Genomic DNA, 230686 nt, shown 5'->3' on the forward strand with positions numbered 1-230686 from the left:
GTTATGCGGGCGCCCTAGCTCACAATCCTGCGGGCGACGTCACCTCTACCGGAATCTCTTTTGCTCGATTCCGATCAAAACCGACTTAGGAAGCACTAACTTTAGGTGAGGAGGCTTTCATGAATAGTCGACTGTTAACTTCAGTTGCTGCGTTCGCTTTCACGGGAGGAGCAACCATCTTCGCCGACATTTCCGCCGCCCAAACTCCCAAAATGGGGGGCGGGTACAAGGACGTGATCGCCATCCCCGTGGACGACCCCAGCGTCAAAGCCATCGCGGGCGCACTCTTCAAGCCTGAAGGCGCGGGGCCGTTTCCGGCAGTAGTCTACATTCCGCAATGCGGGGGGCTGAGTTTTCCTCCTGAGCTTCCGATGGAGAAGATCGTTGTCGATAGCCTGCTGTCTAAGGGCATCGCCACGCTGATCGTTGACCCGTTCACGCCGCGCGGCGAAACGGAGGGAGTCTGCCCGAAACTGAACAATGACAGCTTCGTTCAGTATATGACGCGCCGCGGCAATGACGCTGTGGCGGCGGTGAAGGCCGTTAAAGCAATGCCCGGCATCGACCCCAGCAAGGTCTTTCTGCAAGGCTACTCGTACGGAGCGATAGCGTCGTTGTTCGCCACCGACACAAAGACACCGGGGGCGCACGACACGAGGATTGCGGGGCTGATCGCTTACTTTCCGTACTGCTACGACAACGTCGATCCGTCGGTCCCTACCCTCGTGTTGATTGGCGAGAAGGACGACTGGACTCCGGCGGCGAACTGCCAAGCGGTCAAGGGCAAGGCCAACTTTGAAGTGGTAGTCTATCCGGGCGCTACGCACGCCTTCACGGTGAAGCAGTACAACGTCGAATACCTTGGTCACCATATGACCTATGACGAGAAGGCAACGAAGGACGCTCAGGCCCGTGCCGACGCCTTCATCGCCGAGCATGTAAAGTGAGCCAATGCCTATTTTACGCCGTGGCGCGATGTTACACCCAGCGTGCGGAACGTGAGCGACGGCCGTTAAAGTCGTGCTCGGCAACCGCCTGCGCCCCTCTGCCTCCCTCAGGCGTGTTCAGGCGTAGCGGAATCGCGAACTCGAAGTTCTCGGTTTCATCGATCCCTGGGAGCCGCGAGCCGAAATCGACAACGGACATTCCGCTTTTCATTTTGCCGGACGACGTTGCCAGTCGCAAGACCGCCCCACCCTGGAAAACCCTCCACCATTGGTCGGATAGCGGCGGGGTAATGCTCCCAACTGCAGGCCGCCCAAGCCCATCAAGTTCGTCACCGGAAAACCGCCGTTCGCCAATCTGGGGAAGCCCCGTGGCACTGCGCGCGATTCTTGGTCGGGAGCCCCGGTCCATTCGCGCCTATTTCGAGGAACTCGCCGCAGCGGGCGGCACAGAAGCTGGCTGAAGTATGCCGCTGTTCGCGTGAATGCCGAGGCGTTGGCTGTCGGCAAAACTGGCGAGGCGGCGGATTGAGCCGGCTGTGTAGCGTGCCAACATTGCAAAAAGTGCACTGTCACCGTAATTCTAGCACCGGAGCTCCGCTACCAGCCTCCGCTACCAGCCCAAATGCCTAGCTCGGAAAGCTCGGCGATGTCGCCATAGATCATCGAACCTTTGACGAGAAAACACTTGTCTCCGAGGACTTCGTAGAGTGAGCTTGATGCGGTGCAAACCGGCAGGTTCTTCGAATTGGCGTACGTCCCGAGTGTCGCGGTTTCGACCTTACGGTCCTTGGCTTCGGCATAGCCGATGCTGATCGCGAGGATAGCGATAGCAATGAGAGTCGTCTTGCACATATTTAGCCCCATAGGAGGGGGACTCCTCAACAACCGGCGCTCGATGGCGCAATGGTTAAGCCGCGCCATGCATCAAAGTAGCACCGGCCCATGATGGGCTTCATCCATCGATTGGATGACGAGGGCTCATCTGTATTAGCTAACACTTGACGACACCGACCGCGAATTACGGTGACAGTGCACTTTTTGCGGCGTTGGCACGCTACGCAGCAGGCCTTCGCCGGGGCCGACCTCGCCGGCGCCAATCCAGCCGCCCGCCTCGCGGGTCATGAAGTCGAAATCCTCGCAGCCGAGGCTCGGCATGAAGTCGGTCGAAACGTAATGACGGAGATTCTCGGCGGTATTCAACAATTTTGGCGGACTGGGTCGCGCCACGGCGTAGCGCAAAAATCAGCAAACGGCGCGCCGATGCGGCACTCGTTGACAAGCCTGCCGTGATATGAACAGGATTATACAGGCTCACTGAACAGGTACCCATATGAAGCGGCGCTCGGTTCAACTGTCTCCCGGCACGGGCAAGCCCGAACAGATCGCCACCGTTCTCGAACATGAAATCCGCTCCGGTGTTCTCGGCTTCGGCGACCGGCTGCAAAGCGAGAACGAGCTCGTCCAGCGTTTCTCCGTCAGCCGCAACACCGTCCGCAAAGGCCTCGAGGAACTGTCCAGCCGCGGGCTGATCACCACCAAGGTCGGCATCGGCTCTTTCGTCACCTTCGATGGCAAGCCGGTTGATGACTCCATCGGTTGGTCGCGGGCGCTCGCCAACGCCGGCGCCAATGCCGAGACGCGGACGCTGCGGCTCGAGGTGATCGAGGACCCCGATCTTGCCGCACTGCTTGGGATAGAAAACCCGTTTTTCATCGCTGTCGACCGGGTGCGCACCAATGCCAGCGACGGCCACGCGATCTCCATCGAGCGCAGCCGCCTGCCATTGTCGCCCGAACTGGAGGACGTGCCGTTGCGCGGCCTGCGCGAAGGCTCGCTGCACCAGACGCTGCGCGGCGCCGGCCTCATTCCCGATCACGGCGAGGAATGGGTCGGCATCGAAATGCTCAACGCCGAGGACGCCGCAATCCTCGGCTGCCCGCAAGGCGCGCCGTTCCTGCGGGGTCGCCGGTTGACCCGCGCCGCCGATGACCGGCCGATCGAATATGTGACCAGCCTGCTAAACCCGGCGCATTTTGCGCTGCATATGAGGTTCTGAGTGATGCCGGACGAAACCGGGAACATGACCGATCGGGCCATGGGGGCGCTTCTCGGCGGGGCACTGGGAGATGCGCTGGGCATGCCGACGCAGCTTTTGTCGCCGGCCCGGATTGCCGAACTCTACGGCCATGTAGAGGGCTTCATTGCTCCTTTCGCCGACCATCCCGTGTCGAAGGGGCTCCCCGCTGGAACGATCACCGACGACACCGAACAGGCGCTTCTGCTTGGCCGTATCCTGGTCGAATCCGGCAACCGCTTCGATCATGCGCGGTGGGTCAACGCGCTGCTCGACTGGGAGCGCGACGTCAAGGCGCGCGGCAGCTACGATCTGCTGGGACCATCGACCAAACGCGCCATCGACGCCATCAACAATGGCGTACCGGCCGAGGAAGCGGGGCGCGGCGGCGACACAAATGGTGCGGCCATGCGCATTGCGCCGGTCGGCATCATGATGCCGCCGGAGCCGCTGGACGCGCTGGTCGCCAAAGTTGCCGAGACCTGCCGGGCGACCCACAACACGTCGATTGCCATTGCGGCCGCAGCCGCCGTTGCGGCGGCCGTCAGCCGCGGCGTCGCCGGCGGCGACTGGCGCGCCGCTTCCGACAGCGCCATCGCCGCGGCGAGGAGCGGAGCAACGCTCGGCCATTGGGTGACCGGCGGTGACATTGCCGCGCGCATTGGGTGGGCGCAGGAGCTCGTGCGCGGCAAGGCGACGAAGGACGCGATCCGGCTGATCACCGATCTGGTCGGCACCGGCGTCGCCAGTCAGGAGTCCGTTCCGGCTGCATTCGCGGTGCTGGAAGTCGCCGGCGGTGATCCCTGGCAAGCGGCGGTCATCAGCGCCAATCTCGGTGGCGACACCGACACGATCGGCGCCATCGCGGCCGGCATGGCCGGCGCCTGCACCGGCTTTTCCCGATTGCCTCAGAACCGCATTGCAGACCTCAAGGGCATCGACATAGCGGCGGTTGGCGCGCTCGCCGCCGACCTTGTTTCGGCCCGTATATCCAGGCGCCGTGCGGACAAGACCGGTACAGGCAAGGATGCGGCGGCATGAGCGGGCGTCTCGTCCATGTCGGCAGCGCGGTGGTCGACTATGTCTATTGCATCGACGCCTTGCCGGCGCCGGGCACGGAGAAGACGGCGTCGAGCTACACGCAAGTCGCCGGCGGCGGCTTCAACATGATGGTCGCGGCCAGCCGCACCGGCATGAAGGTGGTGTTCGGCGGCCAGCTCGGCAGCGGACCCAATGGCGACTTCCTGCGCATGGCCTTAGCCACTGAGGGGATCGAGACGCTGACGCCGCCATCGCCCGTCATGGACAGTGGCAATTGCGTCGCCATGATCAGCAGCGATGCCGAGCGCACCTTCGTCTCATGGCCTGGTGCGGAGAGTTTGCTCGGCCTTGACATGATGGCGCCCGTCTCGGTCGCACCGGGCGACTGGGTGTTCACCTCCGGCTATACGCTTAGCTATCCGGGAAGCCGAGACGCGCTTGTCGACTGGATCGAGGCACTTCCGGCCGACACACCGCTTGTCCTCGACCCGACACCTGTCGTCGTCGACATTCCCCGCCCTATCCTGTCGCGGATACTCGCCCGCACCACCTGGTTGAGCTGCAACACGACGGAAGCGGCCGCGCTTGCCGGTCCGGGCGGCGTCGAGACACTCGCGTCACGGCTTCTTAGCGACCACTCCCCGAAGGCCATCGGCGTCGTCATTCGCGCCGGAGCGAAAGGCTGCCATATGCGGCTGGCCGATGGCTCGGCGCAAACGATTGCCGGCTTCGAGGTCGACGCCATCGACACCAATGGCGCCGGCGACACCCATATCGGCGCTTTCGTCAGTGCGCTGGCGCGCGGCGCGCCGCCTTTTGAGGCAGCGCACTACGCCAATGCGGCGGCGGCCATTTCCGTCACCCGCCACGGTGGTTCATCAGCGCCGACCGACCACGAGATCCAGACATTCCTGAGCCATGCCGGCGGTCCGCCGATCGGCCTCCATGGCCGGAAGCAAGAGGCCAAACGCCCGACAGCCTGACAAAGCCCGGGAAGCGGGCAAACACAGAGAGGAACGAACATGCGCATGCCCGACTTGACTGCCCTGCTGACGGCGACTGCCGTCTTCACCTCCGCACTCGCATTTGCCGCCAAGGCCGACGAGGTGCACGTACTCAACTGGAAGGGCTACGGCGCCGACGAGCCGTGGGCCATCGAAGCCTTCGAGAAGGCGACCGGCAACAAGGTCGTCAACGACTTCTTCAATTCCGAACAGGAGATGCTGACCAAGCTCAGGACCAATCCCGGCCTTTACGACGTTGTCATGATCAACGCCGCCTTCAACGACCAGGCGATGGCGGAAAAGCTGATCCAGCCGATCGACACGTCCAAGCTGCCGAACTTTGCCGACATCAGCAAGGACAAGGCCGGATCGCCGATGCTCGTCCATGACGGCAAGGTCTATGGCGTGCCGTGGGTCTGGGGGCTGACGGCGCTCGCCATCAACGAAAAATCCTTCGACAAGCCGCCGACGAGCATCGCCGAAATGTGGGATCCCGCGCACAAGGGCCGCGTCACCATCCGTGATGATGCCGTCGAGGCGGTTCAGTTCGGCGCCATTGCCACCGGCCAGAACATCAACGACATCAAGGATATGGAGGCGGTCAAGGCGAAGCTCACCTCGCTGATGCCGCAGATCAAGACGTTCTGGAGCTCGGAGAACGACTGGAACCAGATGGCTGCCTCTAACCAGATCGACATCGGCACCTATTGGAGCGGCTCGGCCGACCGCGCCAAGACCCATTTCAAGCTGCCGGTCTCGCTCGTGATCCCGCAGGAGGGCGCTGTCGCCTGGCTCGACGCCTTCTCCATTCCGGTCGGTTCCAAGAATGTCGCCGGCGCCGAGGCCTTCATCAACTACATGATCGACCCGAAGTTCTATGTCGAATGGGTCACCAAGGTCGGAGCCCCGGTATCCGCCAACACCAAGGCTGTAGAAGCACTTCCCGGGGATGCGTTCAACCGCAAGGTGATGGGTGACCCGGCAGTCGCCAAGCGCATTCAGTTCCAGGCACCGATCACAGACGCCCAGCGCGAAGCCTATCTGTCGCTCTGGCAGCAGCTCAAGGTCGACGTGAAGTAACAGCAGAAGCCGGGATCAGCCGACCATCCATGTCGGCTGATCCTTCCCTATCCTGGGAGGAGGATGTCATGGCAGCACAGGTTGCAGCCGCGTCGCGCAGCGGATTGAGATCGGCCTTGCCGCTGCTGGCGCCTGCCTATCTCTGGCTGACGGTTGCGATCTTCCTGCCGCTCTCAGCCATGGTCTTCTTCTCCTTCATGACCGACCTGCCGCTGTCGGGAAAGCCGTGGGCGTTCACGCTCGAAAACTATGCCGCCTTCTTTTCACAAAGCCTTTATCTGACATTGCTTGTGGCCTCGCTGCGCCTCGGCCTCGAGGTGACGCTGTGGTGCATCGTCATCGGTTATCCCGCCGCTTATGTGCTGGCCAAGGTGCTGAAAGGCCGCAGCCGAGAGGCGATTTTCCTTCTCGTCATCCTGCCGTTCTGGTCGAACGGGCTGGTGCGCATCTTCTCCTGGGCGATGGTGCTGCGTGAAGGAGGCATTCTCGACACCGCGCTCAACGCCGTGCTGCCGTTCAAGATCAACATCGACCTGATGTATTCCTATCCGGCCGTCATCATCGGGCTGGTGCACTCCTACGTGCCTTACATGGTGCTGACCTGCTACCTAACCCTGCAGGCCATCGATGACTCGCTGATAGAGGCCGGGCGCTCGCTCGGCGCCTCGCGGCTGCAGGTGCTGAATCGGGTCATCATTCCGCTGTCGATGCCGGGGCTGGTGGCGGGCGCAGCGCTCATCTTCGTCCCGGTCGTTGGTTCGTTCATGGAACCGCGCGTCCTCGGCGGCCGCACCGGCACCTTTTACGGCACTGTCATCGAGGACCAGTTCGTCGCCGTGTTCAACTGGCCGCTGGGTGCTGCGCTCTCCTTTATCCTGTTGGCCGTCGTGCTGGTCATCCTGGCGGTTGCCTCGCCGGTGCTGCGGAGGGCTACCTGATGGCGACGACACGTGTTCTCGAATGGCTCGGCCGCCTCTACATCTGGCTATTGCTCGCCTTCCTCTATGTGCCCATCATCATCATGGCGCTGATGTCTTTCAACGTTTCGCCCTTCTACCAGCTGCCATTCGAATGGACGACGGAATGGTATGCCTCGCTGTGGCAGAACGACCAGCTTATCTCAGCCACTTGGAATAGCGTCGAAATCGCAGTTATCACTACCGTCATCTGCGTCGTGCTTGGCTCGGCGGCGTCACTTGCGCTCTACCGCTATGAGTTTCGCGGCAAGAAATTCCTGCAGGCGCTGCTGTTTCCGCCAATCGCCATTCCGTGGCTGATAACCGGCACGGCGATGTTGATCTTCTTCTTCGGCATCGGCATTGGGCGCGGCCTGTTTGCCATCCTGCTCGGCCACGTCGCGCTTGCGCTGCCCTACGTCATTGTCGTCGTGTCGGCCCGACTGCAGACCTTCGCGCCCGAGTTGGAAGAGGCGGCGCGCTCGCTCGGCGCCAATCAATGGCAGGTGACGAACCGCGTCACGCTGCCCTGGATCATGCCGGGCGTCATTGCCGGCGGGCTGTTCGCCTTCGCCGTGTCCTTCGACCAGTTCGTCGTATCCTACTTCCTGTCGACGCCCGGCCAGACGACGCTGCCGGTCGAAATCTACGCCGCGATCCGCAAGGGATTCACACCCGAGATCAATGCGGTCTCGACGATCATCATTGTCGTGTCGATGGCACTGATGCTGCTGACGGCGCGCTTCTTCAAATTCGGCGGAGAGATGTAATGGCCGGCGTCCAAGTAGCGAACGTGTCGCGCGCTTTCGGTGCCCATAAGGCGCTGGACGATGTCTCCATCGATTTCGCCGATGGCGGCTTCTACGCCCTGCTCGGGCCGTCAGGCAGCGGCAAGACCACGCTGCTGCGACAAATCGCCGGCTTCGACTTTCCCGATTCCGGCCGCATCACCATAGGTGGTGAGAGCGTCGAGCGGGTGCCGGTCGAAAAACGGCGCATCGGCATGGTGTTCCAGAACTACGCGCTGTTTCCCAATATGAGCGTTGCCGGCAATGTCGCCTTCGGCCTGGCGGTGCGCGGCGAGCCCAAGGCGGTGATTGCCAGCGAGGTACAGCGCGCACTCGACCTCGTGCAACTCGGCAGGCTCGGCGGCCGCCGGCCGCACCAGCTGTCCGGCGGCCAGCGCCAACGGGTTGCGCTCGCTCGCGCGATCGTCATCCGGCCGCGCGTGCTGTTGCTTGACGAGCCACTCGGCGCGCTGGACAAGGCGCTGCGCGTCGACATGCAGATCGAGCTCAAGCGCATCCAGCGCGAGATCGGCATCACCACCATCTTCGTCACCCACGACCAGGAAGAAGCGCTGACGATGAGCGACCGCATCGGCATTCTGCGCGATGGCAAGCTGGTGCAGGAAGGCCCGCCCGAGGAGATCTACGATCGGCCGAAGAGCGAGTTTGCCGCCACCTTCCTGGGCGACGCCAACATCCTTCGCGGCGACAGCACGGGCAACGGCATCCGCCTGCCGGACGGCACAGCGATTGCCGCCGGCGCGGGTGCCAAGCTTGCCGCTGGCGCCAAGGCAAGCTGCGCCGTGCGGCCCGAACGCCTCCGCATCTTCATTGATGCCGAGGCTCCGGATGCGGCCAATACGAATGTGCTGCGAGGGCAAGTGTCCAAACGCATCTTCGCCGGAAATAGCAACACTTACTTTGTCGAGCGTGCCGGCCAGACGCTCAAGGTGATTGTGCAGAACACCGGCGCTGGCAGGCTGGCGGAAGGTCAGGACGTCGTGCTGAGCTGGTCGCCAGAAAGCACGGTCCTGATCGCGGCGGGTTAGATTGGCAATCACCGTCGATTTTGTCGTCGGCGTGGCCGCGGTGACCTATCCGAACAAGGGTGGCGGATTTTACCAAGACGCTGCTTCGCGGCCGCTCCTCTCGCTTGTCGTGGTGACCATGGGCATGCCTTCCGTTCTTTACCGGCTCTGGTTCCTCGGCCACGGCATTGCCGGCATGCGGCGCAGCATCCTCGGCGCATTCATGCACGGCTCGACCTCAGCGCGGCAGATCGACGGCGCCGATGGGCCTTCCGAGCCCTCTATGGCGTTATAGGTCTTGGCACCGTCGGCCCCCTTAGCGGAGCATGACGCAAAAGGCTGAAACGCCCCCCTTTTCGCCGGCAGCTCAGCCGCTTTCCATCGAAGGGCTTTCAAGGTGGTAGGCGCGTGAGCCCGTTCCTTAGTCCGAAATGATTACTTGCGCTGTAGCTAATGTAGTTACAATCGTATCAAGCCGGAAGCCGCATCGACCGGCCAAGCGCAAGTACTGACTCCGCCGCTGTCTGAAGACAGTCGACCACATTTTTTGCGGCGCGCTCTAAGGGGGAAATCCAATGAGATGGACGATTATTTGTGCGGCACTTGTGATTGCCGGATCCACCGCCACCGTTGCGCACGAGAAGAAGATGGTGGTCAGAACAGAAGTAACGTCAGCCTGCCCCGACCTGTCAGGCACGGTCAAGAAAAAGAGGGAAACAGAGTTGGATTGCCGTTCAACCGGAACTGTCTCCAGCGCAGTCCCGAAAGACAAATCGGAGCCGCGCCTAGGCTACGAAACGGTTAGTCCTGGGATCATATCAATCTTTTAGCTCACAAGCGGCTACGAAGGCGAGCGCCGGCGTGATGCGCTGCCCCTCCCCCTGCGATTGTTCCTTCGATCGGCGACAGCAACGAACGATCTGTGAGGCGGTACTGCCCCAAGCGGATGTTGTATCACTGTCTTGGTCTGTCGGATGACGAGATGAGGCCGGCGCCAGCTATAGGAACCCTGCGAACTGCGATGCGAACATCCTGCTGCTGTCCAACCAGAAGATGTCCGCCAGTGTCGTAGACGACCAGTTTGGGCCTTGCACGGCCCTCCACTCCGGTAACAACAGGCAACCGCAATATGGAACGGTCGCCTGGCCCTCTGCATAGCCCTTCAGATGCGTCTTTGATCATTGCTTGAGGAACGCGCCCGTGTAGGTCTGGCCGGCAAGCGTAACGGTTCCGGCCAGGGCTCCGTCGGGCCGCATGACAAAACTGACGTCCGCGCCATTCGGTAGGCGCTCGAGCATCAACGTGCTCCCTACAATTCTTCCAGCGCCGGCGGCCTCTCCCGGATAGTTGTCGCCCAGATTTCCCCACGCATAGGTGACCGTCACCTTCCCATTGGAAGAAATCGTCTGAACAGCAAGTTTGGCGTCATACATCCCGTCCAATCGTCCGGCCCATAGACCCGAAAAAGCAGCATACTTTGTGGGAACGCCCTTGCCAGGGGGAGTGACTGTCACGGATTGATCCAAGATTGCTGAGCCGGAAGGAACAGCGGCAGGATCCAAGGCAGGTTGTGAAGGAATTCTATCAGGTTCTAACGCAGGTTCGAGAGTGGCGGGTTGCGGCGTTTCAGGAGCCGATTGGCACGCGGCTAAAGCAAGCGCCGCGAAGCCAAGCATTGCGTTGCACATTCGGTGTGCCATCTTCTGGTGCCCCGGGCCATCTTTGAGTCTAGCGCAGGCCGACCTTATCACGCGTTTTCACAACCTGTGTCTAGGCAAGGTATGTCGTACGACAGCGGCTCGTCGAAAAGGAGCCTTTGGTGCCACGCCGCCTGCCAAACTAGTGCTAGGTCGCAGCGCCGCGCGGCCTCGCCAAATCGTTCGTCCCCTCTGCATCCGGCGCTTGGCCATAGCTCATCTTCCGCATTTGCTCGATCACCCGCGCCATCTCCTCGTTGGAAAGGACCGGCGGCTCGCCAAGCGTAAGTGCCTGCACATACATGCGAGACAGGGTTTCGACCTCGTTCGCCAGCCACAACGCCGCTTCTAGTGTCTTGCCGAGCGAAATCTGCCCGTGCTGGCCGAGCAGGCAGGCGAGGCGATCTTTGAGTGCAACCAAGGCATTGTCGGACAAGGCCTGCGTGCCGAAGGTTGCGTAACCCGCGCAGCGGATGGTCGTACCGCCCGCCACTCCTGTCATGTAGTGGAAGCTCGGGATCGTCTTATGATGGCAGGCCAGCGTCGTGGCATAGAGTGAGTGACAATGCAGCACCACATTGATCTCCTGTCGCTCCCTCAAAATGTCACGGTGGAAGCGCCACTCCGAGGAGGGCCGTCGGCCGGCATAGGTGCCGTCAAAGCCCATCTCGACGATGTCTTCGGGCGTCATCGTTTCGTAGGGTAGCGATGAGGGCGTGATCAGGAAACCGTCGCGGGAGCGCACCGACAGGTTGCCGGCATTGCCCTGGTTGATACCGCTGGAATTCATCCGACGGCAAACATCCACCATCTCGCGGCGCACAGCGCTGTCATCAGTCATAGATCGTTCCTTTTGCTGGTCTTGCCCTGTAGAAGTTGTTTCGCTTCGCCAATTCGCGCCACCGCTGCGCATAGACCGCGAGCGCCTCACGATCGCCGGCAAAGGCGGCCGGCAGGCTGAGCGCGATCGGAGCCGGCGTGTGACGAGCTTCGTGTTCGCCAAGTAACGCCGCACCCGAGGCCGTGCCATAGGAGTCGAGGTTGTAGACCGTTTCGGCGTTTGGCCGCAGCGCGGCAACCAGCGTGGCGTAGAGCGGGTCCCGCAGGAAGGTACCATCCAAGGCAACCAGCCCGTTTTCGTTCAGCGCTTTGATACATTCCGCCGTCAGCAGCGCGGCATACAGCACCGCGAGCGCCTTGCGCTCCGCAGGGGTTTCTGCAGGTGGCCCTTCAAACCGGCCGCGCCCAGCGCTGCCAGGAAAGAGGCCGTCATCGTCGCCGAAAGACGGCAATGCAAAGGTGCCCCGCTCAATCAACAAACCGACCAGCGCGGCGTCGGCCGCATTTCCTTCTTGTCCCTGCCCTGCCACATGACTGAACTCTCGTCCGCCCATGGTCAAAACGCCGCCGACCGGGCGTCCTGTCACGTCGCTGTTCAGCACCATTGCGCGATTTTCATCGAGCTGGTCGAGAGGTGTCGCCGCGCACATTCCGACAATCCAGGTTCCGGTAGAGATCACGCAGGCATCGCGCATGCCTGCCGCCTGATAGCGGTAGAGATTCAGGCTGCTGTCGTGGCCGCCGGTCAGGACAGACAGCTTTTCCGGTATGCCGTACCGGCGCGCTAGATCCGGCCGGATTGGCCCCAACGTCTCCCAAGCCTGATGGAATGGTGGCATGAGGTGCCTCCAGCCCTGCCCCGCCACAATGGGCGTCCACTCCTTGCGCACATTGTTCCATAGATGTGATTGCGCCGAGAGGATCGTCGTTTCGGCCGATGGGACGCCCGACAGCCGCCAAGCCCAATATTGGGGCAAGCCCAGATACCAACGAGCCTGAGCGACACACTCCGGATAAACCTGCTGCATCCAGTACAGCTGGCGCGCCTGATGGGCCGCCTTCAGCATGATTGTGCTGCCGCGATCGAAGAAATCGCCCGAAAGCGGCGCGTAGCCATCGCGAATTGCAGGCGGCAGGTCCTGCTCATAGTCAATCATCGGCAGAGCGGAAGTGTCGTCGGGATCTGCGTTCACCAGAACCCCCGCGGAGCCGTGTCCGGTGGCGACCACCTTTTCCAGCGGATGGTGTCGGCACAAAGTGGCGAGCGAGCCGAACAGCCAGTCGCTAATGCCCTTGAGATCGTGCTGCCGCCAAGGTGGACCGGGCCGCACCTCGTTGCGGACAGAGAGGCTCTCCGCGAGCATGCCGTCGAACGTCATCGCGGAGAACTTTATGTTGGTCTTGCCGATGTCGAAGACAGCGATCCTCGCGGCGTCCGCCTTCTGCCCGTCATCCATTGTGTCAGATCAGACCGTATTGGCGAGCCTTGTTGCGCAGGAACGGCAAGCCATTGCCCATCACTTCGGCCTCGTCCTTCGCGACTGGCCGCCAGACTGAGAGACCGTAGGAGACTTCCGGCGGCATGTTGATGAAGCTTTCCATGGCAAGTCCGCCCTTGAAGCCTATCGCCGCGAGCGTTGCGTAGATCTCGTCCCAGGGACAGTTGCCGGTGCCTGGCGTGCCGCGATCGCTCTCAGACAAGTGGATATACTTCAGGTGATCGCGGGCGGCCAGAATGCCATTGGCGGCCCCCTTCTCCTCGATGTTCATGTGGTAGGTGTCGAGATGAACAAAGATGTTGTCGGCGCCGACTTTCTCGAGCATCCAGACGGCCTGCGCGCCGGTATTTATCAAATGGTTCTCGTAGCGGTTCACCGCCTCGATTCCGAGCTCTATGCCGCGCTTCTTGGCGTGCTTGGCGGCGACGGTCAGCACATGCGCGATGTTGTCGTATTCCTTCTCGGTGGGTGGCACGCCGGTCCGTTCGCCGATACCGCCGAAAATCACGCCGGAAAGCGCCAGCGCGCCCATCTCCGCAGTCTTGTCGATGGCCACTTCGAGATGTTCGATGGCGGCATCCGGCCGCACCGAGGCCCAGGCCCGCTCCGGCAGGCCAAGGGAGCAAACGGCAGGAAGATTGTGCTGTTCGAGCAAGGCGCGTGTATGCGCGGCATCGACCGCCGGCGCGTTCAGAAGCGCAATCTCGACAAAATCCATGCCGTATTTGACGGAAGCCGCGATCGCCTTCTCCGCGCCGGCCCGGTCCCAGTTCATCGTCCACATCGAGGTGTGGACCCCAAAACCATGCATCTAACTCACCCTTTGTTTGTGTTTAGGAATTTGAGGCGCCCGGCAAGCCAGCGCAGGATCATCACCGTGATCAGCAAAATGCCCCAGACCGCCGTCGCAAGGTGCTGGTTTGCGCCCATCAAATTGAGTCCCGAGGACAGAAGCTGGAGCACCACCAGCGCGACGAAGACAGGGATCACCCGACCGAAGCCGCCGAACGGATTGACCCCGCCAAGAAAGCAGGCCAGCACGGTGATCAGCAGGTAAGACTCGCCGTGGCCGACACGCACCGAATTGAAGCGCGCCAGCATGATGATGCCGGCGACCGCGCACATTGCGCCGGACAATGTGTAGACCAGAACCTGCACCCTGCGCGTATTGATGCCGGAGTAGCGCGTGGCCTCGATGTTGGAGCCGATCATGTAGGTGTTGAAGCCCAGCTTCATGCGGGTCAGCAGGACGTGCCAGATCAGCACGCAAGCGATGAAAATGAGCAACGGCACCGGGATGCCAAACATCGAACCGTACCCGATCGGCGCCAGGAAGCCGGGAAAGCCGGACACGTCGCCGCCGCGCGTCAGGAATTCCCCGAGACCGCGCAGGAAGATCATCATCGACAGCGAGACCAGGATCGGGTGAGCCTTGGTGTAGGCGATAACCAGCCCCATGATCAGCCCACTTAGTGCTCCGACCGCGATGGCAAGGACCGAGCCAAGGACAAAAGCGCCGATGCTCGCGTCGACGCCTCCCTGGCTTTGCAGCACCCAAGCTAACGTCAGCCCGGCCATGTTGGCCGTGAAGGTGATGGCCAGGTTCAGGCCGCCGGTCAGGATCGGCAGCAGCATGGCGAGCGTGAGGAGGCCGAGCTCCGGCAGCTGGAAGGCGACGGATCCAAAGGTAGCACGGGAAAGGAAGTTCGGCGCGGCGATGCCGAACACGACCATGACCACCATGAACGCGGCAAGTGGACCTGCCAGTTCGGGGCCGAGCGACTTGCGGGCGCGTTCAATCACAACCGTCATGAAGGCACCCGCCGGCTTTTCAGGAACGGCAGCAGGCGTTCGATGCTGGTGTTCGACAGGGTGATGGCGGCAAGGATGATGATGCCGACGATCATCTTGAATGCGAAAGGCGACACGCCCATCAAATTAAGTCCGTTCTGGGTGATCGAGACCAACAGAACGCCCAGGATGCAGCCGAGCACGCTGCCTTTGCCGCCGCCAAGCCGCGCACCGCCAAGGACTACGGCCGCCAGGACGTCGAGTTCGCGCCCATAAAGGGCGTTCGGCACCACTTCCTGCGCGTAATGCGCTTGGACGAGACCGGCGATGCCCGCCATCAGGCCAAGCCAGCCGAAGGCGATAAATTGCATGGCACCGATATTGATGCCGAAGCGGCGCGCGCCTTCCGGATTGTCGCCAAAAGCGTAGAGTTGGCGACCGGTGGTGGTGCGCGTGATCAACGCCCAGGTAGCGAACACGCATACGGCCATAATAAGCACAGGTAGCGTGATCTCCGCCCAGGTGCCGTCAGCCATCTCTCGCTCGAACAGCACCACGCGGGTGGTGAGCCAGTCCGGCAGATTGTAGATCGACACGCCGCCTGTGAAGAACATCAGCAGGCCGAAGAAAATGTTGAAGGTCGAAATCGTGGCGACGATCGAGATGATCCTGAACCTGTGGATCAGGAAAGCGTTAGTGCAGCCCAACGCGACGCCCAATGCGCCAGCGATGATGAGGCCGAAAATCCAGTTCCCGCCGCCGATCCAGCCAAGGACGGTCGCCGTCAGATATTGGACGACGGAGGCAGCAACCGCGAACGAGATGTCAATGCCGCCGGCAATCAGCACGACGAGCAGGCCGACGGCGAAGATGATGTTGACCGAACTGGTGTTCAGAAGGTCAAATGCATTGCCGAGGGTGAAGAACCGGTCCGTCGCAAACGAGAGGAAGACGCAGATCACCGCGATAACGGCGAGCAAAGCCAGTTCCGTTGCGTGGGAGCGGACAAACCTACGCATAGACCGCCTCTTCGATCGCCCTGAGGGTCGTAGCGCCCGGCACATATTCGCCGACAATGCGCCCCTGAGCCATGTGCAGCACACGGTCCGCGTTGAAATAGACTTCGGGCACCTCGTCCGAGATCAGGATAATGGCCAGGCCGCTGTCCGCCAGCTTGGAAACGATATCGAAAATGCCGGCGCGCGCGCCGACATCAACACCGACGGTCGGTCCGTCGAGGATTAGCAGTTTCGGATCGGTCGCCAGCCATTTTGCAATGGCGATGCGTTGCTGATTTCCCCCCGACAGGGTCGAGATCGCGTCCTCCTGCTTTCCGATCTTGACGCCGAGATCCCTTATCCAATCGTTGACCAGAGATCGTTTGCGATCGCTCGAAATGAAACCGGCCGAAAGGATCTTGTCTAGCGAGGCGATGACCATGTTGTCGGCGATTGCCTGGGGCTGAATGAGGCCGAGCGACAGCCGGTCTTCCGAAAGATAGGCGACGCCGGCGGCGATCGCGTCACGGTTGGAACCGAAGCGAACCGGTTTGCCATCCAGGACAACAGAGCCCGATCTGGGCTTGCGCATGCCAAACAACGTCAACGCCAGCTCGGTGCGCCCTGCCCCGAGCAACCCGGTGATGCCGAGCGTCTCGCCGCGCCGTACCGTCAATGACACATCCTCGAATTCGCCGGGCCGCGACAGCCCCTTAACCTCAAGCATAACCGGGCTCCTGCTCAAATCGCGATGCAGGACGGAATAGTCGAAGGTCTTGCCGGTCATCAGCTCGGTGATGCGCGATTGGGTCAGACCCTTGGTCGGATAGACGCCAACCAGGGCGCCATCGCGCAGCACGGTCACACGGCTGGAGATTTCGAGAACCTCCGCCAGGCGGTGACTGACGAACACAACGGCAACGCCCGACGCCGACAGATTGCGCACAATGTCCAGCAGATAGTCGGTTTCAGATTGGGTGAGCGAGGCCGTCGGCTCGTCCATGAAGACGAGCTTCGCCTCGCCGACGAGCGCGCGCGCGATAGCTACGATCTGCCGCTGTGCGATGGGAAAATGGTGGAGCGCGAGATCGACATCGAGGGTAACACCAAGACGTTTCAAGGCGTTGGTCGCGACACGGCGCATTTCGGCATAGTTCACCAGCCGCGGCCAGCGGCCGATGACAGTCTGGAAGGCTATGTTCTCGGCGACGGTCATCTCGGGAAACAGGGCGAGGTCCTGCCAGATGACCTGAATTCCGCCGGCCTGCGCCGTTACCGGCGACATATGGGTGTAGCTCTGGCCGTTATAGTCGATCTCGGCGCCAGCCTCGGGCTTGTACACGCCTGTAACGACCTTGATCAGCGTGCTCTTGCCGGAGCCGTTCTCGCCGGCGAGGCAATGCACCTCGCCCGGCAGAACCTCAAAGCTGACATTCTTCAGGGCCTTCACGCCGCCAAACGTCATGTTGACATTGCGGAGCGACAGCAGCGGCCGTGACGCGGCGCCATCGAGTGCCTGATCAGCCATCGAGTTGAAACCCTGGATCCAATCGCGTTGACACATCTTCAGCCGGGCCGGCTCGAGGCCAGCCCGGCTGCCGTAGCCTTGGCAGGCTTTACAGGCCCATCGCCGCGAGACCGTCAACAGTATCCTTGTTGATTGGGACCAGCTGATCGACGATGATGTTATGGTTTTCGAAGTCCGGCTTGACTGTCCCTAGCCCTTCGATCGTATCGCCATCCTTGATCTTGTTGCCCTTCATGAGATGGTCAGCCAACGTGACGAAAACCTCACCCGCCTGCTTCGGATTCCACATGAAGCCGCCGGAGATCGCGTCGCTCTTGATGAGCTTCTGGCCCTGGCCTGGCGAGAATGGACCGAGCACGAATATCTCGCCCACCTTCCGGCGCTCTTCGATTGCGCGGCCAGCGCCGATCGGGCCTTGGCTGCCGAAGGCAAGGAAGCCTTTCAAGCCGGGATTGGCGGAGATCAGGTCAAGCGCAGTGCTGCGGCTCTTGTCCACGTCCTCGGCGACCCCATAACGATCGCCGACAAGCTTCATGTCCGGATGGTTCTTCTTCAGATACGCGATCGCTGCATCGGCCCAGGCATTGTGCAGCGGCACCGTCAGCGAGCCGACGAAGACTGCATACTCACCCTTGCCGCCCATCTTGTCCGCCAAGAGCTTGGCGTGAGCCTCGCCGAAGCCGGTCGCGGACGCGAGTTCGAAATCCCAGTCGGCGCCCTTCTGGCCAGGCGATTCATGCGTGATGACGATGATGCCGGCGTCCTTCGCCTTCTGCAGGACAGGTTCAAGCACTTTCGCATCATTCGGCACGACGCCTATGACCTTGACGCCCTTTGCGATCAGATCCTCGATGGCGCGAACTTGCAGTGCCGGATCGGCACTGGTCGGGCCAACCATGAATGCGTCGACCCCTAGCTTTTGGCCGCGCTCCTTGATGCCCGCCTCCATTGCGTTGAACCAGGGAATGCCGCCGATCTTAACGACGACGCCGACCTTACCGGCCTGCTGTGCCATCGCAGCGAATGAGCCGCCAAGCATAAAGGTCGCGGCGAGTGCCGCGATCATGAGCTTTTTCATTTGTACTCCTCCCATAACGTTCCCGACGGGAACACAGTCGATCCGCCGATTTGTGGTTGCACAATCGATGGTGCACCAACTATTATGCAGGAAGACGCACTCGTCAAGCGGGATATTGCTCTAACGCGATATTGCTCTAAAGAGACGCTCCGGAGGAGCTCAAATGGATCAGCAGGTCAAGAAGAAGGCGACGATCTATGACCTGTCGGTGCTGTCGGGCAGTTCGCCGTCGACCGTGAGTGCCGTGCTGAACGGCACTTGGCGCAAGCGCCGCATCAAGGAAAGCACAGCGCAAGCAATTCTCGGCCTCGCCGAACGCCATCAATACACCACCAACCTCCAGGCGCGGGGTTTGCGACGCTCACGATCGGGCCTGGTCGGCCTGATGCTGCCCGTCCACGACAATCGCTACTTCTCCTCCATGGCGCAGACATTTGAGGGACATGTGCGCAGCCGCGGTCAATGCCCGGTCGTGGTCAGTGCCAGCCGCGATCCGGAAGAGGAACGGCGGACCGCGGAGACGCTGATCTCCTATTCAATCGACCAGCTCTTCATAGTCGGCGCCACCGATCCGGACGGCGTGCACGAGGTCTGCGAGTCGGCGGGACTAAGGCATATCAATATCGACCTACCGGGAGCAAAGGCGCATTCGGTGATCAGCGACAACTATGAGGGCGCGCGGATGTTGACGGAGGCAATCATCCGCCACTTCGGCAATGATGACCCTCTGCGGCCGGACGAGCTGTTTCTTTTTGGCGGCCGCAACGACCACGCCAGCCGCGAACGCATCGCCGCCTTCCACGCGACAAAAAAGGCCCTGTTGGGCGACGACCCTGATGACGGTGTACAGTCCTCCGGCTATTCGCCCGACATAACATTGCGGGCCTTCGAGGCGTTTTGCCAACGCCATGGCAAGCTGCCGCGCGCTCTGTTCATCAATTCGTCGATCAATATGGAAGGTCTGCTGCGTTTCATGGCGGGCCGGCCGGCGGAGATGTTTAGTGAGCTTGTCGTCGGTTGCTACGACTATGACCCATTCGGCTCCTTCCTGCCCTTCCCTGTACTCATGGTGCGGCAGAATGTTGAGGCGATGATTGCCAAGGCGTTCCAGCTGATCGATGAACCGCCGACGGCGCCGCAAACTTTTCTGATTGCGCCAGAGTTGATCCAACCCAGGTCTGCCCTGAAAGGGCCGCTGGACACTTTGAAGGATATAGCTTGAAGCGCCTGAGAGCCGGTCGTTACATTGCTCCCCTCATCCACGTGTCACGGGAGCGACACGTGCCGCGGCATTATGGAAGTCAGCCGCGGTTTCACTCCGCATATGCGTGCGCCACTTTGCCTGTCAAAGATGTGGCCACGGCGCGGATCGATCCGCAACCTCACCTCTTGACCCGGTCGGACTGCGAGCCGGTCCTAGGATATGGCGTCAATTGCGTCCTCGCCGAGCCTGGTAAAGACCTGTGTCTCTGAACCGGTCGGCTCCAGCACCGGAACCGCCCCCGTCAGGCCGTCGGGTGTGCTATTATTTGGTACTGGATTTTTGCTGCGCCTGGTTCGATGCCGCAATGCAGAACCGGATGGCCATTCTGAGGGGACGCTTTATAACGGGTCGTTGAATCGTGATGACCAGGGAGACACGATGCGCTACGAGCGTCCGCATTCAATAGAAGATGCAGTCGGCCTGTTGGCCGGGTCGGCCGGCACGGCCGCGATTCTCGCCGGAGGCAGCGACCTGCTGGTGAGGATGAAGGGCGGCTTCATCGAACCCGACCTGATCGTCGACATCAAGGCGATCGGCGGGCTCAGCGAGATCAGGGAAACAGCTGAGGGTTTCAGCATAGGTGCTGCAGTCCCCTGCGCCGTCTTGGGAGAGAGCGCTGCCCTGAAGAAGGCATGGCCCGGCGTCGTCGAAGCAGCCAAGCTGATCGGCTCGAAACAGGTGCAGGGACGCTGCACCATCGTCGGCAATCTCTGCAACGCCTCGCCGGCTGCCGACAGCGTGCCAGCGTTGGTGGCGGCCGGTGCCAAGGCATCGGTTGTCGGGCCCGCGGGTACGCGAACGATTCCCGTGGAGAGCGTGCCGACCGGGCCAGGCAAGACGTCCTTGGCCAAAGGCGAAATCATCGAGGCGATCCTGCTCGACAAGCGCCCACCGGGCTCGGGCGATGCGTATCTGCGTTTTATTCCACGTACGGAGATGGATATCGCGGTGGTCAGCGCCGGCGTGAATTTGACGCTCGATGAGAGAGGTGTCGTCAAATCGGCCCGCGTGGCGCTGGGCGCCGTGGCGCCGACGGTGCTTCTGGTCGAAGAGGCCGCCCAGGTCCTCATCGGCACGAAACTGGACCAAGCCACCCTGGAGCGGCTCGCCAAGGTCTGCTCGGGGTCCTGCCGTCCCATCGACGACAAGCGCGGGACCGTCGAATTCAGAAGGAAGGTTGCGGGTGTGCTGGCCAAGCGGGCCGCCACGACCGCCTATGCACGGGCAGGAGGCAAGTGATGGCTGGTGTAGCAGTCTCAACGACAATCAACGGCGACAACGTCGAGTACCTTTGCCAACCGGACGAGACGCTGCTCGATGTGCTGCGCGACCGCCTCGGGCTGACGGGCGCCAAGGAAGGCTGCGGCACCGGCGACTGCGGAGCGTGCAGCATCATCCTCGACGACCGGCTGGTGTGCTCGTGCCTGGTGCTTGGCGCGGAGGCTGAAGGCCGGCGCGTCGAGACCATCGAGGGCATGGCGCATGGCGACAAACTGCATCCGCTGCAGCAGAAGTTCCTCGAGCACGCAGCGCTGCAATGCGGCATCTGCACGCCGGGCTTCCTGATCGCGGCGAAGGACCTTTTGGCCAAGAACCCTGATCCGACCGAGGAGGAAATCCGCTTCGGCCTCGCCGGAAACCTCTGCCGCTGCACCGGCTATGACAAGATCGTGCGTGCCGTTCAGGACGCCGCCAGCGTGATGAAGGGAGCATGACGATGAATTTCGACCCGCGTTATTCGGCTCGCAACTTCGCATCCGTCGGCACGCGACCCATTCGTCCGGACGGCGTCGACAAGGTGACTGGCCGCGCCCGCTACGGCGCGGACTTCAACATGGCCGGCCAGCTGGTCGGGCGTGTTCTGAGAAGCCCGCACGCGCACGCGACGATCAGGAAGATCGATACCTCGAAGGCCGAGAAGCTTCCCGGCGTGAAGGCGGTGATCACCGCGGCCGACCTGCCCGACCTCACCGATGGCGATGCCGCCATGTACGACATCCTCGACAATTGCATGGCGCGCAACAAGGCGCTCTATGACGGCCATGCGGTGGCCGCGGTGGCCGCGGTCGACGCCCGCACCGCCAGGCAGGCGCTGAAGCTGATCGAGGTCGACTACGAGGTACTGCCGCATGTGACTGATGTCGACGAGGCGATGAAGCACACGGCCCCCGTGCTCAACGACACCATCTTCACCGAGGGCCTAGAGGAAAAGCCCGTCAAGCCGTCCAACGTCACCAAGCGCACGCAGTACGGCCATGGCGATGTCCATGAGGGCTTCGGTCATGCCGATTTCATCGTCGAACGCTCGTTCAAGACCGAGCAGACGCACCAGGGCTATATCGAGCCGCATGCCTGCGTGGCCAATGTCAGCTCCGACGGCACCGCCGACCTCTGGGTCTGCACGCAGGGGCATTTCGTCTACCGCCAGCACTGCGCGCAACTGCTTGGCATGGAAGCCTCGAAGCTGCGCGTCACCTCGTCGGAGATCGGCGGCGGCTTCGGCGGCAAGACCCATGTCTGGGCCGAGCCGGTCGCGCTGGCGCTGTCGCGCAAGGCCGGCCGGCCGGTCAAGCTGGTCATGACGCGCGATGAGGTGTTCCGCGCCTCGGGGCCGACCAGCGCCACCTCGATCGACGTCAGGATCGGCGCCCGCAAGGACGGCACGATCACCGCCGCCGAGGCGACCTTGCGCTATTCCTGCGGCCCCTATGCCGGCATGTGGGCCGAGATCGGCGCCATGACCGCGTTTGCCTGCTACAATCTCGAGAACGTCAAGACGGTCGGCTTCGAAGTGCTGGTCAACCGGCCGAAGACTGCGGCCTATCGTGCGCCGTCGGCGCCGATGGCGGCCTTCGCGGTGGAAAGCGCGATCGACGAGCTGGCCAAGGAGATCGGCATGGACGCGGTCGAGTTCCGGATCAGGAACGCCGCCCAGGAAGGCACCAGATCCTCCTACGGCCCGGTGTACGGGCCGATCGGCATCGGCCCGACGCTCGAGGCGGTGAAGAGCCATCCGCACATGAAGGCGCCACTCGGCAAGAACCAGGGCCGCGGCATGGCTTGCGGCTTCTGGTTCAACTTCGGCGGCCAGACCTGCACGGACCTCAACATCGGCATGGACGGCTCGGTCTCACTTGCCGTCGGAACCGTGGACGTCGGCGGCTCGCGCGCCTCGCTGTCGCTGGTGGCGGCGGAGGAACTCGGCATCGCCTATGAGCAGGTCAAGACGGTGGTCGCCGATACCGCCACCCTCGGCTACAACGACATGACGGACGGCAGCCGAGGCACCTTCTCCTCCTCCATGGCGACGATTTCGGCCGCCCGCAACGCGACCAAGATCCTGCGGGAACGCGCCGCGCAGATGTGGGACATTTCCGTCGACGACGTGGTCTGGGAAAAGGGCCACGCCACTGCCAAAGGCGAGAAGCATGGCAATCTTGGGCAGCTGTCGCTGAAGGAGATCGCGGGCGCGTCGGGAAAGACCGGCGGACCGATCGCAGGCCACAGTGAGCTCGTCGCCGACGGCGCCGGCGTCTCCTTCGCCACCCATATTTGCGATATCGAGGTGGATCCCGAGACCGGCTCTACCAGGGTACTGCGCTACACCGTCGTTCAGGACGCCGGCAAGGCTGTGCATCCGACCTACGTCGAGGGGCAGTACCAGGGGGGTGCCGCGCAAGGCATCGGCTGGGCGCTCAACGAGGAGTATATTTACGGCAAGGACGGGAGGCTTCAGAACCCCGGCTTCCTCGACTACCGCATCCCGGTCTGCTCGGACCTGCCGATGATCGACACACAGATCCTCGAGATCCCCAACCCCAACCACCCTTACGGGGTGCGCGGCGTCGGCGAGACCTCGATCGTGCCGCCGCTGGCGGCGATCGCCAATGCGGTGTCGAACGCCGCGGGCGTGCGGATGACGCATATTCCGATGTCGCCGCCGCGCATCCTGGCGGCGATCGAGGCGGAACGGGGAGGCTGATGGTCGAAGTGACGCTCTGGGGATCGCTTGGCGCGGCCGCCGGAGGCAAGAACAAGGTCGAGATCGAGGCCAAGGACATAAGGGAGCTGTTCAGGAAGCTGGCTGAACAGTATCCCGGCCTCGAGCCCTTGATTGACCGCGGCATCGCCGTCGCCATCGACGGGACGATCTATCGCGACACCTGGTCGAAGGAATTGCCCAAAAGCGCTGAAATTTTCCTGCTGCCGCGTCTTGCCGGGGGATAATTGGACAGCCAGGACCTGGCCTGTCAGGGGGCTCGATAAACGGCTCCGCCGTCATCGACAATCCTAGCCAGTTCAACTCGTGGGCCAAGCAGCTTTCTATGGCTGTTTTGCTGAAGAGCGGACATCGGCCAATGTCCGCTCTAACCCGTTCCATGCCAGCTCGATCATCGACGCCCAGGGAGCTTGAACGTGGCGACGCTTCGTTTGCGACAGCCGACAGTGGCAGCCCCGTCCGACGTCGTTGCCAGCCAGGTGATCGCCACCGCCGAAATACCGGAGCTGCTCGACCGCATCGGGTGGCGCGACGTCGCGTCGATCTGCGACTCGCAGAGCCAGGTTCTGTATTGTCAGCGCCCCACAAAGGCCCGGGTCGTGTTCGGCCGGGGAAGCGGCAACGTCGCTTTCAGAGGCAATTTCGGCTTCAGCTTCAACCGCAGCCCGGAGCATCGTCGCTGCCGGATCAGACGGCCTCGCGGTTGAGATGAACCGCAATCGAATTACGCTCCACCAAGCGGGCCGCGAGGACACTGTGCTCGAAAGGTATCGTGGCCTCCGCTAGCCTCTTCAAGAGAAGCTCCGCCGCCGCCGCCCCGATCAGATGCGCTGGCTGCGCGATGGCTGTGATACCTTGGGCCACGAACTGCATCCAGTCGAGATCGTCGAAGCAAAGCAGCGAAACGTCGCCTGGAATCGCCAGCTTCAGTGCCGAAGTCGCCTCCAGGACGCCTGTCGACATCACACCATCGGCGGTAAACAGAGCGGACGGTGCGTTGCGCATTGTCAGCAGATCGAGCGCCTCCTTGCGGGCCGCCTCGCTAGAATAGACCGCCACGCGGCGGATCAACCGCAGATCCGGTTCGATGCCTGCGGCACGATGGGCTTCGAGATAACCCAACAACCGTTGCCAGCTTGGATGATGGTAGCGAACATCCGAGCTGGAGAGATCAACGTTCGCTACAAAGGAGCCAACGTCATCGCGTAGGCCCGGCCCGAGTTCCGCCAATATTCCGATGCGGCTGTGTCCGGCGGCGATCATGGCAGCGATGCTGCTACGCGTTACAGAAACGTTGTCGACCACGACCGAATCGGTTTCCAGGCCCGCCACGATGCGATCGAACTGCACGACGGGACAGCGGGCCGCGACTGCCTCACGAAGATGATCCGGGTGGTCCACGAAGGTTGATGAGACGATCAACCCGTCGACCTGCTTTTCCAACAGCAGCTGCACGGCCTCTCGCTCGAGTTCGGCATTTTCGTCACTATTCGTAACGATAACCCCGAAGCCGCCACGGCGCGCGACATCCCCTATTCCGCGCAGCACGCTCGCGTAGAATGGGCTTTCGATGTCGCCGACTACAACTCCGATAGTCTGCGTCTTACCGGTGATCAGACCTTTGGCCAGGCGATTGGGGCGATATCCCAGCGCAGCTGCTGCGGCGCGCACCTTCTCCTGAACCTCGGGGCTACTGTAGCCGTAGTCACCAAGCACACGCCCCGCGGTGGCGGAACTCACCCCGGCCCGGCGAGCGACCTCTATGATAGTAGCGTTTTTCGACGATCTTTGAGTCACTCGGAAAACCCCGCCGCCCATGCGCGCGTTGTGACGGCGACCTAGCGGCAGTTAAGCCCGCCCGCAAGGCCGAACACCGAAGCACCCGCCGTTGCGCACACCATTGCAATCACAGCACCTCTGACAGAAAGCGCCGAAGACGTGGACTCTGCGGATTGTCGAAAAGGTCCTCTGGTCGTCCTGCCTCGACGATTCGCCCCTCGTCCATGAATACGACTTGGTTCGCGACTTTGCGAGCGAAGTTCATCTCGTGCGTAACGACCACCATCGTCATCCCGCCCCGACCGAGATCGGCCATCAAGTTCAGGACACCTTTGACCAATTCAGGGTCAAGCGCACTGGTGACTTCGTCGAACAGCATAACCTCGGGTTCGAGGGCCAGGGCGCGCGCGATGGCTACCCGCTGCTGTTGCCCACCCGAGAGATTAGCCGGCCGATGGTCTTTGCGCTCCAGCAGTCCGACTTCATGCAGCCTTGCTAAGGCCGCGCCGTCAGCCTCCTCGCGCGACATGCGTTTTACTTTGCGCAGCGCCAGGGTGATGTTGGCGAGCGCGCTGCGGTCGGGGAACAGATTGAACTGCTGGAAAACCATGCCGACGCGCCGCCGGAGTTGGTCAGGGGTCTGTTTGTAGATGCTTTCGCCATCGAGTAAAATGTCACCGGCTCGACACTCTACGAGGCGGTTGAGGCAACGCAGCAAGGTCGACTTGCCCGAGCCGGACGGCCCGATGAGGCAGGTGACAGTCCCGGGCTCCACTTTCAGACTGACGTCATGGAGCACCTGGACGGCGCCGTAGGCCATGTCGATATTCTTGACCTCGATGCCACCGCCCTTGAAGCGCGTGGGCGCCGCTGCGGGCAACTTCGCTGCGCCCGGCACGACGGCTTCGGCAAGCTCGGCGACTTCCTTGAGGCCGCTCTGCACAGCGGTGATACGTTTGCCGACGCGCATGCGCGCGTCGATGTAATTGACGAGGTGGGTCAGCGGCACCGTGATCACGAGATAGAACACGCCGGCCAGCAAGAGCGGTGACAAGTTGCCGGTCAGCACGGCCTGGTCTTGGCCGACGCGGAACAGTTCGCGTTCGGAGGCGAGGAGGCCAAGGAAATAGACCAGACTGGAGTCCTTGACGTTACCGATGAACTGGTTGACCAGTGCAGGCAGGACGCGGCGGATGCCTTGCGGGATCACCACCAGGCGCATGCCTTGGCCATACGTCATTCCGAGAGTGCGGGTGGCGTCGATCTGACCACGCTCGACGCTCTGAATGCCTGCGCGAAAAATCTCTCCGATGTAGGCGCCGGCAATCAGGCTGAGTGCCAGAATGCCCAGCGGATAAGGCGATGGACCGAACAGATCTCGGCCCAACCGCGCGAAGCCTTGGCCAATAATCAGGATCGTGACAATGGCGGGAAGCCCGCGAAAGATATCGGTGTAGACCCGGGCAAGGAGTTTCAGCGGCCGGTTTTCGGAAATCCCCATGACGGCGAGGACGATACCGATCAGCGTCCCGAAAAACGTCGAGGCAAGGGCCAGGATCAGGGTGTTCTTGAGGCCGACCATGACCATGTTTGGCAGAACTTCTGCCATCGCCTGGAAATCAAGGAAGCTGCGCGAGAAGGTATCGAACCAGCTCATATCAAGTCCATCTATAACTCGGCCGGGCACCGTTGCTCACGGGCCCGGCCGGAAAAAATTATAACGAAGTCGCGCGAATTTACTTCTTCGGCAGATATTGATTCGGCATCGGGGTGCCAGGGAACCATTTTTCGTGCAGCCGCTTCCAGGTGCCGTCGTCCATGGCCTCGCGCAGCGCCTTGTTCAGCGCCTCGCGGAAGGCGTCGTTGCCTTTCTTGACAACAAACCCGGCGGGCGCATCGAAGGACGGCACGTTCATTGTTATCTTCAGGTTCTTATAGCGTTCTACATACTGCTTGGCCGACTCATAGTCGGTGAAATGGCCATCGATCGTGCCGTTGTTCAGCGCCGCCACCGCAGTGTTGTTGTCGGGGAATTTGACGATGTCGCCCTTCAGATTCTTCTCGGCATAGATTTCCTGCAGCGTTCCCTGGATCACGCCGATGCGCTTTCCGGCGGTGCTCTCATTGCTCGTCAGAGCCGGATCAGCCGAAATGATCGACAGGTAGCCGGCGAGATAGCCGTCGCCAAAATCCACGGTCTTCTTGCGCTCCGCGGTCGTGCCAATGGCGGCGACAGCGACGTCGAAGCGGCCGTTGGCGACGGATGGCAGCAGCGCCGAGAATTCCTGGCCGGTGAAAACGACCTGCTCTTCCTTGAACCCGAGCCGGCGCGCTACGTCGCGGAAGAGTTCAGCGTCGAAGCCCGTGAAGTTACCGTTGGCGTCGGTGAAGACGTAGGGTTTCGCATCGCCCATGGTTCCGACGCTGATCACCGTCGGGTCGATGAGGTTGTAGGGGTTGTCGGCCGCTTTTGCCTGTGTTGACGAGGCCAACGTGCCAAGTCCTGTCACCAGCGCGATAGTCAGCGCCAGACCGGATTTCACCAGTTGGCGCCTGCTCGAATTCGTTTGCATGTCTTCTCCTCTTACGATTGGCCAAACCGGCCTGCGATCCCACTCGACGTCTCATCCATCAAAACGCTCTTAGGCGGCGCTCAGTATGAATGAGAACGTTATCACTTCATTTAGCATTGTCCATTTCTCGCGTCAATTGTTCCGGAGAATTTCGCGCCTAGACGGTTTTTCCGTTTGCACGTGCCGAGTTCCGCGGAGGATCTCCGGCGTCATCTTCCCTATGTCGATTGCTGTCGCATGGCCAATCGCCCCGTAGTACCGGCAGGTAGCGGCCGCTGCCTCCGCGGCATGACCGAGGATGTCCTGAGGCGCCTCTTCCCTGAGCAGGCCGAATAGCGTTCTGGCGATGAAGGTGTCGCCCGCGCCCAAGGTGTCGACGGGTTCGACCAGCCGCGCCGGGGTGCTGTAGGAGACGGTGTCGCTGTGAAGCACCGCGCCAGCTCGACCTCGAGTCACCAGAACCCATTTTGAACCACATGCAAGCAGTTCGGATACGATTGCAGCCAATTTATCGTCGTTGAGACCGTCGCCCGAGACGGAGGCCAGATAGCAATAGCGCCCAATCTCGCGCCGGTGTCCCGGCTCCCGCCGTGTAGAAAAATCGTAAGATAACAGGGATTTACTCGATACCGCGGCAACCCACGGGTCTAACCCGCTGGATTGGCCGATGTGGACGGCCTGAAAGCCCGAGAGAAAATCCAGATCTTCTTGCGTTGGCGTGAACATCGAGACGCCGAGGTCGAAGTCCAGGAAAATCCGATCAGCGTTTCGGTGACCTATGAGGCAGTAGGCGGTCGACCCTTCGAGGCGACGCAATCGGGTGACGTCCACGCGTTCCGACGCCAGTGCAGTGCAGATCAGGTCCCCGGCCCGGTCTTTGCCGATCGCTCCAACATAGGCCGACTGCCCGCCGAAGCGGCTCACATAGACCGAGACATTGAGGCAATTTCCTCCGGGAAACATCTCGCCGCGAGCAAGATAACAATCGACCACGTTATCGCCCATCGCGGCAATCTTGACCATTGCATGACTTTCAGTTTAAAGAATGTGAGAACGTTCGCACAATCACCACTATCTGTCAATTGTGCCCCCGGCCCAAGCTTTGCCAACGAGATGAGGAAGCTCATGATTTCCGCCGTGCCCGCCGACATAGAACGCGCTCTGACCGCTACGGCGGGCAGGCACTTTTCGCACCTATTTCTCGTGGCGTGCGGCGGCTCGCTCTCAATCATGATGGCAGGCAAGTACTTCGTCGACCGCTACAGTGGCGCATTCCCCTGCGACATCTACAACGCGGATGAGTTCGTCTGCCGAGATCCGAAGCGGTTGGGGCCTGACACCCTCGTTGTCCTTTGCTCGCAGACAGGAACCACCACGGAGACCGTGCGGGCGGCCAATCATGCAAAACACCGAGGCGCAACGACAATCGCCATGACACTCGACCAAACATCGCCCCTCGCGCGGGCGGTCGACCACCCGGTGGCCTACCAGGCATCCTACACGACGGGCAAAGCAATCGATGCGGCCTACAGCAATTACGGCGTGCTCTACATGTTGCTCGCTGGCCTGATCGATGCTCGGGAGAATGCCAAGCTAACCGCCGACCTGCTGATGAGCCTGAGCCATCTTCGCCCGGCCATCGATAGTGCGCACCGGATCTATGCCGACCGGTTTCGGGCCTTTGCACCCCGTTTCGCGCCGCGCAAGGCGATCTACACACTTGCCAGCGGTGCCAGCTATGGCGCGGCCTATTCCTACGCCATCTGCGTGTTGATGGAGATGCAGTGGTACGACTCGCAGGCCATACACGCCAACGAGTTTTTCCATGGCCCCTTTGAGGTGGTGGACAAGGATGCCGGCTTCGTCGTGATGTTGGGCTTGGACGAAACGAGGCGCCTCACGGAACGCGCCCGCGACTTCCTTTTCAAGTACGGCAGCCGGGAAAACACCCTGGTGCTCGATGGAGCGGAACTCGACCTCAGCGGTATGTCCAATCACATAAAACCCTATCTCGTACCCTTGGTCTTCTTCGACACTCTATGGCGTTTTGCCTACGAGCTGGCCGGTCTGCGCGGCCGGCCGATGCTTGAGGGCCGGCGCTACATGAAGAAGCTAACGGACTACTAGTTCCGCCGCGCTCTGCAGCGATCTAGCAACTCCCAGCCCGTCTTCTGCGCAGAAGGATTTCTCTATGACTGCATCCCCAAAGCCGCGCCATGTCGTCGTTGTCGGCGCAGGCATCTTCGGCATCTCTTCCGCGTTGCACCTCGCTCGCCTTGGCTTTGATGTAACCATTGTCAACGACGGCGCGCCGGCCAACGGTGCATCCGGCCGTTCACTTTCCTGGCTAAACTCAGCGCGACGCGCGGACACCGCCTATCACCGCTTGAGGCTTGCGGGTATCGACCGTTATCGGACCCTGGCCGCCACAAGGCCGGAAACCGCGTCGTGGCTTCGCTTTGACGGAGGCCTCACCTGGGACGCGGATGATGAGGCGAACCAGATCGCGTCGATCTGGCAGCTGGAGCAGGATATCGGTTATGACGCGCTTCTGCTCGGCCCCGCCGAAGTCGGCGCAGTGACGCCCGGCGTCAATGCCAATGCAATCACCCCGCAGGGCGCCATCTTCAATCCTGGCGAAGGATGGGTTGACCTGCCCTCCCTGATCGATCTGCTGCTCAATGAATTCCGCTCCCGCGGCGGCAAGCTCCTTCAGGACGCCGGGCGCGTGCGGATCGATGCCACAGGTGGTCGCGCGCGTGGCGTCGTCACTGCCGGGGGGCAGCTGATTGACGCCGATGCGGTGCTACTTGCCGTTGGGCCCGCCACGCCTGCCATGCTCGCCGAAATTGGCGTTCATCTGCCCGACGCCACGCCGATCTCATTGCTCGTAAAGACCAGACCGATCAAGATCGCTCTCCGCGCGGTGCTGAACACGCCGCGCGTGGCCGTGCGTCCAACGCCCGACGGCGCACTGGTCTTGGACTCGGCATGGTCGGAAGAGGAAGTCGTCGTCAATCCCGACGGCTCCTACACCGTTCGTGATGAAACCGTCCTAAGGCTACTCGACGAAGCCAGTGCCGTGCTCGACAGCAATCCCCGGCTCCAACTCAACGGCTATGCCGTCGGCCCGAAGCCGATCCCCGGCGATGGCGAGCCTGTGCTTGGCGCCGTCGAGGCTGTCACCGGCGTATACGTCGCCTTCAGCCACAGCGGCGCCACGCTCGGACTCATCGCTGGTGAGTTGCTTGCGAGGGAGATCGCCTCCAGCAACCCGCATCCCATGCTTAATAGCTTCCGCGTGAACCGTTTCGGCTGAAAAGCCGCTCCAGGAATTGCGGTGACAGTGCACTTTTTGCGGCGTTGGCGCGCTACGCAGCAGGCCTTCGCCGGGGCCGACCTCGCCGGCGCCAGCCGCCCGCCTCGCTGGTCATGAAGTCGAAATCCTCGCAGCCGAGGCTCGGCATGAACTCGGTCGAAACGCTCTCTCGGCCGACGACGGAGGCGGCGGCCCCGATTTCCGGCGGCGCGGCATTCGGAGCCTTTCCGCTGCGGATCTCAAACGCACGCGTTTTTTGCCTTCCGGGACCGGCAGCGCCTTTCCCCCGAAATCCACCGCCCTATTTCGCCTCGAAGGTGGGCGGCTGCTTGCTGGACGAGTCCATGTGGCTAGGACGGCATGTGCACTCGAGGTACCCCCAATGAACTTCCACGATCGGCACCTACTGAGGTTGCGGATGAACGGAGAGGACCACACCCTTTCCGATCTCGATCCCCGCGTCACGCTGCTCGACCTGTTGCGCGAGCGGCTTCATCTGACCGGAACGAAAAAGGGATGCAATTTCGGCGAGTGCGGCGCCTGCACCGTGCATCTCGACGGACGGCGTGTGAATGCCTGCATGATATTTGCCGTGTCCGCCGACGGACGCGAGGTCACGACGATCGAAGGCCTGGCAAACGGCGATGCGCTTCATCCCGTGCAGCAGGCGTTCATCGATCATGATGGTTTCCAGTGCGGATTCTGCACGCCCGGACAGGTGATGTCGGCGGCGGCGCTGATCGAGGAAGGGCATACCGGCTCCGACGCGGAGATCCGCGAGTGGATGAGCGGCAATTTGTGCCGCTGCTCGGCCTATCCGCAGATCGTCGAGGCGGTGCGCGCAGCGGCTGGGAGGGCAGCCCAATGACCCCATTCGTCTATGCGCGCGCCGATAGCCTGGGCGAAACGATCGCGGCCGGTGCAGCGCCGGACAGCGCCTTTCTCGCCGGCGGCACCGAATTGCTCAACTGGCTGCGCCTTGGAATTGCCGAGCCGACGCGGATCATCGACATCTCCCGCCTGGATGGGCTGGATCAGATCGAGGCACTGCCCGGCAGCGGCTTGAAGATCGGCGCGCTGACGCATCTCAACGATGTCGCGCAGCATGCGCTGGTGATGCGCGACTATCCCGTATTGAGCCAGGCGATCCTCAACGCGGCGTCGCCGCAGCTGAGAAACCTCGCAACGATAGGCGGCAATCTGCTGCAGAAGACACGCTGCGCTTATTTCCGCGCCGAAGAGCAGCTGCCATGCAACAAACGTGAGCTCGGCTCCGGCTGCTCGGCACTGCATGGCATCAACGACAATCACGCAATATTCGGCTGGACCGAGGATTGCGTCGCCACCCAGCCATCCGACCCGGCGGTGGCGCTGGCAGCACTTGATGCGGTCATCGTCACCGCGCACCGCAGCGGCGGCCGGCGCATTCCGGCAGCCGAATTCCACCTGCTTCCCGACTCGCGGCCCGAGGCAGACAATGTGTTGCAGCAAGGCGAACTGGTCACGGCAATCGAGCTGCCGGCACCGGCGCCGCGATCGGCCTATCTAAAGGTACGCGAGCGCGAATCCTACGAATATGCCATCGTCTCCGCCGCCGCGGTGCTGGAGATGGACGGCCGAACCATCCGTCGGGCTGGCCTGGCGCTGGGTTCCGTCGCGTTGCGGCCGTGGCGCCTGAGCGCCGCCGAGGAGCGGCTCGCCGGTGCCGAAATCGGCGATCGCGAGGCCCTGAGCGCCGCCATCGAGCAATCCTTCGCCGAAGCGCGTCCCTTATCGCAGAACGCCTACAAGGTCGAACTGGCCAAGACCGCCGCTTTGCGGGCGATCGAAAAAGCAGCGAGGATGCCGTCATGACGATCAGCCAGCCAGTTGCCCGCCCCGACGGCGGCGTCAAGGTTACCGGCCGCGCCCGCTATGCGGCCGACTATTTTGCCCCCGATCTGCTCTATGCAGTGCTGGTGACCGCGCCCGTTCCCGTCGGCCGCGTGACGTCGATCATTGTCGACGACGCGCTCGCCGAGGAAGGTGTCGTGCGTGTGCTCACGCATGAGGACATGCCCAAATTCGGCCAGTTCGCATCGCCAAGGGCCGAACCCGATACGGACATGCAACAGGCCGAAGGACCGCCGGCGGCGCAGAGCTTCATGCCCATGCAGAGCGACGAGATACGTCACGAGGGCCAGCCGCTTGCCATTGTGCTGGGCGAGACGTTGGAGGCGGCGGAGGCCGGAGCCCGCCGCGTCGCGTTGCGCTACCAGTTCGCCGAGCCGGAGTTGCCGACACGGCCGGAGTGGACCGCCATCGACAAGGCTGCTGTCGAGCCAAGGGAGAGCGGCTTTCTGTTCCTGGAGCCGACGTTTTCGAAAGGTGATGTCGACGGCGGGATTGCGAAAGCGGCCGCCACGGTTGAAGCCGTCTACCTGCAACCGTCGCGCCATCACAACGCCATGGAGCCCTCGGCAACGCTCGCCGAGTGGAACGACGGAGAGCTGACGCTGCACGACGCCACGCAGCACGTCTATGGTGTCCGCCAGGTGCTTGCCGCCCGCATGAATATGCCGGCCGAGAAGGTCCGCGTGATTTCCCGCCATACCGGCGGCGGCTTCGGCGGCAAGGGGTGGATCTGGCCGCATCAGGTGCTGGCCGCCGCCGCGGCGCGTATTATGCAGCGGCCCGTCAGGCTGGCGCTCAGCCGTGCCGATGCCTATTCCTGCCTCGGTTACCAGCCGCGCATGGCACAGAAGATCGTGCTGGCAGCGGACAGGTCGGGCAAGCTGACCGCCGTGCAACAGGACGTGGTCAACCTGACCACCGTGAGCGACGATTTCGTCGAGTTCGCCACCGAAGCCTCGAAGGGTCTCTACGCCACGCCGGCCATGCGTGTCAGCCAGCGCGTGGAGCGCGCAAACGTCGCCATGCCGACGCCGATGCGCGCGCCGGTCGAGGGTCCGGGCACCTGGGCGCTCGAAAGCGCGATGGACGAGCTCGCTCACCGCCTCGGCATCGATCCGCTCGACCTGCGTCTGGTCAACCATGCGGATACGGATCCGGCAACGGGCCAGCCCTGGTCGTCAAAGAAGCTGCGCGAAGCTTATGAGGAAGGCGCCCGCCTGTTCGGCTGGCGCGAGCGGCCGCGCAATCCGCAACGCGATGGCGATTGGCTGATCGGCTATGGCATGGCGACCTGCAGCATGGGCTGTTTTCGCAACCCGACACCTGCGGCCGAAGTCAGGTTGCGCAGGGACGGCACGGTGCTCATCCGCACCGGCACCCAGGACATAGGAACCGGAACACTCACCATCTTTCCGCAGATCGCGGCGGACGTGCTGGGCCTGCCGATGGAGAAGGTGGACTTGGAAATGGGCGATACACAGCTGCCGGAGGCGGGGCCGACCTATGGCTCATCATCGACGATGGGGGTAGGCGCGGCAGTGCTCGCCGCCGCCGAAGATGCACGTTCGCAGCTTGCCCGTCTTGCCAATCTGCTGCCGGACGAAGTGGAGATGCAAAACGGCCATATTCGCCGCAGGGGCGCTGCCGGCGGTCAGACGATCGCCGACGTGATGAGTCACACCGACATCGGCGAGATCATCGGCTCCGGCTCGTTCGATCCGGCGCAGTATGGCAAAGGCCTTGCGATGCGCACTTTCGGCGCGATCTTCATGGAGGTCGGCGTCGATCCGGGGCTCGGCCTGCTCAGGCTTCGTCGCGCGATCGGCAGCTACAGCGCCGGCCGTATCGTCAATCCCCGCACCGCACGCAGCCAGATGACGGGCGGCATCATCTGGGGATGGGGCATGGCGGCGATGGAGCAGAGCAGGCACGAACCAGTGCTTGGACGGTTCCTGTCGAAGAACCTTTCCGGGGTCGCCATTCCGGTCAACGCCGACATTCCCGGCGATATCATAATCCACTTCGTCGACGAGGTGGACGAGCATGCAAGCCCGATTGGCGGCAAGGGCATCGGCGAGCTCGGCGCCACCGGCGTTGCCGCAGCGGTGGCCAATGCCGTCTTCGACGCTACAGGCAAGCGAATCCGGGAGTTGCCGATCACGCCGGAAAAACTGCTGTGAAGGACTAGGCCCGCTATTGCCCTGCGATAGCGGGTCTTGAGCTGGTGGATATGTCCTCTGCGTTGAATGGGCTCGCCGAGGCTTAGGAATATTGGCGGCCTTCCAGACAAATGGTCTTCACCCCATCTCAGGCGCCTTCCCGGAAAGCGTCTGCTCGACCAGATTGACGTAGTAGCGCATCACCGTCGGCACGATCTCGTCGTTGAAGACGTAGCGGTCGCCGTGCAGGCCTTCCCCCGGGCGACCTCGCCGGCGCCGATCCACGCGTAGCAGCCGCCGGCGTCGCGGATCATGAAAGCGAAATCCTCGCAGCCAAGGCTCGGGCTGAACGCGGTCAAGACATTCTCCCGGCCGACGACGGATGCCGCCGCCTCGATGGTGCGGGCCGTCGCGTCCGCCGTGTTGATCAGCGACGGGTAGCCCTTCCGGTAATCGAGCCTTGCCCTGAGCGAATGCGCGGCGGCGATGCCTTGTGCGATCTCGCCGATCAGCGTCTCGCAGTGGTCGGAAAGTCCGGGCTCGAAGAAGCGGCAGGTGCCTTGCAGCCAGACCTTGCCCGGCACGATGTTGCCGACATTGCCGCCATGGATCTGCGTGAGACTGACGACCAGCGCGGATTGTGGGTCGACCGAACGGCTGACAATGCGCTGGACGGCTTGCACGAAGGCGCCCGCGGCCAGGATCGGATCATCGCCGAGCTGCGGCATGGCGACGTGGGCGCCAAAACCCTCGAAAGTCAGCTCGAAATTGTCGACGGCCGCCATCTGCGGTCCGACGCGGGCGGCGATCGTCCCCAGCCTGACGCCCGGCCAGTTGTGGACCGCATAGACCGCCTCGACCGGGAAGCGTTTGAACAGGCCGTCTTCGATCATGCGCATACTGCCGCCCTCGTTTTCCTCGGCCGGCTGAAAGACGAAAGTGACGGTGCCGTCGAAGTTGCGCGACTCACTGAGCAACTTGGCGGCGCCGAGCAGCATGGCGGTGTGGCCATCATGGCCGCAGGCGTGCATCACGCCCTCTCTCCTCGAAGCATAGGGCACGCCGGTTTTCTCCAGCACCGGAAGTGCGTCCAGCTCGGCGCGAAGGCCGATGGCGCGCGCGCCGCTACCGCTGCGCAAGACACCGACGACCCCGGTGCTGCCGATCCCCTCATGGACTTCGTCGACGCCGAACGAGCGCAGTTTCTCTGCAACGAAACGTGCCGTTTCGTACTCCTTGAATCCGAGCTCGGGATTGGCATGAATATGGTGCCGCCAGCCTACGACCTCTGGTGTCAGCGCGGCGATGGGGTCATTATGCATGATGCCTCCTTCCATGCCGGCAAAGGACGGCGTGGTTTGATCCTGCCACCATAAAAAGCCGGACGAGAGGCGTCTTGAACCGGATTGACCATGGCTAAGACGAAAGACGTGCAAGCGGCAGAGACCGGGAAATACTGGCGCCATCCGTGCTTTCCCGACCTTGGCCTGTTCGAGGCGCGCTTCACCCGGCACCGTTACGACTTGCACACGCACCCGACCTATGTGATCGCCCTGATCACCTCCGGCTGCGAGCGTATTCGCATCGGACGCCAAAGCGTTCTCGCCCCGGCAGGCGCCATTGCCGTCGTCAACCCCGAGGAGTGGCATGACGGCGAACGCGGTGCGGATGAAGGCTGGGGTTACCGGACCTTTTATCCTTCGGTGCCGCTGATGACGGCGATCGCCCGCGAGTTGGGCCGGGATGGCGCTCCGGTTTTTTCACGCGCGATCATCGAAGACTGCGCTCTCGCCGCAGCGTTGATGGCAGCACATCAGGGCTCGACATCCCGTGACGCAGTGACGTCCGAAACATCCCTGCTCGGTGCACTGAAGCGGCTCATTGTTGGTCATGGCGACCCGAGCGGCCAGGCCGAAGAGATTGAACACTCCGGATCGCGACGCAGGTTCTCGCTCTACCGGGAACTCGTGGAGGGCGAGCTTGGCTCGCAACTCGACCTTCAGCGGCTTGCCGGCGCGGCTGGCGTGACCCGGTTCCAGGTCATCCGGGACTTCAACAAGGCGATCGGCCTCACGCCGGCGGCCTATATCCGTGACCGGAGATTGCGCCGGGCGAGCGCGCTGATCGAACAGGGATTTGGCCTCGCCGACGCCGCCATGGCGGCAGGTTTCGCCGACCAGAGCCATCTTTCCCGTACGTTCCGGGCCGCGCGGGGCATGACGCCGGGCATGTTCAGAAGAGCAGGCTAGGCGCTCCTGAACAGACAAGCTTGCGCGCCAATGCTTGCTGCGCAATGCTGACGCAGCTCGGTGGGGGGAATCATGCGAAAAATCTTGGCATCGACGCTGTTGCTCGCGGCAGTGCTGTCGGCAACGGCTGCCCAGGCGCTGGACAGCAGCGGCACGCCGGTCGTCGTATCGCCGCTTGCCTCCCGCACCGAGACTGCGTCCGGCCAGCCGATCACGCTGCCGCAGAAGGACGTGCAGGTCCTGGTCTCGGCCTATGAGATCGCGCCGGGCGCGACCTTGCCGGTCCACAAGCATCCATTTCCCCGCTATGCCTATGTCGAGGCCGGCACGCTTCAGGTCACCAATGTCGAGACCGGCAAGAGCACTACCTATCAGACCGGCGACTTCATCGTGGAGATGATCGGGCAGTGGCATCAAGCGACCAATGTCGGCGCCGATCCGGTCAAGCTGCTGGTCATCGATCAGGTCGAAGAAGGCACCAAAAACACGGTGTTGCGCCAGTAATTGTCAGTTCTCAACACAGCGTCCGTGGGGGATCCAGTACAGCGCGTCACAGACATCAGAACGCGAACCCCTCCGGCAAATTATGATTCCAATAGCCTTCCTCGACGAGTTCACTGATCTGCCAGCCCTCGGGCGTGCGCACGACGCGGTCGCGATACCAGAGCCCTTGGAACAAGACCTGCTTTTTGCCTGCGCCGAGGTCGACCACCATCGGGCATGAACAATGCACGCGCGCGCTGGCCTCATCCCCTCGGAGATCAAGAAGGATTGTCGAAATGGCGTGCTGCGAGATCAATATCTTCGAGAGGGCGCCCTTCATGTAAGCAACATGCTCATCCACACCGCTCCTGATTCCACCTGTTACAATGTCGTCAAGCACGGCATCGGGCGTGAATATTTTCCGATAGGCTTCCCAGTCGCGATCGTCCACGGCGTAGCAATAGCGAACAAACAGCTGTTCGATCTCAAGCCGATCCGAAACCTCCTGCAGTGAAAGGGTCATGTCTTGTCTCCGCGGTTGGCGGCACTAATGCCGCATGCGCCAAACCTGCCCCGACATTCCGATCATATTCGCCTTGATGGTACTCCGAGCGACCTCGCCATGCGGCTGGGCATGCAAATCCGAATGCTCACTTAGCCTTCGCATTCGCCCGGTCGGCAGCGGCGGCCAGCACGGCTCGATCCCCCTCCTCGTACAAGGCGCGGATGGAGATGGCATTGACGCGCCAACCTTCCGGCGTCCGCACCAGCCGGTGGAGATAGCTGGCGCCCACCGTCCAGAACCGGGCGCCGATCCAGTGGGTTGCGCGGACATGGCTGCGTGCAACCGCATTGTTATCCCCGCCGTCGACAGTGATGTTGGTGATGAGATGCTGGGTGGCGTCGAAGCCCGGCAGCAGCCCTTGCCATTGGGCGATCAGCGCGTCGCGGTCGCTGATCGCCACCTCGCCGCCGAAAAGGCTCGTATAGTCGGTCGTAACGAGGGCCGCAAAATAGGATTTGACCCGGCCCCATTCACGCAGGTCGGCATAGAGGCCGATCCCGGAAATTGCCTCGGCGATCGCGATCCTGTCTTCGGCCGTCAACGCATCTCCCGAGGCGCTCAAGGCGGGCGCCGAAACAGCGGAAATCATCGTCGCGGACGCTGCTGAGGCGAAGATATGCCGCCGGGTGACGAGGCTCATTGTCCCGCCTCCCCTGCACCGCCCAGCGTCGCGCGGAAGTGCGCGGCGACGGCATCGCTCGCCGCCTTCACCGGCGCGGCACGATCGTAGAAATCGAACTGAGTGACCTTGTCGAGCCACAGCTCCTGCTTGGAACTGGTCAGCCGCGCGTAGAATTTGTGCGCACCCTGCGGGATGGCAGCCGCCTCGCTATGCACCATCAGAAAGGGCTGATGCAGGCGCGGAGCCGCCTGGATCGCGTCGAACGTCAGCCAGCCGCGCCAGAAGGCCGGATCGGCCTCGTTGCGCCAGGCCGGGATCATGCCGCGATCGGGCTGGGTGTAATAAGGCACCTTGAACATGATCGCGCGCTCGTCGGTCAGACTCGCGGCGGGCAAGAACGCCTGTCTACCGGTGCGGCGATACTCGGCCGTGGCGGCGTCGCCCGCGGCCTCAAGCCTGGCGACGCCGTCCCTGCCGCCATAGGTCTGCTCGACCACTTCGGCATCCTGCAACCAGGGCGCAACGAGGGCGACCGACTTGATCGCGGCGTTTTCGGCCGCGGCGGTGACCATATAGCCGGAGCTGGCGCAAATGCCGAGCCCGCCGATGCGGTCCTTGTCGGTCTCGGGCCGGGTCGCGAGATATGCGACGGCCGCTTGGATGTCGGCGATCTTGGCGTTGGGGTCCTCGTACTGGCGGCGCACGCCGCCGCTTTCACCCCAGCCGCGAAAATCGAAGGTCAAGGCGACGAACCCACGATCGGCCATCTCGCGGGCGTAGCGGGCCGGCATTTGTTCCTTCACCGTCATCCAGGCGCCGGTCACGACCAACGCGGGCCGAGGTTTCGCCGCGTCCAGATCCTCTGGCAGATAGAGCTCGCCGACGATCTGCTCACCGTGCGAGGCGAAAGTGACGCGCTCGACGCGCGGTGCGGCGACGGCATTGGGTGCGGCGAGCGCTACGGTTATTGCTGAGGCAAGTGTCAGGGTTTTGAGCATTGGAGTCACCCTTGGTTTCGAGCGAAGCGGGGCGCAATCGAATCGGCAAAGCCACCTTCTCAGCGCTCACCGGCCAGTCGGCCGGGCAACGGCTTCAGCGGGTAATGCGCCCAGTAGAAGGCGTCCGACAGATACATGTCGGTCAAAAAATTTTGTGCCTCTGCGATCTTGCCGTCCTTGATGCGAAACATCAGCGCGTAGAGCTGGTCGATCTCGGGACCTGAGCCGACATTCGACCAGCCGCGATGAATGTCGACGACGAGGTCGCCTTGCGCCTGGAAGAAGATCGGCTCGGCCTTGAACTTGCCGTCGGCCAGGCCACGGAAGAAGGCGACCACCTCGTCCGGCCCGCGCTTGTCGCCGGCGAGCGGATGATGGCCGGGAATGCGCCACACGATGTCGGGCGCGAGGAAGGGCCGCACGGCCTCCGGGTTCCCGGTCGCGTAGGCTGCGTAGTAGTCCTTGACGAGTTGGATATTGCTGTCTTCCTGTGGGCCGCCATTCGCTGAGGCGGCAGACACCGCCAAGAGAGCGCCTGCGGCGAGCGAAGCGAGCCTGGTCATGGTCCTGTCTCCTTGACTATTCGAGCCATCGCAACAGCGAGGCGCATTCGTCGAGCCCAACATGAGGCTTTTTGTTCGGCGGAAAAACCCGTAGAGTTCGACAGGGCTATTTGGAAAGTCCTTACAATGCGCCTCGACCAGTTCAGCGGCATCGTCGCCTTCGTCAGGGTTGCAGAGGCCAAAAGCTTCACCCGCGCCGCCGCCGAGCTCGGCGTCGCTCCGGCCTCGTTGAGCGAGGCCGTCAAGGGGCTCGAGGAGCGTCTGGGAGTGCGGCTTCTCAACCGCACGACCCGCAGCGTTGGCTTGACCGAAGCAGGTGCCCAATACCTCGACCGTGTGCGCCCGGCAGCCGAAGACATCTGGGCGGCTGGTGCGGCTCTGCGCGAGAGCCGCGATCGTCCCGCCGGAACACTGCGGCTCAGCCTGCCGTGGATCGCCGCTCCGCTGCTGATCGAGCCGCTGATGCGCCCGTTCATGGATGCTTATCCCGAAGTGCGGCTCAATCTGATCTTCGACGACAGCTTCGTCGACATTGCCGCCGAGGGCTTCGACGCCGGCCTGCGCATCGGCGAGCTTCTCGAAAAAGATATGATCGGCGCGCGTCTGGGCCGGCCCCTGCAGATGGTCGTGGTGGCGAGCCCTGATTATCTGGCGCGCAACGGCACGCCGAAGCGGCCGGCCGACCTCGCTGCTCATCGCTGCATCGCATTCGCCCTCACCCGCACCCGCGCGATTTCGCCCTGGGAGTTCACGGTAGATGGACGCGAAGTCGCATTCACGCCGGACGCATGTCTGGTCGTGAACACGCTTCCGCTGTGCATTACCGCCGCCGCGCAAGGGCTTGGCCTCGCCTTCGCGGTCGAAGGCCTCGCCGCGCCGCTTCTCGCCTCAGGCGCGCTGGTCAAGGTGCTGGAGTCTTTCTGTCCAGCTTACGAGCCGCTTCATCTCTATTATCCCAGCCGCCGCCTCATACCACCGAAGCTGCGGGCCTTCATCGACTTCGTGCGCGCGAATTCTCACAAGTTGCGGATATGATGTGGCGTTGCAAGAAACGCCACGGCACATTTTCACGAGCCGAGCCCCGTTCAGCCCCAGGCGCCGACCATCTGCCTGGTAGTTGCGTTGAGCCGGTTGAATGCGTTGATCAGGGCAATCTGGACGACCAGGGCGGCAAGCGCCTTTTCGTCGTAGTGCCGGGCGGCTTCATCCCAGACCGCATCCGGCACCGGGTCCGGCCGGTCGGCCAACCGGGTTGCCGCCTCGGTCAGCGCCAGCGCAGCGCGTTCGGCTTGGTGAAATAAGGTGTTTCCCGCCAGGCGGACACGGTGAAGACGCGCTCATCCTTTTCACCGGCCTTCTTCAATTCGCGCGCATGCATATCGATACAGACACTGCATCCGTTGATCTGACTGGCGCGCAAATGGACGAGCTTGCGCGTCACATAGGACAGGTCAGCCGTTTCCGTCGACTTGTCCAAAGCGAGCAGCGCCTGCAGGGCGCCGGGAATGAGCATCACCGGGTTTTTCAATCGTGCTTGCATAATGGTCTCCTTCACACGTGTCTTCGCAAGCCCAGGTGCCGAGCATCCGGGGTCTTGATACTTCTTGGTTCTGTCAGTTCGCCGGCCGCCGCATTGCGGCATGGGGAGCGCTGGGATTTCAGCCCTGCGCGGCGGTCACCCGTTCAAGCCGCTCGAGAATGCGCGGCCAGCCGCTTCCCATTCCGATGTAGCCGCGCTCGTCCGCGGGGCGGAAGCCGGAGTGCTCCATGCGCACGCGGGTCACGGGACCTTGCGGCGTCAATGACCATGTCACCACCGTCTTCAGCCCGCTGTCCGACTCCGTGCCGTCGCCCCAGCTGTAGGCGAGCAGGCGCGGCGGCTCGACCTTCAGCACCGTGCAGTTGGTGACGCCGGACCAGCCCGGCACGGGCGTCGCGCGGAAGCTGAAGCGGTGGCCTTCCACAGGCGCGAAGTCGTTCTCCATCAACCATTCGGCGACCAGATGAGGCGCGGTCAGCGCACGCCATATCTTTTCAGCCGCATGCGGCATGAGACGCTCGACGACAATTGATTTGGTTTTGAGCATGGTTGATCCAGTCATGACATCGGACCCGTTGGTTGCCTTAAGCCAGTTTGTTCAACAGCGTTGACCGCGCTGTCCATGACAAATCAATAACTCACGAGCTATGAATTATGTATAACCTTACAGTTATGGGTGGTCAAGCGGCAAAAATTGGAAAAGTGGGCGGCGCCTGTCGCGCGTTGAGCCAACACTTCCGGCTTTCACCGCGACAGGCCCGATGCTACCGCTGGCCATCTGAAATCATCAACGGATCCCTCATGACCGAGACCGAACGCCCTCGCCTGCCGCTGATCGAGATCTGCGTCGAAGGCATAGACGGCCTGCTGGCCGCGCAAGCCGCAGGGGCCGACCGCGTCGAGCTCTGTGCCAGCCTGATCGAAGGCGGCATCACGCCGAGCTTCGGCACCGTGCGCACGGCGCTTGAGCTGGCGACGATCCCGTTCCATGTCATCGTGCGGCCGCGCGGCGGCGATTTTCTCTATAGCGAAGCCGAATATCGTTCGATGCTCGCCGATGTCCGTGCGCTCGGCGAGCTCGGCGTGGCCGGTGTCGTTATCGGCTGCCTCGCTGCCGACGGCACGATCGATGAGCAGCGCATGAGCGAACTGGTGCAGGCGGCGGGACGATTGAACGTCACCTGCCACCGCGCCTTCGACATGACACGCGACCCGACAGAGGCGCTGGAGGCGCTGATCCGCTGCAAGGTCGGCCGCGTGCTGACCAGCGGCCAGCGCGACACGGCGCTCGAGGGCGCAGCCCTGCTCGCCGATCTTGTCAGACAGGCCGGCGATCGCATCATCATCCTCGGCTGCGGCGGGCTTGCCCCCGAGAATATCGCCGAGGTGCAGAGGAGAACCGGGGTGAGCGAAATGCACTTTGCCGCGCTCAAGGACGTGCCGAGCGCCATGCGCTACCGCAACCCGAAAGTCGGCATGGGTGGCACCGACCTCGACCGCGAATACCGCAACACCGTGACTGACGAGGCGCTGGTGGCGGCGACCATCGCCGCTGCCCGGACATGATCCTGGAAGATCGAAGAAAAACATGATCGAAATGCGTTTGCCGATCGAGCGGGTTTTGCCGCAGGATGAGCCCGCAATCCTCGCGCTCAACAACGAGCACGCTGCCGAATTGTCGTGGCTCGAACGCGAGCGCCTTTCCTTCCTGCTCGGCGAAGCGTTTTACGCGCGCCGTATCGGTGCGCTCGAAGCCTTCATCATGACCTTCGACCAGTACGCGAGCTACGACAGCCCGAACTTCCTGTGGTTTCGCGAGCGCTATCCGCGGTTCGTCTATGTCGATCGCGTCGTGGTCGGCGCCAAAGCGCGCGGCCGCGGCCATGCCCGCCGGCTGTACGAGGATCTGTTCGACCACGCCATGCGCGCCGGCCAGGCGATCGTCACCTGCGAAGTCAATGCCGAGCCACCCAATCCGGCGTCGGACGCCTTCCACGCAGCACTCGGCTTTGTGGAAGTGGGCGACGCGGTAATCCACGGCGGCAAGAAGGCGGTGCGCTATTATCTAAGGCGGATCGCCGGCTGAACGGCGGGCGCTGTTCATCCTACCAATTGCGGTTCAGCCAGGAGCGGGCCGGCTTTTCGACGATGTAATAGCTGCACAGCGCGCAAGCGAACACCGCAGCCAGCATCAGCAGCGGCGAACTGCCTTGTGTGTCGACGAATTGGTAAAAAGGTTGCTGCCAAAGATAGAGCGAATACGACCACAGCCCCAGCATCCTCATCGGCCGGGAAGACAGAAACCCGGTCAGGTAGCGGCTGCTGAAGTCGAGCGAGTTGACGGCGAGCGCCAATAGCGGCACCGCGACCAGATAGTGGATCGGGGTGGATACGGCAGCCATGAAAAGGAGCAAAGCCACGACAGCCGCCGCCAGGGCGACATGCGGGCCCTTAAGCAGCCCCGGCAGCCTGTCGTCGGCCTTGAGCAGGCATATCACCGCCGACAGCAGGATCGAGGCGATGTGCACATCGGTGCGCCAATAGGTGTCCTCGTAGCCCATCCCGAACACCCAGTAGGAGATGGCGCCGTTCGCCATGGCCAGCAGCGACAATGCGCCGAGCAGCATGATGACGCGGGACCGCCCCCGGATGACGACGCTGATCAGCGCCAGAATGATATAGGCATGCTCTTCGACGCAGAGCGACCAGATATGGTCGAGCGCACCGGCGCGGGTGACGAGAATTCCGGCGTAGTTGTAGCTGAACGTCAGCGCCGTCAGCGCCGCCTTCCACTTGAAGGCGATGAATGTGCCGGACAAGGCGATCATCCCGGCGACGACGAAGATGAGCAGTGCCGGGTAGATGCGGGAGAACCGGCGTTTGAAGAATTTCTTCAGCGGATAGTGTTCGACAAACAGGATCTCAGCCATCAGCCGGCCGCTGAGCACGAAGAAGAATTCAACGCCCAGGACGCCGAGATTGATGCCGGGAACGGGAAAGAAATGGCCGATCAGCACCAGTGCGATCGACAGGCCGCGCCAGCCGTCGAGATAGGCAAGCCTCGCTCTTGACGCTGCGTCGGCGACAGGCCTGAACACGATAAGGCGCGTCGCGGAGATATCCGTCATGCCGGTCCCTTCGTTGAACCTGCGAAAGGCGGGCTGGAGGCCGCATTCCTCCAGCGATATTGCAGCGCACCAGAACTTTGTGCAAGTGCGAGATAACGACACGCCTTGCAGCATTGCACGAACAAGATGCGGGATGACAAAAAGGGGCCGTCAAGGCCCCTTCCGCAAAACCGACGGTCTGTAGTCTCAGGCGTTGGCGGCAGCCACCGCCCTTTTGGCCATGACCACGATCAGGTTGGCGCGGTAGTCGGCCGACGCATGCATGTCGCTCATCAGACTGTCCGCCGCGACTTTAACGCCGGCCAGCGCGGAGGCCTCGAAGCTTCCGGCAAGTGCCGCCTCGATCTCCTTCGAGCGGAAGACGCCACTATCGCCGGCGCCGGTGACGGCGACGCGGACGCCGTCATCGCCGTTAGCCACGAAGACGCCAACGATCGCATAGCGCGATGCCGGATTGCGGAACTTTTCATAGGCGGCCTTGGCCGGCGCGGTGAAGGTCACAGCGGTGATGATCTCGCCTTCCTCCAGCGCCGTCTCGAATAGGCCGGTGAAAAACGCCTCGGCGGCAATCTCGCGCTGGTTGGTGACGATGGTCGCGCCCAGCGCCAGCAGAGCCGCCGGATAGTCGGCAGCCGGGTCGTTGTTGGCGATCGAGCCACCGATCGTGCCCTTGTAGCGAACGGCGGGATCGCCGATCAGCGAAGCCATGTGGGCCAAGGCAGGACAGGCTTGCTTCAGCCCCTTATCGCGGGCGACGTCGTAATGCGTCGTGCCGGCGCCGATGGTGATGGTCCTGCCCGCCACCTTGATTCCCTGCAGCTCCTTGATGTGCGACAGGTCGACGAGGTCAGAAGGTGCGGCAAGCCGCGTCTTCATCGCGGGGATCAGCGTCATGCCGCCCGACAATGGCTTTGCATCGCCGCTCTTGAGCAGTTGGACCGCATCGGCGACCGAGGTGGCGCGGTGGTAGGTGACTGGATACATGGGATTCTCCCCTAAAAGGTGAATGGTGAATAGTGAATGGGAAGACGAACTCGCGCCATTCACCATTCACCATTCACTCCTGTTTCACTGTTTCGCCGCCGCCCGGATCGCCGCCCAGACCGTTGCCGGCGATGCCGGCATGGCGAGATCGGTGATGCCGATGGCGTCGGTGATGGCGTTGATCACTGCCGGCGGCGAGCCGATGGCGCCGGCCTCGCCGCAGCCCTTGATGCCGAGCGGATTGCCCGGACATGGCGTGTTCGAGGTCGAGACCTTGAATGACGGTAGGTCGGCGGCGCGCGGCATGGTGTAGTCCATGTAGCTCGCCGTCAGAAGCTGGCCGCTCGCGTCGTAGTAGGCGCCTTCCAGCAGGGCCTGGCCGATGCCCTGGGCAATACCGCCATGCACCTGGCCCTCGACGATCATCGGGTTGATGATGTTGCCGAAATCGTCGGCGGCGACGAACTGGACGATCTCGGTGGTGCCGGTTTCCGGATCGATCTCGACCTCGCAGATATAACAGCCGGCCGGGAAGGTGAAGTTCGACGGGTCGTAGAATGCCGTCTCCTTCAGCCCAGGCTCCATGCCGCCCGGCAGATTGTGGGCGGTATAGGCGGCAAGCGCCATCTGGAACCAGGGCACGCTTTTGTCGGTGCCGGTGACCTTCAACGCACCGTCTTCGATGACGATGTCGCCCTCGTCGGCCTCGAGCAGGTGTGCGGCGATCTTCTTGGCCTTGGCCTCGACCTTGTCGAGCGCCTTGGCGACGGCCGACATGCCGACGGCACCGGAGCGCGAGCCATAGGTGCCCATGCCCATCTGCACCTTGTCGGTATCGCCATGCACGATCGAGACACTGTCGATCGGCACGCCAAAGCGTTGGTTGACCAGCTGCGCGAAGGTTGTCTCATGACCCTGGCCATGGCTGTGCGAGCCGGTCAGCACCTCGATGGTGCCGACGGCGTTGACGCGCACCTCGGCCGATTCCCACAGGCCGACACCGGCGCCAAGCGAACCGACCGCCGCTGATGGGGCAAGCCCGCAGGCCTCGATGTAACAGCTCATGCCGATGCCGCGCAGCTTGCCCTTGCCGGCGGCCGCCGCCTTGCGCCGGGCAAAGCCGGCATAGTCGGCGGCCTTCATCGCCGCATCCAGCGACGCGGCATAATCGCCGGCGTCATAGTTCATGATGACGGGCGTCTGATGCGGAAACGAGGTGATGAAATTGGTTCGGCGAAGTTCCGCCGGCGACACTCCCAGCTCGCGGGCGGCCGTCTCCATCGTGCGTTCGAGCACGTAGGTGGCTTCCGGGCGCCCTGCCCCGCGATAGGCATCGACCGGCGCGGTGTTGGTGTAGACCGCGCGCACATTGGCATGGATCGCCGGAATATCGTACTGGCCCGACAACAGCGTCGCGTAGAGAATGGTCGGCACACAGGACGAGAACAGCGACATGTAGGCGCCGAGATTGGCGATCGTATCGACCCTCAGCCCAGTGATCCTGTTGTTCTGGTCGAAGGCCATCTCCACCGTCGAGACATGGTCGCGGCCATGCGCGTCGGTGAGAAAGCTTTCGGTGCGGTCGGCCACCCATTTGACCGGCACGCCGGTTTTCTTTGATGCCCACAGGCAGACGATCTCTTCCGGGTAGATGTAGATTTTCGAGCCGAAGCCGCCGCCGACGTCAGGCGCAATGACGCGCAGCTTGTTTTCCGGCGCGATGTTGTAGAAGGCGCTCATCACCAGCCGGGCAAGATGCGGGTTCTGCGACGTCGTCCAGCAGGTGTAATGGTCCTCGGCCTTGTCGTAATGACCAAGAGCCGCGCGCGGCTCCATCGCGTTGGGGACCAGCCGGTTGTTGACGATCTTCATGCGGGTGACGTGAGCGGCAGAATTGATCGCTGCGTCGGTGGCCTTGCCGTCGCCGAGCTCCCAGTCGAAGATCAGATTGCTCTCGGCTTCCGGGTGGATCTGCGGCGCCCCTTTTTCGAGCGCCTGCGAAGCCTCGACGACCGCCGGAAGCTCCTTGTAGGTGATATCGACCGCTTCGGCCGCATCGCGAGCCTGGCCCTTGGTTTCGGCGACCACGACGACGACCGCGTCGCCGACATAGCGGACCCGGTCGACGGCCAGCGGCGACCACGCGCCCATCTTCATCGGCGTGCCGTCCGTGGAATGGATCATCCAGCCGCAGATGAGATTGCCGATGCCGTCGGCCTTGAGCTCCTTGCCGGTCAGGACGCCGATGACGCCCGGCATCGCCTTCGCCTTGCTGACGTCGATGCTGTCGAGCGCTGCATGCGCGTGCGGGCTGCGCACGAAGAAAGCGTGCTTCATGCCGGGAACCACCATGTCGTCGACGTAACGGCCGGCGCCGGTGATGAACCTCTTGTCTTCCTTGCGCGCTACGCGAGCGCCAATACCTTCAATGCCCATCGCAGAAATTCCTCCCGAATTCCGAAGTGATGTGAATAGTGAATGGTGAATGGTGAATGGTGAGATCGGATCTTCGTCTTGGCCTGCAACTGCCGAGTACTGACTAACTATTCACCACGTCACTATTCACCATTCTCTCTCTCACGCCGCTTGCCTGACCTCGCCGCCCGCAGCTGCCAGGATCGCCTTGACGATGTTGTGGTAGCCGGTGCAGCGGCAGATGTTGCCTTCGAGCTCGGCGCGCACCGTCGCCTCGTCGAGGCCTTCGGGATGGCGCTTGATCATGTCGACCGCCGCCATGATCATGCCCGGCGTGCAAAAGCCGCATTGCAGCCCGTGATGCTCCTTGAACGCCGCCTGCACCGGATGCAGCTCGACGCCTTCCGCCAGGCCTTCGATGGTCACGATGGTCGACCCGGAGGCTTGCACCGCCAGCAGCGTGCAGGATTTTACCGCCTTGCCGTCGACATGGACCACACAGGCGCCGCATTGCGAGGTATCGCAGCCGACATGGGTGCCGGTCAGGCCGAGTGTCTCCCGCAAGAAATGAACCAGCAACGTACGGTCTTCGGCGACGCCGCTGACCCGCTTTCCGTTGACCGTCAACGAAATGTCCGACATGAAACCTCCCTGGGTATTACCTTGGTCGTTCTGGCGTCGGTGGTGCCCGAGCCCTCCGTCTGTCCGCTATTCTTATACCGCATAAAGCACGGAGAAAAAGTGCCGCGGAACGCCGAGATTGCGAGAATGCAGTTCGGTCGAAAATCCGCCTATTGTACTTTCGGTCACGCACAGGCAGGGTAACGGTGCAACGAAGCGAAAACTCGATCGCGGTGCGATGTCGCCTTCCGGCCATGAGCGGCTGGGGCGGCAGGCCGATTTCAGCCGATGCCGTGTTTTCTGAGAACTTCCTGCTCGTCGCCTGACACCCACCCAAATACTTTAGCCTCTTCGTCCAGCTTCTGCACCAGGTAGTGGACATCGAAATCTATCGAGACGTCCGGTCGGCCTTTGCGGGTATAGGTTGACGTCCAGGCGACGTGGGTAACACAATGATGCTCGTCTATCGGCGAGATGCGAACATCCCGTATTCGCATCTCCTTCGTGCCGATCGCTCGATAATGAGTATAGCCTTGTTCCATAAACTGCCTGAACTGGTCGTCGTTCTTCCCGACCATGACGCCGGCAGGCGACGCTGCGATGAAGGCGGAGGCATAAACCGATGCGACTTCATCCATGTCGGCATCGCCGGCGAGAGATTTCTGGAAAAGCTGCTCGTACCTTTCGAACAACTTCCTGACCTGTGTTTCCATGGATCACGCTCTCTTCCAGTATGGTTTTGGATCTGAAGTTTCTGAACGTTGATGCCGTCAAAAATAGCAGAAACCTCAGATCCGTCATGTTGGCTCATTGCCAAAGCGCCGCTTCAAGACAACAATGACTTCGACGCCGGCGCGCCAGACGCGCACAAAAAGAGCGTCGGAGGAAATGTAGGAGGAAGCCGCTGGCCAGTTCCCGGACGCGCTATGCATGCGGCCTGTCGGTGCTCACCACCGACGAATCCGACGCGGATGCGTTCGCCCGGGCGGTGGCAGCGGAAGCCGTGGCCATCGATGCCGGGTTCGCCCTCCTGTTTTTCTCGCAGAGCCTCATCGAGGCCGTCGCCCTGTCGGAAGCGCTGAAGACCCACGCACCGGCGCTCGACTATGCCGGCTGCTCGACGGCCGGCGAGATTACGCCCAAAGGCCTGGAGGGAGGCCAGATCCTGGCTATGTTGCTTCCCTCCGCATCGTTTTCGGCAGCCAGCACCATGGTCGAAAATCTGTCCTCATCAGGCATGGACGGGATCACCGGCGAAGTCGAGGCGCTGAGGCGTTCGTTACGCGGGCGCATCGGGCACGAGCGAGCCGATACCACTTTTGCGCTCTGCTTCATCGACGGGCTGTCCTATGCCGAAGAAGCGGTGACCTCCGCCATCCATTGGGGGCTCGACGATATTCCACTGATCGGCGGGTCCGCCGGCGATGATTTGAAATTCGAGACGACGCGGCTGATCTCGAATGGCAAAGTTACCTCCGACAGCGCCATCATCGTGCTGATCACCACGGAAATTCCTTTCCACGTGTTCAAGACCGACAATTTCGTCCCCACCGACGAGAAGCTGGTGGTGACGGCGTCCGATCCCGATCGCCGCATCGTGCGGGAATTCAACGCCATGAACGCCGCCGAGGAATATGCGGCGGCGGTCGGCATGGTCGCGCAGATGCTGACGCCACTGAGTTTTGCCTCGCATCCGGTGGTGGTGAAAGTGGGCGGCGAATTTTACTGCCGCTCGATCCAGAAGATGCACGCGGACGGCTCGCTGTCGTTCTTCTGCGCCATCGACGATGGCGTCGTGCTTGCCGTCGCCCAGCCCAAGGACATGGTGGAGGCGACCCGCGCCGCGCTCAGCGACGTCGGCGAAAGGCTGGGCGGCATCGACATGATCATCGGTTTCGACTGCGTGCTGCGCAGGCTCGACGCGCGCAACCGCCAGGTCTTTCGGGAGATTTCGGAACTCTACAAGGTCAACAACGTCATCGGCTTCAGCACCTATGGCGAACAGTACCGGTCGATGCATCTGAACCAGACCTTCACCGGCATCGCCTTCGGTGAACGCAAGGCGGCCGAAGCGGCGGAGTAGGAAATCCGGGATGCCGCTCAGGGACATCGACGACCTGGAAAGGCTAAAGAAGATCAACGCGGCGCTGATCAGCCGCGTCGAGCGTTCCATGGACCAGCAAGGCAATGCCTTTTCGCTGTTCCAGACCGCCATTTCGCTCGAGAACCGGGTGCGCAATCGCACCGAGGAACTGCATTCGACCTTGCGCCGGCTGGAGCAGTCGAACATCGACCTGAACGCGGCCAAAGAAAACGCCGAGCTGGCGAACCTGTCCAAGACCAGGTTCCTGGCGGCCGCCAGCCACGACGTGCTGCAGCCGCTGAACGCCGCGCATCTGTCGGTGTCGGCGCTTGCCGAGGTTCAGACCAGCGAGGAAGGCAAAAACCTGGTCCGCCAGGTCGAGCGGTCGCTGGAGACGATGGAGGACCTGCTCCGCACCTTGCTCGACATTTCCAAGCTCGATGCCGGCGTCGTGCAGCCAGACATCGCCGATGTCAGCCTGGAGACGCTGTTTTCGTCGCTGCGTTCGGATTTCCAGCCGGTCGCCGAGATGAAAGGGCTGACGCTGAAGTTCCGGCCGGTCAACGCGCTGGTTCGTTCGGACCGCACCTTGCTGCGCCGCATCCTGCAGAACATCCTTTCCAATGCGCTGCGCTATACCCGCTCGGGCGGCGTGCTGGTCGGCACCAGGCATCGCGGCGACACGATCCGCATCGACGTCGCCGATACCGGCTGCGGCATCCCCGACGACCAGCGCGAAGCCGTGTTCGAGGAATTCCACCGCGGCACCATCTCGGCCGATGCAGCGCTTGCCGGCGGCGGGCTGGGGCTGGGGCTGGCGATCGTGCGCCGCATCGCCGCGGCACTCGGCCATCCCGTCACGTTTTCGTCGAAGGTCGGACATGGCACGATTTTCCATATCGACGTTCCGGTCGGGATCGGCGCCACCGTCGATGCCATCGCCAGCACCGCCGACATGGAGCGGCCGCGCGGCTACGGTCTGTTCGGCACAAAGGTGCTGCTGGTCGAGAACGACATCGAGGTGCTGCAGGCGATGACCTCCCTGCTCGAGCGCTGGCAATGCCTGGTGCGCCCCGCCACCTCGACCGGTGACGCGCTCGACATGCTTGGCGATACCGACTGGGTGCCGGACATCGTCATCGCCGACCAGCATCTCGACGGCGGCGACCTCGGCACCGCCACCATCGCCGAGGTCCGCGATTATCTCGGCCGCGCCGTGCCGGCGCTGATAGTCACCGCCGACGGTTCGGAGACGGTCGCCAAAGCCGCCCGCGCCGCCGGCATCGAGCTGATGCGCAAGCCGCTGAAACCGGCCCAACTGCGCGCCCTGCTGGCGCATTTGCTGGCTTGATGTCTCTCCCCGAGGGGCGTGGCATAAGACCGCGAGCGGCAAGAAGAAATGGTGCACTGTCACCGTAATTCCAGCAGCGAGTGATGCCTTTAAGCTCGCGGTTTGCAGTAGGGATGGAGAGCCAGATGGAAAATGTACGGCCATTTAGGATCTTAATTGGATCTGACGAATCTTACGAAAACTTGATCGCTGAGATAGCGTTCGAAAACAGGCAATTCGGGCTGATCCTTAGCCAGGAGCGATCGATAGAAGAAATCGATGTCTGTTTTCTCATGGACAGAAAACGCGCGGGACCGGTTCTATAATTCTCATCGCGTAGATGAAATTACGATTGACCTTAAAACATTTTTGGAAGCAATCGATGAGGCAAAGGAGCGACTAAGGCTGCTTGATGTTCCGAGGTGAAAGAAACGTCGGATGTGCGCTGATCCTCCTCACCTCCGAAGGCTATGTGTTCTATAATAGTTGCCCGTCGGGCATTGCCGCGTTGGGGAATTACGGTGACAGTGCACTTTTTGTATGAGCAAATCGGCAAACGAGGCAGGCGGAGAAAGAAAAATAGCGCACTGTCACCGTAATCTTCAGCTTCGACACCTCGGAATTACGGTGACAGTGCACTTAATAACGTGTGTCTGTCTGTCGTGCCCATCGGGTGGGTGAGTTCTAAAACCCCGCCGGATCGCGAAACAACTCCGCATTGTCCAGCTTCGAGACCTCGATGACTGCTTGCGTGCGGCTGTAGACGTTGAGCTTGCGCAGGATTTCGGAGACGTGCGCCTTGACCGTGGTCTCGCCGACTTGCAGCTCGTAGGCGATCTGCTTGTTGAGCAGGCCCTGGCGCAGCATCTGCAGCACCTTGAGCTGCTGCGGCGTCAGCGTGGCCAGGCGCTGCACCATCTCGGCCCGGTCGGTGCTGTCGGCGTCAGGCGGCCGGCCTTCATAGGTCTCGGGAACATAGATTGCGCCTTCCATCACCGAGCGGATGGCGGCGGCAAGGTCGCTCTTGCGCGCCGATTTCGGGATGAAGCCAGCCGCGCCGTAGGACAGCGCCTCGGAAATGATCTTCGGTTCCTCATAGCCGGAGACGATGACCACCGGCAGGCGCGGATACCGCGTCCGGAGCTGCAGCAGCCCGTCAAAGCCATGCACGTCGGGCATGCTGAGATCGAGCAGCGCCAGGTCGAACGGCTTGGCATCCGCCAGAAATTCCAGCGCCTCGGCGATCGAGCGCGCCTCCACCGTGTCGACCTCCGGATAGGCCATCTGCACGGCGCTGTGCAGCGCCTCGCGAAACAGCGGATGGTCGTCGATGATCAGGAACCTGGCGCGATCGTTGACTGGGGTCATCAGCTTCGTTTCAGTCGGTCTGGTTTAGAATAGCCCGGGGAATAGCTTGGGGACCATGGCCGGCTTATTGCCAAATAGTACATTGCCATCTTGGCCGGCAGAAGCAAAATGTACCGGCGATGTCCGCGACGCAACGCGGCAGGCCTAGCCTTTGCGCGATGCAATGCCTTGCCCGACCGGCCAAATCGGTCGAATGTGCCGGCGACATATCCACTGAAACAGAGACAGTGCATGACAGGCTTCGTCCTACCCCTTCCCGCAACCCCGTCGGTGGCCGTCGCCGGCTCGCCGGAGCGTTTTGCGGTGCGCCGCATTTTCTGTGTCGGCCGTAACTACGCCGCCCATGCCCGCGAACTCGGCAATGACGAGCGCGACCCGCCCTTCTTCTTCACCAAGCCGGGCGATGCGGTAGTCGACTCGGGCACGACGATCCCCTACCCGCCGCTGACCAGAAACCTGCACCACGAAATCGAGCTGGTCGTCGCGATCGGCAAAGCCGGCTTTCGCATCCCGCGCGAGCGGGCGCTGGACCATGTCTGGGGCTACGGCGTCGGTGTCGACCTGACCCGCCGCGACCTTCAGGACGAGGCGAAGAAGGCGGCGCGGCCGTGGGACTGGTCGAAGGCTTTCGACCGTTCCGCGCCCTGCGGCCCGCTGGTCCCGGCGCAAACATCCGGCCATCCCGAAAAGGGCCGCATCTGGCTCGCCGTCGACGGCAAGATCAGGCAGGACGGCGACCTCGCCGAGCTGATCTGGCCGGTTGCCGACATCGTCTCGATCTGCAGCGAGGCCGTCGAGCTCAGGCCCGGAGACCTGATCTTCACCGGCACGCCGGCCGGCGTCGGCGCGGTCGGGCCGGGCGAAAAGATCACCGGCGGCGTCGACGGCATCGGCGAAATCGAGCTGACCATCGGCCGACCGAGCCCGTGACCCGATGAGCGACATCGTCCTCCACAATTACTACCGCTCCTCGACCTCTTACCGGGTGCGGATCGCGCTGGAGATGAAGAACCTCGCCTACGAATACGTGCCGCATCATTTGCGCCATGGCGAGCATCGGGAGCCCGCCTACCTCGCGGTCAATCCGCAAGGGCTGGTGCCGGCGCTGGTCCTGGGCGACGGCACGCTGCTGACGCAATCGCTGGCTATCATCGAATATCTCGATGAGACCAGGCCCGAGCCGCCGCTGCTGCCGAAGGATGCGCCAGGCCGCGCCCGCGTCAGGATGCTGGCGCAGATGATTGCCTGCGACATCCATCCGGTGAACAATCTGCGCGTGCTGACCTCGCTGCGTACGCTGTTCGGCGCCGGCGACCAGGATGTCGCCAACTGGTTGCGGCACTGGGTCAACGAAGGTTTCCAGCCGCTTGAAAAGATTCTGGATTCCGCGCCCGAGACAAAGACCTTTTGCCATGGCGACACGCCGGGGCTGGCCGACATCTGCCTGGTCGCACAGGTCACCAGCAATGCCCGCTTCGGCGTCGACATGACGCCCTATCCGACCATCTTGCGCATAAACGCCACCTGCATGGCGCTGCCGGCGTTCCAGAAGGCAGCACCTGAGAACCAGATCGATGCCGAATAGGCCGCAAATTGCATGAAGTCATGAGGAACTGCCGATGAAAGCCGTCGTCTTCGAAAAATTCGGCGAGGCGCCGACGATCCAGACCGTGCCGGATCCGACGCCGTCGCCGGAGGGCGTCGTCATCAAGGTCGAGGCGACCGGCCTCTGCCGCAGCGACTGGCATGGCTGGATGGGCCATGATGACGGCATCCGCCTGCCGCATGTGCCGGGCCACGAGCTTGCCGGCGTCGTTCAGGCGGCAGGAAAGCAGGTGACCCGCTGGAAGACCGGTGAGCGCGTCACCGTGCCGTTCGCCGTCGGCTGCGGCCGCTGCTTCGAATGCACCTCGGGCAACCACCAGGTCTGCGAGCACCAGTTCCAGCCCGGCTTCACTGCCTGGGGGTCGTTCGCCGAATACGTCGCTATCGACCATGCCGATACCAATCTTGTACGCTTGCCGGACGAGATGGAATTCGCCACCGCCGCCAGCCTCGGCTGCCGGTTCGTCACCTCGTTCCGCGCCATCGTCGACCAGGGCCGGGTGACGCCCGGCGAATGGGTGGCCGTGCATGGCTGCGGCGGCGTCGGCCTGTCGGCGATCATGATCGCCAGCACCATGGGCGCCAATGTCGTCGCAATCGACCTGACCGACGAGAAGCTGGACTTCGCCAAAAAGATCGGCGCGGTGGCGACGATCAACGCGGCAAAAACGCCGAACGTGGTCAAGGCGGTCAAGCAGATCACCAATGGCGGCGCGCATATGTCGATGGATGCGCTCGGCCATCCCAGTACCTCGTTCAACTCGATCGCGAACCTGCGCCGACGCGGCCGCCATGTGCAGGTCGGCCTGATGCTCGGCGAGCACGCCAGGCCGCAGATACCGATGGACAAGGTGATCGCCTTCGAGCTCGAGATCCGCGGCAGCCATGGCATGCAGGCGTTCCGCTACCAGGCGATGATGGAGATGATCCGCACCGGCAAGCTCAAGCCCGAACTGCTGGTCGGCAAGAAGATCAGCCTCGAGGAGGCGCCGGCCGCGCTGATGGCGATGGGCGGCTTCGAAGGCATCGGTATCGGCGTAGTGACCAGATTCTAGATCAACGCCCCCGTTCTGGATCAGCGAACCGACGCGCAGACCTCCCGGACGAAGGCTCGCAGCCAGCGTTGTGCCGGATCGGCATCGAGCCGCGGATGCCACAGCATCGAGATGGTGACCTCAGCAACAGCGACCGGCAACGGGAAACTGTGCATGCCTGCGCGCGCGCCTTGCGTGTGCCGCTCGGGGACGCTGGCGATCAGATCTGAGGCGCGCGCCATGGCGAGGGTGGCCGAGAAGCTGGAAACCATGCACACGATCGTCCGCTCGAGTCCCAGCCGCTTCAAGGCCTCGTCGATCGGGCCCCTTTCGCGGCCGCGCCGCGAAACGCTGATGTGGCGGCCAGCCGCATAGCGTTCCGGCGTCACAACGCCCTCGCTCAGCTCATGGCCCGTTCGCACTGCACCGATGAAGCGGTCGCGAAACAGCGCCTGAATACGCATTTCGGGGCTGGTTTCCCCGGCGACGCCGATTTCGAGGTCAACCGCCGCGTCGCGCAGCGACATGTCGTTCTTGTCGGATTTCGGCGCAAAACGCAGCCGCACGCCAGGCGCATCCGCTTCGACACGGGCGACGAGACGCGGCGCGAACTCCTCGACGAAGCTTTCATTGGCGCGCAGCGTGAAGACCCTGTCGAGAGCTGAGAGATCGAGGAGCCTGGCAGGACGCAGGAGCGCTTCAGCTTCCTGGACGACGCGGCCTGCCTGCTGCTGCAATTCCTGCGCGCGCGGTGTCGCAACCAGGCCACGGCCGGCCCGGACCAGCAACGGATCGCCTGTCGCTTCCCGCAACCGCGCCAGTGTCCGGCTCATCGCCGAGGGACTGAGGTGCAGCCGCGCGGCAGCACGCGCCACACTGCCTTCGCTCAGCAGCACATCGAGGGCGACAAGCAGATTGAGATCGGGTGACGACATAGAAGGACCATAGCACAGCTCAGCCGTGATGTGGCGTTTCATGCACGAATAAGATGCAAACGCTGCGCCTTCCGCCACATCAGGCGAGAGAATAGCGTCCGACAGCTCCGATTGGGGGCTTGCCGGCAGAGGAGTTCACCGTGGCGTCGACCGCTGAAAAGACCTGGGACGAAGTTGCCCCGGTGAGCGCACGCTCGACCCGATGGGCATTGGCAAGCCTGTCGCTTTCAACGCTGCTGTCGTCGCTCGCCACCAGCATCGCCAGCGTCGGGCTGCCATCGCTGATGCAGGCGTTCGGCGCATCGTTCCAGCTCGTCCAATGGGTCGTTCTTGCCTATCTGCTCGCCATCACCACCTTGATCGTCAGCGCCGGGCGGCTCGCCGATATATTCGGCCGCCGCCCGCTATTGCTCGGCGGCATTGCCCTGTTCACCTTCGCATCCGTGCTTTGCGGGCTCGCGCCGACGCTCTGGCTGCTGATCGCCGCACGGGCGGCACAGGGGCTCGGCGCGGCCGTCATGATGGCTCTGACGCTGGCCTTTGTCGCGGACACGGTTCCCCGGGGAAAAACCGGCAGCGCCATGGGCCTGCTCGGCGCCATGTCCGCGATCGGCACCACGCTTGGCCCCTCGCTCGGCGGGTTGCTGATCGCCGGTTTTGGCTGGCGCGCAATCTTCCTCGTCAATCTGCCGCTGGGAGCACTGGCCTTCGCGCTTGCCTATCGGGTGCTGCCGGGTGGAAAGATATCGAAACCGGATCGGCGCGGTTTCGACGGGGTCGGTACGGCTTTGCTCGCGCTGACGCTGGCCGCCTATGCCATGGCCATGACCCTTGGGCGAGGCAGTTTTGGCTCACTCAACATTGGCCTGCTGCTCGCCGCTGGAGTTGGTGGCCTGCTGTTCGTCATCGCGCAGACAAGGGCCGAGAACCCTTTGATCCGGCCTGCGAGGTTCCGCGACCACGCGTTGAACGCCAGCCTCGCGATGAGCCTGATCGTCGCCACCGTGATGATGGCGACGCTGGTGGTTGCCCCGTTCTATCTGTCGCGCGCGCTCGCGCTGGACGCCGCCATGGTCGGACTGGTCCTGTCGACCGGCCCTCTGGTTACCGCGTTGGCGGCGCTGCCGGCGGGGCGCCTGGTCGACCGGTTCGGAGCGCACCGGATAATGGTCGTCGGCCTGCTCGCTCTCGCCCTGGGTACCTTCATTCTGTCGCAGGCCAGGACGGAATTCGGCATTGCCGGCTATGTCGTTCCAATCATTATCGTCGCCACCGGCTACAGCCTGTTTCAGACCTCCAACAATTCGGCCGTGATGACCGGCGTAGCATCCGACCAGCGCGGCGTCGTCTCCGGCCTGCTCAATCTGTCGCGCAATCTCGGCCTCATCACCGGTGCGTCGGTGATGGGCGCGGTGTTTGCCTTCGCATCGGCTGCCGGGAGCGAAGGAACTGGCTTGGCCGTATTAGCACCTGCGGCAGCCGCACGAGGGATGCAGGTCACTTTCCAGGTGGCGACGGCCCTGGTAGTGGCGGCGCTGATCCTTGCGGTTATCTCGGCCCGCCGCGGCCAGCACGGTTAGCTGAGCCGCCAGCGACGAACTCCAGCATCAGTTCAACAGCCCTGAGCGCATGCGTCTCCAGAAGGAAATGGCCTGCGTCGAAGATGTGAGCCTCCATTCGGGGAAGATCCATTAGCCACGACTGAACCTCTGCAATGTCGAAGAAGGCATCGTGGCGACCCCAAAGAAGCATCGCTCGGGGTTGATGCTTCGCCAGATAATCAGCCACCTCCCCGAACCGGTCGACATATCGGCCGTAATCGGCAAGGAGCGCCTTCTGCAGATCAAGTCGTCCCGGCAGACACATGGCCCGCCAGTCTTCAATCCAACCACCTGGATTGATCTGCGCGGCGATCTCGGCAGGCAGGCCGGCGACGTACTGGTTGCGAGTCCCCTCAAGGGTCATATGGGCAGTGGCGGCCTGCTCGTTCGCAGCATTCGGTGCAGCCCAGAAGTCCAATGTGTCTGCCCATTGCGGGCCAAAGCCGGAGCGGTGGGCATTGGCATTCTGGACAATGAGGCCTTCGACGAGTTCCGGAGCGCGTATGGCGAGTTGAAGCGCTACCGGGGCTCCGAAATCATGCAAATAGAGGAACCTGCGGCCAACGTTGAGATGCGAGAGCAGCTCTTCAACCGAGCTGGACAGCGTGTCGAACGATGGCTCGGGCGGCAGATCGGACGCGCCGAAGCCCGGCAGGTCAGGCGCCACGACATAGACGCTGCCGGAAAGCGGGGCAATCACGTCGCGAAACGTCCGAGAGGAGCTAGGGAAGCCGTGCAGCAGGACGAGCGCGTGTTTGGAAGCGTCACCAGCCGTCCGGACGGCCACCTCGCCGCCCGAGGACAAGCGTATCTTCTGCACCCAAGACACCAAGGTTGTCCCTTTTTCCTCCACGCCAACGCAGGGCCACCCCGCTCCTTGCGTCACGCTGGCCGATTCGGCGTCTCAGAGACGTCGTTCCGCCAGGTCGGCAGCTCTGGGTATCAATTGGACGCGATTGTATCGAGTTCAAGAGTGCGCTGGCGCCATCCACTCTCGCTTCCTCAGTAATCGACGTCGTGTGTAGCCTGATCGGGATGTCGCGTCCTGCAGGTGGCGCCTATCTCGCATATCTTTTCGCACCGACCACGCAAAGCACGACGGCGGCGGTGACGGCGATCATGGCGGGACTGACCTGCTCATGCAGCAGCGTCGCTGCCAGCCCAAGCCCGAAGAAAGGCTGCAGCAGTTGCAACTGCCCGACCGCGGCGATGCCGCCCTGCGCCAGTCCCCGATACCAGAACACGAAACCAATCAGCATGCTGAACAGCGAAACATAGGCCAGGCCAATCCACGCGCCCCTGCCTGCACTTTCGAGCGACGGCGGCATGGTGATGAGCGTCAGGGCCAGCATGATCGGCAGCGACAGCACCAGCGCCCATGAGATCACCTGCCAGCCGCCGAGTTTGCGCGACAGCGTGGCTCCTTCCGCATAGCCCAATCCGCACACGATGATGGCGGCCAGCATCAGGACGTCGCCCAGCGGCGCGGCGGAAATACCTTGCGTCACCGCAAAACCCGCAACAAGGGCGCTGCCGAGGCACGAGAACAGCCAGAACGCCGGTCTTGGCCGATCGCCGCCTCGAATCACGCCGAAGATCGCGGTCGCCAGCGGCAACAGGCCGATGAAAATGATGGAGTGAGCCGACGTGATGTGCTTGAGCGCCAGCGCCGTCAGCAGCGGAAAGCCGACCACGACGCCAAGCGCCACGATGGCCAGCGAGAACAGATCTCGCCGCTCCGGGCGCTTCTGGCGAAAAACAAGCAGCAGCGCGAGGCCGAGGATGCCTGCCGAGGCAGCACGGGCGACGGTCACGAACACCGGATCGAAATCCATCACCGCTACGCGCGTCGCCGGAAGCGAGCCGCTGAAAATCAGCACGCCGATGAACCCATTGACCCAGCCACTCGCCGCCCAGCCACTCGCTGCCTTGTCCATCGATGCCCCGCTCGTTTTCGCCCTCTATCGGGCCGGGCGTATGGCTGCGCCAGAGACAATGAGGTACAGTTTGACAAAACCGTCATGGCAGGCTGAGCAGTACGGATGGACGAGCAGACGACGACAAGTGAGGGCAGCCGGACGCTTGTCGAAAGCGTCATGGCGACAATCAGGCACAGGATCGCCGCGCGCACCCTGACACCGGGAACGCGGCTGCCTTCGATCCGGGCTTTCGCCAAGGCCATGCAGGTTTCCAAATCCACCGTGGTCGAAGCCTATGAGCGTCTTGCGGCGGAAGGCATGATCCGCTCGCGGCCAGGCTCGGGTTTCTATGCTGCCGGACCGCTGGCTCCCCTGTCACTGGCCGAGATCGGCCCCAGGCTTGCCCGTGCTGTCGACCCGCTGTGGGTCTCGCGCCAATCGCTGGAAGCGGGCGACGGCGTCCTGAAACCGGGTTGCGGCTGGCTGCCGGCTTCATGGATGCCCGAGGCTGGTTTGCGCCGGGCACTGCGGACGCTGGCCCGCGCCGACGACACCGCGCTGACGGATTACGGCACGCCGCTCGGCTCGCCGGCGCTGCGTCACCTGCTGGCGCGGCGCATGGCCGAGCACGGTATCGAAGCCTCTCCGGACCAAATCATGCTGACGGAATCGGGTACCCAGGCGATCGACCTCTTGTGCCGGTTCCTGCTCGAACCGGGTGACACGGTGCTGGTCGACGATCCCTGCTATTTCAACTTCCACGCCCTGTTGCGCGCCCATCGGGCCAAGGTGATCGGCGTTCCCTACACACGGTCGGGGCCGGACATCGAGCTGTTCGCGCAGGCGCTGACCCAGCACCAACCGCGCCTCTACATCACCAATTCCGCGCTGCACAATCCGACCGGCGCAATATTGTCGCCGGTCGTCGCCCATCGGTTGCTGAAGCTCGCGGACCAGTCGGGGCTGACCATCATCGAGGATGATATCTTCGCCGATTTCGAACACACGCCCGCGCCCCGGCTGGCGGCGTTCGACGGTCTCAGCCGGGTCATCCACATCGGCAGCTTCTCCAAGACGCTTTCGGCATCGATGCGCTGCGGCTTCATCGCGGCTCCTAGCGACTGGATGGAAGGATTGACCGATCTCAAGATCGCCACATCCTTTGGCAGCGGGCGGCTTGCATCCGAACTGGTACTGGCGCTGCTGAAGGATGGCCTCTATCGCAAGCACGTGGACCTGCTGCGCGCGCGGCTCTCGCGCGCCATGGACGAAACCAGCACCCGCCTGAAGGCCATCGGCATCATGCCATGGATAGATCAGCCGGCCGGCATGTTTTTGTGGTGCAGGCTGCCAGAGGGGATAGATGCCGCGGATGTGGCCCGCCACGCTTTGTCGGCTAACGTCGTGCTTGCGCCCGGCAATGCGTTCAGCCTGTCCCGATCGGCCAGCCGTTTCATGCGCTTCAACGTCGCCCAGTCGGGAGATGACCGGATTTTCAGGGCGCTTGAACAGGCGATGTCGCGTTGATTGCGCTGTCGGCTGACCTGACGCGATGTTCTCAGAGACTGTTTCGAAATTCGCTCTGGCGAGTCATATGGTGGTGGTTTCGAGAATCGGAGCGCAGCGGACATTTGTGTCCGTGAGCACCGGAAGCGCAGAAAACGCCATCAGATGGCCGCCAGAGTAGAATTTCCAAACGGTCTCTCAGGCCCCTGCCCGCTTGCGGCGCGCATAAAGCATCACGAGCGTCTCGGCGGTCAGCGCCGGCTTCTGCTCGCCTTCGATCTCGACCGTATTGGCGGCCTTCATCAGATATTGGCCCGGGCCTTTGTCTTCCATCGACAGAAGCGTGGCGCGCAACCTGATTCGCGAGCCGACTCTGACCGGCGCCACGAAACGCACTTTGTCGAAACCGTAGTTGAAGGCGGCCTGCGTGTTTTCGGGTACAATGCCCATCTCGAGCGCCAGTGCGCCGATGATCGACAGGGTCAGATAGCCATGCGCGATCGTGGTGCGGAACGGGCTTTGCCGCTTCGCCCGCTCGGGATCGACATGGATCCATTGATGATCGCCCGTGCATTCGGCAAACTGGTCGATGCGGTGCTGATCGACCAACGTCCAGTCCGAGACGCCTAGCTCCTGCCCGGCCATGGCCCTGAGTTGCTCGAAGGTCGGCGGCGTCCTCGGCCGTATCTGCGTCATTCCTGCTTTCCCGATCGCTTGCCTGTTCCGGACCACGACCAGCCGCCCCTGTCAATTCGCCAATGCGATTCCGCGCCACAATCTTCGGCCATTGCGCGAGGCGTGTCTTCGCCGCCGGCAAACACCCTCCCCGGGACAGCTACTTCTTCTCCTGGCTGGCGCGGATCTCCTCCATCGCCTCCTTGATGCGGCTGCGCAGGATTTCGATCGATTCGGTGCCGGACGTTCTGACCAGTTCGGCCATCTCGCCGGCATTCTTCAATGCGGTCTCGAAGGATCTCCTGGCGAACGCCGCCTGCTTCTCCATCATTTCCTGGGGACTGCCCGGCGCCCTGTAGTTTTGTGCCATGTCGGTGATTTCGCGCAGCGTGTCCTGCAGCATCTCGCGTTGCCTGGACAACAGCGCCGACGCTCCGGCAGCACTCGCCCGGGCCGACTTCTCCAACGCCTCCAGGTTCTTGCGGTTGTGAGCGAGGATCGCCTCGACATCGACATTGGGCAGCTTCAGGTCGCGGCCGAACTTACCGAACATGTCGATGAAGGACTCGGAATCCGGTCGTTTTGCCATGCTGGTTCTCTCCCCCTCTTGCCGTGAATACCGCCACTACACGGAAGATAGTGCAGCGAAGCTCCACGGTCCATTCGGGCGAGTCAGCCGACAAGAAACAGCCGTTCAGCGGTGTAGAGCACGAGCCCGGCAAGGCCACCGATGATCATGCCGTTGAAGCGGATATATTGCAGGTCCTTGCCGATATTCATTTCGATCAGCCTTGTCAGTTGCACGAGGTCCCAGCGCTTGACCTGGTCGGCGATGAATTTCGACACGCCGCTCTTCTGGCTTTCGACGAAGGAGGACAGCGCCACGATGAACCCCTGGTTCATGTCGGCCCTGATCTGCGCGTCGTCGGCAAGATGGCGGCCGACCTCGACGAACATGGTGGCGAGATGATCGCGGATCATCGAATTCGGCGCCTTGGCGTCCTGCTCGATGAACAGCCGCAGGCTGTCCCACATATCGCCGGCCAGCGCCCTGAGCTCCGGCCGGGCGAGGAAATCGCGCTTCAGCTTCTCGGCCCGTCGGGCATATTGTTTGGACGTCCTCAGCCGCTCGACGAAGGTTCCGACGAAAAGGTCGAATTCGGCGCGCATTGGATGGTGCGGATCGGCGCGCACCTCGTCGAGCAGTGAGCCGGCGGACGCGACGATTTTCTTCAACAGATAGGCGTCGGCGCGAAACAGGTTGAACAGCGACGGCAGTTCCTCGCGGATTTTCTCGCGCATCGTCGCCAGCGCCTGCTCGTCGCTCAAGAACCGGCCGACGACCTTGGTGAACTCGTCGAACAGTTTTTGGTGACGGCGGTCGTCGGTCAGCGCCGACAGCAGCTCGGCTGCGAGCGGCGCCAGCGGCACCTTTTCGATCTGCTCCAGCATGCGGCTGGTGACGAAGCCGCGCAGCCCGGATTGCTCGACCGCCGCCAGCGTCTGCGGCACCAGCCGGCCGACGAAACGCGACAGATCGGCGGCGCGGTTCGGGTCGGCCAGCCAGTCCGCGACCAGCGCGGAAAAATCGACTTCGGCGAGCTTTTCGCGCACCGGCTCCGGTGCCAGGAAATTGACCTCGATGAAGCGGCCGAGATTGTCGGCGATACGGTTCTGGTTCTCCGGGATAATGGCCGTATGCGGGATCGGCAGGCCGAGCGGCCGCCTGAACAGTGCCACCACCGCATACCAGTCGGCCAGCCCGCCGATACTGGGCCCCCCCGCGCCGGCGGGCGCCCCCCCCCCCCCCCCCCGGGGGGGGGGGCGGGGCCCCCCCCCCCGGGTGGGGTGACGCGACCTCGACGAGAGCAACTCGAATACCGGAGTGGTCAGGTGAGTTCTGAAAAACCCCTTCGCATTGTCGTCGCCGGCCTCGGCAATATGGGCCGCAGCCACGCGCTGGCCTATCACACCAATCCGGGGTTCGAGATCGCGGCACTGGTCAACCGTTCAGACGTGCCGCTGCCGGAAGGACTTTCGACCTACGGCATCCGGCGTTCCTTCGACGAGGCGCTGCGCGATGAAAAACCCGATGTCGCCTGCATCGCCACCTATTCCGACAGCCATGCCGATTACGCGGTCAAGGCGTTCGAGGCAGGCTGCCATGTCTTTGTCGAAAAGCCGCTGGCGACCACGGTTGCGGATGCGAAACGCGTCGTCGCGGCAGCCAAGGCCAACGGCAAAAAACTGGTGATCGGCTACATCTTGCGCCATCACCCGTCCTGGATCCGGCTGATCGCCGAGGCGCGCAAGCTCGGCGGCCCTTACGTGTTCCGCATGAACCTCAACCAGCAATCCTCCGGACACACCTGGGAGACGCACAAGCAGCTGATGCAGACGACGTCGCCGATCGTCGATTGCGGCGTGCATTATCTTGACGTGATGCTGCAGATCACCGACGCCAGGCCGGTCGAGGTGCGCGGCATGGGGCTGAGGCTGACCGAGGAGATCGCGCCCTCGATGTACAATTATGGGCACCTGCAGGTGCTGTTCGACGACGGTTCGGTCGGCTGGTACGAGGCCGGCTGGGGGCCGATGATCTCGGAGACGGCCTTCTTCGTGAAGGACGTGATCTCGCCCAATGGCTGCGTGTCGATCGTCATGAAAGAGGGCGTCAGGTCCGACGACATCGACACCCACACCAAGACCTCGACCATCCGCCTGCACAGTGCGGCAACCGGCGCGGACGGCAAGTTCGCCAAGCCGGATGAGATGCTGTCGATGGAAGGCGAGCCCGGCCATCAGGACCTCTGCGATCTCGAACAGGCGTTTGTGCTGAAGGCGATCCGCGAGGATCTGGATCTCTCCCGCCACATGGACGACGCGGTGAAGTCGCTCGCCGTCTGCCTTGCCGCCGACGAGAGCGTGCGCAGTGGCGCCGCCGTCAAACTCTAAGCTAGGAACGATATTGTGGGCTCGCTGAACATCGAGAATGTCAAAAAGGCCTTCGGACCGGTCGAGGTGCTGAAGGGCATCAACCTCGAAGTGACGGATGGCGAATTCGTTGTCTTCGTCGGCCCATCCGGCTGCGGGAAATCAACGCTGCTGAGGGTCATTGCCGGGCTGGAGGACTCGACCTCAGGCCGTGTGGTGATCGACGGCGCGGACGTCTCGGCAACGCCGCCGGCCAAGCGCGGCATCGCCATGGTGTTCCAGACCTATGCGCTCTATCCGCATCTGACGGTGAAGAACAATATGGGCCTCGGCCTCAAGCAGGCCGGCACGCCGGCGGCCGAGATCGACCGCCGCATCGGCATCGCCTCCTCGATGCTTTCGCTGGAGCCCTACCTCTCGAGGCGGCCGGCCGAGCTCTCCGGCGGCCAGCGCCAGCGCGTCGCCATCGGCCGCGCCGTGGTGCGTGAGCCCAAGCTTTTTCTCTTCGACGAGCCGCTGTCGAACCTCGACGCCGCACTGCGCGTCAACACCAGGCTGGAGATCGCGCAGCTGCACCGCCGGCTGAAGGCGACGATGATCTATGTCACCCACGACCAGGTCGAGGCGATGACGCTGGCCGATAAGATCGTCGTGCTCAAAGCGGGAAAGATCGAGCAGATCGGCGGGCCGATGGAGTTGTACAATTCGCCGGCTAATGAGTTCGTCGCCGGCTTCATCGGCTCGCCAAAGATGAATTTCGTCGACGGCGCCAGGCTGGGCGAGACAGCCAAGACCATCGGCGTCCGTCCCGAACATCTGACGGTCGATCCCAAATCCGGTGCCTGGAAGGGCACGGTCGTCCATGCCGAGCATCTCGGCGCCGACACCAACCTTTATCTCGACTGCGAGAAGGCCGGGTTGATCACCGTGCGCATCTTCGGCGTCTACAACGCCGAACCGGGCGCCACGCTTTACGCGACGCCGGATCCGGCAAAGACCTATCGGTTCGGAGCGGATGGGAAGGTGCTGAAGTAGGATCGCGGCTTAGCGTAGGCAGGCGCTGCCCCTCACCCCTACCCTCTCCCCGTATAGAGACGGGGAGAGGGGGGCGTCAGCGCTGGAGCTTCGTCCTTCTCCCCGTCACTATACGGGGAGAAGATGCCGGCAGGCAGATGAGGGGCGGCGGAAACTTGCCAAAGTGAAGCGCCTACGCGTCCGCCTTGAACGTCTGCTTCTGTTGGCCGAGTCCCTCAATGCCGAGTTCCACGACGTCGCCGGGCTTCAGGAAGACCGGCGGCTTCATGCCGAGGCCGACGCCGGGCGGTGTGCCGGTGGAGATGATGTCGCCTGGATGCAGCGACATGAACTGGCTGAGATAGGAAACCAGATAGGCCACACCATAGACCATGGTCTTGGTCGAGCCGTTCTGCATTGTCTTGCCGTTGACCTTCAGCCACATCGGGATGTTCTGCGGGTCCTTCACCTCGTCCTTGGTCACCAGCCACGGGCCGATCGGCCCGAACGTGTCGCAGGACTTGCCCTTGGTCCACTGGCCCTGCCGCTCGGCCTGGAAGGCGCGCTCGGAAACGTCATGCGCGACGCAGTAGCCGGCGACATAGTCCAGCGCCTCGGCCTCGGTGACATATTTCGCGGTCTTGCCGATGACCACGCCGAGCTCGACTTCCCAGTCGGTCTTGGCCGAGCCGCGCGGGATCAGCACGTCGTCGTTCGGCCCGACAATGGCCGAGCTTGCCTTCATGAAGATGATCGGCTCCGGCGGCACGATGGCGCCGGTTTCGGCGGCATGGTCGGAATAGTTGAGGCCGATGCAGATGAATTTGCCGGTGCCGGCGACGCAGGCGCCGATGCGTGGCTTGCCGGAAACGGCGGGCAGCGATTTCGGATCGAGCTTCGACAATGTCTCAAGCGATGCCGGGTCGATCGCCTTGCCGGCAATGTCGGTGACATGGGCGGAGAGGTCGCGGATCGTTCCATCCGCATCGAGCAGGCCGGGGCGTTCGCTCCCCGCCTCGCCATAGCGCAGCAATTTCATAGAATTCCTCTCCTTGAATGAGATGAGCTTAGATCGACCAGCCACCGTCGATATTATAAGCCTGCCCCGACGTATAGGTGGCGCCGGCGAGATAGACGGCGAGGTCGGCGATTTCCTCGGGCGTACCGAGGCGGCCCATCGGCTGGCGCGCGATAAAGGCGGCGCGCGCTGCCTCGTAGTCGCCCTGCGCATGCATGCGGTCCTGCAGCGACGGACTTTCGACGGTGCCCGGGCAGATCGCATTGCAGCGTATGCCCTTGCCGACATAATCGGCGGCGACCGACTTGGTCAGGCCGATGACGGCTGCTTTGGTCAGCCCATAGACGAAGCGGTTCGGCACGCCCTTGGTCGAACTGGCCAGCGACGCCATGTTGATGATCGAGCCGTCGCCGCGCTCCAGCATGCCGGGCAGCACGGCGCGGATGGTGCGGATCATCGCGCGGACGTTGAGATCATAGGCAAAGTCGAGATCGCCGTCCTTCATCTCGAGGATCGAGCCGGAATGCACGAAGCCGGCACAGTTGAACAGCACGTCGACGGCGCCGATCTCGGCGAAGGCCGACGTCACGGCCTCGTCGTTCAGCACGTCGAGCTTGCTCGTCTTGATACCGGGCGTCTTGCGGAGGTCGGCGAGCACCACCTCGTTGATGTCGGTGGCATGGACGACCGCGCCTGCCTTGGCGAAAGCCAGCGCGCTCGCGCGGCCGATGCCTTGTGCCGCCGCCGTAACGACAACGACCTTGCCTGTCAGATCCGCCATGCTTGTCTCCTCTGTGGCCGCCGGTTTTTACCGGCATACGGCCAAGGCGCAATGTGCCAGACACGCCCTATGATGTCGCCTGTTTCGATATTCGCCTGCCGGCCAAATGTTTTTTCTCGGTAAAGAACATCTTTTGGCCCGTCAAGCCCGGACGTCCCTCCGGGACACTCAGTCGCCGTAGGGCACCCAGACGTTCTTGACCTCGATCGCTCGGCGCAGCAAGGCATCGCCGGCTGCTTCGCTCGACGCCCAGTCGAGGCTGTGGCCATTGCTGGTCCAGACGCGCTTGAGATTGCCGATGGACTCAGCCTCCGCCTTGGCGCAGGTGTCGGCATCGGCGAACACCCAGAGCCCGTCGACATCGTCATGCTTGGCCAGCACGCCGGTCAGCTCGGCGCTACGGCCCGTAACGATGTTGATGGCGCCCGCCGGCACGTCGGAATATTCGATGACCTGGTAGAGGTCGGTGGCAAGCAGCGGGTACCTTTCGGATGGCACCGCGACCACGGTGTTGCCCATGGCGAGAGCCGGTGCCACCAGCGAGATCAGGCCAAGCAAGGGCGCGTTATCCGCAGCGACGATGCCGACGACACCGACTGGCTCATGCAGCGCCAGCGTGACGACGCGAGCCGGCGGCTGATGGACGCGGCCCTCGAACTTGTCGGCCAGGCCGGCATACAGGAACAGCCGCTCGATCGACAGCTCGACCTCTTCACCCGCCGCCTTGGCGGTCGCGCCGGTGAGCTGGGTCAGCCGGGCGGCAAACTCGTCCGCGCGGCCGGAAAGATTTTCGGCCAGATAGTAGAGCACCTGGCTGCGGTTGTAGGCGGTCGCCTCCGGCCAGGCCTTGCAGGCACGCGCTGCCGCGACGGCGTCGCGGATATCCTTGCGGTTGCCAAGCCCCACTTCGCCGGCGAGCTTGCCCTTGGTGGTGGCGACGGCAATCGAATAATTGCCGTCCGGTCGGACCTGCTTGCCGCCGATGAACAGCTTCGCCGTGCGGTCGATGGCGTCGCCCTCGGAGCGCTCTACGGGCTGAGGTGTGGCCACAGCCAGCTTGATGACCGGGCCGAGCGGCAGCTTTGCCGAGAGATATTCGAACATTCCCTCGCGCCCGCCTTCGCGGCCGAAGCCGCTCTCGCGATAGCCGCCGAAGCCGCAGGCGGCGTCGAACATATTGGTGCCGTTGACCCAGACGACGCCGGCCTTCAATTGCGGCGCGACGTGGAGGGCAAGATTGACGTTCTCGCTCCATACAGAAGCGGCCAGGCCGTAGCGCGTGTTGTTGGCGAGCTCGATTGCTTCCTCGGTGTTGCGGAAGGTCATGGTCGCCAGCACCGGCCCGAACACCTCCTCCTGCGCCAGGATATTAGCCGGCGAAACGCCTGTTGCCAGCGTCGGCAGATGGTAATAGCCGGAGGAGGGCAGCGCCACGTCCGGCTGCCAGCAGACGGCGCCCTGCTTGGCGCCTTCGGCGACCAGCCCCTTGACGCGATCGAGCTGCGTCAAGTCGACCAGCGGGCCGATATCGGTGTTCTTGTCGAGCGGGTTGCCGACGCGCAGCCGGCTCATCCGTGTCTTCACCTTGGCGATAAAGGCATCGGCGATGCCTTCCTGCACCAGAAGGCGCGAGCCGGCGCAGCAGACCTGGCCCTGGTTGAACCAGATGCCGTCGACCAATCCCTCGACGGCGCTGTCGAGATCGGCATCCTCGAAGACGACGAAGGCCGATTTGCCACCGAGCTCAAGCGACAGTTTCTTGCCCGACCCGGCCGTGGCTTTGCGGATGATCTTGCCAACCTCGGACGAACCGGTGAAGGCGATCTTCTGGATGCCGGGATGTTTGACGATTGCCGCGCCTGCTTCCGGCCCGCCCTGGACGATGTTGACGACGCCCTTCCGCACACCGGCGCGCTCGCAGATGTCGGCGAACAGGATGGCGGTGAGCGGCGTGAACTCGGCCGGTTTCAGCACCACTGTGCAGCCTGCGGCGAGTGCCGGCGCAATCTTCCAGGCCAGCATCAGCAGCGGGAAATTCCAGGGGATGATCTGGCCGACGACGCCGACGCCCTTATGGCCTGGAAAATCCCTGCCCAGCGCCTGCGCCCAGCCGGCATGATGGATGAAATGACGGATCGCCAGCGGCACGTCGATGTCGCGGCTTTCGCGGATCGGCTTGCCGTTGTCGATCGATTCCAACACTGCGAACAGCCGCTGGTGGCGCTGCATGGCGCGGCCGATGGCGTAGAGCACTTTGGCTCGGCTGTAGCCGGAGCTGGCGCTCCATTTCGGCAACGCTTTTGCGGCGGCCGAAACCGCCGCGTCGATATCGGCAGCCCCGGCATCCGAGACCTTGGCCAGCAATTTGCCGGATGACGGATCGCTGGTGTCGAAGGTCTTGCCACCTGCGGCTGCCTTCCAGTCGCCGCCGATGAACAACGCTTTGCCGAAATCCCGCGCGGCGAGCCACGCATCGGCCTCGTTGCGGGCTTCCGGCGCCGGGCCATAGTCCATGGCGTGGTAGCGTTCGAGAATGTTCATGGAGCGCTCCCGAAAATCACGCCATCGCGTGGCGATGATTGGCCGAATAGTGGCCGGTCAGATGATGCTCGAGCTGGCGCTCGATGTCGGTCAGCAGGCTCGACGCTCCGAAGCGGAACAGCTTCGGCTCCAGCCACGGCCGGCCAAGCTCTTCCTTCATCAGCACCAGCCAGTCGAGCGAAGCCTTGGCGGTGGAAATACCGCCGGCCGGCTTGAAGCCGATGAGATAGCCGGTCTCTTCGAAATAGGCGCGGATGGCGCGCACCATGGCAAGGCCTACCGGCAGCGTCGCGTTGACGCTTTCCTTGCCGGTCGAGGTCTTGATGAAGTCGGCGCCCGCCATCATCGCCACCATCGAGGCGAGCATGACGTTGCGCAGCGTGGCGAGATCGCCGGTGCCGAGAATAACCTTCAGATGTGCCTCACCGCAGGCGGCGCGCATCGAGACGATCTCGTTATAGAGTTCCTGCCATTTCGCCCCGAAAACCAGGCCGCGCGGAATGACGACATCGATCTCGTCGGCGCCATCCCTCACCGAAGCCTCGATCTCCTGCAGGCGCGTCGACAGAGGCGCAAGGCCGTGCGGGAAGGCGGTTGAAACAGCGGCGACATGAATGCCGGTGCCGCGCAGCGCATCGACGGCAGTGGCGACGAAGGGGTGATAGACGCAGACCGCCGCCGGGCGGATCTTTTCTCCAGTAATGCCAAGCCCTTCGGCAATGTCGCGACGAAACGGATTGACCGCCTTGGCGCAGAGCCGGCGCACGCGCTCGTCGGTATCGTTCGAGTTCAGCGTCGTCAGGTCCATGCAGGCGACGGCGCGCAGCAGCCAGGCCGCCTGGTCGTCGGCCTTGATCGAGCGTCGTTTGGTCAGGCTGGCGACACGACGCTCCAGCGCCGAGCGGTTGACACTGCGCATCGACTCCATGAAGCCGAGATCGAGCCTCATTCCGGGATTGCGAGCAATGCCATGGGCTTGCGGGATTGGTGCATTGGCGGCGGCGCGCGCCGGCAGCGGCGTGATCTTGGACGCGCCGGCACCGAGATCGGTTTCGCGGATTGTGCTGCTCATCTCCTGCCCCTTGTTCAGCGACTTATGCCGAAGATAGACCGTGAAGCAGCGCTTCACGAGTCCTTCAAGCGGTCATAGCGGAAAAAGGCTGCAAAGACAGCTGCTTTTGACCATATGGTCAAAACCAAATCTAGGAAATCGGGCACCGAAGCGCCGCAGCTTTAGCCGACGAAGGCGCGCTCGACGACGAAGCTAGCCGGATGATGCAGCGAGCCTTCATGGAAGCCGAGGCTTTCAGCCAGCTCCTTGACGTCCTTCAGCATATGCATCGAGCCGCAGATCATGATGCGGTCGGTCTCGGGGTTGAGCTTGTCTATGTCGAGATCGTTATAGAATTTGCCCGAGCCGATCAGCGCGGTGATGCGGCCCATGCGCTCGGAGGTCTCGCGCGTCGTCGAATTGTAGAGCGTGACGCGGCCGCCGGTCAGCTCGCCGATCAGCGGATCGTTCTCCAGCGCCGCAACCAGTTCCTGGCCATAGGTGAGCTCGGCATTGTCGCGGCAGGTGTGGGTCAGGACCACCTGCTCGAATTTCTCATAGGTATCGGGATCGCGCAGCAGGCTGGCGAAGGGCGCAATGCCGGTGCCGGTCGAGATCATGAACAGGCGCTTGGCCGGGGTCAGCGCGTCGACCACCAGCGTGCCGGTCGACTTCTGCCGCATGATGACGGTGTCGCCGATCTGGATTTTTTGCAGCTCCGAGGTGAGCGGACCGTCCGGTACCTTGATCGAGAAGAATTCGAGTTCGTCGTCCCAGGACGGGCTGGCGATCGAATAGGCGCGGAACACCGGCTTCTCGGCGTTGGGCAGGCCGATCATGACGAACTCGCCGGAGCGGAAGCGCAGCGACTGCGGCCGCGTGATGCGAAACGAAAACAGCCGGTCGGTATAGTGCTTCACCGAAACCACGGTTTCGGCGTAGACATTAGCCGGTATGGGAAACTGCAGCGGTCGCGCGCCGGCGGTGTTGAACGCGGATGTGGTGTTCATCAAACCTAACCTTCTGGACCAGCTCAGCGCTGGCGCCAAATCTTCACCTGCGCGCCCGAACCGGTCAGGTTCCTGCGTGCCCTTGCACACTCCGAAGCGGTAAGCTCTTGTGTCCGGAATTTATTAGTATACAAACGATATTTGCGTCAAGACGCCGCCGTAAAACAGGTTTCCAAACTGAGGCATGTAAGCAGTTCGGGCATTTCGGGTTTCGACAATGGAACAGAATTTTTCGGCGCAAGCTCTGGATTCGGCGGGCAGCGTCGTCGCCGGCATCGATGTCGGCGGAACCTTTACCGACCTGCTTCTGATCGACGGCCGTGACGGTGGCAGGGTGCATATCGCCAAGACTCCGACCACGGTCGACAACCAGGCTTTCGGCGTCGTTTCGGCGCTTGGCGCCACCGGCTTTCCGGTCGACGGCATCGACCTCATCGTGCACGGCACGACGACCACCACCAACGCGGTGCTGGAGCGCCGGCTGGCGAAGACCGGCATGATCACCACGCGCGGCTTTCGCGACGTGATCGAGCTTGGCCGGCGGACACGGCCGCAGCCCTATAGCATGACGGGCACCTTCGTCCCGATCATTCCGCGCAATCTGCGGCTCGAAGTGTCGGAGCGGATAGAGGCCTCGGGCGCGGTGCGCATCCCGCTCGACGAGGCCGAGATGCGGGCAGCGATTTTACAGCTGATCGAGGCCGGCTGCGAATCCCTCGTCATTCATTTCCTGCATTCCTACGCCAACCCGGCGCATGAGCGGCGGGCGGCCGAGATCGCCGCCGAGCTTTGGCCGAACGGCTACATCACGTCAGGCCATGCGCTGCTGTCGGAAGCGCGCGAATTCGAGCGCGGCGTCACCGCTTCGGTCAACGCCTCGGTGCAGCCGATCCTCGAGCGCTATGTCGAGCGGCTGCGCAAGGAACTGGCGTCAAAAGGCTACGCCCGCGACTTCCTGATCATGAACGGCAATGGCGGCATGATCTCGGCCCGCTTTGTCACACGTGAATCGGCCAAGACCGTCATGTCCGGCCCCGCTTCCGGCGTCATTGCTGCCGCCTATACCGGCAAGCGCGCCGGCTTCGAAAACTTGGTCACCTACGACATGGGCGGCACCTCGACCGACGTGGCGCTGATCCGCGATGCCGAACCGGCGGTGTCGAACGAGATCGAGATCGAATATGCGATGCCGATTCACGTGCCGATGGTGGCGGTGCACACGGTCGGCGCCGGAGGCGGCTCGATCGCCCGCGTCGATGCGGCAGGCCTGATCCAGATCGGCCCGGAAAGTGCAGGCGCCAATCCCGGGCCGATCTGCTATGGGCGCGGCGGCAGCGAGCCGACCATCACCGACGCCAATCTGGTGCTCGGCCGGCTGGCGCCGAAAAAGCTGCTTGCTGTCGAAAACCCGGTCACCGTCAAACGTGTCACCGGCATATTCGAGGACAGGATCGGCCGCGCCACAGGGCTGTCCGGCGTCGAGGCGGCGGGAGCGGTGCTGCGGCTGGGCAATATGAAGATGGCCGGCGCTATCCGCATGGTCTCGGTGTCACGCGGCCACGATCCGCGCGATTTCACGTTGTTCGCCTTCGGCGGCGCCGGGCCGCTGCATGCGACGGCATTGGCGCGCGAACTCGGCCTGCCAAAAGTGCTGGTGCCGGCGCGGCCGGGCATCACCAATGCGCTCGGCTGCGTCGTCGCCGATCTCAGGCACGATTTCGTCAACACGGTCAACCAGCCGGTGGCCAATCTCGACGAAACCGAGCTTCACGCTATATTGGAACGGCACCGAAACGAAGGCGAGGAGCTTATCGGCAAGGAAGCGGTGAAGCCGGAAACGATCCGCATCACGCATTCCGCCGACATGCAGTTCGTCGGCCAGACGCATATCATCAACGTGTCGCTGCCGTCGTCCGCAGTGACACGCGAGGTACTGCAGCAACTGTTCGAGAGGGCCTATTTTGCCCGCTTCAAGGTCGAGCTGCCGGAAATCCGTGCCAATCTGGTCAACCTCAACACCTCGGTGACCGGCGTGCGGCCGGCGATCGATCTGTCGCGGCTGATCGACCCGGCTGGCCGGGCCAAAACGCTCGATGAGGCACGGCGCGAGATCCGGCCGGTCTGGTATGGCGGCCGCTGGCATGACACGCCCGTCTATGGCAGGGAAAAACTGCCGCTCGACGCCATCATCGAAGGGCCGGCGATCCTCGAACAGATGGACGCAACAACGGTGCTCGAGCCCGGTGACCGGGCGCGATCGGACGCCGACGGCAACATCATCATCGACATTGGTGAGGCCTGAGATGGAAAAGCTCGACGCCATCACACTTTCGGTCATTCAGGCGGCGCTGCAGCAGGTCTGCGACGAGATGGACCTGACGTTTTCGCGCGCCGCCTTCTCGCCTGTTATCGCCGAGGCCAATGACCGCTCCGACGGCATCTATTCGGCCGTCGACGGTTCGCTGATCGCGCAAGGCAGCCAGGGCCTGCCGGTGTTCGTCGGTGTCATGCAGTATTCGACAAAAACGGTGATCGAGATGATCGCCGACGGCCGCTGCCTGCCGCCGGAGCCCGGCGACATCTACATCGTCAACGACCCCTATCTCGGCGGCACGCATCTGATGGATGTGCGCTTCGCCATGCCGGTCTACAGGGACAGAAAAATTTTCTGCTGGCTGTCGAACACCGGCCATTGGCCCGACATTGGTGGCTCGGTGCCCGGTGGCTTCTCCGCCTCGGCTACGGCGGTCGAACAGGAAGGCCTGCGGCTGCCGCCGGTGAAACTGTTCAAGAAGGGCGTGCTCGATCGCGAGATCTACGCCATCATCTGCTCGAACATCCGCGTCGCCGACCAACGCATCGGCGACATCCGGGCGCAGGCGGCAGCACTGCTGATTGGCCAGGATCGGCTCAACGGTATCCTGGATCGTTACGGAGATGAAACGGTCATTGAGGCGATCGCCGAATTGCGCCGCCGCGCCGCCGAACAGATGCGCGCCAACATATCGGCCATTCCCGACGGCATCTATCGCTCGCAGGCCTTCGTCGATTCCGACGGGGTGGTGAACGAGCCGCTGACCATCGCGCTTGTGGTGGAGAAGCAGGGCGACACGCTGACCTTCGACTTCGCGGGTTCGTCAAAGCCTTGCGCCGGGCCGATGAACAGCGTGCTGGCGACGACCTTGTCCTCGGTCTATCTCGCCATGCGTCACATTTTCCCGGATGTGCCGATCAGTGCCGGCGCCTTCGAGCCGCTCATCGTCAAGCGACCGGAAGGCACCTTCCTAGACGCCAAATATCCGCGCCCGGTGTCGGGCTGCGCGGCCGAGGTTTCGCAGCGCATCGCCGAGGCGGTATTCGCGGCGATGGTGCAGGCGCTGCCGGACAGGGTGACGGCGGCTCCCGCCGGCTCCAGCGGCAATTTCGCGCTCGGCGGCAACGACCCGGCGCGCGGCCGCGATTACGTCATGTACCAGATCTCCGGCGGCGGCTATGGCGGCAATGCCGGTCACGACGGCCTGACCAATGGCTGCTCGACCATCGGCATTTCCAAATCGCCGCCGGTCGAGATCATGGAACAGGCCTTTCCGGTGCTCTATCGCCACTATGCCCTGCGCGAGGGCTCGGGTGGCGCGGGCAAGCATCGCGGCGGTTTCGGCCTCACTTATGAGGTCGAGATCCTGCGCGGCGACGCCCGCGCCTCCTTCGTCATGGACCATGGCCGCTTCGGCCCGCAGGGTGCCCTCGGCGGCAAGGACGGCGCGGTCAATACGGTGACTGTGTTCCGCGACGGCGAAGCCCATGTGCCGCCGCATCTCTCCAAGGAGCAGGACATCGCGCTGAAAGCCGGCGACCGCGTGCGCGTCGGCACGCCGGGCGGCGGCGGCTATGGCGATCCCTTGCAGCGTGACCCGGAATTGGTCGCTCAGGATATCAGGCTAGGATACTATACCGCCGAGCAAGCCAGGGACATGTTCGGGATCAAATGAATCCACAAGACAAATTCAAATGCCGTATCTGCGGCCTCGATCAGTCTCCTGATTTGCCGTGGGGCGAGAACGGACGAGAACCCAGCCATAATATATGTTCTTGTTGCGGTGTAGAGTTCGGCTACGCAGACGACGGCCTCGACAACTGTTTGTCAATTCGCCGGAATTGGGTCGAAGTTCGGCGATGCAAATGGTTCTCGCCAAACGACCGGCCGCCCGACTGGGATATGCCTGCTCAGATCAGAGGTATTCCGCTAGCCTATAAGCGCGCAGAGGATGAGCAACTGATCCAGCTATATCTCCAAGCTGGAGAGCCGCCTCTACAAGGCTTGGCGGCGCTGAGCGCGGTGGAGAAGCCGGACCGGCAGTGACAGTTTCACCGGGTGCTGGCATATCGCCCAAACAACCGCTGCGCACCGCTATGCCCGATGATCCAGCCTCGCGACCAGCCGGTCGCCGACCCATTGGATGCCGCAGACCAGGATGATCAGCACAATGACCACGGCGACCATGACGCTGGTCTCGAAGCGCTGGTAGCCATAGCGGATGGCGAGGTCGCCGAGCCCGCCGGCACCGATGGCACCTGCCATGGCCGAGGCGCCGATCAGCGTCACCAGCGTCACCGTGAAGCCGGCGACGATGCCGGGCAGCGCTTCCGGCACCAGCACTTCTCGGATGATCGTCCAGCGGTTGCCGCCCATGGCGCGCGCCGCCTCGATCAGCCCGTGGTCGACCTCGCGCAGCGACACTTCAGCGATGCGGGCATAGTAGGGCGTCGCCGCGATCGACAGCGGCACGATGGCAGCCCATGTGCCGATCGAGGTGCCGACGATCAGCCGCGTCACCGGAATCAGCGCGACCAAAAGGATGATGAACGGCACCGAGCGGAAGCCGTTGATCACAGCGCCGAGCGCACGGTTCACCCAGCGGTTTTCGGCAATGCCGCCACGGTCGGTGGCGACCAGCGCCAGGCCGAGCGGCAGCCCGAAAACCAGCGAGATGAGGCCGGAAGCGGCCGTCATCAGGATGGTTTCCCAGATCGAACGAAGCAGGAGCTCAAACAGAACCGTCGACATGGCCAAGCACCTCCACCCGCGCATTGTGGGCTTTCAAGAACGCGATCACCTGTGCCAGATGATGTTCATCGCTGCCCGCGACCGCTACGAACAGCGTCCCGACAGGCTGCTGCTGGACGTGATCGATGCCGCCGTGCACGAGGCGGAACGAGCCGGAAACCGCTGCGGCAAGGTCGGACAAAAGCGGGCCGCGCGCGGCGTCGCCCGCCACGTCGATCCTGAGGATAGCCTCGCCGCCCGTGTTCTGCGTTAGCCGGCTTGCGATCTCCGCCGGCAATCGCGGTCGGATGCCGCCGAGCAGGCTTTGTGTTATCTCCGACTTCGGATCGGCAAACACCGACCACACCGGCCCTTGCTCGACGATCCGTCCCGCGTCGATCACCGCGACGCGATCGGCGATAGAACGGATCACCTCCATCTCATGGGTGATGAGAAGGATGGTCAGGCCGAGCTGCCGGTTGATGTCCCTGAGCAAGGCAAGGATGGAGCGCGTCGTCTCCGGGTCCAACGCCGAGGTCGCTTCGTCCGACAGCAGCAGCGCCGGGCGTGCCGCAAGCGCACGGGCAATGCCGACGCGCTGTTTCTGTCCGCCCGACAGTGACGCCGGATAGGCTTTCGCCTTCTCCGACAGGCCCACGAGCTCGAGCAGTTCGGCCGCGCGCGCCAGGCGTTCGGCCTTGGGCCGGCCTTCGATCTTGAGCGGCAGCGCTACATTGTCTTCGACCGTCTTGGCGGACAGCAGGTTGAAATGCTGGAAGATCATGCCGATCCGCCGGCGCAGCGGCTGCAATTCGCGCTCGCCGAGCCGGCTGATCTCGCTGCCTTCGATGAAAACCTGTCCTGAATCCGCACGTTCCAGCCCATTGAGGCAACGGATCAGCGTCGATTTGCCGGCGCCGCTTCGGCCGATAATGCCGAGGATCTCGCCCTTGCGCACGCTGAGCGACACGCCATCGAGCGCCGCTGTCGCGCCGAAACGCCGCTTCAGCTCGATGAGGCGCACAACATAGTCCGATCCCGCGGAACGGCTCTCGACGGGATGCACGACTTCGGTGACCGAGGCGAAATGCTGGTTCATGAAAGTTCCTGTCTCGGCGATCCGCAAACGCGATCGCGGTCCGCGTTGGAACGCGGACCGCTTTTTCCCATAGCCCGAGCCTCAATGCCCGGTTCGACATCAATAGGCGCTGATGCCGGTTCCCTTGTAGACCCGGTCGAATTCGGCCTTCACCTTTTCGTTCTGATAGGAGGCGACCAATGTCTTTACCCATGGCTGGTTTTCGTTGCCGGCCTTGACCGCGATGAAGTTGCGGTAGGGGTTGTCGGCCACCGTCTCCTGGGCGATGCGGCTTTCCGGACCAAGCCCGCTTTTCAACGCCCAATCCGTATTGACCACGGCTCCGTCGAGATCTTCCACCGAGCGCCCGACGATGCCGGCGTCGAGCTCCTTGATGACCAGCTTCTTCGGGTTTTCAGAAATGTCGGTGGTCGTTGCCAGTATGCCGGTGCCGTCCTTCAGCTTGATCAGGCCTTCGCTCTGCAAGACGCGCAACGCGCGGCCTTCGTTGGACGGGTCGTTCGGCACGCCGATGACGGCGTCTTCGGGCAGGTCGGCAACCTTCGCGTACTTCTTGGAATAGAGGCCGATCGGCCAGACCCCGGTATAGCCGACGGGGACGATATGATAGCCCTGCGTCTTGATCTGATTGTCGAGATAGGGCTTGTGCTGGAAGGCGTTGGCGTCGATTTCGCCACGCTCCAGCGCTTCGTTCGGCTGGGTATAGTCGTTGAACACCACGGTCTCGACCGTCAGGCCTCTCTCCGCCGCCTGGGCGGTGACGACACGCCAGACGTCCTCATCCTCGCCGCTCATGATGCCGACCTTGATCGCCTTCTTGTCCTCGGCGAACGACGAACCGGACGCAGCCAGGCCGACAATCGCAACCGCCGATGCAAAAAGTACGGCCAGGCCGGCGCGCCGGTTTATAGTTGCTGAGAGGAATGGAAGCAAAGTGTTGATATTCCCAGACATGATCAATCCCGTCGGTTCTGAAGTCGTTGCGGCCAGGCGGAGTGCGAAGCCTTGCCGGCATCATCGGAAATGCTGACCGTCAGATCAAAGAACCGTATTTCCCGCCAAATGCGAAGCCGGGAATATTCTCTCAAAGTTTCTTGTCTGGCGAGCACAGGACGCTGCCGTCCCTGGCGTGCTGGGATCATGCGCCTCAAGCCAAAGCTGGTTCAGAAGTTATCCGGGCGTCGACTCGGCTATGAGGCCCGCCGTGCGTCGAAACGGCGGGCCTTTCTGCGTCCGAGTTGCCCAGGACGGGCAGCGGTTTGGGTGTCGACAATGCAGGACGCGCCGCATGTCCCTTCAAAGAGCGACGCGCTTTGCTCACTGGATGACCTTCACGATCCTGCGCGTGCCCGGATCGACCAGGACGGTCTGGTTGTCGACGACGACATAGCGGTATTTGACGTTGGGAACTTCATGAAGCTCGACGGTGTCGGGCAAGGTCGAGCCGACATTGAGTTCCACGCCGGGAAGCTGGACGGACGCCAGAGGCTGTTTTTTGACATACTCGCGTACGACCGTTTCCTGCTGCGGTTCGATGACCACGTCCTGGGCGGCAGCGGCGCCGACGCCCGCGAGCAGCAAGAACCCGGCCGCGGCCGCGGAAAGATGCATTCTCATGATTATCTCCTTTCGTCGTGAGCCACCTCTGCGCTGCGCTGCACCATGCCGTTCGCAGCGGGGTCGCTAGGCCGGTAACGCCATCGGATAGAGCTTGTTCCGCCAATCGGATCACTTGCCGTTTCGCTCCATTAGTTTGGAACAAAGTTTTTGAGCCGCAGTTTTACTCGGTGAAGGGACGCATTTTCCAAGGAGATCTCTCATGAAAGGCGTTCTGATCACCAGCATGCTAGCAATCAGCGTCAGCTGCGGGGCAGCACTTGCCCAGACGCAGCAGTCGGCCGACGACCAGTCCGGCGCCAATTGTGCAGCCGGCACTGCCAATTGCCAGAGCGGCGCCAAGACGGGCGAGCAGGCTCAGGGCAAGGCCGGCGCCACGACTGATCAGCAGGCGCAGGGCAAACCGAAGCTGAAGACTGACGAGCAAGCTCAGGGCAAGGCTGGCGCTACGACTGACCAGCAGGCCCAGGGCAACAAGAAGCTGAAGACCGACGAGCAAGCTCAGGGCAAGGCTGGCGCCACGACTGACCAGCAGGCCACGGGCAAACCGAAGCTGAAGACCGACGAGCAAGCCCAGGGCAAGGCTGGCGCTACGACTGACCAGCAGGCCACGGGCAACACCAAAATGAAAACCGACGAGCAAGCCCAGGGCAAAACCGGAACCGCCACCACCGAGCAGGCCCAAGGCAACACGAAAATGAAGACCGAGGAGCAGGCTCAGGGCAAGACTGGGACCACCACTACCGAGCAGACTCAGGGCAACGCCTCCACGCAGACGCAAGACCAGAGTTCGACCGCTTCCATCAGCAATGTGACCGTTGAACAGAAGACTGAGATTACTCAGGTCATCAAGGAGACGAAGGTCGAACCGGTTGCCAATGTCGATTTCGACATCTCTGTCGGCATCGAGGTTCCGCGGAAGAAGGTCCGGCTGCATCGTCTGCCGGCGCGCATCGTCAAGATCGTCCCGGCTTACGAATCCTATGAATATTTCGTGCTGGCCGACGGCCGAATCATCATCGTCGATCCGAATACCTACAAGATCGTGCTTATCCTGACCTAGTTGTAGCCAGACGGTTTGCAAGACCGTTTGACTGCACCGGTAAGGCCCGCGGCGCGACTTGCGCGGCGGGCCTTACCGCATCCCGCTCCACAGCGTTGCAGCGTCTGCAAATCGCAGATCACGGTCCGTCCTCGGGGCGAGGAGCCAGCATGGTCTGATCGATGGTGTCGGGCAGGCATGGACTTGGAGCGCAGCTTGTTCGGACTGACGCGGTGGCCATGGCATCAATATTCGTGACCAGCACCATTCTCGCGTAGTGCCGCGGCCACAGCGGTTCTCCAAACAACACGAAGATGCCGCCAATCATTAGCGCCAGCAACAAGAGTGCTGTTGCGTTTGCAAATATCTCGCCGTAGCGCATTGAGGCAACCTGTCCCGGCTGGAAAGTGATTTCAGCCTGTGACAGCGGCGACCGGGACGGCGCCGAAAGCCGGCGCTACTGTCCTTGGCGCCTCGCGAATGCCGCCTTTCATTGGATCCTCCCGAATAAGCGGGTAAATAACGGCACTCTCGGTGCTTTGTTCCCGGCTGTGTGGCCCGACGACAGCCACTTCACTCCGGCCGGAGTGGCGCGTCTTCTGTCGGCGAAACTGCCTGCGCTCTCATTGATGGGCGGCAGCGAGTTCCTTGACATGACGTTCGTGCATTTGCAGCACCGGCAGCGTCTTCTTGGCGAACTCCTTCAGCGCCAGGTCATCGCCGGAATTTGCATATGTGGAAAACAGCGCCACCGCTTCCTTATGCGCCTGGGTCTGCATGTCGATATATTTCGATTGGAAGCTGTCACCGCTGGTCTCCTTGAGTTGGTCGAGCAGCGCCTGGTGCTTGGTGTCCAGCGGCGAGCCGGCCGGCGCGGTGGCCGACGTCGTCTGACCTTTGCCGAGCGCCGCCTTGAAGTCCTCGCCGGCCTTGGTGTGGTCCGTGACCATTTGCGCCGCGAAGGCCTTCACATCGTCGGCCGTCGCCTGCTTCTGTGCAAGTCGGCTCGACTCGATTTCAAACGCATTGGCGATGGGCACCGTCTTCACGAACGTCGCGGTGTCAACCTTGCTCATGGTGTCGGTCGTCAGAGGCGTCAGCGTCGCCGATTGGGCAAAAGCAGCCAAAGGCGCGCCGGCCATCATCGCTGCCGCAGTGATGGATAGAAGTGCTTTCATGGGAGTTCTCCGAGGCTGATGTCATCCCTCCGATGGCTCAACGCGGAAGCTGCGGCGAGGTTGCCTGGTGGCGGGGGGGGGGGGCCCCCCCCCCCCCCCCGCCCTCTTCCACCGGACCACATTTCAGGGCTTGATACGATTATGGACACGACAGCCCAACACGAAATGGCGAAGGAAGCGCCTTTGTCTTCCGGGCCGCGCCTGACCCTGTCCGGCATCAGCAAAAGCTTTCCCGGCGTGCGCGCGCTGCATGATGTCAGCCTGGCGCTCTATCCCGGCCAAGTGACCGCGTTGATCGGCGAGAACGGCGCCGGCAAGTCGACGCTGGTCAAGATCATGACCGGCATCTACCAGCCCGATGCGGGCACCATCAGCATCGACGGCCAGCCCGTCGCCTTGCCCAGCGCCCATGCCGCCTTCGGGCACGGCATCACCGCCATCCATCAGGAAACAGTGCTGTTCGACGATCTGACAGTGGCTGAAAACATCTTTCTCGGCCATGCGCCGCGCACCCGTTTCAAGACCATCGACTGGCGCACGATGCGCAAGAATGCCCGCGAGGTGCTGGATACGATGGGCGCCGGCCATATCGACGCCGACGCCAGGCTGAAGGACCTCGGCATCGCCAACAAGCATCTCGTGGCGGTTGCCCGCGCCATGTCGATCGACGCGCGGATCGTCATCATGGACGAGCCGACGGCAGCGCTTTCGATGAAGGAGATCGAAGAGCTTTTCCTGCTGATCGAATTCCTCAAGAGCGACGGCAAGGCGATCCTGTTCATCAGCCACAAATTCGATGAGATCTACCGTATCGCCGACCGCTATACCGTGTTCCGCGATGGCGAGATGGTCGGCGAAGGCCTGATCAAGGACGCCGGCCAGAGCCAGATCGTGCGCATGATGGTCGGCCGCGCCGTCGATCACATCTTCCCGCAGCGCAAGGCGGAGATCGGCGCGCCGGTGCTTGCCGTCTCCGGCCTGTCGCACCCGACCGAGTTCGACGATATCGGCTTCGAGCTGCACAGAGGCGAGATCCTCGGCTTCTACGGCCTTGTCGGCGCCGGGCGCAGCGAGGTGATGCAGGCGATATCAGGCATCACCCGCACCAGCCGCGGCACGATCGCGCTGGAGGGCAAGGCGATCGCGCCGAAATCGGCGGCGGATTCGATCGATGCCGGCATCGTTTACGTGCCGGAGGAGCGCGGCAAGCAAGGCGTGGTGATCGGCTTGCCGATCTTCCAGAATGTCTCGCTGCCCTCGCTCAAGCGCACCTCCAAGTCAGGCATGTTGCGGCTGGCGGAGGAATTCGCGCTCGCCCGCTCCTACACCGAGCGGCTCGACCTGCGCGCCTCCTCGCTCAGCCAGGACGTCGGCACGCTGTCGGGCGGCAACCAGCAGAAGATCGTCATCGCCAAATGGCTGGCGACCGCGCCCAAGGTGATTATTTTGGACGAGCCGACCAAGGGCATCGACATCGGCTCAAAGGCAGCCGTGCACGGCTTCATGGCCGAACTCGTCGCGCAGGGCCTGTCGGTGATCATGGTGTCGTCCGAACTGCCGGAAATCCTCGGCATGTCCGACCGCGTCGTCGTCATGCGAGAGGGCCGCATTGCCGCGGTCTACGACAACAAGGGCCTCGACGCAGAAACGCTGGTCAGGACGGCAGCGGGGATCGCGGCATGAAGGCATTTCTCAGATATCGCGAGGTCTGGCTGCTCGCGGCAATCGCCGTGCTGATCGGGCTGATCTCGATGCGTTTTCCGGGCTTTGCCGCTCCCGGCAATCTGCGCCAGGTGTTCAACGACACCTCAATCCTGATGATCCTGGCGCTCGGCCAGATGGTTGTCATCCTGACCCGCTCGATCGACCTGTCGATGGCATCCAATCTCTGCTTCACCGGCATGGTGGTGGCGATGCTGAACGCCGCGCATCCGGCAATCCCGATCCCGCTGCTGATCGTCGCGGCACTTCTTGTCGGGCTGGTGCTCGGCGCCCTCAATGGCCTGCTGGTGTGGCGGCTGAACATTCCCTCGATCGTGGTGACGCTTGGCACGCTTACCATCTACCGGGGCGCCACCTTCGTCATATCAGGCGGCGCCTGGGTCAATGCCGACCAGATGAGCCCTGAGTTCATCGGCCTGCAGCGCGCGGCATTCCTCGGCATACCGATCCTGTCATGGATCGCCCTGCTGGTCATCGCCCTGTTCTTCCTCGTGATGACACGCACCGCGCTCGGCCGCTCGATCTACGCCATCGGCGTCAACCCGACCGCATCGGTCTATGCCGGCATCGATGTCGGCCGGACGAAATTCATCGTCTTCTGCATCTCGGGGATGATCGGCGGCCTCTGCGGTTATCTCTGGATTTCGCGCTACGTCATCGCCTCGGTCGAGGTCGCCAACGGCTATGAGCTCAACATCATCGCCGCCTGCGTCATCGGCGGCATCTCGATCGCCGGCGGCATCGGCTCGGTCGGCGGCGCGGTGCTCGGCGCGCTGTTCCTCGGCATCATCTCCAACGCGCTGCCGGTGATCAACATCTCGCCCTTCTGGCAGATGGCGATTTCGGGCAGCGCCATCATCCTGGCGGTGGTGCTCAACGCGCGCGGCGAGCGCCGGCAGGGCCGCATCATCCTCAAGAAGGCGGAAGCGGCATGACCGATACCCCTGCCCCACGCCATATTCCCGACCGGCTCGACAAGCCGCTGACGTCGGCGATCTTCTCATGGGAGGCGCTGCTGGTCGTCGTGGCGGTTGCCATCTTTGCCGTCAACAGCTTTGCCTCGCCCTACTTCCTCGACGCGTGGTCGCTGTCGGACCTGACCTTCAACTTCACCGAAAAGGCGCTGATCGCGCTGGCCATGGCGCTGCTGATCATTTCCGGCGAGATCGACCTGTCGGTCGCCGCGATCATCGCGCTGGCCTCGACGATGATGGGCATGGCGGTGCAGGCCGGCGCCGGCACGCCGACCCTGGTGGCAATCGGCATCGTCGTCGGGCTCGGCTGCGGCGCCTTCAACGGGCTGCTCGTCACCAGGCTGGGCTTGCCGTCGATCGTCGTCACCATTGGCACGATGAGCCTGTTTCGCGGCATCGCGTTCATCATTCTCGGCGACCAGGCCTACAAGGGCTATCCCTCGAGTTTCGCCTTCTTCGGCCAGGGCTATGTCTGGTGGGTGGTGTCGTTCGAACTGACGCTTTTCCTGATCGCAGCAGTCGTCTACTGGTTCCTTCTGCACCGGACGAGCTTCGGCCGTCGGGTCTTTGCCATCGGCAACAACCCGGTCGCGGCGCAGTTTTCCGGCGTGCGCGTCGGCCGCATCAAATTCATCCTGTTTTGCCTGACCGGCTTGATGGCGGGCATCGCCTCGGTGCTGATCACCTCGCGGCTCGGCTCGACCCGGCCGTCGATCGCGCAAGGATACGAGCTGGAAGTCATCACCATGGTGGTGCTCGGCGGCGTCAGCATCCTCGGCGGCGCAGGCAGCATTCTGGGCGTCGTGCTCGCCGCCTTCATCATGGGGCTGGTGACCTTCGGCCTTGGCCTGCTCAACGTGCCGGGGATCGTCATGTCGATCTTCATCGGCCTGTTGCTGATCATCGTCATCGCGCTGCCCATCCTGTGGCGGCGCGTGCGGCGAGAGCGCTTTGCCTAGATCAGGCCCGACAAGAGCCAGTGGGGCAGCGCCGCTAGTGACGATGTTGCATAATGGAGTGACTGATATCCAACACGTCGCCGTCATCGATATCGGCAAAACCAACGCCAAGGTGGCGCTGGTCGATCTTGCCACATCAAGCGAAGTGGCGCTGCGCCGGGTGGCGAACGAGCCTGTTCGACAAGGCCCGTACCCGCATCACGACGTCAAGCGGTTGTGGGCGTTTATCCTCGGCAGCCTAGCCGAGATCGATCGCGAGCAGCGCATCGATGCGATATCGATCACCACCCATGGCGCAACGGGCGTGCTGGTGGACGCATCAGGCGAACTGGCGCTGCCGGTGCTCGATTATGAATTCGACGGGCCGGACGCCCTCGCCAGGGACTATGACGCGATCCGCCCGCCCTTCACCGAGACCGGAACGCCGCGCCTGCCGGTCGGCCTCAATCTCGGCGCGCAGTTGTTCTGGCAGCAGAAGCGCTTTCCGGCGGATTTCGCAAGAACCGCCGCGATCCTGATGTACCCGCAATACTGGGCCTTGCGCCTGACCGGCGTCGCCGCCAGCGAGGTAACCTCGCTCGGCTGCCACACCGATCTATGGAATCCGTGGAAAGCGGATTTCTCCTCGCTGGTCGAGCGGCTGGAATGGCGCGGCCTGATGGCGCCGGTACGGCCGGCGAAGGACCGCTTGGGCCCGATCCTGCCTGCCCTCGCCCGGCAAACCGGACTCGATCCGCAAACGCCGGTGTTCTGCGGCCTGCATGATTCCAACGCATCGCTGCTGCCGCATCTCCTGTCCGACCAACCGCCTTTCTCCGTCGTCTCGACCGGCACCTGGGTGGTGTCGATGGCCGTCGGCGGCAGCAAGGTCCTGCTCGACCCGGCGCGCGACACGCTGGTCAATGTCGACGCGCTCGGCGATCCCGTGCCGTCGGCGCGCTTCATGGGCGGCCGCGAGTTTTCCCTGCTGACCGAAGGCCAATCGGAGGACTGGACCGAAGACGATGTCGCCGCGGTGCTCGCGCGCAAGACCTCGCTGCTGCCTTCGACCCAACAGGGTTCGGGGCCGTTCCCGCATCACGCCGCCGCGTGGCTCAATGCCGAAGGTATGACCGACGGCCAGCGCTTTGCTGCCATCTCCTTCTATTTGGCGCTGATGACCGCGACGAGCCTCGATCTGATCGGCGCGGACGGTCCCACCATCGTCGAGGGGCCCTTTGCCCGCAACCGGCTGTTCACCCGCATGCTGGCGGCGGCGACGGCGTGTGGTGTCATTGCCTCCGAGGCCGCCACCGGCACCAGCATCGGCGCCGCCTTGCTGGCGTCGGACCAAGGGACGGCGCAAGACAGAGGCGAAAGGACCGAGCCACCGGCCGATCCAAGCTGGGCGAGCTACGCGCGCTCCTGGCAGGCGGCAGTCGCTGCGCAAGGCTGACCGTCGAGATCATGGCGCCCAGCGGTTCAGGCCGTTGCTAGCCGGCGTAGACCAGCCCTTGTGGATCGATCTCCGGCTTGCGGCGGGCGACTATGTCGGCGAGGAACATTCCCGAGCCGCACGCCATAGTCCAGCCGAGATGGCCGTGGCCGGTATCGAGGTAGAGATTCTCGTACCGAGCCCGGCCGATGACCGGCACCGAACTCGGCATCATCGGGCGAAGTCCAGCCCAGAGCTCGGCCTTGCTCTCGTCGAATGCCCCGGGAAAAAGCTCCTTGCCGGTCTTGAACATGGCGGCGAAATCGCTTGGCCGGTGGCTGCGGTCGAAGCCGGTGAATTCCGCGGTCGAGGAAAGCCGCAAGCGGTTGCCGAGCCTGGAATAGCCGATCAGCCGATCCTCGTCGGCGCCGCCCATGGTCGGCCCCTTGCTTTCGTCCTCCAGCGGGATGGTCGCGGTGTAACCCTTCACGGGATAGACCGGCAGGTCGATGCCGTAGCGGCGGCCGAGCAGGCCACTCTCCGGCCCCATCGAGATCACCACCGCATCGCCGGTCACCGGGCCGGCCGAGGTCATGACCGCGCGCACTCGGTCGCCCTCGATATCGAGGCCTTCGACAGTGGTGCCGTAGAGGAATTGGACGCCGAGTTTTTCGGCGGCATAGGCAGCGAGGTTCCGCGTGAACTGCCTGGAGTCGCCGGTCTGGTCGATCGGCGAATAAACGCCGCCGGCTATTTTGTCCTTGGCGCCGGCAAGGCCGGGCTCAAGCTCGACCAGCCGGTCGCGGCCGACGATCTCGATCGGCAGGCCATGTTCGGCGAGATAGCGGTAATTGTCGGTGCCGGTATCGAAACTCTGCTGCGAGCGGAAGAAATACAGAATGCCCTTCTTGCGTTCGTCATAGTGGATGCCGGTCTCGGCGGAGATGGCGTTGATGCAGTCGCGCGAATAAAGCGCCAGCCGCAGCTTGATCTCGGTGTTGGCATGCATGCGCTTATGCGTACACTGGCGCAGGAAACGCAGGCTCCAGGCGAAGAAATAAGGATCGAAGCGCAGCCGCACCTTGATGCCGAGATCGTGGTTGTAGAGGCCGCGCAGGAACGTCTTCAATGCGGCGGGCGAGGCCCAGGCGGTGGCGTCCCCGGGCGACACAAGGCCGGCATTCGACTGGCTGGTGCCGCGCGCCGGTGCCGGATGGCGCTCGATCACCGTCACCTCATGGCCGTCGCTGGCCAGATAATAGGCAGCCGCCGTGCCGACGACGCCGGCTCCAAGCACCGATATTTTCATGCCGCCCCCAAACGAACGCTCCGTGAAGGCCTCAATAGCGCTTCTGCATGCGGCCGACGAGCCCTTGCGGAGAGCCCGCGCTCAGCCCAGAGCCGAATTCTTGCTGGTCAGGATGCGCTCCCAGGCAAGCGCATCGGCAACGATCTGGTCGAGGTTGTCGCGCTGCGGGGTCCAGCCGAGTTCGCCGCGCGCCAGCTCCGAATTGGCGACCACCGCCGCGGCGTCGCCCGGACGGCGTTCGCCCATCCGCACCTCGAAATCATGGCCGAAGACGCGCCGTACGCTGTCGATGACCTCGAGCACCGAATAGCCGTGGCTGTAGCCGCAATTGGCGACCAGGCTTTGCCCGCCGGCGCGCAGCCGCTGCAGGGCCAGCCGATGCGCCGCCGCCAAGTCGCTGACATGGATATAGTCGCGCATGCAGGTGCCGTCCGGCGTCGGGTAGTCGGTGCCGAACACCTGCATGAAGGGGCGCTTGCCGAGCGCCGTCTCGCAGGCGACCTTGATCAGATGCGTGGCACCCGGCGTCGATTGGCCGGTGCGGCCCTTTGGATCGGCGCCGGCGACGTTGAAATAGCGCAGCGCCGTATAGCGCAGCCCATAGGCAATGGCCGCGTCGCGCAGCATCCATTCGCTCATCAGCTTGGACAGACCGTAGGGCGATTCCGGCGCAAGCCGGGCATCCTCGCGCACTGGCTCCAACCCGGCGCCGCCATAGACCGCGGCGGTCGAGGAAAAGATGAAATTAGGCACGCCTTCGCGCACCGCGGTTTCGATCAGGGTGCGCGTCTTGCAGGTGTTGTTCTCGTAATAGGCGAGCGGATCGGCAACCGATTCGGGGACCACGATCGAGCCGGCGAAATGGATGATCGCGTCGACCTTATTGTCGCGAATGATCGAGGCGACCAATTCCTTGTCGGCGACGTCGCCGACGACGAGCTTTGCTTCCGGAGCCACCGCCCATTCAAAGCCGGTCGAAAGCCTGTCGAGGACGACGACGCTGTCGCCTGTGTCCAGCAACTCCCAGACCATATGGCTGCCGATATAGCCGGCACCGCCTGTCACCAAAACCGTCATCCGCATCCTCGCTATTCATGATTTATCGGAACTGTCTCAATCGTCGCCGTACTGGAAAACCTGCCGCCAGGCCATTACAATCTGCGGTAACCAGTCTCATTGGCGCGTGGCATTGTCCTGAAACAAGATTGATCCACATCGAGGGAATAGGCCACGTTCCGTGGTCGTTAGGAACAGGCTTGGGGCGTGGCATTTTGACCAAAAGGGCCCGGTGGACGCCGAATAGGCCAATGACTATGATCCCGCGCAAAATTGGGAAGGCGACATGAATTATCAGCGGTTTTTCGAGGAAGCGATCGACCAGCTCCATGCAGAGCGTCGCTACCGCGTCTTCGCCGACCTTGAGCGTATCGTGGGGAAATTCCCGCGCGCCATCTGGCGCGCCAATGGCCGCGCCGAAGAAATCACCGTCTGGTGCTCCAACGATTATCTCGGCATGGGCCAGCATCCCGACGTCATTGCCGCGTTCCAGAAGGCGGCAGGCAAGATGGGGTCGGGGGCCGGCGGCACCCGCAACATTTCCGGCACCAGCAACCCGCTGGTCGAGCTCGAACTGGAGCTTGCCGACCTGCACGACAAGGAGGCCGCGCTGGTCTTCACTTCCGGCTTCGTTTCCAACGAGGCGTCGATCTCGACCATTGCGAAGCTGCTTCCCAATTGCCTGATCATCTCGGACGAGCTTAACCACGCTTCGATGATCGAGGGCGTGCGGCGCTCGGGCGCCGAGAAGAAGATCTTCCGCCATAACGACGTCGCGCATCTCGAAAGCCTGCTGCAGGCGGCCGGCCGCGAGCGTGCCAAGCTGATCGTCTTCGAGAGCGTCTATTCGATGGATGGCGACATCGCGCCGATCAAGCAGATCGTCGATCTCGCCGAGCGTTACAATGCCATGACCTATATCGACGAGGTCCATGCCGTCGGCATGTACGGGCCGCGCGGCGGCGGCATCACCGAGCGCGAAGGGCTGGCCGACCGCATCGATATCATCGAGGGCACGCTGGCCAAGGCGTTCGGCACGCTTGGCGGCTACATTACCGGCACCAGTGCCGTGATCGACGCCGTGCGCTCCTATGCGCCGGGCTTCATCTTCACCACGGCGCTGCCGCCGGCTGTCGCCGCCGCGGCGACCACCTCGATCCGGCATCTCAAGCGCTCGCAGGCCGAGCGCGACGCGCAGTTGCGTCAGGCGACGCGGACCAAGGAAGTGCTTGGCGCGGCCGGCCTGCCGGTGATGGAATCGCCTACCCACATCGTGCCGCTGCTGGTCGGCGATCCCGAGCTCTGCAAGATGGCCAGCGACCGCCTGCTCGGCGTACACGGCATCTATATCCAGCCGATCAACTACCCGACGGTGCCGCGCGGCACCGAGCGGCTGCGCATCACGCCGACACCGTTCCATTCGGACGCGCTGATCGCGTCCCTGCAGGACGCGCTGGTCGAGACGTGGGACGCGTTGGGGATTCCCTACGCTTCTGCCGGCCGGCCTTCGGTGGCCAAGAGCGACCGCGTCATCCCGCTGCTGGTGCCGAAGTCGGGCGGGTGAAAACCCGTTTGAAACTCTGCTCAGACAACCATTCGGTCGCCGGAGCGAAGTCGCTCAGACAGCCTTCATCCATTTCGCCAGCCTATGTGCCGCTTCCTCGAGCTGGTCGAGACGGCGATGGAAGCATAGCCTGAGAAAGGATTCGCCGCCGGGGCCGAAGGCGGTGCCGGGGGCCAGGCCGACATTGGCGCGGTCGACCATGTCGAAGGCGGCAGCGCGGGAATCGGTGATGCCGTCGACAGCAAAGAACAGGTAGAACGCGCCCTGCGGCACGGTGAACCGCGCCCTGCCGGTTTCGGCGAGAATGCCGCAGACCAGGTCGCGCGCCGCCCTCGCCCGCTCCACCTGCTCGACGATGAAGGCGTCGCCCTCATCGAGGGCAACGACGGCGCCGCGCTGCATGAACTGGGCAACGCCGGAAGTCGAATACTGGACCAGGTTCTCGAACACCTGCTGCAAGGCGGGATGGATCTTGATCCAGCCGATGCGCCATCCGGTCATCGCCCAGTTCTTGGAAAAGGAATTGACGAACAGGATGCGGTCCTCATCGGCCATGATGTCGATGAAGGAGGGCGCGCGGCCGTGGCCGTAATGAAACAGCGAATAGATCTCGTCGGCGATGATCCACAGGCCCCTTTCGCGGGCAAGGTCGAGGATAGCCTGCAGCGTCTCCTTGTCGGCGGTCCAGCCGGTCGGGTTGGACGGCGTGTTGACGAACAGCGCCTTGGTGCGTGGCGTTATCGCCGCTGCGATCTTGTCGACATCGCAAGACCAGCCATTGTCCGACTGGTCGAGCGTGACCGCGATTGGAACGGCGCCCGCGACCCCGGCGGCGGCGGCGAAATTCGGCCATGCCGGCGACAGATAGACGAGTTCGTCGCCCTTGCCGGCCACCGCATCGATGGCCATCTGGATGGCATGCATGCCGGAGCCGGTGACGATGAATTCCTCGTCGGCGAAAGTCTTGCCGAAATGCCTGGTGTAGTAGCGGGCGAGCGCTTGCCTGAGTTCAGGAATGCCCCTCTGCCAGGTGTAGAAGGTTTCACCGCCAGCCATCGCCTTGGCGGCGGCATCGGTGATGAAGGCAGGCGTCGGCAGGTCGCCCTCGCCGGCCCAGAGTGGGATCATGCCGTCGCGGCCGCGACCGCGGTTCATGACGGCGACAATGCCGCTTTCAGGCGCCGCCCGAGCTTCGGCGCGCAGGGTATCGATCAGGGTCATGGATAGGTCCGTTTTCGTTTGCTCGACTGCTAGCGTGTTTCAGGGCGGACGAAAACAGAAAACCCCGGCCGCCAGCGACCGGGGTTTTGGTCCAGAAAGTTTCTCGCAGGCGCTATTTTCTGGCGAGGAGATCGCGAATTTCGGTGAGCAGCGCGATGTCGGCTGGCGGCGGAGCGGCCGGGGCAGCCGGTTTTTCACGCTCCAGCCGCTGGCGCAGATTGTTCACCGCCTTGATCATCAGGAAGATGATGAAGGCGAGGATAAGGAAGTTCAGCGCCACGGTGATGAAGCTGCCATAGGCGAAGACAGCGCCTTGTTTCTTTGCATCAGCCAGCGAGGTTGCATTCACCGCAGAAGACAGCGGTATGAAGTAGTTGTTGAAATCCAGCCCCCCGAAGATCGCGCCAACAATCGGCATGATGATGTCATCGACCAGCGAGGTGACGATCTTGCTGAAGGCAGCGCCGATGATGACGGCGACGGCCAGGTCCATCACATTGCCCCTGGAAATGAATTCCTGAAACTCTTTCAGCATTCGACCCTCCTTGTCCTGACCGGCCGTGCTGCCGTCCACGCCCTCGGCATCGACCGGCGGGCAGAATAGCAAAAACCTGCGGTTGCGACAGGAGCAAAAGCCGATTTCAGCCGGTCACGATTGCCCGACGCAGCCGATATAATACGCCGAAAGCGGCGATGGACTTGATTGCCAAGCTGTGATTGCGTCTGCAGGGCCGGATGAAAAAGTCGGCGCAGGGAGGAAGTTCGAGCCGTGCAGGGCTGGTTCATCGTCATCATCGCGATCGCCTATGTGACGTTGCTGTTTGCCATCGCCAGCCTGGGCGATCGGCGCTCGACGTCATCGGGGCCCGGCCGCGCCCGGCCCTTCATCTATGCGCTCAGTCTCGCCATCTACTGCACCTCCTGGACCTTCTTCGGCTCGGTCGGGCTGTCCTCCGAACGCGGCCTCGAATTCCTCGGCATCTATATCGGCCCGGTTCTGGTGTTCGTGTTCGGCTTTCCGCTGCTGCAGCGCATCGTCAGGCTGGCCAAGACCGAGAAGATCACCTCGATCGCCGACTTCCTCGGCGCCCGTTACGGCAAGAGCTTCGCTGTCGCGGCGATCGCCACGCTGATCGCCACCATCGGCGCGGTGCCCTATATCGCGCTGCAATTGAAGGCGATCTCCGGCTCGGTCAGCCTGATGGTCGAGCACTATACCGGTTCGCCGCCGTCGTTCGATCCGTTCGTCAGCGACATCTCGCTGGTCGTTGCCATGCTGCTGGCGCTGTTTGCGGTGCTGTTCGGCACGCGTCACGCCGACGCCACCGAGCACCAGGACGGGCTGGTGCTTGCTGTGGCGGTCGAAACCGTGGTCAAGCTCGCCGCCTTCCTGGCGATCGGCCTGATGGTCACGTTTCTGATCTTCGGCGGGCCAGGCGATATGTTCGACCGGCTCGCCGAAAACACGCAGGTGCGCCAGGCGATGGGCTACAACACCTCGCTCGCCACCTGGCTGGTGCTGACATGCCTGAGCGGCTTTGCCATCATCATGCTGCCGCGCCAGTTCTACGTCACCATCGTCGAGAACCGCAGCGAGGCCGAGTTGCGCACCGCGACATGGGTGTTTCCGCTCTATCTGGTAGCGATCAATCTGTTCGTGCTGCCGATCGCGCTGGCCGGCCTGACGCTGGTCGGCACGAGAACCAGCAGCGACCTCTACGTTCTGTCGCTGCCGCTGTTCAGCGGCCACGACGTGCTGGCCATGGCGGCCTTCATCGGCGGCCTGTCGGCGGCGACCGCAATGGTGATCGTCGAAAGCGTCGCGCTGTCGATCATGATCTCCAACGATCTGATTATTCCGCTGTTCGTGCGGCGACTGCTGCGGACCACGACCTCCGAGAACGAGGACTGGTCGACGCTCATCCTCAATGTGCGACGGGCGGCGATCTTCATCATGCTGTTCATCGCCTTCCTCTACTACCGCGAGAGCACCAACAACGCGCGGCTGTCCTCGATCGGCCTGATGTCGTTCGCGGCGATCGCGCAGTTTGCGCCGGCATTGGTCGGCGGGCTCATCTGGCGCGGCGCCAATGGAAGGGGAGCCGCGCTCGGCATGGTCGCCGGCATCGTCGTCTGGAGCTACACGCTGCTGCTTCCCTCGCTCGTCGCGCCGGATACCGGCATCCTCGTCCACGGCCTGTTCGGCTTCGAAGCGTTGCGGCCGCAGGCTCTGTTCGGCACCGTCGCCGAGCCACTGAACCATGGCGTGCTTTGGAGCCTGTCGATCAACACGCTGTTTTTTGTGTTCGGCTCGCTGTCGCGGGCGTCGGTGCCGCTGGAACGCATCCAGGCATCGATCTTCGTGCCGCGCGAGGCGGGGCCGTTGCCGAGCCTGCGCCGCTTCCGCACCACCATTACCGTCAACGACCTCAAGGACACCATCGCGCGCTATCTCGGTGTCGAACGCACCGAGCGGTCCTTCCAGTCATTCGAGAAAAGCAGCGGCACTTCACTGCACGGCAACGAACAGGCCAGCATGGATGTCATCCGCTTCTCCGAGCAGCTTCTGGCCAGCGCCGTCGGCTCCTCTTCAGCGCGGCTGATCCTGTCGCTGCTGCTGCGCCGCAACGACCGCGAATCCAAGGACGCCTTCCGCCTGCTCGACGATGCCACCGAGGCGCTGCAGCACAATCGCGACCTGCTGCAGATCGCGCTCGACCAGATGGAACAGGGCATCACCGTCTTCGACAGGGATTTCCGCCTGATCTGCTGGAACCGACAATATCGGGCGCTGTTCGACCTGCCCGACGAGATGGGCCAGGTCGGCGTCTCGCTCGACCGTATCCTGCGCCATCTCGCCGAGCGCGGCGACATACCGGCCGACCAACGCGTCACCATGCTCAACCGCCTGACCAGCTTCGTCAGCCCGTGGCAGATGGAACTGAAGACCAGCGGCCGCATCCTCGAATTGCGCTCCAATCCGATGCCGGACGGCGGCATCGTCGCCACCTATGCCGACATTTCCGGACGCGTCGAGCAGGATTTGGCGCTGAAGCGCGCCAATGAATCGCTGGAGCAGCGAGTGAAGAACCGCACCGCCGAGCTCACCCGCGTCAACGAGGAGCTGGCGCAGGCGCAGATGCTGGCCGAGGAGGCCAATCTCGGCAAGACGCGCTTCCTTGCCGCCGCCGGCCACGACATCCTGCAGCCGCTGAACGCCGCCCGCCTCTATTGCTCGTCGCTGATCGAAAAGACCGGCAAGGGACCCGCCGGCAAGGCGGCGATGAACATCGAATCGTCGCTGGAATCGGTCGAGACGATCCTCGGCGCGGTGCTCGACATTTCGCGCCTCGATGCCGGCGCGATGAAGCCGGACGACACGAGCTTCGGCCTCGACGGGCTGCTGCGCCAGATCGGCAACGACTTCCGGCCGCTTGCTGCCGAAAAGAAGCTCGAACTCTCGATCATGCCGTCGTCGCTCAGCGTGATGACGGACCGCAATCTGCTGCGCCGCCTGATCCAGAACCTGATCTCCAACGCCATCAAGTACACGCGCCATGGTCGCATCCTGGTCGGCGTGCGGCGGCGCGGCGAACTGGCCGAAATACAGGTGATCGACACCGGCATCGGCATTGCCGGCGACAAGCTCAACACCGTGTTTCGCGAATTCACCCGGCTCGACGAGGGTGTGCGCGAGGCGGAAGGCCTTGGCCTGGGGCTCTCCATCGTCGACCGCATCGCTCGCGTCCTGCGCCTCGAAATCCGGATCTTCTCCAACCCCGGCAAGGGCACGCGCTTTTCGGTCCTGCTGCCGGTGGCGGCCGCGCAGGCACCGCGGCGCGAGGCCGAGGCGAAGGCGCCTGGCCGCGCCACGGCCTCGCTTGCCGGGCTCAATGTGCTCTGCATCGACAACGACGCCCGCATTCTCGACGGCATGCGGCTGCTGCTCGAGGGCTGGGGCTGCAGCGTCGACACGCTTTCCGGTTCGGAGGATCTCGAGAGTTCCGGCATGCATCGGCCGGACATCGTGCTTGCCGACTATCATCTCGACGGCAAGACCGGCCTCGAATTGATCGCCCAGTTGCGTGCGATCCATGGCGAGGACCTGCCGGCCGTGCTGGTCACCGCCGACCGCTCCAGCGAGGTTCGCGCCGCTGCCGGCAGGCTCGACGTGCCTGTGATCAGCAAACCGCTGAAACCGGCGATGCTGCGCTCGATGATGGCCAGGGTCAGGCCGCTGGCGCCGGCGGCCGAGTAGGAAGTACTCTTTTTGACCATGATCTTGTCCGAAAACCGGTTCCCACTTTCCGGGATCATAGTCTATCCGGCCGCCTGAACCGGGTCGCTGCCGATCTTAGACAGCAGGATCACCGCCTGGGTGCGGCTGTCGACGCCAAGCTTCTGCAGGATGGCCGAGACATGCGCTTTGATTGTCGCTTCGGAGACGCCGAGCTCATAAGCGATCTGCTTGTTGAGCAGCCCTTCCGCCAGCATGCCGAGCACGCGCGTCTGCTGCGGGGTCAGCGCCTGCAGCCGCTTGATCAGGTCGGAAATCTCGGGATCGCGCTCGACGCCGAGATCGATGCCGGTGGGCGCGGCGATATCGCCGGCAAGCACCGACTGCACGGCACTGCGGATCTCCTCCATACTGGCCGATTTGGAGATGAAGCCAGAGGCGCCGAGGTCGAGCGCACGCCGGATCGTCACCGGATCGTCATGCGCCGAGACCACCATCATCGGCACCGCCGGATGGATGCCGCGTAGTGAGATCAGGCCGGAAAGACCGCTTGCGCCCGGCATCGACAGGTCGAGCAGGACCAGATCGACATCCTCATTGGCCAGGACCAGCGCCTTGGCGCTTTCGAAATCGCCGGCTTCGTGTATGGCGGCAACATTGCCGATGCCGGCGAGTGCCTCCCTCAATGCACCGCGAAAAAGCGGGTGATCGTCGGCAATGACGAATGTGTAGCCCAACAGTAGTATTCCTCCCCGAATCCCATAGGCGATTTCCGCCTTACGGGACCTGAACTTATGCGGCGACGCCAGCTGTTTCGAGCGGCATGCCGTAGGCGATTCCAGGTCCTCAGGTCTTTTGCGAATTGAGCTTGGCGCCGTCGTCGTCCTTGTCCATGTCCTTGACGATATCCATGAAGCTGCGCAGGAAGCGCTCCATGTAGCCCATCGTCTTGTTGAAATCCTCCTCGCTGGGCAAAGTCGATTCGAAACGGGCGGCAAGCGAATTTTCGAGCTTGGCGACGCGCTCGTCGAGCGCCTTCACCGAACTTTGCAGCCGGTCGACCTCGCCCTGGAAGGCGGCGCGCTCGTCGGCCGCCATCTTGCAGACGAGCTGGCCGGAACGCTCCTCGCAGAGCGACATGGCGCCGGTCTGCGTATCCATACGGACATAGCCATTGGCCGACTTTTCCAGCCGGTAGCGGTCGGTTTCCTCGGAAAAGGCCGATGCCGCGACGAGCGAGACCAGTGCTGCGGGGATCAAGATTTGGTGCAGACGCATGTTTTCCTCCATGAGCCATTCGGCGCAATCTATCACAGTTTGCGCCCGAAATGGGGAAGAACTCTGGCCTGCCCTTCCCCGCATGGTCTGTTCGGACTATAGCGCAACCATGTCCGAGATCATCTACAAGATAGTTCCCGAGGCGCTGTGGCGCGAGGCTGAAAGAGAAGGCCGCTTCACCGGCGCGCCGATCGACGTCGCCGATGGGTTCATCCATTTTTCCACCGCCGGGCAGGTTCGGGAAACGGCAGCCAAACATTTCGCCGGCCAAAGCGGGTTGCTCCTGGTCGCCATCGATGGAGCGCGCCTCGGCGATGCGCTGAAATATGAGGTCTCGCGGGGCGGCGCCTTGTTCCCGCATCTCTACGGCCCGCTCGATCTCGAGGCGGTCGTTTCGGTGCATGTATTGCCGCTCGGCGCCGACGGCCGGCATGAATTCCCGGCGCTGGAGGCCGAATGAGCGCGTTCGAACGGATCGGCCAAAAACTGCTGTTCACGCTCGATCCCGAAACCGCGCATGGGCTGTCGATTGCCGCGCTTAGATGCGGCCTGCCGGTCTCCGGTCGTCCGCCAAAGGACGAGAGGCTGAAAGTCAGCGTCTGCGGGCTCGATTTCCCGAACCCGCTCGGCATGGCCGCCGGCTACGACAAGAATGCCGAAGTGCCGGACGCGCTGCTCGGCCTCGGCTTCGGTTTCGCCGAGGTCGGCACGATCACGCCGCTGCCGCAGGCCGGCAATCCGAAGCCGCGCATTTTCCGGGTGACTTCGGACGAGGCGGTGATCAACCGGCTGGGCTTCAACAATGAGGGCCACGACGCCGCCGAAAGGCGCCTTGCCGCCCGCACGGGCCGCGCCGGCATCGTCGGCGTCAACATCGGCGCCAACAAGGACAGCGCCGATCGTATCGGCGACTATGAACGCGGCGTGACCCGGTTTGCCCGATACGCCAGCTATCTGACGGTCAATATCTCCTCGCCGAACACGCCGGGCCTGCGCAACATGCAGGCGCGCGAGCAGCTCGGCGAACTCCTGTCGCGTGTCATGGCAGCGCGTGCGGTGGCATCCGCAAAACCGGCCGTCTTCCTCAAGATCGCGCCGGACCTGGTCGAGGCCGAACTGGAAGACATCGCCGCCGAGATCGCCGACAAGCGAGTTGACGGCGTCATCGTCTCCAACACCACGATTGCGCGAGCCGGCCTGCGCAGCGCTGGCCTTTCCGGCGAGGCGGGCGGACTTTCGGGAAAACCCTTGTTCGAACGCTCGACCATGGTGCTGGCAAGGATGCGAAAACTGCTTGGCCCGGACCCCGCCATCATCGGCGTCGGCGGCGTCGATTCCACCGAGACGGCACTGGAAAAGATCCGTGCCGGCGCCGATCTCGTGCAGCTCTATACCGGCATGATCTATGCCGGGCCTGCGCTGCCGGGCCGTATTCTTTCCGGCATGGTCCGTTTCATGGACAGTCAAGGGCTGAAGTCGCTGCGCGAGCTTCGCGACAATCGCCTCGATCAATGGGCGGCGAAACCGCTTTAGGATCAGCTAAAGGCCGTGCGCACCCGCAGCCGCAATATGGCGAGCAGGCTGAAGCCGCGCACCAGCAGGAACACGTGCAGCGCCGCCCACAGGCCATGATTGCCGAAGGCCGGCGCCAGGATCAGCAGCGCGGCGCTGAACGCCAGGAATGATAGCAGCATCATGTTACGCATGTCGCTCGACCAGGTCGCGCCGATGAACACCCCGTCCATCTCGAAGGCCAACACGCCGCTGAGCGCGGTGAACGCCGCCCAAGGCAGGTAGATGTCGGCGATGGCGCGGACGTCTGTTGACGTCGTGATCAGGGCGATCAGATCGGTGCCTTCCAGCAGGAACACAAGCGTCGCCACGCCTGCCAGGCCGAGCCCCCAGAGCAGCGTCAGCCGCACCGCTTGGTCAAACGCCACGGCAGCACGGGCGCCGATGGCGCGCCCGGCGAGCTGTTCGGCAGCGGTGGCGAAACCATCGAGGAAATAGCCGGCAACCAGGAAGAGGTTCATCAGCACGGCGTTGGCGGCCAGCGTCAGCGTGCCGAACTGCGCGCCCTGGCGCGTGAACAGCGCAAAAGCGGCGAGCAGCGAAAAGGAGCGGATCATGATATCGCGATTGAGCGACATCATGCGCAGGAATGCCGGCAGATCGAGCACGCGATGGCGCGCCAGCCTGGGCGCCGCCCAGAAGCGCCGGCCGACGATGGCAAGACCAAGCAGCATGGCGACGAATTCGCCGGTGAGCGTCGCCCAGGCGACGCCGGCAACGCCCCAGCCGAGCTTCAGGCCAAGCAGGAAGCAGAGCGCGATATTGATGCTGTTGAGCACCAGTTGCAGCATCAGCCCGAGCCCGCCCTCGCCGCGCCCGAGCACGTAGCCGAGGATGGCGTAGTTGATCAGCGAGAACGGTGCTGCGAGCATCCTGATGCGGATATAGACGTCCATCGCGGCGCTAACGCGCGGTTCGGCGCCTATGAACCATTGCCCGGCAGTGGAAACCAGGGGCGCAAGTGCGGCAAGCACGATGCCGGCGACGACCGCGATCAGCACGGCGCGCCAGAACACCGCCTGCTCCTCCAGTGCATCGCCGCGCCCGAAGGCCTGGGCGACGAGGCCGGTGGTGCCGGAGCGCAGGAAGTTGAAGGTCGTGAAGACGACATCGAATATCAGGGCGCCGGCCGCCAGGCCGCCGAGAAGGGCGGCGTCGCCGAACTGCCCGACCACCGCCGTGTCGACCAGACCCAGCAGCGGCGTCGTCAGATAGGCAAGCGTCATCGGCACGGCGATGGCGAGCACCGAGCGGTTGGTGACGACGAAGGCCCTGGCTTCGGTGACGTGGGCTTTGGTGGGTAAAGCCTGCTCCAAACGCGTGTTGCTCCCTGTTGCGACTTGATCGGCTAGCCGATGTGCCGCAATTTCCGGACCTCACGCAACCATCCACCACGTATGGTCAACCGAAACCCGCCTCCGGCGCACCGGCCGTCCCATGCCCTTGCAGATCGTTCATCATCCCGACTACGACGCCGGTTTCGCCGTCAACCACCGCTTCCCGATGAGCAAATATCCGCTGCTGATGGAAGCCTTGAGCGCACGCGGTCTGGCGCGGCCGGACGCCCTCAACGTGCCCGAACCGGCGCTGGGGTCCTGGCTGAAGCTTGCCCATGCGGCCGACTATGTCGACCAGGTGCTTGCCTGCGAAGTGCCGGCAAAGATCGAGCGCGAGATCGGCTTTCCCATAGGACCGCGGGTTTCGCTGAGGGCGCAGCTCGCCACGGCCGGCACGGTGCTGGCGGCGCGGCTGGCCTTGCTGAAGGGCATCGCCTGCAACACGGCCGGCGGCAGTCATCATGCGCGGCGCGCGCAAGGCGCCGGCTTCTGCACCTTCAACGACGTGGTCGTTGCCTCGCTGGTGCTGCTCGCCGAAGGTGCTGTCCAAAACATCCTGGTTGTCGACCTCGACGTGCATCAGGGCGACGGCACGGCCGACATTCTGGGCGACGAGCCGCGCGTATTGACCTTCTCCATGCATGGCGACCGCAACTACCCAGTGCGCAAGATCGCCTCCAACCTCGACATTGCCCTGCCCGACGACACCGGCGATGCAGCCTATCTGGAGCGGCTGGGCGCCATCCTGCCGGAGCTGTCGGGGCGAAGGCGCTGGGACCTCGTCTTCTACAATGCCGGCGTCGACGTCCATGTCGAGGACCGGCTCGGCAGGCTGTCGCTCACGGATGACGGGCTGCGCGCCCGCGACGATATGGTGATCCGCCATTTCCGCACGCTCGGCGTCCCGGTTTGCGGCGTCATCGGCGGCGGCTATTCGACGGATGTCGCAGCACTGGCGGCGCGCCACGCCATCCTGTTCGAGGTGGCTGCTGGCTACGCGTGAAGCCTTTTTGTTTGAGCATGATCTTTTCCGAAAACCGGTTCCCACTTTTCGGGATCATGCTCTACTTCCGGTAGTTGGCGATCCTGAGCAGGATGAAGGCCGGCACGACGATCGCAGCACCAAGCAGGATATAGCCGAGGAAGCGGTCGATGGCGTGGAAGCCGAGGTTCCACAGGTCGATGAAGAATTTGCGGATGCCGTAGAGCACATCCATCGGCGACCAGCCGAAGGCGTTCATGACGAGGCCGACGAGGAACGACACGACGAGCAGCTTCAGGATCACCCGGAGCGGCGTATCGCCGAGAAAGCGGTTCAGTGCGGACAAGGCCTGTCTCCACAGTCGGGTGCCACGATTCGGGCACATGCCCAGAAATACGCAGTTGGCCGCGCTGCATCAAGGCGCCTCCTCAAATCGGATTGCGCATCGGCGTCGGGCCATGATATCGGAGGAACAGCGCGGGTATGATGTAATGGTAGCTTGTCAGCTTCCCAAGCTGAACGCGCGGGTTCGATTCCCGCTACCCGCTCCAGCTTGTGCCACGAGGCTTTGCGCCTGATTTGGTGAGCGCTGAAAACCAGCGGTTTTACAGCCCATGTTGTCCGCGGTTTGCCGGCCTTCATCTGTTCGGACGATGTGCCAGCTTATGGAATATCCCACATTGAAGTCGGCGGGGCTTGAAATGACCCCAACCGGAATGTCTACCCTTTGGCCCGCTGGCTTCTGCTGGCGGGCTTTTTTCGAGCATCACTCGGGCAGTTGCCGACGTGCATCGGTGTTCCATGCTGGCGGGCCTTTCTGGTCATGTCTTAGGGGTCTGGCAGGCGCAATCTCCCTGCAGCGCCTCGCCTAGCCCACCTCTCGCAGAATAAAATCGTGCAGCATCTTGGCGGCCGGCGACAGCGCGCGGTTCTTCACCGTGATTAGGCTGTAGGGCCTGACCTCGATGTCGAACTCGGTCTGGACGACGTCGATGGCGCCGGCCAGTCCTTCCGGGTTCTGGATGAATTTCGCGACCTGGATCGACACCGGCGCGATCGCGTCGGATTGCGCGACCATCACGAGCGTCAACAGCAGCGAACTGGTGTTGAGGATGCGATCCGGCAGCGCGATGTTGCGGTTCAAAAAGTTGCTTTCCATCGCCTGGCGCAGCGGCGAGCCGCCCGACTGGAACACCCAGTCATAGGCGGCGGTCTCCTCCAGCCGCACCGCCTTGCCTTTGGTCAGCGGGTGGCTGCGGCGCACGATCAGGCAGGCCTTTTCGACGCCGATGACACGGGCTTCGAACAGCCGCGGATTGAGGTCGTCGGGGATACGGGCGATGATGAAATCGTGGCGGGAGGCGATCAGCTCGCGTGCCAGCACGTTCGAGGTCTCGACCTGCATGGTGATCTCGATGCGCGGATAGAGGCGGCGGATCTCGCGGATGGCCGGCACCGCCAGCTCGATTGCCGGCGCCGTGACGGCACCCAGGAACACCGAACCGCCCTTGCCCGCCTTGAGCTCGAATATCTCGCGATCGACCTCGCGCATCTCGAGCAGGATCGACCGCGCACGCCGTGCCAGCGCCTTGCCATAGGGCGTCAGCGTGATTCCGCGCGGCAGCCTTTCGCAGAGCTTGACGTCGAGCACCGCCTCCATCTCGGCGATCATGCGCGAAGCGGCCGGCTGCGAGATGTTCATGACCTGGGCCGCGGCGCTCACCCGGCCGTGCTCGTCGAGGGCTGCGATCATGCGCATGTGGCGCAGGCTCAAGCCGCTGCGCAGCAGGGTTCCGCCCTCTCCCGGTACCTCATCGTAACCAGCTGAGATTGCAGCAGGATTTCGCAGCGCTGCCATGATTTTCCTTATTCCCACACCCCGCGCCCGACCAGTCATCCGGCAGCGTCGCCACTAGCTTTAGCCATATCAGTTTCGATATAGCAACCATCAAAGATCGCATTTGACAGTTATGGCAAAGCGACACACCCTTCGCGCGTCCTGAGACTTGACGATCGGTGACGGGGGAAAACTCGTGTCGATTGAAACCAGAGTTTCGGGGCCGATTGGGAGGATACCGGAGATCGATTGACGGCAGCGGCGCGTTTGGCGCTCCTGCACGATTGCGCGGCCCACGAAACCCAAGGGTACGCGTCCATCAACCAGGGAGAGTTAATGTGAAGATCATCAAGACACTGGCCGCCGTGGCGGCCCTTGGCATCGCGGCCATGACGCTGCCTGCGCAGGCAGGCGAAGGTCTGGTCGGCGTGCTGATGCCGACCAAGACCTCGCAGCGCTGGATCAATGACGGCGACGCCGTCAAGTCCCAGCTCGAGGCTCTCGGCTACACCGTCGACCTGCAATACGCGCAGGACGACATTCCAAACCAGCTCAGCCAGCTGGAAAACGAAATCACCAAGGGCCCGAAGGCGCTGATCATCGCCTCGATCGACGGCACGACCTTGTCGGACGCACTGCAGAAGGCGGCTGACGCCGGCGTCGTCGTCGTCGCCTATGACCGCCTGATCAAGAAGACCGGGAATGTCGACTACTACACCACATTCGACAATTTCGGCGTCGGCGTCATTCAGGCCAAATCGCTGCTCAAGGGCCTCGGCTATCCCGAGAAGAAGGGTCCGTTCAACATCGAGCTGTTCGGCGGTTCGCCGGACGACAACAATGCCTTCTTCTTCTATAACGGCGCCATGTCGGTTCTCCAGCCGCTGATCGACGACAAGACCCTCGTCGTGAAGTCCGGCCAGATGGGCATGGACAAGGTCGGCACGCTGCGCTGGCTGGCGGCGACGGCCCAGGCCCGCATGGACAATCTGCTCTCCGCCAACTACTCGGACGGCAGCCGCGTCGATGGCGTGCTCTCGCCCTATGACGGCCTGTCGCGCGGCATCATCGCCTCCTTGCGCGCCGTCGGTTACGGCACTGCCGATCAGCCATGGCCTGTTGTCACCGGCCAGGACGCCGAGACCGCTTCGGTCAAGGCGATCATCGCCGGCGAACAGTACTCGACCGTGTTCAAGGACACCCGCGAACTCGCCAAGTCGACGGTCGAGCTCGTCGACAAGGTGCTCTCGGGCGGCAAGCCGGAAGGCCTCGACACCAAGACCTACAACAACGACGTCAAGGTCGTTCCCTCGATCCTGCTGACGCCGCATGAGGTCGACAAGTCGAACTACCAGGCACTGGTGGTCGACTCCGGCTACATCAAGGCCGAAGAACTGAAGTAATCGCGGTTACAAAGCCTGGGGTCCTGCGCAGGCAGGGCCCCTTTTCGTTGGCGAGCCAGCCCGGTATTGTTTGCGGACCTCGCAGGAGTGGTATTCTCAATGGCATCGACGATTTTGGAGATGCGCGACATCACCAAGACGTTTCCCGGCGTCAAGGCGCTGTCGAATGTCAAGCTGATGGTCGAGGAAGGCGAGATCCATGCCGTGGTCGGCGAGAACGGCGCCGGCAAGTCGACGCTGATGAAGGTGCTGTCGGGCGTGTATCCGTCCGGCACCTATGACGGCCAGATCATTTATCGCGGCGATGAGTGCCATTTCAAAGGCATCCATGACAGCGAGCGCAAGGGCATCGTCATCATCCACCAGGAGCTTGCGCTGGTGCCGATGCTGTCAATCGCCGAAAACATCTTTCTCGGCAACGAGCAGGCCAGATACGGCGTCATCGACTGGAACGCCAGCGAGACGCGCACCAGCGCCCTGCTCAAGAAGGTCGGCCTCAAGGAAGACCCCAACACGCTGATCACCAATATCGGCGTCGGCAAGCAGCAGCTGGTCGAGATCGCCAAGGCGCTCAGCAAGGAAGTGAAGTTGCTCATTCTCGACGAGCCGACGGCGAGCCTGTCCGAAAAGGACAGCCAGGCGCTGCTCGATCTGCTGCTCGAATTCAAGCGGCAGGGCATCACTTCGATCCTGATCTCGCACAAGCTCAACGAGGTGAACCGGGTCGCCGACAAAGTCACCATCATCCGCGACGGGCGGACCATCGAGACGCTGGCCAAGAAGGACATCTCGGAGGACCGCATCATCACCTCGATGGTCGGCCGCTCGCTCGACGACCGCTATCCGCCGCGCGAGCCGAAGATCGGCGAGACCGTGCTTGAAGTGAAGAACTGGTCGGTCTACCACCCCATCCATGCCGAGCGGCAGGTCATCAAGGGCATCAACCTCAACGTTCGGAAGGGCGAGGTGGTCGGCATTGCCGGGCTCATGGGCGCCGGCCGGACCGAGTTTGCCATGAGCCTGTTCGGCCGGTCCTATGGCCGCCGCATCACCGGCGAGGTGTTCCTTAACGGCAAGCCGATCGATGTCTCCTCGGTGAGCAAGGCGGTGGAACACGGCATCGCCTACGTTACCGAGGACCGCAAGACCTACGGGCTCAACCTGATCGATCATATCAAGCACAACATCACGCTCGCCAACCTGCCCGGCGTGTCGCGCCATGGCGTGATCGACGATTTGCGCGAGCTTTCGGTCGCCAATGATTATCGCGGCAGGACCAATATCCGGGCCTCGAGCGTCTACCAGATGACCGGCAATCTTTCTGGCGGCAACCAGCAGAAGGTGGTGCTGTCGAAATGGCTGTTCGCCAATCCGGAAGTACTGATCCTCGACGAGCCGACGCGCGGCATCGATGTCGGCGCCAAGTATGAAATCTATACGATCATCGCGCGTCTCGCCTCCGAGGGTAAGGCGATCATCGTCATCTCGTCGGAAATGCCCGAACTGCTCGGCATCACCGACCGCATCTACGTCATGAATGAAGGGCGCATCGTGGGAGAAATGGCCGCGGCCGACGCAAGTCAGGAAAAGATCATGCGCGCCATCGTCCGCGGAGAAGGAAAAGCATCATGAGCACTGAAAGCGCTCCCGGGCCGCAGAGCGGCGTCGCCCAGGACCTACAACAGACACCTCGCATTGCCGTCTCGGCGCTGGTCACCAATCTGCGCGAATACGGCCTGATCCTGGCGCTGATAGCCATCATGGTGTTCTTCCAGTTCACGACGTCCGGAACGCTGTTCAAGCCGGTGAACCTGAGCAACCTGGTGCAGCAGAACAGCTTCATCATCGTGATGGCACTGGGCATGCTTTTGGTGATCGTCTCTGGCCATATCGATCTCAGCGTCGGCTCCGTCGCCGGCTTCATCGGCGCGCTGGCGGCGATGATGATGGTCATCTGGCCGCTCGGCCCTTTGAGCAATCCGCTGGTAGTGTCGATCATCTGCCTGATCGTGGGCGGCGCAATCGGCGCGGCACAAGGCTACTGGATTGCCTATCACCGAATACCGAGCTTCATCGTCACGCTGGCGGGCATGCTGATCTTCCGCGGCATCTGCCAGGCGCTGCTGGGTGGCGGGTCTTCCGTGGGGCCGCTTCCAGTCGGCTTCAAGGCGCTCAGTTCCGGCTTCATTCCGGACGTGATCGGCCCATTGACGCTGATACCACCGACGGTGAACGCCGCCGGCAAAACCATTGTCGGCAGCGGCCTGACGCTGCACATGACGACGATCTTGATCGGCCTCGTCGCCGTGCTCGCCTACGCCTATTTCGGGCTCAGGGCGCGGCGCAGCCGCGAGCGGCATGGCTACGAAGCCGAACCCTTCTCGCTGTTCGTCGTCAAGACCCTGGTGACCAGCGCGCTGGCGCTGTTTCTGGTCTACCAGTTCGCCACCTACAGAGGCCTGCCAATCGTTCTCATGGTGATGGGCGTGCTGATCGCGTTGTTCGTCTTCGTTACCAAACGCATGACGATCGGCCGCCGCATCTATGCGATGGGCGGCAATGCCAAGGCAGCGCAGCTATCGGGCATCAAGACCGAACGGCTGACGTTGATGGTGTTCATCAATATGGGCGTGCTGTCGGCACTCGGCGGCCTGATTATCGCGGCGCGCCTGGGGCAGGCTGTGCCGGCGGCGGGCCTCGGCAGCGAGCTCGACGTCATCGCCGCGGTGTTCATTGGTGGCGCTTCGGCGATGGGCGGCGTCGGCCAGGTCATCGGCGCGGTGGTCGGCGGTTTCATCATGGGTGTCATGAACAACGGCATGTCGATCATGGGCGTCAATGTCGACTGGCAGCAGGTGGTCAAAGGCCTGGTGCTGCTCGGCGCTGTCGTCTTCGACGTCTACAACAAGAACAAGGCTTGAGAGGCAACCAGGAGGCATACGGGTCACATCGCGGCGCTGCCGGGCGGCGCAAAGAAGTCCCCCGAGGGACCTGATCCGCGAGCGCAATCCGGACGAAGAATTTCAACCGAGGCGCGGACAGGGTCCGAGCCGCGCAGGGTAGGGTTTGCCAAGGAAGGCAGACCAGGCCCGCAATTCAGAGAGGGTTACCATGCTGATCTCACAGATCCTCGACGACGCCGAGACGATCCGCGTCGTTGCCCGCAACGGCGGCAAGACCCGCGTCATCAACGGCGCGCGCAGCGTCTATTCGCTGGCGATGGAAGCCGCCCGCACCGGCAGCGGGCTCGTCGCCCTGATCGAGCGCAAGGGCTTTGGCGAAACCGTCGATCTCGACGCCGCCTACAAGAAAGGGCGGCTGCTGTCGCCGATCAACCATCCCGATCCCGCGCATCTCCATCTCACCGGCACCGGGCTGACGCATCTCGGCTCCGCCGCGACCCGCGATTCAATGCACAAGAAGCTCAGCACGGACGGCGAGGAACAACTGACCGATTCCATGAAGATGTTCCGCATGGGCCTGGAAGGTGGCAAGCCGGCGAAAGGCCAAACCGGCGTGCAGCCGGAATGGTTCTACAAGGGTAACGGCACCATGGCAGTGGCGCCCGGCGCGGCGCTTATGTCGCCCGCCTTCGCCCAGGATGCCGGCGAGGAGCCGGAAATCGCCGGCATCTATGTAATCGGCGACGACGGCGCCCCGTTCCGCGTCGGCTTCACGCTGTCGAACGAGTTTTCCGACCATGTCACCGAACGCGTGAACTACCTCTTCCTCGCCCATTCCAAGCTGCGCAACGCCTCGTTCGGGCCAGAAATCCTGATCGGCGACCTGCCGTCCGACATCCGCGGCGCTTCACGCATCCTGCGCGACGGCAAGCTGCTTTGGGAAAAGCCGTTCCTGTCGGGCGAGGCGAACATGTCGCACACCATTAGCAATCTCGAGCATCACCACTTCAAATACTCGGCCTTCCGCCAGCCGGGCGACGTCCATGTGCACATGTTCGGTACGGCGACGCTGTCCTTCGCCGACGGCATCAGGACCGAGGCCGGCGACGTGTTCGAGATCGAGGCGCAGGATTTCGGTCTGCCGCTGCGCAACCCGCTCGAAATCGAGCAGCCGGTGAAGGTCGCCGTGAAGGCGCTTTGAACCGGGCATAACCCGCAAGCAAGGGAAGCAAGGGAAAGATCAGCGCGCGGCGCGGAAATGCTTGGACAGCTTCAGGCCCTGTGCCTGATAGTTGGAGCCGAGATCGGTGCCGTAGAGCGCCTGCGGCCGTTTCAGCATGTGCTCGTAGACCAGCCGTCCGACGATCTGGCCGTGGTCGAGGATGAACGGCACTTCGTGGCTGCGCACCTCGAGCACCGCCCGGCTGCCGGTGCCGCCCGACGCCGAATGACCGAAACCCGGATCGAAGAAGCCGGCATAGTGGACGCGGAATTCGCCGACCAGCGGATCGAACGGCGTCATTTCGGCGGCGTAGAGCGGCGGCACATGCACCGCCTCGCGCGACACCAGGATGTAGAATTCATCCGGGTCGAGCACCAGCTCGCCGGCGCCGCTCTTATAGAGCGGCTCCCAGAAATCGACGACATCCTGCGCGGCGCGCTTGTCGACATCGACGAGGCCAGTGTGGTGCTTGCCGCGATAGCCGACCAGCCCGTCCTTGTCGCCGTCGAGGTCGATCGACAGCGCGATGCCGCCGCCTGAGATGTTGGGCGGCTCGGTGGCGACCAGCATCTCGGCGCGATGCAAGTCGTGCAACTCGCTTTCAGACAAAAGCGCATTGCCGGTGCGGAACCTGATCTGCGACAGCCGCGAGCCGGTGCGCACGACGATCGGGAAGGTGCGCGGGCTGACCTCCAGATAGAGCGGACCTTCGTAGCCGGCGGTGATCTTGTCGAACTCGTGGCCACGGTCGGTCATTACCCGGGTGAAGATGTCGAGCCGTCCGGTCGAGCTCTTCGGGTTAGCCGAAGCCGAAATATGCGGGGGCAGCGCCAGGCTTTCGAGCAGCGGCACGATGTAGACGCAGCCGGTTTCCAGCACGGCACCTTCGGCGAGGTTGATCTCGTGCAACTTCAGCCGGTCGAGCTTGTCGACAACCCTGTGGTCCGGGCCGGGCAAGAAGGAAGCACGCACCCGCCAGGCCTTGTCGCCGAGCCTCAGGTCAAGGCTGGCCGGCTGGATCTGATCGGCATCGAGCGCGCGCGGCGACTTCAGCGCGCCCGACTGGAACAGCGCGGAAATATTCTGATCGGGAAGAATGCCTGTCTGCCGCAAGGGTCTGGCTCCGCTCGAACGCCGGGCGAGGTCTTGTTCTGTCGCAGGTCCTTGCCACAAACCGTGGGATGCCTTCGGCACCTGCTTGGTACAACCCTCTTAATCATACCGGCAATTGACGCAAGCGCGGTGCGGGTCTAAAGGGTCGTTATCCCGTGGTGATTTGGCCGGTCGGCTTGCAGCCACGTTAAACAAGTCGCTAAAGGACCGTCTGGCCGCAAGGCCGTATGGACCGGTTGCGACTTTCGCGACCGGTTTTTTGTTGTTTGGATAGGGTAATGATCAAGAAGCGCGACTGGAAGCCTCAGACCGCACTCGTGCATGCCGGGACGCTGCGTTCCGGCTTCGGCGAGACCTCCGAGGCGATGTATCTCACCCAAGGCTATGTCTACGAGACGGCGCAAGCGGCGGAAGCCCGCTTCAAGGGCGAGGAGCCGGGCTTCATCTATTCGCGCTATGCCAATCCGACGGTCGACATGTTCGAAAAGCGCATGTGCGCGCTGGAAGGCGCCGAGGACGCGCGCGCCACGGCGTCCGGCATGGCGGCGGTGACGGCAGCACTGCTGTGCAGCGCCAAAGCGGGCGACCATATCGTGGCGGCGCGCGCACTGTTCGGCTCCTGCCGCTGGGTGGTCGAGACGCTGGCGCCGAAATACGGCATCGAGGCAACGCTGGTCGACGGCACCGACATCGCCAATTGGGAAAAAGCGGTCAAGCCCAACACCAAACTGTTCTTCCTGGAAAGCCCGACCAATCCGACGCTGGAGGTGGTCGACATCGCCGCCGTCGCGGCGCTTGCCAACTCGATCGGCGCCAGGCTGATCGTCGACAATGTCTTCGCCACGCCCTTGCAGCAAAAACCCTTGCAGCTCGGCGCCCACATCGTCGTCTATTCGGCCACGAAGCATATTGACGGCCAAGGGCGCTGCCTTGGCGGCGTTATCTTGTCGGACAAGAAATGGATCGACGAGAATCTGCATGACTATTTCCGCCACACCGGGCCCAGCCTCTCGCCCTTCAATGCCTGGACCCTGCTGAAAGGCCTGGAGACGCTGCCGCTGCGTGTGCGACAGCAGACGGAAAGTGCCGGCCGGATCGCGGACTTTCTCGCCGAGCGCCCGGAAATCGCCCGCGTCATCTATCCCGGCCGCGCCGACCACCCGCAAGCGGCCGTGGTCAAGAAGCAGATGTCGGGCGGCTCGACGCTGATCTGCCTCGATGTGAAGGGCGGCAAGCCGGCGGCCTTTGCCTTCCAGAACGCGCTCGACATCGTGCTGATTTCCAACAATCTCGGCGACGCCAAGAGCCTGATCACCCATCCCGCGACGACCACGCACAAGAACTTGACCGATGAGGCCCGCGCCGAGCTCGGCATCGGACCGGGCACGCTCAGGCTTTCCGTCGGCCTGGAAGATACCGACGATCTGCTCGAAGATATCGAACAAGCGCTGAGAGCTGCCGGATAAGGGGCTGACCGAACAGAGGTGAGCGGGACGTGCCCTCAGGCGCCGGACGGGGTCTCTTCCAGTTCCGCGACGGCCTTGGTTTGGATGGTCATCACGTTGCCGCGCCAGTCGACGGCGCTGCTCAGCCAGCCGCGCGCCCAAATGGCGGGAAGCATCACGTCCCGCGCCATCATCGCCGGGATGGTGCGCAGCGACAGGTGCCATCCCTTGGCTGAGGCCAGGGCGCATTCCGGCAGGTAGGCCGCGACCAGCACGGCAATGGCGGTGGCCGGTAGGCTGACGCCGGCATCCGCCGCCGCGATCAGCGCAAGCACCAGCGGCGGCGCCGCGCCGATCAGGATCTCGGGGGCGAAGAACAGCGCAAAGGTGACGCGGCGCAGGCGTGCCCAGCGGGCCTGCCGGGACCAGATCTCGCCCAACGTGCGCCGGGCGAGCGGCTGTTCGAAGGGCGAGGCGACAAGGTTGACGCGCAATCCGAGCCGGTTCACCAGCTTGGTCGCGGCGGCGTCCTCGGCGATCTCGGCGGCCAGCGCGCGGATGCCGCCATTGGCGTCGAGCATCGGCTTGTTCCACAACATGCTCTTGCCCTGGGCAAAGCCGAGACCGAGCGCCTCGCCGGCATATTGCCAGCGCGCCTGCAGCGGGTTGAGAAAGGCGCATTCGACCTCCCCCCAAAACCCGTCCGGTCGCGAGCCGATCGGCGTCGAGCAGACAAGGCCGGTATCGGGCCGCCATGCCGCCATCAGCTGCTGGACATAATCGCTCGGCATAAGCACGTTGGAATCGGCAAGGATGACCCAGCGATAATGCGCTGCTTCCCAACCCTTCACGCAATTGTTGAGTTTCGGATTGCCGCTGATGCGGTCGTCGCCGACAAGCAGCCGGGCGCGTATAGCTGGAAAACGCGCCATTGCGGCGGTGATCGGCTTGACCACCGGGTCGTCGGCATGGGCGACGCAGAAGATGAGTTCGTAGCGCGGCCAGTCGAGTGAGAAGGCGCGCTCCAGCGTCTCATCGGCAAACGGCTCGACGCCGCGCGCCGGGACGACGATCGATACCGGCGGCGCGTTGGCGGCGGGCGGTGCGATCCTGGCTGGTCGCTTCAGCTTCAGCGAAGCTAACAGGATGCTGGCGAGATTTGAAAGAAGGAGGGCTATGGAAAGGAGGGCGGCTGCGAACGTCGGTTCCATCGATATCTGGTCACTCCAGAAATGTCGGCCGCATGACGGCCGTTTTCAACAATTCGACAGAACGCTGAGTCGCCCGGCACAAGCCTGCACACCATCATTGTCGTGTGTCACTCAAATGACATTGTTTTTCGGCACCTGCGCTTGAGATCGGGCAAGGAGACGACGCGCATCGTTGACCAAACTGCGCTGAGCGTCGAAAATTCCGTCTACATGGCTTTGGAGCAGTTTATGTACAGTGCCGTCACCCGCAACATCGAAGTGCAGGTCAGGCCGTTCTATCTGGAGGATCACTCCGACCCGCCGCAAAACCGCTATGTCTGGGGCTACCAGGTGACCATCGACAATCAGTCGGACGAGTTCGTGCAGCTTCTGTCGCGCTACTGGCACATTACCGACGGCACCGGCAAGGTCGAGGAAGTGCGCGGCCCCGGGGTCGTCGGCGAGCAACCCGGACTCAACCCCGGCGACAGCTATCAGTATACGTCTGGATGCCCGCTCTCGACCCCGTCCGGCATCATGGTCGGGCACTACACAATGCGCAACAAGCGGGGCGAAACGTTCGACGTCGCCATCCCCGCCTTCTCGCTCGATTTGCCGGGCACGCGGCGCACCGTCAATTGACGGCCGTCATCCGGCCGCTGCAAACTCCGCCGGGTCGAAGTCATATTGTTTCGAGCAGAATTCGCAGGCGACGTGAATGCTGCCATCCTCGGTGCTGTCCCTGATCTCCTCGGCGGAAAAACCTTCGAGGATGCCGCGGATCTTCTCCCTCGAGCATGAGCACTGGTCGGCGACCGGCGCGCCGCCGAAGACGCGGACGCCATGCTCGTGGAACAGCCGGTAAAGCAGCCGCTCGGCACCGATCGTCGGATCGATCAGCTCGGTCGGTTCAATGGTACCAAGCAGCGCCAGCAGTTCCTGCCAGGAATTGTCGGTCGGGTCGTGAATTTCCTCACGCGGATCGCCGTCGCCGCCGGGAAGGTCAGGCACGCGCATGCGCTCTGGCGACTGCGGCAGGAACTGTGCCAACAGGCCACCGGCGCGCCATTGCTCGCGGGCACCGCCGACGCCGGGCGTCAGAAGCTTGGCCACCGAAAGCCGAAGGTCGGTCGGAATCTGCTCCGACTGGCGGAAATAGGTCCGTGCGGCTTCCTCCAGTGTGACGCCGTCAAGCTGGACGATGCCCTGGTAACGTTGCGTGTGGGCGCCCTGGTCGATGGTCAGCGCCAGGACGCCGCTGCCGAGCAGCGTCTGCGGTGACGTCTCGCCGGCGGCCGTCAAAGCCTCCAGCCGGTCGGCATCGAAGCGGGCATAGGCGCGCAGCGCGTGCGGCGTGGAGAAATCCGCGACCAGCATGTCGACCGGCCCGTCGGTGCGGGTCTGCAGAATGAACTTGCCCTCGAACTTCAGCGAAGTTCCGAGCAGTACCGTCAGCACACAGGCTTCGGCCAGTAGCCGGCCCACCGGCTCGGGATAGTCGTGGCGGCTGAGGATGGCATCGAGCATCGGCCCGAGCTGGACGGTGCGGCCGCGCACGTCGAGCGGGCCGACCTCGAACGGCACGACATGGTCGTCGCCGGCATAGCCGAATTCGCCGAGCTTGGGTTGATATTCAGCCAATTGATGAGTTTCCAACATGACAAAGCTCCGGGGCGCGGCGATGCCGCCCTTCGGGGCGCATGCGACGAGACGCGCTCGATTTGCGTGATGCGCCTGAGATAGGCACCACGCACTCCCGGATCAAGGCGGCCCGGATCGGGCCGGCCCGGATCACGGCGGCCCGGATCAAGCGCCCAGGCACCAGGCCAAAACCGCCTTCTGGGCATGGAGCCGGTTCTCGGCCTCGTCAAACACCACCGAATGCGGCCCGTCGATGACCTCGTCGGTGACCTCTTCGCCGCGATGCGCCGGCAGACAGTGCATGAACAGCGCGTCCGGTTTGGCCTTCGCCATCAACGCCGCATTGACCTGGTAGGGCAAGAAGACATTGTGGCCGCGGGCACGGTGCTCCTGGCCCATCGACACCCAGCAGTCGGTGACGATGCAGTCGGCCTCGTGAACGGCCTCCTCGGGCGAACGGGTGAATTTCAGCTTGCCGCCATTGGCTTTCGCCCAGTCGACATGCTTCTGAGCCGGTTCGCTGCCCTCGGGCACGGCGACGTTCAGCTTGAAGCGGAACCGCGCAGAGGCCTCCAGTAAGGAATGCAGGACGTTGTTGCCGTCGCCAGTCCAGGCGATCGTCTTGCCGGCCACCGGACCGCGATGCTCTTCGAAGGTCATGATGTCGGCCATCAACTGGCAGGGATGGGTCTCGTCGGTCAGCCCGTTGATGACGGGGACCGTAGCGTTTTCCGTCAGTTCCAGCAGCCGGTCATGCGAGGTGGTGCGGATCATGATGGCATCGACATAACGCGACAGCACCTTGGCCGTGTCGGCGATGGTCTCGGAGCGGCCAAGCTGCATCTCGGTGCCAGTCAGCATGATCGTCTCGCCACCCAGCTGCCGCATGCCGACGTCGAACGACACGCGCGTGCGCGTCGAGGGCTTGTCGAAGATCATCGCCAGCACCTTGCCTTCGAGCGGCTTGGTGCGTTCGCCGGCCTTGAGCCTTGCTTTTCGTACAGCCGCATCGTCCAGCATGAAGCGCAGATCGCCTTCGGAAACGGCGGAAAGATCGGTGAAATGGCGAAGGGACATCAGGAATTCCAGGATTACTTCGCGGCGGCAGCGACGATGGCATCCGCCAGGCTCTTGGCGCCGGCACGAATGCGCTCGAGCGCCTCGTGGATCTCGGCATCGGTGACGGTGAGAGGCGGCAGCAGGCGGATAACGTTGTCGCCGGCCGGAACCGTCAAGAGATGCTGGTCGCGCAGTGCCACCGTGACCTTGGTGTTGGGCATCGCGCATTTAAGGCCGAGCATCAGGCCGGTGCCCCTGATGCTTTCGATAACGTCCGGAAATTCGTCGGCGACACCGGCCAGCCCCTGCTTCAGGAGCAGTGCCTTGCGCCGGACGTCATCGAGGAAGCTGTCTTCCAGCACCACGTCGAGCACGGCGTTGCCGACCGCCATCGCCAGCGGATTGCCGCCAAAGGTAGTGCCGTGCACGCCGGCGGTCATCCCAACCGCTGCCTCCTCGGTGGCGAGGCAGGCGCCCATCGGGAAGCCGCCGCCGATGCCCTTGGCGACCGCCATGATGTCGGGTGTGATACCCGCCCACTCATGCGCGAACAGCTTTCCGGTGCGGCCGACGCCGCATTGGACCTCGTCGAAAATCAGGAGCAAGCCGTGCTGATCGCAGAGCTGCCTGAGCCGCTTCAGCGATTGCGTCGGCACTTGCCTGATGCCGCCCTCGCCCTGCACCGGCTCGATCAGGATCGCCGCGGTTTCAGGCGTGATCGCCTTTTCGGCGGCGTCGATGTCGTCGAAGCCGACCTGGTCGAAGCCGTCGACTTTGGGGCCGAAACCTTCCAGATATTTGTACTGGCCGCCGGCGGCGATGGTCGCCAGGGTGCGGCCGTGGAAGGCGCCTTCGAAGGTGATGGTGCGGAAGCGCTCGGGATGGCCCTTGACGAAGTGGTAGCGCCGCGCCGTCTTGATGGCGCATTCGAGCGCCTCTGCGCCGGAATTGGTGAAGAACACCTTGTCGGCGAAGCTGGCATCGGCCAGCCGCTCGCCGAGCCGGCCCTGTCCCGGAATCTCGTACAGATTGGAGACATGCCAGAGCTTGGCGGCCTGCTCGGTGAGGGCCGCGACCAGATGCGGATGGCTGTAGCCCAATGAATTCACGGCGATGCCGCCGGCGAAATCGAGATATCGCTCGCCCTTGTCGGTGACCAGCCACGTGCCTTCCCCGTGGTCGAAAGCCAAGGGTGCGCGAACAAAGGTCTCGAAAAGCGCCGAACCGCTCATTATATGCGTCTCCGGAACCGGAAAATCAAAAAGCCGCCAAAGCGGCGGCCCTTGTGGCTTATCGTGTTTTTCGGCCGTGAAGTCAACGAAAAGGTCGCGCAAGGAAGCGCGGCAAGCCCTCCAGCAGGACGCCGGCTCATAAGCGACCGGGCAAGTTGGGGAAAACCGAAAAAACCGATTCGTGTTGGCCTCGGGACTCTTGTCACCGAGTCCGCGCATAAGGTAATTGTAGTAGAGAAATAACTAGATTTCGTGCGGCGGACCTAATCACCCGATATATGTGGTGTCTGCCCGGCAGAAGCCGGGTCGGGAATGGATTCCGATTGCCGCACATTTCAGCAGGAGCGCGGTCTCATGAACTGGACTGACGAGCGAGTCGAACTTCTCAGAAAATTGTGGTCGGAGGGCCTCAGCGCCAGCCAGATCGCTGCACAGCTTGGCGGGGTCAGCCGCAATGCGGTGATCGGTAAAGTGCACCGGCTGAAACTATCCGGCCGCGGACGCACGACCGCCTCACCGGCACGCCAGAAGAAGACGGTCCAGGGATCGACGATCCAGAAATCGGTGTCGCGGGCGGCAAGCGCTACGCGCCATGTCACCACGTCGATCGGCGCGACCGCGCTCAAGGCGCAATTCGACGCCGAACCGGTGTCGCGCCACTATATCCGCCCGGTCGAAAACGTCGTCGTGCCGATCTCGCGGCATCTGCAACTCGTCGAGCTGAACGAGCGCACCTGCAAATGGCCGAATGGCGATCCGCTTTCCGAAGACTTCCATTTCTGCGGCAACGACGCCGCCGAAACCGGGCCCTACTGCAAATACCACGCCCGCGTGGCGTTCCAGCCGGCTTCGGAGCGGCGGCGGAGCAGGTGAATGGTGAATGGTGAATGGTGAATGGTGAATGGTGAATGGTGAATGGTGAATGGATATCCGGGCCGAAGGCCGACATGTGAACTGATTTTAACTATTCACCATTTACTATTCACTATTCACAACCACCCGTTCTTGCGAAACCGCCAGTAGAGAAACGTGCAGATCAGGGCGATTGCCGCCAGTACGGCCGGGTAGCCATATTCCATCCTCAGTTCCGGCATGTCGCTGAAATTCATGCCGTAGATGCCGGCGAATGCTGTCGGCACGGCCAAGATGGCGGCCCATGAGGCAAGCTTCTTGGAGATCGCCGTCTCCTGGCTCTGACCGACCAGAAGGCTCGCCTCGAAGGCGAAGGCGAGAACCTCACGCAGGCTGTCGATCTTTTCCTGGACAGTGCGGATATGGTCGGTGACGTCGCGAAACAGTGGGTGCATGGCTGTATGAATTTGCGGCAGATCGGCGCTGGTCAGCCGCCGGCAGACCTCCACCAGCGGCAGGGCCGCATTACGCAGGCGCAAGAGATCGCGGCGCAGCATGTAAAGCCGCTCGATGTCGGAGCCGGTCATCGGTTTCAGCAGAACCTTGTCCTCGATCGCCTCGACCTCGTTTTCGATCTGCTCGAGCACCGGCATGTAGTTGTCGACGATGAAATCGAGAATGGCGTAGAGGACGAAATCCTCGCCCTTGGCGAGGGAATGCGGACAGCTTTCCCAATGCTGGCGAACGGCGGCGTAGGAGGTCGACGGGCCATGCCTGACGCTGACGATGTAGCCGGCGCCGACGAACAGATGCGTCTCGCCGAAGGTGACACGGCTGTCGATCAACTGCGCCGTGCGGGCAACGATGAACAGGGCATCGCCATATTGCTCGATCTTCGGCCGTTGGTGCGGATGCTCGGCGTCCTCAATCGCCAGCTCATGCAGATGGAATTGCGCCTGGACGCGAAGCAACAAATTGCGGTCGGGCTCCAGCAGTCCGATCCAGACGACATGGCCCGGCTTCCCGGCCCATTCGCCGGCTTCCTCGATCGGTATGTCGGCGATGCGCCGCCCAGCTGTATAGACGCTGCAAGCGATTATGCCCGACATCGGCGGCGCAGGAGCAAACTCGCGGACATATTCCATCGCAGCCTCCTGAAGGCAGGCCTTCATCGCGGAACTGAGAAGTCGGCGCGTCAAAGCTTAGCGCAATTTTCTCTCAGGTGGCGAATCCGAAATTCGCATCAGTGTCGAGCAGCAGGGGAGCTGCTTTTCTGATTTGAGAGCCACTCCACCAAGCCGCGAATCCAGCGCGGCCACCACGCTTGGTTTCGAGAACTCACTTCGCAGGCAGCGTTGCGGGAAGAATAATCTTGTCCGTCTTGTCGCCCTTCGGGCGATCGGCCGGCATCTGATCGCCGGTGACGATATAATAGATCGTCTCGGCGATGTTGGTGGCGTGGTCGCCGATGCGCTCGATGTTCTTGGCGCAAAACAGGAGATGAGTGCAGGGCGTGATGTTGCGTGGGTCTTCCATCATGTAGGTCAGCAACTCGCGAAACAGCGAGGTGTACATGGCATCGATCTGGTCGTCGCGGTCGCGCACGAAACCGATTTTCTCTACCGACCGCGACGCATAGACGTCGAGCACTTCCTTGAGCTGGGTCAGTGCCAGATTGGCCAAAGCCTCGAGGCCGCGGAACAGGCTGTTCGGCTGGCGCCCGTCGGCGACGGCAACCACCCGCTTGGCGATGTTCTTGCCGAGGTCGCCTACCCGTTCGAGGTCCGCCGAGATGCGGATCGCTCCGACGATCTCGCGCAAATCCGTCGCCATCGGCTGGCGCTTGGCGATGATGATGATCGCCTTGTCGTCGATCTCGCGCTGCCCCTCATCCAGAACCAGGTCGTCTCGAATGACTTTCTGGGCAAGCCCCGGATCCGCATTGACCAGCGCCGCGACCGCTTGCTCGACCATGCGCTCGGCATGGCCGCCCATCGCCGCGATGCGCTTCGACAGATATTTCAGCTCTTCGTCATAGGCGCTGACGATGTGCACGGACTGCATGGACGAATGCCTTCCCGGGATCTTCTGGTTGAGTCGCTCCCTCGAATCCCCGCTGATACGCTAGCCGGATGACAGAAAAAAGAAACGACCCATAATGTGTTAGATAGTACCGTGTCAGCGAGCCGGCAAATGAACCGAGAACGCCGCACCCTTGTCGACCTCCGACCTGATGGAGAGCCTGGCGTTGTGGCGCGTCAGGATATGCTTGACGATGGACAGGCCAAGGCCAGTGCCCTTCTGGGTCCGGCTGTTCTCGACATCGACACGGTAGAAGCGCTCGGTGATGCGCGGGATGTGTTCTTCGGGGATGCCGGGGCCGAAATCCCTGATGGTGACGTCGATGCCCGGTTCGGGATCGCCGTCGCCGCGCGTGATCGACACCACGACGCGTCCACCCGACTGGCCGTATTTGCAGGCGTTTTCCAGCAGGTTTTCGAAGACCTGGAAAAGCTCGTCCCGATCGCCAGGCACGCAGAGCGGCCCTTCCGCGAAATCCCGCTCGATGACGACACCGTTTTCCTTGGCCAGCGGCTCAAGCGAATCGATGACGCTGTCGATGGCCTGGCGCAGATCGACCTCGGTTCCCGGCTTGAGATAGGGCTTCATTTCCAGTCGCGACAGCGACAGGAGGTCGTCGATAAGACGCGCCATACGGCTGGTCTGGTTTTGCATGATCTGCAGGAACTGCTCGCGTGCCGCAGGGTCGTTGCGGGCCGGCCCGCGCAGCGTCTCGATGAAGCCGGCGATCGAGGCGAGAGGCGTGCGCAACTCGTGGCTGGCATTGGCAATGAAGTCGGCGCGCATCCTGTCGATCCGGCGTGCTTCGCTCTGGTCCTTGAACACCAGCACGTAGAGATCCGTGGCATGGCCGACAGAAGACGCACTCACCCGATAGGCTCGTTCGACAGGCAGCTTTTCGATGTAGTCGACGCTGTCCGAAGCGACGTTGCCCGACAGGATGCTGTCCAGCAAGGCCTGCATTTCCGGCGCGCGGAATTTCAGCGACAGCGACATGCCGGGGGCAATCCCGCCGAAGGCGGCAAAGGCGGCAGCGTTGGCATGGACGATGGTGGCGGAGCGATCGAAAATGATCAGCGGATCGGCAACCGCCGCCGCGAGATATTCGCCGGAAAGCCGTTGCAGGCCGCTCGCCTCGATGGCCGCAGCGCTTTCGGTGGATTGAGACGCGACGCCGGCCGGCAGCATCGCCGCTGCAACCAGTACGGCGCATGCCAGCAGCACCACATAGCCGGACATGCCTGCAAAACCATAGACCATCAGAACGGCGAGCAAGCCGGCCGCCAGCAGCCAGCGGCTGCTCCACAGCCGCATGGCGACGGCTTGCGCCTTGCTTTTCCGCCCTGTGCCGATGTCGGCCATTTGCGCTCCATCGCCTGCGCTCCGTCGGCCGGCAAGTTCAATAACTTCCTGCTGGACCGGCGCTGGAGCGCCGTGCGTCCAATTGGACGCACAAAGGACGCTCTACCACTTTTAGTCTGCTGCATCGTTCTTTCCGAAAATCGATTCCGATTTTCGGGCCGATGCAGTAAGGCTCCCAATAGCATGAGACCGGAAGCTGGAAAGGTTCGTCTCGATGAAAAACACCAAGGAAGACCCCGCTGCACCCTCATCGGGACCACTGAAGATCGCAATCGACGGCAAGGAGCGGGAGTTCGACATCGAGGCCCCGACGCTTCCCGACTGGGTCGAGGACCGCAAGCTGACCGCCGGCGGCTATCCCTACGACAAGAAGATGAAGAGCGAGGAGTATGAGGAGAGGCTAGAGCAACTGCAGATCGAGCTGGTTAAGGCGCAGGGATGGCTGCAGTCGACAGGCAAGCGGGTGATCTCGCTGTTCGAGGGACGCGACGCCGCCGGCAAGGGCGGCACGATCTTCGTTTTGCGCCAGTATCTGAACCCTCGCACGGCGCGCAACGTGGCGCTGACCAAGCCAACACCCACCGAGCTTGGACAATGGTACTTCCAGCGCTACGTCGACCACTTCCCGACGTCGGGCGAATTCGTCACCTTCGACCGCTCCTGGTACAACCGCGCCGGCGTTGAACCGGTGATGGGATTCTGCACGCCCGAGCAGCACGAGCAGTTTCTGGACGAGGTTCCGCATTTCGAACGGATGATCCGCAACGAGGGCATCTATTTCTTCAAATTCTGGCTGGACATCGGCAGGGAAACGCAGCTCGAGCGATTTCACGATCGTCGCTGGAGCCCGCTGAAGAACTGGAAGTTTTCACCGATCGACATCGCCGGCATCACCAAATGGGACGACTACACCAAGACGCGCGACCTGATGGTCGAACGCACGCACAAGGAGTTCGCGCCCTGGATCGTTGTGCGGGCGAACGACAAACGGCGCGCGCGGCTGGCCGTCATGCAGCGCATTCTCCTGTCGCTGCCGTATGACGGCCGCGACCTCGAGGTCATCGGCAAGGAGGACAAGAAGATCATCGGCGAAGGGCCGACTTTCCTCGAAAAATAAGCTCACCTCATCGATACGCGGCTCTCATGCCGCCAGCCGGGCAATTCGCTGCAGCCGCTTCAGCGTGGTGTCGTCCTGCAGCGCCTGCTGGAAAAGCGATATCTCCCGGTCGATGCGCTCGCAGAGCGCGCCAGTGTCGCCCCTGAGCAGGTCGCGCGTCTGCAGCAGCGCCGCGACCGGCTTCTTGGCGAGCTGCCTGGCTCTGGCAAAGGTGGCTTCCTCGACGCTGCCGTCCGTTACGATCTCGCCGACAAGGCCGAGCGCCCTGGCATCTTCGGCGGCAAGCGTGTCGCCCAGGCAGAAGAAGCGGAACGCACCGGCATAGCCAAGCTTCTGCGGCGCCAGGATGCTGGTGGCCGCGTCCGGCACCAGGCCGAAATCGACGAACGGCACCCGGAACGTGCTTTTGCTCGAGGCGATCACCATATCGCAGTGGAACAGGATGGTGCAGCCGACGCCGACGGCGTCGCCATCGACACAGGCAAGGACCGGTTTCGGGAACGTCGCCAGTGTTTGGAACATGTCGGTTACGGCCGCGATCAATCGCTGATGTTTGGTGGGGTCGAGAAATTCGGAAAAATCGCCGCCAAGGCAGAAGCAACCGGCCAGGCCGCGAAGGACCATGACGCGCACTTCGTCGTTGACGGCGGCTTCATGGAATGTTGTGGCCAAACTTTCATAGGCCCGCCTGTCCAGCACCGGGCGGCCGTCACCCGAGGATATCGTGACGATCAGCGTATGGTTGCGGAATTCTGTTTTTGAGTGAACGTTCATGGCCCTCTCCAATCTCACGAGGCGCGCCTCTGTCCGAGCATGTCCGGGTACCCTCTGGCCAGCACCGGCGCAAAGTGATTACGGCGCGAACGCACCACCTCAAGCGTGTGCTCGTTGAAGGTGAGCAGTGTGGCAACGACCTGCTGGTTGCCATAGGCGCGCTGGTAGCCAAGCGGCGTGGCCAGGAAGTGCAGCTGCAGCGCGCGAAGCACCCACATGGGCTCGAATTCGATAATCACCTGGTTGACGTTGCGCTTCAGACCCCACTCGACGAAGCCGGCAATCAACTCGGTGCCAACCGTCGACACCCCGCGCCGGCCGTCACGGAATCCCGGCGCAACAGCATAGCGGGTCAGTTCATAGACATTCGGGCCCGAAGGTGGGGTTCCCTCATAAAGGTCCGCCAGCACCTCGGTTAGAAGATGCGCCCGCGTCGTCGGCAACATCCGCTGGTAACCGGCGAGCTCGCCATTGCGGATGACGATCTGATGCACTGCCTCATCGTGGTCGAATTGATCGATCTCGAGGCCATCAGGGCGCTGCAGATCGGTCCATCCCATCTCTTCGACGAAAACTTTGTAGCGTAAACGATGAACTGCCTCCCAAAGGTCGGGGCGTTCCATCAATTCCTGTGTCGTGAGGGAAAAAAGCATTTGCCGTCTCCTAGGTTCAATAGGAAGATACGGCCGTGCTTTCCTGAGAAAATTACGCGATCGCGTAGGCAAGAATTTCTAGGCCGGCACGGCCGAGCTAGCTAATATAGCCGCGCCTTATCGCTTCCGCGACCGCCTGCACCCGATTGACGGCACCGAGTTTGCTTTTGGCGTTAAGAAGGTGTTTCTCTGACGTGTGTTCCGAAATGCCGAGAATCTGTGAAATCTCCCATTCGGACTTACCGACGGCGGCCCATTGCATGCATTCGCGCTCACGCGGCGTCAATTCGACGTGGTCGATGGTTTTGCCCGCCATGGTGTGGAGCTGCATGGCGCGGCCAATCGCATAAGTCGAGACCAGCGACACCAACCCGAAGTCGGCGCCCGACAATTCAACAGCCTCGCCGCCTAGCGACACCATTACGATCTGGCCATCGAGTGTGATCAGCGGGAAGGCCAACCCGTCGCGAAGCTTGAATTCGCCGGCGTCGCCCATCACCTCGCCGCCGCTCTTGCCGATGCGGATGCCCTGAGACGCTTCCCGCCACTGGAACGGCGCCTGAAGCTGCTTCATGTGACTGACGACGGGGTCATGATCGACGTAGTTGCGCGCAACGTAGCGCTCAAGCCATTCAGCCGGCCAGTCGCAAAGCAGCACATGGTCCTTTTGCTGGTTTTTCGGCGTGCCAGGTTGCGGAACCGTCCCGGCCATCAGCGCCGTCAGGCCGAATTCACTGGTTACCCCCAGCAGCTTTTCGCAGACCGCCGCCGCGGTGCCGGCGTGCTGCAACTGATCTATCAATTCCAGAGTGCGATCGAAATGACCCATCGCAACATCTACCCCATGTTGCCTTCCGCTCTTGAGACCAATGGCAGTGATCAATCCGCACTACGCCATCAACCCCGGACTGCAAAGCTGCTTCCTTTGTGCGCCCTACTGCTCCCTCTTCGGCCGGCATCACGCAGTCACTTGCAAACTCACTAAACAATATCCCTAAATTGCCGTGATGAAACCAAAAAGCGTTGTGCCTCTGTTATTTTCGTACGAAAAGCCGAGGCAAGACTGGACGGAGTCGTCGCGTGGCGTTTCGGTGCATATCCATTTCATTGATCTCGATGCTGATCGGAGTGCAATCGCTCGCGGGTGCTGCGCGCGCCGCGGAGCCGCAGGTGCCGGTGTTTTGGGACGCCAAGGTGCGGCTGCCAAAGCCGGACCTTTCGACGCTGCCGCGGCTGCGATTCCTGACCACCACCGATTTCCCACCCTTCAACTTTCTCGATGGGGCAGGCCGGCTGTCCGGCTTCCACGTCGATCTGGCGCGCGCTATCTGCGCCGAACTGGGCATTGCCGAAAAATGCCAGATCCAGGCGCTGCCCTGGGCCGAGCTCGAAGGCGCGCTGCAGAAAGGCGAAGGCGAAGCGATCATTGCCGGCATCGCCGCCACGCCGGAGTCGCGGTCGAAATACGCGTTTTCACGCTCCTACCTGCAGTTTCCGGCACGCTTCATCATGCTGAAGACACAGGCGCTGACCGAACCAATGTTCGACAGGCTGCGCAGCAAACGTGTCGGCGTGATCGCCGGCTCCGCGCATGAACGGATGCTGCGCGACTATTTCGGCGACGTCCAAATCGTCCCCTTCGCAAAGCCGGAGGAGCTTTATGGCGAGCTGAAAGCCGGCAAGATCGATGCCGCCTTCGGCGACGGCATGCGTTTCGCCTTCTGGCTCGGCGGTTCGGATGCGGCGGGCTGCTGCCGCTTTGCCGGCGGCCCCTATCTGGCGCCCGAATATCTCGGCTCGGGCATGGCGATCGCCACCAGGGCCGACGACCCGGCACTGGCCGCCGCATTCGACTACGCGCTGCAGGAAATTTCGGTGAAAGGCACGTTCGCCGAGTTCTATCTGCGCTATTTTCCGGTCAGCTTTTTCTGAGCTTAGACTGCCGGCTCAGGTCAGCGTGCGAAGGCGCGCCTTGGCGGCTCGCGCGATGGCGGCGACCGTCAGCGCATCAAGGTCGAGTTCCCGGCGGACGAGCTGCAGCACGCGCACCTCCTCCAGGCGCATTTCGAGATCGACGGCCGCAACCTCGAAGGCGGCGGCATAGGCGGTGTCATGCAAGCGTTCGGGCAGCGCCTCGGCGACACGCGCCAGGACGCCCTCCAGGCCGTCCTTTTCATGCAGCATTTTCTGGCAGGCCTGGGCGACCTCGACCAGCCGCTCCTGATTGAAATCCTCAAATACCGGCCAGGATCGAACGACGTCGCCGATCCGCGCCAGTTCGATGTCGGTCATGTCGCGGTCTGACGCCGAGGTGATGACCATCAGGTAGATCATGGCTTCGTGCGGCGGCAATGGCATTTACAACTCCTTGAGATGGGTCCCGAAGTTAGGAACGAGGGACCGGCGCCGCAAGGAAAAAGAGCCGCGATCGTTGACGCTCCGGTCAGGCCCTGGAGCTGATCCACCCCGAGAGGTGTCGGAATGGCTCTATCTTCTTGTTTGGCCATGGTCTTACCCGGAACCGGGTTCCACTTTTCGGGATCATGGTCTAGAGCATGCGGCTGCCGGCACGGATGCCGGCAAAGTTGCAGGAAATAGCATCATGGCCGGACAACAGCCGATCGATCTCAGCCCAGAAGTCCTTACCGCCGCCGCCGAAAGCAAGGCGTGGCCGTTCGAGGAAGCGAAAAAGATCGTCGCCCGCTACGCAAGCAGCGGCTACCCGGAAACGGTGCTGTTCGAGACCGGCTACGGCCCGTCCGGCCTGCCGCATATCGGCACGTTCGGCGAGGTGGCGCGCACATCTATGGTGCGTCATGCCTTTCGCGTGCTGACCGAAGACAAGGTCAAGACGCGGCTGCTGTGCTTCTCCGACGACATGGACGGATTGCGCAAGGTGCCGGACAATGTGCCTAACAAGGACATGCTGCGCGCCTATCTCGGCAAGCCGCTGACCAGGATACCGGACCCTTTCTCCAACGAGTATCCGTCCTTCGGCGCCGCCAATAATGCACGGTTGCGCGCTTTCCTCGACCGTTTCGGCTTCGATTACGAATTCGCTTCCTCGACCGACTATTATACTTCCGGCCGCTTCGACGCGACGTTGCTCAAGATGCTCGAGCGCTTCGACAAGGTGATGGCAATTATGCTGCCGTCGCTGCGTGAGGAGCGGGCGCAGAGCTATTCGCCCTTCCTGCCGATCCATCCCAAGACCGGCATCGTCATGCAGGTCGCGATCGACGAGCGCAAGCTCGACGCCGGCACCGTCGTGTGGCGCGACCCGGCCACCGGCGAGCGCTTCGAGACGCCGGTGACCGGCGGTCACGCCAAGCTGCAATGGAAGCCTGACTGGGCGATGCGCTGGGCGGCACTCGGCGTCGATTACGAGATGTCCGGCAAGGATCTGATCGATTCCGTCAAGCTCGCCGGGCAGATTTGCCGCGCCCTCGATGCTCCGGCGCCGGAGGGCTTCAATTATGAGCTGTTCCTCGACGAGCACGGCCAGAAGATCTCGAAATCGAAGGGCAATGGGCTGACCATCGACGAGTGGCTGACTTATGCCCCGACCGAGAGCCTTAGCCTTTATATGTTCCAGCGCCCGCGAACCGCGAAGAAGCTCTATTTCGACGTCATCCCGAAGGCGGTAGACGAGTATTACACGTTCCTATCTGCTTATCAGAAGCAGGAGTGGAAAGAGCGCCTGGGCAATCCGGTCTGGCACATGCATGACGGCAATCCGCCCGTCATCGACCTGCCGGTATCGTTCGCGCTGCTGCTCAACCTGGTCAGTGCCTCGAATGCCCAGAACAGGGACGTGCTGTGGGGCTTCATTTCGCGCCACGCGCCGGGTGTGACGCCGGCAACCCACCCCGAACTCGACCGGCTGACCGAATATGCGATCCGCTATTTTGACGATTTCGTGAAGCCGGCCAAAGTGTACCGTGCCGCCGAGGCGGTCGAGCGCGAGGCGCTGACCAAGCTTTCGGAAGCGCTCGCCGCGCTGCCGGCCGACGCCGATGGCGAGGCGATCCAGAACGCTGCCCTCAATGTCGCGCGCAAGATCGAGCGCTACCAAGATCATTCGAAGCAGAGCCCGGAGGGCGGGCCCGGCGTCTCCGTCGCCTTCTTCCAGATGATCTATCAGGTGCTGATAGGTCAGGAACGCGGGCCGCGCTTCGGCTCCTTCGCCGCGCTCTACGGCATTGCCGAAACGCGTGAGCTCATTCAGCGGGCGCTGGCTGGTCAGCTGGCGGCTTGAGGACGCCGTCCTGCTCCTCCAGGATCGAGCCCGGCGCCACAGGCGCGAACCGCGACGCAGCCGGGAGCGGCGGCAGGCCGGAAACGCTCGGCGCCGGCCCGAAGACGCCCTTTTTCGCTGCACGCGCCTTCTCGCCGGCTTCTGTGTAAGCGCTACCTTTGGCGGCGCGCGCCCAGCCGTTTTCGACCAACCATTGGCCGATATCCTGATTGCCGATCCGGCACTCGGCGGCGATCAGGTCACGGCCGCCTTCGGGCGGCACCGTACAGACCACCGCGCGACCGCGCAGAAAAGCGCGGAAGGCCGTTCGCGCCCGGACGCCACAACTCCAGGACTTGCCGCTGTCGGTGCAAGTCTCGTCCTGCTTGACGATGTCGATACCGGAAACCGCAATCGCGTAGCCCTTTGCCTCGATGACCCCGGCGGCCGGCGCGACGGGCTGAAACAGTTTCATGCCTTTCCCGTCCTCCGGCATTTTCGTTTTTGGCGGCTTGGGCGGTCCGGCCAATGCCAGATCGCTCAACGGGGCGCGCGGCTCGATCCGTTCAAGCTCGTCGGAACCGAGCTGCGGCGGCACCACGATTTCCGGATCGATTGCCCTCGAATGCGCCGCCTGCTTGGCCGCCTCTGGTTTCGGGATGGCCGACGTAGCCGGCGCGGCGGGCTGCGGTTCAGCGCTGACCTGGATTTGCTCCCCGGGGCCGCCGCTTGCGTTCTGGACGGCGCGGCCGCCGGCGACAATTGCCGTGGCCATCGCCGGGATCGCCAGAACAGCCAAGGCAAGGTGAGGCAGACGCACCGGCGCGCCCTACTGGCTTGCCCAGACAATCCGCGCCACCCATTCGACATCGCGCATGGGGATGTCGCGGTCCGGGTGATCGGGATTGAGGGAGACCAGCGCGATCGACTTAGGTGTCTGGCGGTCGAGCACCTTGGCCATCACCTCGCCGGCATTGGTCTTGACGACGACGCGATCGCCCTTTCGTATGACAGCCCCCGGCTCGACGATCAGGACATCGCCATTGCGGTAGAGCGGCAGCATGGAATCGCCCTGGACCTTCAAGGCATAGGAGGTTTCGGTCGCCCGTGCGGGGAGTTCGATCAGGTCCCATCCCTGCCCCGCCGGAAATCCGGCGTCGTCGAAGAAGCCACCGGCGCCGGCCTGGGCGAAGCCGAGCAGCGGCACCGACGATTTCTGCACGGGCAGTGCGCCGGATGTACCCCGGCCTTCGACCAGCCCCGCAAATTCATCCAGCGAGGCGCCGGTCGCCTCGATGATCTTGGCCAGCGATTCGGTCGACGGCCAGCGCGGCCGCCCATCCGAGGACAGCCGCTTCGATTTGTTGAAGGCGGTCGAGTCGAGGCCAGCGCGCCTGGCCAGGCCGGAGGCCGAAAGCGAGTAACGCTCGGCGAGAGCGTCGATGGCGGCCCATACGCGGTCATGCGAGAGCACCTTGCTCTCCTTCGAAACAGGAAAAAATACCTTCCCTGTTCTACCCCCTGGCCGCCATCTTGTCCACCGCCGAAGACGGCGTCACGCCGCCTCCTTGGCCTCGTTCCTGGTATAAGGATCGAAGCGCTCATAGAAGGTCTCGCCCTTCTCGGCCATGTCGAGCAGCAGCTTCGGCGCCTTGAACTCGGCGCCGTATTTCTTCTGCAGGCCCTTGGCGATGTTGGCGAATTTCTTCACGCCGATGCCGTCGATGTAGGACAGTGCACCGCCTGTATAGGGCGCGAAGCCGAAGGCCAGGATAGAGCCGACATCGGCCTCGCGCGGATCGGTAACGATGCCCTCCTCCATCACCCGTACCGCCTCAAGCGCTATGGTGACCAGCAGCCGCTGCTTCAGCTCCTCATAGTCGACCTTCTCCGCCGCCAACTGCGGGTAGAGATCCCTGAGGCCTGGCCACAGCTTCTTCTTGGCCGGTTTTGCGGGATAGTCGTAAAAGCCTTTGCCGTTCTTGCGGCCCAAGCGACCATGCGTGTCGACCATCGTGTTGATCAGCGCCATCTGCTTCGGGTCGACCGCCTTGGCGCCGAGATCGCGCATGGTCTGCTTCATGATCTTCTGGGCAAGGTCGATCGCAGTCTCGTCGGTCAACGCCAGAGGACCGACCGGCATGCCGGCGGCCTTGGCCGCATTTTCGATCATCGGCGCCGGAACACCTTCGATCAGCATCTTGTAGGCTTCCGACATGTAGCGCAGCACGCAGCGATTGACATAGAAACCGCGCGTGTCGTTGACGACGATCGGCGTCTTCTTGATGGCGCGGACGAAGTCGATCGCGGTGGCCAGCGCCTTGTCGCCGGTCTTCTTGCCGAGGATGATCTCGACGAGCATCATCTTGTCGACCGGCGAGAAGAAATGAATGCCGATGAAATTCTTCGGCCGCGCCGAATTCCTGGCCAGCGATGTAATTGGGATGGTCGACGTGTTCGACGCGAAGATTGCCGACGGCTTCAGCACCGCCTCGGCCTGTTCGGTGGCATCCTTCTTAACGGCCGAATCCTCGAACACCGCCTCGACCACAAGATCGCAGCCGGCAAGATCGGCGTAATCGGCCGTCGGCGTGATCAGCGACAGCAGCTGGTCTTTGTCCTGCGGCTTGGCACGGCCCTTCTTCACCTGATCCGAGATCAGGTTGTCGGAATGCGCTTTGCCCTTGGTGGCGGACTCCATGTCGCGGTCGAGCAGCACCACCGGAATGCCGGCCTTGGCCGTCACATAGGCGATGCCGGCGCCCATGAAGCCGGCACCGAGCACGCCGATCTTCTTGAACTTCGTTTCCGGCACGCCGGCCGGGCGGCGCGCACCCTTGTTCAGTTCCTGGAGCGACACGAACAACGAGCGGATCATCGCTGCCGCTTCCCTGGTCTGCATGATCTCGGTGAAATAGCGCTGCTCGATTCGCAAGGCGGTGTCGAACGGCACCAGGAGGCCCTCATAGACGCATTTCAGGATGGCGGCAGCGGCGGGATAATTGCCATAGGTCTCGCGGCGCAGGATGGCGATGGCCGGCGGCCACAGATTGGCACCGGCCATCGAATAGATCGGAGCGCCGGGCAGCTTGAAGCCCTTCTCATCCCACGGCGCCACCGGTTTCAAGCCGTTCCTGATCATCGCCTTGGCGGTTTCGACCAGCTTGTCCGGCTCGGCAATCTCATGGATCAGGCCCATTGACTTGGCCTTCTGCGGCGATAGCGTCTGGCCGGAGGTCAGCATTTGCAGCGCCTGCTGCTGGTCGGTCAGCCGCGGTACGCGCTGGGTGCCGCCGGCGCCCGGAAAAATGCCGATCTTCACTTCGGGAAGCGCCATCCTCACTTTGTCGGAATCGGCCGCGACACGGCCATGGCAGGCGAGCGACAATTCGAACGCGCCGCCCATGCAGGTGCCGTTGATCGCCGAAACCCACGGCTTGCCCGAGGTTTCCAGCTTACGGAACAGGCCGTTCATAGTGCCCGCATTATCGAATAGCGCCTTGGTCGCCTTCTCTGTGTCCTTCACCTTGTCGGCGGCGAAGGTCGCCAGCATCTTCTGCAGCATGGTGATGTCGGCGCCGCCCGAGAACGTATCCTTGCCTGAGGTGATCACCGCACCCTTGATTGCCGCGTCGCCCGCCACCTTGTCGACGATGGCGTTCAGTTCGAGCATCACCTCTTCGGTGAAGACGTTCATCGAACGGTCCGGCATGTCCCAGGTAATCATCGCAATGCCGTCGGCGTCGATGTCGAGGGTGAAATTGGTGTAGCTCATCATGTCTCTCCGTCAGACGCGTTCGATGATCGTTGCGGTGCCCATGCCGGCGCCGATGCAAAGCGTCACCAGCGCAGTGTTCAGGTCGCGGCGTTCCAATTCGTCCAGCACCGTACCGAAGATCATCGCACCGGTGGCGCCGAGCGGATGGCCCATGGCGATGGCGCCGCCATTGACGTTGATCCGGTCATGCGGAATGTCGAAAGCCTGCATGTAGCGCAGCACCACCGAAGCGAACGCCTCGTTGAGCTCGAACAGGTCGATGTCCGACAGCTTCATCTTCGCCCGCTTCAACAGCTTCTCGGTGACGTCGACCGGGCCGGTCAGCATCAGCACCGGTTCGGAGCCGATGTTGGCGAAGGCACGGATGCGCGCGCGGGGCTTGAGACCGAGCGTCTTCCCCGCCTTTTTCGAGCCGAGCAGGACGGCGGCCGCACCATCGACGATGCCGGACGAATTGCCGGCATGGTGGACGTGGTTGACCTCTTCCACCTCGGGATGCTTCTGCACGGCGACGGCGTCGAAGCCGCCCATTTCGCCTGGCATGACGAAGGACGGGTTGAGCGCGGCCAGCGACTGCATGTCGGTCGAAGGCCGCATGTGTTCGTCGTGGTCGAGGATGGTCAGGCCGTTCTGGTCCTTGACCGAGATCACCGACTTCTTGAAGCGGCCCTCTCCCCACGCCTTGGCGGCGCGCTTCTGGCTTTCGACCGCGTAGGCATCGACGTCGTCGCGCGAAAAACCGTATTTGGTGGCGATCAGATCGGCCGATATGCCTTGCGGCACGAACCAGCCGGGCAGGCCGACCGAGGGATCCATAAACCAGGCGCCACCGGAGGCACCCATGCCGACGCGCGACATTGATTCGACGCCACCGGCAATGACGATCTCGTCGGCACCTTGCGCGATCTTGGCGGCGCCGAAATTGATGGCGTCCAGGCCCGAGGCACAGAAGCGCGATATCTGCATGCCGGGCGCCTTGATGTCGTAGCCCGCCTCGAAAGCGGCGGCACGTGGAATGACCGCACCCGCCTCGCCAACTGGATCGACACAACCGAAGATGATGTCGTCGACGGTGCCGGTGTCCAGCCCGTTGCGGTCGCGGATGGCTTCGAGCACCTTGGCACCGAGCCGCACCGCCGGCACTTCGTGCAGCGAGCCATCCTTCTTGCCCCTGCCGCGCGGCGTGCGCACGGCATCATAGACATAAGCTTCGGCCATTTTCCTGCTCCTTGGGTTTGCTGAAAAATCGCTCAGAGCGAGCGCCCGATCAGCAATTTCATGATCTCGTTGGTGCCGCCGTAGATGCGCTGGACGCGGGCGTCGCGGAACATGCGGGCGATCGGATATTCATTCATGTAGCCATAGCCGCCATGCAATTGAAGGCATTCGTCGACGACTTTTCCCTGCAGGTCGGACAACCAGTATTTGGCCATCGAGGCCGTCACCGGGTCGAGGCCACCGTTAATGTGGCGGGCAACGCAGTCATTGTAGAAGACGCGGCCGATGGTCGCCTCGGTCTTCAATTCGGCAAGCTTGAACTGGGTGTTCTGGAATTCGATGATGGCCTTGCCGAAGGCCTTGCGCTCCTTGACGTAGTCGATGGTAAGAGCCAGCGCCCGCTCGACCATGGCGATAGCTGTGGTGCCGATCTGCAGCCGCTCCTGCGGCAATTGCTGCATCAGGTGGACGAAGCCCTGGCCTTCCTCGCTGCCGAGCAGGCTCGAGGTCGGCACACGCACGTCGTTGAAGAATAGTTCCGACGTGTCGTTGGCCTTGAGGCCGATCTTGTCGAGGTTGCGGCCGCGCTCGAAGCCCGCCACCTCGTCGGTCTCGACGACGATCAGCGAGATGCCCTTGGCGCCCTTCTCAGGATCGGTTTTGGTAACGACGATGATGAAATTGGCGAGCTGGCCGTTGGTGATAAAGGTCTTCGAGCCGTTGAGCTTGTATTGGTTGCCGTCCTTCTCGGCCCGCGTTTTGACGCCCTGCAGGTCGGAGCCCGCACCCGGCTCGGTCATGGCGATGGCGCCGATCAGCTCGCCGGTCGCCAGCCTCGGCAGCCATTTCTTCTTCTGCTCCTCCGAGCCGTAATGGAGGATGTAGGGGGCGACGATCGAATTGTGCAGGCCAATGCCGAACCCGTCGACGCCGACATGGCCGATCGCCTCGATAATGGCGCTCTCATGCGCGAAGGTGCCGCCCGAGCCGCCATATTCCTCCGGTATCGAGGCGCAGAGCAGGCCGGCAGCACCGGCCTTCAGCCAGCTTTCGCGATCGACCATCTCGTTCTTCTCGAACTCGTCGTAACGCGGCGCGATCTCTTCCGACATGAAGCGGTGCGCCATGCCGTAGAGCATGCCGACCTCGTCCGCCGCCCAGGCGGGCTTGGGGAGACCGAGGATTTCGGCGGGACTGGTCATGTTTATTCTCTGATCCTCCTTCCAAGCACGCCGCCAGAATTGAGGCTGGCGCGCTGCCGTGGCGACCCCTCCCGGCCGCTTCGCGGCCACCCTCCCGTCGAGGGGAAGGGGGACGTCGAACTTAGAACGCTTCGGCCGGCAGTGCCATCAATGTGTCGCCGCCGCTGGAGATGCGGGCAAGGTGCGCCGCCGTCTCCGGCATGATCCGCTCCATGAAGAAGCGCGCCGTCACCAGCTTGCTGTCGTAGAAGGCCGAGGAACCGTCGGCGCCATTTGCCAATTTCGCCCCGGCAGCCTTGGCCATCTGCGCCCACATGTAGCCCAACGCCACGAGGCCGAAGAGATGCATGTAGTCGGTCGAGGCGGCACCGGCGTTGTCGGGCTTGGCCATGCCGTTCTGCACCAGCCACATCGTCGCGGCCTGCAGGTCGTTGAGGCCCTTCTTCAGCGCCTTGGTGAAGGGCGCCATCTTCTCATCAGCGCGGTTCTCCTCGCAGAACTCGCCGACCTCCTTGAAGAAGGCCTGCACGGCGCGGCCGCCGTTCAAGCCGAGCTTGCGGCCGACAAGGTCGAGCGCCTGGATGCCGTTGGCGCCCTCGTAGATCATGGCAATGCGGGCATCGCGCACGAACTGGCTCATGCCGTGCTCTTCGATATAGCCGTGGCCGCCGAAAACCTGCTGCGCCATTACCGCATGATCGAAACCCTTGTCGGTGAGCACGCCCTTGACCACCGGCGTCATCAGGCCGGTGTAGTCGTCGGCGGCAAGGCGGTCCTTGTCGTCACCGGAGCGGTGAGCAATGTCGGACTTGATCGCCGTCCACAGCGCCAGCGCCCGACCGGCCTCGTTGAAGGCCTTCATGGTCATCAGGCTGCGGCGGATGTCCGGATGGACGATGATCGGATCGGCCTTCTTGTCCGGTTCTTTCGGCCCCGACAGCGAGCGGCCCTGCAGGCGATCCTTGGCGTAGGAAACCGCATTCTGGTAGGCGACCTCCGACAGCGAAAGTCCTTGCAGGCCGACGCCGAGCCGCGCCTCGTTCATCATGGTGAACATGGCTTTCAGCCCGCCATTGGCCTCGCCGAGCAGCGTGCCTTCCGCCTCGTCGTAATTCATGACACAGGTCGAATTGCCATGGATGCCCATCTTCTCCTCGATCGAGCCACAGGAGACGGTATTCTTCTCGCCCGGATTGCCTGATGCATCGAGCATGAGCTTCGGCACGATGAACAGCGAAATGCCCTTCACGCCATCCGGCGCGCCCTCGATGCGGGCCAGCACGAGGTGGACGATGTTGTCCGACATGTCATGCTCGCCGGCCGAGATGAAGATCTTCTGGCCGGAAATCTTGTAGGTGCCGTCGCCATTGGGGACGGCCTTGGTGCGCAGCAGGCCGAGATCGGTACCGCAGTGCGGCTCGGTCAGGTTCATGGTGCCGGTCCAGGTGCCCTCGACCAGCTTCGGCAGCCATGTCGCTTTCTGCTCTTTGGTGCCATGGGTGATGATCGCAGCGATCGCGCCCTGCGTCAGGCCGGCATACATCATCAGCGACATATTGGCCGACACCATATATTCGGCAACCGCAGTGTGCACCGCGTAGGGCAAGCCTTGTCCGCCAAACTCGACAGGTGCGGCGAGCCCCATCCAGCCGCCTTCGCGATACTGGTCGAAGGCTTGCTTGAAGCCTTTCGGCGTCGTTACCGAGCCGTCGTCATGGCGCACGCAGCCTTCAATGTCGCCAACGCGGTTCAGCGGCTGCATCACGTTTTCGGCGAGCTTCGCCCCTTCGGCAAGGATTGCCTCGAGCACATCCGGCGTGGCGTCGGAAAATCCGGGAAGATTGGAATAGCGCTGATACCTCAGCACTTCGTTCAGCACGAACAGCGTGTCCCGGACCGGCGCCCTGTAGATCGGCATACGTTTTCCTCCACCATGCGGTCTTGGCCCCGAAATCAGCCCCGGTATATGAGGATAGCAGGCGGACCAAACGTTACGGGTCGAGATAACAAATATTGACGTTTGCGTAAACGTCAATTCTGCGATGCAGCGAATTTTCTCCCGCGCTCCAGGACGGCAAACGACGAAGAACCGCGCAGCAAAAGCCGCGCGGTTCTCATTCGTCAGAAATCGACAGGTTTAGTTTAGCTCGCCACGCTGGCCTGCGGCGCCGAGCGCTCGATCAGCATTTGCCGGACGGTCGACATCGAGGCACTCAGTTCGCTGATCGCGTCGTCGATCAGCGCCCGCTGCTTCTGCAGGCGGGCAAGCTGCTTCTCCGACTTGTCAAGCGCCAACCGCAACTGCTTGGTGTTGGAGCCGTTCGGATCGTATAGGTCCATCATCTGCTTGACGTCACGCAGCGAGAACCCGACCTTGCGGCCGAGCAAGATCAGTTTCAGCCGGGCCCTGTCGCGGCGGGTATAGAGACGGGTCGAGCCGTCACGCTGCGGGTTGAGAAGACCCTTGTCCTCATAGAAACGCAACGTACGCAGCGTCACCCCGTATTTCTTGGCCATTTCGCCGATGCGGACAAGCTCTTCACCGGCTTCGCTCGACATATCGTTGGTGTTGGCCGCGGCTTGGCCGGGCGAAATAAGTTTCATGGTCACTGGCTTTCCCCGTCTGGTGGCGTCGCGGTCGCGGACCTTGCGTCGCCTGAGTGAAAGCGGGGGCGTGCTTCCACTCGTGGTTTCAACAAACAAATCGCAAACGGCGTAATCCGCTCGTTTACGTTTACGTCAATGCTATATCGATAGCCGCCTCACGACGCAAGAGCGTTCTGGGCTTAGAACTTTATGCCGCAGCGGCTATCGGACGATCCCGAAAATCGCAGTCGATCTCGAAAAGGACCCTGCGGCAGATCAAAATTCTACAGCGTCCTTTGTGCGTCCAAAAAGACACGCGGGGCCATCGGAAGCCAGTCGACAAAGTTGCAACTTCTTAAGCTTGGTTAACGCGTTGTTTACCACGTTGGGGCGAAATGTGCGCATGTCGGTTACCCGTGTCTATCCTGTATTGAATTTTTCACGGTTTTTCGGAGCGCGGGTAAGACCCGGGAAGCTCGTCTTCCACTGCAACAAGCCAAGCGGTCGCCTTCGTCCCGGCAGGACTTTGGGAACCTGGTGAAAGCCAGCAATTCTGAAACGGGCGCATTGATGAACAGCAAGCGGTCCTACCTCGATACACTCAACGCCGGCAGGCAACGCAGGCCGCACACGACGCTTGAAGAGCTCAACCGCTCGCTGGAAACTCTGGAGCAGCGGCTGGAGCGGACGCGCGAGGAGACGGCAAGCCGCCCCGATCTACGCCGACCAGCGGCAGAACCGCGCTATCCCAGTGCCCAACCCTATGGCCAGCAACGCCTGTATGAGGACCCGCGCGAGGCGCAGCGGCCGAAAGGTCCGGCAGCGACTTTCGACCAGAATTACCAGGCGATCGCCCGCGATATCGACCGGGTGCGCGGCCAGGAGGACGGCGTCGCCCTGGCCGGCAAGATCGCCGGCGAACTGCGCGGCCTGCGCGAAGAGCTGCGCCAGCAGATGACCTCCGGCCTGCAAAGCGAGTTCGACGCACTGCGCAAGAATATTGAGCGGGCCTTCCAGTCAAATGGCGGCGGCAAGCGCAGCGCCGAACTCGGCGTCGAGTTCGAGCGGCTTTCCGGCGCCATCCAGACACTGGCCGAAAAAAGCGACGACAGAAGCGTCAATATGCTGCGGCTCGAGCTTGAGCAGGTCAAGGCCGCTCTCGACACGCTGGCGCGCGAGGAGAGCGTGCAGGCGGTCGGCCGCCGCTGGGACGATTTCGACCGCCGCTGGAGCGCCTTCGAGGACCGCGTCGACGCCGATCAGCGCAAGCGGTCCGACGCGCCCGGCCTGTCGGCGCTGACCGAGCGGCTCGAACAGATCAGCAATGCCGTCAGCAATCTGCCGGAATCGCTGTCGCTGCGCTCGCTCGAGGAAAAGGTCCGCACGCTTGCCGGAGCGGTCGATCATTTCGCCCGCCAGCAGGACAATCGCGGCAGCGACACATTCAGCCAGATCGACGAGCGGCTCGACGAGATTTCCCGCGCGATCGTCGCCTCGACGGTTGCCGCGCAAGCCAATTCGTTCGACCCGGAGCCCTTCGAACGCATCGAGAAGCGGATTGATTCTCTGGCCCAGCAAATCGAAGAAGTGTCGCAAGATCGTCCGGGCCGGGAGGTCATCGACCGCCTCAACACATTGTCGAGCCGCGTGGACGAGCTGGCCGGCCGAGCCAATCTGCCGGAACAGGCGATGGAACGCCTTGCCAGGCAAGTCGCGCTTATCGCCGACAAGATCGACCACGCACCTGCCATGCCCGACGCCGACTACATCTTCCAGGGGCTCGAGCAGCGCTTCGACGTGCTGTCCAGCATGATGGAACGTCGCCAGGGCGACGCCATCGAACAAGGCAACATGCTGTTTCGCGATCTCGAGCGCCGGCTGGACGAGGTCGCCGACAGGCTGGACCAGCGCATGCCGCAGGTCGACAGCGCCGGCATCATGGATGCCATCGACGCCCGCTTCACCGCGCTGGCCAAGCGGATGGAGACGCGCGTTCCAGATCCTGCCAACGAGGCGGCGATCCGCGGCCTGGAGAGCCGGCTCGAAGACATCTCAAGCCGACTGGATTCGTCCGCGGCACAAGTCGCCAGCATCGACCCGGCGTTGATCCGCAGCCTCGAAGCGCAGGTCGCCGGCCTGACGGCGCATCTTTCCAAGCCCGGCACGCCGCTGCCGGAATTCGACGACATCAGCCCGCGTCTCAACGAAATCGAGAAGTCGCTGGCCGGAACCCGCGATTCCATCCTCGGCGCGGCGCGCGAGGCAGCCGAGAGCGCCGTCCGCTCGCTGGCCGGATCAAGCGCTAACACGGCGGCCGTTACCGGCCTCGCCCAGGATCTGAAGACGCTCGAGGCGCTGACGCGCCGTTCGGACGAGCGCAATTCGAGGACGTTCGAGGCTATCCACGATACGCTGCTCAAGATCGTTGACAGGCTTGGTTCACTCGAGACCGGCGAACCGGCAAGCGCCGAGTTGAGCAAACGCTCCGGCCGGGTATCCAAGATCTCGGTGCAGGACGCACCGTCGATGGACATCGACCAGCCGCTGCCGTTAACGGGCAACATGGCCGATCTCGACGGCCGCGCCGCGGCGCTCGTGCGCGACGAGCCAGGTCCGCGTACGCCGGCCGAGGCCGCCGCTGCAGCCGCCCTGGCGGCTCTCGGCTCAGACACGACGCGTGAAAAAACCGAGCAGGGCGGCGGCAGGAAATCGATGTTAGGCGGGCTGGCGCGCGCCTTGAAGGGCAAGAAGGAGGCCGAGATGCCGCCGCTTGCCGGCTCGGCGGCGAGCGCCGAGATACCGAGCGTCGATCTCGACGAGCCCCTCGACCCCAAGCTCGCCAACCGGCCACTGGAACCCGGCTCCGGTGCACCCGATCTCAACGCCATCATGAAGCGTGTGCGCGACGAGCGCGGGCAGCCGGCCCGGGAAGGCGGCGCCGAAGCGGCGAAATCGGACTTCATCGCGGCAGCCAGACGGGCGGCACAAGCGGCGGCCGCCGAGGCGGACGCCCTCAAGCGCCAGTCGACGATGAAAGGCCCGGTCAAGGCGCTCAGGATCGGCGACCTGCTCAAGGCGCGGCGCAAACCGATCCTGATGGGGGCAATTGCGATCATGCTGGCGCTTGCCGGCCTGCAACTGGGCAAGGCCTTCTTCTCCGACCCGGTCGAAGTCGCCAGCAATGATGCGGCGCCGCCCGTGGCCGCACAGCCGGTGGAGACTGCATCGGCCAGCGTTGCCAGCGAGCCGAAGGCGGACGCGCAGACGGCAGCGCAGGATAGCGCGCCGTCCCCCACCGTCAGGCAGGCAGACCCATCCACTGCGATGACCAAGGACGACGCGGCGGCGCAAACCGCCCCCGCCACGCCGGCAACCGAAGCATCGACGGCGCCCGCGGCCTCCGCGGCAGCTCCTGACCTGGCGGCGCCAGACACCACGGCCGCAGTGCCCGCGCCGGCAGCGGCGACGGCCAGCGACGCCGAGCCAATGGCTGCCGCGCCTGCTACCACCACCGCTGCGGCGCAGGACACGACCGGCACGGTGCCGCCGGCGGATGCTGCCGCGGCGGCAGGCGTTGCCAAGATCGACGTTCCGGCCGGTGTCGGTCCGGCCGCCCTGCGCGATGCAGCGGCCGGCGGCGACGCCAAGGCGCTGTTCGAGATCGGCTCGCGCTACGCCGAGTCGCGCGGCGTCAAGGAAGACATGGCGGCGGCCGCCAAATGGTATGAGAAGGCTGCCGAACTCGGTTTCGCACCGGCAGAATACCGCATCGGCAATTTCTACGAGAAGGGCATCGGCGTCGCACGCGACATCAAGAAAGCGAAGACCTGGTATCAGCTTGCCGCAGAGCAGGGCAACGCCAGCGCCATGCACAACCTGGCCGTGCTGTTTGCGATGGCGGCGGATGGCGTGACCGACAATGAATCGGCCGCGCACTGGTTCCAGGCGGCGGCCGATCTCGGCGTCAAGGACAGCCAGTTCAATCTCGGCATTCTGGCGGCGAAAGGCGTCGGCATGAAGCAGAACCTCGAGGAGAGCTACAAATGGTTCGCGCTCGTCGCCAAGGCCGGCGACAAGGATGCTGCGGCCAAGCGCGACGAAATCGCCAAGGCGCTGAGGCCCGAGCAGTTGGAGCGTGCGCGGGCCGCGGCTGAGCTGTGGAAGGCCAAGCCGCTCGATCCGGCAGCCAATTCGGCCGACATTCCTGAATCGTGGCAGGACGGCACGCCACAGACGACCGCCGGCATCGACATGAAGAAAGCGGTCCAGAACATCCAGCGCATTCTCAACAAGAACGGCTACGAAGCCGGCAACCCCGACGGCATGATGGGCCAGAAAACCAAGAACGCGATCATGGCCTTCCAGACCGACAACGACATGAAGGCAACCGGCGCGATCGACGAAAAACTGGTCAAGGCGCTGCTTGCGCGCAAATAACGGCAGATGCGTCGTTTCCGCGACGCCCTTGCCACAGATTTGCCTGTTAACTGATTGAGTTGTTTTTTGTTTCGGCGGCGCAGCGAAGTTTGACTTCACCGCCCGGCCGGCGCAAGAACGAGATACCCTTCTGACGCAAAATGCCCGCAACGGTTGCATTCGCCAGGAGGCAAACTGATCGAGACTGACGGGTGGGCATCTATCTCCCGATCGCGGAAATTTCCGTCAACGTCTTCGTGCTGCTGGCCATGGGTGCGGCGGTGGGTTTCCTGTCGGGCATGTTCGGCGTGGGCGGCGGCTTTCTCATCACCCCGCTGTTGATCTTCTATAATATACCGCCGGCGATCGCGGTCGCCACCGGCGCCAACCAGGTCATCGCTTCCTCCTTCTCCGGCGCCTTGTCGCACATGAAGCGCGGCACGCTCGACTTCAAGCTTGGCGGCGTGCTTTTGGCCGGCGGCATCGTCGGCTCGACCGGCGGCATCTATGTCTTTGCGTTCCTGCGCCGACTCGGCCAGCTCGACCTGTTCATCTCGCTGCTCTACGTCGTGCTGCTCGGCACCGTCGGCGGGCTGATGCTGGTCGAGAGCGTCAATGCGCTGCGCGCCACCCGCAGCGGCGCCGCACCGGTGTTGAAGAAATCCGGCCAGCACAATTGGATCCACCGCCTGCCGCTGAAGATGCGGTTCAGGGCCTCGAAGCTCTTCGTCAGCGTCATTCCGGTTCTTGGCCTGGGCGCGGCGATCGGCTTTCTGTCGTCGATCATGGGTGTCGGCGGCGGCTTCATCATGGTGCCGGCCCTGATCTATCTTTTGAAAGTGCCGACCAACGTCGTCATCGGCACCTCGCTGTTCCAGATCATCTTCACCTCGGCCTACACCACGCTGGTCCACGCCACCACCAACCAGACGGTCGACGTCATGCTCGCCTTCCTGTTGATGGCAGGCGGTGTCGCCGGCGCGCAATATGGCGCCAAGGCCGGTCAGAGGTTGCGCGGCGAGCAACTCAGGGCGCTGCTGGCGTTGCTGGTGCTGGCGGTCGCCATCCGGCTCGCCATCGGTCTTTTCGTCACGCCGCCCAATCTCTATTCGCTGTCCGGCGTGGGCCTGAGCTGATGGCTGGCTTGAGGACGATCGCGGCCGCCGCCTTGCTGTCGCTGCTGGCCGCTGCGTCACCGGTAAAGGCGCAGACGCCACTAACCGAAAATATCCAGATCGGCCTTTCCACCGACAATGTCTCGATTACCGCCGGCTTTTCCGGCGCCGACCTGACCATCTTCGGCTCGCTGGAAAATGCCGATCCGCTTGTCGCGCGGCAAGGGCGCTACGACGTGATCGTCGTGCTGGAAGGTCCGGCCCGGCCAGTCGTCGTGCGCCGCAAGGACCGGGTGCTCGGCGTCTGGGTCAATCTGGAGTCGGAGACCTTCGAAAACGTACCGGTCTCCTATTCGGTGGCGACGACGCGGCCGCTGCAGGACGTCACCGATCCGAACAGCTACAAGCAGCTGTCGCTCGGCGCCTCCAACCTCTATTTGCAGCCGGCCGACGCCGGCGACAGCCCGGCGACAATCGAGGAATTCACCGCCGCGCTGCGCGAACGCAAGGCGGCGACCGGCCTCTACAGCGAGAATGTCGGCGGCGTTCAGTTCCTGTCGCAGAACCTGTTCCGGGCCACCGTCAGGCTTGCTCCCAACGTTCCAGTCGGCACCCACAAGGCCCGCGCCTTCCTGTTCAAGAGTGGCCTGTTCATCAAGGAAAGTTCCGCCCAGCTCGAAATCCGCAAGTCCGGTTTCGAACAGTCGATCTTCCGCGTCGCGCACGACTATTCCTTCCTCTACGGTGTCTTTGCCGTGTCGCTAGCCATGTTGACGGGCTGGCTCGGAAGGCTGGTCTTCAGGAAAGACTAAACTCTCGTAAAAGTGGTTTCCCTTTCCGAGGGTATGGGCTAGACCGCGACCCCGGCCCGACCGGACACGAGCTGCTGCTCCCCAAATCAGAATACAGGAACGCAGGATGCGACCAGCATTTGCCGGGATCGACTTCGGCACTTCGAATTCCACCGTGAGCATGATCAGGAACGGGCAGCCGCGGCTGGTGGCGTTGGAAGACGGCCAGGTTACGCTGCCCAGTGCGGTGTTCTTCAATTTCGAGGATAACCGCACCTATTTCGGGCGGCGCGCCATCGCCAACTATACGGACAGTATCGAAGGCCGCTTGATGCGTTCACTGAAGAGCGTGCTCGGCAGCTCGCTCGCCCACGAAAAGACGCGCATCAAGGCGCGCTCGATCGGATTCATGGAGATTGTCGGCCTGTTCATCGGTCACCTGAAAAGGAAGCTGGAAGAAGACGCCCATGACACGGTAGAGAGCGTGGTGCTGGGACGGCCCGTGCAGTTCGTCGACGACGATGCCGAGGCCGACGCCAAGGCGGAGCACGAACTCGAAAATGCCGCTCGTGCCCAGGGCTTCAAGCACATCGCCTTTCAGTTCGAACCGATTGCTGCGGCACTTGACTACGAACAAAAGGTGACGCGCGAGGAACTGGCGCTGATCGTCGACATGGGCGGCGGCACGTCCGACTTCTCAATCGTGCGGGTCTCGCCCGAGCGCGCCCGCTCGTTCGACCGCAAGGACGACATCCTGGCCAGCCGCGGCATCCACATCGGCGGCACCGACTTCGACCGGCTGTTGAGCATCGCCCATGTGATGCCGCAGCTCGGCTATTTGACGCCAACCAAGGATGGCAAACGTAATCTGCCGGCGAGCTACTTCATCGACCTGGCGACATGGCAGCGCATCAATCTGGTCTATACCGCAAGGGCGATGACGCATCTGCGCCAGATCCGCTATGAGGCGGAACGCGCAGACCTGGTCAACCGCTTCATCCACATCGTCGAGCATCGTTACGGCCATGCGCTGGCGGCGCTGGTCGAAAAGGCCAAGATCGAGCTGACGGACCGATCGTCCGCCGATGTAGAGGTCGCGCTGCCCGAGGTGAGGTTCACGGCAGAAATCACGCGCAAGGGTCTCGAAGCCACCATCGCTCGGGATATTGAGCGCGTTGCAGCTACCGTCGAGCAGACCGTCCGCGACGCGCAGGTGAAGCCCTCCGACATCACCGCGGTATTCCTGACCGGCGGATCGACCGCGATCCCGTTAGCCAGGCAGCAGATCCTGGCTCTGGTGCCGCAGGCGTCGGTAATCGAAGGCGATGTGTTCGGCTCGGTCGGGCTCGGGCTGGCACTCGACGCGCAGCGGAAGTTCGGCTGATCCATTTTGTTTTAGCCGCATTTCTGCGACGCCAAGTGATTCCACTTGGCTGCAAAATGTTCTAGAGCGGCGCGGCTTTCTCAGCTTGCCCGCTGAGATGTGCCTTGAGCGCCATCTGAGCCAGACTTGGCTGCCGGTCGCGATGCGTGATCATGGCAAATTCGCGCTTCGGCAGATCGATCGGCACGGAACGCAGGCTGCCTTCGGCGACCGCGCGCGTGACGACGAGTTCCGAAATGATGGTGGCGCCGGCGCCGGCCTCGACCGCCTGGCGAATAGCCTCATTGCTCGGCAACACCAGGAATATCTGCAGATCCGCGAACGAAACCCCGTCGCGTCGAGCAAGGTCCTCCAGCGCCTCGCGCGTGCCCGATCCGCTTTCGCGAATGATCCAGCGAAGCCTGCCAAGGTCGGGATGCCCAAGCGAAACTTCGGCGACCTCGGGGTGCGAGCGCGCCACAACCAACATCATGCGATCGATATCGACCTTTGCCCGCCGCAAAATGTCGGATTCGGTGCGCCCCTCGACCAGGCCAAAATCGGCTGCGCCATCAAGGACATCGGTCTCGACCTGCCGGGTGTTGCCGATGCTCACGCTCAGCCTGACGGCGGGATAGGCTTCGTGGAAGGAGGCCAGCCGGCGCGGCAGCCAATAGCTGGCGATGGTCTGGCTGGCGGCAATCGAAAGACTGCCGGTGATCGTCTGCGAGACATGCTCCAGCACATTGTGGGCGGCCGCAGCTCGCTCGAGGACCGCCTTGGCCTCGGGCAGAAACCGGCGCCCGGTCTCGGCGAGCTCGATGTTGCGGCCCACTCGGTTGAACAACTGTACGCCGTGCTGCTGTTCGAGCGAGCGGACCGCGGCGGACGCGGCCGACTGTGAAATGCCTAACAACTCGGCCGCTTTGGTCATGTGCGCCCGTTCGGCGACGGCGACGAAGATCCGTAGTTGGTCCAGAGTCATGCCGACACTAAGAAGCAAATCCGATTGGAATTACAAGAGCAAGTTGTTAGACAGATTGATTTCTTTGTTCTAAATTTTGGCCCGAAATTGGAAAAAAGTCGCGCCAGAGCAGTCGAGGGTAGAAATTGGTGGGGCTGTTCAAATCCGTGTTTGCGCACTGGACCCGCAGCCTGCGGCGGCGTCTCGTGGGTGAACGCTATCGGCCGGAACAACATTACATGCGCGGCCCAGGCCCGAAGACGAGAGCCAAGGCCGCGGAACGCAAAAACCTCGCCGGATCATGACCAACAAACCGCTGCGCGGCGCCAACTCAGCACCATCACAACGGCCGCTCGCCGATACGCGCGCGCCCGCTGAAGGCGACGGCGTCGATACTTCGCCTGATGTCTCCGACAGCATCGCCAAGACCACCTGCTACATGTGCGCCTGCCGCTGCGGCATCGACGTCCACATCAAGGACGGCAAGGTCCGCTACATCAACGGCAACAAGGATCATCCGGTCAATCGCGGCGTGCTGTGCGGCAAGGGCAGCGCCGGCATCATGCAGCATTACAGCCCGGCCCGGCTGAAGAAGCCGCTACTGCGCACCGGCCCGCGCGGCTCGGGCGAGTTCCGCGAAATCGAGTGGGAGGAAGCTTTGTCGATCGCGACAGAACGGCTTTCGAACATCCGCCGAACCGATCCGAAGAAACTCGCCTTCTTCACCGGCCGCGACCAGTCGCAATCGCTGACCGGTTGGTGGGCGAGCCAGTTCGGCACGCCGAACTTCGCCGCCCATGGCGGCTTCTGCTCGGTGAACATGGCAGCCGGCGGCCTCTACACGATCGGCGGCTCGTTCTGGGAGTTCGGCGAACCCGACTGGGACAATACCAGATATTTCATGCTGTTCGGCGTCGCCGAGGACCACGATTCCAATCCGATCAAGATCGGCCTCGGCAAGCTCAAGGCGCGTGGCGCCAAGGTGGTTTCCATTAATCCGTGCCGCACCGGCTACAACGCCATTGCCGACGACTGGATCGGCATCCGGCCCGGCACCGACGGCCTGTTCGTGTTCGCCCTCATCCATGAATTGCTGAAGGCCGGCCGTGTCGATCTCAACTACCTCTTGCGCTACACCAACGCCCACGGCCTCGTCATCCAGGAACCTGGTGCCGCCGATGACGGTCTGTTTGCGCGCGACGGTGACGGCAATCCGCTGGCTTGGGACAGGGTGGCGAAGACGCCTGTCAATGCCAGCGATGCCGACGCAAAACCGGCGCTGACCGGCAGCTTTCTCGTCGACGGTCGCCGCTGCGTGCCGGTCTTCCAGCTCATCGCCGACCGCTATCTGGACGAGAGCTATTCACCCGAGGCGGTCGCTAGCCGGTGCGGCATCTCCGCCGACACGATCCGACGCATTGCTGCAGAACTCGCGCATGTCGCCTTCGAACAGCAAATCGAGCTGCCGGTGGCCTGGACGGACTGGGCCGGCCGCCGGCACGAGACCATCAAGGGCCGGCCGGTGTCGATGCATGCGATGCGCGGCATTTCGGCCCATTCGAACGGCTTTCACTCTTGCCGCGCGATCCATTTGCTTCAGGTGCTACTCGGCACGGTGGATGTGCCGGGCGGATTTCGCTTCAAGCCGCCTTATCCCCGTTCGGTCCCGCCGGGGCCGAAGCCCGCCGGCAAGAATGTGAGGCCGATGACGCCGCTCGAAGGCATGCCGCTCGGCTTCGTCTGCGGGCCGGAGGACCTGCTGATCGATGAAGGCGGCAAGCCTGTTCGTATCGACAAGGCCTACTCCTGGGACGCGCCGCTGGCCGCACACGGGCTCATGCACACGGTCATCCGTAACGCCTGGGCCGGCGATCCCTACAAGATCGACACTTTGTTCATGTACATGTCCAACATGGCTTGGAACTCGTCGATGAATACGGTCGAGACGATGGCGATGCTGACCGATATCGATGCGTCGGGCGAGTACAAGATCCCGTTCATTATCTATTCCGACGCTTATTATTCCGAGACCGTGCCTTTTGCCGATCTGGTGCTGCCGGACACCACCTACCTCGAGCGGCATGACTGTATCAGTCTGCTCGACCGGCCGATCAGCCACGCCGACGGGCCGGGCGACGCCATCCGCCATCCCGTCGTCGAGCCGGACCGTGACGTCAGGCCGTTCCAGACGATTCTGATCGAACTCGGCGCGCGGCTCGGCCTGCCCGGCTTCGTCGATGACGACGGCTCCGCCAAATACCGCGACTATGCCGACTACATCGTCAATCACGAGCGCACGCCAGGTGTCGGTCCGCTCGCCGGCTGGCGCGGCAAGGACGGGACCTCGGTCGGCAAGGGCGAGGTCAATCTCGACCAGTTGCAGCGCTACATCGACAATGGCGGCTTCTGGCACCAGGATTTCGCCGACGATCAGCGCTACTACAAGATGGCCAACCGCTCCTATCTCGACTTCGCCGAGAACATGGGCTTCATCCCGAAAGCCGAGCCGATCGTGTTCCAACTCTATTCCGAGCCGATGCAGCGCTTCCGCCTGGCGGCACGCGGCCATGGCGGGGTGCTGCCGCCGGAGGCGGAGCGCAGCCGCATCGAGACCTATATGGATCCGCTGCCATTCTGGTACGCGCCCTTCGAAGAGGCTGCGGTCGACAGTCAAGCCTATCCGCTCCACGCGCTGACGCAGCGGCCAATGCACATGTATCATTCCTGGGGCTCGCAGAATGCGTGGTTGCGGCAGGTCACCAGCCAGAATCGGCTGTTCGTGCACAATCGGACCGCTGCCGGCCTCGGGCTTGTCGATGACGACTGGGTGTGGATCGAGAGCATCAACGGCAGGGTCAAAGGGCAGATCAAGCTGGTCGACGGGGTGAACGTCGATACGGTGTGGACGTGGAACGCGATCGGCAAGCGGCGCGGCAGCTGGGGGCTGAAGGATGATGCGGCCGAATCCAATCGCGCCTTCCTGCTCAACCATATCATCGGCGACCAGACCTCCGCTGATGCCAGCGGCAGACGCTATTCGAATTCCGATCCGGTGACCGGCCAGGCCGCATGGTTCGACCTGCGCGTGCGCATCGTCAAATGCGCAGCCGAGGAAGCAGGCTTCACCGAACCGCAATTCGAGCGGTTCAGGCAGCCGCCGCATTTCGAGTCCTCGCCCGACAAGCTCAGTTTCGGCGCCGAATTCCGCCGGGAAAGAGAAGCTGCCGAATGACCTGCCTTCCCGCCCACACCGATAAAAAGCTCGGCCTGGTCATTGACCTCGACACCTGCGTCGGCTGCCAGGCCTGCGTTACCGCCTGCAAGGAATGGAACACCGGCGGCCATATGGCGCCGCTGACCGACATCGATCCCTATGGCGGCAATGTCGACGGTGTCTGGTTCAACCGTGTGCACAGCTATGAGCACATGACGGAGATGGGCGGGCGCACGGTGAATTTCCCGCGCTCCTGCCTGCATTGCGAGACCCCGGCCTGCGTCACCGTCTGCCCGACCGGCGCCTCCTACAAACGGGCGTCGGACGGCATCGTGCTGGTCGACGAGGACAAATGCATCGGCTGTAAATTATGCAGTTGGGCCTGTCCCTACGGCGCGCGCGAATTCGACACCGATGTCGGCGTGATGAAGAAATGCACGTTGTGCGTCGACCGCATCTACAACGACAATCTGGCGGAGGAAGATCGCGTGCCGGCCTGCGTCGCCGCCTGCCCGACCAGCGCGCGGCATTTCGGCGATCTGGGCGATCCGGCATCGGCGGTGTCGCAACTGGTGGCGGAGCGCGGCGGTGTCGATCTGATGCCGGAGATGGGCTACAAGCCGACCAACAAATATCTGCCGCCGCGCGCGCACACCACACGCGCCGCGTCGGTGCCGGCCCCGGCGCTCGAGCCGGTGCGGGCCGAAGGCGGCTTCCTTGGCTGGGTCGACCGCATGCTTTCGAACTGATCCGTGCCTTCATGCATCCAGCATTCTCCGTCGTCTTTTTCACCACCGCCACGGGCGCCGGTTACGGCCTGCTCGCGCTGCTTGGCGCGTTCGCCGGACAGGGCTTTATCCCGCCCGATTTCTGGCTTGGCCTGGTCGGCATGGGACTGGCGCTTGGTCTGATATCGGCAGGCCTGCTGTCGTCGGCCGGCCATCTCGGCCGGCCCGAACGGGCCTGGCGCGCCTTCTCGCAATGGCAGAGCTCCTGGCTGTCGCGCGAAGGCGTTGCCTCGGTCGTCACCTTCGTCCCGGCGGGACTGTTCGGCATCGGCTGGGTGTTCCTCGGTCGCACGAACGGCTGGGTGACCGTAGCCGGGTTGCTGGCTGCCATCGGCGCGATCGTCACCGTCTGCACCACCGGCATGATCTACGCCTCCCTGAAGCCGATCGCCCAATGGCACAGCCGCTTCACCTTGCCCGGCTATTTGATCTTTTCGGCGATGACCGGCAGCGTGCTGCTCAATGCGCTGCTGCAAGGTTTTGCTATCGGCTCGAATCCATTTCTGGCGGCTGCCCTATTGCTGACCGTGCTCGGCTGGGGTTTGAAACTGGCGACCTGGCGTCACAACGACAGGCTGGAAATCCCGACCAACGCCAACACCGCGACCGGACTTGCCGGCGGCATTGTGCGGTCTATGGAATGGCCGCATACCGAGGAAAACTATTTGCTCAAGGAGATGGGCTTTCGCATCGCGCGCAAGCACAGCACTAAACTCCGCCAGATCACGCAGGTGCTGGCCTTTGCTTTGCCCGCCCTGCTATTGGTCTCGGCGTTCTCCTTGCCGTGGCCGTATGCGGCGGTGCTGTCGATAGCCGCCGCAATCGCCCAATTCGCCGGCATGCTGGTCGAGCGCTGGCTGTTCTTCGCCGAGGCCAAACACACTGTGACTTTATACTACGGCAGATAGAGCGGGTTCAGCCCGGCCTGAGCATTGAGTGAGAAATTGCAAAAATGCGCTCAGTGCCGAGCATATAGGCCATCAGCGTTTCGCGGCGGAACAGCCCGGCATAGGCGCGGTCAAGCAGATTGAGCGAGCCGGTATAGGCGCCGAAGGCCGGCATGATCATGCGGCCGCCATCGCCGGCAAAGCAGCGCCGCCGCACCGAGCGGCCTTGCTGCACGATGCGGGCGCAAGGATGCAGATGGCCTGATATCTCGCCCTCCACCCTTACCGCCGAAGGCTCGTGCCGGAAGAGCAGAGAGCCGATGGCCAATTCGCGCACGGTCTCGCCTGGCAGGTCGGCCGGTGCTTCCGGGTCATGATTGCCGGCGACCCAGAACCAGTCGCGCCCGGTCATCAGCCCTTCCAGCCTTTCGCGGAAGCTCGAGTGCATGCGCGCGGCGCCGCCGCCATCATGAAAACTATCGCCCAGGCTGATGACGATCGAAGGCTGATAGTCGGCAATGACCGACTGGAGCCGGAGCAACGTGGCTCCGGTATCGTAAGGCGGAACCAACGTGCCGCGTCTGGCCAGCGACGAGCCTTTTTCCAGATGCAGGTCGGACACGGCCAGAAGCCGAAATTCGGGAAAATAGAGCACACCGCGACGGTCACAGATCGCGCGTTCGCCGGCGACATGGACAAAGCCTGCATCCGCCAGAGGCGCAGCCATGGCCGGCGCGACAGTCATTTCGTTCCCATGGCCTCCTCGACCAGCGTGGCTGCATCCATCAGCAGCGTTTCATCGGCTTCGCCGTTCACCGGCATTTTGCCGATCTCGAGCATGATCGGCACGGCGAGCGGCGAGATCTGCTCGAGGTTCTTATGCATGATTCGACCCTGGACGCGCGAGAGCATCTCGGCAAGTCTGCTGACATCCAGCAGACCGGTGGCGGCATCGGCACGCGTCGCCTGCAGCAGGATGTGGTCAGGCTCATGGCTACGCAGCACGTCATAAATGAGGTCGGTTGACACGGTCACCTGGCGGCCGCTCTTCTCCTGGCCCGGGTGGCGTTTCTCGATCAATCCCGAGATGAGCGCGCAATTGCGAAAGGTGCGCTTCAACAGCCAACTGCCGGCCAGCCAGGCTTCGAGGTCGTCACCCAGCATATCCTGATCGAAGAGCGCTGCCAGCGACGGTTTCTTCGCCCTGAACATCCGGCCCATATCGGCCAGCGACCATATGGCAAGCGCATAGTCGGTGGCGACGAAGCCGAGCGGCTTGGCTCCCGCCCTGTCGAGGCGGCGGGTGAGCAGCATGCCGAGTGTCTGGTGCGCCAGCCTGCCCTCGAATGGATAGGCCACCAGATAGTAGCGGTTGCCGCGCGGAAAGGTCTCGATCAGCAAATCGTCGCGTTTCGGCAGCACCGACCTGTCAGCCTGGAAGCGCAGCCAGTCGGCGACCTGCTCCGGCAGCTTCTTCCAGCGCTGCGGATCATCCAGCATGATGCGCACCTGCTCGGCAAGGTAAGTCGAAAGCGGGAATTTGCCGCCGCCATAGTACGGCACCTTGGCGTCGCTGCCCGGCGCGTTCGAGACGAAGCACTCATTCTCGCGGATGCCTTCAAAGCGCAGCACCTTGCCGGCGAACATGAACGTGTCGCCGTGCGTGAGGGTCTCGAGGAACGCCTCCTCGATCTTGCCGAGGACCCGGCCGCCGCGCGAAGCCGCGCCTTTCCTGCCGGCCTGGACATAGCGGACGTTGAGCGCCGGCACTTCGATGATGGTGCCGACATTCAGCCGGTATTGCTGGGCGAAGCGAGGATTGGAGACCCGCCACAGCCCGTCCTTGTTGAGACGAATACGGGCGTAACGTTCGTAGTTCTTCAAGGCGTAGCCGCCGGTGGCGACGAAATCGATGACGCGATCGAATGTCGGCCGGTCGAGATCGGCATAGGGCGCGGCCGTCCGCACTTCTTCGAACAGCGCATCGGCATGGAACGGCGCACCGCAGGCGCAGCCCAGCACGTGCTGCGCCAGCACATCGAGCCCGCCGTTGACCAGCGGCGGGGTATCCTGGGCGCCGAGATAATTGGCGTCGAGCGCCGCCCTGCATTCGAGCACCTCGAAGCGGTTGGCGGGAATGAGGATCGCCTTCGACGGCTCGTCCATACGGTGGTTGGCACGGCCGATGCGCTGTGCCAGCCGGCTGGCACCCTTGGGCGCGCCAACGTGGACGACCAGATCGACGTCGCCCCAGTCGATGCCGAGGTCGAGTGTCGAGGTGGCGACGATGGCACGCAAAGCGTTCTCGCCCATCGCCTTTTCGACGCGCCGACGCTGGGCGACGTCGAGCGAGCCGTGGTGCAGCGCGATCGGCAAGGTGTCCTCATTGACCCGCCACAATTCCTGGAACAGCAACTCCGCCTGGCTGCGCGTGTTGACGAACAACAGGGTCGTCTTGTGGCGCTTGATCTCGTTGTAGATCTCCGGCGTCGCGTAGCGGGCCGAATGTCCAGCCCACGGCACGCGCTCCTCCGAATCGAGAATGGAGATCTCGGGCTTGGCGCCGCCGGTGACGACGATCAGTTCGGCCATGGGCCCCGGTGGATTCTGGCTGACCAGCCAGCGCCGCAATTCGTCGGGCTCGGCGACCGTCGCCGACAGGCCGATCGTCTGCAGGGCGGGCACAAAGCTGCGCAGCCGGGCCAGCCCGAGCGACAGGAGATGCCCGCGCTTCGAGGTCACCAGCGAATGCAGTTCGTCGAGCACGACATAGCGCAGGTCCTCGAAGAAGCGCCTGGCGTCGGGCGCGGCAATCAGCAGCGCCAATTGCTCGGGCGTGGTTAGGAGAATGTCGGGCGGCGCCAGCTTCTGCCGCTGGCGCTTGTGTGCGGGCGTGTCGCCGGTGCGGGTCTCGACGGTAACCGGCAGGCCGATCTCTTGGACCGGCTTGCCGAGATTGCGCTCGATGTCGACGGCCAGCGCCTTGAGCGGCGAGATGTAGAGCGTGTGGATGCCGCGATGCGCCTGCCCCGGCCTTCTCCTCGGCCGTCCGGCCAGTTCGGTCAGCGACGGCAAGAACCCGGCCAGCGTCTTGCCGGCGCCGGTCGGGGCGATCAGCAATACCGACTGCCCGCCCTGAGCCTTGGCCAGCAAATCAATCTGATGGGCGCGCGGCGACCAGCCTTTTTCCGCAAACCATTTGACGAATGGCTCGGGCAGGACGACGGCGGCATTCTGTTCGGCAAGGCGCGGCTGCTCTGTCACGCGCCAGACGTAGCGCGGTGACGCGCAATCGCCAAGAAGAATCAGAACAAAAGGTGATCGATTAGCGTTACGGCCGGCGAAACCCTGTCGGACCGCCATAGAGATAGCCGATGCGGGCGATCGCATCCCTCAGTCCTTCACGCGACACCAGCATGGTGTGGCCGTTGGCGTGGATCATCGTCTCTGCGTCGGTCATAACAGCGACGTGGCCTTTCCAGAACACCAGGTCGCCGCGCCGCAGCCCCGAAAAATCCGGCCGCGGATCGAGCGGTTCGCCGATGGTTGCCGCCTGCATGTCGGAATCGCGCAGCACTTGCCTGCCGGCCATGTGCATTGCCAGCTGCACCAGGCCGGAACAGTCGATGCCGAAGCCCGAGGCGCCGCCCCACAGATAGGGCGTGCCGAGAAAGCTCTCGGCAACCGCAACGTAGTCGCCAGCCGCCTCACCGACAGGCCTGAGATGGCCCGATATGACCGCCTGGCCGGACGGCAACAGCGCATAATGCGTGCCGCGCGTTTCGGCTAAGCCCGTCACCGTCACCGACGATCCCATCGACAGTTGCCCGCTCACCGGAAAGCGCAAGTCGGGTCCCGGATAGAGAAAGGTGCGCGGCACCGAAACGATATGGGTCGGCGCACGGTCCCGAGCGCCCAGTGCCGTGTCGGCGACATAACCGACATAGCCATCGCGTTCGGCCTGGATCCAGGCCCAGCCTTCGACATCCTCGAAGACGAGAATTTCGTCGCCGAACAGAAGCTGGGTGTTGACGCCGGCATCCGGCCGCGGCGCCTTGCGGATGTCGGCCACGGAAGCGGCGATGCGAGCCGGCCGGCCGGCGACGAAACGGTCGGCGGCGACCTCGCCTCTCAACCTGGCATCGGCGAGATCGGAGCGGAAGGCGTGGAGGCGGGCATCCCTGGCGGTCAAATCGGCAACTCGTTCAAATGGGCAATTTGGTCAAATGGGCAATTCTTGGGCTCTGGCAATGATAACATCGCCAAAGCGTTCGACAAAGAGCGCGCCTTCGACCGTGCGCCTGACCAGCACGTTGCGCTTGTCGAGCTCGTCGCGGTGGCGCGACACCAACTTCAGCGCTCCCATCGTGTCGAGCGCACGCGTAATCACCGGCTTGGTAACATTGAGGCGGGCGGCCAGCCCGCGCACCGTGTGTGGCGGCGGATCGAGATAGATGGTGAACAGGATCGCCGTCTGGCGCATGGTGAGATCGGGCGCGTCGTCGCGCACCTCGGACAGCACCACCTGTTGCCATAGTCGCAAGGCCTGACTTGGACGCATGATAATCGACATCCGTCCAGCATGACGGAAAATTGTTTCGGTTCCGTTTCAGTCAACACCTTCGTCGGCTATGCCCGAGGCATCAGCCGTAGCGGTTCGAAATGACACGCTCCAGCGCCCGGATGCCTTGCGCCTCGCCACCGGCAAGGCCGTGCGGGCGGTCGGACGGGTTCCAGGCGAAGATGTCGACATGCGCCCAGCCGGCGGTCTTTTCGACGAAGCGCTTCAGGAACAGCGCGGCGGTGATCGAGCCGGCGAAACCATCCGACGCGACGTTGTTGATATCGGCAATTTTCGACGCCAGCTTGGCGTCATAGGGCTTCCACAACGGCATGCGCCATAGTGGATCCTCCACTGCGACGGAGGCATCTGCCAGCTCGGATGCAAGGGCCTCGTCAACGGTGTAGAAGGGCGGCAGGTCGGGGCCGAGCGCAACACGCGCAGCGCCTGTCAGGGTTGCCATGTCGACCAGCATCTGCGGCTCTTCGTCATCGGCCAAGGTCAGGGCATCGGCGAGCACCAGCCGCCCTTCGGCGTCGGTGTTGCCGATTTCGACGGTGATGCCCTTGCGGCTCACCAGCACATCGCCGGGCCGGAAGGCGTTGCCGGCAATCGAATTCTCGACAGCGGGGATGAGCACGCGCAGCCGGACCTTCAGCCTGGCGGCCATGATCATGGAAGCGAGGCCGAGCACGTTGGCAGCGCCGCCCATGTCCTTCTTCATCAAAAGCATGCCCGAGGACGGCTTGATGTCGAGACCGCCTGTATCGAAGCAGACGCCCTTGCCGACCAGCGTCACCTTGGGGGCATTCTTCGGCCCCCAAATCATGTCGATCAGGCGCGGCGCGTCGGCAGAAGCCCGACCGACGGCGTGGATCATCGGAAAGTTGGCGGCGAGAAGATCGTCACCCTTGGTCACCGATATTTCGGCCTTGTGCGTCGCGGCCAAGGTCCGGGCGGCTTTCTCCAGCTGGCCAGGGCCCATATCGCTGGTCGGCGTGTTGACCAGATCGCGCGCCAGGAAAACGCCATCGGCGATGCGTCTGACGCGGGCGGCGTCGGCGCCCGGCGGCAGCGCGAAGCGCAGCGTCCTGCCGGGCTTCTTGCCATAGCGGGTGAAGGCATAGCTGCCCAGCGCCAGCGCGAGTGCCGTAAGCTCCGGCTCGGCCGGTGCGGACGCAAAATGCCAGTCGCCTTCGGGCAAAGCTCTCGCCAGTGCGCCGACGGCCAGTGCGCCCTCGCCGTTGCCGGTGCCGAACAGGGCTCCGGCAATCGCGCCGTTGTCGTCAGGCACGACCAGCGTCCTGCCGGCCTCACCGGAAAAGCCGTTGGCCTTGGCCCAGGCGACCGAGGATGGCGCAAGTCCGGCCGCCTTCAGAGCGTTCTTTGCCACCAGATGGACCGGCAGCGCATTGCTCAATTTTTTCTCGACAAGTTCGACGGGCATTCGCTGGTCTCCAGCCTCTGAGTCGGCGTTTCTTAACTCTCCATTAGGGTTAACAGAATATTTCTGCGGGAGGGAAGATGACCCCGTAAATGGTCACCCGCATGAACGGAGCCCTGGTACCGATGCCGACCAACCGCAGGATGAACGCCACTGCCAAAAAGCTGATCACCACGGCGTTGATGGTGGCACTTGCTGCAGGCGTTGCCGGCTGCGGAACCAGCAAGTTGACGACAGGTTCGATTTCTCGCTCAAGCGGCAAGCCGCTGGAAACAATGTCGGCGGGCGAACTGCACAATGCCACGATGGCGCTCGGGCAGTCCTACTCGAAAAACCCCAACGACAAGCGGATCGCGACAAATTATGCCGCGGCGCTGCAGATGGACGGCGACGCCGACCAGTCGCTTGCGGTGATGCGCAAGCTGGCGATTGCCTTGCCGAAGGATCGCGACGTGCTCGCCGCCTATGGCAAGGCGCTTGCCGCCAACGGACAGTTCGAGCCGGCTCTCGATGCCGTGCGCCGCGCGCAGACCCCCGAATATCCTGACTGGAAACTGGTATCGGCAGAAGCTGCCATTCTCGACCAGCTCGGCCAAAAGGACGAGGCGCGCCAGGATTATCGCAAGGCGCTGGATCTCAAGCCGAACGAACCGTCGATCCTTTCCAATCTCGGCATGTCGTACGTGCTGGAAGGCGATTTGCGCACGGCCGAAACCTATATGCGCTCGGCCGCCCAGCAGCCGAATGCCGACAGCCGCGTCCGCCAGAACCTGGCGCTGGTCGTCGGTCTACAGGGCCGTTTCGAGGAGGCCGAGAAGATCGCCTCGCAGGAGCTGTCGCCGGAACAGGCACAGGCAAATGTCGCTTATCTTCGCCAGATGCTGGCGCAGCAGAATGCCTGGAGCCAGCTCAAGGACCAGGACAAGGCAAAGCCCGCCACCAACTGACCGCTTCAAGCGCCGAACTGGTGCGAGAATTCCGCAACATGTCAACCGCAAGGAGCCGCGCTGCACCGGCAGCACGGCTTTGAATCATTTCAGCGTTTGTGGCGACGCGGCTGGCGCTACTCGCTGCTGGATTTCGGCTGGTCGCCAAAGATGCCGCGCTGACTCACCTGGATGCCGGCGGGACCCAGAATAATAGCGAACAGCACCGGGAGGAAGAACAGGATCATCGGCACGGTGAGCTTCGGCGGCAGCGCGGCCGCCTTCTTTTCGGCGGCATTCATGCGCATGTCGCGGCTCTCTCCCGCAAGCACGCGCAGCGCATGCGCCACGGGCGTGCCGTAGCGCTCGGCCTGGACCAGCGCCTGGGACACCGACCTGACGGATTCCAGGCCGGTGCGGCTTGCAAGGTTCTCGTAGGCCTGCTTGCGTTCCTGCAGATAGGAAAGTTCGGCGTTGGTCAGGATGAATTCTTCCGCCAATGCTACCGATTGCGCGCCGATCTCATCGGCGACCTTGCGAAGCGCTGCTTCCACCGACATGCCGGACTCGACGCATATCAGCAACAGGTCGAGCGCGTCGGGCCACGCCATCTGAATCGACTGCTTGCGCTTGGTAGCGCGGTTGTTGACGTAGAGCACCGGCGCGTAGAACCCCGCATAGGCAACCACGATGCAAACGAACAGCTTCACGAAAAGCGGCTGCTCGGGCAGTCCTCCGAGCACGAACAGATATATCGCCGCCAATGCAAAGCCGACAAAGGGCAGGACGAGACGGAAGAAAAGGAAGCGCGTCAGCGGATTTTGCCCGCGAAAACCCGCCACTTTCAATTTCTGCAAGGTACCTTCATCCGCCAGCGCACGCCTGAGATCCAGGCGATCGACAATATTGCGCATGCCGACCGACTGTTCTTCGCGCAGGCCCTTGCGGCGGCGGTCGGCTTCGACTGCCAGCCGCGCGCGCTGCTTGGCGCGCAGATCATCGCGCTCCAGCGCCACGGATTTCATGCGCGCCTTGAGCTGGTTCCCGCCAAAGGCGGGCAGCAGCGTGAAGACGGTCGCAAACACCGCAATGCCGACCAGCAGTGCAATCAGCAGAGACGGATCGGTGAGGGTTTTGATGACGTGATCGGTCATGCACGCAAATCCTAGACTTCGAAGTTCATCATTTTGCGCATCACCAGGATACCCATCGACATCCAGACGCCGGAGCAACCGAGGATCAGATTGCCGGTGCTGGTAGTGAATAGGGGCATGATGTAGTTCGGGCTCGTCAAATAGACGAGAAAGGCAACGACGAAAGGCAACGCGCCGATAATCACGGCGGATGCCTTGGCTTCCATGGACAACGCCTGGACCTTGGCCTTCATCTTCTTGCGGTCGCGAAGCACGCGCGAAAGATTGCCCAGCGCTTCGGAAAGATTGCCGCCGGCCTGAGACTGGATCTGGATGACGATGCCGAAGAAGCTCGCCTCGGTGCACGGCATTGTTTCGGGCATGCGCATGGCCGCGTCGGGGATCGACAAACCCATTTGCTGCGAATCGACGATGCGGCGGAACTCGGTCTTGACCGGCTCGGGGGATTCAATGGCGATCAGGCGCACGGCGTCGTTCAGCGGCAGGCCGGACTTTACCGCACGCACGATGATGTCGAGCGCGTTCGGAAATTCGTTGAGGAATGCCTTGACCCGGCGCGCGCGGAGAAACGAGACGAACCAGCGCGGCAGACCCAAGGCGCCTACCAGCAGCGCGCCTGGCAAGACCAGCAGCGGCGCGCCGATGAAATAGGCAAGAGCCGTCAAGACGATGCCGCAGACCGCCGAGTAGACATAGAAGCGCTCAAGCGAGATCTTCATGCCGGCCTGACGGATTTGGATCTTCAGCGGTGGTTTCTTGACCAAGCTCTGATTGGACTTTTGTTTTTGGTCGAGATCCTTCAGCGAATCCTGGACGGATTTGCGACGCTTGGCCGCTTCCGCCACGCGATCGCGCGAAGCCTTGACGACGGAACGATCCGTCTCGGCGGTCTTGATCGATTCAAGCCGCTTGCCGACCTGCTTTTCGGTGCTGATCCGGTTGACCAGGAAAGCATAGGCCACCGCGCCAGCGCTGAAGCCGGCGAGCACGACGAATGCCAATACGGTGCCGTCAATTCCAAACATCGACCCTGGCCCCCACGCTTCCAGACGGATCAGTCAGCGCGTTTCTCCATCGCCTCGAGCGCAACGGCGAGGCGCTGCTCCTCGCCATAGTAGCGGGCGCGCTCCCAGAAATGCGGACGGCCGATGCCAGTCGACACGTGCTCGCCCAGCAGCCTGCCGTTCGCGTCCTCGCCCTTGATGTTATAGAGAACGATGTCCTGGGTGATGATGACGTCGCCCTCCATGCCGATCACCTCGGTGATGTGGGTGATGCGCCGCGATCCGTCGCGCAGGCGTGCGGCCTGTATGATCACGTCGACAGAGCCGACGATGATTTCGCGTACGGTTTTTTGCGGCAGCGTGTAGCCGCCCATGGCGATCATCGACTCTATGCGGTTGAGGCATTCGCGCGGGCTGTTCGAGTGGATCGTTCCCATCGACCCGTCATGGCCAGTGTTCATCGCCTGCAGGAGGTCGAACACTTCGGGTCCGCGCACTTCACCGACGATGATGCGTTCGGGCCGCATGCGCAGGCAGTTCTTGACCAGGTCGCGCATGGTCACTTCGCCCTCGCCTTCGAGGTTGGGCGGACGGGTTTCGAGACGCACCACATGCGGCTGCTGCAATTGCAGCTCAGCCGAGTCCTCGCAGGTGATGACGCGTTCATCGCGGTCGATATAGTTGGTCAGGCAATTGAGCAGCGTCGTCTTGCCGGAGCCGGTACCGCCCGAGATGACGATGTTGCAACGGACACGGCCGATGATCTTGAGAATCTCGGCCCCTTGCGGCGAAATCGAGCCGAACTTGACCAGCTGGTCGAGTGTCAGCTTGTCCTTCTTGAACTTGCGGATGGTAAGTGCGGTGCCGTCGATGGCCAAGGGCGGTGCGATGACGTTGACACGGGAGCCATCAGGAAGACGCGCGTCGCAAATCGGGCTTGATTCATCGACGCGGCGGCCAACCTGGCTGACGATACGCTGGCAGATGTTGAGGAGCTGCTGGTTGTCGCGGAAGCGGATGCCGGTCTGCTCGACCTTGCCGTTGACTTCGATGTAGACGTTCTTGGAACCGTTGACCATGATGTCGGCAATATCGTCGCGGGCAAGCAGTGGCTCCAGCGGCCCGTAGCCCAAAACGTCGTTGCAGATATCCTCGAGAAGCTCTTCCTGCTCGGCGATGGACATCGCGAAATTCTTGATCGCGATGATGTCGTTGACGATGTCGCGGATTTCTTCGCGCGCGCTTTCGGGATCGAGCTTGGCGAGCTGCGACAGGTCGATCGTGTCGATGAGTGCGGAGAAGACCTGGCTTTTGGTGTCGTAATAGCTCTCGCTGCGCTCGCGCTGAAGCCTTTTCGGCTCCGGCGCCAATGGCGGCGGCTCGACCGCACGGCGAACCGGCGGCGCGGCAGGCGCGCCGGACGGCGGCAGTGTCGCGGGCCTGGCAGCTACCGCCGCTTCCACAGGGTTCGCGGCCGCCGGCGCTGCAGGCGTGGGTGCTGGCTGACGGAATTCCGGGATGGTCCGGTTGCCGTCGTCGCTGCCTCTTTTACCAAACATAATCGCTTACCAATTCCACCGCTGAGGCGTCACTTCTTGTTGCCCGAAAGCTTGCCGAGCAGGTTGCCGAGGCCAGCCTTTTTCTTCACCTTAATTTCGCTGCGCCCTGTCAGCACATGGGCGATCTCGTTGATCAAGGCGACGACCGGGCTCTTGGCATCCATTTCACCGAGCATACGTCCGTTGTTGGCGGCATTTCCGAACAAAAGCGGCTCGAATGGGATGACCGACATCGGCGATAGGCCGAGCGATTCGGAGAAGTCGGACGGCGTAATCTCGGGACGTTTCGGCACACCCGCCTGATTGATCACAAGCTTTGGCGCAGGATCGTTCGGACGAAGCCGCTTCAGCATGTCGACCAGGTTCTTTGTGTTGCGCAGATTGGCCAGTTCGGGCGTCGCCGTGATGACGATCTCGTCGGCCTTTACCAGCGTGTTCTTGGTCCAGCCGGCCCAGACGTGAGGAACATCGAGTACGAGGAGCGGCGCGCTACGCTGGGCTATGTCGATAAGCTGGGTGAAAGCGTCGGGATCGAAATCATAGACCCGCTCCAGGGTCGAAGGTGCCGCAAGCAGCGACAGGTGCTCGGCGCATTGGGCGAGCAGCCGGTCTAGATAGACCTCGTCGACGCGTTCCGGCGAGAAGACCGCCTCGGCAATGCCTTGCGCCGGGTCCTGGTCGAAATTGATGTTGGCCGTTCCGAAGGCGAGGTCGAGATCGGCGACAACCACTTCGGATTTGAAAAGGGACGACATCGCCCAGGCCACATTATGGGCTACGGTCGAGGAGCCGACGCCGCCCTTGGCGCCGATGAAGGCAATCGAGCGGCCGATTGGCTCAGCTTCCGGATCAACGAAGATCGAGGACACCACGCTGACGATGTCGGCCATCGATACCGGCGCAATGACATATTCGGAAATGCCCGAACGGATGAGTTCGCGGTACAGGCCGACATCGTTGTAGTGGCCAACAACCACCACCTTGGAACTCGGATCACAATGTTCGGAGAGCTGGGCGAGCTGTTCCAGCAACAGCTTCGGCTCGCTGCGCGATTCAAGCAGGATCAGGTTCGGTGTCGGCGCCGACTGGTAGAATTCGATAGCGGTGGGGATGCCCCCCATATGCACTTTCAGATGGGCCTTGGCCATGCGGCGATCCTCGCCGGCGCGCTCGACCGGATTGGCTACGCCTTCGGTCTCGCAAAATGCCTGGATCGAAATGCGTGGGATCGGCCGCAACGCCTGCATCGCGGCAATATCCTGTTCCGAGGTTTCGCCGCCTGCTACCTCTGTGTCATAGGCAAGATTGCTCATTGTCATCTCTTTCCGTGACTTGCGCGGCTTAGGGTCTGTTGAGCCTCAACACTCGTTAATATTCGACTTCCGAATTGCCGAGGAATTCATCCGAAATACCTCTGTCACGATAGATGTCGATCACTCCGCTCCGATTTGCCGCGTCGATGGGTGTCTGCTTGCGCGGCCCGATCAGATCGGCCGGATTGGCCATCTGGGCGGCAAGATTGTTCTGATACGAACAACCGAAATCGGCATAGTGCTTGTTTTCCGAAGTCTCCAGCAGGTCTTCGGGCCAGCGGCCGCATTTATCCGTCTGGGCCTTCACCGAGACAAAGGCGACACGGACCGGCGCGGACGCTTCGGCCGAAACGGACTGATAGGATCGCATCGCAATCCGGTTGCGGCTGATACCACTGGCAATGGCAAGCCTGGCGAAATCGCGGCCGGCCGCAGCCGCTGCGATCTCGTTGGCCGAACCGCTCGGGATTTCGATCGTCAGCACCGGAGCGGCGCTCTTGTCGTATCCGTCCAGGAAACCCAGGAGCGTGTCGCGCTGGGATCTGGTCATGCCCCGGTCGCCGGCGCCGACCGGAAGGTCGATCTTCTGGATCTTCTCGGCGATGACGATCGGATGAGTGGTGCGATAGTCGTCCGGTATGGCACCGACCGTGACGCTGTCGCGATTGGCGCACCCGGCCAGCGATGCCGCGATCGCGATTGCCAGGAGCGGAACGGCCGGCCGCCAGATCCGCGAGCGGCCGGACCGCATCGCCGCGGTGATCGCCCTTGTCTTCGATGCTGACTGAGACATGTCCGCTTCCCCGCTTACTTGTAGATGAAGCCGACAACGCCGTGATAACGGCCATTGGGCTTGTCGGTCTGCATGGTGCCGTAGACACGGTTGACGCGGCCAAGGAACATGCCGGCGCCGTCGCTGGCGGCGTTGAAATTGTCATCCGGCTTGGCAAGCTCGTTGCGCGCCACCGGCTTCACCAGATAGGGCGTGATAATGATGACGAGCTCAGTCTCGTTGCGGACGAAATCCCTGCTGCGGAACAGCGTGCCGAGCACCGGTATCTTGGTCAGGCCGGGCAGCCCGGCGACCGCCTGCCTGATGTCGTCGCGGACAAGACCGGCGATCATCATGGAACCGCCGGAGGGCAGTTCCACCGTAGTGTCGGCCAAGCGTTTGCGGATCGACAGAAAAGTGGTGCCGGGCAAGTCACCAACGCCTTCGAGCACTGAGGCGCCTTCGGTCGTGGGTTCCGAAACCGATGTCCTCACTTTAAGACTAATGCGGCCCGCCGAGAGCACGACCGGCTGGAATTCGAGCCCAATTCCATATTCAAGGCGTTCGTGCTCGTAGGTAGTCTGGCCCGTTTGATTGTCGTTTGAAACGTTGCTTGATCGGCCGGTGATGATATTGAATTCGCCGCCGACCTTGAACGTCGCCTTCTCGCCCGAAACGGCGGTGAGAGTCGGCTCGGCCAGCGTCTTCATGACGCCGCTTTGCTCCATAGCGTTTATGTATGCTTGAAGCGTCGAGGTGCCGATCGAGGCCCCCGAAAATTGCGACAGTGGTTTTCCCAATCCATATGCGGGGGTGCTGAAGGACTTCCAACTAATACCGTTGCTGCTGCCGTCGCCCATCATGTTGACGCCGAGTTGCTTCATCACCGAGCGGCTGACTTCGGCAACTGTCACCTTCAACGTCACCTGGTCGTCGCCGATGATCTGCAGCAGGTTGACGATCTGGCTGACGCGGCGCTCGGCATCCGGATTGTCGATGGCGACGCCGGCTTCTGCCGAGCCGCCGGCAGCGGTCTGCGAATATTGTCCCGTGGTCGCCTCGCCGCCGGACACGAAGATGTTCGCCAGGTCTTGCGCGCGCTTGGCGTCCAGAGGAGTGTCCACGGTTCCGGTCAGAACGACGTTGTCGTTCAGCAACTCGACCTTGACCTCCGATGACGGGATGAAGCGCTTGATATAATCCTCCAGCCCGGCAACGTCGCGTTCGACCGCCAGATCTAGGCTGACGATCTGCTCGCCATTCGGGCCAAAGACGAAGATGTTGGTCTCGCCGACCGCCTTTCCGAACAGATAGATGCGCCTGGCGGTGCGGGTCACCGCGTCGGCTACCGCGGGGTTGGCGACGAGAATATCGTAGGCGTCGCTCGGCAGGTCGATGACCACCGATTTGTTGAGCCCAAGCTTCACTCGCTGGGTGGCGGTCGAAGCCGTGACCCTGGCATTGCTCGCCGCACTGGCGTCCAGTATGCCATATGCATTCGTGCCAAGGATGAACAGGCCGATCGCCGCAGCCAGGGTGACTGGCAGTTTGGTTTTTAGCCTCATTTCCTCGCCCCCACTTCGGAAACTTCGCCCGACTTGATCAACCGCACCGTCCCGCGCCGGCCATTGCCGGAAACCAGATAATCGGCCTCGCTCAGATTCTTGTCCTGACTGTCCTTGATCGAGCGCAGAGCCAATGTCAGGCGATCCGCCATCTGCTGCGCGACGGTGATGATCTCGGACTGCTGCGGCGTCAGTTCCAGTGTGGCAGTCTGGCCGACCCTGGTCTTCTTGCCTTCCTCGTCCTCCTGAATGGTCTGGTCGATCGCCAGGACGCGAATGTTCTTGAGGATGGTTTCCGTCGTGAAGCCCGGACCACCGCCATTGGCGGTATCGGCTCTGCGGGTCATGATGACGTCGACGAAATCGTTGGGAAGAATAAAGCCACCGGCCGAAGTGTCGGCCGAGATGCTTGTGGCGACGGCCCGCATGCCGGAGGGCAGGATCGACGACATGAAGCTTTGCCCCTCACCGATCAGCTTCGAGCGCCGCAGCGGCTCGCCGGCATAGAGCGCCACGCGGGCAACGGCGCCCTTCAGCTTGTCCAGCGCTTCAGGCTCGGCGGCGCGGGTGATGAAATTTGCGTTGATGCCGGCGGACGGCCATGACTCCCAGGAAATGTTGTTTTCAAGCGGGCTGCCCATCGGAACGTCGCCGGAAAGAACAAGCACGTCCTGCAGCGCGATCGCCGGCGCCTGAGGACCGGAATCGACAATCGGAGGCGGCGGAGCCGCGACCATGTTCTTCGCGACATAGCCTGCACCACCGGCCGCGGCTATCGCCACGCTCAGAATAATCAATCGGGATGCTGGCATCTGTCCGAACCTCGCCCTTGGCAATCCACCTCGCCAAGCCGGACTTTGCAGCGGCAATCGTCAAAACAAGGTTAATGTTATACTTACGATCGTGATTAATTTAAGGTTTACATAAATTAGAGCGACCAAGCCCGGCCCGAACGAAAGGCGTGGGCAACTCGCCTGCCCCGGCGCCAACACAGTAAGCAAATTCAGTCGGCAAGCCTGGTGAGTGCCCAGGCCATCAATGGCGAGTCCGGATAGGTAAGCAGACCCCCAATGCCAAGCGCAATGCCGTACGGAACGCCGGTCGCTTCATCTGCGAAATGGCGCAGGAACCGATTATGGCTTGTGACGGCGGCAAGCAGCGATTTTCGATAGGCGAGGATGGCAAGCGTCAGCAGACCGCCGATGAATGTCGAGGCGACGAGATACTCGACGAGATGGATGTTCAGTCCCATCCATACGGCAGTGGCGGCCAGGAGCTTGGCGTCGCCGCCCCCCATGCCGCCGAGGGCGAACAGGCCGAACGTCACAGCAAGAACCAGGCCGCCGGCGGCGAAATGCCAGCCATAGGTGGCCCAGTCCACGCCGGTCAAAGGCGCAACCAAGGCGAAGACAACGACGAGCAGGACGGGCACGCGATTGGCAATCGTCATCGACAGCATGTCGGAGATCGCGGCAAAAAGCATGCAGAACGGAAAGACGACGAAGATCACTGCTTCAAGCATGGGCGTGGCGCCTATGGTCAAACTGTACCTGGTCCCAGCCTAGGCATGTTCGATTAACGATTGATGAGGTCTAAATTTCAAATCATGCGTAGGACTAAATAAGGGCCGCCAGTGCGGCGGCCCTTATTGGAAACAACCGAATGTTGTTGTCTGTTACGAACCGTTGACTTTACTGGCGATCTTGTCGAACTTGGCATTCAGCGCGTTGCCGAGCGAGCCGGCGCCGACCATGATGGCGAGCGCGATAAGAGCGGCGATCAGACCGTATTCGATAGCGGTCGCGCCGGATTCGTCCTTCACAAAACGTGCGATAAGGTTAGACATTCGAGCTCCTACTCCAATTGTTACAGCACTTCCGTCAACTTCTCTTGGTGGCTGATCGGATGCTGCGAATCTAGCGCGAAGCTGTTTCAATCGACTTAATAAACAGGCTTACTGATTCCTTTCGCGCTTCGATGACATTGCGTGGTTAACCCAGAACTAAAATACCGGCCACTGGACGCACTGGCTGACAAAGGCCGCGAAAGGCGCAATTCGGCAACGCCTTTGAGCCGTGCCAGCTAGCCCAATGCCGGTTCCGGATTAATCATGACCTCCAGCCGCTTAACGGTTGGTTCACCAATCTCGTTCATGTTCTGTTGAACAGTTTGTTGCTGCCGGGGAGCGCCTCAATGGCCGGGCCGAGATCGTTATTTCCAGTTGCGGCGCTTCTTGCCGCGGCGGCCTTCGCTGTTCCAGCGATGGCCGGCGCCGGCATCGAAGTCACGATGAACCAGGCAAAGATCGTCAAATTGTCGCGCGCCGCCGATACGATTGTCGTCGGCAATCCGGCGATCGCCGACGCCTCCGTGCAGGACGCATCGACGATCGTGCTGACCGGCAAGGGATTTGGCGTCACCAATCTGGTTGTCCTCGATCAGGAGGGCAACCCGATCATCGATGAGCAAATCACCGTCGTGCGCCAGGCAGCGTCGTCGGTGCGCATCTATCGACGTGCCGAAGTACAGACCATGTCCTGCGCGCCATATTGCGAAAGCTCGTACAAGAGCGATGCCGAGAAGGCCTCTGAAGCCGAGATGAGCGCCGGGCATTAGCTAGCCGACCTCTCCGCCTTTGCGGGAACGCGCTTCGGTTATCGGCCGGTTAAGGCCTTCCCGCCGAATTTAACGGTCATTCCAACCGGACTTCAATCGGTTCCGACTAATGCTGGGTCCGATACAGAACCGGAATCGGCGGGTAGAGGACATGAGCAAGGCAGGACGAGCAGGCTTTCCCGGACGGTTTTTGGGCGACCGACGCGCAAGCACGGCGATCGAATTCGCCATGCTTGCAATTCCCTTCGCGCTTCTCGTCTTCGCCATCCTGGAGAGCTGCATTTCATTTGGCGCACAAGAAGTGATGGCAAACGCCACAGACGACATCGCGCGCCAGCTGCGTACCGGCCAGCTAAGACCTGCCGATGTGTCCGGGACCAAGCTGCGGGATATGATCTGCACCAAATTGGAGATCATGGTCGCCAAGACCTGTCCCGGATTGCTGGTGGATTTGCGCGAATATCCGACCTTCGCCGATGCGGCGCTGGCCGGTTTCAAGATCCAGGACGGCGATGTCGTGCTGACCAAGGGCACGAGCACGCAGACCTTCACGGTCGCACCGGGCCTGGCGGAGTCGAGAAACATGCTGCGGGTTTTTTACAAATGGCCGGTGATGACCGACTTCATGGCCAAGTCGATGGCCAATCTGAAGGACGGCAAAACGCTGCATTTCGCTTCGATCACTTGGCAGAACGAGCCGTTCGACAACTGAACCGCGTAGTCGCTTGAAAAGGGCAAAGCCATGATTCGTGCGGGGGCACAGCTGGGCATCGCAGAGATTTGTACAAGAGCAATCCGGCTTTGCTCGGACCGCCGCGGTATTGCGGCTGTCGAGTTTGCCCTCATCGTGCCTGTCCTGTTGATCATGTACTTTATGACCATGGAGGCCTCGCAAGCCATCGAGACCAGCAAGAAGGTCAGCCGCATCGGCAGCATGGTAGCGGACCTTGTCACGCAGCAGCAGACCATCAAGGCGGCAGATCTCGATGCCATCATGGCGATCGGCAGTTCCACGCTTCAGCCCTACAACCGCTCGAAACCGAAGATCATCATCACGGCGATACAGGTGACGAACGAGACGACGCCGAAAGTCCTGGTCGTGTGGTCGCGCAAAGTGGTCGATGGCGTCTCTAGCGTCGACGCCGTCAAGGACTCCGCCACAACGGTCCCGAGCGCGCTCAAGATCAAAGGCACTTTCCTCATTCGCGTCGAAAGCGACCTCGCCTACAAGCCAATCATCACCTGGTCGGCGGACGGCCAAAGCCGGTTTGGGTTAAGCTCGGTCTTCAATTCGATTTCGATGGCCGAAACTTATTATCTTCGGCCGCGCAGGAGCCCGACCATTCCGTGCAGCGATTGCTGATGCCTAAGACCTGCTAACCTGGCTGTTGCTATTGCTTGAGACCGCGGGCCGAGACCAGGTGCACGATGGCCGCAGCCAGCACATAATCCCTCGGACCGGCAACGGCGAACCCGCCGGAATGTTTCTGCTCCAGAAGATCGTAAATGTCCGGCGAGGTTGATCTGAGATTGGTGAGAAACACGGCGAGCCGGCGCTTGGCTTCGGGGTCCAGATCGCTGCGGACGGCGTGCGGGCCATATCTCAGCAGGCCTGACGTCCATACGACCTGAAGCGCTGATTTCGAGAGCCCTGCGGCCTCGAGCCTCGCCACCGTGCCGCCAGGAGGGTTTGGCTGTCCGTCGGCCACAGCCGGCATCCAGCCGAATATGGCATCGGCCTCACCGTCGACCAGCATCGCTTCAGCTGCGGCAGCCGAATTGGCGTGGGTCAAAAACGGTGCATCTTCCGCCACGTTGACCCCGTCTGCAGCCAGCCCGGCAAACGGCAACAAAGCACCACCGACGCTGTCGGAAGGCGCCATGACGACCCGACGGACTTCCATGGCCATCAGATCGGGAACCCTGCCGTCGCGCGTCAGCAGAACGGAGCGGATGCCGATGGCGCCGTCCGAATCGACCGGCGCCACGAGAGGTTCCACACACCCGCACCGTTCGGAGGCGGTGGCGTAGGCAGTTGCCGAATAGACGGCATATTCGATGCGGCGATCGGCCTGCGCCTCGATCAACGCCGCATAGTCGCGGGCAACGACAAACTCCACCTTCATGCCGAGCGCTTTGGTAAAGGCGTCGGTCAGCAGCGCCAGACCTGGAACAGTGTTGCCGGCGCCAGGCTCGGCGACTATACCGATACGGAACGTTCCGATACCATCGCGCCAATCGGCGCGCACCGGGCCCGCGCAAGATGCATCCAGCAGCAAGGCCAGTCCGGCAGCGAATGCTTTCAGGGCAGGCCTCATGCGAGCTCCATGCCGCGCATTTCCATCGGCAGATCGACCATGCCGCGATTCGTCTCTCCCGGACCAGCGCGCCAAGCCGTGCCGTTTGGGTTTCCGAATTGCCAACGGCAGCACGGAACCCTATGTCTGAGCCAACACACAGGCAATGATGAACCCTTCGATGGCACGCGCCTTCCTTTTTGTCCTTGACTCCTTCGGCATCGGCGGCGCGGCCGATGCCGAGCGCTATGGCGACACCGGCTCCAACACGTTCGCACACATCGCGCAGGCCTGCGCGGAAGGCCGCGCCGATCGCGAAGGCTTGCGTGACGGACCGCTTCTGGTACCCAACATGCTCTCGCTCGGCCTCGGCCATGCCGCGGCAACGGCGACGGGTTTCAGGTTCGAGAACGGCGGCAGTGCCCCGCTTGCCGCCGCCTTTCACGGCGCGGCACAGGAGGTTTCGAGCGGCAAGGACACGCCGTCGGGCCATTGGGAAATAGCCGGCCTGCCGGTCCGTTTCGACTGGGGTTATTTCCCGGACACGATTCCTGCCTTTCCAGCCGAGTTGACCGAAGCGATGGTGCGCGAAGGGAAGGTGCCCGGCATTCTCGGCAATTGCCATGCCCCGGGCACCGAGATCATCGAACGGTTCGGCGACGACCATATCCGCACCGGCAAGCCGATCTGCTACACCTCGGTCGACTCCGTCCTGCAGATCGCCGCGCATGAGGTTCATTTCGGCCTGGAACGGCTTTACGACTTCTGCAAGGTGGTGCGCGGACTGGTCGATCCGCTGAATATCGGCCGCGTCATCGCGCGGCCGTTTGTCGGTGAAACCGCCGCCACGTTCGAGCGAACGCACAATCGTCGCGACTATGCGGTACCGCCGCCGGAACCGACACTGCTCGACCGGCTGACGGCGCGCGGCAGCCGGGTTATCGCGGTCGGCAAGATCGGCGACATTTTCGCCCATCGGGGGATCTCGGAAGTCCGCAAGGCTGCCGGCAACATGGCGATGTTCGACAAAGCGCTTGGCGCCATGGAAGATGCCCGCGACGGCGACCTCGTCTTCGCGAACTTTGTCGACTTCGACACCGAGTTCGGGCATCGGCGCGACGTTGCGGGCTACGCCGCCGCACTCGAAGCTTTCGACCGGCGCCTGCCTGAGGCATTCGCACGGCTGAGGCCAGGCGATCTGCTCATTTTGACCGCCGATCACGGCAACGATCCGACGTGGCGCGGCACCGACCACACACGCGAGCGTATTCCGGTTATCGGCACACGGCCGGGTTTCAAAGGCGCAGACATCGGACTGAGGACGACGTTTGCCGACATCGGCGAAACCGCGGCCGAACATCTCGGGCTGGCGCGCGGCCCTTACGGCACCTCCTTCCATGCCACGATAGGCGGCCATGCCTGAGCTGCCGGAAGTCGAGACAGTCAGGCGCGGTCTGCAGCCGGTCCTTGAAGGTGCCCGCATCGTCGGTGTCGAGGCACGCCGGCCCGATTTGCGGTTTCCGTTCCCCGAGAGATTTTCGGAGCGGCTGACCGGCAAGACGATTGCAGCGCTCGGCCGCCGTGCCAAATATCTGACGATGCACCTGGACAACGGCCCTGTGCTGATCTGCCATCTCGGCATGTCGGGTTCGTTTCGCATCGAAACGGCCGACGAGAGCGCAACACCCGGCGCGTTCCACTACGAACGTTCGAAAAACACCACTCACGATCACGTCGTCTTCGATGTAGCATCACCTGCCGGCGTCCGCTCTCGCGTGATCTTCAACGACCCACGCCGCTTCGGGTTCATGCTGTTTTCGGAAGGGGAGCCCGACATGCATCCGATGCTGGCGGGATTAGGCGTCGAGCCTACAGGCAATGCACTGGACGGCGCGCTGCTCGCTTCGCTGCTGAAAGGTCGCAAGTCACCTCTGAAAGCGGCACTTCTCGACCAACGGCTGATCGCCGGGCTAGGCAATATCTACGTCTCGGAAGCGCTTTGGCGGGCCGGCCTGTCACCGCTGCGCGAAGCGGGCACCCTCGCGAGAGCCGGCAAGAAAGCCAAAGAACAGAACGAACGCCTGGCCGAGGCAATCCGCTCGGTCGTCGCCGATGCGATCGCCGCCGGCGGCTCGTCGTTGCGCGATTATATGCAGACCGATGGATCGCTGGGCTACTTCCAGCATTCCTTCGCGGTTTATGATCGCGAGGGCGAGGCCTGCTCCAAGCCTGGTTGTGGCGGCCACATCGAGCGTATCGTGCAAAGCGGTCGCTCGACCTTCCACTGCCGGACCTGTCAGGCTTGAACCAGAAGCGAGGAGGAGCAAGCATGGGCTACGAAACCATCATCGTCGAAACCCGCGGCAAGGTCGGGCTGATTACGCTGAACCGGCCGCAGGCGCTCAATGCACTGAATTCACAAGTGCTGGCGGAACTGGTCGCGTCGGTGAACAGCATGGGCGCAAATGCCGACATCGGCGCCATGGTCATCACTGGTTCGGAAAAGGCTTTCGCGGCAGGTGCCGATATCAAGGAAATGCAGTCGATCTCCTATGTGGATGCCTATCTGCAGGATTTCTTCGTCGGCTGGGAAGAATTTACGCGGGCACGAAAGCCGATCATCGCGGCGGTGGCGGGCTACGCGCTGGGCGGCGGCTGCGAACTGGCGATGATGTGCGATTTCATTATCGCCGCCGACAACGCCAAGTTCGGCCAACCCGAGATCACGCTGGGTGTCATGCCCGGCATGGGCGGATCGCAGCGACTGACCCGCTTCGTCGGCAAGTCGAAGGCGATGGATATGTGCCTGACGGGGCGAATGATGGACGCAGCGGAGGCCGAGCGTTCCGGCCTGGTCTCGCGCGTCGTGCCAGCCGGCGAGTTGATCGAGGAAGCGCTTAAGGCCGCGGCCAAGATCGCCGGTTTTTCCTTGCCATCGGTGATGATGGCAAAGGAAGCCGTAAACCGCGCCTATGAGACGACGCTCACCGAGGGCCTGCGGTTCGAGCGTCGGCTGTTTCACTCGCTGTTTGCGCTGGATGACCAGAAGGAAGGCATGGCGGCCTTCACCGGCAAGCGGAAGCCGAATTTCACGAACCGATGAAATGACGAAGGCACCGGTCAAAAAGAAAGCGCTGCAGCGTTGACGCGCCGGAAAAGCTGAACTATAAGCCGCACCAACCGAGGCGGCCCTGTGGCTGCCCGTTTGTTTTTTGCGCCCCGCGGTATCCCGCAAGCGCCTACCAGATCAGAAGAGAGGCACCATGGCCAATACCTCCTCGGCCAAAAAGGCAACGCGCAAGATCGCCCGTCGCGCAGCGATCAACAAGAACCGCCGCTCCCGCGTCCGGACCTACATCCGCCAGGTCGAAGAGGCGCTCGCGGCCGGCGACAAGGCGGCCGCACAGGCTGCCTTCAAGGTGGCCGAGCCGGAATTGATGCGCGCCGCGACCAAGGGCGTGGTGCACAAGAACACGGCATCGCGCAAGGTGTCGCGGCTGGCCCAGCGGGTCAAGGTGCTGTCAGCCTAGACACTTTTCCCTGAACTGCCCTTCCTAAAACCCGGCCGATCGCGCCGGGTTTTTTCGTTTGCCGGCAAGTACTTAAAAGAAAGCCCGCAAACGGTGCTCCACGTGCATTTCAAAGTTCGAAATGCTTTGCCGGCATATACATGCCCGCTGATATTCGCAGCCGCCGAAACCGCCAATGCGAAAATTTCCGAGCATCACAGATTACCGCTTCTTTTCAGAGGCTTACCGATGGTGATCCACAGCTTGTTCACATCGGCTGCGGCCGATAGGCGACAATTGGCTGTCAAGTGAATTATTTCAGAAAATTTCGCGTTGTGCGGCCTTTTTCATATTCGCCGGAAAAGGGTTTGAATCACAATGGCTTTGTCAAAATCAGTTGTTGCAGCATGACGTCCGAACCGCCCCTTGCTAGTCAGATTCCTTAAAAATCCGTTAGGGGTGGCCTTGCCCTATCCACAGCGATTTCGGTAATGTCTGTCTATCGAAGGGACGGGCCCTTGGCCCTTGACCAGCCTGAAACCGGCCAGCTCAAATTGGCAGAGTTTACAGCGCGGATTCAACTCCGCGGACGGGTTGGTTTGTCTTTTCGATACGGTAGGGGACTGGCGTAATTGTACATGGCAGGTTGACGGTGCGCCGGCGGTTTTTCGCCGGACGGCATTTTATTGTCCTGACATGACCAAGGCGGATCGGCTCTTGGAGCCGGACCGATAACGAGGCGATTCATCAGCCGGCGGCGGCGATAGTGTCGCAGCGAAGACACGGTCGCCGGAAACATGGATGCAGGAGGCGCATCCCCGGCGGAAAACAGGTACAAGAGACAAGGAACTCGATCATGCAAAGCGGCGGCATCGAAAGGGAGCTTACGGGCGACCTCCCATTTCCTGGAACGTTAATCGGAAGGAACGACATGGCGGCTTCCAATGAAGCTGAACAGAAGTTCGATCGGGTCAAGGCCCAGCTGAAGGCGCGTCTGGGAACCGAGGTCTATTCGAGCTGGTTCGGGCGCATGAAGGTCGCTGAATCCTCCAAGGGCATTGTCCGCATCTCGGTGCCAACCGCATTCCTGCGTTCATGGATCAACGGCCACTATCTCGATCTCATCGCCGAGTTGTGGAAGCACGAGGATCCGGAGATCCTCAAGATCGAGATCGTCGTTCGCACCGCCACACGCCAGGGCCGCAACAGCGTCGAGCCAGAAGTGGCCCCGGCCCGCAAGATGACCAGGCAGACGCAAACCGCGCTCTCTGCGGGCACGGCGAGCCCCAGCAGGGTCGAGCGGGTCTCTGCACCCCGCCCGGGGATGCCGGCAGAGACCGAGTTCCGGCACAATGTGCTCGGTTCGCCGCTCGATCCACGCTATACTTTCACCTCTTTCATCGAGGGACCATCGAACCGAGTGGCTTTTGCCGCCGCCAAGGCGGTCGCGGAATCGCAGTCGAGCGCGGTGCGTTTCAATCCGCTCTTTCTTCACGCGACGGTCGGGCTGGGCAAGACGCATCTGTTGCAGGCGATCGCCGCAGAATCGCTGAAGCAGAATCCGAAATCGCGGGTCGTTTATCTGACGGCTGAATATTTCATGTGGCGGTTCGCCACCGCGATCCGCGACAACAACGCACTGACGCTGAAAGAACAGCTGCGCGACATCGACCTCCTCATCATCGACGACATGCAGTTCCTGCAGGGCAAGTCGATCCAGCATGAATTCTGCCATTTGATCAACATGCTGCTCGACAGCGCCAAGCAAGTGGTGGTCGCTGCCGACCGGCCGCCGTCGGAATTGGAATCGCTGGAGCCGCGCGTCCGCTCGCGCCTCAACGGCGGCGTCGCGCTGGAAATGTCGGCCCCGGATTTCGCCATGCGCATCGGTATGCTCAAGCTCAGGCTTGCCACCGCCAAGCTCGACGATGCGTCGCTCGATATTTCCGAAGAGATCCTCAACCACGTCGCCCGCACGGTGACCGGCAGCGGGCGCGAGCTCGAAGGTGCCTTCAACCAGCTTTTGTTTCGCCAATCCTTCGAACCGCAGATCACTATCGACCGCATCGACGAGATCCTCGGCCACATCTATCGTTCGGGCGAGCCGAAGCGGGTGCGTATCGAGGACATCCAGCGCATTGTCGCGCGCCACTACAACGTGTCGAAAACCGAACTTCTGTCCAACCGGCGCACACGCACCATCGTCAAGCCGCGGCAGGTCGCTATGTATCTGTCGAAGGTGATGACGCCGCGCTCGCTGCCGGAGATCGGGCGGCGTTTCGGCGGCCGCGACCATACGACCGTGCTGCACGCGGTCCGCAAGATCGAGGATCTTTCCGGCGTCGACAACACGCTGGCGCAGGAACTCGAATTGCTGAGAAGGCTGATCAACGACCAGGCCTGACGGCCCGAAAAACGCCGGCTTGCGGACTTCGGCCTTTTTATCCCGAGAAAGCCCTTGCAGCCGGCCCGAACCGGTAGCGCGGGCTTGCGTTTGCCGGGTTTTTCCTGTCAGTTTACGCAGATTCTGAGCCTGTTCAGACCTTTCGCGGGGCGCCGCTTGTCGGAGACCCGTTCATTCATTCAAGCGAGCCTGTTTCGTCATGCGTGTTATCCTGGAACGGTCAAACCTCCTGAAGTCGCTCAACCATGTTCACCGCGTGGTCGAGCGGCGCAACACCATTCCGATCCTGTCGAACGTGCTGCTCAGCGCCGAGGGGGCCAGCCTTGAAATGAAGGCAACCGACCTCGACCTGGAGGTGACCGAAGCAACGCCGGCAAAGGTCGAGCGTGGCGGGGCGACGACGGTTCCGGCGCATCTGCTCTACGACATCGTGCGCAAGCTCGCCGACGGCGCGGAGGTGCTGCTGAAGACCGACGAAGACGGCAACGCCATGACGGTGACGTCCGGGCGCTCGAGCTTCCGCCTCCAATGCCTGCCGCAGTCCGACTTTCCCGAACTTTCAGCCGGGTCGTTCTCGCATATTTTCCGGCTCGATTCCGTCGGGCTAAAGGGCCTGATCGAGAAGACCCAGTTCGCCATCTCGACCGAGGAGACGCGCTATTATCTGAACGGCATCTATCTGCACACGCACGAGACCGGCGGCAAGTTGAAGTTGCGCTCGGTCGCGACCGACGGCCATCGGCTGGCGCGCGCCGAGATCGATGCGCCGGCAGGCTCCGAGGGCATGCCTGGCGTCATCATCCCGCGCAAGACGGTCAGCGAGCTGCAAAAGCTGGTCGATGATCCCGACGTTGCAGTGACCACCGAGCTGTCGGACACTAAGATCCGTTTCACCATCGGCAGCGTCATCTTGACCTCCAAGCTGATCGACGGCACTTTCCCGGACTACCAGCGCGTCATTCCGACCGGCAACGACAAGAAGCTGATTATCGATCGTCAAAGTTTCGCCGCAGCCGTCGATCGGGTTTCGACCATTTCCTCCGAACGCGGCCGGGCGGTGAAGCTTTCGATCGCCGAAGGCCAGGTCACGCTTGCGGTCAACAACCCGGATTCGGGCAGCGCCACCGAGGAATTGGCGGCCGACTATTCGTCCGATCCGATCGAAATCGGCTTCAACGCCAAATACCTGCTCGACGTTGCCGCGCAACTGACCGGCACGGAGGCGAAGTTCATGCTGGCAGATGCCGGTTCCCCGACGCTGATCCACGACATGGCCGACGAGACCGCGCTCTACGTGCTGATGCCGATGCGGGTGTAGGGCCCGAACGGGGCCATCTTGCTGTCGTGACCGGATCTGCAAAACAGCAGCAAACCCATATTAGTAAGCTTACACTTACGAATTTCCGCAACTATGCGGCACTGGCAATCGACCTTGATCCCGGCGCTGTGGTTTTCTCCGGCGACAATGGCGCCGGCAAGACCAATCTGCTTGAAGCGATCTCGCTGCTCACGCCAGGCCGCGGCCTGCGCCGCGCACCCTATGCCGAGGTGGCGCGCGAAGGCGGCGACGGTGGCTTTGCGCTACATGCCCGGCTTGACGGGCCGGACGGCCAGGTCGAGATCGGTACCGGGATTGCAGGCAGCGATACCGCCGGCGAAGGCGGCAGGCGGGTGCGGATCAATGGCGCGGCGGCGCGCTCAGCCGAAGACATGCTGGAATGGCTGCGCGTCGTCTGGCTGACACCGGCCATGGACGGCCTGTTCCCTGGGCCGGCCGCCGACCGTCGGCGCTTCCTCGACCGGCTGGTGTTGGCGATCGATCCCGGCCACGGCCAGCGCGCGCTTGAGTACGAAAAGGCAATGCGCGGCCGCAACAGGCTGCTCGCTGAAGGTTCGCGCGACGGTGCCTGGTTCGATGCGATCGAGATGCAAATGGCCGAGACCGGCGTGGCAATTGCCGCGGCGCGTGCTGAACTGGTGCGCCTGCTCGCCGCCATGATCGACCGTCTGCCCGGCGACGGACCGTTTCCGCAAGCCGACATCGGCATCTCGGGGGAACTGGAAGGCGAAGTTGGCATTTCACCGGCCGTCGACGTCGAGGAACGGTTCAGGCGCATACTCGCCGAAGGGCGCGAGCGCGACCGCACCGCCGGACGCACGCTCGACGGCCCGCACCGTTCCGATCTCGTAGTGCGCCACCGGCCCAAGGCAATGCCCGCCGAACTCTGCTCGACCGGCGAGCAGAAGGCGCTGCTGGTCGGCATTGTCTTGTCGCATGCGCGGCTAACCGGCGAGATGTCGGGCATGACGCCGATCCTGCTCCTCGACGAGATCGCCGCCCATCTCGACGGCGGCCGGCGCGCGGCCTTGTTTTCGATCCTGGAGGAACTGAACTGCCAGGCTTTCATGACCGGGACCGATGCCGCGTTGTTTGACAGCCTCAAGGGACGCGCGCAGTTCCTGACCGTCGATCACGGCAAGGTCAGGCCGACCATTTGAACTTCGTCAATGGCGCATTTCTGGGCCGCATGCATTGACGCCTGACAAGTTTTTTCCTCCGTTATATGGTCCGGCGATGATCACAGCCGCCCTCACCGACGAAGAGCTCGAACGCTACGCCCGCCACATCGTGCTGCCCGAAATCGGCGGCGCCGGCCAGCAGCGGCTAAAGCGGTCGCGGGTGCTGGTCATCGGCGCCGGCGGATTGGGAGCGCCGGTGCTCGAATATCTCGCCGCCGCAGGGATTGGCACACTCGGTATCGTCGACGACGACGTCGTTTCGCTTTCCAACCTGCAACGACAAGTGATCCACGCCACGGGCGATGTCGGCATGGCGAAAACCGACAGCGCCAAGGCAGCGATCGTCCGCATCAATCCAAACGTCGTCGTGGAAGAGCACAATTTCAGGTTGACCGCGGACAACGCCCCTGCCCTCATCGCCCGTTATGACATCGTCGTTGACGGCTCCGACAATTTCGAGACACGCTACGCGGTGGCCGACGCCTGCGCCGCGGAAAGCCGGCCGCTCGTGCATGCCGCCGTTGGCCGCTTCGACGGCTCGGTGACGGTGCTGAAGCCGTTCGAAAGCGGCCCGGACGGCACGTTGAACCCAAGCTACCGCGATCTTTTTCCCGAACCGCCGCCGCCGGGACTGGTGCCGTCCTGCACGGTGGCTGGCATTGTCGGCGCGCTGACCGGGGTCATCGGGACGCTGCAAGCCATGGAGGCAATCAAGCTGGTCACCGGGATTGGCGAGCCGCTGGTCGGGCGACTGCTGCTCTACGATGCGCTGGCGGCACGCTTCGACACGATCCGCTACAAGCGAACTAACCTGTGAGCCTGCCTGCCGACGTTTCCATTGTGCAGCTTGGGGCCGATTTCGAGCGTTGGGACGAGGTCTTGGCACTGGTCATGCGCGCCTTCGCCTTCATGGACGGCGTTATTGATCCACCGTCCTCGGCGCATCGGCTCACCGTCGAAAATCTTAGGGCTAAAGCGCTGGAGGAGACAGGATTCCTGGCGCTGAAGGAAAGCGAGATCGTCGGTTGCGTCTTCGTCCTGGAGCGGGCAGACGACTTCTATGTCGGAAAGCTCGCGGTCGTGCCGGCTCTTCAGGGACAAGGCATCGGAAAACGGCTGATGCAGGCTGTCGAAGATCTTGCCCGTAGCCAGAACAGGACCGCCATCGAGCTCCAGACCCGGGTCGAACTGACCGGAAACCACGCTGCCTTCGCCCGCCTCGGCTTTCGCGAAACCGAACGGACAGCGCACAAAGGTTACGACCGGCCGACCTCAATCACCATGCGCAAGGTGCTTTTGTAAGCAAACGCTATCCAAAAGCGAGCAGGCAGCTGCCGCGACCAGAATTCGCTGGCACGATGGCCGGTCACGCCCGCAGCGGCAGCACACGGTCGGGCGGACGATGGCCGTCGAAGAAGGCGCGGATGTTGATGATCACCTTCTCACCCATGTCGATGCGGCCCTCGAGCGTCGCCGAACCCATATGCGGCAACAGCACGACCTTGCCTTTGTGGGCGAGCTTCAGCAGTTTGCTGTTCAGCGCCGGCTCGTGCTCGTAGACGTCGAGGCCGGCGCCGGCGATCTTGCCGTCATGGATGAGCTTGACCAGCGATTCCTCGTCGATGATATCGCCGCGCGCGGTGTTGACTATGTAAGCGGACGGTTGCAGAAGCGCCAGCCGCCGTGCCGAAAGCAGATGGAAAGTTGCCGGTGTCGAGGGGCAATTGACCGAGATAATGTCCATGCGGGCAAGCATCTGGTCGAGGCTTTCCCAATACGTGGCTTCCAACTCGTCCTCGATTGCCGGCAGCACGCGGTGGCGGTTGTGGTAGTGGATCGAGAGGCCAAAGGCCTTGGCGCGCCTGGCGACGGCGGTGCCAATGCGACCCATGCCGACAATGCCGAGCCGTTTGCCCCAGATGCGACGGCCGAGCATCCAGGTCGGCGACCAGCCCGCCCATTTCTTGTCCCCGGTCAGCACGTTGGCGCCTTCGGCCAGCCGTCGCGGCACGGCCAGCATCAGCGCCATGGTCATGTCGGCCGTATCTTCGGTCAGCACGTTCGGCGTGTTGGTGACGGTGATGCCTTTCTTGGCCGCTGCCGCAACATCGATCTTGTCGACGCCATTGCCGAAATTGGCGATCAGCTTGAGGTTATCGCCGGCCTGGGCAATCAGCGCCGCGTCGATATTATCGGTCACGGTCGGCACCAGCACGTCGGCCTCCTTGACCGCCGCCACCAATTCCGGCTGCGTCATCGGCCTGTCCTCGACATTCAACCGAGCGTCGAACAACTCGCGCATGCGGGTTTCGACCGGGTCGGGCAACTTGCGCGTGATAACGACGAGGGGCTTCTTTTTGCCTGCCATTGTTTCCTCGAACCCGATCTCGTTGAGACCTCTTTAACCAAGAACGGCGAAACTGAGAGCCGATCGCGGTACCGATCATCCATGTAACAAGCGGTTCCGCCGAAGACAAAGAAAAAGGGCGCGAGGCCGATGGGCCGGCGCCGAAAGGAACGAAAGTGTCTGGTTTCGCGTCGCTTCGCCTGACCCTCAGTGCAGCATTGCTCGGCGCTCTCATCTATAGCCCACTGGTGATGGCGCAAAGTGCGGCGGCACCCGCCCAGAGCGTCACGCTCGGACCAAGCGGCTTGCCGCTGCCGCGCTTCGTCAGCCTGAAATCCGGCCGCGTCAACTCGCGCGTCGGTCCGGGCGTCAACTATTCCGTCGACTGGATGTATATGAAGCCAGGCCTGCCGATGGAGATCATCCAGGAGTTCGATACGTGGCGCCGCGTGCGCGATGCCGACGGCTCGGAAGGCTGGATCAATCAGTCGCTGCTTTCGGGCCGCCGCACGGCGATCGTCGCCCCCTGGCAGCGCGGCAAGGACGCCCGCGTCAACCTCCTCGACGACCCTGCAAAAGATGCAGGCGTCATCGCGATCCTCGAACCGGGGGTGATGGGCACAATCAAGTCCTGCGATGGCCAGTGGTGCGAAATGACCTTCGACGGCCATACCGGCTGGCTCGCCCAGTCGCTCGTCTGGGGTGCCTATCCCGGCGAAAAGGTCAAGAACTGACGTTTCCGAACCGGAGATCAGGCCAGCGCTGCAAGCACCGGATCCGACATTTTGTTTCGCTGATCTTCGGTTCGGGAGGATCTAGCGGCCGATGCGGCCGAGATGGGTATCTCGGAAACTGCTCGACAGCTTCAAGCCATAGCCCAGAGCACGATCGATGGCGATGTGGACGATCCAGATCAGCGCAATAGCTGTCGCCATTGCATTGTCAAAAACGCTGCCGACAAGCGCCAGCAGAACGGGCAAGATCAGTATGTGCAAGGCGTTGTAGGCAACGGCCCCGACGCGCGGCCCCGCCACATAACCCAGCATCGACAGGTCGGGCGCCAGAATGAGCACAGCAAACAGCCACCAGGAAACACCGGCCATTGCATAGAAGACAAGAGCTGCCACCGCGACGGCGACCCATTCGAGCCGGAGCGTCAAATCCAGGATTTTCATAAGGCGCCGGTCAGTCGCAGCGTTTCGGACGCAGTCTCACCACGATATCGACATTGGCGATCTCCATGCCTTCCGGCGGTTCCGGCAGGTTGGAGACCGTCACCGGGCCGCTGTCGATATCGAAGATCCTGTTTTCGCCTTCGATATAGAAATGATGGTGATCGGAGGTGTTGGTGTCGAAATAGGTCTTCGATCCCTCGACGGCGAGGATACGCAGAAGACCGGCTTGGGTGAACTGGTGCAGAGCATTGTAGACGGTGGCCAGAGACACCGGCACGCCGGCGGCAAGCGCCTCCTCGTGCAGTTCCTCGGCCGAAAGATGGCGGTCGCCCTTGGCGAAAAGCAGATCGGCCAGCGCGATGCGCTGGCGTGTCGGCCTCAGACCGGCTTCGCGAACCCGCTTGTCCACAGTGACATTATCCTTCCGGCAACCCAGATCCATCTATCGGTCGCGCTCACCGTTTCGCCTCAGACACGTCCAAAATGGCAGAAATAGAGCATCTGCCGAAACTGGACATGTCCTGACATATATTCTGTCGGCCGAATGCGATCAATAGCGCGCATTGACCCGGGCAGACGGGCAGGTTAAGCGCAAACGCCGGTTTCCGGCCTCAAACAGATTGTGTTAGGAAACCATCAGCAAGGGCGCCTATCGCCCGGGACGATCACGGGGACGAGATTGATGGCGGGTTCGAAATCCAGTTATGGCTACGACGAATTGCTTGCCTGCGCCCGCGGCGAGCTGTTCGGACCGGGAAATGCGCAGCTGCCCTATCCACCGATGCTGATGTTCGACCGCATCACCGAGATCAGCGAGACCGGCGGTGCGTTCGACAAAGGTTTCATCCGCGCGGAATTCGATATCAAGCCGGATTTGTGGTTCTTCGCCTGCCATTTCATCGGCAATCCGATCATGCCGGGATGCCTGGGCCTGGACGCCATGTGGCAGTTGACGGGATTCTATCTTGGATGGCTCGGCGAACCCGGCAAGGGAATGGCGCTGTCGACCGGTGAAGTGAGATTCAAAGGAATGGTCACGCCTTCGGTCAAGAAGGTGGAGTATGGCGTCGACTTCAAGCGGGTGATGCGCGGTCGGCTTGTGCTTGGCATCGCCGATGGCTGGCTGAAGGCAGATGGCGAGCCCATATATGCGGCAACGGATCTGAAAGTCGGTCTGTCCAAACAATCGGCCGCCGTCTGAGCGAAGACCCTACAGTGCCACGTCTTGGACGTCTAAAGGACGCTGTGGCACTTTAATTTTGCGCATGGTTCCGTTCCGGAAATTGATTCAGGTTTCGGGGTCCGCGCTGGAAGGAGTTGCGAATGAGACGGGTCGTAGTCACAGGTCTCGGCATCGTGTCGTCGATCGGCAACAATGCCAACGAGGTGCAGACCTCGCTGCATGATGCCAGATCCGGCATCAGCTTTTCCGACTCTTTCGCCGAGCATGGCTTCCGCTGCCGGGTGTGGGGCGCGCCGACGCTGGATCCGTCGGGCATGATCGACCGTCGCGCTATGCGCTTCCTGTCGCAGGGTGCTGCCTGGAACCATGTCGCAATGGACCAGGCGATCGCAGACGCCGGCCTCGACGAGACCGACATCACCAACGAGCGCACCGGTATCGTGATGGGCTCCGGCGGACCGTCGACCCGTGCAATCGTCGAAGCGGCCGAGACCACGATCAAAAACGGCAGCCCCAAGCGGATCGGGCCGTTCGCGGTGCCAAAAGCGATGTCGTCGACCGCTTCGGCGACGCTTGCCACCTGGTTCAAGATCCACGGCGTCAACTATTCGATCTCATCGGCCTGCTCGACGTCTGCGCATTGCATCGGCAATGCGTACGAGCTGATCCAATGGGGCAAGCAGGACATGGTGTTCGCCGGCGGCCATGAGGATCTCGACTGGACGATGTCGGACCTGTTCGACGCCATGGGCGCCATGTCGTCCAAGTTCAACGACAGGGCATCGGTCGCCTCCCGCGCCTACGACGTCGATCGCGACGGTTTCGTCATTGCCGGCGGCGCTGGCGTGCTGATTCTTGAAGAGCTCGAGCAGGCCAAGGCGCGCGGCGCCAAGATCTATGCCGAGATCGTCGGCTATGGCGCGACCTCGGACGGCTACGACATGGTGGCGCCTTCGGGCGAAGGTGCGGTGCGCTGCATGCGGCAGGCGCTGGCGACCGCCTCTTCGCCTGTCGACTACATCAACACGCACGGCACTTCGACGCCGGTCGGCGACTCCAAGGAAATGGGCGCCATCCGCGAGGTGTTCGGCGACAACATGCCTTTCATCACGTCGACGAAATCGCTGACCGGCCATTCGCTAGGTGCGGCCGGCGTGCAGGAGTCGATCTACTCGATCCTGATGATGCAAGGTGGCTTCATCGGTGAAAGCGCCCATATCGAGAACCTCGATCCGGAGTTCGAGGGCATGCCGATCGTGCGCAAGCGCATCGACGACGCCAGGATCGACACTGTTTTGTCCAATTCGTTCGGTTTCGGTGGCACCAACGCAACGCTGATCTTCCAGCGCTATTCCGCATAAGGATTTGCCGACCATGGACGGATTGATGAAGGGCAAGCGCGGGCTTGTCATGGGTGTCGCCAATGATCATTCGATTGCCTGGGGTATCGCCCGCAAACTGTCCGAACATGGCGCTGAACTCGCTTTCACCTATCAGGGTGAGGCCTTCGGACGCCGGGTCAAGCCGCTCGCCGAGAAACTGGGCGCATCCTTGGTGGTGCCTTGCGACGTCGAGGACAGCGCGTCGGTCGCCGCCACCTTCGAGACCTTGGGCAAAGCCTGGGGCGGGCTGGACTTCATCGTCCACGCCATCGGCTTTTCTGACAAGAACGAGCTGAAAGGCCTCTACGCCGACACCAGCCGCGACAATTTCGTCCGCACCATGGTGATCTCCTGCTATTCCTTCACCGAGGTTGCCCGCCACGCCGCCACGTTGATGAAGGACAGCGGCTCGATGATCACGCTGACCTATGCGGGTTCGGTTCGCGTCATGCCGAACTACAACGTCATGGGTGTTGCCAAGGCCGGGCTGGAGGCCAGCGTCCGTTACCTCGCCAACGACTATGGCCCGCGCGGCATCAGAGTGAACGGCATATCGGCGGGACCGGTGCGGACGCTTGCCGGCGCCGGGATTTCCGACGCACGCCACATGTTCTCCTACCAGCAGCGCAACTCGCCGCTACGCCGTACGGTGACAATCGACGAAGTCGGCGGTTCCGCGCTCTATCTGCTGTCCGACCTGTCCTCCGGCGTCACCGGCGAAATCCACTATGTCGATTCCGGCTATCATATTGTCTCCATGCCGACGCTTGACGAGTTGAAGCAGACCGACGGCGGACGGGAATAGCATGAACGACGTGTCGCCGACTGCCCCGCAGAATTTCAGCGCCGCGCCGTGAAAACCTTGAACATACCGTCGCGAGCGAGCTCCGCATGGCTGGAGAAGGCGGCCGCCAGCACCGGTTCGTAGGGAAGCTGCCGGTTCGCCACCATGAACAACCGGCCGCCCGGCTTCAGCGCCTTGCCTGCCGCGCGGATCATGCCGGCACCGATTTCCGGCTCAGTCGCCCGACTGCGGTGAAAGGGCGGGTTCATGACGACGACGTCATAGCGGCGCTCGACCGGCTCGCTCAAAAGATCGATCCAGAAGAAACCTGGCTCCACGCCTGTATTGCCGAGATTGGCCTTCGCCGCCTCCAGCGCCTCGAAATCCGCTTCGTATAGGTCAAGCGCCGATATGCCAGGTGAGCGGGCGGCGACCTCGGCGGCGACATAGCCCCAGCCTGCACAAAAATCCGCAACGCTGCCACGCATATCGGTGGGCAGATTTTCGATCAGCAGTTTCGATCCGGCATCGATCTTGTCGAAGGAAAACATGCCTGGGGCCGTGCGGAAGCGGTCCTCGACCACCAAATCCGGATTGGCAGCGCGAAGCGTTGCCGCGACGACATCGGCCGGCCGGCGAAACCAGAAGGCAATGCCGTGATGCTTCGGCAGGTGGCCTTCGAGCGGCACGAGCTCGCCGATATGCTTGCGCAGGCTGGCGATGCCATCGTCCTTGCCGCCAGCGACAACGATCAACCCGCCTGGTGTCACGCGCTCGACCGCTTCGGCGACGCGCAACTCGTTTTGGCCGCGATGGCGGCCAGCGAGCACAAATGCTGCGTCGAAAGCCTCGCCTTCCACTCCCGGCGTGACCGTGAAGCCCGATGCCTGCAAGGCGCGAAAATGCGGCCTGAAGCCTTGGACGAGATGAAGCTCGGCATCAAAGCCTTCGGGCAAGCGGAAGCCGGGCTCGGCGCCGAGAAAAAGAATGCGTTCGCCCTTCCGCGGCAAGGAAAGAGCCCCGGCGTCGAAAGGATGGAAAAGCGTTTTCAGCGGCTCGGCGGACATTCACCACTCTTGAACTGCAGGGCTGTTGTTGAAATGAAAACGGGCGCGACCTTCCGGCGCGCCCGCTTCGATTGCATGGCTAGAGCATGATCCCAAAAGTGGAATCCGGTTTTCGGAAAAGATCATGCTCAAAACAAAAAGATAGAGCCCATCCCGATCTATCGGGGTGGAACAGGCTCTATGCAGCTTAGGCGGCGTTTTCTTCGCCTTCGCTCTTCTTGTCGCGAGCGATTTCCTTGCCGGTGGCCTGGTCGACGACCTTCATCGACAGGCGGACCTTGCCGCGCTCGTCGAAGCCCATCAGCTTGACCCAGACCTTGTCGCCTTCCTTGACCACATCGGAGGTCTTGGCGACGCGATCATTGGCGAGCTGCGAGATGTGGACGAGGCCGTCACGCGGACCGAAGAAGTTGACGAAAGCGCCGAAGTCGGCGGTCTTGACGACCGTGCCTTCGTAGATTTCACCGACTTCCGGCTCAGCGACGATGGTGTGGATCCACTTCTTCGCCGCCTCGATCTCCTTGGCGTTGGCCGAAGCGATCTTGACCGTGCCGTCATCCTCGATGTTGATCTTGGCGCCGGTCTTTTCGACGATCTCGCGGATGACCTTGCCGCCCGAGCCGATCACATCCCGGATCTTGTCGGTCGGGATGTGCATGACCTCGATGCGCGGCGCGAACTCGCCGAGTTCGGCACGCGCGCCGGACAGCGCATGGGCCATTTCGCCGAGAATGTGCTGACGGCCCTCCTTGGCTTGGTCGAGCGCGATCTTCATGATCTCTTCGGTGATACCCTCAATCTTGATGTCCATCTGCAGCGAGGTGATGCCGTAGGCGGTGCCGGCAACCTTGAAGTCCATGTCGCCGAGGTGGTCCTCGTCGCCGAGGATGTCGGAGAGCACGGCGAAGCGCTCGCCTTCCTTGATCAGGCCCATCGCGATGCCGGCGACCGGCTTGGCCAGCGGCACACCCGCATCCATCAGCGCCAGCGAGGTGCCGCAGACGGTAGCCATCGATGACGAGCCGTTGGACTCGGTGATCTCCGAAACGACGCGCAACGTATAGGGGAACTGGTCGGCGGTCGGCAGCATCGGCCGGATGGCGCGCCAGGCAAGCTTGCCATGGCCGATTTCGCGGCGGCCGGGCGAACCCATGCGGCCGGTTTCACCGACCGAGTAGGGAGGGAAGTTGTAGTGCAGGAGGAACTTCTCCTTGTACATGCCGGTCAGCGAATCGACATACTGCTCGTCCTCGCCGGTGCCGAGCGTAGCGACGACCAGCGCCTGGGTCTCGCCGCGGGTGAACAGCGCCGAGCCGTGTGTGCGCGGCAGGACGCCGACTTCCGAGACGATCTTGCGGACCGTCTTCAGGTCGCGGCCGTCGATGCGCGAGCCGGTGTCGAGGATGTTCCAGCGCACGACCTTGGCCTGGAGCTCCTTGAACACGGTGCCAATCTGTTCGGACGTGTATTTGGCCTCCTCGCCTTCTGCCGGCGCGAACGCCGCCTTGACCTTCGCCTTGACGGCGTCGACGGCGGCATAGCGCTTCTGCTTGTCGGTGATCTTGTAGGCATCGCGAAGCTCGCCTTCGACGATCTTCAGCATCTCGGCTTCAAGCGCGGAATAGTCCGGCGCGGTGAAGTCGCGCGGGTCCTTGGCGGCGACTTCGGCCAGCTTGATGATCGCGTCGATCACCGGCTGGAAGCCCCTGTGGCCGAACATGACAGCGCCAAGCATAAGGTCCTCGCCGAGCTCCTTGGCTTCGGACTCGACCATCAGCACGGCGTCGGCGGTGCCGGCGACGATCAGGTCGAGCTTCGATTCCTGCATCTCGTCGACGTGCGGGTTGAGCACGTATTCGCCGTTGATATAACCGACGCGGGCGCCGCCGACCGGGCCCATGAACGGCACGCCGGACAAGGTCAGGGCGGCGGAGGTGGCGACGATCGACAGGATATCCGGGTCATTTTCGAGATCGTGCTGGACGACGGTGACGACGATCTGGGTGTCGTTCTTGTAACCTTCGGCGAAGAGGGGGCGGATCGGGCGGTCGATCAGGCGGGAAACCAGCGTTTCCTTCTCGCTCGGACGGCCTTCACGCTTGAAATAGCCACCTGGGATCTTGCCAGCGGCGTAGGTCTTTTCCTGGTAGTTGACCGTCAGTGGGAAGAAATCGAGGCCGGGCTTCGGCTCCTTCATCGAGACGACGGTGGCGAGAACCTTGGTTTCGCCGTAGGTGGCCAGCACCGCGCCGTCAGCCTGGCGCGCGATTTTGCCGGTTTCGAGGATGAGCGGACGGCCGCCCCATTCGATTTCCACTTTGTGGTAATTGAACATGTCTTGTCCTTCATATGCGGAAAGGGCCGCGCCGTTTCAGCGTGCGCGGATGCCCCTTTCCCTTGGCTTCCTTTCTCGGGCAGCCACGGGCAAGACAACGGGAGGCTCGGCTATTCGGCGCGCTGCCGCACGAGCGTCCTGCAATCCTGCCCCATGACCGTCCATGGGCGGTTTCGAGCGGCCCTCTGCTGTTTCGAAACCGGGTTGGCCAATCGATCCGACTGGCCTTGCGCGTGAACCCGAAAACCAGGTTTCCGGAAGATATCATGCGCAAATCTAGACTTCAGAGCGTCCTTTGCGCGTCCAAACCGATGCGCGGCGCTCTACTTCCTCCATTGGAGCCTTGGATGACCCGATGCTCCAATGCGCGACCGGCGGGCTCTCGAAAGAACCCGCCGGTCAATTCGTCAACGGCGCAGACCGAGCTTCTCGATCAGCGTCTGATAGCGCGCGTCGTCCTTGCGCTTGAGATAATCAAGCAGGCTGCGGCGCTGGGAGACGAGAGCGAGCAGACCACGGCGGGAATGGTTATCCTTCTTGTGGTCCTTGAAATGGTCGGTCAGGTTCTTGATGCGCTCGGAAAGGATGGCCACCTGGACTTCCGGAGACCCGGTGTCGCCCTTGGCGGTTGCGAATTCACCCATCAATTCCTTCTTGCGTTCGGCAGTAATCGACATCGTGTTTTTCCTTGTCTGTTTGAGGAAACGGGACGCCCTCAGCCGGGATGTCGTCCAGCAGGGGCCGGTGCAAGCAACGCGTCAAAGCGCGAAGCTGCGGCGCATATAGTGCAATTCCGGCAAAAAGACCAGCCCAATTCACAAGCCGGCTTTTTGCTGCATAAACGGACACTTCCGCTTAGTCAGAGCCATTTCTTCCATTTGAAGTACGCGTAGAGCCCGACCGCCACAAGCGCCATGAAGACGAGCGATAAGGGATAGCCGTAATAGGCTTTTAGCTCCGGCATGTTCCAGGGCGAGGTCTCGGGATCGAAATTCATGCCCCACACGCCGACGAAAAAGGTGAGCGGCAGGAAGATCACCGAGACGATCGTCAGATAGCTGATGACGTCGTTGGTGCGCGCCTGGCTGAGTGACAGGTGCATCTCGATCAGGCCGGTCAGCATGTCGCGCTGGGTCTCGACCAATTCGATCAATCGCAGCGAATGATCGAGCGTATCGTTCAGGAATAACTTGGTTTCGGCCTTCACATAGGGGACGTCGTTGCGGATCATGGTCGCCAGCGCGTCGCGCATCGGCCAAAGCACGCCCTTCAACACATTGGCGTCGCGCCGCAATTCGTGAAGCTGCCGCATCTGGTGCTTGTGCGCCTGGTTTAGCATCTGGTCCTCGATGCTGTCGACCAATTCGCCGGCAGCCTCGGTCGGCGGGAAATAGCTGTCGACGATGGCGTCGATCAAAGCATAGGCGAGATAGTCGGCGCCGCGCGAGCGCAACCGGTTGGGCACCGAGCTTCCGATCCGCTTGCGCACGGGATCGAACGGGTCGCCTTCGCGCTCCTGGAAGGTGACGACGAAATTCTTGCCGAAGAAGACGGTGATCTGTTCGTAACGGTGCGCAGTGACATCGTCGATCATCCTGACGACGACAAAGGCATGGTCCTCGAAGAAATCCACCTTCGGCCGCTGGCCGGTGTTGACGACATCTTCCAGCGCCAGCGGATGCAGGTTGAAAATCCGGCCGATCTCCTCGATCAGCTGGATGTTGGCGAGGCCGGTGCAGTCGAGCCAGATGACCGGCCAATTGTGGCAATGGGTGTTGACGTCGTCGATGCTGGCATTGTCGATCGTCTGGAACTTCTCGGGCGAGATCAACGTCAGCCTGAGCTCGGAGAGGCGCGCCGCCGGATCGGCGATCAGCGTGCCCGGCGAAGCCCCGACCGGCGGCCGCCGTGTTTTTAGCGGCGCCCGCTTCTTGACCGTCTCAGCCTTTGCCATGTGCCCCCTCGAGTGCAGCGTCGAACGGCACTACAGCGCCGCGCGTCCTTTCGGACGGCAAACGACGCCGTAGCCCTGTTGATTTAGCGCATGATCCTTTCCCAAAATAGAATCCGGTTTGGAGATCATGCGCCGGGCGAGAGCTGTTACCCGACAAAGACCCGCTTTGGCTTGAACATGCCTTGCTCGATGGCGCCGATGGCGACCAGCTTGCCGCGCGCCGTGGCGCAGGCCTCCTCAGCTTCTACCGGCGCGTCACGGCCGCGAATGATGACCGGATTGCCGAGGCGGATTTTGGTTGCCGCATCGTCGCTGATCGCAACCTGCGGTAAGCATTCGAGCGCTGCGGCGGTGTCGACCAGAAACGCATCGATGGCGTCGAAGTCGATCGGCGCATCCGCTGCTTGCGAACTCTCCTCGCCCTGTTCGCCGAAGCGGACGGCTTCCAGTTCGGCCAGGGTGACGAAATCTTCTTGCGTAAACGGCTCGACCTCGACCCTTCGCAGCTCGGCGATATGGCCGAAGCAGCCGAGGTCGCGGCCCATGTCGCGCGCCAGCGAGCGGACATAGGTGCCCTTGCCGCATTCGACCTCGAAGATGGTGCGATCAGCCATGTGTCCGATCAGGTCGAGCCGGCCGATCTCGACCTCGCGTGCCGGAATGTCGACCGTCTCGCCCTCGCGGGCAAGGTCGTAGGCGCGCTCGCCGGCGATCTTGATCGCCGAGAATTGCGGCGGCGTCTGCATGATGACGCCGGTATATTTCGAAAGCAGCGCCAGCACATCGGATTCCGCCGGACGGCGGTCGGAGCTTTTGGTCGCCGGGCCTTCGAGGTCGTCGGTCGAACGCTCCTCGCCCCAGGCGACCGTGAAGCGGTAGACCTTGGCGCCGTCCTGGACGTAAGGCACGGTCTTGGTCGCTTCGCCGAGCGCGATCGGCAGCATGCCGGACGCCAGAGGGTCGAGCGTGCCGGCATGACCGGCCTTTTCCGCCTGGAACAGCCACTTGATCTTGGAGACGGCTTCGGTCGAACCCATGCCGACCGGCTTGTCCAGCACCAGCCAGCCTGAGATCGGCCGGCCCTTCTTCTTGCCGCGACGCGCCACTATTCGCTGTCCTTCATGTCGTCTTTGTCTTTGTCGTCGGCGCCGAGATCGCGCGCCACTTCGGGCGAATGCAGCAATTCGTTGATCTTCTGGAAATTGTCGTAGCTGGTATCGAGCCGGAAGCGGAATTCCGGCATGTACTTCATTTGCCGCAGCGCGCCGGAAACGCGGCCGCGGACGAACTTCGCATGCTTGTTGAGCGCCTCGACCACCGCACCGGTATCCTTGGCGCCAAGCGGCGAAACGAAGGCGGTAGCGATCTTCAGATCGGGCGACATGCGCACTTCCGAGACCGAGACCACTGTGTTCTCGATCAGCGGATCGAGAATCTCGCCGCGCTGCAAGGTCTCGGATAGCGCATGGCGCACCTGCTCGCCGACGCGCAGCATGCGTTGGGATGGGCCTGAAGGGGTTGAACGGGGCATTTTCCTCGGTCCTGAAATCGTGAAGCGCGGGATGGGACCGCGCCGCATGTCTCATATGGTTTGGGCGGCGGCCTTTCGACCACCGCCCGGTCTCAATAGATGCTCGAACTCAGGATGCCCGAACTCAGAGCGTCCTGGTCACCATCTCGACGCGGAAGCACTCAATGACGTCCCCGGCGCGCATGTCCTCGTAGTTCTGGAAGGCCATACCGCATTCCTGGCCGGCCGGAACTTCCGAAACTTCGTCCTTGAAGCGCTTCAGGGTTTTCAGCGTGCCTTCGTGGATGACGACGTTGTCGCGGATCAAGCGGACGCCCGCACCACGCTCGACCTTGCCTTCGGTGACACGGCAGCCGGCGATCTTGCCGATCTTGGTGATGTCGAAGATCTCGAGGATCTCGGCATTGCCGATGAAGGTCTCGCGACGCTCCGGCGAGAGCAGGCCGGAGAGCGCCGCCTTCACGTCATCGACGAGATTGTAGATGATGGAGTAGTAGCGGATCTCGATGCCTGCCGCAGCCGCGGCGGCACGGGCCTGCACATTCGCGCGAACGTTGAAGCCGATGATCGCAGCCCCCGAGGTTTCCGCCAGCGACACGTCGCTTTCGGTGATACCGCCGGCTCCCGCATGGACGATGCGGGCGCGCACCTCGTCGGTGCCGAGATTGTCGAGCGCCGCGTTGATCGCCTCGATCGAACCCTGCACATCGCCCTTGATGACCAGCGGGAATTCCTTCAATCCGCTTGTCTGCAATTGCGACATCATCTGTTCGAGCGAACCGCGCTGGCCGGCATGCCTGGCCACCGCTTTCTCGCGTGCCAGGCGCTGGCGGTATTCGGTGATCTCACGGGCTCGGGCCTCGTTGTTGACCACGGCGAAGCGGTCGCCGGCCTGCGGCGTACCTTGCAGGCCGAGCACCTCCACCGGCATTGCCGGCGGCGCCTCCTTGACCTGCTCGCCGCGGTCGTTGACCAGCGCGCGCACCCGGCCCCACTCGTTGCCCGCGACGAGAATATCGCCCGGCATCAACGTGCCGGTTTGCACCAGCACGGTGGCGACAGGGCCGCGGCCCTTATCGAGTTGGGCCTCGATGACAACGCCTTCGGCGGTGCGCTCCGGATTGGCCTTCAGGTCGAGGATTTCGGCCTGCAGCAGGATCGCTTCGAGCAGCTTGTCGAGGTTGATGCCCTTGGTCGCCGACACTTCGACGTCCAGCACCTCGCCGCCCATGGATTCAACGAACACCTCATGACGCAGCAATTCCGAACGCACTTTCTGCGGGTCAGCGTCATGCTTGTCGATCTTGTTGATCGCAACGATGATCGGAACGCCGGCCGCCTTGGCGTGGTTGATCGATTCGATCGTCTGCGGCATCACGCTGTCGTCGGCCGCCACCACGAGGATCGCGATATCGGTGGCCTGGGCGCCGCGGGCACGCATCGCGGTGAAGGCGGCGTGGCCGGGCGTGTCGATGAAGGTGACCTTGTTACCGTTCTTCTCGACCTGATAGGCGCCGATATGCTGGGTAATGCCGCCGGCTTCGCCGGACACCACATTGGCATTGCGGATAGCGTCGAGCAGCGAGGTCTTGCCGTGATCGACATGGCCCATGATCGTTACCACCGGCGGACGCGGCTGGAGATCCTCGGGACGATCGGCGATATTGAACAAGCCCTCTTCGATGTCGGACTCTGCGACGCGACGGACCGTATGGCCAAATTCGGTCGCGACCAGTTCGGCCGTGTCGGCGTCGATGACGTCGCCAGGCTTCAGGATCTGGCCCTGCTTCATGAAGAACTTGACCACGTCGACAGCGCGCTCGGACATGCGCTGCGCCAGCTCCTGGATGGTGATGGTCTCCGGCAAGATCACTTCACGCATGACTTTCTCGCGTGGTTCGTTGTGCAACGCGCGCTTGAATTTCTCCTGACGGCGGCGCATCGACGACAGCGAGCGGGCGCGCGCATCCTCATCGGAAAGCGCCGAATTCAGCGTCAGCTTGCCGCGGCGGCGATCTTCCTCGCCCTTGGTCGGCTTGGCCGGACGCGCCACTTCGGGCGTGACCAGACGGCGCACCGGCGCACCGGCACCGGTCCGCTTCGGCTTGACGTCTTCCTCGTCATCGACTGTCGCCAGTTCGGCGGCCAGCGGCGCACGGCGGCGCGCCTCTTCCTCAGCACGGCGGCGGGATTCGGCCTCGGCCTGCAGCCGTGCCTCTTCCTCGGCCTGACGGCGCGCCGATTCTTCGCGCTCGCGGCGGCGGCGCTCCTCGTCCTCGCTGCGGCGCTTGGCCTCCTCGATGGCGCGCTGGCGATCCTCGACGTCGCGCACCTTCGAGCCCTCGAGAGCCCGGCGGCGTGCTTCCATTTCCTGGCGCGACAGCTCGTTCAGCACCATGCCGCCGCGTTCGACCGGCGGCGGAGGCGGCGGCGCCTTGGGGGCCTCCTGCACGGCAGGCGCTGCCGCGACCGGCTTCGGCGTGAAGACGGACACAGGCGCTGCCGCCGGCTCCGGCTTGTCGCCGGGCAGCGAGAATTTGCGCTTCTTGGTCTCGACGACCACCGACTTGGTGCGGCCGTGCGAGAAGTTCTGGCGCACCGTGCCCTGTTCCATACCGGGGCGCTTCAGCGTCAAGGTCTTCTTCGGCGTAACACTCAGCGTCTTGTCGTCGCCCGATTTCGTATCGCTCATTCCATATCCTCTGCGGCATCATCTTCGTCAGCAACGGCCGCAAGCATTGCCAGATCGTCCGGGGAACCGCCCCGATATCGGTCGAGCGCAACCATGCGCTTCTGGACCGCCCTGCCCGCGTCTTCCGCGAGAACGGCAGCATGTATCACATTTGTACCCCCCAATGCCAAGCTCAACTCGGCCTCGGAGAAAAGTTTGTAAGCGCGGATCGCAGGCCCGCCGAGGTGGACGGTTGCCCGTCGCGCCTGGCTTATCTTGCGGACGCCATCGTCGGAAGCCTCGGTCGCGTGGAGCACGAAAAGTGCAAGTCCGCCGCGCACGGCGCTCTCGACCTTGGTCGCTCCGAGCGCTATAGCGCCCGCCTTGCGGGCTAGGCCAAGCATGCCCAGAGCGGACCTGGAAAGCAGCGCGTCGACCATACCGCCAAGATCGGCTGGCACGGTCACCTGCGCCTTAAAGGCACGGGCAAACAGGTTTTTCGCCGCTGCCTTGTCTATATGTAGGCGGTCGGCGGTCACCCAGCAACCGCGGCCGGGCAGGTTTCTCTTGATGTCCGGAACGACGGCCGAATCCGGGCCGACGACGAAACGGATCAGCTCATCCGGTTCGGCTTGCCTGCGGGTGACGATGCAGGTGCGATCGTTCATCTCGTCCAAGGGCGGGTTCGGTGCGATGCGGTTTCACCTCACGCACCGACGGTTTCGTCAGCCGGCACGCCCTCGGCGGCAAGCTCGTCTTCTGTGATCCAGCCAGCCTTCAGGCGGGCGGCCAGGACCATCTGCTCGGCATCGGCGCGCGACACGCCATGATTGGCGAGCACACCTGGGAATACCTTCGTCTCGCCGTCCTTGCGTTCCTTCCAGCCGGTCAGGTCGTCGGCGGCGTAGCCAGCGAAATCCTCGATCGTCTTCACGCCGTCCTCGCCGAGCGTCACCATCATGGCGGTGGTGATGCCGGGAATCTCGCGCAACTCGTCCTTGACGCCGAGTGCCTTGCGCTTCTCGTCGTGCTCGGCTTCGATCTTCTCCAGATATTCGCGGGCGCGGGTCTGGATCTCCGAAGCCGTGTCCTCGTCGAAGCCGTCGATCGACGCGATTTCACCGGAATCGACGTAGGCGACCTCCTCGACGCTGGTGAAGCCTTCGGAAGCGAGCACCTGGCCGACCATCTCGTCGACGTCGAGGGCTTCCATGAACAGCGACGACCGTTCGACGAATTCCTTCTGGCGGCGTTCGCTCTCTTCCTGCTCGGTCAGGATGTCGATATCCCAGCCGGTGAGCTGCGAGGCAAGACGGACGTTCTGGCCGCGGCGGCCGATGGCCAGCGACAGCTGATCGTCGGGGACGACGACCTCGATACGTTCGGCATCCTCGTCGAGCACGACCTTGGCGACTTCCGCCGGCTGCAATGCATTGACGATGAAGGACGCCGCCGAGGGCGACCACGGGATGATGTCGATCTTCTCGCCCTGCAATTCGCCGACGACCGCCTGGACGCGGCTGCCGCGCATACCGACGCAGGCGCCGACCGGATCGATGGAGCTGTCACGCGAGATGACGGCGATCTTGGCGCGCGAACCCGGATCGCGGGCGACCGACTTGATCTCGATGATGCCGTCGTAGATTTCCGGCACTTCCATGGTGAACAGCTTCGCCATGAACTGCGGATGGGTGCGCGACAGGAAGATCTGCGGGCCGCGCTGTTCGCGGCGCACGTCATAGACATAGGCGCGGACGCGATCGCCATATTTGTAGTTTTCGCGCGGGATCAGCTCGTCGCGGCGGATGATCGCCTCGCCGCGGCCAAGATCGACGATGACGTTGCCGTATTCGACGCGCTTGACGGTGCCGTTGACGATCTCGCCGATACGGTCCTTGTATTCGTCATATTGCCGGTCGCGCTCGGCCTCGCGCACCTTCTGCACGATGACCTGCTTGGCCGACTGTGCGGCGATGCGGCCGAAATCCATCGGCGGCAGCTGTTCGGCGATGAAATCGCCGAGCTGGGCGTCCGGATTGCGCTCGCGCGCCGAGGAAATGGCAATCTGCGTCGCGTAATCGTCGACCTTCTCGACCACTTCCATCAGCCGCTGCAGCTTCATCTCGCCGGTGTTGGCGTTGATGTCGGCGCGGATGTTGGTTTCCTGGCCGTAGCGCGAGCGCGCGGCCTTCTGGATCGCATCGGCCATGGCGGCGATGACGATCGACTTGTCGATCGACTTTTCACGCGCGACCGCATCGGCGATCTGCAGCAGTTCAAGCCTGTTGGCGCTTACAACCATCTTTTTTCTCCCGAGCTTGTTGCCGACCTTTACGGCCGGCAGCCCAATCACATTTCCTGTTCGGTTTCGTCTTCCGCGCCCACTTCCGCACCCTCTGGCGCCTCTTCGGGTTCGCCGCGGCGTTTCCTGGCTTCCTTGCGCGCCCGGTTGTCCTTCGACAGCGCATCGCGGATAAGATCGTCGGTCAGGACCAGCCGCGCGTCGGCGATCGCATCGTAGGGCACGCGCACCGTCGGCTCCTCGCCGTAAGCGGCCTTGTCGCGCTCGATCAGCACACCGTCCGCGTCGCTTTCGGCGATCTTGCCCTTGAAGCGCTTGCGGTCGGCGACGAGAACCGACGTTTCCATCTTCACCAGATGGCCGGTCCAGGCTACAAAATCCGATTTGCGGACCAGCGGCCTGTCTATGCCCGGCGACGACACTTCGAGATGATATGCCTTCTCGATCGGATCATCGACATCGAGCGCCGGCGATACCGCCCGGCTGACCTCTTCGCAATCCTCGACGGTCATTGTGCCGTCCTCGCGTTCGGCCATGATCTGCAGCGTGAGCCCGTTCTGGCCCGACAAATGCACACGTACCAAGCGGAAGCCGATGGCACGCAGTACCGGCTGGACGATCAGCGCGATGCGCGCATCGATACCGCTTTCGCGGATGATGCGGTCGTCGCCTTCGCTTGCCGTCACTGTCATTCGGTGCCTGTCGCTCGATTCCTGTTTGGCCGGCAGGTAATAAAAAAGAGCGGGACCGGGTGGACCCACTCTTCGTCATACCGACCAAGAATTTGAAGCTGATATAGACGATCATGGCCGTCGTTTCAAGCCCGTCGTGCATCTGGGCAGGGCTGGGAGTCCGCAGCGCTGTGCCAAATGCATGGCGGCCATGCAGTGATCCCCCTTTGAGCACCGGCGACGCACGACTATCTATGTTGCATTGCACAGTTGGAGCGCTCACTGCGCTCTAAAGGGTACCGATCATGACCAACCGTGGATTTTTCTCAGCCATAGGCGACTTCTTTAGCGTGTTCGGCAGCGCCGTAGCCGTGTCGCGGGCTGTGGAAAACGGTTGCAAGCCGCATGCGCACGATTTGCGCAATCTCGGCATGGAGCCGGCAGCCTTCGACAAAATCCGCCGCTTCTGAGCCAGGTGAGCACCGAGAGCCTTCGGCCCATCCGCCTTTGCTCAGTTCCGGACGTCCTGCTTATTTCCGCACGAAGGTGAGATAGGCAGGCCGTCGGCCTTCGCGAATGGCCTTGGCCTCATAGCGCGTCCCTGGCCAGCCATCATAGGACCGATGCCAGTCGGCAGCTTCGTTTGCCTGCCACGCGAAGGCGCCATGCGCCCGGCAATGCAGCAGCGTCCAGTTCACATAGCTGTCGATGTCGGACGCAAAGTGGAATTTTCCGCCGTGCTTCAGGACGCGCGCGAAGCGGTCGAGATTGACCGGGCTGACGAAGCGCCGCTTCCAGTGCTTCTTCTTCGGCCACGGATCCGGGTAGAGAAGGTCGATGCCGTCAAGCGAAGCCTGCGGCAGCCAGTCCAGCAGGCGCGTGGCGTCGTCGTCATAGACGCACAGATTGGCAAGCGGACGCTCCCGGACCGCCATCATCATCTTGGCCATGCCGTTGACGAAGGGTTCGACGCCGATAAAGCCGGTCGCCTGGCTGGCCGTGGCACGGTGCAGAAGATGTTCGCCGCCGCCAAAACCGATTTCGAGCAGGACAGCGGAAACTTCTGCTTCGAAAAGGCTGCGCAGATCGGCCGGCGGTTCAACCGTCAGATCGAGCCTGTAGGCAGCGAAGCCGCTCTCCAGAGCCGCCGCCTGCTGCGGTCGAATGGTCTTGCCGCGCCGGCGACCGAAAAATGCCTCGGTCGCACGGCTTGGCCGGTCCTTCGGATCCATAGGCGCCGCGGTTAGGCGGCGACCGCTTCGGCGACCGGTTCGGCGAGAGCGTCCTTGAGCGCCTTGGCGAGATCGGTCTTCTCCCAGGAAAAGGATCCGTCGCGGCCGGCCTTGCGGCCGAAATGGCCATAGGACGACGTCTTGGCATAGATCGGCTTGTTGAGATCGAGGTGGCGGCGGATGCCGGACGGCGACAGGTCCATCACGGTGCGCAGTGCACGCTCCAGCTTTGCCTCGTCGACCTTGCCGGTGCCGTGCAGGTCGACGTAGATCGACAGCGGCTGCGCGACGCCAATCGCATAGGAAAGCTGGATGGTGCAGCGATCGGCGAGCTTCGCGGCGACCACGTTCTTGGCGAGATAGCGCGCCGCATAGGCCGCCGAGCGGTCGACCTTGGTAGTGTCCTTGCCGGAAAAGGCGCCGCCGCCATGAGGCGCAGCCCCACCATAGGTGTCAACGATGATCTTGCGGCCGGTCACGCCGGCGTCGCCGTCGGGTCCGCCAATGACGAACTTGCCGGTCGGATTGATATACCAGTTGCAATTGTCGGCGATCTTCAGGTCGCCCAGCGCCTCGCGGATATAGGGCTCGACGACTTCGCGCACCTTCTTCGAATCCCACGTCGCATCGAGATGCTGGGTCGACAGCACGATCTGCGTCACTTCCGCCGCCTTGCCGTCGACATAGCGGACCGTAACCTGGCTCTTGGCATCCGGCCCGAGCCTGCCGGCATCACCGCTGCCTTCATGGCGCGCGGCGGCCAGCAGTTCGAGGATCTTGTGGCTGTAGTAGATCGGCGCCGGCATCAGATCCGGCGTCTCGCGGCAGGCATAGCCGAACATGATGCCTTGGTCGCCGGCCCCTTCCTCGCCTTGCCGGTCGGAGGCGTTGTCGACGCCTTGGCCGATATCCGGCGATTGGCCGTGCAGCAGGACCTCGATCTTGGCCGTCTTCCAGTGGAAGCCAGCCTGCTCGTAGCCGATTTCGCGGATTGCCTTGCGGGCGACCGACTTGAACTTGGCCGGGTTGACAAGCGGATGGCCGGCCGCATCCTTCAGGATGTGGCCCTCCTTGTCCTTCTTGAGCAGCGTCTCGGGGACGCGCACTTCACCAGCGATGACAACGCGATTGGTCGTCGCGAGCGTCTCGCAGGCGACGCGGACTTTCCATGGGTCCATGCCGGTCTTTCTGGCCTCGCGGTAGACGAGATCGACAATCTCGTCGGAGATACGATCGCAGACCTTGTCGGGATGGCCCTCGGCAACGGATTCCGAGGTGAAGAAATAATTGTGCCGCGTCACGGGTGTCCCCTCTTGAAAAAAATATCGGCAGGCCGCCGATTTTGGCGCGCCAGTTGTTAACGGTGCCGGGCGCCGCTCGTCAAGCCGTGCAGCCGTTCTGGCATGAATTTGACGTTATTATCTTTGCATCCCGAAGACGGCGGCAGGGCGCACTACCATTATCTCTTGCACCAACAGACTGAAGAGAACGGTTTCGAGGAAGCATGTCGAGCAAAATCGATCCGCGCTTCGGCGCATCGGCGGAATGCACATCCCACGGTGCACCCAGCCACGAGAAATTGCATGCCCCGCTACGACGACCTCGTCCTCTTTGACTTCTTCACTGGCCAGTCAGTCGGCTTCGTCGATGGAGAGCGACTTCACAAGCTCGATGATCTTGCGGCGCACTTTCACGTCGGCGATCTTGACGAAGGCGCGGTTCAGCTGGAGGCCTTCCGGGCTGCCGCAGAATTCGACGGCGGAGGTCATCGACGCATCCTCGGCAAATCCACGGTTGCCCACGGCCTCCTGACCGGGCGCATCCTCGAAAAAGAAGGCGACGGGCACGCCGAGTATCGAGGCGATTGCCTGCAAACGGCTGGCGCCGACGCGATTGGTGCCTTTTTCGTACTTTTGGATCTGCTGGAACGTTATGCCGAGGTTTTCGCCCAGTTTTTCCTGGCTCATTCCCAGCATATTGCGGCGAAGCCGGATGCGGCTTCCGACGTGGATGTCGATCGGATTCGGCTTTTTCTTGTTTTCTTCTGTCATTTTTTCCTCGCCGAATTTTTCCGGCTTTTTCTATTTTGCTGCCCAAACGAAACCGGCGGCCCGTGCCCCAACAGAACGACCTATCGACTTCGATAATTTTTCAGGCGCTTACAGTATGAGTTTCTAATGTGTCGGCTGTCAATTCGCCCGTAGCCTTTGCCTTACGTTCAAAATGCATGCCGCAACGGCAAGCAGAAACATGATCAGCATTCCGTTAATGCGTCGTTGGCCGGAGGAAACGATGGCTTGGCTGGAGATCGGCACACGCACGTCGATGGCGCCGCGTGCATCGATTGCCAGCGCGTCGACGATGCGACCGCGCGGGTCGACAACGGCCGAAATGCCGTTATTAGCCGCGCGCAACAGGGGCACCCCATTCTCCACCGCCCGGATCTGCGCCTGCCTGAAGTGCTGGTACGGCCCCGGCGTGTCGCCGAACCAGGCGTCATTGGTGACGTTCACAATAAGCTCGGCTGACGTTGCGTCAACCGCGACCAGATCGGGAAAGATGACCTCATAGCAAATAAACGGCAGCGCCCGGATGCCGCCGGGCAGCGCGATCGGGTGCCGCTCATTGCCGGCCGCGAAGGTCATCGGGCCGGCAACAAGCTGCTCAAGCCCGAAGCGGCCGAGCAGATCGGCGAAAGGTAGATATTCGCCAAAGGGTACCAGATGAACCTTGTCGACGGCATCGACGATTTCGCCCCTTTCGTCGATCGCCACGACCGAGTTGTAGTAACGGCTGCCGGTATTTGCCGCCGAGCCGCCTTCCTCGCGAACGACTCCGGCGACCAGCATCTGGCCATCGCCAAGCATCTCTCCGATGGCAGGCAGGGCATCCGGACGTTCGGTGAACAGAAACGGCACGGAGGTCTCCGGCCACAGGATCAATTGCGGCCTGTCATGGCCGGGTTCCGGCGCCTTGGCCGAAAGCCCCATCATGGTGGCGAAGATGCGGTCGCGCACCGAGGCATCCCATTTCTCGGTGAGGTCGACGGCAGGCTGCACGATACGGACGTCGAGGCTGCGGGCGGCCGGCTTTTCGGGGGCGGCAAGCCTGATATAGCCGAAGCCGGCATGGGCGGCGGCGAGAACGACAAGCAATGCAGCGCCGAGGCGAAGATGCCGGCGCGCCGCAAGCAGGGCCGGCAGCGCAAAGACGAAGACCGCAAGCGCATTCATGCCGATCATGCCGGTCACCGATACGCTCTGCATCAGCAAAGGCACCGGCATCGCCGCATAGCCGACGGCATTCCACGGAAAGCCGGTGAACAGGAAGCCGCGCAGCCATTCCGCCAGGGCAAAGCCGAAGGCAAGTGCCGCGATGCGGCCGATGTCGTTGCTCCACAACAGCCGGGCAACCACGGCGGCGAAGCCATAGAAGAAGGCGAGCGCGAGGGGGATGCCGACCACTGCGAACGGCAAGGCCCAGGCGAAGCTGTCGGCCTCGACCAGCAGCGCCGAGCCGACCCACCAGAGACCGGCAAGAAAATAGCCGAATCCGAACCACCAGCCGGTAGCGAAAGCCGGCAGCAAGCGTCGCAGAAAACCGTCCGAGGCTTCGCCGGTCGCGCCGTCGAGGAGCCAGACCAGCAGCGGGAACGAAACGAAACAGACGGCGAAGAAATCGTAAGGCGCCTGGGCAAGAACCGCCAGCGCCCCGGCAAGAAACGCCACCAGCGCGCGCCGCCAGCCCCAAAGCAGAATTATCCGGCCGGCCTGGCGCTCCATCTATGCTTCCGAGTCGTGCGAATCAGGAAGCAAGATTTATCAGGCCGCGGTCTCGGCTCCAAACCGGATAGGCGCGACCAAGTCCGCTCATAGCTATCGATGCCAGCCTTCGATCGTCAGTCCGCTCAGCCGCTCAGCCTCTTCGCGCGGAATGGAGCCTATCGTCTGCGCGAAAGTCCAGACATGGTCTTCAGGATCGCGCGCCCTGTACAGCCGTTCACCATAGAACTGGTCGGCAGGCTGCTCGATGATCTCGGCTCCCGCCGCCTTTGCACGATCACAATGGGAATCTATCCCGTCTTTCAGGCGTACATAGACGGATTGGGTGTTCCTGCCTCCAACCGAAGCCGGGCTGGCGATGTGGTTGGCCCATTCGGAATCGATGATGATATAGCCGTCGCCGAACCGCATCTCGGAATGGACAAGCGTCCCATCAGCATCGCTGACCACCATGCTCGGCTCGAAGCCGAAGGCCTTTTCAAGCCATGTCAATGCGGCCCACGGATCCTGGTAGAATACGCCGGAGCCCAAGGTCGAGTGCTTGAACGGGTCCTCAACCGGCATCGGGCGAGCCGCGTCTTTCAAGCCTGCTCGGTGCGGACGGCGCGGCGGCGGCGCTCGCCCTTCAGGGTCTCGACGATGCGCACGCGCTTGACGCGGCGCGGATCGGCGTCGAGCACGTGGAACTCGAAACCGGGTATGGCCTGAACCACTTCGCCGCGCGCCGGCACCCGGCCAAGCGTGTTGAAGATCATGCCGCCGATCGTGTCGACATATTCGCCGTGCTCGCCGGCGGTGAAATCCTCGCCGATCATCTTGGCGACATCGTCGATCTCGGCCTTGCCGTCGACGACGAAGACGCCTTCGCCGGCCTGGGTGATCATCGGCTCGTCCTCATCATGCTCGTCCTCGATGTCGCCGACCACCATCTCGACGATGTCCTCGAGCGAGACGAGACCGTCAGTGCCGCCATATTCGTCGATGACCAAAGCCATCTGGGTGCGCGTCGTCTGCATCCGCCCCATCAGGTCGGAGGCGAGCATCGACGGCGGCACGAACAGCACCGGTCGGATCAGATTGAGATCGCCGATGGTGCGCGCCAGATCGACCTGGGCGAGATCGAGAACAGTCGCGACCGGGGGTTTCCTGGTCGTCCTGCCCTTTCTGACGCGGGCGACCTTGGTGATGTGCGCCAGCACGTCGCGGATATGGACCATGCCGCGCGGGTCGTCGAGCGTCTCCGAATAGACCGGCATGCGGGAATGGCCGGACTGCTCGAACAGCCCCAGAAGATCGCCGAGCTTCGTCGTGATCTCGACCGCCTCGATGTCGGCGCGCGGCACCATGACGTCCTCGACGCGCACTTCGCGCAGACGCAGGATGTTGTTGAGCATGGCGCGTTCGCCGGGCGAGAAGGATTCAGCATCGCTCGCCGTTTCGGCAAGCGCGCCGGCAATCTCCTCGCGCAGGCTGGTGCCGTTCCGATGCCTGAAAAGCCCGAGCACGCGATCGAACAGGGAAGGACCGGCAGGCGATGCCTCGCTGGCGAAGCTGCCGGTCGTGGTACTCGGACTCGAGCCCTCTTCCGTCGTTTCGGAAGGCTTGGTCGCACTGCCGGCGTCGGAGCGGGCGGCAGTCTCTGGTTTGTCGTTCATCATCGTCCGGTCAATTGGTCTTTTGTAATTACGTGTAGGGATCGGGAATGGCAAGCCTCGCAAGTGCTGCGCGCTCTGTCGCTTCCATCAATTCCGCTTCGGCGTCGGTTTCGTGATCGTAGCCCAGCAAATGCAGCAGGCCGTGGATAACGAGATGGGAGATATGGTCCTCGACCGGCTTGTCTTCCAGTGCCGCCTCGCGCGCGACAGTCTCGGCGGCCAGCACGATGTCGCCCAGCATCGGCGGCAGAGGCCCGCCCCTCGCAAACGGAAAAGCTGGAAAAGACAGGACGTTGGTCGGCTTGTCCTTGCCGCGCCAGCCGGCATTGAGCGTACGAATATGGGCATCGTCGGAAAAGACGATGCTGAGCTCGGAACGCCCGTCCGCACCGGTTTCGGTAAAGGCGGCCACCACCGCGCGGTCGACCAGCCGCGTCAGCATCGTCTCGTCGGGCCAATCGCCCGCCTCGATCGCGATATCGATCTCGACGGGAAGCTGCCCCCCCGCCTTTTGCTCCTCAGCCATGCGGCCGCATCATCAAATCAGCCTTCGACACCCAAGCCCCTGGCCAGCTTGCCGTCACGGTCGTAGGCCTTGACGATCTCGGCGACCAGCGGATGCCTGACGACGTCGCCCTCGTTGAAGCGGACCGTCACCATGCCGGTGACGCCGTCGAGGATTCTCAGTGCCTCGACCAGACCGGACTTGGTGTTTGGCGGCAGATCGATCTGGGTCGGATCACCGGTGACGATCATACGCGAATTCTCGCCGAGCCGGGTCAGGAACATCTTCATCTGCATCGGCGTGGTGTTCTGCGCCTCGTCGAGGATGACGGCAGCGTGCGCCAGCGTACGGCCGCGCATGAACGCCAGCGGCGCGATCTCGATGACCTCGGCGGCAATCGCCCGCTCGACCTTGTCGGCCGGCATCAGGTCGTAGAGCGCGTCATAGAGCGGCCGCAGATAGGGATCGACCTTCTCCTTCATGTCACCCGGCAGAAAGCCAAGCCGTTCGCCGGCCTCGACCGCGGGGCGCGACAGCACGATGCGTTCGACCATGCCGCGTTCGAGCAGCATTGCCGCATGCGCCACCGCCAGATAGGTCTTTCCGGTGCCGGCCGGGCCGATGCCGAAGACGAGTTCCGACCGCTCCAGCGCGCGCATATAGGCGTCCTGGTTCAGCGAGCGGGCATAGATGGTCTTCTTGCGCGTCGATATCTGGGCGGCGGACACCTTGCCTTTGCGCTCCAGCGTCGGCAGCGTTAGCTGGTCGTCGGTGGCGATCGCCATGCGCACGGCGCCGTCGACATCGGACTGGCCGATATCGGTGCCTTTCTGCAGAATGCCATAAAGATTGTCCAAGGCGCGGCGTGCCTGCTCGGCGGCCGAGGAAGAGCCCTTGATGGTCAATTGGTTGCCGCGCGAGCGGATGTCGACGCCGAGCTTCTGCTCGAGCCTGGCCAGATTTTCGTCGAACTGGCCGTAAAGGGCGCTGGCAAGCTTGTTGTTGTCGAAAGTCAGTACGATGTGCGCCATATCCGAGGCCCCCGAGGGTAGGTTCTGGGGCAGGTTCTTCACTTCAGCAGCGCTCAACCGTCTCTCCTCATCTGCCGAGGCCTTCAGGCCAATTCGGCGAACAGGCTGTTGTAGCCCGTCTTCGTGATTCGTACCTGGATAATGTCACCGATTTCGCCGGCCATTTCATCAACAATAACCGGCTGCAGCCATGGCGAGCGGCCAACCTTCTGGCCGGCCTGGCGGCCCGGCTTCTCGATCAGCGTGTCGATGGTCCTGCCGACCAGGCTGGTGCCGAAATCCTGCTGCTGTTTCAGAAGCAGCGCCTGCAGTCGCTGCAGGCGCTCGTCCTTGACCGCCTCCGGCACGTGATCGCTCATCTCGGCGCCCGGCGTGCCGGGGCGCGGCGAATATTTGAACGAAAAGGCCGAGGCATAGTTGACGTCTTTGACCAACTGCATCGTCGCCTCGAAATCGGCTTCCGTCTCACCGGGAAAGCCGACGATAAAATCGCCCGACAGTGCAATATCGCTCCGTGCGGCGCGGATGCGATCGATCAACGTCAGATAGTCCTTGGCCATATGCCTGCGGTTCATCGCCTTGAGTATGCGGTCGGAGCCGGATTGCACCGGTAAATGTAGATAGGGCATTAGCGTCGGCAAATCACGATGGGCGGCGATCAATTCATCGTCCATGTCGCGCGGATGGCTGGTCGTGTAACGCAGCCGCGCCAGGCCCGGAATCTCGGCCAGCCTGTACAGCAGCCGGCCAAGGCCCCATTCCTCGCCGTTTTGGCCCCTCCCGTGCCAGGCATTGACGTTCTGGCCGAGCAGCGTCACCTCGCGCACGCCGGCATCCGCCAGACGCTCGGCCTCGGCGACGATCTGTGCCACCGGCCGCGATACTTCCGAGCCGCGCGTATAAGGCACGACGCAGAAGGTGCAGAACTTGTCGCAGCCTTCCTGAACGGTCAAAAACGCCGTCACGCCGCGCCTGATCAGTTCGGCGCGCTTCGGCTGCGGCAGATGCTCGAATTTGTCCTCGACGGCATAGTCGGTCTCGACGACCTTTTCGCCACCGCGCGCCCTCGCCAGCACACCGGGCAGCCGGTGATAGGTCTGCGGACCGATGACCAGATCGACGGCCGGCGAGCGGCGGATGATCTCGGCACCCTCGGCCTGCGCCACGCAGCCGGCGACGCCAACCAGCATTTCGCGCCCGGCCTTCGCACGCTCGGCCTTCATCTCACGGATGCGCCCAAGTTCGGAATAGACCTTTTCCGCCGCTTTCTCGCGGATGTGGCAGGTGTTGAGCAGCACCAGATCGGCCTCGCCGATGGCGTCCGTCGCGGCATAACCGTCGGCCGCCAGAGCATCGGTCATGCGCTGCGAATCGTAGACGTTCATCTGGCAGCCATAGGTCTTGACGAAGACCTTTCTGGTCGCGGCAGGCGGAACGACCAGGTCGGCGGCGGCAGCGCCGATGTCGTCGCGTTCTATCGTGTTCAATTCCATTTCGCGGCTTCTAGCGCCTTTTCCTGACAAAAAACAGACGAATCTGGCTGGAACCTGCGCGGATTACCGGCTTGGGCGCGGATCGGCGAGCGCCGCCTGTACCATCTCGCGCACCTGGCGTTCCATCTGCTTTGCCGTTTCCTTGCGGCTGGAGCCCTTGGAGAAAGCGATCGCCTCGCCAAAATGCACCTCGACGTCGAGGGCGCCCTCGGCCATCAGCACCTTGAGGTGCGGCATCAGCTCCTCATCGCCGATCCAGGCGGCAACCGGCCGATGCCGGCGGCCAAGCGGCACGCCATGCAGGCGCGTATAGACGACCGCCACCGGCTGGATGAAGACCTTTTCGGCCGCCCCTTCCGCAATCGCCATTGTGGCGGCGCCGAACAGCGTGCTCTTGAACGGCAGGATCATGTTGCCGTCGCCGGTCGAGCCTTCGGCAAACAGCACCATGGCGTCGCCTTTGGCCATGCGACCGGCGATCTCGCTCGCCTGGTCGCCCGACGAACGCTTGCGCTCACGCTCGATGAATACGGTGCGCTGCAGCTTCGACAGCATGCCGATCAACGGCCAGCCGGCCATGTCGGCCCTGGCGATGAACGTCACGTCGACCATCGACCCCAGCACCATGATGTCGGTCCAGGAGATGTGGTTGGCCGCAACCAGCAATGGGCGCTGTTCGAAGAGAGAGCCCTTGACATGGATGCGCAGCCCCAACGTCCTGACAATCATCCTGTGCCAGATTTTCAGGATGAAGGTCTCGCGCCAGAGCCCGGTCCTCATCGACACTATCTGCAGCGGCACAAGCATCAGCGAGCCGAGGACAACCAACCCCAGCGCCAGGAAAATCCTGATTTTTCCGATCATCCGCACCACCCCGACGTTTGGCTAACGAAGATCGCGGCGCATGACAAGCGCGCCGGTCGGGCCGTGCTCCGGCGACTTGTAATAGTTGGCGCGCTTGCCGACCTCGCGGAAGCCGAGCCGACGGTAGAGCGCGATCGCGGCAACGTTGGTCTCGTCGACCTCAAGAAAAAGCGCCTCGGCGCGCTGTGCGTGCAGTTCGCGCAGCACCGCATCCATCAATTGCCAGCCGAGCCCCCGGCGCCGATGCGAACGTGCCACCGCGACAGTCAGGATCTCTCCCTCGCCGGCCGCCAGGCGCGCCAGCACGAAGCCGAGCGGCGGCTTGGCGCCCTGTCCGGTCTCGCGCGCGGCATAGCCGAACACCGTGTCCTGCTCGAGCAGTGCGGCGAATTCGTCGTCGGTCCACGGCCGCGCGAAATCCTCGCGATGCAGCACCGACATGGCCGCGCTGTCAGCAACCGTCAGCGGCTCGAGCGCATAGTCCCTGCGGCGCGACTGGAGGAAGGGAATGCGCATCAGTTTTTTTGCCTCGATAGGATAAAGCCTGCCTGGGGCTTTGCGTCGGCGCCGCGCAGATAGAGCGGTTTCGGCTTTTCGCCCTCGCCCTTTTTACCGGCACCTTGGGCGGCGGCCAGCCGGGCATAGACGGCAATGTCGGCGGTGGCCGCCGTCGCGCCGACGTCGAAGGCGCGCCCGACCGAGGCGGCAATTTGCGATGTCGACGTGCCGGCAAGAACCGCAGATCTGTCAACCGCGATGGCGGCGGCTTGTGAAAGGGTGGTCACCGAGGGACCGTAAATCAAAACGGATGCTTCATCATAAAGTGCCGCATGGATTTCCTCGCGCCCTGCATCGAGCGCGGCGAGCACGGCGCGGCCGGGAAACGTCGCTCTCGCTTGCGCCGCCAGTGCTTCCAGAGTCGTCACGCCGATCGCCGGTATTTTCAGCGCCAGCGCCAGGCCGCGCGCCGCCGAGACACCGACGCGCAGACCGGTGAAGGAGCCCGGACCGGTGGAAACGGCAATGGCGCCGAGGCCGGCATAATCGGTTCCGGCCGCCTTCAACGCCCCCTCGATCACGGCCATTAAATGTTCCGCATGGCCCTTGCCGAGATCGAACACCGAACGGCCGAGTTCCTTCCCAGCCGCCGCGTCGTAGACGCAGGCGGCGCAGAGATTGGCAGCACAGTCGATGGCAAGCAACTTCATGGTGGCCGGTTGAGACAGGTTCAACACAAAGTTCCCTGTGCCCGCCAAGGCTGATCCCCGCAAGGGAATAATGCATAGACCGTCAGGCAACTTTGCTCGGATCCGAGTCCAGAAAGGTAAGCTTCGACGAACGCAACTGCCACAAACCGGTGCCGGCACTAGCCGATCTGGTCGATGCGCAGCACGTGATTGTCCCAGACATAGTCCGGCTCGGAACGGGTCGCGCCACCTGGTTCGACGATCTCGCCGGCGCCCGTCGTCGCCATGAAGCTTTTCCCGTCGGGCGCCACGCCGCAGACCTCGACCAGCGCCTTGGTGGCGACGATGCGCCCGCTGGCCGCGTCGATCACGGCAAGCGAATTCCCCTCCGGCGAGGACACGGCGATCGTGCCGGCGACCGGGTTGGCGGCGACCGAGCCGATATAGTTCCTGAAGCCGGAGAGCACATGCTGCGGCATGTCGAGCAGTTGCAATTCCTTGCCGCGCGCCGCGCGGCCGACCAGCGGGGGGCGATCGGTGCCCGGCCCCCTGTACTGGCAGCCGAACCAGACGGTGCCGGACCGGTCGGCGTCCATGTGGCGGATCGACAGCTGGTGCAGCGCCGGCGGCAATTCGTGCTTTTCGATCAGATCGCCGGTGAGACGGTCGACCAGCACATAGGAGGGCTTCATCGTCGCGACGTTGAGCTCGGCGCGGCCATAATCCGGATGCGTTTCGATGCCGCCATTGGCGACGGCAATCGTCCTGCCGTCGGAAAGCAGCAAAAGCTCGTGCGGGCCCATGCCGTAGGTCGGGAATTCGCCGATCCGCTTGAACTTCGCATGCGCATCATAGACGCCGACGACGCCGGCGGCGTTATCGAAATCGTTCTCGGTGGCGTAGAGCAGCGCACCGTCGGCCGAAAACACGCCATGGCCGAAGAAATGCCGGCCGGCAACGCTGGCAATGGTCTGCGGTTCATCGCGGCCGGTGTGGTCGAAGACGACAGCAAAGGTGCCCGGCTGCCTGGCAAACACCACCGAACGCTTCGACACCGGATCGAAGGTAACGTCGTGGCCGCGGTCGGGCAGATCGATCGAATACAGAAGCTTGCCGGCCTCGGACAGGATGGCCGCACCATAGCTGCCGTCGCGCTTGACGAAAGCGGTGGCGAAGACCGCGTCGGCGTCGAGCGTCTTTGCCCAGGCCGACGGCGCCATCGCCGCTACGAAGCCAGCGCCTGCGGCCCTCAGGAAATCGCGCCGATCGATCAGCGGCGTGCGCATAATTAGTCGCCATCCAGTGACGAGAACCCGGCGGTCAGGCCGAATTCGGCAGTCAGCCTGGTGCCGATCAGGGTCGTCAGGCTGGATGTCACCAGTGCGAAATAGTCGAGCTTCCGGCGCAGCGCCGGATCGGCAAGTGCCTTGTCGGTCGGACCTCTGATCGTCTTTGCGACCTCGATCCCGTTGGTCAGCTGGATGTGGACCGATCCCGCCATCCAGCGCGCGTCGGGCGGCAACGCATCGCCAAGCTGCGAGGCCTGGAACAGAGCGTCCATGCCCGCCAGATTCCCGGTCAGCGAGCGGGCGGTGTTTTGCGAACGCCAATAGATCGCCTGTTTCGGTTTGTCGGCCTCCGGCTTGGCGCCCAGGAAGCCTTTCAGGCGCACGTCGCGGACCATTTCCAGCTCGTTGATGAAGACGCCGACCAGTTCGGTCACCGCTTCGGTGCCGTCGTGATAGAGCGCGTTCTGCGGACCCGGATTGCCCCAGAGCGCCGCAAAGCCGCCGGGCTTATTCCAGGCGTCGCTGACCTCGCCGGCGATTGTCTCGACATTGCCGGCAATGGCCGCGCCATAGGCGCAGCGATAGGCGTCGTCCTTGCCGGCCAATCGATCGGCGCCGTCGCCGTAGAGCAGGAATTCCAGTGCGCCGAGCCCTTGCATGGCGACGCTCTTTGTCGCCAGCTGGGCCGAATCGGCGGCTGTCGGATCCTTGCCGGCAAGTGCTGCCTGCACCTGCTTCAGGCCGATGCTCTTGCGGTCCGGCCAAAACAGCATGCGCTCAAGCCGGTTGCTTTCGGCGATCGGCCCGAAACGGATGATTTCCACCACCGACCAGGCATCCACGAGACCCGAGAATTCGGCGCGTGCCGCATCGAGATTGTCTTGCGAGGGCGCCTGGCAAAGCGCGTGCATTGCCCCGGTCAAGCTGTCCGCATGATCATGCAGCCTGGCATAGGCCGGGCGGACAAAGCCGTCGATCGCCCGCTGGATCACGTCCGAAGCTTTCACCGCCGCAGACGCCGGCAGTGCAGCGGCGAAGACCAGCGTGAGAGCAAGAACAAGCGCAAGACGCTTCGGCATCAGAGCGACTCCAGAAACTTGATCAGCGCATCGCGGTCGGCCGCATCGGCTGCGGCAAAGCGGTCACGCGCCTTCTGCCCCTCGCCGCCATGCCACAGGATCGCCTCGGCCAGGCTGCGCGCGCGCCCGTCATGCAGGAAGAAGGTGTTGCCGCTGACCGTCTGGGTGAGTCCGATGCCCCACAGTGGCGGCGTGCGCCATTCGCTTCCCGTGGCCTCGCCCACCGCCTGCCCGTCGGCAAGACCCGGCCCCATGTCATGCAGCAGAAAATCGGAATAAGGCCAGATCAGCTGAAAGGCCTGCGCCTTGTTCGGGGTGCCGCGACGGGTGACGAATTTCGGCGTATGGCAGGAGATGCAGCCCATATCGTAGAACAGTTTTTTGCCGACGAGCACGTCCGGTCTGTCGAGGTCGCGCCGGGCCGGCACGGCAAGGTTTTGCGAATAGAAGGTAACGAGGTCCATGACGGGCGGCGGCGCTTCGACCGGACCGAGGCGGTCCTGCACACCGTTGGGTAGGGCAAGGCAGGCCTTTTCTCCGGAGGTGCAATCGCCCCAGTGCTTCGGCACCTCGGGCGTCGAAATGCCGATATCGCCGGCAAAAGCGTCCGCCGATTGCTGGCGGATCGATGCGGCCTGCGCCTTCCAGCCGAAACGGCCGAGCGTCAGCTCGCCGCTGCTGCCGTCGCGTATTATGTTGGGCCTGCCGGAAATACCGTCGCCATCGCGGTCGGCCGGATCGGCATGGGCAAGGATGTCGGCCGGAGCGATCTGCTCGACCAGGCCAAGGCCGATCATCGGCGGCGTCATGCGCGGCGACAGCGTGGTGCGTGGATCGAGCGGCCCGTAGGCAAGGCCCTCGACCGAATAGCTGGGCTTGCGCAGCGACACCACGCTGCCGTCCGCCAATTTTACTTTCTCGTCTTGATAGTCGACACGCATCCTGCCTTCGCCCCGCAGGCCAGGAACGGCCAATTCCTGCAGCTGCGTGCCATAGACCGGGTCGGGGAAGTTGAGCACCTTGTGATCGGCGAGCGCGGCTTTTTCCTCCTCGGTGCTGGCTTGCCGTGCCAGGCGCAGGAACATCGAGGTGGTGCCGCTGTCGCCTTCCGGCGGGTGGCCGCGGCCGTCCTTCAGATGGCAGTTCTGGCAGGCGCGCTCGTTGAACAGCGGACCAAGCCCATCCGAGGCCTGTGTCGAGGATGGCGACGACACCCAGTTCTTGCGAAAAATAGCGTTGCCGAGCTTGAACGTGCCCTCTTCCTCGAAGCTGATGTTGGCGGAGGATTGCGAGAAGGCGTCCTTGTTGACGTCCTTCTTCGAGGTGCCGGCGCCGCCCTGCATCAGCTCGAATTGCTCGGGCTTGGAGAAATCGCTGGTTGGCCTGGTGATGGCGATAACGCGCGCCAAATCCTTCGGCGTCAGATCGGTGCGGCTGGTGGCAAGGCCCGCCGGTTGCGGCGCGCCGGCCAGAGCCGAGGCGGTAAGCGTCGCCACGACGGCCAGAAAAGCGGCGCGAACCATTCCGTATCGCGGCTTCTTCTGAGGCGGCAGGCCGCAATCTTCGGCCGGCCGCAAGCGGCGCAAGAAATCTAGGGGGCGCCGCATTCCCGCATGTCCTTATTCCGCCTCGTCGGCCGATGCCGCGTTGAGCTGGCCGTATTTTTCCTCGCCGATCGAGGCGAGCAGGTCGAGTTGCGTCTCGAGGAAGTCGATGTGACCTTCCTCGTCAGTAAGCAATTCCTCGAACAGCTTCATCGTCACGTAGTCGCCTGCTTCATTACAAATCTCGCGCGAACGCTTGTAGGCGGTGCGCGCGTCATATTCGCCGGCAAGATCGGATTCGAGCACTTCCTTGACATTCTGCCCGATGCGCAGCGGCGCCACGGACTGCAGGTTCGGATGGCCCTCGAGGAAGATGATACGCGCCACGAGCCGGTCGGCATGGTGCATTTCCTCGATCGATTCAGCGCGTTCCTTCTTTGCCAGCTTGGCGTATCCCCAGTCTTCCAGCAGCCGGAAATGCACCCAGTACTGATTGACCGCTCCAAGTTCCAGAAACAGAGCCTCGTTAAGCCGCTCTATGATCTGCTGTTCGCCTTTCATGGGTTCTGCTCCCGTATTGGACGCGCAGGCCTCTGACGCGATCCAGATGTGAAACGATGTCCACGCCGCTCGCCGCCGAGCGGGCGTGGTAATTTTCGGTGACCCGAATGATCGTTTCGACCACATTTGGGAAGCAGCCGCAACAGCGACCGCGCTTGTGCATGGCATGATAGACCTTCGCCGGCACGATAAGCTGCCAGGGGTCCTCATCCAGCAGTCCGACGATCGTCTGCTCTATCTCCTTTTCGGTGATGATGTTGCAATGGCAGATCAGCATTTGTCGCTCTGGCTGACGGCGCCAATTGCGCCGCGTGGCTGGTGGTTTCGATAGTTTACTGGAACACCTTATCCGGTGAATCGAGGCTGTCCGAGCCCTCGAAGGCTATGGCATTGAGCTTCAGGGTGCCGACGGCGCGCTCGATCGACTTGGTCTGATCGACCAGCGCGTCGATCGCCGCCTGCACGGTGGCATTGCCGTCCGTGTTGCCTTCTCCGATCTGCTGGTCATAGGCCTCGCCGGCGAGCGCCCGCGCCTTGATGGCCTCCATCTTGGCGACGGTGACATCCAGTTTGCCCGACAGTTCCTTGTCGATCGCCGGGTCGGCTTGCCTGACCATGTCGGCCACCGACGGCCCCTCGACGACAGTGCCGTCAAGCCGCGTGTAGCTGCCGTGATAGGCGGCACGGATGCCGATGGCGTCGTAGAGATGGGAGTTGTAGGTGTTGTCGGAGAAGCAATCGTGCTCCTCTTCCGGATCGTGCAGCAAGAGGCCGAGCTTCATCCGCTCGCCGGCGAGTTCGCCATAGGACAGCGAGCCCATGCCGGTGAAGATGGTCGAAATGGCGGCGTTCGGCTCGCCATCGACAAGGTTCTTACGGGCGGCGCCGCCTTCCTTCCAGTCGTTGACCATGTCCTTGAGATCGGAAACCAAAAGGTCGCTCGCCGATTTCAGATACTGCGCGCGACGGTCGCAATTGCCGCCGGTGCAATTGGTAAGGTCGTAATCGGTATAGGGCCGCTCGCCGGCGCCCGGACCGGTACCGTGCAGGTCCTGGCCCCACAGCAGGAATTCGACGGCGTGATAGCCGGTCGCCACATTGGCCTCGATGCCGCCGGCCTCCTGCAGCGTGCCGGAGAGGAATTCCGGCGTCAGACTGGTGGCGTCGACCTTCTTGCCGTTGATCTCGATCGACTTGTTGGCGATCACATTCGCGGTGTAGAGCGCGTTGGCATCCGACTCGGTGCCATAGCTCTTGGCGACATAGTCGATCAGGCCCTCGTCGAGCGGCCAGGAATTCACCTTGCCCTCCCAGTCGTCGACGATGGCATTGCCGAAACGATAGACCTCGGTCTGCTGATAGGGGACACGCGATGCCTTCCAGGCCTCGCGGGCGGCGTTCAGAGTTTCCACCGACGGCTTGGCGAGCAGCGCATCGACAGCCTTGTCGAGCGCCTCAGCCGTAATCAGCGAATCCCCGTATTTGGCGAGCGCAATGTCGGAATAGGTCTTGATGACCGCCTTGGCATCGGTTTGCGCCTTGGCCGGCAGCACGAACACCGCCGCCGTGAGCATCGCGGTGGCGCCGATCGCCGCAAGCCTGCTGCCATATCGCGCCGTGATCATCGTTCTCATGACTGTCTCTCCTCGGGAATCAGTGAAATGCCGGCGCCATGGGTGGCGGCCGACGGCAGGCGCCGCGGCGGGCAGCTGCCAGCGGGCAAAAAAAGATCGCGCCATCGCGCGGTTCGCGGAAGAAAGACACCGAAATGCCTCCAATCGAAAGGGTTCAAGGCCCAGACATCAAAGGGATGCGCTGACGCGCGAGCTTCCATAAAACGGCGAAGACGCTGGATGTCAACTGGTGTCTGAGAAAAAATTCAATTGAAACAATAGTTTAGAATTATTCTAAACTAGAACTGTCAACTTTAACACCGATATATCGGGAATGTCGGCGTATGAACGCGATTGACAGGCGGCCGTTCCGGGTGCGACCCGGATCGGCACTCTTGCGGCGGCGCCAGGCAATCGCCACTTGGCGGGACGTCCTAGATTTGGATGAGAAATCGGGCTGTTATGAAGAACGGGGTTGTCATTGTCGGTGCGGGTCATGCGGGCGTGCAAGCGGCCGCCAGCCTGCGCGAGGAGGGCTATGACGGCCCGGTAATCCTCGTCGGTGACGAAAACGAACTGCCCTACCACAAGCCGCCGCTGTCGAAGACCTTCATCAAGGATCAGAAAGCAAAGCCGCAGCCGTTGCGCGGCGAGCCTTTTTATACCGGCAGCAGCATCGACTACCGGCCGGGCCTCCGGATCGAGAGGATCGATGTCGGCGGTCGCGGGCTGGAGATATCGGGCGGTGGCGTGCTGCCGTTCGACCGGCTGATCCTCGCCACCGGCGCGCGGCCGCGCCTGCTGCCGCTGCCGGGTTCGGAGCTTTCTGGCGTTGTGTCGCTGCGCTCGCTCAGTGATGCCCGCCTGATCCGCGAACTGAGCGTGCAAAGCGAGGAGGTCGTCATCCTCGGCGGCGGCTTCATCGGCCTGGAGATTGCCGCAACGCTCACCGCGGCCGGCCGCAAGGTTACGGTGGTCGAGGCGGTCGACCGGCTGCTCGGCCGCGCGGTGGCGCCGGTCATCGCCAGCCATGTGCGCCAGCGTCTGGAAGCGACCGGTGTGCGCGTCCTTGCCGGCACCACCATCGAACGGCTGGAGGGCGAGAACGGCCGTGTTTCGGCTGCAATCACCTCATCCGGCGAGAGATTGCCGGCGCAGATGGTCGTCATCGGCATCGGCGTCGTGCCGAATGTCGAATTGGCCGAAGCCGCCGGCATTGCCATCGCCAACGGTATCCGCGTCGACCAGCAGATGCGCACGTCGGTGCCTGAAATCCTCGCCATCGGCGACGCCGCTTCCTACCGGCACTGGTTCACAGGCGGCGATGTGCGGCTGGAATCGGTGCAGAACGCCACTGACCAGGCGCGGCTTGCCGCGCGCACCATCGTCGGCCATGCCGACAATTATTCGGCGGTGCCGTGGTTCTGGTCCGACATCGGCGACATGAAGCTGCAGATGGTCGGCCTGATTGCGGGCGGCGACAGCCATATCGTGCTGGGCGACGTGGCCGAGAACAAATTCTCCATCTATCACTACGCTGGAAGCCGGCTGCTCGGCATCGAATCGGTCAACCGGCCCGGCGACCATATGCTTGGCCGCAAGATGCTCGGCGCCGGCTTTTCGCCGTCGCCGCAGATTGTCGCAACCGGGCCGGATGGGCTGAAGGCGGCGCTCGCCGCCTTCCAGGAAGAAGAGCCTGTCCGCGCTGCGGGATAAGATCCAACCCAATCACCCTGAATGACCGAGTTCGACCGGGAGCTGACCTTCAAAACATATAGCGAAGTAAAGGAAATAGCAGTATTTTGACCAATTGAAATGTCGGGGGGTGCTCATGGCTCTATATGTCATTGGCGCAGGCATGGGTCGCACTGGCACATATTCGCTGAAGCTCGCGTTGGAGCATCTTAGGTTCGGGCCGTGTCATCACATGGCAGATGTCCACGCCAATCCCGAGCAGAAGGCGCTGTGGCGCGCCGCCGGCCAGGGACAACTCCCGACCTGGGATGCGGCATATGCCGGCTATCTTTCCGCGGTCGATTGGCCAACGGCGCATTTTTGGCGCGAAGTGAGTGACCACTACCCTGATGCAAAGGTTATCCTGACAGTTCGTGACCCGGAAGCCTGGTATGACAGCATGGCGCAAACAATAGGGCTCACGATGGATGCTGCTACCAATGATCCACAGTCCTTTGGTGTGGCGGTGGTTGGAAACACTGTCTTTGGCGGTCGATTTGATAACCGTGATCACGCAATCGCTGTCTATGAAGCACATAACGCTTCCGTGAAATCAACGCTGCCACCTGAACGCCTTCTTACTTATCAGGCCTCCGAAGGGTGGGAGCCGCTTTGTGCCTTTCTCGATGTACAGTTGCCTTCCGAACCGTTTCCACGCACCAATTCGACTGCCGAATTTCGTGCTCGCATAGGGCGTTGAACGGCGGCTTGCCCACCTATCTCGGCCTTCGCCGCAGTTGAATCCTAGGCGATATCCTCGCCGCTCAGGCGGCGCGGGCCTCTCGGATCGAACTTTCCAGGATGTCGAGCGCTTCGTTCATGACGGCGTCCTGGATGGTGATCGGCGCGAGGAAGCGGATGACGTTGCCGTAGACGCCGCAGGTGAGCAGGATCAGGCCCTTGTCGAGCGCCTTCAGCCGGACCGCATTGGCAAGTTCCGGCGCCGGCAAGCCCTTCTTCACATCGTTGAACTCGACCGCGTTCATGAAGCCGGGGCCTCTGATATCGACGATCTCCGGCGCTTCGTCGCGGATCGATTGCAGGCGCTGCTTCAGCCGGTTGCCCAGCGTGTTAGCGCGGTCGCAGAGCTTCTCCTCGTCGATGACGTCGAGCACGGCATGCGCCGCGGCGACGCCGATCGGGCTGCCGCCGTAGGTGCCGCCGAGCCCGCCGGGGTTCGGTGCATCCATGATCTCGGCACGCCCGGTGACCGCCGCCAACGGGAAGCCGCCGGCCAGGCTCTTGGCCATGGTGGTGATATCGGCCGCCACCTCATGGTGATCCATGGCGAACATCTTGCCGGTGCGGGCAAAGCCGGTCTGCACCTCGTCGGCGATCAACAGCATGCCGTGCTGGTCGCAGATCTTGCGCAATGCGGTCATGAAATCGCGCGGCGCCTCGTAGAAGCCGCCCTCGCCCTGCACCGGCTCGACGATGATGGCGGCGACGCGGGCCGGATCGACGTCGGCCTTGAACAGCCGGTCGAGCGCCGCCAGCGAATCGGCGACCGAGACGCCGTGCAGCGCCACCGGAAACGGCGCATGGAAGACATCCGCCGGCATGGCGCCGAAGCCTACCTTGTAAGGCACCACTTTGCCGGTCAGCGCCATGCCCATGAAGGTGCGGCCGTGGAAGCCGCCGGCAAAGGCGATGACCGCCGGCCGCCCGGTGGCGCTGCGGGCGATCTTGATGGCATTCTCAACCGCCTCGGCGCCGGTGGTGACAAAAATCGTCTTCTTGTCGAACTTGCCGGGCAGCATGCCGTTCAGCCGCTCGGCCAGCCTGATATAGCTTTCATAGGGCAAGACCTGGTAGCAAGTGTGGGTGAAGCGGTCGAGCTGCGCCTTGACCGCTTCGATCACCTTGGGGTGACGGTGGCCGGTGTTGACGACAGCGATGCCGGACGAGAAATCGATGTAGCGGCGGCCTTCGACGTCCCATATTTCCGAGTTTTCGGCGCGGTCGGCATAGATCTGCGTGGTCATGCCGACGCCGCGCGAGATCGACTGGTTCTTGCGTTCGGAAATGGCTGAATTTGTCATCGTACCCCTCGCCGGGCCGGCGCCCGCTCTCGTTTGATGGCTGTTGAGACTCTTCTGGGCCTATTTCAGGTTTTCCTCAAGTTGGCACCATCGCCGGGCGATTGGGCCTGCCGGTGCCGACGTAAGCAAACCGAACGCCGCGTCCGTCACGCCGTCCTGACAAACCCCTCGCTCGCTCTCAGCAGATTGCGCGTGTAGTCCTTGGTGACCCGGCGCTCGACGAGGTCGCCGGCGCTGAGGTGCTCGACCGCCTCGCCGTTCTGCATCACCATCAGCCGCTCGCACATATGGGTGATGATGGCGAGGTCGTGGCTGACCATCAGGAAGGTCAGCTTGCGGCGCCGCCGGATCTCTTCCAGCAGGTTCAGCACCTCCGCCTGCACCGAAGCATCGAGCGCCGAGGTCGGCTCATCGAGCAGCAGGATCGACGGTTCGAGGATCAGGGCGCGGGCGATCGCCACGCGCTGGCGCTGGCCGCCCGACAGTTGATGCGAATAGCGGAAGCGGAAGCCGGTCCCCAGGCCGACCTCGTCTAGTGCCCGCTGGATACGCTTTTCGCCGTCGGCGAAGCCGTGAATGGCGAGCGGCTCCTGCAGCAGGCGGTCGACGGTCTGGCGTGGGTGCAGGGAGCCGTACGGGTCCTGGAAGACCATCTGCACCTCGCGGTAGAACGCCTTGTCGCGGCGCGCGTCGAGTTTTTTGCCATTGACGGTAATGGTGCCCGAAGCGGCCGGCGCCAGACCGGCAATCGCCCGCAGCAGCGTCGACTTGCCGGAACCGGATTCGCCGACCAGGCCGAAAGACTCGCCGGATTTCACCTCGAGGCTGACGCCCTTCAGCGCGCGAAAACGGTCGAAGACCACCTCGAGCCGATCGACGGAAAGCGCTGCCGTCATGCCGCCCACTCCGGCTTGCGGTCGAGCACCGGCAGCGGGTGGCGGTCGGCGCCGATCTTCGGCATGCAGTTGAGCAGGCCGCGCGTGTAGGGATGCTGGGCGCGGCCGAGCTCGGATGCCTTGAGCTGCTCGACCACCTTGCCGGCATACATGACGATCACCCGGTCGCAGAAGGACGAGACCAGGCGGAGGTCATGCGAGATGAAGATCAGCCCCATGCCGCGCTCGCTGACCAGGCGGTCGAGGATGCCGAGCACGTCGAGCTGCACGGTGACGTCGAGCGCCGAGGTCGGCTCGTCGGCGATCATCATTTCCGGCCCGGCGATCAGCATCATGGCGATCATGGCGCGCTGGCCCATGCCGCCGGAAACCTCGTGCGGATGCAGGTCGAAGACACGGGCCGGATCGCGGATCTGCACGGCCTCCAGCATGGCAAGCGCGCGGTCTCGTGCTTCGGCCTTGGAGACCTTCTCATGCGTGCGCAGCGTCTCGACGATCTGGCGGCCGATGCTCATCACCGGGTCGAGCGAGTATTTCGGATCCTGCAGGATCATGGCGATACGCTTGCCGCGCAGTGCCCGGCGCTCGCGCGGCGAGGCGGCAAGCAGGTCGATGCCGTCGAAAGCGAGCGTCTTCGCGGTCACCTCGGCCTGCGGCGGGGTTACTCCCATGATGGCGCGGCCGGTCTGCGACTTGCCCGAACCGCTCTCGCCGACGATGCCGAGCCGCTCGCGCCCGAGCGAGAAGGAAACGCCGCGCACCGCCTCGATCAGGCCGGTGCGAGTCGGGAAGGTGACGCGCAGATCGTCGACTTCGAGGAGCGTGCTCATTGGTCACCGCTCATGGGGTCGCCGCTCATTGGTCACCGCTTCGGGGATCGAGCGCGTCGCGCAGGCCGTCGCCGAGCAGGTTGAAGCCGAGGCTGACGATGAGGATGGCAAAGCCCGGGGCGCCCGCCACCCACCATTGGTCGAGCACGAAGCGGCGGCCGGACGCGATCATCGCGCCCCATTCGGGCAACGGCGGCTGCGCGCCGAGACCGAGGAAGCCGAGACCGGCCGCGGTCAGGATGATGCCGGCCATGTCGAGCGTCACCCTGATGATCAGCGAGGAGATGCAGAGCGGCATGATGTGGCGAAGCACGATGCGGAACGGCGAAGCACCCATCAGCTGCACCGCCTTGATGTAATCCGAATTGCGCACGGTGAGCGTTTCGGCGCGCGCGATGCGGGCATAAGGCGGCCACGAGGTGATGGCGATGGCGAGCACGGCGTTTTCGATGCCGGGGCCAAGCGCGGCGACAAAGGCCAGCGCCAGGATCAGCTTCGGAAAGGCGAGGAAGATGTCGGTGATGCGCATCAGGATCGCATCGGTCCAGCCACCGGCATAGCCGGCAACGGTGCCGACCAGCAAGCCGATGGGCGCGGCGATGATGGCGACCAGAATGACGACATAGAGCGTCCAACGCGAGCCGAAGATGATGCGCGAATAGATATCGCGGCCGAGATCGTCGGTGCCGAACCAGTGCGCGGCACTTGGCGCCAGCAGCCGCGAGCCCTTGAGGTCGCCGAATGTCGGCGAATAAGGCGCCAGCACATCGGCGAAGGCCGCGACCACCAGCAGGGCGATGATGATGAGCAGGCCGACAAAGGCCAGCCGGTTTGCGGAAAAGCGCCGCCAGGCCACATAGGCGCGGCCGAGCCTTGCCTGCACGCGCGACGCCGGCCGCTCGCTGAGCAGCCAGTCGCGGCGGGTTTGAATCGCTTCTGTGCTCATCCTGCCTTGGTCCTCGGATCAAGCACCCGGTAGAGCAGGTCGGAGAATAGATTGATGGCGATGAAGACCGAGCCGATGATGATGGTGCCGCCGAGCACGGCGTTTATGTCGGCGTTCTGAAGGGAATTGGTGATGTAGAGGCCGATACCCGGCCACGAAAACACCGTCTCGGTCAGAACCGAGCCTTCGAGCAGCCCGGCATAGGACAAGGCGATCACCGTGACCATCGGCACCGCCGCGTTGCGCAGCGCGTGGCCCCAGATGATGCGCGTTTCCGACAGGCCCTTGGCGCGCGCGGCGACGATATATTCCTGGGTGAGTTCGTTCAGCATGAACGAGCGTGTCATGCGGCTGATATAGGCGAGCGAGAAATAGCCGAGCAGCGAGGCCGGCAGGATGATGTGGCGGAAGGCATCGGCAAATACGTCCCACTGCCGCTGCCAGAGTGCATCCAGCAGGTAAAAGCCGGTAATCGGCGTGAAGGTGTATTCGTAGAAGACGTCGAGGCGGCCGGGAAAGGCGACCCATTGCAGCTTGGCGTAGAACAGCACCAGCGCCAGTAGCCCCAGCCAGAAGATCGGCACGGAATAGCCGACAAGGCCGATGATCCGCACGATCTGGTCGATGATGCTGCCGCGCCGCACCGCGGCCAGCACACCGAGCGGTACGCCGATCACCGAACCGATCAGCGTCCCCAGCGTCGCCAGTTCGAGCGTTGCCGGAAAGGCGCGGCGGATATCGGTCATCACCGGATTGGTCGTCAGCACCGAAGTGCCGAAATCGCCGTTCAGGGCATGTTTGACATAGATGTAGAACTGCTCGACCAGCGGCAGGTCGAGGCCCATCTCGCGGCGCGTGCGCTCGACGACATTGGCCGGCGCCCTGTCGCCGAGCACCGCCAGCACCGGGTCGATCGGGATCACGCGGCCGATGAAGAAGGTCACCGCGAGCAGACCGAGATAGGTCGTTATCGCGATAACCAGGAACCGGGCGATCGATGAGGCCACGGCAACAGCGCGGGCGCTGCCGCGCCCTGCCGTCACTTCGCTTTCAGCCACACTCATGCGGCGCGTCCGCCGGCGTCACTCCCCGGCATCACTCTTTCGAGACGGGACCGACGAAGTTGGTGTCGAAACTCGGGCCGAGCGCGAAGCCCTTGAGGCTCTTGCGCAGGCCGGCCACTTCCAGCTGCTGGTGGATAATGACGAACGGGCTGGTATCGAGGATCTTCTTCTCGAGATCCTGGTACATTGCGGCACGCTTGACCGCATCCTTCTCGACAAGGGCGGCTTCGGTCTGCTTGGTCAGGTCCGGAATGTCCCAGGCGTTGCGCCAGGCAAGGGTCTTGGTCTTGCCTTCATCCGAATTGTCGGGGTTGCTGGCGAAGGTCTGGGCATTGGAGTTGGGATCGAAATAATCCTGGCCCCACTGGCCGATATAGATGTCGTGGTTACGGGCGCGGTATTTGGTCAGCGTCTGCTTGCCGTCGCCGGGGATAATCTCCAGCTTGATGCCGGCCTGTCCCAGCGTCTGCTGGATCGATTCCGCCATGCCGGTCTGCGGTTGGACGCTGCGCACGTCCATGGTGACGCTGAAGCCGTCGGCGAGGCCGGCCTTGGCGAGCAGCTCTTTTGCCTTAGCAACGTCGAGTTTGAACGGGTTTTCGTCCAGCGCGCCCAGTACGCCTTTCGGCAGGAAGGTCTGGTGGATCTCGCCGATGCCCTTGAGGATGGTCGAGCCCAAGGCGTCGTAGTCGACCAGATATTTGAAGGCCTGGCGAACTTCGGGCTTGGCGAGATTGGGGTTCTTCTGGTTGAGGCTGATGTAATAGACCGTGCCCTTCGGCGCGCTGGTGGTGGTGAGATCGGCGTTCTTGGCAATGGCGTCGAGGTCGTTCGGTTCGAGATTGCGGGCAACGTCGATGTCGCCGGCTTCCAGCGCCAGGCGCTGACCCGAGCTTTCCTTCATATTGCGATAGATGACACGGGCGAGCTTGGCTTTTTCGCCATTGTAATTGTCGTTGCGCTCAAGGACGACGGCCTCGTTGGCCCGCCATTCACGCATTTTGAAGGCACCGGAGCCGGCATAGCCGGTCTTCAGCCAGGCATTGCCAAAATCATTGTTCCATTTGTAGTCGGCGCTCGGCGTGACCGCCGCGACATGCTCCTTGACCAGCTTGGCATCGACGACCGAGGCGACGGTCGCCGACAGACAGTTCAAGACGAAGCTTGGCGCATAGGCCTTGTCAACGGTGAACTGGAAGGTCTTATCGTCGACGGCCTTGGCTTTGTCGGTGACGTTGCCGCCATCGATGCCGAGCTGGCCGATGATAAAGGCCGGGCTCTTGTCGAGCTTGATGGCGCGTTCGAACGAATAGGCGACGTCGGCCGCCGTGATCGGATTGCCCGAAGCAAATTTCAGGCCGGGCTTGAGTTTGAATGTGTAGGTCAGGCCGTCGTCGGAGACGCTCCAGCTTTCGGCGAGATCGCCCTTGACCTTGGAGGTATCGCTGAGGTCGAGGCGTACCAGAAGATCGTAGGTGTTGCCGGTGACCTCGGCGGTCGACAATTCGAACGCTTCGCCCGGATCCATGGTGATGATGTCGTCGATTGCGAAACCCTCGACCAGCGTGTCGGCGGGCGTGACCGCGAAGGCAGGCGCACCGGCCAGAAGCAGCGCGGACAGGGCCGCGCCCGCGAACAAGAAGCGGGAGCGTAGAGCAAACTTTTCCATCATCATTTTAACTGTTCCCTGTTTTTGTTGACCTGAGTTCCCGGCTCAAGGTTGTGGCATTTTCTTGCCGCGTCGAACGGTGATTCCCGGACCGTTGTCTTGGCAATTTTTGTGCAGTTCCGACTCACCATATCCGGCAGTTTCGAGCGCGGCAACGAGCATTTGCAGAACGGTCGATTGGACCAGATCGCGGTGCGAAAATCCGGCTATTTCAGCGCGGTAACCAGGTCGGTGTCGGGAAAGCAGGTGGCGGAACGGCCGTTGCTGGCCTGCCATTTGCCGATCGAGCGGCGTGTCTTGAAACCAGGCAGGCCGTCGGCGCTGCCGACATCATAACCCTTTGCCTCCAGCGCCCGCTGCAGGGCAGCGATGTCGGAGCGATAGAGCCCGCCGACCGCCCCCCAGCCGCCTGAGAAATTGCTGTCGCCATGGGCGATGCGATCGGCGCCATGGCCGATGAACAAGGCATACAGATCGCTGGTGTTATACTGCTTCAGCACGTAGAAATTGGGGGTGACGATGAAGGCCGGGCCGCTGCGCCCGGCCGGCATCAAAAGAAAACCTTCGGCTTTCAGTTCGCTCGCAGGAAACGGTTTACCCGATACACGCTTGATGCCCATATCAGCCCATTGCGAAATCTTCTTGCCCTGGTCCGGACCTTCGAGCGAGCACGAGACGCTGTCCGGCACCGTCACCTCGAAGCCCCAGCCGCGGCCCCTGACCCAGCCATAATGCACGAGATAATTGGCGATCGACGCCAGTATGTCCGGCGTCGAATTCCAGATGTCGGTGCGGCCGTCGCCGTCGAAATCGACGGCATGCTTGAGGAACGATGTCGGCATGAACTGCGGCTGGCCGAGCGCGCCTGCCCATGACGATTTCATCGCGCCGACCGGGGCAAGCCCGCGCTCGACGATCTCGAGCGCCGCCAGCAGTTCGGTGCGGAAAAACGCCTTCTTCGTCGACATGAACGCCTTGGTGCCCAGCACCTCGAAGGCGTCATAGGGCAGCTTTGCCGCACCGAAGCCGCTCTCGCGGCCCCAGATCGCCAGCAGCACTTCGCCCGGCACGCCATAGCGTTTCTCGATCGCGGCAAGCGTGCTCGCATTGGCCGCCTCGCGGGTGCGGCCGCCGGTGGTGACGGCGCGAACTATCTTTTCGGCGAAATAGGCGCCGGGCGAACCGAACTCGGCCTGATGCTGCTTCCGCGGCGTCGTCGCCTTCTCGCCGAGCAGCACCAGGTCGGGCAGCTTCAGGTTCGGCTTGATGCCGTCGAAGGCGGCGTCGAAGGTTTTCTTGGAGATGCCATTGGCCTTGGCTTCGGGCCAGAGGTCGTTGCCAAGCCAGGCGCGGAACTGGTCGTCGATTTTTGCCGCGGGGGCGGGAGTGGCGAGGATCAACCCAAGTAGGGCTGCTAGAAACGAGAGGCAGGCTAGTGTGCGAGCTCGGCGTTCTGTCGCGCCCCCCTCTGTCCTGCCGGACATCTCCCCCCACTTGGGGGGAGATTGACAGCTTTGACGATGGCGCCTTTTCTCCGGCGCTGGAGGTTGGCGAAAGCCGGCGTGACATCCAATCTCCCCCCAAGTGGGGAGATGTCCGGCAGGACAGAGGGGGGCGCGACGGAACGCAATCATCTCGGAAGCACTCTCCCCCCAACTTCCTCAAAACACCGTCCGCGAGCGCAGTGCGGCGGCCAGCGTGCCTTCGTCGAGATAATCGAGTTCGCCGCCGACCGGAACACCGTGCGCCAGCCGCGTCACCTTGATGTCGAAGCCGGAAAGCTGGTCGGTGAGGTAGTGCGCGGTGGTCTGGCCCTCGACCGTGGCGTTGACCGCGAGGATCACTTCCTTGACTTCGCCGCCGGCGACGCGATCGACCAGCGAACGGATGTTTAGCTCATCAGGACCAATGCCGTCGAGCGGCGACAGCGTACCGCCGAGCACATGGTAGCGCACGTTCATGGCTGTCGCCCGCTCCAGCGCCCAAAGGTCGGCCACGTCCTCGACGACGATGAGCGTAGTGGGGTCGCGGCGCGGGTCGGTGCAGATCATGCATGGATCTGAGGTATCGACATTGCCGCAGGTCGAGCAGATGCGCACCTTGTCGACCGCCTCGCCCATGGCGGCGGCGAGCGGCGCCAGCAGCTGTTCCTTCTTCTTGATGAGGTGGAGCGCGGCGCGGCGTGCCGAACGCGGACCGAGCCCCGGCACCTTGGCCAGCAGCTGGATCAGGCGTTCGATCTCGGGACCGGCGATTCGCTTCGACATCGCACCGGTTTAGACCATGATCCCGAAAAGTGGAAACCGGTTTTCGGAAAAGATCATGGTCAAACAAGACGATAGAGTCCCATTCCGATCTATCGGAATGGATCCGGCTCTAGGATTTTTCAACCGGCTTTGGAACACTGCTGAGGCGCGTGCTGTTCGACGCGCAAAGAGGCAATCGCTTTAGGTTTGCGCCGCCCCTCATTGCCCTGCCGGGCATTTCTCCCCGTATAGTGACGGGGAGAAAGGGCCAACCGCGACCTCGGCACCCTTTTTGCAGCGCCGGAAATTGGCGAAATCCTTTGCAAAGGCGTCCTTCTCCCCGTCACTATACGGGGAGAAGATGGCGGCAGCCAGATGAGGGCGGCCCTCAACAATCGACCGCCTCAGTTTTCTTCCAGTGGCCGGGTCTGGCCGGCGATCATCGCGCCGATGGCGTCGGTGTTCTCGGGCGTCGCCTCGAACGACATTGTCGGCTCTGCCGGCGCGGCCTGGAAGGAGGTGACAGGCCGCGCGCTCACGGTTCCACCGAAGCGGGCCGCATCCGGCTCCTGCATTGGTTCTTGCAGCGCTACAAGCATCGGCTTCTCCGGTGTCGCCCTCGCCGCGGTTGCCATCCCGGCAGTCACCCTTGTCTGCTTTGCCGGCTGCGATGCCGCGGCGGTCACATAGGTCGCCTTGGCGAATGTCGGCTTGGCGCTGCGTGTCGGCTCCGCCGAGGCGACAAGTATGGCCTGAGCGGCAGGCGCTTGCGGCTTGGCCTGGGCCACGGCGACTACCGGTTCGTCCGGCAGCGGCTGCCAGTTGCGGCCGCGCTTTTCATAGAAGGCATTGCCGCCGGCGACCATGGTGTAGTGCATGTTCTTGTAGGGGAAGCGCAGGCCGGCGGTGTGGAAGAACATGGTGTTCTTCAGCTTGGCTTTGCGCTCGCCCTTGAGCACCGCCTCGGCGGCTTCCTCGACGTCGGGCATCGCCTTCGAATTCATCGGCCGTGTCATGAGGCCCGGCGCGAACTGCCCGCGCTCGCCAACCACTTCGCAGATGGTGCTGCCGTGATTGCCGGACCGCAGCCGGTTCATCACCACCGTGCCGACCGCAATCATGCCGTCACGGCTCGACCGGTTGGACTCGAAGAACATTGCCCGCTCCAGGCACTCCTTTTCCTTCGGCGTGGAATTGTAGGAGCGCGAGTTCAGGAAACTCGGCGTAATGGCATCGGTCAGGCTGGACATGCCGTGCGAGGCGGTCTGACTGCAGGCGGCCAAAAACAGCGGCGAGATAACGACGCCGAGCCGCAACGGCGTCTTCCATCGGGTAGAGATCAACAGGTGTCCCCTCAATTCTGCTGCCAGCCCGCCCCTGGTTGCGGCAAGAATGAGACACTTTCAGGCAAAAAGATGGCTAAAGCGTTATTAAGTGTGGGGAGTTGCCCAATAGACACAGCTTGGCGGGCAAGACTGGCCTATCTGCCTGCCGGTACGACCGCCGGTTGCCCGGGCTCGTATTCTTCGAATTCCTCCGAAAACAAGCCGCGCCGCAGGAACAGGCTCCGCGCGTCCCTTGCCTTCGGCGCGATCTGCCGCGGCCAGCCGCTATCGACGAACTCGGCCCTGGTGAAGTCTGGCGTTGCCGCGCAGGCAGCCTCCAGCAACTCGGCGACTTCCAGCACGATCGCGCGTTCATCGTTCGACAGCACCGGCATGGCGATCTCGGCGGACGGACGATGGACGAAATCGTCGAACAGGTTGAAATAGCCGCTGATCCCGACGAGATCGACGGCGTCGTCGCAATAGGCAAGGATATCCAGGATCTCGTAGATCCGGTTTCGCACGCGCTGCTCTATCGGCCTGGCGGACGGCTCCTCGGTCATGGCGCCGCTGAAACGCTAAAGTTCAACTCTAGTGAAAACCTGACGAATGGTATCCGAAACTCAACTACTGCTCAGGGTGGAAAGCGGCCGCCGAGTACTCGTTCAACAGATGTCTGGAAGTACCCCTTTTCAGACCTTCATTGGTGGAGATACACTCGCTTAGCCGCACACTCCGGATTTGCCTAATGGCCGCAGCACCGAAAAATTCTTGGATAGTCGCGAGCGACGTAAGTGACCGGGACGGAATCGGCGTCGAGCTTTTGATTGAAGGCGACCTTGTATTGGAGATTTTTCGTGATGACACAAAGCGTGCCAGAGAAGTAACCCTCTACCGAGCGGACATTCCGTTGGAGTTGGTAGAGGAGGCCATTGCGAGGTTCAAAAGTGAGATTCCGTGGGATTTTCTGGATTAATCAATCGGCGGGGATTTCATTGTTTCGCGATAAGTATTGAACGTCACCTTTTCACCCTTTTTGAGCCGTTCAGCGGCATTCGCCCGAGCGACTTAAAGGGTCGAACCCTGCCATCCCTC

At 62.8% G+C, this 230686-nt stretch carries 210 protein-coding genes, 1 tRNA gene, 2 pseudogenes and 1 riboswitch; of the genes and pseudogenes, 85 read left to right on the plus strand and 128 right to left on the minus strand.

Annotated features, from left to right (window positions below):
• Positions 1-119: 119 nt before the first annotated feature.
• Positions 120-947 (plus strand): dienelactone hydrolase family protein, encoded by an 828-nt coding sequence (locus tag NKI85_RS03305; RefSeq protein WP_352775954.1) that lies wholly within the window; start codon positions 120-122, stop codon positions 945-947.
• 597 nt (positions 948-1544) lie between these two features.
• Here NKI85_RS03305 and NKI85_RS03310 read toward each other — a convergent pair.
• Positions 1545-1799: a hypothetical protein gene (locus tag NKI85_RS03310; RefSeq protein WP_352775956.1), complete on the minus strand. Its 255-nt coding sequence runs from the start codon at positions 1797-1799 to the stop codon at positions 1545-1547.
• Between the two features lie 478 nt (positions 1800-2277).
• Between NKI85_RS03310 and NKI85_RS03315 the strand changes: the two genes are divergently transcribed.
• The 8 genes from NKI85_RS03315 (at position 2278) to NKI85_RS03350 (ending at position 9213) form a co-directional block, all read left to right on the plus strand.
• A complete protein-coding gene (locus NKI85_RS03315) occupies positions 2278-3003 on the plus strand; it encodes a GntR family transcriptional regulator (RefSeq protein WP_352775959.1) in 726 nt (241 codons plus the stop codon).
• Between the two features lie 24 nt (positions 3004-3027).
• Positions 3028-4062 carry an ADP-ribosylglycohydrolase family protein gene (locus tag NKI85_RS03320; protein WP_352775962.1) on the plus strand — a complete coding sequence of 345 codons (1035 nt, stop codon included), beginning with the start codon at positions 3028-3030 and terminating at the stop codon, positions 4060-4062.
• A complete protein-coding gene (locus NKI85_RS03325) occupies positions 4059-5045 on the plus strand; it encodes a PfkB family carbohydrate kinase (RefSeq protein WP_352526100.1) in 987 nt (328 codons plus the stop codon). Before NKI85_RS03320 ends, NKI85_RS03325 begins: the two co-directional genes overlap by 4 nt.
• 39 nt (positions 5046-5084) lie before the next feature.
• Complete coding sequence (locus tag NKI85_RS03330) at positions 5085-6146, plus strand: ABC transporter substrate-binding protein (protein ID WP_352526102.1); 1062 nt, start codon at positions 5085-5087, stop codon at positions 6144-6146.
• A 68-nt stretch (positions 6147-6214) separates the two neighbouring features.
• Positions 6215-7084, plus strand: a complete 870-nt coding sequence (locus NKI85_RS03335; RefSeq protein WP_352526104.1) for an ABC transporter permease — start codon at positions 6215-6217, stop codon at positions 7082-7084.
• A complete protein-coding gene (locus NKI85_RS03340) occupies positions 7084-7872 on the plus strand; it encodes an ABC transporter permease (RefSeq protein WP_352526106.1) in 789 nt (262 codons plus the stop codon). The genes NKI85_RS03335 and NKI85_RS03340 overlap by 1 nt, the downstream gene beginning before the upstream one ends.
• Positions 7872-8939, plus strand: coding sequence for an ABC transporter ATP-binding protein (locus NKI85_RS03345; RefSeq protein WP_352526107.1), 1068 nt, complete (start codon positions 7872-7874; stop codon positions 8937-8939). Before NKI85_RS03340 ends, NKI85_RS03345 begins: the two co-directional genes overlap by 1 nt.
• Position 8940: 1 nt before the next feature.
• Positions 8941-9213 (plus strand): hypothetical protein, encoded by a 273-nt coding sequence (locus NKI85_RS03350; protein WP_352775968.1) that lies wholly within the window; start codon positions 8941-8943, stop codon positions 9211-9213.
• Positions 9214-10096: 883 nt separating this feature from the next.
• Here the strand turns inward: NKI85_RS03350 and NKI85_RS03355 are convergent.
• The 8 genes from NKI85_RS03355 to NKI85_RS03390 all read right to left on the minus strand — a co-directional run bounded on the left by NKI85_RS03355 (position 10097) and on the right by NKI85_RS03390 (position 18349).
• Positions 10097-10351 (minus strand): hypothetical protein, encoded by a 255-nt coding sequence (locus NKI85_RS03355; protein WP_352526110.1) that lies wholly within the window; start codon positions 10349-10351, stop codon positions 10097-10099.
• 412 nt (positions 10352-10763) lie between these two features.
• Positions 10764-11456: a class II aldolase/adducin family protein gene (locus NKI85_RS03360; protein WP_352526111.1), complete on the minus strand. Its 693-nt coding sequence runs from the start codon at positions 11454-11456 to the stop codon at positions 10764-10766.
• Positions 11449-12912, minus strand: coding sequence for an FGGY family carbohydrate kinase (locus NKI85_RS03365; protein ID WP_352775972.1), 1464 nt, complete (start codon positions 12910-12912; stop codon positions 11449-11451). Before NKI85_RS03365 ends, NKI85_RS03360 begins: the two co-directional genes overlap by 8 nt.
• A 4-nt stretch (positions 12913-12916) precedes the next feature.
• Complete coding sequence (locus tag NKI85_RS03370) at positions 12917-13765, minus strand: sugar phosphate isomerase/epimerase family protein (protein WP_352526114.1); 849 nt, start codon at positions 13763-13765, stop codon at positions 12917-12919.
• A 5-nt stretch (positions 13766-13770) separates the two neighbouring features.
• Positions 13771-14766: an ABC transporter permease gene (locus tag NKI85_RS03375; protein WP_352526115.1), complete on the minus strand. Its 996-nt coding sequence runs from the start codon at positions 14764-14766 to the stop codon at positions 13771-13773.
• Complete coding sequence (locus NKI85_RS03380; protein ID WP_352775976.1) at positions 14763-15764, minus strand: ABC transporter permease; 1002 nt, start codon at positions 15762-15764, stop codon at positions 14763-14765. Before NKI85_RS03380 ends, NKI85_RS03375 begins: the two co-directional genes overlap by 4 nt.
• Entirely contained in the window at positions 15757-17271 is a 1515-nt protein-coding gene (locus tag NKI85_RS03385; RefSeq protein WP_352526118.1) for a sugar ABC transporter ATP-binding protein, read from the minus strand. The genes NKI85_RS03380 and NKI85_RS03385 overlap by 8 nt, the downstream gene beginning before the upstream one ends.
• A gap of 88 nt (positions 17272-17359) precedes the next feature.
• On the minus strand, positions 17360-18349 hold the full coding sequence (locus NKI85_RS03390) for an autoinducer 2 ABC transporter substrate-binding protein (RefSeq protein WP_352775980.1): 990 nt from the start codon (positions 18347-18349) through the stop codon (positions 17360-17362).
• A gap of 163 nt (positions 18350-18512) precedes the next feature.
• On the opposite strand from NKI85_RS03390, the gene NKI85_RS03395 reads away from it, so the two are divergent.
• The 6 genes from NKI85_RS03395 (at position 18513) to NKI85_RS03420 (ending at position 24320) form a co-directional block, all read left to right on the plus strand.
• Positions 18513-19571: a LacI family DNA-binding transcriptional regulator gene (locus NKI85_RS03395; protein ID WP_352526121.1), complete on the plus strand. Its 1059-nt coding sequence runs from the start codon at positions 18513-18515 to the stop codon at positions 19569-19571.
• Between the two features lie 420 nt (positions 19572-19991).
• Positions 19992-20852: an FAD binding domain-containing protein gene (locus NKI85_RS03400; RefSeq protein ID WP_352775983.1), complete on the plus strand. Its 861-nt coding sequence runs from the start codon at positions 19992-19994 to the stop codon at positions 20850-20852.
• A complete protein-coding gene (locus NKI85_RS03405; RefSeq protein WP_192357273.1) occupies positions 20852-21328 on the plus strand; it encodes a (2Fe-2S)-binding protein in 477 nt (158 codons plus the stop codon). The genes NKI85_RS03400 and NKI85_RS03405 overlap by 1 nt, the downstream gene beginning before the upstream one ends.
• A gap of 2 nt (positions 21329-21330) precedes the next feature.
• Positions 21331-23595, plus strand: a complete 2265-nt coding sequence (locus NKI85_RS03410) for a xanthine dehydrogenase family protein molybdopterin-binding subunit (protein WP_352776232.1) — start codon at positions 21331-21333, stop codon at positions 23593-23595.
• Positions 23595-23840 (plus strand): MoaD/ThiS family protein, encoded by a 246-nt coding sequence (locus tag NKI85_RS03415; RefSeq protein ID WP_352775987.1) that lies wholly within the window; start codon positions 23595-23597, stop codon positions 23838-23840. The genes NKI85_RS03410 and NKI85_RS03415 overlap by 1 nt, the downstream gene beginning before the upstream one ends.
• Before the next feature lie 189 nt (positions 23841-24029).
• Positions 24030-24320 carry a hypothetical protein gene (locus NKI85_RS03420; protein ID WP_352775990.1) on the plus strand — a complete coding sequence of 97 codons (291 nt, stop codon included), beginning with the start codon at positions 24030-24032 and terminating at the stop codon, positions 24318-24320.
• Here NKI85_RS03420 and NKI85_RS03425 read toward each other — a convergent pair.
• The 4 genes from NKI85_RS03425 to NKI85_RS03440 all read right to left on the minus strand — a co-directional run bounded on the left by NKI85_RS03425 (position 24301) and on the right by NKI85_RS03440 (position 28988).
• Positions 24301-25431, minus strand: a complete 1131-nt coding sequence (locus NKI85_RS03425; RefSeq protein ID WP_352775993.1) for a LacI family DNA-binding transcriptional regulator — start codon at positions 25429-25431, stop codon at positions 24301-24303. The two genes, NKI85_RS03420 and NKI85_RS03425, sit on opposite strands and share 20 nt — an antisense overlap.
• 88 nt (positions 25432-25519) lie before the next feature.
• On the minus strand, positions 25520-27049 hold the full coding sequence (locus NKI85_RS03430; RefSeq protein WP_352775995.1) for an amino acid ABC transporter permease/ATP-binding protein: 1530 nt from the start codon (positions 27047-27049) through the stop codon (positions 25520-25522).
• A gap of 79 nt (positions 27050-27128) precedes the next feature.
• Entirely contained in the window at positions 27129-27965 is an 837-nt protein-coding gene (locus NKI85_RS03435) for an ABC transporter substrate-binding protein (protein WP_352775998.1), read from the minus strand.
• A 132-nt stretch (positions 27966-28097) separates the two neighbouring features.
• The gene (locus tag NKI85_RS03440; protein ID WP_352776000.1) at positions 28098-28988 is read right to left on the minus strand and encodes a PfkB family carbohydrate kinase; all 891 of its coding nucleotides are present in this window, start codon (positions 28986-28988) and stop codon (positions 28098-28100) included.
• A 102-nt stretch (positions 28989-29090) separates the two neighbouring features.
• On the opposite strand from NKI85_RS03440, the gene NKI85_RS03445 reads away from it, so the two are divergent.
• From NKI85_RS03445 to NKI85_RS03465, 5 genes are all read left to right on the plus strand, one after another.
• The gene (locus NKI85_RS03445) at positions 29091-30092 is read left to right on the plus strand and encodes an SIS domain-containing protein (protein WP_352776002.1); all 1002 of its coding nucleotides are present in this window, start codon (positions 29091-29093) and stop codon (positions 30090-30092) included.
• Between the two features lie 64 nt (positions 30093-30156).
• Positions 30157-31284, plus strand: coding sequence for an NAD(P)/FAD-dependent oxidoreductase (locus NKI85_RS03450; RefSeq protein ID WP_352776005.1), 1128 nt, complete (start codon positions 30157-30159; stop codon positions 31282-31284).
• A gap of 418 nt (positions 31285-31702) precedes the next feature.
• Positions 31703-32152, plus strand: coding sequence for a (2Fe-2S)-binding protein (locus NKI85_RS03455; protein ID WP_502895997.1), 450 nt, complete (start codon positions 31703-31705; stop codon positions 32150-32152).
• Positions 32149-33138: an FAD binding domain-containing protein gene (locus tag NKI85_RS03460; protein ID WP_352776010.1), complete on the plus strand. Its 990-nt coding sequence runs from the start codon at positions 32149-32151 to the stop codon at positions 33136-33138. The genes NKI85_RS03455 and NKI85_RS03460 overlap by 4 nt, the downstream gene beginning before the upstream one ends.
• On the plus strand, positions 33135-35357 hold the full coding sequence (locus NKI85_RS03465) for a xanthine dehydrogenase family protein molybdopterin-binding subunit (protein WP_352776012.1): 2223 nt from the start codon (positions 33135-33137) through the stop codon (positions 35355-35357). The genes NKI85_RS03460 and NKI85_RS03465 overlap by 4 nt, the downstream gene beginning before the upstream one ends.
• A gap of 179 nt (positions 35358-35536) precedes the next feature.
• On the opposite strand, the gene NKI85_RS03470 is transcribed toward NKI85_RS03465, so the two are convergent.
• Entirely contained in the window at positions 35537-36658 is a 1122-nt protein-coding gene (locus NKI85_RS03470; RefSeq protein ID WP_352776015.1) for an amidohydrolase, read from the minus strand.
• Positions 36659-36748: 90 nt separating this feature from the next.
• Between NKI85_RS03470 and NKI85_RS03475 the strand changes: the two genes are divergently transcribed.
• Both NKI85_RS03475 and NKI85_RS03480 read left to right on the plus strand, forming a co-directional pair.
• Entirely contained in the window at positions 36749-37585 is an 837-nt protein-coding gene (locus NKI85_RS03475; RefSeq protein ID WP_352776017.1) for an AraC family transcriptional regulator, read from the plus strand.
• Between the two features lie 72 nt (positions 37586-37657).
• Positions 37658-38089, plus strand: a complete 432-nt coding sequence (locus NKI85_RS03480; protein WP_352776020.1) for a cupin domain-containing protein — start codon at positions 37658-37660, stop codon at positions 38087-38089.
• A gap of 55 nt (positions 38090-38144) precedes the next feature.
• Here the strand turns inward: NKI85_RS03480 and NKI85_RS03485 are convergent, their stop codons facing one another.
• The 4 genes from NKI85_RS03485 to NKI85_RS03500 form a co-directional block, all read right to left on the minus strand.
• Entirely contained in the window at positions 38145-38591 is a 447-nt protein-coding gene (locus tag NKI85_RS03485; protein ID WP_352776022.1) for a nuclear transport factor 2 family protein, read from the minus strand.
• 127 nt (positions 38592-38718) lie between these two features.
• Positions 38719-39273 (minus strand): nuclear transport factor 2 family protein, encoded by a 555-nt coding sequence (locus tag NKI85_RS03490; protein WP_352776025.1) that lies wholly within the window; start codon positions 39271-39273, stop codon positions 38719-38721.
• Entirely contained in the window at positions 39270-40253 is a 984-nt protein-coding gene (locus NKI85_RS03495; protein ID WP_352776028.1) for an alpha/beta hydrolase, read from the minus strand. Before NKI85_RS03495 ends, NKI85_RS03490 begins: the two co-directional genes overlap by 4 nt.
• A gap of 59 nt (positions 40254-40312) precedes the next feature.
• Positions 40313-40816, minus strand: coding sequence for a nuclear transport factor 2 family protein (locus tag NKI85_RS03500; protein WP_352776030.1), 504 nt, complete (start codon positions 40814-40816; stop codon positions 40313-40315).
• A 126-nt stretch (positions 40817-40942) separates the two neighbouring features.
• On the opposite strand from NKI85_RS03500, the gene NKI85_RS03505 reads away from it, so the two are divergent.
• Positions 40943-41851 (plus strand): LysR family transcriptional regulator, encoded by a 909-nt coding sequence (locus NKI85_RS03505; RefSeq protein WP_352776032.1) that lies wholly within the window; start codon positions 40943-40945, stop codon positions 41849-41851.
• A gap of 50 nt (positions 41852-41901) precedes the next feature.
• Here NKI85_RS03505 and NKI85_RS03510 read toward each other — a convergent pair.
• Positions 41902-42356 (minus strand): annotated as a pseudogene (locus tag NKI85_RS03510) (carboxymuconolactone decarboxylase family protein).
• A 118-nt stretch (positions 42357-42474) separates the two neighbouring features.
• Entirely contained in the window at positions 42475-42903 is a 429-nt protein-coding gene (locus NKI85_RS03515) for an SRPBCC family protein (RefSeq protein WP_352776034.1), read from the minus strand.
• A 254-nt stretch (positions 42904-43157) separates the two neighbouring features.
• Between NKI85_RS03515 and NKI85_RS03520 the strand changes: the two genes are divergently transcribed.
• Together NKI85_RS03520 and NKI85_RS03525 are read left to right on the plus strand one after the other, a co-directional pair.
• Positions 43158-43922: a copper homeostasis protein CutC gene (locus tag NKI85_RS03520; protein ID WP_352776036.1), complete on the plus strand. Its 765-nt coding sequence runs from the start codon at positions 43158-43160 to the stop codon at positions 43920-43922.
• A 31-nt stretch (positions 43923-43953) separates the two neighbouring features.
• The gene (locus NKI85_RS03525) at positions 43954-44442 is read left to right on the plus strand and encodes a GNAT family N-acetyltransferase (RefSeq protein WP_352776234.1); all 489 of its coding nucleotides are present in this window, start codon (positions 43954-43956) and stop codon (positions 44440-44442) included.
• Between the two features lie 19 nt (positions 44443-44461).
• Here NKI85_RS03525 and NKI85_RS03530 read toward each other — a convergent pair whose 3' ends face one another.
• The 5 genes from NKI85_RS03530 to NKI85_RS03550 all read right to left on the minus strand — a co-directional run bounded on the left by NKI85_RS03530 (position 44462) and on the right by NKI85_RS03550 (position 50217).
• The gene (locus NKI85_RS03530; RefSeq protein WP_352776038.1) at positions 44462-45484 is read right to left on the minus strand and encodes an acyltransferase family protein; all 1023 of its coding nucleotides are present in this window, start codon (positions 45482-45484) and stop codon (positions 44462-44464) included.
• A gap of 186 nt (positions 45485-45670) precedes the next feature.
• The gene (locus NKI85_RS03535; protein WP_352776040.1) at positions 45671-46468 is read right to left on the minus strand and encodes an FAD binding domain-containing protein; all 798 of its coding nucleotides are present in this window, start codon (positions 46466-46468) and stop codon (positions 45671-45673) included.
• Positions 46469-46552: 84 nt separating this feature from the next.
• Entirely contained in the window at positions 46553-48904 is a 2352-nt protein-coding gene (locus NKI85_RS03540; RefSeq protein WP_352776042.1) for a xanthine dehydrogenase family protein molybdopterin-binding subunit, read from the minus strand.
• A 141-nt stretch (positions 48905-49045) separates the two neighbouring features.
• A complete protein-coding gene (locus tag NKI85_RS03545) occupies positions 49046-49525 on the minus strand; it encodes a (2Fe-2S)-binding protein (protein WP_352526161.1) in 480 nt (159 codons plus the stop codon).
• A gap of 260 nt (positions 49526-49785) precedes the next feature.
• Entirely contained in the window at positions 49786-50217 is a 432-nt protein-coding gene (locus NKI85_RS03550) for a DUF6841 family protein (RefSeq protein ID WP_352776044.1), read from the minus strand.
• 224 nt (positions 50218-50441) lie between these two features.
• Between NKI85_RS03550 and NKI85_RS03555 the strand changes: the two genes are divergently transcribed.
• Together NKI85_RS03555 and NKI85_RS03560 are read left to right on the plus strand one after the other, a co-directional pair.
• Complete coding sequence (locus tag NKI85_RS03555) at positions 50442-51587, plus strand: FIST N-terminal domain-containing protein (RefSeq protein WP_502895998.1); 1146 nt, start codon at positions 50442-50444, stop codon at positions 51585-51587.
• 10 nt (positions 51588-51597) lie between these two features.
• Positions 51598-52938, plus strand: coding sequence for an ATP-binding response regulator (locus tag NKI85_RS03560; RefSeq protein WP_352776046.1), 1341 nt, complete (start codon positions 51598-51600; stop codon positions 52936-52938).
• A 663-nt stretch (positions 52939-53601) separates the two neighbouring features.
• On the opposite strand, the gene NKI85_RS03565 is transcribed toward NKI85_RS03560, so the two are convergent.
• Positions 53602-54285 carry a response regulator gene (locus NKI85_RS03565; RefSeq protein WP_352776048.1) on the minus strand — a complete coding sequence of 228 codons (684 nt, stop codon included), beginning with the start codon at positions 54283-54285 and terminating at the stop codon, positions 53602-53604.
• 231 nt (positions 54286-54516) lie between these two features.
• On the opposite strand from NKI85_RS03565, the gene NKI85_RS03570 reads away from it, so the two are divergent.
• The 3 genes from NKI85_RS03570 to NKI85_RS03580 are packed head-to-tail and all read left to right on the plus strand — an operon-like array spanning position 54517 to position 56945.
• Positions 54517-55215: a fumarylacetoacetate hydrolase family protein gene (locus NKI85_RS03570; protein WP_352776050.1), complete on the plus strand. Its 699-nt coding sequence runs from the start codon at positions 54517-54519 to the stop codon at positions 55213-55215.
• Between the two features lie 4 nt (positions 55216-55219).
• Entirely contained in the window at positions 55220-55870 is a 651-nt protein-coding gene (maiA, locus tag NKI85_RS03575; RefSeq protein ID WP_352776052.1) for a maleylacetoacetate isomerase, read from the plus strand.
• A gap of 34 nt (positions 55871-55904) precedes the next feature.
• Positions 55905-56945, plus strand: coding sequence for a zinc-dependent alcohol dehydrogenase family protein (locus NKI85_RS03580; protein WP_352776054.1), 1041 nt, complete (start codon positions 55905-55907; stop codon positions 56943-56945).
• A gap of 20 nt (positions 56946-56965) precedes the next feature.
• Here the strand turns inward: NKI85_RS03580 and NKI85_RS03585 are convergent, their stop codons facing one another.
• The gene (locus tag NKI85_RS03585) at positions 56966-57859 is read right to left on the minus strand and encodes a LysR family transcriptional regulator (protein ID WP_352776236.1); all 894 of its coding nucleotides are present in this window, start codon (positions 57857-57859) and stop codon (positions 56966-56968) included.
• Positions 57860-57999: 140 nt separating this feature from the next.
• Between NKI85_RS03585 and NKI85_RS03590 the strand changes: the two genes are divergently transcribed.
• Positions 58000-59439: an MFS transporter gene (locus NKI85_RS03590; protein WP_502895996.1), complete on the plus strand. Its 1440-nt coding sequence runs from the start codon at positions 58000-58002 to the stop codon at positions 59437-59439.
• Here the strand turns inward: NKI85_RS03590 and NKI85_RS03595 are convergent.
• On the minus strand, positions 59408-60265 hold the full coding sequence (locus NKI85_RS03595) for an alpha/beta fold hydrolase (RefSeq protein WP_352776055.1): 858 nt from the start codon (positions 60263-60265) through the stop codon (positions 59408-59410). The two genes, NKI85_RS03590 and NKI85_RS03595, sit on opposite strands and share 32 nt — an antisense overlap.
• A 253-nt stretch (positions 60266-60518) precedes the next feature.
• On the minus strand, positions 60519-61397 hold the full coding sequence (locus tag NKI85_RS03600; RefSeq protein ID WP_352776057.1) for a DMT family transporter: 879 nt from the start codon (positions 61395-61397) through the stop codon (positions 60519-60521).
• 105 nt (positions 61398-61502) lie between these two features.
• Here NKI85_RS03600 and NKI85_RS03605 point away from each other — a divergent pair, with 105 nt between their 5' ends.
• Positions 61503-62906, plus strand: a complete 1404-nt coding sequence (locus NKI85_RS03605; protein WP_352776058.1) for an aminotransferase-like domain-containing protein — start codon at positions 61503-61505, stop codon at positions 62904-62906.
• Positions 62907-63083: 177 nt separating this feature from the next.
• Here the strand turns inward: NKI85_RS03605 and NKI85_RS03610 are convergent, their stop codons facing one another.
• The 3 genes and pseudogenes from NKI85_RS03610 to NKI85_RS03620 form a co-directional block, all read right to left on the minus strand.
• Positions 63084-63581, minus strand: a complete 498-nt coding sequence (locus NKI85_RS03610) for a MaoC family dehydratase (RefSeq protein WP_352526185.1) — start codon at positions 63579-63581, stop codon at positions 63084-63086.
• A 139-nt stretch (positions 63582-63720) separates the two neighbouring features.
• Positions 63721-64149: a phasin family protein gene (locus NKI85_RS03615; RefSeq protein ID WP_352776061.1), complete on the minus strand. Its 429-nt coding sequence runs from the start codon at positions 64147-64149 to the stop codon at positions 63721-63723.
• Between the two features lie 83 nt (positions 64150-64232).
• Positions 64233-65336 (minus strand): annotated as a pseudogene (locus tag NKI85_RS03620) (DUF445 domain-containing protein); the annotation flags it as partial.
• Between the two features lie 117 nt (positions 65337-65453).
• Between NKI85_RS03620 and NKI85_RS03625 the strand changes: the two are divergent.
• Positions 65454-66515, plus strand: coding sequence for a Gfo/Idh/MocA family protein (locus tag NKI85_RS03625; RefSeq protein WP_352776063.1), 1062 nt, complete (start codon positions 65454-65456; stop codon positions 66513-66515).
• A gap of 15 nt (positions 66516-66530) precedes the next feature.
• Complete coding sequence (locus tag NKI85_RS03630; RefSeq protein WP_352776065.1) at positions 66531-67529, plus strand: ABC transporter ATP-binding protein; 999 nt, start codon at positions 66531-66533, stop codon at positions 67527-67529.
• Between the two features lie 172 nt (positions 67530-67701).
• Here the strand turns inward: NKI85_RS03630 and NKI85_RS03635 are convergent, their stop codons facing one another.
• The 5 genes from NKI85_RS03635 to NKI85_RS03655 all read right to left on the minus strand — a co-directional run bounded on the left by NKI85_RS03635 (position 67702) and on the right by NKI85_RS03655 (position 73909).
• Positions 67702-68547, minus strand: a complete 846-nt coding sequence (locus NKI85_RS03635) for a fumarylacetoacetate hydrolase family protein (RefSeq protein ID WP_352776067.1) — start codon at positions 68545-68547, stop codon at positions 67702-67704.
• 28 nt (positions 68548-68575) lie between these two features.
• Positions 68576-69307 (minus strand): SDR family oxidoreductase, encoded by a 732-nt coding sequence (locus NKI85_RS03640; RefSeq protein ID WP_352776068.1) that lies wholly within the window; start codon positions 69305-69307, stop codon positions 68576-68578.
• Between the two features lie 168 nt (positions 69308-69475).
• Entirely contained in the window at positions 69476-71848 is a 2373-nt protein-coding gene (locus NKI85_RS03645; protein WP_352776070.1) for an aldehyde dehydrogenase family protein, read from the minus strand.
• Positions 71849-71864: 16 nt separating this feature from the next.
• Positions 71865-72920, minus strand: coding sequence for a deoxyribose-phosphate aldolase (gene deoC / locus NKI85_RS03650; protein WP_352776072.1), 1056 nt, complete (start codon positions 72918-72920; stop codon positions 71865-71867).
• 161 nt (positions 72921-73081) lie between these two features.
• On the minus strand, positions 73082-73909 hold the full coding sequence (locus NKI85_RS03655; RefSeq protein WP_352527641.1) for a ferredoxin--NADP reductase: 828 nt from the start codon (positions 73907-73909) through the stop codon (positions 73082-73084).
• A gap of 217 nt (positions 73910-74126) precedes the next feature.
• Here NKI85_RS03655 and NKI85_RS03660 point away from each other — a divergent pair, with 217 nt between their 5' ends.
• A complete protein-coding gene (locus tag NKI85_RS03660) occupies positions 74127-76211 on the plus strand; it encodes a hydantoinase/oxoprolinase family protein (protein WP_352527643.1) in 2085 nt (694 codons plus the stop codon).
• Between the two features lies 1 nt (position 76212).
• The gene (locus NKI85_RS03665; protein ID WP_352527645.1) at positions 76213-77898 is read left to right on the plus strand and encodes a hydantoinase B/oxoprolinase family protein; all 1686 of its coding nucleotides are present in this window, start codon (positions 76213-76215) and stop codon (positions 77896-77898) included.
• 419 nt (positions 77899-78317) lie between these two features.
• On the opposite strand, the gene NKI85_RS03670 is transcribed toward NKI85_RS03665, so the two are convergent.
• The 4 genes from NKI85_RS03670 to NKI85_RS03685 all read right to left on the minus strand — a co-directional run bounded on the left by NKI85_RS03670 (position 78318) and on the right by NKI85_RS03685 (position 81669).
• Entirely contained in the window at positions 78318-78974 is a 657-nt protein-coding gene (locus NKI85_RS03670) for a methionine ABC transporter permease (RefSeq protein ID WP_352527647.1), read from the minus strand.
• A complete protein-coding gene (locus NKI85_RS03675) occupies positions 78955-80052 on the minus strand; it encodes a methionine ABC transporter ATP-binding protein (protein ID WP_352527649.1) in 1098 nt (365 codons plus the stop codon). The genes NKI85_RS03670 and NKI85_RS03675 overlap by 20 nt, the downstream gene beginning before the upstream one ends.
• Before the next feature lie 99 nt (positions 80053-80151).
• Positions 80152-81006 carry a MetQ/NlpA family ABC transporter substrate-binding protein gene (locus tag NKI85_RS03680; RefSeq protein ID WP_352527651.1) on the minus strand — a complete coding sequence of 285 codons (855 nt, stop codon included), beginning with the start codon at positions 81004-81006 and terminating at the stop codon, positions 80152-80154.
• Positions 81007-81369: 363 nt separating this feature from the next.
• On the minus strand, positions 81370-81669 hold the full coding sequence (locus NKI85_RS03685) for a DUF1236 domain-containing protein (protein WP_352527653.1): 300 nt from the start codon (positions 81667-81669) through the stop codon (positions 81370-81372).
• 202 nt (positions 81670-81871) lie between these two features.
• Between NKI85_RS03685 and NKI85_RS03690 the strand changes: the two genes are divergently transcribed.
• Positions 81872-82732 carry a DUF1236 domain-containing protein gene (locus tag NKI85_RS03690; protein WP_352527655.1) on the plus strand — a complete coding sequence of 287 codons (861 nt, stop codon included), beginning with the start codon at positions 81872-81874 and terminating at the stop codon, positions 82730-82732.
• 118 nt (positions 82733-82850) lie between these two features.
• Here the strand turns inward: NKI85_RS03690 and NKI85_RS03695 are convergent, their stop codons facing one another.
• On the minus strand, positions 82851-83093 hold the full coding sequence (locus NKI85_RS03695; RefSeq protein WP_352527657.1) for a polymerase: 243 nt from the start codon (positions 83091-83093) through the stop codon (positions 82851-82853).
• A 241-nt stretch (positions 83094-83334) separates the two neighbouring features.
• Entirely contained in the window at positions 83335-83889 is a 555-nt protein-coding gene (locus tag NKI85_RS03700; protein ID WP_352527659.1) for a DUF4142 domain-containing protein, read from the minus strand.
• A gap of 141 nt (positions 83890-84030) precedes the next feature.
• On the opposite strand from NKI85_RS03700, the gene NKI85_RS03705 reads away from it, so the two are divergent.
• The 4 genes from NKI85_RS03705 (at position 84031) to NKI85_RS03720 (ending at position 88979) form a co-directional block, all read left to right on the plus strand.
• Positions 84031-85572, plus strand: coding sequence for a sugar ABC transporter ATP-binding protein (locus tag NKI85_RS03705; protein ID WP_352526821.1), 1542 nt, complete (start codon positions 84031-84033; stop codon positions 85570-85572).
• Positions 85569-86546 carry an ABC transporter permease gene (locus NKI85_RS03710; protein WP_352526820.1) on the plus strand — a complete coding sequence of 326 codons (978 nt, stop codon included), beginning with the start codon at positions 85569-85571 and terminating at the stop codon, positions 86544-86546. The genes NKI85_RS03705 and NKI85_RS03710 overlap by 4 nt, the downstream gene beginning before the upstream one ends.
• On the plus strand, positions 86543-87544 hold the full coding sequence (locus NKI85_RS03715; protein ID WP_352526819.1) for an ABC transporter permease: 1002 nt from the start codon (positions 86543-86545) through the stop codon (positions 87542-87544). Before NKI85_RS03710 ends, NKI85_RS03715 begins: the two co-directional genes overlap by 4 nt.
• 67 nt (positions 87545-87611) lie before the next feature.
• Positions 87612-88979, plus strand: coding sequence for an FGGY-family carbohydrate kinase (locus NKI85_RS03720; protein WP_502896015.1), 1368 nt, complete (start codon positions 87612-87614; stop codon positions 88977-88979).
• A gap of 37 nt (positions 88980-89016) precedes the next feature.
• On the opposite strand, the gene NKI85_RS03725 is transcribed toward NKI85_RS03720, so the two are convergent.
• Both NKI85_RS03725 and galE read right to left on the minus strand, forming a co-directional pair.
• Positions 89017-90267 carry a D-amino acid dehydrogenase gene (locus NKI85_RS03725; RefSeq protein WP_352526817.1) on the minus strand — a complete coding sequence of 417 codons (1251 nt, stop codon included), beginning with the start codon at positions 90265-90267 and terminating at the stop codon, positions 89017-89019.
• 81 nt (positions 90268-90348) lie between these two features.
• Positions 90349-91344 carry a UDP-glucose 4-epimerase GalE gene (galE, locus tag NKI85_RS03730; RefSeq protein WP_352526816.1) on the minus strand — a complete coding sequence of 332 codons (996 nt, stop codon included), beginning with the start codon at positions 91342-91344 and terminating at the stop codon, positions 90349-90351.
• Between the two features lie 265 nt (positions 91345-91609).
• On the opposite strand from galE, the gene hemA reads away from it, so the two are divergent.
• Complete coding sequence (gene hemA, locus NKI85_RS03735) at positions 91610-92887, plus strand: 5-aminolevulinate synthase (RefSeq protein WP_352526815.1); 1278 nt, start codon at positions 91610-91612, stop codon at positions 92885-92887.
• Between the two features lie 54 nt (positions 92888-92941).
• Here hemA and NKI85_RS03740 read toward each other — a convergent pair whose 3' ends face one another.
• On the minus strand, positions 92942-94108 hold the full coding sequence (locus NKI85_RS03740; RefSeq protein ID WP_352526814.1) for a pyridoxal phosphate-dependent aminotransferase: 1167 nt from the start codon (positions 94106-94108) through the stop codon (positions 92942-92944).
• A gap of 112 nt (positions 94109-94220) precedes the next feature.
• Positions 94221-94643 (minus strand): large conductance mechanosensitive channel protein MscL, encoded by a 423-nt coding sequence (gene mscL, locus NKI85_RS03745; RefSeq protein WP_352526813.1) that lies wholly within the window; start codon positions 94641-94643, stop codon positions 94221-94223.
• Between the two features lie 234 nt (positions 94644-94877).
• Here mscL and NKI85_RS03750 point away from each other — a divergent pair, with 234 nt between their 5' ends.
• Positions 94878-98366, plus strand: coding sequence for a hybrid sensor histidine kinase/response regulator (locus NKI85_RS03750; protein WP_352526812.1), 3489 nt, complete (start codon positions 94878-94880; stop codon positions 98364-98366).
• Positions 98367-98428: 62 nt separating this feature from the next.
• On the opposite strand, the gene NKI85_RS03755 is transcribed toward NKI85_RS03750, so the two are convergent.
• Together NKI85_RS03755 and NKI85_RS03760 are read right to left on the minus strand one after the other, a co-directional pair.
• Entirely contained in the window at positions 98429-99082 is a 654-nt protein-coding gene (locus NKI85_RS03755) for a response regulator transcription factor (protein ID WP_502896013.1), read from the minus strand.
• A gap of 109 nt (positions 99083-99191) precedes the next feature.
• On the minus strand, positions 99192-99623 hold the full coding sequence (locus NKI85_RS03760; RefSeq protein WP_352526811.1) for a hypothetical protein: 432 nt from the start codon (positions 99621-99623) through the stop codon (positions 99192-99194).
• A gap of 109 nt (positions 99624-99732) precedes the next feature.
• Between NKI85_RS03760 and NKI85_RS03765 the strand changes: the two genes are divergently transcribed.
• Together NKI85_RS03765 and NKI85_RS03770 are read left to right on the plus strand one after the other, a co-directional pair.
• Positions 99733-100083 carry a DUF952 domain-containing protein gene (locus NKI85_RS03765; RefSeq protein ID WP_352776079.1) on the plus strand — a complete coding sequence of 117 codons (351 nt, stop codon included), beginning with the start codon at positions 99733-99735 and terminating at the stop codon, positions 100081-100083.
• Positions 100080-101156: a quinone-dependent dihydroorotate dehydrogenase gene (locus NKI85_RS03770; RefSeq protein ID WP_352526809.1), complete on the plus strand. Its 1077-nt coding sequence runs from the start codon at positions 100080-100082 to the stop codon at positions 101154-101156. Before NKI85_RS03765 ends, NKI85_RS03770 begins: the two co-directional genes overlap by 4 nt.
• A gap of 2 nt (positions 101157-101158) precedes the next feature.
• Here the strand turns inward: NKI85_RS03770 and NKI85_RS03775 are convergent, their stop codons facing one another.
• The gene (locus NKI85_RS03775; protein WP_352526808.1) at positions 101159-102511 is read right to left on the minus strand and encodes an MATE family efflux transporter; all 1353 of its coding nucleotides are present in this window, start codon (positions 102509-102511) and stop codon (positions 101159-101161) included.
• A 121-nt stretch (positions 102512-102632) separates the two neighbouring features.
• Here NKI85_RS03775 and NKI85_RS03780 point away from each other — a divergent pair, with 121 nt between their 5' ends.
• The gene (locus NKI85_RS03780) at positions 102633-103535 is read left to right on the plus strand and encodes a histone deacetylase family protein (protein ID WP_352526807.1); all 903 of its coding nucleotides are present in this window, start codon (positions 102633-102635) and stop codon (positions 103533-103535) included.
• Between the two features lie 61 nt (positions 103536-103596).
• Here NKI85_RS03780 and NKI85_RS03785 read toward each other — a convergent pair whose 3' ends face one another.
• Positions 103597-103860: a DUF6460 domain-containing protein gene (locus NKI85_RS03785; RefSeq protein WP_023677362.1), complete on the minus strand. Its 264-nt coding sequence runs from the start codon at positions 103858-103860 to the stop codon at positions 103597-103599.
• Between the two features lie 131 nt (positions 103861-103991).
• Here NKI85_RS03785 and NKI85_RS03790 point away from each other — a divergent pair.
• Positions 103992-104065, plus strand: a tRNA-Gly gene (locus NKI85_RS03790).
• A 317-nt stretch (positions 104066-104382) separates the two neighbouring features.
• On the opposite strand, the gene NKI85_RS03795 is transcribed toward NKI85_RS03790, so the two are convergent.
• Positions 104383-105372 carry a LysR family transcriptional regulator gene (locus tag NKI85_RS03795; RefSeq protein ID WP_352526806.1) on the minus strand — a complete coding sequence of 330 codons (990 nt, stop codon included), beginning with the start codon at positions 105370-105372 and terminating at the stop codon, positions 104383-104385.
• Between the two features lie 317 nt (positions 105373-105689).
• Between NKI85_RS03795 and chvE the strand changes: the two genes are divergently transcribed.
• The 4 genes from chvE to araD1 all read left to right on the plus strand — a co-directional run bounded on the left by chvE (position 105690) and on the right by araD1 (position 110858).
• A complete protein-coding gene (chvE, locus tag NKI85_RS03800) occupies positions 105690-106754 on the plus strand; it encodes a multiple monosaccharide ABC transporter substrate-binding protein (RefSeq protein WP_352526805.1) in 1065 nt (354 codons plus the stop codon).
• 99 nt (positions 106755-106853) lie between these two features.
• Complete coding sequence (gene mmsA / locus NKI85_RS03805) at positions 106854-108386, plus strand: multiple monosaccharide ABC transporter ATP-binding protein (RefSeq protein ID WP_352776082.1); 1533 nt, start codon at positions 106854-106856, stop codon at positions 108384-108386.
• Entirely contained in the window at positions 108383-109675 is a 1293-nt protein-coding gene (gene mmsB, locus NKI85_RS03810) for a multiple monosaccharide ABC transporter permease (protein ID WP_352526803.1), read from the plus strand. The genes mmsA and mmsB overlap by 4 nt, the downstream gene beginning before the upstream one ends.
• A gap of 190 nt (positions 109676-109865) precedes the next feature.
• A complete protein-coding gene (araD1, locus tag NKI85_RS03815) occupies positions 109866-110858 on the plus strand; it encodes an AraD1 family protein (RefSeq protein ID WP_352526802.1) in 993 nt (330 codons plus the stop codon).
• Between the two features lie 39 nt (positions 110859-110897).
• Here the strand turns inward: araD1 and NKI85_RS03820 are convergent, their stop codons facing one another.
• Positions 110898-111992, minus strand: a complete 1095-nt coding sequence (locus tag NKI85_RS03820; RefSeq protein WP_352526801.1) for a 2'-deoxycytidine 5'-triphosphate deaminase — start codon at positions 111990-111992, stop codon at positions 110898-110900.
• A gap of 145 nt (positions 111993-112137) precedes the next feature.
• Positions 112138-112215: riboswitch (SAM riboswitch) on the plus strand.
• A 55-nt stretch (positions 112216-112270) separates the two neighbouring features.
• On the opposite strand from NKI85_RS03820, the gene NKI85_RS03825 reads away from it, so the two are divergent.
• On the plus strand, positions 112271-113458 hold the full coding sequence (locus NKI85_RS03825) for an O-succinylhomoserine sulfhydrylase (protein ID WP_352526800.1): 1188 nt from the start codon (positions 112271-112273) through the stop codon (positions 113456-113458).
• Positions 113459-113493: 35 nt separating this feature from the next.
• Here NKI85_RS03825 and NKI85_RS03830 read toward each other — a convergent pair whose 3' ends face one another.
• Positions 113494-114648: a ceramide glucosyltransferase gene (locus NKI85_RS03830; RefSeq protein ID WP_352776084.1), complete on the minus strand. Its 1155-nt coding sequence runs from the start codon at positions 114646-114648 to the stop codon at positions 113494-113496.
• Positions 114649-114876: 228 nt separating this feature from the next.
• Between NKI85_RS03830 and apaG the strand changes: the two genes are divergently transcribed.
• Entirely contained in the window at positions 114877-115269 is a 393-nt protein-coding gene (gene apaG / locus NKI85_RS03835) for a Co2+/Mg2+ efflux facilitator ApaG/CorD (RefSeq protein WP_254816331.1), read from the plus strand.
• Positions 115270-115275: 6 nt separating this feature from the next.
• Here apaG and NKI85_RS03840 read toward each other — a convergent pair whose 3' ends face one another.
• The 3 genes from NKI85_RS03840 to NKI85_RS03850 form a co-directional block, all read right to left on the minus strand.
• Entirely contained in the window at positions 115276-116286 is a 1011-nt protein-coding gene (locus tag NKI85_RS03840) for an Hsp33 family molecular chaperone (protein ID WP_352526798.1), read from the minus strand.
• A gap of 147 nt (positions 116287-116433) precedes the next feature.
• Positions 116434-117345 carry an ornithine carbamoyltransferase gene (argF, locus tag NKI85_RS03845; RefSeq protein WP_352526797.1) on the minus strand — a complete coding sequence of 304 codons (912 nt, stop codon included), beginning with the start codon at positions 117343-117345 and terminating at the stop codon, positions 116434-116436.
• Between the two features lie 14 nt (positions 117346-117359).
• Positions 117360-118559: an aspartate aminotransferase family protein gene (locus NKI85_RS03850; RefSeq protein WP_352776087.1), complete on the minus strand. Its 1200-nt coding sequence runs from the start codon at positions 118557-118559 to the stop codon at positions 117360-117362.
• Positions 118560-118913: 354 nt separating this feature from the next.
• Here NKI85_RS03850 and NKI85_RS03855 point away from each other — a divergent pair, with 354 nt between their 5' ends.
• Positions 118914-119432 carry a GcrA family cell cycle regulator gene (locus tag NKI85_RS03855; protein WP_352526795.1) on the plus strand — a complete coding sequence of 173 codons (519 nt, stop codon included), beginning with the start codon at positions 118914-118916 and terminating at the stop codon, positions 119430-119432.
• A gap of 116 nt (positions 119433-119548) precedes the next feature.
• On the opposite strand, the gene NKI85_RS03860 is transcribed toward NKI85_RS03855, so the two are convergent.
• The 3 genes from NKI85_RS03860 to NKI85_RS03870 all read right to left on the minus strand — a co-directional run bounded on the left by NKI85_RS03860 (position 119549) and on the right by NKI85_RS03870 (position 122855).
• Positions 119549-120556: a magnesium and cobalt transport protein CorA gene (locus NKI85_RS03860; RefSeq protein WP_352526794.1), complete on the minus strand. Its 1008-nt coding sequence runs from the start codon at positions 120554-120556 to the stop codon at positions 119549-119551.
• A 193-nt stretch (positions 120557-120749) separates the two neighbouring features.
• Positions 120750-121475 carry a phosphate signaling complex protein PhoU gene (phoU, locus tag NKI85_RS03865; protein ID WP_352526793.1) on the minus strand — a complete coding sequence of 242 codons (726 nt, stop codon included), beginning with the start codon at positions 121473-121475 and terminating at the stop codon, positions 120750-120752.
• Between the two features lie 114 nt (positions 121476-121589).
• Positions 121590-122855: a sensor histidine kinase gene (locus tag NKI85_RS03870; RefSeq protein ID WP_352526792.1), complete on the minus strand. Its 1266-nt coding sequence runs from the start codon at positions 122853-122855 to the stop codon at positions 121590-121592.
• A 214-nt stretch (positions 122856-123069) separates the two neighbouring features.
• Between NKI85_RS03870 and ppk2 the strand changes: the two genes are divergently transcribed.
• The gene (gene ppk2 / locus NKI85_RS03875; protein ID WP_352526791.1) at positions 123070-123972 is read left to right on the plus strand and encodes a polyphosphate kinase 2; all 903 of its coding nucleotides are present in this window, start codon (positions 123070-123072) and stop codon (positions 123970-123972) included.
• A gap of 24 nt (positions 123973-123996) precedes the next feature.
• Here the strand turns inward: ppk2 and NKI85_RS03880 are convergent, their stop codons facing one another.
• The 3 genes from NKI85_RS03880 to NKI85_RS03890 all read right to left on the minus strand — a co-directional run bounded on the left by NKI85_RS03880 (position 123997) and on the right by NKI85_RS03890 (position 126228).
• Positions 123997-124746 carry an enoyl-CoA hydratase-related protein gene (locus NKI85_RS03880; protein ID WP_352526790.1) on the minus strand — a complete coding sequence of 250 codons (750 nt, stop codon included), beginning with the start codon at positions 124744-124746 and terminating at the stop codon, positions 123997-123999.
• 14 nt (positions 124747-124760) lie between these two features.
• Complete coding sequence (locus NKI85_RS03885) at positions 124761-125399, minus strand: acyl-homoserine-lactone synthase (protein ID WP_352784017.1); 639 nt, start codon at positions 125397-125399, stop codon at positions 124761-124763.
• A 97-nt stretch (positions 125400-125496) separates the two neighbouring features.
• The gene (locus tag NKI85_RS03890; protein ID WP_352526788.1) at positions 125497-126228 is read right to left on the minus strand and encodes a helix-turn-helix transcriptional regulator; all 732 of its coding nucleotides are present in this window, start codon (positions 126226-126228) and stop codon (positions 125497-125499) included.
• Positions 126229-126479: 251 nt separating this feature from the next.
• Between NKI85_RS03890 and NKI85_RS03895 the strand changes: the two genes are divergently transcribed.
• Positions 126480-127331: an ABC transporter substrate-binding protein gene (locus NKI85_RS03895; protein WP_352776092.1), complete on the plus strand. Its 852-nt coding sequence runs from the start codon at positions 126480-126482 to the stop codon at positions 127329-127331.
• A 15-nt stretch (positions 127332-127346) separates the two neighbouring features.
• Here the strand turns inward: NKI85_RS03895 and NKI85_RS03900 are convergent, their stop codons facing one another.
• Positions 127347-127757 (minus strand): tellurite resistance TerB family protein, encoded by a 411-nt coding sequence (locus NKI85_RS03900; protein WP_352526787.1) that lies wholly within the window; start codon positions 127755-127757, stop codon positions 127347-127349.
• Between the two features lie 244 nt (positions 127758-128001).
• Between NKI85_RS03900 and NKI85_RS03905 the strand changes: the two genes are divergently transcribed.
• Complete coding sequence (locus NKI85_RS03905) at positions 128002-129657, plus strand: lysine--tRNA ligase (RefSeq protein WP_352526786.1); 1656 nt, start codon at positions 128002-128004, stop codon at positions 129655-129657.
• Here the strand turns inward: NKI85_RS03905 and NKI85_RS03910 are convergent.
• The 7 genes from NKI85_RS03910 to NKI85_RS03940 form a co-directional block, all read right to left on the minus strand.
• The gene (locus NKI85_RS03910) at positions 129620-130456 is read right to left on the minus strand and encodes a thermonuclease family protein (RefSeq protein WP_352526785.1); all 837 of its coding nucleotides are present in this window, start codon (positions 130454-130456) and stop codon (positions 129620-129622) included. The genes NKI85_RS03905 and NKI85_RS03910 overlap by 38 nt on opposite strands.
• 9 nt (positions 130457-130465) lie before the next feature.
• Positions 130466-131110 (minus strand): S24 family peptidase, encoded by a 645-nt coding sequence (locus NKI85_RS03915; RefSeq protein ID WP_352526784.1) that lies wholly within the window; start codon positions 131108-131110, stop codon positions 130466-130468.
• An 81-nt stretch (positions 131111-131191) separates the two neighbouring features.
• Entirely contained in the window at positions 131192-133411 is a 2220-nt protein-coding gene (locus NKI85_RS03920; protein ID WP_352526827.1) for a 3-hydroxyacyl-CoA dehydrogenase NAD-binding domain-containing protein, read from the minus strand.
• A 12-nt stretch (positions 133412-133423) separates the two neighbouring features.
• Positions 133424-134632, minus strand: coding sequence for an acetyl-CoA C-acetyltransferase (locus NKI85_RS03925; RefSeq protein WP_352776095.1), 1209 nt, complete (start codon positions 134630-134632; stop codon positions 133424-133426).
• A 32-nt stretch (positions 134633-134664) separates the two neighbouring features.
• Entirely contained in the window at positions 134665-135834 is a 1170-nt protein-coding gene (locus NKI85_RS03930; RefSeq protein ID WP_352776097.1) for an acyl-CoA dehydrogenase family protein, read from the minus strand.
• 121 nt (positions 135835-135955) lie between these two features.
• Positions 135956-137752 (minus strand): acyl-CoA dehydrogenase, encoded by a 1797-nt coding sequence (locus NKI85_RS03935; RefSeq protein ID WP_352526779.1) that lies wholly within the window; start codon positions 137750-137752, stop codon positions 135956-135958.
• Positions 137753-137976: 224 nt separating this feature from the next.
• Positions 137977-138438 (minus strand): MerR family transcriptional regulator, encoded by a 462-nt coding sequence (locus NKI85_RS03940; RefSeq protein ID WP_023719513.1) that lies wholly within the window; start codon positions 138436-138438, stop codon positions 137977-137979.
• A gap of 552 nt (positions 138439-138990) precedes the next feature.
• Here NKI85_RS03940 and NKI85_RS03945 point away from each other — a divergent pair.
• From NKI85_RS03945 to NKI85_RS03960, 4 genes are all read left to right on the plus strand, one after another.
• Positions 138991-142857, plus strand: coding sequence for a peptidoglycan-binding protein (locus NKI85_RS03945; RefSeq protein ID WP_352776098.1), 3867 nt, complete (start codon positions 138991-138993; stop codon positions 142855-142857).
• 191 nt (positions 142858-143048) lie between these two features.
• Positions 143049-143972, plus strand: coding sequence for a sulfite exporter TauE/SafE family protein (locus tag NKI85_RS03950; RefSeq protein ID WP_352526775.1), 924 nt, complete (start codon positions 143049-143051; stop codon positions 143970-143972).
• A complete protein-coding gene (locus tag NKI85_RS03955) occupies positions 143972-144763 on the plus strand; it encodes a TIGR02186 family protein (RefSeq protein ID WP_352526773.1) in 792 nt (263 codons plus the stop codon). The genes NKI85_RS03950 and NKI85_RS03955 overlap by 1 nt, the downstream gene beginning before the upstream one ends.
• A gap of 106 nt (positions 144764-144869) precedes the next feature.
• Positions 144870-146126, plus strand: coding sequence for an Hsp70 family protein (locus NKI85_RS03960; RefSeq protein WP_352776101.1), 1257 nt, complete (start codon positions 144870-144872; stop codon positions 146124-146126).
• Between the two features lie 61 nt (positions 146127-146187).
• Here NKI85_RS03960 and NKI85_RS03965 read toward each other — a convergent pair whose 3' ends face one another.
• Positions 146188-147090, minus strand: coding sequence for a LysR substrate-binding domain-containing protein (locus NKI85_RS03965; RefSeq protein WP_352526769.1), 903 nt, complete (start codon positions 147088-147090; stop codon positions 146188-146190).
• 280 nt (positions 147091-147370) lie between these two features.
• On the opposite strand from NKI85_RS03965, the gene NKI85_RS03970 reads away from it, so the two are divergent.
• From NKI85_RS03970 to NKI85_RS03980, 3 genes are read left to right on the plus strand one after another with little or no spacing between them, the layout of a single operon-like run.
• The gene (locus tag NKI85_RS03970; RefSeq protein ID WP_352776103.1) at positions 147371-150301 is read left to right on the plus strand and encodes a molybdopterin oxidoreductase family protein; all 2931 of its coding nucleotides are present in this window, start codon (positions 147371-147373) and stop codon (positions 150299-150301) included.
• Positions 150298-151032, plus strand: a complete 735-nt coding sequence (locus tag NKI85_RS03975) for a 4Fe-4S dicluster domain-containing protein (RefSeq protein WP_352526765.1) — start codon at positions 150298-150300, stop codon at positions 151030-151032. Before NKI85_RS03970 ends, NKI85_RS03975 begins: the two co-directional genes overlap by 4 nt.
• Positions 151033-151043: 11 nt before the next feature.
• Complete coding sequence (locus NKI85_RS03980) at positions 151044-151979, plus strand: dimethyl sulfoxide reductase anchor subunit family protein (protein WP_352776105.1); 936 nt, start codon at positions 151044-151046, stop codon at positions 151977-151979.
• A 7-nt stretch (positions 151980-151986) separates the two neighbouring features.
• On the opposite strand, the gene pdeM is transcribed toward NKI85_RS03980, so the two are convergent.
• The 5 genes from pdeM to NKI85_RS04005 all read right to left on the minus strand — a co-directional run bounded on the left by pdeM (position 151987) and on the right by NKI85_RS04005 (position 157966).
• Complete coding sequence (gene pdeM, locus NKI85_RS03985) at positions 151987-152703, minus strand: ligase-associated DNA damage response endonuclease PdeM (RefSeq protein WP_352776107.1); 717 nt, start codon at positions 152701-152703, stop codon at positions 151987-151989.
• The gene (locus NKI85_RS03990) at positions 152700-155222 is read right to left on the minus strand and encodes a ligase-associated DNA damage response DEXH box helicase (protein ID WP_352526760.1); all 2523 of its coding nucleotides are present in this window, start codon (positions 155220-155222) and stop codon (positions 152700-152702) included. Before NKI85_RS03990 ends, pdeM begins: the two co-directional genes overlap by 4 nt.
• 67 nt (positions 155223-155289) lie before the next feature.
• Entirely contained in the window at positions 155290-156150 is an 861-nt protein-coding gene (locus NKI85_RS03995; RefSeq protein WP_352526758.1) for a C40 family peptidase, read from the minus strand.
• Positions 156151-156180: 30 nt separating this feature from the next.
• On the minus strand, positions 156181-156531 hold the full coding sequence (locus tag NKI85_RS04000) for a MarR family winged helix-turn-helix transcriptional regulator (protein WP_023676939.1): 351 nt from the start codon (positions 156529-156531) through the stop codon (positions 156181-156183).
• 70 nt (positions 156532-156601) lie between these two features.
• The gene (locus NKI85_RS04005; RefSeq protein WP_352526756.1) at positions 156602-157966 is read right to left on the minus strand and encodes a leucyl aminopeptidase family protein; all 1365 of its coding nucleotides are present in this window, start codon (positions 157964-157966) and stop codon (positions 156602-156604) included.
• Positions 157967-158088: 122 nt separating this feature from the next.
• Between NKI85_RS04005 and NKI85_RS04010 the strand changes: the two genes are divergently transcribed.
• A complete protein-coding gene (locus NKI85_RS04010; RefSeq protein WP_352526826.1) occupies positions 158089-158910 on the plus strand; it encodes a tetratricopeptide repeat protein in 822 nt (273 codons plus the stop codon).
• A gap of 116 nt (positions 158911-159026) precedes the next feature.
• Here NKI85_RS04010 and NKI85_RS04015 read toward each other — a convergent pair whose 3' ends face one another.
• From NKI85_RS04015 to NKI85_RS04055, 9 genes are all read right to left on the minus strand, one after another.
• Positions 159027-160043 (minus strand): type II secretion system F family protein, encoded by a 1017-nt coding sequence (locus tag NKI85_RS04015; protein ID WP_352526754.1) that lies wholly within the window; start codon positions 160041-160043, stop codon positions 159027-159029.
• An 11-nt stretch (positions 160044-160054) separates the two neighbouring features.
• Positions 160055-161068, minus strand: coding sequence for a type II secretion system F family protein (locus tag NKI85_RS04020; RefSeq protein ID WP_352526752.1), 1014 nt, complete (start codon positions 161066-161068; stop codon positions 160055-160057).
• Positions 161069-161097: 29 nt separating this feature from the next.
• The gene (locus NKI85_RS04025) at positions 161098-162606 is read right to left on the minus strand and encodes a TadA family conjugal transfer-associated ATPase (RefSeq protein ID WP_352526750.1); all 1509 of its coding nucleotides are present in this window, start codon (positions 162604-162606) and stop codon (positions 161098-161100) included.
• A 29-nt stretch (positions 162607-162635) separates the two neighbouring features.
• Positions 162636-163919: a CpaE/TadZ family protein gene (locus NKI85_RS04030; RefSeq protein WP_352526748.1), complete on the minus strand. Its 1284-nt coding sequence runs from the start codon at positions 163917-163919 to the stop codon at positions 162636-162638.
• A gap of 55 nt (positions 163920-163974) precedes the next feature.
• Positions 163975-164712, minus strand: coding sequence for a CpaD family pilus assembly protein (locus NKI85_RS04035; RefSeq protein WP_352776111.1), 738 nt, complete (start codon positions 164710-164712; stop codon positions 163975-163977).
• A 14-nt stretch (positions 164713-164726) separates the two neighbouring features.
• Positions 164727-166256, minus strand: coding sequence for a type II and III secretion system protein family protein (locus tag NKI85_RS04040; protein WP_352776113.1), 1530 nt, complete (start codon positions 166254-166256; stop codon positions 164727-164729).
• Positions 166253-167068 (minus strand): Flp pilus assembly protein CpaB, encoded by an 816-nt coding sequence (cpaB, locus tag NKI85_RS04045; protein ID WP_352526742.1) that lies wholly within the window; start codon positions 167066-167068, stop codon positions 166253-166255. Before cpaB ends, NKI85_RS04040 begins: the two co-directional genes overlap by 4 nt.
• Before the next feature lie 191 nt (positions 167069-167259).
• Complete coding sequence (locus NKI85_RS04050; RefSeq protein WP_352776115.1) at positions 167260-167778, minus strand: A24 family peptidase; 519 nt, start codon at positions 167776-167778, stop codon at positions 167260-167262.
• 153 nt (positions 167779-167931) lie between these two features.
• A complete protein-coding gene (locus NKI85_RS04055; protein WP_352526740.1) occupies positions 167932-168102 on the minus strand; it encodes a Flp family type IVb pilin in 171 nt (56 codons plus the stop codon).
• 347 nt (positions 168103-168449) lie between these two features.
• On the opposite strand from NKI85_RS04055, the gene NKI85_RS04060 reads away from it, so the two are divergent.
• The 3 genes from NKI85_RS04060 to NKI85_RS04070 all read left to right on the plus strand — a co-directional run bounded on the left by NKI85_RS04060 (position 168450) and on the right by NKI85_RS04070 (position 170235).
• Entirely contained in the window at positions 168450-168872 is a 423-nt protein-coding gene (locus NKI85_RS04060; protein WP_352526738.1) for a pilus assembly protein N-terminal domain-containing protein, read from the plus strand.
• A gap of 151 nt (positions 168873-169023) precedes the next feature.
• Positions 169024-169584, plus strand: coding sequence for a TadE/TadG family type IV pilus assembly protein (locus NKI85_RS04065; protein ID WP_352776118.1), 561 nt, complete (start codon positions 169024-169026; stop codon positions 169582-169584).
• 30 nt (positions 169585-169614) lie between these two features.
• Positions 169615-170235 carry a TadE/TadG family type IV pilus assembly protein gene (locus tag NKI85_RS04070; RefSeq protein WP_352526736.1) on the plus strand — a complete coding sequence of 207 codons (621 nt, stop codon included), beginning with the start codon at positions 169615-169617 and terminating at the stop codon, positions 170233-170235.
• Between the two features lie 28 nt (positions 170236-170263).
• Here NKI85_RS04070 and NKI85_RS04075 read toward each other — a convergent pair whose 3' ends face one another.
• Positions 170264-171190 carry a phosphate/phosphite/phosphonate ABC transporter substrate-binding protein gene (locus tag NKI85_RS04075; protein WP_352776120.1) on the minus strand — a complete coding sequence of 309 codons (927 nt, stop codon included), beginning with the start codon at positions 171188-171190 and terminating at the stop codon, positions 170264-170266.
• A gap of 160 nt (positions 171191-171350) precedes the next feature.
• On the opposite strand from NKI85_RS04075, the gene NKI85_RS04080 reads away from it, so the two are divergent.
• From NKI85_RS04080 to NKI85_RS04120, 9 genes are all read left to right on the plus strand, one after another.
• Complete coding sequence (locus NKI85_RS04080; RefSeq protein ID WP_352776122.1) at positions 171351-172592, plus strand: phosphopentomutase; 1242 nt, start codon at positions 171351-171353, stop codon at positions 172590-172592.
• A complete protein-coding gene (gene mutM, locus NKI85_RS04085; protein WP_352776124.1) occupies positions 172585-173475 on the plus strand; it encodes a bifunctional DNA-formamidopyrimidine glycosylase/DNA-(apurinic or apyrimidinic site) lyase in 891 nt (296 codons plus the stop codon). The genes NKI85_RS04080 and mutM overlap by 8 nt, the downstream gene beginning before the upstream one ends.
• 23 nt (positions 173476-173498) lie before the next feature.
• On the plus strand, positions 173499-174272 hold the full coding sequence (locus NKI85_RS04090; RefSeq protein ID WP_352526730.1) for an enoyl-CoA hydratase: 774 nt from the start codon (positions 173499-173501) through the stop codon (positions 174270-174272).
• Positions 174273-174432: 160 nt separating this feature from the next.
• Positions 174433-174699, plus strand: coding sequence for a 30S ribosomal protein S20 (rpsT, locus tag NKI85_RS04095; RefSeq protein ID WP_023676922.1), 267 nt, complete (start codon positions 174433-174435; stop codon positions 174697-174699).
• An 835-nt stretch (positions 174700-175534) separates the two neighbouring features.
• The gene (gene dnaA, locus NKI85_RS04100; protein WP_502896014.1) at positions 175535-177082 is read left to right on the plus strand and encodes a chromosomal replication initiator protein DnaA; all 1548 of its coding nucleotides are present in this window, start codon (positions 175535-175537) and stop codon (positions 177080-177082) included.
• Between the two features lie 199 nt (positions 177083-177281).
• The gene (dnaN, locus tag NKI85_RS04105; protein ID WP_352526725.1) at positions 177282-178400 is read left to right on the plus strand and encodes a DNA polymerase III subunit beta; all 1119 of its coding nucleotides are present in this window, start codon (positions 177282-177284) and stop codon (positions 178398-178400) included.
• A gap of 26 nt (positions 178401-178426) precedes the next feature.
• Positions 178427-179581 (plus strand): DNA replication/repair protein RecF, encoded by a 1155-nt coding sequence (gene recF / locus NKI85_RS04110; RefSeq protein ID WP_352526723.1) that lies wholly within the window; start codon positions 178427-178429, stop codon positions 179579-179581.
• Between the two features lie 76 nt (positions 179582-179657).
• Entirely contained in the window at positions 179658-180419 is a 762-nt protein-coding gene (locus tag NKI85_RS04115; protein ID WP_352776127.1) for a molybdopterin-synthase adenylyltransferase MoeB, read from the plus strand.
• Positions 180416-180904: a GNAT family N-acetyltransferase gene (locus NKI85_RS04120; RefSeq protein WP_352526719.1), complete on the plus strand. Its 489-nt coding sequence runs from the start codon at positions 180416-180418 to the stop codon at positions 180902-180904. The genes NKI85_RS04115 and NKI85_RS04120 overlap by 4 nt, the downstream gene beginning before the upstream one ends.
• A 64-nt stretch (positions 180905-180968) precedes the next feature.
• Here NKI85_RS04120 and NKI85_RS04125 read toward each other — a convergent pair whose 3' ends face one another.
• The gene (locus NKI85_RS04125; protein WP_352470076.1) at positions 180969-181970 is read right to left on the minus strand and encodes a 2-hydroxyacid dehydrogenase; all 1002 of its coding nucleotides are present in this window, start codon (positions 181968-181970) and stop codon (positions 180969-180971) included.
• Positions 181971-182125: 155 nt separating this feature from the next.
• Between NKI85_RS04125 and NKI85_RS04130 the strand changes: the two genes are divergently transcribed.
• Complete coding sequence (locus NKI85_RS04130) at positions 182126-182683, plus strand: SH3 domain-containing protein (RefSeq protein WP_352776130.1); 558 nt, start codon at positions 182126-182128, stop codon at positions 182681-182683.
• 81 nt (positions 182684-182764) lie between these two features.
• Here the strand turns inward: NKI85_RS04130 and NKI85_RS04135 are convergent, their stop codons facing one another.
• Both NKI85_RS04135 and irrA read right to left on the minus strand, forming a co-directional pair.
• A complete protein-coding gene (locus NKI85_RS04135; RefSeq protein WP_352776132.1) occupies positions 182765-183124 on the minus strand; it encodes a DUF4260 domain-containing protein in 360 nt (119 codons plus the stop codon).
• Positions 183125-183134: 10 nt separating this feature from the next.
• Entirely contained in the window at positions 183135-183566 is a 432-nt protein-coding gene (irrA, locus tag NKI85_RS04140; protein ID WP_352526715.1) for an iron response transcriptional regulator IrrA, read from the minus strand.
• Between the two features lie 240 nt (positions 183567-183806).
• Between irrA and fabA the strand changes: the two genes are divergently transcribed.
• From fabA to fabI, 3 genes are all read left to right on the plus strand, one after another.
• A complete protein-coding gene (gene fabA, locus NKI85_RS04145) occupies positions 183807-184325 on the plus strand; it encodes a 3-hydroxyacyl-[acyl-carrier-protein] dehydratase FabA (protein WP_352526713.1) in 519 nt (172 codons plus the stop codon).
• Between the two features lie 122 nt (positions 184326-184447).
• Entirely contained in the window at positions 184448-185668 is a 1221-nt protein-coding gene (gene fabB / locus NKI85_RS04150) for a beta-ketoacyl-ACP synthase I (RefSeq protein ID WP_352776135.1), read from the plus strand.
• A 13-nt stretch (positions 185669-185681) separates the two neighbouring features.
• The gene (gene fabI / locus NKI85_RS04155; protein ID WP_352526710.1) at positions 185682-186494 is read left to right on the plus strand and encodes an enoyl-ACP reductase FabI; all 813 of its coding nucleotides are present in this window, start codon (positions 185682-185684) and stop codon (positions 186492-186494) included.
• Positions 186495-186529: 35 nt separating this feature from the next.
• Here fabI and NKI85_RS04160 read toward each other — a convergent pair whose 3' ends face one another.
• From NKI85_RS04160 to rimP, 10 genes are all read right to left on the minus strand, one after another.
• On the minus strand, positions 186530-187540 hold the full coding sequence (locus NKI85_RS04160) for a class I SAM-dependent methyltransferase (protein WP_352776137.1): 1011 nt from the start codon (positions 187538-187540) through the stop codon (positions 186530-186532).
• Between the two features lie 187 nt (positions 187541-187727).
• The gene (pnp, locus tag NKI85_RS04165) at positions 187728-189875 is read right to left on the minus strand and encodes a polyribonucleotide nucleotidyltransferase (RefSeq protein ID WP_352526707.1); all 2148 of its coding nucleotides are present in this window, start codon (positions 189873-189875) and stop codon (positions 187728-187730) included.
• Positions 189876-190282: 407 nt separating this feature from the next.
• Entirely contained in the window at positions 190283-190594 is a 312-nt protein-coding gene (gene rpsO, locus NKI85_RS04170; protein WP_280940423.1) for a 30S ribosomal protein S15, read from the minus strand.
• 140 nt (positions 190595-190734) lie between these two features.
• Positions 190735-191829 (minus strand): magnesium/cobalt transporter CorA, encoded by a 1095-nt coding sequence (corA, locus tag NKI85_RS04175; RefSeq protein WP_352526705.1) that lies wholly within the window; start codon positions 191827-191829, stop codon positions 190735-190737.
• Positions 191830-191975: 146 nt separating this feature from the next.
• Positions 191976-192935, minus strand: coding sequence for a tRNA pseudouridine(55) synthase TruB (truB, locus tag NKI85_RS04180; protein ID WP_352526704.1), 960 nt, complete (start codon positions 192933-192935; stop codon positions 191976-191978).
• Positions 192935-193360 (minus strand): 30S ribosome-binding factor RbfA, encoded by a 426-nt coding sequence (rbfA, locus tag NKI85_RS04185; protein WP_352526703.1) that lies wholly within the window; start codon positions 193358-193360, stop codon positions 192935-192937. The genes truB and rbfA overlap by 1 nt, the downstream gene beginning before the upstream one ends.
• 124 nt (positions 193361-193484) lie before the next feature.
• Positions 193485-196052, minus strand: coding sequence for a translation initiation factor IF-2 (gene infB / locus NKI85_RS04190; protein ID WP_352526702.1), 2568 nt, complete (start codon positions 196050-196052; stop codon positions 193485-193487).
• Positions 196049-196699 (minus strand): RNA-binding protein, encoded by a 651-nt coding sequence (locus NKI85_RS04195; RefSeq protein WP_352526700.1) that lies wholly within the window; start codon positions 196697-196699, stop codon positions 196049-196051. Before NKI85_RS04195 ends, infB begins: the two co-directional genes overlap by 4 nt.
• Positions 196700-196737: 38 nt before the next feature.
• On the minus strand, positions 196738-198333 hold the full coding sequence (gene nusA / locus NKI85_RS04200; RefSeq protein WP_023676901.1) for a transcription termination factor NusA: 1596 nt from the start codon (positions 198331-198333) through the stop codon (positions 196738-196740).
• A gap of 47 nt (positions 198334-198380) precedes the next feature.
• Positions 198381-199025, minus strand: a complete 645-nt coding sequence (rimP, locus tag NKI85_RS04205; protein ID WP_352526698.1) for a ribosome maturation factor RimP — start codon at positions 199023-199025, stop codon at positions 198381-198383.
• Positions 199026-199309: 284 nt separating this feature from the next.
• Here rimP and NKI85_RS04210 point away from each other — a divergent pair, with 284 nt between their 5' ends.
• Positions 199310-199474, plus strand: coding sequence for a hypothetical protein (locus NKI85_RS04210; protein ID WP_352776141.1), 165 nt, complete (start codon positions 199310-199312; stop codon positions 199472-199474).
• 60 nt (positions 199475-199534) lie between these two features.
• Here the strand turns inward: NKI85_RS04210 and trmB are convergent, their stop codons facing one another.
• The 18 genes from trmB to NKI85_RS04300 all read right to left on the minus strand — a co-directional run bounded on the left by trmB (position 199535) and on the right by NKI85_RS04300 (position 216851).
• Positions 199535-200236, minus strand: a complete 702-nt coding sequence (trmB, locus tag NKI85_RS04215; RefSeq protein ID WP_352526696.1) for a tRNA (guanine(46)-N(7))-methyltransferase TrmB — start codon at positions 200234-200236, stop codon at positions 199535-199537.
• Positions 200237-200247: 11 nt separating this feature from the next.
• Positions 200248-201537, minus strand: coding sequence for a methionine adenosyltransferase (gene metK / locus NKI85_RS04220; protein WP_352776143.1), 1290 nt, complete (start codon positions 201535-201537; stop codon positions 200248-200250).
• Positions 201538-201867: 330 nt separating this feature from the next.
• The gene (locus NKI85_RS04225) at positions 201868-202287 is read right to left on the minus strand and encodes a helix-turn-helix domain-containing protein (protein ID WP_352526692.1); all 420 of its coding nucleotides are present in this window, start codon (positions 202285-202287) and stop codon (positions 201868-201870) included.
• 138 nt (positions 202288-202425) lie between these two features.
• Positions 202426-204018, minus strand: coding sequence for an apolipoprotein N-acyltransferase (lnt, locus tag NKI85_RS04230; RefSeq protein WP_352776145.1), 1593 nt, complete (start codon positions 204016-204018; stop codon positions 202426-202428).
• A gap of 93 nt (positions 204019-204111) precedes the next feature.
• The gene (locus tag NKI85_RS04235; RefSeq protein WP_352776147.1) at positions 204112-204582 is read right to left on the minus strand and encodes a VOC family protein; all 471 of its coding nucleotides are present in this window, start codon (positions 204580-204582) and stop codon (positions 204112-204114) included.
• Positions 204583-204599: 17 nt separating this feature from the next.
• Entirely contained in the window at positions 204600-205673 is a 1074-nt protein-coding gene (locus tag NKI85_RS04240) for a hemolysin family protein (RefSeq protein ID WP_352526825.1), read from the minus strand.
• Between the two features lie 28 nt (positions 205674-205701).
• Entirely contained in the window at positions 205702-206199 is a 498-nt protein-coding gene (gene ybeY, locus NKI85_RS04245) for an rRNA maturation RNase YbeY (RefSeq protein WP_352526688.1), read from the minus strand.
• A gap of 17 nt (positions 206200-206216) precedes the next feature.
• Complete coding sequence (locus NKI85_RS04250) at positions 206217-207209, minus strand: PhoH family protein (protein WP_502896016.1); 993 nt, start codon at positions 207207-207209, stop codon at positions 206217-206219.
• Between the two features lie 83 nt (positions 207210-207292).
• Positions 207293-208702 (minus strand): tRNA (N6-isopentenyl adenosine(37)-C2)-methylthiotransferase MiaB, encoded by a 1410-nt coding sequence (miaB, locus tag NKI85_RS04255; protein ID WP_352776150.1) that lies wholly within the window; start codon positions 208700-208702, stop codon positions 207293-207295.
• Between the two features lie 63 nt (positions 208703-208765).
• Positions 208766-209566 carry a lyso-ornithine lipid O-acyltransferase gene (gene olsA / locus NKI85_RS04260; protein ID WP_352776152.1) on the minus strand — a complete coding sequence of 267 codons (801 nt, stop codon included), beginning with the start codon at positions 209564-209566 and terminating at the stop codon, positions 208766-208768.
• A gap of 21 nt (positions 209567-209587) precedes the next feature.
• Entirely contained in the window at positions 209588-210082 is a 495-nt protein-coding gene (rimI, locus tag NKI85_RS04265; RefSeq protein WP_352526683.1) for a ribosomal protein S18-alanine N-acetyltransferase, read from the minus strand.
• Positions 210082-210774: a tRNA (adenosine(37)-N6)-threonylcarbamoyltransferase complex dimerization subunit type 1 TsaB gene (gene tsaB, locus NKI85_RS04270; RefSeq protein WP_352776240.1), complete on the minus strand. Its 693-nt coding sequence runs from the start codon at positions 210772-210774 to the stop codon at positions 210082-210084. The genes rimI and tsaB overlap by 1 nt, the downstream gene beginning before the upstream one ends.
• A 158-nt stretch (positions 210775-210932) precedes the next feature.
• The gene (locus NKI85_RS04275) at positions 210933-212039 is read right to left on the minus strand and encodes a DUF1513 domain-containing protein (RefSeq protein WP_352776154.1); all 1107 of its coding nucleotides are present in this window, start codon (positions 212037-212039) and stop codon (positions 210933-210935) included.
• Between the two features lie 2 nt (positions 212040-212041).
• On the minus strand, positions 212042-213121 hold the full coding sequence (locus NKI85_RS04280; RefSeq protein ID WP_352776156.1) for an imelysin family protein: 1080 nt from the start codon (positions 213119-213121) through the stop codon (positions 212042-212044).
• Positions 213121-214644, minus strand: a complete 1524-nt coding sequence (locus NKI85_RS04285; protein WP_502896017.1) for a di-heme oxidoreductase family protein — start codon at positions 214642-214644, stop codon at positions 213121-213123. The genes NKI85_RS04280 and NKI85_RS04285 overlap by 1 nt, the downstream gene beginning before the upstream one ends.
• Before the next feature lie 96 nt (positions 214645-214740).
• On the minus strand, positions 214741-215226 hold the full coding sequence (bfr, locus tag NKI85_RS04290; RefSeq protein ID WP_023719581.1) for a bacterioferritin: 486 nt from the start codon (positions 215224-215226) through the stop codon (positions 214741-214743).
• Entirely contained in the window at positions 215192-215503 is a 312-nt protein-coding gene (locus NKI85_RS04295; RefSeq protein ID WP_023676882.1) for a (2Fe-2S)-binding protein, read from the minus strand. The genes bfr and NKI85_RS04295 overlap by 35 nt, the downstream gene beginning before the upstream one ends.
• A 55-nt stretch (positions 215504-215558) precedes the next feature.
• Positions 215559-216851 carry an imelysin family protein gene (locus tag NKI85_RS04300; protein ID WP_352776242.1) on the minus strand — a complete coding sequence of 431 codons (1293 nt, stop codon included), beginning with the start codon at positions 216849-216851 and terminating at the stop codon, positions 215559-215561.
• Between the two features lie 450 nt (positions 216852-217301).
• Between NKI85_RS04300 and NKI85_RS04305 the strand changes: the two genes are divergently transcribed.
• Positions 217302-218555, plus strand: a complete 1254-nt coding sequence (locus NKI85_RS04305; protein ID WP_352776158.1) for an NAD(P)/FAD-dependent oxidoreductase — start codon at positions 217302-217304, stop codon at positions 218553-218555.
• 115 nt (positions 218556-218670) lie between these two features.
• Positions 218671-219273: a sulfotransferase family protein gene (locus NKI85_RS04310; protein ID WP_352776160.1), complete on the plus strand. Its 603-nt coding sequence runs from the start codon at positions 218671-218673 to the stop codon at positions 219271-219273.
• Positions 219274-219337: 64 nt separating this feature from the next.
• Here the strand turns inward: NKI85_RS04310 and NKI85_RS04315 are convergent, their stop codons facing one another.
• The 10 genes from NKI85_RS04315 to NKI85_RS04360 form a co-directional block, all read right to left on the minus strand.
• Entirely contained in the window at positions 219338-220615 is a 1278-nt protein-coding gene (locus tag NKI85_RS04315) for a 4-aminobutyrate--2-oxoglutarate transaminase (RefSeq protein ID WP_352776162.1), read from the minus strand.
• Positions 220616-220761: 146 nt separating this feature from the next.
• Positions 220762-221511 (minus strand): ABC transporter ATP-binding protein, encoded by a 750-nt coding sequence (locus NKI85_RS04320; protein WP_352526674.1) that lies wholly within the window; start codon positions 221509-221511, stop codon positions 220762-220764.
• Positions 221508-222341 carry an ABC transporter ATP-binding protein gene (locus tag NKI85_RS04325; RefSeq protein ID WP_254816190.1) on the minus strand — a complete coding sequence of 278 codons (834 nt, stop codon included), beginning with the start codon at positions 222339-222341 and terminating at the stop codon, positions 221508-221510. The genes NKI85_RS04320 and NKI85_RS04325 overlap by 4 nt, the downstream gene beginning before the upstream one ends.
• Positions 222342-222366: 25 nt before the next feature.
• Entirely contained in the window at positions 222367-223287 is a 921-nt protein-coding gene (gene nikC, locus NKI85_RS04330; protein WP_352526673.1) for a nickel transporter permease, read from the minus strand.
• Positions 223284-224351 carry an ABC transporter permease gene (locus NKI85_RS04335; protein ID WP_352776164.1) on the minus strand — a complete coding sequence of 356 codons (1068 nt, stop codon included), beginning with the start codon at positions 224349-224351 and terminating at the stop codon, positions 223284-223286. Before NKI85_RS04335 ends, nikC begins: the two co-directional genes overlap by 4 nt.
• A 31-nt stretch (positions 224352-224382) precedes the next feature.
• On the minus strand, positions 224383-226026 hold the full coding sequence (locus tag NKI85_RS04340) for an ABC transporter substrate-binding protein (protein WP_352776166.1): 1644 nt from the start codon (positions 226024-226026) through the stop codon (positions 224383-224385).
• A gap of 200 nt (positions 226027-226226) precedes the next feature.
• The gene (locus tag NKI85_RS04345; RefSeq protein WP_352776168.1) at positions 226227-227504 is read right to left on the minus strand and encodes a lytic murein transglycosylase; all 1278 of its coding nucleotides are present in this window, start codon (positions 227502-227504) and stop codon (positions 226227-226229) included.
• A gap of 177 nt (positions 227505-227681) precedes the next feature.
• Complete coding sequence (gene recR / locus NKI85_RS04350) at positions 227682-228287, minus strand: recombination mediator RecR (protein WP_352448580.1); 606 nt, start codon at positions 228285-228287, stop codon at positions 227682-227684.
• 383 nt (positions 228288-228670) lie between these two features.
• A complete protein-coding gene (locus NKI85_RS04355) occupies positions 228671-229609 on the minus strand; it encodes a cell wall hydrolase (RefSeq protein WP_352776170.1) in 939 nt (312 codons plus the stop codon).
• A gap of 137 nt (positions 229610-229746) precedes the next feature.
• On the minus strand, positions 229747-230115 hold the full coding sequence (locus tag NKI85_RS04360; RefSeq protein WP_352522749.1) for a hypothetical protein: 369 nt from the start codon (positions 230113-230115) through the stop codon (positions 229747-229749).
• Between the two features lie 224 nt (positions 230116-230339).
• Between NKI85_RS04360 and NKI85_RS04365 the strand changes: the two genes are divergently transcribed.
• Positions 230340-230567 (plus strand): hypothetical protein, encoded by a 228-nt coding sequence (locus NKI85_RS04365; RefSeq protein WP_352776172.1) that lies wholly within the window; start codon positions 230340-230342, stop codon positions 230565-230567.
• Positions 230568-230686: the final 119 nt, after the last annotated feature.

The organism is Mesorhizobium sp. M0571 (assembly GCF_040320985.1).
Taxonomy (GTDB): domain Bacteria; phylum Pseudomonadota; class Alphaproteobacteria; order Rhizobiales; family Rhizobiaceae; genus Mesorhizobium.

Coding starts and splice junctions, on each gene's coding strand:
- NKI85_RS03305 (WP_352775954.1), top strand. CDS start 120: ATGAATAGTCGACTGTTAACTTCAGTTGCTGCGTTCGCTTTCACGGGA.
- NKI85_RS03310 (WP_352775956.1), bottom strand. CDS start 1,799: ATGTGCAAGACGACTCTCATTGCTATCGCTATCCTCGCGATCAGCATC.
- NKI85_RS03315 (WP_352775959.1), top strand. CDS start 2,278: ATGAAGCGGCGCTCGGTTCAACTGTCTCCCGGCACGGGCAAGCCCGAA.
- NKI85_RS03320 (WP_352775962.1), top strand. CDS start 3,028: ATGACCGATCGGGCCATGGGGGCGCTTCTCGGCGGGGCACTGGGAGAT.
- NKI85_RS03325 (WP_352526100.1), top strand. CDS start 4,059: ATGAGCGGGCGTCTCGTCCATGTCGGCAGCGCGGTGGTCGACTATGTC.
- NKI85_RS03330 (WP_352526102.1), top strand. CDS start 5,085: ATGCGCATGCCCGACTTGACTGCCCTGCTGACGGCGACTGCCGTCTTC.
- NKI85_RS03335 (WP_352526104.1), top strand. CDS start 6,215: ATGGCAGCACAGGTTGCAGCCGCGTCGCGCAGCGGATTGAGATCGGCC.
- NKI85_RS03340 (WP_352526106.1), top strand. CDS start 7,084: ATGGCGACGACACGTGTTCTCGAATGGCTCGGCCGCCTCTACATCTGG.
- NKI85_RS03345 (WP_352526107.1), top strand. CDS start 7,872: ATGGCCGGCGTCCAAGTAGCGAACGTGTCGCGCGCTTTCGGTGCCCAT.
- NKI85_RS03355 (WP_352526110.1), bottom strand. CDS start 10,351: ATGTATGACGCCAAACTTGCTGTTCAGACGATTTCTTCCAATGGGAAG.
- NKI85_RS03360 (WP_352526111.1), bottom strand. CDS start 11,456: ATGACTGATGACAGCGCTGTGCGCCGCGAGATGGTGGATGTTTGCCGT.
- NKI85_RS03365 (WP_352775972.1), bottom strand. CDS start 12,912: ATGGATGACGGGCAGAAGGCGGACGCCGCGAGGATCGCTGTCTTCGAC.
- NKI85_RS03370 (WP_352526114.1), bottom strand. CDS start 13,765: ATGCATGGTTTTGGGGTCCACACCTCGATGTGGACGATGAACTGGGAC.
- NKI85_RS03375 (WP_352526115.1), bottom strand. CDS start 14,766: ATGACGGTTGTGATTGAACGCGCCCGCAAGTCGCTCGGCCCCGAACTG.
- NKI85_RS03380 (WP_352775976.1), bottom strand. CDS start 15,764: ATGCGTAGGTTTGTCCGCTCCCACGCAACGGAACTGGCTTTGCTCGCC.
- NKI85_RS03385 (WP_352526118.1), bottom strand. CDS start 17,271: ATGGCTGATCAGGCACTCGATGGCGCCGCGTCACGGCCGCTGCTGTCG.
- NKI85_RS03390 (WP_352775980.1), bottom strand. CDS start 18,349: ATGAAAAAGCTCATGATCGCGGCACTCGCCGCGACCTTTATGCTTGGC.
- NKI85_RS03395 (WP_352526121.1), top strand. CDS start 18,513: ATGGATCAGCAGGTCAAGAAGAAGGCGACGATCTATGACCTGTCGGTG.
- NKI85_RS03400 (WP_352775983.1), top strand. CDS start 19,992: ATGCGCTACGAGCGTCCGCATTCAATAGAAGATGCAGTCGGCCTGTTG.
- NKI85_RS03405 (WP_192357273.1), top strand. CDS start 20,852: ATGGCTGGTGTAGCAGTCTCAACGACAATCAACGGCGACAACGTCGAG.
- NKI85_RS03410 (WP_352776232.1), top strand. CDS start 21,331: ATGAATTTCGACCCGCGTTATTCGGCTCGCAACTTCGCATCCGTCGGC.
- NKI85_RS03415 (WP_352775987.1), top strand. CDS start 23,595: ATGGTCGAAGTGACGCTCTGGGGATCGCTTGGCGCGGCCGCCGGAGGC.
- NKI85_RS03425 (WP_352775993.1), bottom strand. CDS start 25,431: ATGGGCGGCGGGGTTTTCCGAGTGACTCAAAGATCGTCGAAAAACGCT.
- NKI85_RS03430 (WP_352775995.1), bottom strand. CDS start 27,049: ATGAGCTGGTTCGATACCTTCTCGCGCAGCTTCCTTGATTTCCAGGCG.
- NKI85_RS03435 (WP_352775998.1), bottom strand. CDS start 27,965: ATGCAAACGAATTCGAGCAGGCGCCAACTGGTGAAATCCGGTCTGGCG.
- NKI85_RS03440 (WP_352776000.1), bottom strand. CDS start 28,988: ATGGTCAAGATTGCCGCGATGGGCGATAACGTGGTCGATTGTTATCTT.
- NKI85_RS03445 (WP_352776002.1), top strand. CDS start 29,091: ATGATTTCCGCCGTGCCCGCCGACATAGAACGCGCTCTGACCGCTACG.
- NKI85_RS03450 (WP_352776005.1), top strand. CDS start 30,157: ATGACTGCATCCCCAAAGCCGCGCCATGTCGTCGTTGTCGGCGCAGGC.
- NKI85_RS03455 (WP_502895997.1), top strand. CDS start 31,703: ATGAACGGAGAGGACCACACCCTTTCCGATCTCGATCCCCGCGTCACG.
- NKI85_RS03460 (WP_352776010.1), top strand. CDS start 32,149: ATGACCCCATTCGTCTATGCGCGCGCCGATAGCCTGGGCGAAACGATC.
- NKI85_RS03465 (WP_352776012.1), top strand. CDS start 33,135: ATGACGATCAGCCAGCCAGTTGCCCGCCCCGACGGCGGCGTCAAGGTT.
- NKI85_RS03470 (WP_352776015.1), bottom strand. CDS start 36,658: ATGCATAATGACCCCATCGCCGCGCTGACACCAGAGGTCGTAGGCTGG.
- NKI85_RS03475 (WP_352776017.1), top strand. CDS start 36,749: ATGGCTAAGACGAAAGACGTGCAAGCGGCAGAGACCGGGAAATACTGG.
- NKI85_RS03480 (WP_352776020.1), top strand. CDS start 37,658: ATGCGAAAAATCTTGGCATCGACGCTGTTGCTCGCGGCAGTGCTGTCG.
- NKI85_RS03485 (WP_352776022.1), bottom strand. CDS start 38,591: ATGACCCTTTCACTGCAGGAGGTTTCGGATCGGCTTGAGATCGAACAG.
- NKI85_RS03490 (WP_352776025.1), bottom strand. CDS start 39,273: ATGAGCCTCGTCACCCGGCGGCATATCTTCGCCTCAGCAGCGTCCGCG.
- NKI85_RS03495 (WP_352776028.1), bottom strand. CDS start 40,253: ATGCTCAAAACCCTGACACTTGCCTCAGCAATAACCGTAGCGCTCGCC.
- NKI85_RS03500 (WP_352776030.1), bottom strand. CDS start 40,816: ATGACCAGGCTCGCTTCGCTCGCCGCAGGCGCTCTCTTGGCGGTGTCT.
- NKI85_RS03505 (WP_352776032.1), top strand. CDS start 40,943: ATGCGCCTCGACCAGTTCAGCGGCATCGTCGCCTTCGTCAGGGTTGCA.
- NKI85_RS03515 (WP_352776034.1), bottom strand. CDS start 42,903: ATGCTCAAAACCAAATCAATTGTCGTCGAGCGTCTCATGCCGCATGCG.
- NKI85_RS03520 (WP_352776036.1), top strand. CDS start 43,158: ATGACCGAGACCGAACGCCCTCGCCTGCCGCTGATCGAGATCTGCGTC.
- NKI85_RS03525 (WP_352776234.1), top strand. CDS start 43,954: ATGCGTTTGCCGATCGAGCGGGTTTTGCCGCAGGATGAGCCCGCAATC.
- NKI85_RS03530 (WP_352776038.1), bottom strand. CDS start 45,484: ATGACGGATATCTCCGCGACGCGCCTTATCGTGTTCAGGCCTGTCGCC.
- NKI85_RS03535 (WP_352776040.1), bottom strand. CDS start 46,468: ATGTATCCAGTCACCTACCACCGCGCCACCTCGGTCGCCGATGCGGTC.
- NKI85_RS03540 (WP_352776042.1), bottom strand. CDS start 48,904: ATGGGCATTGAAGGTATTGGCGCTCGCGTAGCGCGCAAGGAAGACAAG.
- NKI85_RS03545 (WP_352526161.1), bottom strand. CDS start 49,525: ATGTCGGACATTTCGTTGACGGTCAACGGAAAGCGGGTCAGCGGCGTC.
- NKI85_RS03550 (WP_352776044.1), bottom strand. CDS start 50,217: ATGGAAACACAGGTCAGGAAGTTGTTCGAAAGGTACGAGCAGCTTTTC.
- NKI85_RS03560 (WP_352776046.1), top strand. CDS start 51,598: ATGCCGCTCAGGGACATCGACGACCTGGAAAGGCTAAAGAAGATCAAC.
- NKI85_RS03565 (WP_352776048.1), bottom strand. CDS start 54,285: ATGACCCCAGTCAACGATCGCGCCAGGTTCCTGATCATCGACGACCAT.
- NKI85_RS03570 (WP_352776050.1), top strand. CDS start 54,517: ATGACAGGCTTCGTCCTACCCCTTCCCGCAACCCCGTCGGTGGCCGTC.
- maiA (WP_352776052.1), top strand. CDS start 55,220: ATGAGCGACATCGTCCTCCACAATTACTACCGCTCCTCGACCTCTTAC.
- NKI85_RS03580 (WP_352776054.1), top strand. CDS start 55,905: ATGAAAGCCGTCGTCTTCGAAAAATTCGGCGAGGCGCCGACGATCCAG.
- NKI85_RS03585 (WP_352776236.1), bottom strand. CDS start 57,859: ATGTCGTCACCCGATCTCAATCTGCTTGTCGCCCTCGATGTGCTGCTG.
- NKI85_RS03600 (WP_352776057.1), bottom strand. CDS start 61,397: ATGGACAAGGCAGCGAGTGGCTGGGCGGCGAGTGGCTGGGTCAATGGG.
- NKI85_RS03605 (WP_352776058.1), top strand. CDS start 61,503: ATGGACGAGCAGACGACGACAAGTGAGGGCAGCCGGACGCTTGTCGAA.
- NKI85_RS03610 (WP_352526185.1), bottom strand. CDS start 63,581: ATGACGCAGATACGGCCGAGGACGCCGCCGACCTTCGAGCAACTCAGG.
- NKI85_RS03615 (WP_352776061.1), bottom strand. CDS start 64,149: ATGGCAAAACGACCGGATTCCGAGTCCTTCATCGACATGTTCGGTAAG.
- NKI85_RS03635 (WP_352776067.1), bottom strand. CDS start 68,547: ATGAAATTGCTGCGCTATGGCGAGGCGGGGAGCGAACGCCCCGGCCTG.
- NKI85_RS03640 (WP_352776068.1), bottom strand. CDS start 69,307: ATGGCGGATCTGACAGGCAAGGTCGTTGTCGTTACGGCGGCGGCACAA.
- NKI85_RS03645 (WP_352776070.1), bottom strand. CDS start 71,848: ATGAACATTCTCGAACGCTACCACGCCATGGACTATGGCCCGGCGCCG.
- deoC (WP_352776072.1), bottom strand. CDS start 72,920: ATGAGCAGCACAATCCGCGAAACCGATCTCGGTGCCGGCGCGTCCAAG.
- NKI85_RS03655 (WP_352527641.1), bottom strand. CDS start 73,909: ATGAACACCACATCCGCGTTCAACACCGCCGGCGCGCGACCGCTGCAG.
- NKI85_RS03660 (WP_352527643.1), top strand. CDS start 74,127: ATGGAACAGAATTTTTCGGCGCAAGCTCTGGATTCGGCGGGCAGCGTC.
- NKI85_RS03665 (WP_352527645.1), top strand. CDS start 76,213: ATGGAAAAGCTCGACGCCATCACACTTTCGGTCATTCAGGCGGCGCTG.
- NKI85_RS03670 (WP_352527647.1), bottom strand. CDS start 78,974: ATGTCGACGGTTCTGTTTGAGCTCCTGCTTCGTTCGATCTGGGAAACC.
- NKI85_RS03675 (WP_352527649.1), bottom strand. CDS start 80,052: ATGAACCAGCATTTCGCCTCGGTCACCGAAGTCGTGCATCCCGTCGAG.
- NKI85_RS03680 (WP_352527651.1), bottom strand. CDS start 81,006: ATGTCTGGGAATATCAACACTTTGCTTCCATTCCTCTCAGCAACTATA.
- NKI85_RS03685 (WP_352527653.1), bottom strand. CDS start 81,669: ATGAGAATGCATCTTTCCGCGGCCGCGGCCGGGTTCTTGCTGCTCGCG.
- NKI85_RS03690 (WP_352527655.1), top strand. CDS start 81,872: ATGAAAGGCGTTCTGATCACCAGCATGCTAGCAATCAGCGTCAGCTGC.
- NKI85_RS03695 (WP_352527657.1), bottom strand. CDS start 83,093: ATGCGCTACGGCGAGATATTTGCAAACGCAACAGCACTCTTGTTGCTG.
- NKI85_RS03700 (WP_352527659.1), bottom strand. CDS start 83,889: ATGAAAGCACTTCTATCCATCACTGCGGCAGCGATGATGGCCGGCGCG.
- NKI85_RS03705 (WP_352526821.1), top strand. CDS start 84,031: ATGGACACGACAGCCCAACACGAAATGGCGAAGGAAGCGCCTTTGTCT.
- NKI85_RS03710 (WP_352526820.1), top strand. CDS start 85,569: ATGAAGGCATTTCTCAGATATCGCGAGGTCTGGCTGCTCGCGGCAATC.
- NKI85_RS03715 (WP_352526819.1), top strand. CDS start 86,543: ATGACCGATACCCCTGCCCCACGCCATATTCCCGACCGGCTCGACAAG.
- NKI85_RS03725 (WP_352526817.1), bottom strand. CDS start 90,267: ATGAAAATATCGGTGCTTGGAGCCGGCGTCGTCGGCACGGCGGCTGCC.
- galE (WP_352526816.1), bottom strand. CDS start 91,344: ATGACGGTTTTGGTGACAGGCGGTGCCGGCTATATCGGCAGCCATATG.
- hemA (WP_352526815.1), top strand. CDS start 91,610: ATGAATTATCAGCGGTTTTTCGAGGAAGCGATCGACCAGCTCCATGCA.
- NKI85_RS03740 (WP_352526814.1), bottom strand. CDS start 94,108: ATGACCCTGATCGATACCCTGCGCGCCGAAGCTCGGGCGGCGCCTGAA.
- mscL (WP_352526813.1), bottom strand. CDS start 94,643: ATGCTGAAAGAGTTTCAGGAATTCATTTCCAGGGGCAATGTGATGGAC.
- NKI85_RS03760 (WP_352526811.1), bottom strand. CDS start 99,623: ATGCGTCTGCACCAAATCTTGATCCCCGCAGCACTGGTCTCGCTCGTC.
- NKI85_RS03765 (WP_352776079.1), top strand. CDS start 99,733: ATGTCCGAGATCATCTACAAGATAGTTCCCGAGGCGCTGTGGCGCGAG.
- NKI85_RS03770 (WP_352526809.1), top strand. CDS start 100,080: ATGAGCGCGTTCGAACGGATCGGCCAAAAACTGCTGTTCACGCTCGAT.
- NKI85_RS03780 (WP_352526807.1), top strand. CDS start 102,633: ATGCCCTTGCAGATCGTTCATCATCCCGACTACGACGCCGGTTTCGCC.
- NKI85_RS03795 (WP_352526806.1), bottom strand. CDS start 105,372: ATGGCAGCGCTGCGAAATCCTGCTGCAATCTCAGCTGGTTACGATGAG.
- mmsA (WP_352776082.1), top strand. CDS start 106,854: ATGGCATCGACGATTTTGGAGATGCGCGACATCACCAAGACGTTTCCC.
- mmsB (WP_352526803.1), top strand. CDS start 108,383: ATGAGCACTGAAAGCGCTCCCGGGCCGCAGAGCGGCGTCGCCCAGGAC.
- araD1 (WP_352526802.1), top strand. CDS start 109,866: ATGCTGATCTCACAGATCCTCGACGACGCCGAGACGATCCGCGTCGTT.
- NKI85_RS03825 (WP_352526800.1), top strand. CDS start 112,271: ATGATCAAGAAGCGCGACTGGAAGCCTCAGACCGCACTCGTGCATGCC.
- NKI85_RS03830 (WP_352776084.1), bottom strand. CDS start 114,648: ATGGAACCGACGTTCGCAGCCGCCCTCCTTTCCATAGCCCTCCTTCTT.
- apaG (WP_254816331.1), top strand. CDS start 114,877: ATGTACAGTGCCGTCACCCGCAACATCGAAGTGCAGGTCAGGCCGTTC.
- NKI85_RS03840 (WP_352526798.1), bottom strand. CDS start 116,286: ATGTTGGAAACTCATCAATTGGCTGAATATCAACCCAAGCTCGGCGAA.
- argF (WP_352526797.1), bottom strand. CDS start 117,345: ATGTCCCTTCGCCATTTCACCGATCTTTCCGCCGTTTCCGAAGGCGAT.
- NKI85_RS03850 (WP_352776087.1), bottom strand. CDS start 118,559: ATGAGCGGTTCGGCGCTTTTCGAGACCTTTGTTCGCGCACCCTTGGCT.
- NKI85_RS03855 (WP_352526795.1), top strand. CDS start 118,914: ATGAACTGGACTGACGAGCGAGTCGAACTTCTCAGAAAATTGTGGTCG.
- NKI85_RS03860 (WP_352526794.1), bottom strand. CDS start 120,556: ATGGAATATGTCCGCGAGTTTGCTCCTGCGCCGCCGATGTCGGGCATA.
- phoU (WP_352526793.1), bottom strand. CDS start 121,475: ATGCAGTCCGTGCACATCGTCAGCGCCTATGACGAAGAGCTGAAATAT.
- NKI85_RS03870 (WP_352526792.1), bottom strand. CDS start 122,855: ATGGCCGACATCGGCACAGGGCGGAAAAGCAAGGCGCAAGCCGTCGCC.
- ppk2 (WP_352526791.1), top strand. CDS start 123,070: ATGAAAAACACCAAGGAAGACCCCGCTGCACCCTCATCGGGACCACTG.
- NKI85_RS03880 (WP_352526790.1), bottom strand. CDS start 124,746: ATGAACGTTCACTCAAAAACAGAATTCCGCAACCATACGCTGATCGTC.
- NKI85_RS03885 (WP_352784017.1), bottom strand. CDS start 125,399: ATGCTTTTTTCCCTCACGACACAGGAATTGATGGAACGCCCCGACCTT.
- NKI85_RS03890 (WP_352526788.1), bottom strand. CDS start 126,228: ATGGGTCATTTCGATCGCACTCTGGAATTGATAGATCAGTTGCAGCAC.
- NKI85_RS03900 (WP_352526787.1), bottom strand. CDS start 127,757: ATGCCATTGCCGCCGCACGAAGCCATGATCTACCTGATGGTCATCACC.
- NKI85_RS03905 (WP_352526786.1), top strand. CDS start 128,002: ATGGCCGGACAACAGCCGATCGATCTCAGCCCAGAAGTCCTTACCGCC.
- NKI85_RS03920 (WP_352526827.1), bottom strand. CDS start 133,411: ATGAGCTACACCAATTTCACCCTCGACATCGACGCCGACGGCATTGCG.
- NKI85_RS03925 (WP_352776095.1), bottom strand. CDS start 134,632: ATGGCCGAAGCTTATGTCTATGATGCCGTGCGCACGCCGCGCGGCAGG.
- NKI85_RS03930 (WP_352776097.1), bottom strand. CDS start 135,834: ATGACCAGTCCCGCCGAAATCCTCGGTCTCCCCAAGCCCGCCTGGGCG.
- NKI85_RS03935 (WP_352526779.1), bottom strand. CDS start 137,752: ATGCCGATCTACAGGGCGCCGGTCCGGGACACGCTGTTCGTGCTGAAC.
- NKI85_RS03940 (WP_023719513.1), bottom strand. CDS start 138,438: ATGAAACTTATTTCGCCCGGCCAAGCCGCGGCCAACACCAACGATATG.
- NKI85_RS03945 (WP_352776098.1), top strand. CDS start 138,991: ATGAACAGCAAGCGGTCCTACCTCGATACACTCAACGCCGGCAGGCAA.
- NKI85_RS03955 (WP_352526773.1), top strand. CDS start 143,972: ATGGCTGGCTTGAGGACGATCGCGGCCGCCGCCTTGCTGTCGCTGCTG.
- NKI85_RS03960 (WP_352776101.1), top strand. CDS start 144,870: ATGCGACCAGCATTTGCCGGGATCGACTTCGGCACTTCGAATTCCACC.
- NKI85_RS03965 (WP_352526769.1), bottom strand. CDS start 147,090: ATGACTCTGGACCAACTACGGATCTTCGTCGCCGTCGCCGAACGGGCG.
- NKI85_RS03970 (WP_352776103.1), top strand. CDS start 147,371: ATGACCAACAAACCGCTGCGCGGCGCCAACTCAGCACCATCACAACGG.
- NKI85_RS03975 (WP_352526765.1), top strand. CDS start 150,298: ATGACCTGCCTTCCCGCCCACACCGATAAAAAGCTCGGCCTGGTCATT.
- NKI85_RS03980 (WP_352776105.1), top strand. CDS start 151,044: ATGCATCCAGCATTCTCCGTCGTCTTTTTCACCACCGCCACGGGCGCC.
- pdeM (WP_352776107.1), bottom strand. CDS start 152,703: ATGACTGTCGCGCCGGCCATGGCTGCGCCTCTGGCGGATGCAGGCTTT.
- NKI85_RS04000 (WP_023676939.1), bottom strand. CDS start 156,531: ATGTCGATTATCATGCGTCCAAGTCAGGCCTTGCGACTATGGCAACAG.
- NKI85_RS04005 (WP_352526756.1), bottom strand. CDS start 157,966: ATGCCCGTCGAACTTGTCGAGAAAAAATTGAGCAATGCGCTGCCGGTC.
- NKI85_RS04010 (WP_352526826.1), top strand. CDS start 158,089: ATGCCGACCAACCGCAGGATGAACGCCACTGCCAAAAAGCTGATCACC.
- NKI85_RS04015 (WP_352526754.1), bottom strand. CDS start 160,043: ATGACCGATCACGTCATCAAAACCCTCACCGATCCGTCTCTGCTGATT.
- NKI85_RS04020 (WP_352526752.1), bottom strand. CDS start 161,068: ATGTTTGGAATTGACGGCACCGTATTGGCATTCGTCGTGCTCGCCGGC.
- NKI85_RS04025 (WP_352526750.1), bottom strand. CDS start 162,606: ATGTTTGGTAAAAGAGGCAGCGACGACGGCAACCGGACCATCCCGGAA.
- NKI85_RS04030 (WP_352526748.1), bottom strand. CDS start 163,919: ATGAGCAATCTTGCCTATGACACAGAGGTAGCAGGCGGCGAAACCTCG.
- NKI85_RS04035 (WP_352776111.1), bottom strand. CDS start 164,712: ATGTCTCAGTCAGCATCGAAGACAAGGGCGATCACCGCGGCGATGCGG.
- NKI85_RS04040 (WP_352776113.1), bottom strand. CDS start 166,256: ATGAGGCTAAAAACCAAACTGCCAGTCACCCTGGCTGCGGCGATCGGC.
- cpaB (WP_352526742.1), bottom strand. CDS start 167,068: ATGCCAGCATCCCGATTGATTATTCTGAGCGTGGCGATAGCCGCGGCC.
- NKI85_RS04050 (WP_352776115.1), bottom strand. CDS start 167,778: ATGCTTGAAGCAGTGATCTTCGTCGTCTTTCCGTTCTGCATGCTTTTT.
- NKI85_RS04055 (WP_352526740.1), bottom strand. CDS start 168,102: ATGTCTAACCTTATCGCACGTTTTGTGAAGGACGAATCCGGCGCGACC.
- NKI85_RS04060 (WP_352526738.1), top strand. CDS start 168,450: ATGGCCGGGCCGAGATCGTTATTTCCAGTTGCGGCGCTTCTTGCCGCG.
- NKI85_RS04065 (WP_352776118.1), top strand. CDS start 169,024: ATGAGCAAGGCAGGACGAGCAGGCTTTCCCGGACGGTTTTTGGGCGAC.
- NKI85_RS04070 (WP_352526736.1), top strand. CDS start 169,615: ATGATTCGTGCGGGGGCACAGCTGGGCATCGCAGAGATTTGTACAAGA.
- NKI85_RS04075 (WP_352776120.1), bottom strand. CDS start 171,190: ATGAGGCCTGCCCTGAAAGCATTCGCTGCCGGACTGGCCTTGCTGCTG.
- NKI85_RS04080 (WP_352776122.1), top strand. CDS start 171,351: ATGGCACGCGCCTTCCTTTTTGTCCTTGACTCCTTCGGCATCGGCGGC.
- mutM (WP_352776124.1), top strand. CDS start 172,585: ATGCCTGAGCTGCCGGAAGTCGAGACAGTCAGGCGCGGTCTGCAGCCG.
- NKI85_RS04090 (WP_352526730.1), top strand. CDS start 173,499: ATGGGCTACGAAACCATCATCGTCGAAACCCGCGGCAAGGTCGGGCTG.
- rpsT (WP_023676922.1), top strand. CDS start 174,433: ATGGCCAATACCTCCTCGGCCAAAAAGGCAACGCGCAAGATCGCCCGT.
- dnaA (WP_502896014.1), top strand. CDS start 175,535: ATGCAAAGCGGCGGCATCGAAAGGGAGCTTACGGGCGACCTCCCATTT.
- dnaN (WP_352526725.1), top strand. CDS start 177,282: ATGCGTGTTATCCTGGAACGGTCAAACCTCCTGAAGTCGCTCAACCAT.
- NKI85_RS04115 (WP_352776127.1), top strand. CDS start 179,658: ATGATCACAGCCGCCCTCACCGACGAAGAGCTCGAACGCTACGCCCGC.
- NKI85_RS04125 (WP_352470076.1), bottom strand. CDS start 181,970: ATGGCAGGCAAAAAGAAGCCCCTCGTCGTTATCACGCGCAAGTTGCCC.
- NKI85_RS04135 (WP_352776132.1), bottom strand. CDS start 183,124: ATGAAAATCCTGGATTTGACGCTCCGGCTCGAATGGGTCGCCGTCGCG.
- irrA (WP_352526715.1), bottom strand. CDS start 183,566: ATGGATCTGGGTTGCCGGAAGGATAATGTCACTGTGGACAAGCGGGTT.
- fabA (WP_352526713.1), top strand. CDS start 183,807: ATGGCGGGTTCGAAATCCAGTTATGGCTACGACGAATTGCTTGCCTGC.
- fabB (WP_352776135.1), top strand. CDS start 184,448: ATGAGACGGGTCGTAGTCACAGGTCTCGGCATCGTGTCGTCGATCGGC.
- fabI (WP_352526710.1), top strand. CDS start 185,682: ATGGACGGATTGATGAAGGGCAAGCGCGGGCTTGTCATGGGTGTCGCC.
- NKI85_RS04160 (WP_352776137.1), bottom strand. CDS start 187,540: ATGTCCGCCGAGCCGCTGAAAACGCTTTTCCATCCTTTCGACGCCGGG.
- pnp (WP_352526707.1), bottom strand. CDS start 189,875: ATGTTCAATTACCACAAAGTGGAAATCGAATGGGGCGGCCGTCCGCTC.
- corA (WP_352526705.1), bottom strand. CDS start 191,829: ATGGCAAAGGCTGAGACGGTCAAGAAGCGGGCGCCGCTAAAAACACGG.
- rbfA (WP_352526703.1), bottom strand. CDS start 193,360: ATGCCCCGTTCAACCCCTTCAGGCCCATCCCAACGCATGCTGCGCGTC.
- infB (WP_352526702.1), bottom strand. CDS start 196,052: ATGAGCGATACGAAATCGGGCGACGACAAGACGCTGAGTGTTACGCCG.
- NKI85_RS04195 (WP_352526700.1), bottom strand. CDS start 196,699: ATGAACGATCGCACCTGCATCGTCACCCGCAGGCAAGCCGAACCGGAT.
- nusA (WP_023676901.1), bottom strand. CDS start 198,333: ATGGTTGTAAGCGCCAACAGGCTTGAACTGCTGCAGATCGCCGATGCG.
- rimP (WP_352526698.1), bottom strand. CDS start 199,025: ATGACAGTGACGGCAAGCGAAGGCGACGACCGCATCATCCGCGAAAGC.
- NKI85_RS04210 (WP_352776141.1), top strand. CDS start 199,310: ATGACCAACCGTGGATTTTTCTCAGCCATAGGCGACTTCTTTAGCGTG.
- trmB (WP_352526696.1), bottom strand. CDS start 200,236: ATGGATCCGAAGGACCGGCCAAGCCGTGCGACCGAGGCATTTTTCGGT.
- NKI85_RS04225 (WP_352526692.1), bottom strand. CDS start 202,287: ATGACAGAAGAAAACAAGAAAAAGCCGAATCCGATCGACATCCACGTC.
- lnt (WP_352776145.1), bottom strand. CDS start 204,018: ATGGAGCGCCAGGCCGGCCGGATAATTCTGCTTTGGGGCTGGCGGCGC.
- NKI85_RS04235 (WP_352776147.1), bottom strand. CDS start 204,582: ATGCCGGTTGAGGACCCGTTCAAGCACTCGACCTTGGGCTCCGGCGTA.
- NKI85_RS04240 (WP_352526825.1), bottom strand. CDS start 205,673: ATGAACGACAAACCAGAGACTGCCGCCCGCTCCGACGCCGGCAGTGCG.
- ybeY (WP_352526688.1), bottom strand. CDS start 206,199: ATGGCTGAGGAGCAAAAGGCGGGGGGGCAGCTTCCCGTCGAGATCGAT.
- NKI85_RS04250 (WP_502896016.1), bottom strand. CDS start 207,209: ATGGCGCACATCGTACTGACTTTCGACAACAACAAGCTTGCCAGCGCC.
- miaB (WP_352776150.1), bottom strand. CDS start 208,702: ATGGAATTGAACACGATAGAACGCGACGACATCGGCGCTGCCGCCGCC.
- olsA (WP_352776152.1), bottom strand. CDS start 209,566: ATGATCGGAAAAATCAGGATTTTCCTGGCGCTGGGGTTGGTTGTCCTC.
- rimI (WP_352526683.1), bottom strand. CDS start 210,082: ATGCGCATTCCCTTCCTCCAGTCGCGCCGCAGGGACTATGCGCTCGAG.
- tsaB (WP_352776240.1), bottom strand. CDS start 210,774: ATGAAGTTGCTTGCCATCGACTGTGCTGCCAATCTCTGCGCCGCCTGC.
- NKI85_RS04275 (WP_352776154.1), bottom strand. CDS start 212,039: ATGCGCACGCCGCTGATCGATCGGCGCGATTTCCTGAGGGCCGCAGGC.
- NKI85_RS04280 (WP_352776156.1), bottom strand. CDS start 213,121: ATGCCGAAGCGTCTTGCGCTTGTTCTTGCTCTCACGCTGGTCTTCGCC.
- NKI85_RS04285 (WP_502896017.1), bottom strand. CDS start 214,644: ATGGTTCGCGCCGCTTTTCTGGCCGTCGTGGCGACGCTTACCGCCTCG.
- bfr (WP_023719581.1), bottom strand. CDS start 215,226: ATGAAAGGCGAACAGCAGATCATAGAGCGGCTTAACGAGGCTCTGTTT.
- NKI85_RS04295 (WP_023676882.1), bottom strand. CDS start 215,503: ATGCTGATCTGCCATTGCAACATCATCACCGAAAAGGAGATAGAGCAG.
- NKI85_RS04300 (WP_352776242.1), bottom strand. CDS start 216,851: ATGATCACGGCGCGATATGGCAGCAGGCTTGCGGCGATCGGCGCCACC.
- NKI85_RS04305 (WP_352776158.1), top strand. CDS start 217,302: ATGAAGAACGGGGTTGTCATTGTCGGTGCGGGTCATGCGGGCGTGCAA.
- NKI85_RS04310 (WP_352776160.1), top strand. CDS start 218,671: ATGGCTCTATATGTCATTGGCGCAGGCATGGGTCGCACTGGCACATAT.
- NKI85_RS04315 (WP_352776162.1), bottom strand. CDS start 220,615: ATGACAAATTCAGCCATTTCCGAACGCAAGAACCAGTCGATCTCGCGC.
- NKI85_RS04320 (WP_352526674.1), bottom strand. CDS start 221,511: ATGACGGCAGCGCTTTCCGTCGATCGGCTCGAGGTGGTCTTCGACCGT.
- NKI85_RS04325 (WP_254816190.1), bottom strand. CDS start 222,341: ATGAGCACGCTCCTCGAAGTCGACGATCTGCGCGTCACCTTCCCGACT.
- nikC (WP_352526673.1), bottom strand. CDS start 223,287: ATGAGCACAGAAGCGATTCAAACCCGCCGCGACTGGCTGCTCAGCGAG.
- NKI85_RS04335 (WP_352776164.1), bottom strand. CDS start 224,351: ATGAGTGTGGCTGAAAGCGAAGTGACGGCAGGGCGCGGCAGCGCCCGC.
- NKI85_RS04340 (WP_352776166.1), bottom strand. CDS start 226,026: ATGATGATGGAAAAGTTTGCTCTACGCTCCCGCTTCTTGTTCGCGGGC.
- NKI85_RS04345 (WP_352776168.1), bottom strand. CDS start 227,504: ATGTCCGGCAGGACAGAGGGGGGCGCGACAGAACGCCGAGCTCGCACA.
- recR (WP_352448580.1), bottom strand. CDS start 228,287: ATGTCGAAGCGAATCGCCGGTCCCGAGATCGAACGCCTGATCCAGCTG.
- NKI85_RS04365 (WP_352776172.1), top strand. CDS start 230,340: ATGGCCGCAGCACCGAAAAATTCTTGGATAGTCGCGAGCGACGTAAGT.